The sequence below is a fragment of the Pseudomonas sp. TH43 genome, from assembly GCF_016650635.1.
GTDB lineage: Bacteria > Pseudomonadota > Gammaproteobacteria > Pseudomonadales > Pseudomonadaceae > Aquipseudomonas.
This window is the reverse complement of the sequence record NZ_JAEKFI010000004.1, coordinates 454739-681813: the sequence shown is the minus strand read 5'-3', so window position 1 is coordinate 681813 and position 227075 is coordinate 454739. Positions and strand designations below refer to the sequence as shown.

201 protein-coding genes, 8 tRNA genes, 3 rRNA genes, 1 other RNA gene, 2 pseudogenes and 1 riboswitch (2 of these 216 running past the window's edge) are annotated in these 227075 nt (G+C 59.0%); of the genes and pseudogenes, 116 read left to right on the top strand and 99 right to left on the bottom strand.

The features are described 5' to 3' along the window. Positions 1-115, top strand: partial view of a 4-hydroxy-3-methylbut-2-enyl diphosphate reductase gene (ispH, locus tag JFT81_RS19415; protein WP_096820867.1) — the end only. Its footprint begins 830 nt before the window's first position; only the last 115 of its 945 coding nucleotides appear in the window; the start codon falls outside the window, past its left edge; it ends in the stop codon at positions 113-115. On the opposite strand, the gene JFT81_RS19410 is transcribed toward ispH, so the two are convergent. After that, positions 72-641 carry a GspH/FimT family pseudopilin gene (locus JFT81_RS19410; RefSeq protein WP_201228553.1) on the bottom strand — a complete coding sequence of 190 codons (570 nt, stop codon included), beginning with the start codon at positions 639-641 and terminating at the stop codon, positions 72-74. The two genes, ispH and JFT81_RS19410, sit on opposite strands and share 44 nt — an antisense overlap. Positions 642-771: 130 nt before the next feature. Between JFT81_RS19410 and JFT81_RS19405 the strand changes: the two genes are divergently transcribed. From JFT81_RS19405 to thiO, 7 genes are read left to right on the top strand one after another with little or no spacing between them, the layout of a single operon-like run. Continuing rightward, positions 772-1245 (top strand): GspH/FimT family pseudopilin, encoded by a 474-nt coding sequence (locus tag JFT81_RS19405; RefSeq protein ID WP_201228552.1) that lies wholly within the window; start codon positions 772-774, stop codon positions 1243-1245. Continuing rightward, entirely contained in the window at positions 1242-1691 is a 450-nt protein-coding gene (pilV, locus tag JFT81_RS19400) for a type IV pilus modification protein PilV (RefSeq protein WP_201228551.1), read from the top strand. Before JFT81_RS19405 ends, pilV begins: the two co-directional genes overlap by 4 nt. Continuing rightward, entirely contained in the window at positions 1688-2401 is a 714-nt protein-coding gene (locus JFT81_RS19395) for a prepilin-type N-terminal cleavage/methylation domain-containing protein (protein ID WP_201228550.1), read from the top strand. The genes pilV and JFT81_RS19395 overlap by 4 nt, the downstream gene beginning before the upstream one ends. Before the next feature lie 10 nt (positions 2402-2411). Then, positions 2412-2891, top strand: coding sequence for a PilX N-terminal domain-containing pilus assembly protein (locus JFT81_RS19390; protein WP_201228549.1), 480 nt, complete (start codon positions 2412-2414; stop codon positions 2889-2891). Next, entirely contained in the window at positions 2878-5958 is a 3081-nt protein-coding gene (locus JFT81_RS19385; RefSeq protein ID WP_201228548.1) for a PilC/PilY family type IV pilus protein, read from the top strand. Before JFT81_RS19390 ends, JFT81_RS19385 begins: the two co-directional genes overlap by 14 nt. A 15-nt stretch (positions 5959-5973) precedes the next feature. Continuing rightward, the gene (locus JFT81_RS19380) at positions 5974-6375 is read left to right on the top strand and encodes a type IV pilin protein (protein WP_201228547.1); all 402 of its coding nucleotides are present in this window, start codon (positions 5974-5976) and stop codon (positions 6373-6375) included. 57 nt (positions 6376-6432) lie between these two features. Then, positions 6433-7533, top strand: a complete 1101-nt coding sequence (thiO, locus tag JFT81_RS19375; protein WP_201228546.1) for a glycine oxidase ThiO — start codon at positions 6433-6435, stop codon at positions 7531-7533. A gap of 90 nt (positions 7534-7623) precedes the next feature. Here thiO and JFT81_RS19370 read toward each other — a convergent pair whose 3' ends face one another. From JFT81_RS19370 to JFT81_RS19355, 4 genes are all read right to left on the bottom strand, one after another. Continuing rightward, entirely contained in the window at positions 7624-8970 is a 1347-nt protein-coding gene (locus JFT81_RS19370; protein WP_201228545.1) for a sigma-54 dependent transcriptional regulator, read from the bottom strand. Further along, on the bottom strand, positions 8967-10556 hold the full coding sequence (locus tag JFT81_RS19365) for an ATP-binding protein (protein WP_201230590.1): 1590 nt from the start codon (positions 10554-10556) through the stop codon (positions 8967-8969). The genes JFT81_RS19370 and JFT81_RS19365 overlap by 4 nt, the downstream gene beginning before the upstream one ends. Beyond that, complete coding sequence (locus JFT81_RS19360; protein WP_201228544.1) at positions 10546-10788, bottom strand: PP0621 family protein; 243 nt, start codon at positions 10786-10788, stop codon at positions 10546-10548. Before JFT81_RS19360 ends, JFT81_RS19365 begins: the two co-directional genes overlap by 11 nt. Before the next feature lie 126 nt (positions 10789-10914). After that, positions 10915-11928, bottom strand: coding sequence for an outer membrane protein assembly factor BamD (locus tag JFT81_RS19355; RefSeq protein WP_201228543.1), 1014 nt, complete (start codon positions 11926-11928; stop codon positions 10915-10917). 151 nt (positions 11929-12079) lie between these two features. Here JFT81_RS19355 and rluD point away from each other — a divergent pair, with 151 nt between their 5' ends. The 8 genes from rluD to JFT81_RS19315 all read left to right on the top strand — a co-directional run bounded on the left by rluD (position 12080) and on the right by JFT81_RS19315 (position 17948). Then, the gene (rluD, locus tag JFT81_RS19350; RefSeq protein WP_201148851.1) at positions 12080-13042 is read left to right on the top strand and encodes a 23S rRNA pseudouridine(1911/1915/1917) synthase RluD; all 963 of its coding nucleotides are present in this window, start codon (positions 12080-12082) and stop codon (positions 13040-13042) included. Then, entirely contained in the window at positions 13039-13788 is a 750-nt protein-coding gene (gene pgeF, locus JFT81_RS19345) for a peptidoglycan editing factor PgeF (RefSeq protein WP_201228542.1), read from the top strand. Before rluD ends, pgeF begins: the two co-directional genes overlap by 4 nt. A 263-nt stretch (positions 13789-14051) precedes the next feature. Then, complete coding sequence (clpB, locus tag JFT81_RS19340) at positions 14052-16616, top strand: ATP-dependent chaperone ClpB (protein ID WP_007909871.1); 2565 nt, start codon at positions 14052-14054, stop codon at positions 16614-16616. Between the two features lie 297 nt (positions 16617-16913). Beyond that, positions 16914-16989: transfer RNA gene (locus tag JFT81_RS19335), tRNA-Asn, on the top strand. 9 nt (positions 16990-16998) lie between these two features. Beyond that, positions 16999-17075: transfer RNA gene (locus JFT81_RS19330), tRNA-Pro, on the top strand. A gap of 5 nt (positions 17076-17080) precedes the next feature. Beyond that, positions 17081-17156: transfer RNA gene (locus JFT81_RS19325), tRNA-Lys, on the top strand. Between the two features lie 93 nt (positions 17157-17249). After that, positions 17250-17326, top strand: a tRNA-Pro gene (locus JFT81_RS19320). 286 nt (positions 17327-17612) lie between these two features. Further along, positions 17613-17948, top strand: coding sequence for a hypothetical protein (locus JFT81_RS19315; RefSeq protein WP_201228541.1), 336 nt, complete (start codon positions 17613-17615; stop codon positions 17946-17948). 100 nt (positions 17949-18048) lie between these two features. Here the strand turns inward: JFT81_RS19315 and JFT81_RS19310 are convergent. The 5 genes and pseudogenes from JFT81_RS19310 to JFT81_RS19290 form a co-directional block, all read right to left on the bottom strand. Continuing rightward, positions 18049-18315: pseudogene (locus tag JFT81_RS19310) on the bottom strand (EF-hand domain-containing protein); the annotation flags it as partial. A 299-nt stretch (positions 18316-18614) separates the two neighbouring features. Continuing rightward, positions 18615-19913 carry an NAD(P)/FAD-dependent oxidoreductase gene (locus tag JFT81_RS19305; protein ID WP_201228540.1) on the bottom strand — a complete coding sequence of 433 codons (1299 nt, stop codon included), beginning with the start codon at positions 19911-19913 and terminating at the stop codon, positions 18615-18617. A 63-nt stretch (positions 19914-19976) separates the two neighbouring features. After that, the gene (locus JFT81_RS19300; protein ID WP_201228539.1) at positions 19977-20150 is read right to left on the bottom strand and encodes a DUF3094 family protein; all 174 of its coding nucleotides are present in this window, start codon (positions 20148-20150) and stop codon (positions 19977-19979) included. 51 nt (positions 20151-20201) lie between these two features. Next, positions 20202-20729 carry an MOSC domain-containing protein gene (locus tag JFT81_RS19295; RefSeq protein WP_201228538.1) on the bottom strand — a complete coding sequence of 176 codons (528 nt, stop codon included), beginning with the start codon at positions 20727-20729 and terminating at the stop codon, positions 20202-20204. After that, a complete protein-coding gene (locus tag JFT81_RS19290) occupies positions 20726-21352 on the bottom strand; it encodes a DUF1780 domain-containing protein (RefSeq protein WP_201228537.1) in 627 nt (208 codons plus the stop codon). Before JFT81_RS19290 ends, JFT81_RS19295 begins: the two co-directional genes overlap by 4 nt. A gap of 128 nt (positions 21353-21480) precedes the next feature. On the opposite strand from JFT81_RS19290, the gene JFT81_RS19285 reads away from it, so the two are divergent. Both JFT81_RS19285 and JFT81_RS19280 read left to right on the top strand, forming a co-directional pair. Further along, positions 21481-22170, top strand: coding sequence for an energy-coupling factor ABC transporter permease (locus JFT81_RS19285; protein WP_201230589.1), 690 nt, complete (start codon positions 21481-21483; stop codon positions 22168-22170). 65 nt (positions 22171-22235) lie between these two features. Then, a complete protein-coding gene (locus JFT81_RS19280; RefSeq protein WP_007959584.1) occupies positions 22236-22451 on the top strand; it encodes a hypothetical protein in 216 nt (71 codons plus the stop codon). Positions 22452-22457: 6 nt separating this feature from the next. On the opposite strand, the gene yacG is transcribed toward JFT81_RS19280, so the two are convergent. The 5 genes from yacG to pilB are packed head-to-tail and all read right to left on the bottom strand — an operon-like array spanning position 22458 to position 27069. Beyond that, positions 22458-22658 carry a DNA gyrase inhibitor YacG gene (gene yacG, locus JFT81_RS19275; RefSeq protein WP_127651961.1) on the bottom strand — a complete coding sequence of 67 codons (201 nt, stop codon included), beginning with the start codon at positions 22656-22658 and terminating at the stop codon, positions 22458-22460. Beyond that, positions 22655-23278, bottom strand: a complete 624-nt coding sequence (gene coaE / locus JFT81_RS19270; protein WP_201228536.1) for a dephospho-CoA kinase — start codon at positions 23276-23278, stop codon at positions 22655-22657. Before coaE ends, yacG begins: the two co-directional genes overlap by 4 nt. Further along, entirely contained in the window at positions 23275-24147 is an 873-nt protein-coding gene (locus tag JFT81_RS19265; RefSeq protein ID WP_201228535.1) for an A24 family peptidase, read from the bottom strand. The genes coaE and JFT81_RS19265 overlap by 4 nt, the downstream gene beginning before the upstream one ends. Before the next feature lies 1 nt (position 24148). Beyond that, on the bottom strand, positions 24149-25366 hold the full coding sequence (locus JFT81_RS19260; RefSeq protein ID WP_201228534.1) for a type II secretion system F family protein: 1218 nt from the start codon (positions 25364-25366) through the stop codon (positions 24149-24151). 2 nt (positions 25367-25368) lie between these two features. After that, entirely contained in the window at positions 25369-27069 is a 1701-nt protein-coding gene (gene pilB / locus JFT81_RS19255) for a type IV-A pilus assembly ATPase PilB (protein WP_201228533.1), read from the bottom strand. 225 nt (positions 27070-27294) lie between these two features. Between pilB and JFT81_RS19250 the strand changes: the two genes are divergently transcribed. Continuing rightward, entirely contained in the window at positions 27295-27735 is a 441-nt protein-coding gene (locus tag JFT81_RS19250; protein ID WP_201228532.1) for a pilin, read from the top strand. 296 nt (positions 27736-28031) lie between these two features. Continuing rightward, a complete protein-coding gene (locus JFT81_RS19245) occupies positions 28032-28388 on the top strand; it encodes a BON domain-containing protein (protein WP_201147296.1) in 357 nt (118 codons plus the stop codon). A 265-nt stretch (positions 28389-28653) separates the two neighbouring features. Here the strand turns inward: JFT81_RS19245 and JFT81_RS19240 are convergent, their stop codons facing one another. The 16 genes from JFT81_RS19240 to dksA all read right to left on the bottom strand — a co-directional run bounded on the left by JFT81_RS19240 (position 28654) and on the right by dksA (position 50620). Then, entirely contained in the window at positions 28654-28950 is a 297-nt protein-coding gene (locus JFT81_RS19240) for a DUF2845 domain-containing protein (RefSeq protein WP_201228531.1), read from the bottom strand. Next, complete coding sequence (locus JFT81_RS19235) at positions 28950-31901, bottom strand: DUF748 domain-containing protein (RefSeq protein WP_201228530.1); 2952 nt, start codon at positions 31899-31901, stop codon at positions 28950-28952. Before JFT81_RS19235 ends, JFT81_RS19240 begins: the two co-directional genes overlap by 1 nt. A gap of 220 nt (positions 31902-32121) precedes the next feature. Beyond that, positions 32122-33138: a class I SAM-dependent methyltransferase gene (locus JFT81_RS19230; RefSeq protein WP_201228529.1), complete on the bottom strand. Its 1017-nt coding sequence runs from the start codon at positions 33136-33138 to the stop codon at positions 32122-32124. A 138-nt stretch (positions 33139-33276) separates the two neighbouring features. Next, on the bottom strand, positions 33277-34149 hold the full coding sequence (locus tag JFT81_RS19225; protein ID WP_201228528.1) for an oxygenase MpaB family protein: 873 nt from the start codon (positions 34147-34149) through the stop codon (positions 33277-33279). Between the two features lie 51 nt (positions 34150-34200). Continuing rightward, entirely contained in the window at positions 34201-36138 is a 1938-nt protein-coding gene (gene acs / locus JFT81_RS19220) for an acetate--CoA ligase (RefSeq protein WP_201228527.1), read from the bottom strand. A 256-nt stretch (positions 36139-36394) separates the two neighbouring features. Beyond that, a complete protein-coding gene (gene pgi / locus JFT81_RS19215) occupies positions 36395-38059 on the bottom strand; it encodes a glucose-6-phosphate isomerase (protein WP_201228526.1) in 1665 nt (554 codons plus the stop codon). 223 nt (positions 38060-38282) lie between these two features. Continuing rightward, entirely contained in the window at positions 38283-38663 is a 381-nt protein-coding gene (panD, locus tag JFT81_RS19210; protein WP_201147301.1) for an aspartate 1-decarboxylase, read from the bottom strand. Positions 38664-38872: 209 nt separating this feature from the next. Continuing rightward, a complete protein-coding gene (gene panC / locus JFT81_RS19205) occupies positions 38873-39733 on the bottom strand; it encodes a pantoate--beta-alanine ligase (RefSeq protein ID WP_201228525.1) in 861 nt (286 codons plus the stop codon). Further along, entirely contained in the window at positions 39730-40530 is an 801-nt protein-coding gene (panB, locus tag JFT81_RS19200) for a 3-methyl-2-oxobutanoate hydroxymethyltransferase (RefSeq protein WP_201228524.1), read from the bottom strand. Before panB ends, panC begins: the two co-directional genes overlap by 4 nt. Positions 40531-41801: 1271 nt before the next feature. After that, positions 41802-42287, bottom strand: coding sequence for a 2-amino-4-hydroxy-6-hydroxymethyldihydropteridine diphosphokinase (folK, locus tag JFT81_RS19195; protein ID WP_201228523.1), 486 nt, complete (start codon positions 42285-42287; stop codon positions 41802-41804). Positions 42288-42291: 4 nt separating this feature from the next. Then, positions 42292-43695, bottom strand: a complete 1404-nt coding sequence (locus JFT81_RS19190; RefSeq protein WP_201228522.1) for a polynucleotide adenylyltransferase PcnB — start codon at positions 43693-43695, stop codon at positions 42292-42294. 734 nt (positions 43696-44429) lie between these two features. Then, entirely contained in the window at positions 44430-45866 is a 1437-nt protein-coding gene (locus JFT81_RS19185) for a sigma-54 dependent transcriptional regulator (protein ID WP_201228521.1), read from the bottom strand. A gap of 22 nt (positions 45867-45888) precedes the next feature. After that, entirely contained in the window at positions 45889-48843 is a 2955-nt protein-coding gene (locus JFT81_RS19180) for a sensor histidine kinase (protein WP_201228520.1), read from the bottom strand. After that, entirely contained in the window at positions 48827-49003 is a 177-nt protein-coding gene (locus JFT81_RS19175; RefSeq protein ID WP_003176118.1) for a hypothetical protein, read from the bottom strand. Before JFT81_RS19175 ends, JFT81_RS19180 begins: the two co-directional genes overlap by 17 nt. A gap of 77 nt (positions 49004-49080) precedes the next feature. Continuing rightward, a complete protein-coding gene (gluQRS, locus tag JFT81_RS19170) occupies positions 49081-49977 on the bottom strand; it encodes a tRNA glutamyl-Q(34) synthetase GluQRS (RefSeq protein ID WP_201228519.1) in 897 nt (298 codons plus the stop codon). A 199-nt stretch (positions 49978-50176) separates the two neighbouring features. Next, positions 50177-50620 carry an RNA polymerase-binding protein DksA gene (dksA, locus tag JFT81_RS19165; RefSeq protein ID WP_141127898.1) on the bottom strand — a complete coding sequence of 148 codons (444 nt, stop codon included), beginning with the start codon at positions 50618-50620 and terminating at the stop codon, positions 50177-50179. 334 nt (positions 50621-50954) lie between these two features. Between dksA and JFT81_RS19160 the strand changes: the two genes are divergently transcribed. Further along, positions 50955-52127 carry a pyridoxal phosphate-dependent aminotransferase gene (locus tag JFT81_RS19160; RefSeq protein ID WP_201228518.1) on the top strand — a complete coding sequence of 391 codons (1173 nt, stop codon included), beginning with the start codon at positions 50955-50957 and terminating at the stop codon, positions 52125-52127. After that, the gene (sfsA, locus tag JFT81_RS19155; RefSeq protein WP_201228517.1) at positions 52127-52840 is read left to right on the top strand and encodes a DNA/RNA nuclease SfsA; all 714 of its coding nucleotides are present in this window, start codon (positions 52127-52129) and stop codon (positions 52838-52840) included. Before JFT81_RS19160 ends, sfsA begins: the two co-directional genes overlap by 1 nt. Here sfsA and JFT81_RS19150 read toward each other — a convergent pair. Continuing rightward, a complete protein-coding gene (locus tag JFT81_RS19150) occupies positions 52837-53154 on the bottom strand; it encodes a Rieske (2Fe-2S) protein (protein ID WP_201228516.1) in 318 nt (105 codons plus the stop codon). The genes sfsA and JFT81_RS19150 overlap by 4 nt on opposite strands. A 165-nt stretch (positions 53155-53319) precedes the next feature. Between JFT81_RS19150 and JFT81_RS19145 the strand changes: the two genes are divergently transcribed. The 4 genes from JFT81_RS19145 to JFT81_RS19130 are packed head-to-tail and all read left to right on the top strand — an operon-like array spanning position 53320 to position 56878. After that, positions 53320-54192 (top strand): ABC transporter substrate-binding protein, encoded by an 873-nt coding sequence (locus JFT81_RS19145; protein WP_201228515.1) that lies wholly within the window; start codon positions 53320-53322, stop codon positions 54190-54192. Between the two features lie 50 nt (positions 54193-54242). Next, positions 54243-55226, top strand: coding sequence for an iron ABC transporter permease (locus JFT81_RS19140; protein WP_201230586.1), 984 nt, complete (start codon positions 54243-54245; stop codon positions 55224-55226). Continuing rightward, entirely contained in the window at positions 55226-55993 is a 768-nt protein-coding gene (locus tag JFT81_RS19135) for a heme ABC transporter ATP-binding protein (RefSeq protein ID WP_201228514.1), read from the top strand. The genes JFT81_RS19140 and JFT81_RS19135 overlap by 1 nt, the downstream gene beginning before the upstream one ends. Positions 55994-56014: 21 nt before the next feature. Next, positions 56015-56878, top strand: a complete 864-nt coding sequence (locus JFT81_RS19130) for a ChaN family lipoprotein (RefSeq protein WP_201228513.1) — start codon at positions 56015-56017, stop codon at positions 56876-56878. A gap of 233 nt (positions 56879-57111) precedes the next feature. Here the strand turns inward: JFT81_RS19130 and JFT81_RS19125 are convergent, their stop codons facing one another. From JFT81_RS19125 to JFT81_RS19110, 4 genes are all read right to left on the bottom strand, one after another. Next, positions 57112-57906 (bottom strand): cyclic nucleotide-binding domain-containing protein, encoded by a 795-nt coding sequence (locus tag JFT81_RS19125; protein ID WP_201228512.1) that lies wholly within the window; start codon positions 57904-57906, stop codon positions 57112-57114. 16 nt (positions 57907-57922) lie between these two features. After that, on the bottom strand, positions 57923-58195 hold the full coding sequence (locus tag JFT81_RS19120) for a TfoX/Sxy family protein (RefSeq protein WP_003228231.1): 273 nt from the start codon (positions 58193-58195) through the stop codon (positions 57923-57925). A gap of 298 nt (positions 58196-58493) precedes the next feature. Continuing rightward, positions 58494-58838 (bottom strand): pentapeptide repeat-containing protein, encoded by a 345-nt coding sequence (locus JFT81_RS19115; RefSeq protein WP_201228511.1) that lies wholly within the window; start codon positions 58836-58838, stop codon positions 58494-58496. Positions 58839-58929: 91 nt separating this feature from the next. Further along, positions 58930-60486, bottom strand: a complete 1557-nt coding sequence (locus JFT81_RS19110) for a bifunctional aminoglycoside phosphotransferase/ATP-binding protein (protein ID WP_201228510.1) — start codon at positions 60484-60486, stop codon at positions 58930-58932. 118 nt (positions 60487-60604) lie between these two features. On the opposite strand from JFT81_RS19110, the gene mrcB reads away from it, so the two are divergent. From mrcB to JFT81_RS19095, 3 genes are read left to right on the top strand one after another with little or no spacing between them, the layout of a single operon-like run. Then, complete coding sequence (gene mrcB / locus JFT81_RS19105; RefSeq protein WP_201228509.1) at positions 60605-62929, top strand: penicillin-binding protein 1B; 2325 nt, start codon at positions 60605-60607, stop codon at positions 62927-62929. A 16-nt stretch (positions 62930-62945) separates the two neighbouring features. Continuing rightward, positions 62946-63695 (top strand): hypothetical protein, encoded by a 750-nt coding sequence (locus JFT81_RS19100; RefSeq protein ID WP_201228508.1) that lies wholly within the window; start codon positions 62946-62948, stop codon positions 63693-63695. Then, complete coding sequence (locus JFT81_RS19095) at positions 63695-64030, top strand: YqcC family protein (RefSeq protein ID WP_201228507.1); 336 nt, start codon at positions 63695-63697, stop codon at positions 64028-64030. The genes JFT81_RS19100 and JFT81_RS19095 overlap by 1 nt, the downstream gene beginning before the upstream one ends. Before the next feature lie 114 nt (positions 64031-64144). Here JFT81_RS19095 and JFT81_RS19090 read toward each other — a convergent pair whose 3' ends face one another. Continuing rightward, the gene (locus JFT81_RS19090; protein ID WP_201228506.1) at positions 64145-64561 is read right to left on the bottom strand and encodes a DUF4124 domain-containing protein; all 417 of its coding nucleotides are present in this window, start codon (positions 64559-64561) and stop codon (positions 64145-64147) included. A 399-nt stretch (positions 64562-64960) separates the two neighbouring features. Here JFT81_RS19090 and JFT81_RS19085 point away from each other — a divergent pair, with 399 nt between their 5' ends. From JFT81_RS19085 to JFT81_RS19020, 14 genes are all read left to right on the top strand, one after another. Further along, entirely contained in the window at positions 64961-66685 is a 1725-nt protein-coding gene (locus JFT81_RS19085; protein WP_201228505.1) for an acetolactate synthase 3 large subunit, read from the top strand. Between the two features lie 2 nt (positions 66686-66687). Then, a complete protein-coding gene (gene ilvN / locus JFT81_RS19080) occupies positions 66688-67179 on the top strand; it encodes an acetolactate synthase small subunit (protein WP_003176102.1) in 492 nt (163 codons plus the stop codon). Between the two features lie 48 nt (positions 67180-67227). After that, positions 67228-68244: a ketol-acid reductoisomerase gene (gene ilvC, locus JFT81_RS19075; protein WP_003228216.1), complete on the top strand. Its 1017-nt coding sequence runs from the start codon at positions 67228-67230 to the stop codon at positions 68242-68244. A 146-nt stretch (positions 68245-68390) separates the two neighbouring features. Then, on the top strand, positions 68391-69248 hold the full coding sequence (gene pssA / locus JFT81_RS19070; RefSeq protein ID WP_064118674.1) for a CDP-diacylglycerol--serine O-phosphatidyltransferase: 858 nt from the start codon (positions 68391-68393) through the stop codon (positions 69246-69248). A 63-nt stretch (positions 69249-69311) separates the two neighbouring features. Further along, entirely contained in the window at positions 69312-70325 is a 1014-nt protein-coding gene (msrP, locus tag JFT81_RS19065) for a protein-methionine-sulfoxide reductase catalytic subunit MsrP (protein WP_201228504.1), read from the top strand. Then, positions 70325-70948, top strand: a complete 624-nt coding sequence (gene msrQ, locus JFT81_RS19060; RefSeq protein WP_201228503.1) for a protein-methionine-sulfoxide reductase heme-binding subunit MsrQ — start codon at positions 70325-70327, stop codon at positions 70946-70948. The genes msrP and msrQ overlap by 1 nt, the downstream gene beginning before the upstream one ends. 484 nt (positions 70949-71432) lie before the next feature. Continuing rightward, a 16S ribosomal RNA gene (locus JFT81_RS19055) occupies positions 71433-72969 on the top strand. A 123-nt stretch (positions 72970-73092) separates the two neighbouring features. Beyond that, a tRNA-Ile gene (locus JFT81_RS19050) sits at positions 73093-73169 on the top strand. A 10-nt stretch (positions 73170-73179) separates the two neighbouring features. Further along, positions 73180-73255 (top strand) — tRNA-Ala (locus tag JFT81_RS19045). Positions 73256-73489: 234 nt separating this feature from the next. Continuing rightward, positions 73490-76383 (top strand): 23S ribosomal RNA (locus JFT81_RS19040). Between the two features lie 171 nt (positions 76384-76554). Further along, positions 76555-76670 (top strand): 5S ribosomal RNA (gene rrf / locus JFT81_RS19035). The 16S, 23S and 5S rRNA genes sit together here with 2 tRNA genes alongside, the layout of an rRNA operon. A 149-nt stretch (positions 76671-76819) precedes the next feature. Then, positions 76820-77479 (top strand): paraquat-inducible protein A, encoded by a 660-nt coding sequence (locus JFT81_RS19030; RefSeq protein ID WP_201228502.1) that lies wholly within the window; start codon positions 76820-76822, stop codon positions 77477-77479. Continuing rightward, positions 77466-78089 carry a paraquat-inducible protein A gene (locus JFT81_RS19025; RefSeq protein WP_201147713.1) on the top strand — a complete coding sequence of 208 codons (624 nt, stop codon included), beginning with the start codon at positions 77466-77468 and terminating at the stop codon, positions 78087-78089. The genes JFT81_RS19030 and JFT81_RS19025 overlap by 14 nt, the downstream gene beginning before the upstream one ends. Then, on the top strand, positions 78082-80385 hold the full coding sequence (locus tag JFT81_RS19020; RefSeq protein WP_201228501.1) for an MlaD family protein: 2304 nt from the start codon (positions 78082-78084) through the stop codon (positions 80383-80385). Before JFT81_RS19025 ends, JFT81_RS19020 begins: the two co-directional genes overlap by 8 nt. Positions 80386-80604: 219 nt before the next feature. Here JFT81_RS19020 and mksF read toward each other — a convergent pair whose 3' ends face one another. The 3 genes from mksF to mksB are packed head-to-tail and all read right to left on the bottom strand — an operon-like array spanning position 80605 to position 85425. Next, positions 80605-83445 (bottom strand): Mks condensin complex protein MksF, encoded by a 2841-nt coding sequence (gene mksF, locus JFT81_RS19015; protein WP_201228500.1) that lies wholly within the window; start codon positions 83443-83445, stop codon positions 80605-80607. Beyond that, positions 83442-84143 carry an Mks condensin complex protein MksE gene (gene mksE / locus JFT81_RS19010; protein WP_158836229.1) on the bottom strand — a complete coding sequence of 234 codons (702 nt, stop codon included), beginning with the start codon at positions 84141-84143 and terminating at the stop codon, positions 83442-83444. Before mksE ends, mksF begins: the two co-directional genes overlap by 4 nt. Further along, on the bottom strand, positions 84133-85425 hold the full coding sequence (mksB, locus tag JFT81_RS19005; protein ID WP_201228499.1) for an Mks condensin complex protein MksB: 1293 nt from the start codon (positions 85423-85425) through the stop codon (positions 84133-84135). The genes mksE and mksB overlap by 11 nt, the downstream gene beginning before the upstream one ends. Before the next feature lie 256 nt (positions 85426-85681). On the opposite strand from mksB, the gene JFT81_RS19000 reads away from it, so the two are divergent. After that, positions 85682-86431: an energy transducer TonB gene (locus tag JFT81_RS19000; RefSeq protein ID WP_201230584.1), complete on the top strand. Its 750-nt coding sequence runs from the start codon at positions 85682-85684 to the stop codon at positions 86429-86431. Then, entirely contained in the window at positions 86424-86876 is a 453-nt protein-coding gene (rimI, locus tag JFT81_RS18995; RefSeq protein ID WP_201147709.1) for a ribosomal protein S18-alanine N-acetyltransferase, read from the top strand. Before JFT81_RS19000 ends, rimI begins: the two co-directional genes overlap by 8 nt. Before the next feature lie 129 nt (positions 86877-87005). Here rimI and JFT81_RS18990 read toward each other — a convergent pair whose 3' ends face one another. Then, entirely contained in the window at positions 87006-87410 is a 405-nt protein-coding gene (locus tag JFT81_RS18990; RefSeq protein WP_201228498.1) for a serine kinase/phosphatase, read from the bottom strand. Positions 87411-87551: 141 nt separating this feature from the next. Between JFT81_RS18990 and can the strand changes: the two genes are divergently transcribed. Further along, positions 87552-88196, top strand: coding sequence for a carbonate dehydratase (gene can / locus JFT81_RS18985; protein ID WP_201228497.1), 645 nt, complete (start codon positions 87552-87554; stop codon positions 88194-88196). A gap of 7 nt (positions 88197-88203) precedes the next feature. On the opposite strand, the gene JFT81_RS18980 is transcribed toward can, so the two are convergent. From JFT81_RS18980 to JFT81_RS18965, 4 genes are all read right to left on the bottom strand, one after another. After that, a complete protein-coding gene (locus tag JFT81_RS18980) occupies positions 88204-88728 on the bottom strand; it encodes a lysine methyltransferase (RefSeq protein WP_201228496.1) in 525 nt (174 codons plus the stop codon). Between the two features lie 179 nt (positions 88729-88907). Beyond that, positions 88908-90095: a hypothetical protein gene (locus JFT81_RS18975; protein WP_201228495.1), complete on the bottom strand. Its 1188-nt coding sequence runs from the start codon at positions 90093-90095 to the stop codon at positions 88908-88910. Between the two features lie 119 nt (positions 90096-90214). After that, positions 90215-91912 (bottom strand): acid phosphatase, encoded by a 1698-nt coding sequence (locus JFT81_RS18970; RefSeq protein ID WP_201228494.1) that lies wholly within the window; start codon positions 91910-91912, stop codon positions 90215-90217. A 173-nt stretch (positions 91913-92085) separates the two neighbouring features. Then, entirely contained in the window at positions 92086-93504 is a 1419-nt protein-coding gene (locus JFT81_RS18965) for a TIGR00366 family protein (protein WP_201228493.1), read from the bottom strand. Between the two features lie 350 nt (positions 93505-93854). Between JFT81_RS18965 and JFT81_RS18960 the strand changes: the two genes are divergently transcribed. Next, positions 93855-95168: an MFS transporter gene (locus tag JFT81_RS18960; protein WP_201228492.1), complete on the top strand. Its 1314-nt coding sequence runs from the start codon at positions 93855-93857 to the stop codon at positions 95166-95168. A gap of 40 nt (positions 95169-95208) precedes the next feature. Here JFT81_RS18960 and JFT81_RS18955 read toward each other — a convergent pair whose 3' ends face one another. Further along, entirely contained in the window at positions 95209-96579 is a 1371-nt protein-coding gene (locus tag JFT81_RS18955; protein ID WP_201228491.1) for a gluconate:H+ symporter, read from the bottom strand. Positions 96580-96818: 239 nt separating this feature from the next. On the opposite strand from JFT81_RS18955, the gene JFT81_RS18950 reads away from it, so the two are divergent. The 3 genes from JFT81_RS18950 (at position 96819) to JFT81_RS18940 (ending at position 99629) form a co-directional block, all read left to right on the top strand. Continuing rightward, positions 96819-98135, top strand: a complete 1317-nt coding sequence (locus JFT81_RS18950) for a PAS domain-containing methyl-accepting chemotaxis protein (protein ID WP_201228490.1) — start codon at positions 96819-96821, stop codon at positions 98133-98135. A 187-nt stretch (positions 98136-98322) separates the two neighbouring features. After that, on the top strand, positions 98323-98922 hold the full coding sequence (locus JFT81_RS18945; protein ID WP_201228489.1) for a flavin reductase family protein: 600 nt from the start codon (positions 98323-98325) through the stop codon (positions 98920-98922). Between the two features lie 74 nt (positions 98923-98996). Continuing rightward, positions 98997-99629 carry a LysE family transporter gene (locus tag JFT81_RS18940; RefSeq protein ID WP_201228488.1) on the top strand — a complete coding sequence of 211 codons (633 nt, stop codon included), beginning with the start codon at positions 98997-98999 and terminating at the stop codon, positions 99627-99629. Between the two features lie 81 nt (positions 99630-99710). Here JFT81_RS18940 and ggt read toward each other — a convergent pair whose 3' ends face one another. Next, complete coding sequence (ggt, locus tag JFT81_RS18935; RefSeq protein WP_201228487.1) at positions 99711-101543, bottom strand: gamma-glutamyltransferase; 1833 nt, start codon at positions 101541-101543, stop codon at positions 99711-99713. A gap of 268 nt (positions 101544-101811) precedes the next feature. Between ggt and JFT81_RS18930 the strand changes: the two genes are divergently transcribed. Next, on the top strand, positions 101812-102921 hold the full coding sequence (locus tag JFT81_RS18930; protein WP_201228486.1) for a DUF2817 domain-containing protein: 1110 nt from the start codon (positions 101812-101814) through the stop codon (positions 102919-102921). A 460-nt stretch (positions 102922-103381) separates the two neighbouring features. Here JFT81_RS18930 and JFT81_RS18920 read toward each other — a convergent pair. Both JFT81_RS18920 and JFT81_RS18915 read right to left on the bottom strand, forming a co-directional pair. After that, a tRNA-Met gene (locus JFT81_RS18920) sits at positions 103382-103458 on the bottom strand. A 115-nt stretch (positions 103459-103573) separates the two neighbouring features. Next, positions 103574-105631: a methyl-accepting chemotaxis protein gene (locus JFT81_RS18915; RefSeq protein ID WP_201228484.1), complete on the bottom strand. Its 2058-nt coding sequence runs from the start codon at positions 105629-105631 to the stop codon at positions 103574-103576. Positions 105632-106104: 473 nt separating this feature from the next. Here JFT81_RS18915 and JFT81_RS18910 point away from each other — a divergent pair, with 473 nt between their 5' ends. Next, positions 106105-107322 (top strand): MFS transporter, encoded by a 1218-nt coding sequence (locus JFT81_RS18910; protein ID WP_201228483.1) that lies wholly within the window; start codon positions 106105-106107, stop codon positions 107320-107322. 187 nt (positions 107323-107509) lie between these two features. On the opposite strand, the gene ychF is transcribed toward JFT81_RS18910, so the two are convergent. The 8 genes from ychF to JFT81_RS18870 form a co-directional block, all read right to left on the bottom strand. After that, entirely contained in the window at positions 107510-108610 is a 1101-nt protein-coding gene (ychF, locus tag JFT81_RS18905) for a redox-regulated ATPase YchF (protein WP_007912904.1), read from the bottom strand. Positions 108611-108632: 22 nt separating this feature from the next. After that, positions 108633-109217, bottom strand: a complete 585-nt coding sequence (gene pth, locus JFT81_RS18900; RefSeq protein ID WP_008079560.1) for an aminoacyl-tRNA hydrolase — start codon at positions 109215-109217, stop codon at positions 108633-108635. A 171-nt stretch (positions 109218-109388) separates the two neighbouring features. Next, positions 109389-109988: a 50S ribosomal protein L25/general stress protein Ctc gene (locus JFT81_RS18895; RefSeq protein WP_064387646.1), complete on the bottom strand. Its 600-nt coding sequence runs from the start codon at positions 109986-109988 to the stop codon at positions 109389-109391. Positions 109989-110129: 141 nt separating this feature from the next. Beyond that, a complete protein-coding gene (locus JFT81_RS18890) occupies positions 110130-111071 on the bottom strand; it encodes a ribose-phosphate pyrophosphokinase (protein WP_003171603.1) in 942 nt (313 codons plus the stop codon). 45 nt (positions 111072-111116) lie between these two features. Beyond that, a tRNA-Gln gene (locus tag JFT81_RS18885) sits at positions 111117-111191 on the bottom strand. A 36-nt stretch (positions 111192-111227) separates the two neighbouring features. Next, positions 111228-112079 carry a 4-(cytidine 5'-diphospho)-2-C-methyl-D-erythritol kinase gene (gene ispE / locus JFT81_RS18880; RefSeq protein WP_201228482.1) on the bottom strand — a complete coding sequence of 284 codons (852 nt, stop codon included), beginning with the start codon at positions 112077-112079 and terminating at the stop codon, positions 111228-111230. A gap of 3 nt (positions 112080-112082) precedes the next feature. Beyond that, complete coding sequence (lolB, locus tag JFT81_RS18875; RefSeq protein WP_201228481.1) at positions 112083-112700, bottom strand: lipoprotein insertase outer membrane protein LolB; 618 nt, start codon at positions 112698-112700, stop codon at positions 112083-112085. A gap of 3 nt (positions 112701-112703) precedes the next feature. Then, entirely contained in the window at positions 112704-114428 is a 1725-nt protein-coding gene (locus JFT81_RS18870; protein ID WP_201228480.1) for a tetratricopeptide repeat protein, read from the bottom strand. Between the two features lie 313 nt (positions 114429-114741). Between JFT81_RS18870 and hemA the strand changes: the two genes are divergently transcribed. The 6 genes from hemA (at position 114742) to JFT81_RS18840 (ending at position 120103) form a co-directional block, all read left to right on the top strand. Beyond that, positions 114742-116028: a glutamyl-tRNA reductase gene (gene hemA, locus JFT81_RS18865; protein WP_201228479.1), complete on the top strand. Its 1287-nt coding sequence runs from the start codon at positions 114742-114744 to the stop codon at positions 116026-116028. After that, positions 116025-117107, top strand: a complete 1083-nt coding sequence (gene prfA / locus JFT81_RS18860; RefSeq protein WP_201228478.1) for a peptide chain release factor 1 — start codon at positions 116025-116027, stop codon at positions 117105-117107. The genes hemA and prfA overlap by 4 nt, the downstream gene beginning before the upstream one ends. After that, a complete protein-coding gene (gene prmC, locus JFT81_RS18855) occupies positions 117108-117938 on the top strand; it encodes a peptide chain release factor N(5)-glutamine methyltransferase (protein ID WP_201228477.1) in 831 nt (276 codons plus the stop codon). After that, positions 117932-118687: a molybdopterin-synthase adenylyltransferase MoeB gene (locus tag JFT81_RS18850; RefSeq protein WP_201228476.1), complete on the top strand. Its 756-nt coding sequence runs from the start codon at positions 117932-117934 to the stop codon at positions 118685-118687. Before prmC ends, JFT81_RS18850 begins: the two co-directional genes overlap by 7 nt. Further along, positions 118680-119471 (top strand): glutamate racemase, encoded by a 792-nt coding sequence (gene murI, locus JFT81_RS18845; protein WP_201228475.1) that lies wholly within the window; start codon positions 118680-118682, stop codon positions 119469-119471. Before JFT81_RS18850 ends, murI begins: the two co-directional genes overlap by 8 nt. A 113-nt stretch (positions 119472-119584) precedes the next feature. Next, positions 119585-120103 (top strand): acyloxyacyl hydrolase, encoded by a 519-nt coding sequence (locus tag JFT81_RS18840; RefSeq protein WP_201228474.1) that lies wholly within the window; start codon positions 119585-119587, stop codon positions 120101-120103. 457 nt (positions 120104-120560) lie between these two features. Here the strand turns inward: JFT81_RS18840 and JFT81_RS18835 are convergent, their stop codons facing one another. The 12 genes from JFT81_RS18835 to JFT81_RS18780 form a co-directional block, all read right to left on the bottom strand. Continuing rightward, on the bottom strand, positions 120561-120866 hold the full coding sequence (locus JFT81_RS18835) for a YkgJ family cysteine cluster protein (protein ID WP_187678048.1): 306 nt from the start codon (positions 120864-120866) through the stop codon (positions 120561-120563). Positions 120867-120918: 52 nt separating this feature from the next. After that, positions 120919-121410 carry a DUF2878 domain-containing protein gene (locus JFT81_RS18830; protein WP_201228473.1) on the bottom strand — a complete coding sequence of 164 codons (492 nt, stop codon included), beginning with the start codon at positions 121408-121410 and terminating at the stop codon, positions 120919-120921. Beyond that, on the bottom strand, positions 121403-122668 hold the full coding sequence (locus JFT81_RS18825) for a cyclopropane-fatty-acyl-phospholipid synthase family protein (protein WP_201228472.1): 1266 nt from the start codon (positions 122666-122668) through the stop codon (positions 121403-121405). The genes JFT81_RS18830 and JFT81_RS18825 overlap by 8 nt, the downstream gene beginning before the upstream one ends. After that, positions 122655-123470, bottom strand: a complete 816-nt coding sequence (locus JFT81_RS18820; RefSeq protein ID WP_201228471.1) for a DUF1365 domain-containing protein — start codon at positions 123468-123470, stop codon at positions 122655-122657. Before JFT81_RS18820 ends, JFT81_RS18825 begins: the two co-directional genes overlap by 14 nt. After that, positions 123467-124714 carry an FAD-dependent oxidoreductase gene (locus tag JFT81_RS18815; protein ID WP_201228470.1) on the bottom strand — a complete coding sequence of 416 codons (1248 nt, stop codon included), beginning with the start codon at positions 124712-124714 and terminating at the stop codon, positions 123467-123469. The genes JFT81_RS18820 and JFT81_RS18815 overlap by 4 nt, the downstream gene beginning before the upstream one ends. Beyond that, entirely contained in the window at positions 124711-125493 is a 783-nt protein-coding gene (locus tag JFT81_RS18810) for an SDR family NAD(P)-dependent oxidoreductase (RefSeq protein ID WP_201228469.1), read from the bottom strand. The genes JFT81_RS18815 and JFT81_RS18810 overlap by 4 nt, the downstream gene beginning before the upstream one ends. Continuing rightward, positions 125490-125912 carry a nuclear transport factor 2 family protein gene (locus tag JFT81_RS18805; RefSeq protein WP_201228468.1) on the bottom strand — a complete coding sequence of 141 codons (423 nt, stop codon included), beginning with the start codon at positions 125910-125912 and terminating at the stop codon, positions 125490-125492. Before JFT81_RS18805 ends, JFT81_RS18810 begins: the two co-directional genes overlap by 4 nt. Next, positions 125905-127350, bottom strand: coding sequence for a deoxyribodipyrimidine photo-lyase (gene phrB / locus JFT81_RS18800; protein WP_201228467.1), 1446 nt, complete (start codon positions 127348-127350; stop codon positions 125905-125907). Before phrB ends, JFT81_RS18805 begins: the two co-directional genes overlap by 8 nt. Before the next feature lie 16 nt (positions 127351-127366). Next, a complete protein-coding gene (locus JFT81_RS18795; protein ID WP_201228466.1) occupies positions 127367-128308 on the bottom strand; it encodes a MerR family transcriptional regulator in 942 nt (313 codons plus the stop codon). Next, complete coding sequence (locus JFT81_RS18790; RefSeq protein ID WP_201228465.1) at positions 128308-129270, bottom strand: DUF523 and DUF1722 domain-containing protein; 963 nt, start codon at positions 129268-129270, stop codon at positions 128308-128310. The genes JFT81_RS18795 and JFT81_RS18790 overlap by 1 nt, the downstream gene beginning before the upstream one ends. Before the next feature lie 218 nt (positions 129271-129488). Beyond that, positions 129489-129704: a TIGR02450 family Trp-rich protein gene (locus JFT81_RS18785; RefSeq protein ID WP_201228464.1), complete on the bottom strand. Its 216-nt coding sequence runs from the start codon at positions 129702-129704 to the stop codon at positions 129489-129491. Beyond that, complete coding sequence (locus JFT81_RS18780; RefSeq protein WP_201228463.1) at positions 129701-130687, bottom strand: NAD(P)/FAD-dependent oxidoreductase; 987 nt, start codon at positions 130685-130687, stop codon at positions 129701-129703. The genes JFT81_RS18785 and JFT81_RS18780 overlap by 4 nt, the downstream gene beginning before the upstream one ends. Positions 130688-130884: 197 nt before the next feature. On the opposite strand from JFT81_RS18780, the gene JFT81_RS18775 reads away from it, so the two are divergent. Both JFT81_RS18775 and hemH read left to right on the top strand, forming a co-directional pair. Then, positions 130885-131787 carry a TIGR01777 family oxidoreductase gene (locus JFT81_RS18775; protein ID WP_201228462.1) on the top strand — a complete coding sequence of 301 codons (903 nt, stop codon included), beginning with the start codon at positions 130885-130887 and terminating at the stop codon, positions 131785-131787. A 13-nt stretch (positions 131788-131800) separates the two neighbouring features. Further along, on the top strand, positions 131801-132826 hold the full coding sequence (gene hemH / locus JFT81_RS18770) for a ferrochelatase (protein ID WP_201228461.1): 1026 nt from the start codon (positions 131801-131803) through the stop codon (positions 132824-132826). 210 nt (positions 132827-133036) lie between these two features. Here hemH and JFT81_RS18765 read toward each other — a convergent pair whose 3' ends face one another. Both JFT81_RS18765 and upp read right to left on the bottom strand, forming a co-directional pair. Then, complete coding sequence (locus JFT81_RS18765) at positions 133037-134311, bottom strand: uracil-xanthine permease family protein (RefSeq protein ID WP_201228460.1); 1275 nt, start codon at positions 134309-134311, stop codon at positions 133037-133039. Between the two features lie 2 nt (positions 134312-134313). Then, a complete protein-coding gene (gene upp, locus JFT81_RS18760) occupies positions 134314-134952 on the bottom strand; it encodes a uracil phosphoribosyltransferase (RefSeq protein WP_007912842.1) in 639 nt (212 codons plus the stop codon). A gap of 175 nt (positions 134953-135127) precedes the next feature. On the opposite strand from upp, the gene JFT81_RS18755 reads away from it, so the two are divergent. The 3 genes from JFT81_RS18755 to JFT81_RS18745 all read left to right on the top strand — a co-directional run bounded on the left by JFT81_RS18755 (position 135128) and on the right by JFT81_RS18745 (position 136697). After that, positions 135128-135685, top strand: coding sequence for a hypoxanthine-guanine phosphoribosyltransferase (locus tag JFT81_RS18755; RefSeq protein ID WP_016987197.1), 558 nt, complete (start codon positions 135128-135130; stop codon positions 135683-135685). Between the two features lie 181 nt (positions 135686-135866). Continuing rightward, positions 135867-136346, top strand: coding sequence for a hypothetical protein (locus JFT81_RS18750; protein WP_201228459.1), 480 nt, complete (start codon positions 135867-135869; stop codon positions 136344-136346). A gap of 63 nt (positions 136347-136409) precedes the next feature. Then, positions 136410-136697: a PA4642 family protein gene (locus tag JFT81_RS18745; protein WP_201228458.1), complete on the top strand. Its 288-nt coding sequence runs from the start codon at positions 136410-136412 to the stop codon at positions 136695-136697. A 223-nt stretch (positions 136698-136920) separates the two neighbouring features. Here the strand turns inward: JFT81_RS18745 and mqo are convergent, their stop codons facing one another. Then, a complete protein-coding gene (mqo, locus tag JFT81_RS18740) occupies positions 136921-138429 on the bottom strand; it encodes a malate dehydrogenase (quinone) (protein WP_201228457.1) in 1509 nt (502 codons plus the stop codon). 706 nt (positions 138430-139135) lie between these two features. Then, on the bottom strand, positions 139136-139369 hold the full coding sequence (locus JFT81_RS18735) for a hypothetical protein (RefSeq protein ID WP_025109325.1): 234 nt from the start codon (positions 139367-139369) through the stop codon (positions 139136-139138). Positions 139370-139574: 205 nt separating this feature from the next. Between JFT81_RS18735 and JFT81_RS18730 the strand changes: the two genes are divergently transcribed. Next, positions 139575-140159 carry a YajG family lipoprotein gene (locus JFT81_RS18730; RefSeq protein WP_095190594.1) on the top strand — a complete coding sequence of 195 codons (585 nt, stop codon included), beginning with the start codon at positions 139575-139577 and terminating at the stop codon, positions 140157-140159. 692 nt (positions 140160-140851) lie between these two features. On the opposite strand, the gene JFT81_RS18725 is transcribed toward JFT81_RS18730, so the two are convergent. Then, positions 140852-141058: a hypothetical protein gene (locus tag JFT81_RS18725; protein WP_008083982.1), complete on the bottom strand. Its 207-nt coding sequence runs from the start codon at positions 141056-141058 to the stop codon at positions 140852-140854. Between the two features lie 193 nt (positions 141059-141251). Here JFT81_RS18725 and JFT81_RS18720 point away from each other — a divergent pair, with 193 nt between their 5' ends. Then, complete coding sequence (locus JFT81_RS18720) at positions 141252-141530, top strand: hypothetical protein (RefSeq protein WP_201228456.1); 279 nt, start codon at positions 141252-141254, stop codon at positions 141528-141530. 97 nt (positions 141531-141627) lie between these two features. Here JFT81_RS18720 and JFT81_RS18715 read toward each other — a convergent pair whose 3' ends face one another. Further along, the gene (locus JFT81_RS18715) at positions 141628-142791 is read right to left on the bottom strand and encodes a 1-acyl-sn-glycerol-3-phosphate acyltransferase (RefSeq protein ID WP_201147728.1); all 1164 of its coding nucleotides are present in this window, start codon (positions 142789-142791) and stop codon (positions 141628-141630) included. Positions 142792-142933: 142 nt separating this feature from the next. On the opposite strand from JFT81_RS18715, the gene JFT81_RS18710 reads away from it, so the two are divergent. From JFT81_RS18710 to JFT81_RS18700, 3 genes are read left to right on the top strand one after another with little or no spacing between them, the layout of a single operon-like run. Then, the gene (locus tag JFT81_RS18710) at positions 142934-143116 is read left to right on the top strand and encodes a CPXCG motif-containing cysteine-rich protein (RefSeq protein WP_201228455.1); all 183 of its coding nucleotides are present in this window, start codon (positions 142934-142936) and stop codon (positions 143114-143116) included. Between the two features lie 9 nt (positions 143117-143125). Then, on the top strand, positions 143126-143386 hold the full coding sequence (locus JFT81_RS18705) for a DUF2007 domain-containing protein (protein ID WP_025109321.1): 261 nt from the start codon (positions 143126-143128) through the stop codon (positions 143384-143386). 35 nt (positions 143387-143421) lie between these two features. Next, on the top strand, positions 143422-144045 hold the full coding sequence (locus tag JFT81_RS18700; RefSeq protein WP_201228454.1) for an SOS response-associated peptidase: 624 nt from the start codon (positions 143422-143424) through the stop codon (positions 144043-144045). 204 nt (positions 144046-144249) lie between these two features. Here the strand turns inward: JFT81_RS18700 and JFT81_RS18695 are convergent, their stop codons facing one another. Beyond that, positions 144250-146391: a methyl-accepting chemotaxis protein gene (locus JFT81_RS18695; protein WP_201228453.1), complete on the bottom strand. Its 2142-nt coding sequence runs from the start codon at positions 146389-146391 to the stop codon at positions 144250-144252. Between the two features lie 211 nt (positions 146392-146602). On the opposite strand from JFT81_RS18695, the gene JFT81_RS18690 reads away from it, so the two are divergent. Beyond that, positions 146603-147418 (top strand): M48 family metallopeptidase, encoded by an 816-nt coding sequence (locus tag JFT81_RS18690; protein ID WP_201228452.1) that lies wholly within the window; start codon positions 146603-146605, stop codon positions 147416-147418. Positions 147419-147540: 122 nt separating this feature from the next. Here the strand turns inward: JFT81_RS18690 and JFT81_RS18685 are convergent, their stop codons facing one another. The 3 genes from JFT81_RS18685 to JFT81_RS18675 all read right to left on the bottom strand — a co-directional run bounded on the left by JFT81_RS18685 (position 147541) and on the right by JFT81_RS18675 (position 150384). Beyond that, the gene (locus tag JFT81_RS18685) at positions 147541-148125 is read right to left on the bottom strand and encodes a TMEM165/GDT1 family protein (protein ID WP_129395459.1); all 585 of its coding nucleotides are present in this window, start codon (positions 148123-148125) and stop codon (positions 147541-147543) included. Between the two features lie 88 nt (positions 148126-148213). Continuing rightward, a riboswitch (yybP-ykoY riboswitch) is annotated at positions 148214-148336 on the bottom strand. 51 nt (positions 148337-148387) lie between these two features. Next, positions 148388-149386, bottom strand: coding sequence for a class I SAM-dependent methyltransferase (locus tag JFT81_RS18680; RefSeq protein WP_102901153.1), 999 nt, complete (start codon positions 149384-149386; stop codon positions 148388-148390). A 32-nt stretch (positions 149387-149418) separates the two neighbouring features. After that, positions 149419-150384, bottom strand: a complete 966-nt coding sequence (locus tag JFT81_RS18675; RefSeq protein WP_201228451.1) for a 2-hydroxyacid dehydrogenase — start codon at positions 150382-150384, stop codon at positions 149419-149421. Between the two features lie 393 nt (positions 150385-150777). On the opposite strand from JFT81_RS18675, the gene JFT81_RS18670 reads away from it, so the two are divergent. Beyond that, positions 150778-151407, top strand: coding sequence for a LysE family transporter (locus tag JFT81_RS18670; RefSeq protein WP_201228450.1), 630 nt, complete (start codon positions 150778-150780; stop codon positions 151405-151407). Between the two features lie 88 nt (positions 151408-151495). On the opposite strand, the gene JFT81_RS18665 is transcribed toward JFT81_RS18670, so the two are convergent. Beyond that, positions 151496-152260 (bottom strand): helix-turn-helix transcriptional regulator, encoded by a 765-nt coding sequence (locus JFT81_RS18665; RefSeq protein ID WP_201228449.1) that lies wholly within the window; start codon positions 152258-152260, stop codon positions 151496-151498. 85 nt (positions 152261-152345) lie between these two features. On the opposite strand from JFT81_RS18665, the pseudogene JFT81_RS18660 reads away from it, so the two are divergent. The 7 genes and pseudogenes from JFT81_RS18660 to JFT81_RS18630 all read left to right on the top strand — a co-directional run bounded on the left by JFT81_RS18660 (position 152346) and on the right by JFT81_RS18630 (position 163492). Beyond that, a pseudogene (locus JFT81_RS18660) lies at positions 152346-153529 on the top strand (MFS transporter). Between the two features lie 146 nt (positions 153530-153675). Next, positions 153676-155358: a fatty acid--CoA ligase gene (locus JFT81_RS18655; protein ID WP_201147723.1), complete on the top strand. Its 1683-nt coding sequence runs from the start codon at positions 153676-153678 to the stop codon at positions 155356-155358. Between the two features lie 337 nt (positions 155359-155695). Next, a complete protein-coding gene (locus JFT81_RS18650) occupies positions 155696-157585 on the top strand; it encodes a DUF1302 domain-containing protein (RefSeq protein ID WP_201228448.1) in 1890 nt (629 codons plus the stop codon). Positions 157586-157613: 28 nt separating this feature from the next. Beyond that, a complete protein-coding gene (locus JFT81_RS18645) occupies positions 157614-158978 on the top strand; it encodes a DUF1329 domain-containing protein (RefSeq protein ID WP_201228447.1) in 1365 nt (454 codons plus the stop codon). Between the two features lie 183 nt (positions 158979-159161). Beyond that, positions 159162-161894 (top strand): LuxR C-terminal-related transcriptional regulator, encoded by a 2733-nt coding sequence (locus tag JFT81_RS18640; RefSeq protein WP_201228446.1) that lies wholly within the window; start codon positions 159162-159164, stop codon positions 161892-161894. Positions 161895-162000: 106 nt separating this feature from the next. After that, entirely contained in the window at positions 162001-162645 is a 645-nt protein-coding gene (locus tag JFT81_RS18635) for an MBL fold metallo-hydrolase (RefSeq protein WP_201228445.1), read from the top strand. A 109-nt stretch (positions 162646-162754) separates the two neighbouring features. Beyond that, a complete protein-coding gene (locus tag JFT81_RS18630) occupies positions 162755-163492 on the top strand; it encodes an OmpA family protein (protein ID WP_201228444.1) in 738 nt (245 codons plus the stop codon). Between the two features lie 224 nt (positions 163493-163716). On the opposite strand, the gene JFT81_RS18625 is transcribed toward JFT81_RS18630, so the two are convergent. Then, positions 163717-164151, bottom strand: a complete 435-nt coding sequence (locus tag JFT81_RS18625) for a DUF1043 family protein (protein ID WP_008086953.1) — start codon at positions 164149-164151, stop codon at positions 163717-163719. Positions 164152-164295: 144 nt separating this feature from the next. Here JFT81_RS18625 and JFT81_RS18620 point away from each other — a divergent pair, with 144 nt between their 5' ends. From JFT81_RS18620 to zapE, 3 genes are all read left to right on the top strand, one after another. Beyond that, the gene (locus tag JFT81_RS18620; RefSeq protein WP_201230582.1) at positions 164296-164925 is read left to right on the top strand and encodes an alpha/beta fold hydrolase; all 630 of its coding nucleotides are present in this window, start codon (positions 164296-164298) and stop codon (positions 164923-164925) included. A 24-nt stretch (positions 164926-164949) separates the two neighbouring features. Then, positions 164950-166305, top strand: a complete 1356-nt coding sequence (locus tag JFT81_RS18615) for a tryptophan--tRNA ligase (RefSeq protein WP_201228443.1) — start codon at positions 164950-164952, stop codon at positions 166303-166305. Positions 166306-166395: 90 nt separating this feature from the next. Next, positions 166396-167490 (top strand): cell division protein ZapE, encoded by a 1095-nt coding sequence (gene zapE / locus JFT81_RS18610; RefSeq protein ID WP_034156483.1) that lies wholly within the window; start codon positions 166396-166398, stop codon positions 167488-167490. Positions 167491-167671: 181 nt separating this feature from the next. On the opposite strand, the gene JFT81_RS18605 is transcribed toward zapE, so the two are convergent. Then, positions 167672-168568 carry a GlxA family transcriptional regulator gene (locus tag JFT81_RS18605; RefSeq protein WP_177323306.1) on the bottom strand — a complete coding sequence of 299 codons (897 nt, stop codon included), beginning with the start codon at positions 168566-168568 and terminating at the stop codon, positions 167672-167674. A 250-nt stretch (positions 168569-168818) separates the two neighbouring features. Here JFT81_RS18605 and JFT81_RS18600 point away from each other — a divergent pair, with 250 nt between their 5' ends. Then, the gene (locus JFT81_RS18600) at positions 168819-169955 is read left to right on the top strand and encodes an acyl-CoA dehydrogenase family protein (RefSeq protein ID WP_201146582.1); all 1137 of its coding nucleotides are present in this window, start codon (positions 168819-168821) and stop codon (positions 169953-169955) included. A gap of 104 nt (positions 169956-170059) precedes the next feature. Here JFT81_RS18600 and JFT81_RS18595 read toward each other — a convergent pair whose 3' ends face one another. Continuing rightward, a complete protein-coding gene (locus JFT81_RS18595) occupies positions 170060-171100 on the bottom strand; it encodes an NADP(H)-dependent aldo-keto reductase (protein WP_008080271.1) in 1041 nt (346 codons plus the stop codon). Positions 171101-171345: 245 nt separating this feature from the next. Between JFT81_RS18595 and rplM the strand changes: the two genes are divergently transcribed. The 7 genes from rplM to JFT81_RS18560 all read left to right on the top strand — a co-directional run bounded on the left by rplM (position 171346) and on the right by JFT81_RS18560 (position 176228). Continuing rightward, a complete protein-coding gene (gene rplM / locus JFT81_RS18590) occupies positions 171346-171774 on the top strand; it encodes a 50S ribosomal protein L13 (RefSeq protein ID WP_007917032.1) in 429 nt (142 codons plus the stop codon). Positions 171775-171788: 14 nt separating this feature from the next. Next, complete coding sequence (rpsI, locus tag JFT81_RS18585; RefSeq protein ID WP_003205364.1) at positions 171789-172181, top strand: 30S ribosomal protein S9; 393 nt, start codon at positions 171789-171791, stop codon at positions 172179-172181. A gap of 269 nt (positions 172182-172450) precedes the next feature. Next, positions 172451-173044, top strand: coding sequence for a ubiquinol-cytochrome c reductase iron-sulfur subunit (gene petA / locus JFT81_RS18580; protein ID WP_003228055.1), 594 nt, complete (start codon positions 172451-172453; stop codon positions 173042-173044). Further along, complete coding sequence (locus JFT81_RS18575; RefSeq protein WP_201146584.1) at positions 173044-174255, top strand: cytochrome bc complex cytochrome b subunit; 1212 nt, start codon at positions 173044-173046, stop codon at positions 174253-174255. Before petA ends, JFT81_RS18575 begins: the two co-directional genes overlap by 1 nt. Further along, positions 174255-175034, top strand: a complete 780-nt coding sequence (locus JFT81_RS18570) for a cytochrome c1 (RefSeq protein WP_201146585.1) — start codon at positions 174255-174257, stop codon at positions 175032-175034. The genes JFT81_RS18575 and JFT81_RS18570 overlap by 1 nt, the downstream gene beginning before the upstream one ends. A 146-nt stretch (positions 175035-175180) precedes the next feature. After that, positions 175181-175798, top strand: coding sequence for a glutathione S-transferase N-terminal domain-containing protein (locus JFT81_RS18565; RefSeq protein WP_007961620.1), 618 nt, complete (start codon positions 175181-175183; stop codon positions 175796-175798). Positions 175799-175814: 16 nt separating this feature from the next. After that, positions 175815-176228, top strand: a complete 414-nt coding sequence (locus JFT81_RS18560) for a ClpXP protease specificity-enhancing factor (protein ID WP_201146586.1) — start codon at positions 175815-175817, stop codon at positions 176226-176228. 82 nt (positions 176229-176310) lie between these two features. Here the strand turns inward: JFT81_RS18560 and JFT81_RS18555 are convergent, their stop codons facing one another. The 4 genes from JFT81_RS18555 to JFT81_RS18540 form a co-directional block, all read right to left on the bottom strand. Then, positions 176311-176889 (bottom strand): BON domain-containing protein, encoded by a 579-nt coding sequence (locus tag JFT81_RS18555; RefSeq protein ID WP_201228442.1) that lies wholly within the window; start codon positions 176887-176889, stop codon positions 176311-176313. Further along, positions 176886-177479, bottom strand: a complete 594-nt coding sequence (locus tag JFT81_RS18550) for a phosphoheptose isomerase (RefSeq protein ID WP_008082788.1) — start codon at positions 177477-177479, stop codon at positions 176886-176888. The genes JFT81_RS18555 and JFT81_RS18550 overlap by 4 nt, the downstream gene beginning before the upstream one ends. 95 nt (positions 177480-177574) lie before the next feature. Next, entirely contained in the window at positions 177575-177937 is a 363-nt protein-coding gene (locus JFT81_RS18545) for a YraN family protein (protein WP_126366239.1), read from the bottom strand. After that, positions 177937-179748 (bottom strand): penicillin-binding protein activator, encoded by a 1812-nt coding sequence (locus JFT81_RS18540; RefSeq protein WP_201228441.1) that lies wholly within the window; start codon positions 179746-179748, stop codon positions 177937-177939. Before JFT81_RS18540 ends, JFT81_RS18545 begins: the two co-directional genes overlap by 1 nt. Positions 179749-179925: 177 nt before the next feature. On the opposite strand from JFT81_RS18540, the gene rsmI reads away from it, so the two are divergent. The 18 genes from rsmI to lpxC all read left to right on the top strand — a co-directional run bounded on the left by rsmI (position 179926) and on the right by lpxC (position 199515). After that, positions 179926-180831, top strand: coding sequence for a 16S rRNA (cytidine(1402)-2'-O)-methyltransferase (rsmI, locus tag JFT81_RS18535; RefSeq protein WP_201228440.1), 906 nt, complete (start codon positions 179926-179928; stop codon positions 180829-180831). A gap of 73 nt (positions 180832-180904) precedes the next feature. Then, positions 180905-181258, top strand: an RNA gene (rnpB, locus tag JFT81_RS18530) — RNase P RNA component class A. Between the two features lie 402 nt (positions 181259-181660). After that, the gene (gene mraZ, locus JFT81_RS18525; RefSeq protein WP_053154948.1) at positions 181661-182116 is read left to right on the top strand and encodes a division/cell wall cluster transcriptional repressor MraZ; all 456 of its coding nucleotides are present in this window, start codon (positions 181661-181663) and stop codon (positions 182114-182116) included. 2 nt (positions 182117-182118) lie between these two features. Continuing rightward, complete coding sequence (rsmH, locus tag JFT81_RS18520; RefSeq protein ID WP_201230580.1) at positions 182119-183060, top strand: 16S rRNA (cytosine(1402)-N(4))-methyltransferase RsmH; 942 nt, start codon at positions 182119-182121, stop codon at positions 183058-183060. Continuing rightward, positions 183057-183350, top strand: a complete 294-nt coding sequence (gene ftsL / locus JFT81_RS18515) for a cell division protein FtsL (RefSeq protein ID WP_007917008.1) — start codon at positions 183057-183059, stop codon at positions 183348-183350. Before rsmH ends, ftsL begins: the two co-directional genes overlap by 4 nt. Next, a complete protein-coding gene (locus JFT81_RS18510) occupies positions 183350-185089 on the top strand; it encodes a penicillin-binding protein 2 (protein ID WP_201230578.1) in 1740 nt (579 codons plus the stop codon). The genes ftsL and JFT81_RS18510 overlap by 1 nt, the downstream gene beginning before the upstream one ends. Continuing rightward, the gene (locus tag JFT81_RS18505) at positions 185089-186552 is read left to right on the top strand and encodes a UDP-N-acetylmuramoyl-L-alanyl-D-glutamate--2,6-diaminopimelate ligase (RefSeq protein WP_201228439.1); all 1464 of its coding nucleotides are present in this window, start codon (positions 185089-185091) and stop codon (positions 186550-186552) included. The genes JFT81_RS18510 and JFT81_RS18505 overlap by 1 nt, the downstream gene beginning before the upstream one ends. Continuing rightward, positions 186545-187912, top strand: coding sequence for a UDP-N-acetylmuramoyl-tripeptide--D-alanyl-D-alanine ligase (gene murF, locus JFT81_RS18500; RefSeq protein WP_201228438.1), 1368 nt, complete (start codon positions 186545-186547; stop codon positions 187910-187912). The genes JFT81_RS18505 and murF overlap by 8 nt, the downstream gene beginning before the upstream one ends. Beyond that, positions 187912-188994: a phospho-N-acetylmuramoyl-pentapeptide-transferase gene (gene mraY, locus JFT81_RS18495; protein WP_201146592.1), complete on the top strand. Its 1083-nt coding sequence runs from the start codon at positions 187912-187914 to the stop codon at positions 188992-188994. The genes murF and mraY overlap by 1 nt, the downstream gene beginning before the upstream one ends. Before the next feature lie 5 nt (positions 188995-188999). Then, entirely contained in the window at positions 189000-190346 is a 1347-nt protein-coding gene (gene murD, locus JFT81_RS18490; RefSeq protein WP_201228437.1) for a UDP-N-acetylmuramoyl-L-alanine--D-glutamate ligase, read from the top strand. A gap of 2 nt (positions 190347-190348) precedes the next feature. Next, entirely contained in the window at positions 190349-191560 is a 1212-nt protein-coding gene (ftsW, locus tag JFT81_RS18485) for a putative lipid II flippase FtsW (RefSeq protein ID WP_171057289.1), read from the top strand. Further along, complete coding sequence (gene murG, locus JFT81_RS18480; protein WP_064392864.1) at positions 191550-192620, top strand: undecaprenyldiphospho-muramoylpentapeptide beta-N-acetylglucosaminyltransferase; 1071 nt, start codon at positions 191550-191552, stop codon at positions 192618-192620. Before ftsW ends, murG begins: the two co-directional genes overlap by 11 nt. Beyond that, positions 192613-194073, top strand: a complete 1461-nt coding sequence (murC, locus tag JFT81_RS18475; RefSeq protein ID WP_201228436.1) for a UDP-N-acetylmuramate--L-alanine ligase — start codon at positions 192613-192615, stop codon at positions 194071-194073. Before murG ends, murC begins: the two co-directional genes overlap by 8 nt. Then, positions 194070-195044, top strand: coding sequence for a D-alanine--D-alanine ligase (locus tag JFT81_RS18470; RefSeq protein WP_201146596.1), 975 nt, complete (start codon positions 194070-194072; stop codon positions 195042-195044). Before murC ends, JFT81_RS18470 begins: the two co-directional genes overlap by 4 nt. Positions 195045-195048: 4 nt before the next feature. After that, positions 195049-195915, top strand: coding sequence for a cell division protein FtsQ/DivIB (locus JFT81_RS18465; RefSeq protein WP_201146597.1), 867 nt, complete (start codon positions 195049-195051; stop codon positions 195913-195915). Positions 195916-195930: 15 nt separating this feature from the next. Continuing rightward, positions 195931-197190: a cell division protein FtsA gene (gene ftsA / locus JFT81_RS18460; protein ID WP_008082764.1), complete on the top strand. Its 1260-nt coding sequence runs from the start codon at positions 195931-195933 to the stop codon at positions 197188-197190. A 104-nt stretch (positions 197191-197294) separates the two neighbouring features. Beyond that, entirely contained in the window at positions 197295-198491 is a 1197-nt protein-coding gene (ftsZ, locus tag JFT81_RS18455; RefSeq protein WP_095190806.1) for a cell division protein FtsZ, read from the top strand. Between the two features lie 112 nt (positions 198492-198603). Further along, positions 198604-199515, top strand: a complete 912-nt coding sequence (gene lpxC, locus JFT81_RS18450) for a UDP-3-O-acyl-N-acetylglucosamine deacetylase (RefSeq protein WP_007916984.1) — start codon at positions 198604-198606, stop codon at positions 199513-199515. A gap of 149 nt (positions 199516-199664) precedes the next feature. Here lpxC and JFT81_RS18445 read toward each other — a convergent pair whose 3' ends face one another. The 7 genes from JFT81_RS18445 to JFT81_RS18415 form a co-directional block, all read right to left on the bottom strand. Then, complete coding sequence (locus JFT81_RS18445; protein WP_201228435.1) at positions 199665-201170, bottom strand: sensor domain-containing diguanylate cyclase; 1506 nt, start codon at positions 201168-201170, stop codon at positions 199665-199667. A 222-nt stretch (positions 201171-201392) separates the two neighbouring features. Then, positions 201393-202709: an OprD family porin gene (locus tag JFT81_RS18440; RefSeq protein ID WP_201228434.1), complete on the bottom strand. Its 1317-nt coding sequence runs from the start codon at positions 202707-202709 to the stop codon at positions 201393-201395. Positions 202710-202903: 194 nt separating this feature from the next. Beyond that, positions 202904-203125 (bottom strand): hypothetical protein, encoded by a 222-nt coding sequence (locus JFT81_RS18435; RefSeq protein WP_201228433.1) that lies wholly within the window; start codon positions 203123-203125, stop codon positions 202904-202906. 870 nt (positions 203126-203995) lie between these two features. Further along, positions 203996-205360 carry a heavy metal sensor histidine kinase gene (locus tag JFT81_RS18430; RefSeq protein WP_201228432.1) on the bottom strand — a complete coding sequence of 455 codons (1365 nt, stop codon included), beginning with the start codon at positions 205358-205360 and terminating at the stop codon, positions 203996-203998. After that, positions 205350-206027: a heavy metal response regulator transcription factor gene (locus tag JFT81_RS18425; protein ID WP_007916978.1), complete on the bottom strand. Its 678-nt coding sequence runs from the start codon at positions 206025-206027 to the stop codon at positions 205350-205352. The genes JFT81_RS18430 and JFT81_RS18425 overlap by 11 nt, the downstream gene beginning before the upstream one ends. A 7-nt stretch (positions 206028-206034) precedes the next feature. After that, complete coding sequence (locus JFT81_RS18420; protein WP_201228431.1) at positions 206035-209148, bottom strand: multidrug efflux RND transporter permease subunit; 3114 nt, start codon at positions 209146-209148, stop codon at positions 206035-206037. Further along, entirely contained in the window at positions 209145-210305 is a 1161-nt protein-coding gene (locus tag JFT81_RS18415) for an efflux RND transporter periplasmic adaptor subunit (RefSeq protein WP_201228430.1), read from the bottom strand. The genes JFT81_RS18420 and JFT81_RS18415 overlap by 4 nt, the downstream gene beginning before the upstream one ends. A 201-nt stretch (positions 210306-210506) precedes the next feature. Between JFT81_RS18415 and JFT81_RS18410 the strand changes: the two genes are divergently transcribed. The 6 genes from JFT81_RS18410 (at position 210507) to JFT81_RS18385 (ending at position 217031) form a co-directional block, all read left to right on the top strand. Next, positions 210507-211766 carry an IS256 family transposase gene (locus tag JFT81_RS18410; protein ID WP_201225351.1) on the top strand — a complete coding sequence of 420 codons (1260 nt, stop codon included), beginning with the start codon at positions 210507-210509 and terminating at the stop codon, positions 211764-211766. Between the two features lie 173 nt (positions 211767-211939). Further along, positions 211940-213123, top strand: a protein-coding gene (locus JFT81_RS18405) for an IS3 family transposase (RefSeq protein ID WP_207199783.1) whose coding sequence is annotated in 2 segments (ribosomal slippage) — positions 211940-212204 and positions 212204-213123 — 1185 coding nt in all. Because the reading frame shifts where the segments join, the coding sequence is not laid out codon by codon here. Between the two features lie 896 nt (positions 213124-214019). After that, complete coding sequence (locus JFT81_RS18400) at positions 214020-214379, top strand: DUF6124 family protein (RefSeq protein ID WP_201228429.1); 360 nt, start codon at positions 214020-214022, stop codon at positions 214377-214379. Positions 214380-214618: 239 nt separating this feature from the next. Continuing rightward, positions 214619-214924 carry a type 1 fimbrial protein gene (locus tag JFT81_RS18395; RefSeq protein WP_201228428.1) on the top strand — a complete coding sequence of 102 codons (306 nt, stop codon included), beginning with the start codon at positions 214619-214621 and terminating at the stop codon, positions 214922-214924. A gap of 111 nt (positions 214925-215035) precedes the next feature. Next, positions 215036-215275: a hypothetical protein gene (locus JFT81_RS18390; protein ID WP_201206527.1), complete on the top strand. Its 240-nt coding sequence runs from the start codon at positions 215036-215038 to the stop codon at positions 215273-215275. 166 nt (positions 215276-215441) lie between these two features. Continuing rightward, positions 215442-217031 (top strand): PAS domain-containing methyl-accepting chemotaxis protein, encoded by a 1590-nt coding sequence (locus tag JFT81_RS18385; protein ID WP_201228427.1) that lies wholly within the window; start codon positions 215442-215444, stop codon positions 217029-217031. Between the two features lie 125 nt (positions 217032-217156). Here JFT81_RS18385 and JFT81_RS18380 read toward each other — a convergent pair whose 3' ends face one another. The 5 genes from JFT81_RS18380 to norR all read right to left on the bottom strand — a co-directional run bounded on the left by JFT81_RS18380 (position 217157) and on the right by norR (position 221722). Continuing rightward, positions 217157-217906, bottom strand: a complete 750-nt coding sequence (locus JFT81_RS18380) for a YkgJ family cysteine cluster protein (RefSeq protein ID WP_201228426.1) — start codon at positions 217904-217906, stop codon at positions 217157-217159. An 83-nt stretch (positions 217907-217989) separates the two neighbouring features. Beyond that, entirely contained in the window at positions 217990-218316 is a 327-nt protein-coding gene (locus JFT81_RS18375; protein WP_201228425.1) for a hypothetical protein, read from the bottom strand. A gap of 151 nt (positions 218317-218467) precedes the next feature. Then, positions 218468-218926 carry an N-acetyltransferase gene (locus JFT81_RS18370; protein ID WP_201228424.1) on the bottom strand — a complete coding sequence of 153 codons (459 nt, stop codon included), beginning with the start codon at positions 218924-218926 and terminating at the stop codon, positions 218468-218470. Between the two features lie 27 nt (positions 218927-218953). Continuing rightward, positions 218954-219856, bottom strand: a complete 903-nt coding sequence (locus tag JFT81_RS18365; protein ID WP_201228423.1) for a chemotaxis protein — start codon at positions 219854-219856, stop codon at positions 218954-218956. A gap of 306 nt (positions 219857-220162) precedes the next feature. Beyond that, positions 220163-221722, bottom strand: coding sequence for a nitric oxide reductase transcriptional regulator NorR (norR, locus tag JFT81_RS18360; RefSeq protein WP_201228422.1), 1560 nt, complete (start codon positions 221720-221722; stop codon positions 220163-220165). A 164-nt stretch (positions 221723-221886) separates the two neighbouring features. Here norR and hmpA point away from each other — a divergent pair, with 164 nt between their 5' ends. The 4 genes from hmpA to cyoB all read left to right on the top strand — a co-directional run. Continuing rightward, positions 221887-223068: an NO-inducible flavohemoprotein gene (gene hmpA, locus JFT81_RS18355; RefSeq protein WP_201228421.1), complete on the top strand. Its 1182-nt coding sequence runs from the start codon at positions 221887-221889 to the stop codon at positions 223066-223068. A 251-nt stretch (positions 223069-223319) separates the two neighbouring features. After that, positions 223320-223829 carry a disulfide bond formation protein B gene (locus tag JFT81_RS18350; RefSeq protein ID WP_201228420.1) on the top strand — a complete coding sequence of 170 codons (510 nt, stop codon included), beginning with the start codon at positions 223320-223322 and terminating at the stop codon, positions 223827-223829. Positions 223830-224669: 840 nt separating this feature from the next. Then, on the top strand, positions 224670-225611 hold the full coding sequence (cyoA, locus tag JFT81_RS18345) for a ubiquinol oxidase subunit II (RefSeq protein ID WP_008084799.1): 942 nt from the start codon (positions 224670-224672) through the stop codon (positions 225609-225611). A gap of 3 nt (positions 225612-225614) precedes the next feature. After that, positions 225615-227075, top strand: the 5' portion of a protein-coding gene (gene cyoB, locus JFT81_RS18340) for a cytochrome o ubiquinol oxidase subunit I (RefSeq protein ID WP_158958288.1). 570 nt of this gene lie beyond the right edge of the window; the window shows 1461 of its 2031 coding nt (coding positions 1-1461); it begins with the start codon at positions 225615-225617; the stop codon falls past the right edge of the window.

Below are 227075 nucleotides of genomic sequence, written 5' to 3'. Positions count from 1 at the left end.
GGGTGTTATCCAGCAATTGCAGGCCTGGGGCGCAACCGGTGCCGATGAGCTGGCCGGGCGTGAAGAGAACATCACGTTCTCGATGCCGAAGGAACTGCGCGTCCGCTCGATTTGATGTTCTGCGCTTTTTGACACAGCGCCTGCTCAGTTTTTGTACTGCTCAGGCGCACTCGACCGCTAGCCGCCAGCACGATCTGCTGCTGGCTGACCGGTTCGCGAGTCGAGCAGATATGTAATGTCCCAGCCTGAAATGCCCGCCCGGGCATCAGCGGTTGTCCCAGACTGCTGAAACGCACGTAACGACTCACCGACCAATTGCCGACAATCGGCACTCGCCCGTCACTGGCGCGTTCGACCAACAAAGGATTGTTGCTGTCCTTCGGACCTTCGCCGCTAAGATCAAGAATGATCCGCCAGCCCTGGCTCCAATCGCCGTTGATGCCGTGGATGACTACGCTCTGACTGTGCGTAATGGCCATGCTGCGAGCGGTGCGGATGCCATCAAGCAGCGATTGCGCCGCCAGATCACGATTATTCGATTCCTTGAGTGTGGCAAACGCCGGGCTGACCAGTAGCAGAACAATTGCGCCAATCGCCAGTCCCATAAGCAGTTCAATCAGGCTGAAGCCTTGTGACGGCATGAAATTTCCCTCCATGGCGGGTGATGAACGGCGCGATCCGTGCGCCGCGCAGGGCAAATCAACCGACACAGGTCGGTTGGATGTTCTAGCGTGTAGAAGCAGGTATAGCCGACGGCAACGGAGGGCATCGATGGGTTTTCGTACAAAAGGTTTCACGCTGATCGAAGTGTTGGCCGCGGTGGCGATCTTTGTGATCCTGATCACCCTGGCGGTACCGGCGTTTACCAAGTCGATACAAAGCAGCAAGGCCGATACCGAAATGGCCGATCTGCAACGGGCGATCAATTTTGTCAGGCTCGAAGCCATTGACCGCGGCACCACCCTTCGCCTGCGCCCAACGGCCGGCGGCAGCGTATGGACCGGCGAATTGTCGGTCTACGACAGTACTGGCACTCCGGCCAATGTATTGCGGGTTGTTCCAGCAATGAGCAGCGGCGCAACTCTGACGCTACCCTCAGGAGTGACCGCACTGGATTTCAATAATCTCGGCGGTCTGGCGGCACCGTCGACGGCGGTGGTCATCAGTTACACGCTGGGCACACAAAGCAGGACGCTGAACGTGTGTTTGAACGGACGAATTCAATTGAGTGGAAGTTGCGGATGAGGGCAGGGAGTAGAAGCGCACAGGAGGGCATGACGCTGATCGAGGTACTGGTCGCGTTGCTGATTCTGACGGTCGGGCTGCTCGGCGCGGCGGCGGTGCAACTGAATGCGCTGAAGTACACCGACAGCTCGCGGATGACCAGTCAGGCCAGTTTCATTGCGTACGACATGATGGACCGTATTCGCGCCAACTCAGGTGCCGACTACACCGTCACGCCACCGACCTCGGGCAATCTCAGCGTTGCCCGCGATCAGGACCTCTACGATTTCACCACCAATATTGTCAATTTCGGCGGCCCGACCGCCACCGGCAGCATCACGCTCAATCAACGGGTCTATACCATCACCATCAACTGGAGCGACGCACGCGCGGCCAACACCGCCAGCGCGCCGCGCAGTTTTGTCCTGAGCAGTCGCGCCGCGGTCGATCCGGTGACCACGCCATGAAGCGCCATAATCGGGGATTCGGCCTGATCGAGATGCTCATTGCCTTGGCTCTGGGGCTGATCGTGGTGCTGGGTGTGGTGCAGATTTTCATCGCGGCGAAAAACACATATGTCAGCCAGAACAGTGCCGCTGCCATGCAGGAAGATGCGCGTTTCGTGTTGAGCAAGATGATTCAGGAGCTGCGTATGGTCGGGATGTTCGGTTGCCTGGGCACCATCACCGATGCCAGTACGGCGGGGGATTTCAGTGCTGCACAAATCCTCCCGATCAGTTGGGATAACGCCAATCAGAAACTGACGCTGGTGACCGCCGACGTCGGGGGCAATGGTGGCACGCCTACCTGGACAGTGGTGTCCGATTGCCGCAACAGCGCGACGGCTTATACCGGATTGCGAGCGGCGGCGAGCGGGCAAATCGCTTTTCCGATTCGTCGTCTGGTCTACAGCTTCAGTAACAACCAGATTCTGATGGGCACTGGCAGCGGCACCCCGACCCAGCAGGTGCTGGTGAATAACGTCAATGCCTTCAACGTCACCTTCGGTCTGGCCGCCTCGGCGACGGATGTAGCGGCTTCGAGCTACAGCAGCAACCCCAGCGATCCGGCGCGCATCCGCAGCGTGCGTCTGAGTCTGACCCTCACCGACCCGAACAATCTGGTCAGTAATCAAACCTTCAACGTGGTTGCCGCTTTGCGCAACCGCTTGCAGTGAGGGCCGGCTGATGAGTCGTTCTCTCCAGCAGCCTCAGACCCAGCGCGGCATGGTGCTGCTGGTCACGCTGGTGTTTCTGTTGCTGCTGACCGTGATCGGTCTGTCTTCGATGCAGAGTGCCAATCTGCAGGAAAAAATGGCCGGCAGTGTGAGCCTGCGCAATCAGTCATTCCAGACGGCCGAGGCGACGTTACGTGTCGGTGAAAGTGCCGTGCAGCTTGCCAATTATTCATTGGCCGTGTGTGCCAGCACGACTCAATGTGCACCACCGGCGGAATCTTCGGTGGTCAGTTCTGCTGGACTCAATTCGACTTCGGGCGTGACCTGGATCGCCGCCGGCAATGGTTTTTATGGGGTGCAGAACATCGGCACCACGCTCACTGCGGTGAATGTGCCGAGCAATACTTCGGCGACGCTGTATCGAGTGACCGCTGTCGGCATCGCCGGCACTTCGCGTAGCGTAGTGGAGAGTGTCTATGCGAAGTATTGATCGGTGCCGGATGCTGCTGCTTGGCCTGTTGCTGAGTTTTTATCTGGCGGCGCCGGCCTGGGCGTTTACGCCTTCCGACTCACCGCTGCTGAGTGCTGCAGCGGTACCGCCCAATGTGATGCTGCTGATCGACGACTCCGGCAGCATGAACAGCATTATCTATGCGACAGGGTTTGATCCGACGGTTACCCGCACCCCCGCACGGCAATGCAACGCAGTGCTCGGGCTGTGCCTGACGTCATCAACGATCACCGGCGATCCGGTGTTTCTGTCGAGCCTGCCGACCTCCGGTTGCTCGGGCGGCGCCTATGCGTTTTACAACAACAGCCTGATTCCACAATGCCTGAAGCTGCCGGATCCGGTCGGTAGTGGCAACACGCGATACACCGGCGATTACATTGCCTATCTGGTAGGGCTGGCCAATGGTGCAAACCGTGACTTTACGACCGGCACGATCCCTACCGACTACCGGATCAACGTTGCGCGTAACGTGTCGACTGCGTTGGTGAGCAGTAACCGGAACTTGCGCATCGGCCTGTCGACCTTCAATCCGGTTACCAGCAGCAACTCCGGGAATGGTGGTTACATTGCCCGCGCGATCAGCGATCTGGCGCCGGTTTCCGGCAGCGTTACCCAAGCTCAAGCCGATACCAACTACAACGCGCTTATATCCTCGATCAATGCTCTGGCGGCGGTATCCAACACGCCATTGGCCGAAACCTATTACGAAATTACCCGCTACATGCGCGGCATGACGCCGTACTACAACACCACGCCAACCACCTACACCAGCCCGATCCAGTACCGTTGCCAGAAAAACTATGGCGTGGTGATCACCGACGGTTTGCCGACCTTCGACCGTACCTTTCCGACCAACGATCCATTGGGCGGCACTCGCTTACCGAACTGGGACGGCGTCAACAATGATGGCAACAACCTTAACGGTGATAACGAAGGCGACACGCTGTATCTGGATGACGTCGCCAAATTCGCCTTCGATATCGACATGCGTTCGACCGGTACTGATGCTGCGGGCAAAAGTTGGAATGCGGTGGATTTTCCCAAGCAGAACATGAACACCTACACCGTCGGCTTCACGGCGGCCAACACCATGCTGTCCGATGCTGCGAGTTACGGGCAGGGCAGGTATTACCAGGCAAACGACAGCACCGGGCTCAACACGGCTTTGTCATCGGCATTGAGCGATATCACCTCCAAGGCTGGCTCTGGCGGCAGTGGCGTCACCAGTGGCACCACGCTGAGCAGTAGCAGCAGTTTTTTTCAGACCAGCTACGACCCCAAGGACTGGCGCGGCACGATCAAGTCATTTGCCTTCAATTCCGCTGGCGCAGTGAATACCTCAGCGACACTCTGGACCACCGATACGACGATAGTGCCCGGCGTCACCGCGCCCACTTATCAATCGTGGAACACTTCGAGCAACGCGGCGGTCACCCTTGCCTACGGCAATTTCTCCGCCACGCAACAGACCACGCTGAGCCAGAGCCTGCCTACCGGCATCAGCGGTAGCGATCTGGTGGAATGGAGCAAAGGCACCAACAAAACCGGGCTCAAGGTACGCAGCGTTCTGCTGGGCGACATCATCAATTCGCCGCTGGTACTGGCCTCGCCCACGGACAAAACCGCGTCGGATCTGTCGGGCGACACCACTTACAGCACCTATCTCACCACCAAAGCCGCGAACATGAACACCAGCCTGGTGGTGAATGCCAACGACGGTTTCGTCAACGTCATCAACTCGGCCAACGGTACCCGGCGCTACGCCTATATGCCGTCCAGTGTGTTGCCGTCGCTACGGCTGATTGCCGACCCGGCCTACATCAATGGCGTCAGCCACAAGTTTCTGGTGGATGGGCAGGTCGGCGTGTATGACCTGCAATTCAACAGTGCCTGGAAAACCCTGGCCATCGGCGGTACAGGCGCCGGTGGCAAGACGTTCTATGCGCTGCAATTGTTCGACGCTTCGGCGGGCAATGCGCTCAATGCCTTGTGGGAAGTCAGCGCGCCAACCACCGCCAGCACAGCCAACGTTTTCAATGATCTGGGTTATGCCTACGCCCGCCCGGAAGTGGCACGCTTGGCCGATGGTCGCTGGGCGGCATTCATCGCCAATGGTTATGGCAGCAATTCGGGCGTGGCGGCGCTGTATGTATTGGATGTGCGCGACGGTTCGCTGATCAAGAAAATGGTCATCGACAGCACTGAAACCACCAACGGACTGTCGTCGGTAAAGCTCAAGGTCAATTCATCGAACGTGGTTCAAGCCGCTTATGGCGGTGACCTGAAGGGGCGGTTATGGAAGTTCGATCTGAGTGCGACGAGCACCGACAGCTGGGGCGTGGCATTTTCCGGCAAGCCGCTGTTCACCACCGCCGGCGGCACGACGCAGCCGATTACTGCCCAGCCGTTGCTGGCGGACAACTCGCTGGGTGGCAAACAGATTTTCTTCGGCACCGGCAAGTTCAACGAAACGGCCGACAAGACCAACAAGGATCTGCAGGCTTTCTACTCAGTGTGGGACGCCGATGGTGGTTCGGGGCAGTTGACGGTCAGCAGCCTGCAGGCGCAGGCGATTACTGGGGTGTTCTCCGGCAGTACCGGGCAGTTCGTGACGACGACCCAGAACGACACGACCTATCCGGCAGAGAAGGGCTGGTATTTGCCGCTGGTGTATAACAGCGCGTTGACCGGCGAGCGGGTGATCAATCAGGCCAGTCTGGTGCTTGGGCGGATTGTGTTTACCACTGCCAGTGTTGATACCACCGATCCCTGTTCGAGTTTCGGCACCGGCAAACTGGTCGAACTCGATGCGTTCAGCGGTAAGATGCTCAACTACGCCGTGCTCGACACCAATGCCGATGGCGTGGTTGACAGCAATGACACGATTTCCAGTGGTGTGGTGTTCAATGGCGGCATTCCGACCCTGAACTCCATCGTCAATGGCGGGACGGGCAAAGTCGTGACCGATACCAGTGGCACCATTAGCACCCTGGTGGAAAAGGGCGGCGGCGGCAGCCGTCGCATCATGTGGCGACAAATACAGTAAGTGAGAGTTTGAGGCATGCGCAGATCCAACCGCGGGTTTACCCTGATCGAAATCATGATCGTGATTGCGATCATCGGGATCGTCATCACCATCGGCTATCCAAGCCTCACCGAATACGTGAAGAAGGGCCGTCGCGCCGAGGTGGTGACGCTGCTGTCGGAACAATCGCAGATCCTCGAACGGTTCTATACCAAGAACAATGTTTACACCGGGATCACCGGGTTGAGCGCGGGTAATGATTTCTACACCATAACGCCGACGATCACTGACCAGACGTTCCTGCTGACGGCGACTCGCAAGACCGGCACGACCATGGCCACCGACAAGTGCGGGGATTTCACCCTGACCAATACCGGTGTCAGGAGCATGAACAACGCGACCACCGGGCTGACCACCAAGGATTGCTGGGGCCGCTGAGGCGCTTTCTTTCGGGCGCCTTTTGCGCCCACTGTCTTTTTTACGGTTGGATCAAACATGACCAGGCAACAGCAAGTGGTGATTGTCGGTGGCGGGGTGATTGGCCTGCTGACCGCTTACAACCTCGCCTCCGAAGTGCGCAGCGTGGTGCTGCTGGATCGTTCGAATGTCGGCCAGGAATCGTCCTGGGCGGGGGGCGGTATCGTTTCGCCGTTGTATCCGTGGCGTTATAGCCCGGCAGTGACTGCGCTGGCGCACTGGTCGCAGGATTTTTATCCACAGCTCGGTGAGCGCTTGTTTGCCGATACCGGCGTTGATCCTGAAGTACACACCACCGGCCTGTATTGGCTGGATCTGGAAGACGAAGCAGAAGCGCTGGCCTGGGCCGAACGGGAAAACCGCCCGTTGCGGGCTGTGGATATCTCGGCGGCGCATGACGCGGTGCCGGTGCTTGGCGGCGGTTTTTCGCGGGCGATCTACATGGCCGATGTCGCGAATGTACGTAATCCGCGTCTGGTGAAATCGTTGAAGGCAGCCCTGTTGGCACTGCCGAACGTGACGGTTCACGAACAATGTGAAGTCAGCGGTTTTGTTCGCGAGGGCGCGCGGGTTGTTGGCGTAAAGACTTCCACAGGTGTCATCGAGGGTGATCAGGTTGTGTTGACGGCAGGCGCCTGGAGCGGTGATCTACTGAAGACGCTGGACCTGTTGCTGCCGGTCGAACCTGTCAAAGGCCAGATGATCCTCTACAAGTGCGAGGCAGATTTTCTGCCGAGTATGGTGCTGGCCAAGGGGCGTTATGCAATCCCGCGTCGTGATGGACATATCCTGATCGGCAGCACGCTGGAGCATGAAGGCTACGACAAGACGCCGACCGAAGTGGCGCTGGAAAGCCTCAAGGCTTCGGCGATCGAGTTATTGCCGGCGTTGGCGGATGCCGAAGTGGTGGGGCATTGGGCAGGGTTGCGACCGGGCTCGCCTGAAGGCATTCCCTACATTGGTCGGGTGCCGGGGTTTGATGGCTTGTGGCTGAACTGCGGGCATTACCGCAATGGGCTGGTGCTGGCGCCGGCGTCGTGTCAGTTGTTTGCCGATGTGATGTTGGGTCGGGCGCCGATTATCGATCCGGCGCCGTATGCGCCTGCGGGGCGGATTTAAAGTCAGGATCAAAAGATCGCAGCCTTCGGCAGCTCCTACATTGAAATGCGTTCCCTTTAGGAACTGCCGAAGGCTGCGATCTTTTAGAGGCTAATCCAGACCGAGTTTTTTCAGCCGATAGCGCATCGATCTGAACGAAAGACTCAAGCGCTGCGCCGCCGCCGTGCGATTCCAGCGGGTTTCCTCCAGCGCCTGCAAAATCAGTTTGCGCTCGACGTTTTCCAGATAATCCTCGAGGTTATCGATCTGCGTCAGATCGGCAATCCCGCCATCCGCCGCGCAATTGCCTTCGCTCAGCCGCAAGTCCTCAGCCTCGATCATCTGGTTCTCGCACAAGGTGTGCGCGCGCTCGAGCACGTTCTCCAGTTCCCGCACATTCCCCGGAAAGCGGTAACGCTTCAGCGCTTCCAATGCCGCTGCATGTAGACGTGCCGCCGGTTGGCCGCTACCGCTGGCCAGTCGCTTGAGCATATGAGCCGCCAACACTTCAATGTCATCGCGGCGCTCACGCAGGGACGGCACGCGCAGTTCGATCACGTTCAACCGGTAATAAAGGTCCTGACGGAAACGCCCGGCAGCGACCTCGGCATCGAGATCCTTGTGCGTGGCGCAGAGAATCCGCACATCGACCACGCTTTCCTGCTGGCCGCCGACGCTGCGTACGGCTTTTTCCTGAATCGCCCGCAGCAACTTCACCTGCATCGAAAGCGGCAAGTCCGCCACTTCATCCAGAAACAATGTGCCGCCGTGAGCCGCCTGAAACAGCCCCGGTTTGTCCTCGACCGCGCCGGTGAAACTGCCTTTGCGATGACCAAAAAACTCGCTTTCCATCAGCTCCGAAGGAATCGCCCCGCAGTTCACCGGTACAAAGGGCTGGTGGGCGCGCGGCCCCTGTTCGTGAATCAGGCGTGCGACCAATTCCTTGCCGCTGCCGGATTCGCCGCTGATGTACACCGGCGCCTGGCTGCGGGCGAGTTTATCGATCTGTTTGCGCAGATTGCGCATCGGCAGCGAATCGCCGAGCAAGCGCCGATCAATCGAGGTACAGGCACTGCCAGCCGCAGGCATACGCAAGGCTGTAGCAACCAGTTCGCGCAGCCGCGTGAGGTCCACCGGTTTGGTGAGAAAGTCGAAGGCCCCGGCTTTCAGCGCGTTGATTGCTGTTTCCAGGCTGCCATAGGCGGTGATCATCGCCACCGGCAGTTGTGGATAACGTTGCTGGATATGCTGCACCAGCTCCAGCCCCGTCCCGTCAGGCAGGCGCATGTCGGTCAGGCACAGTGCGAAGGTTTCGCGCTGCAACAGTGCCTGGGCTTCACCCCGATTGCGTGCGCTGAAAGTATCGAGTTTCATCCGTCCCAGGGTAATTTCCAGGAGTTCGCGGATATCCGGCTCGTCGTCGACGATGAGGATTTTTTGCCGTGGGCTCGTGTTCAACTTTGTTTCCGTCCGTGAGCAAAGGTGATGCGAAAGCAGCCGCCGCCTTGGCGTGGTTTGAAGTCTAGGCGCGCCTGGTTGCTTTCGCACAGCTCACGGGACAGATAAAGCCCAAGGCCGGTGCCTTGGCTGCTGGTGGTGAAGAACGGTTCGAACAGGTGCGCCTGCTGATCGAGCGGTACACCAGGGCCGTTGTCCTGCACTTCGAGCACGGCCAACTGGCTTTCCGGGTCGACGAATAACGCCAGCCAGACCTGCGCCTGCTCATGCAGCAGGGCACTGTGGCGCCAGCCGTTGCGTAGCAGATTGTCGAGAATTTGCGTGAGCTGGTCGGGGTCCATCAGCGTGGCGAATTCACCCGAGTTGATCCGAAGGTGAACCTGCTGGCGCTCGCTGGCCTGCTCGCGGCTTTCAGCAACGAAGTTTTCCAGCCACGGCTTGAGATCCAGCCGTTGCGGCGCACTTTGCTGGCGACGGGACAGTTGCAGAACGTTTTCGATGACACGATTCATGCGCTGAGAGTGATCTTGAATAATCTGCGTCAGACGCCGATCCGCGCCATCGAGTTCCTCGGACTCGGCCAACAACTGCGCGGCATGACTGATGGCACCGAGCGGATTGCGAATCTCGTGCGAGATGCCGGCGGTCAAACGCCCGAGTGCGGCGAGTTTCAGTTGCTGGGCTTGTTGGGCGACCTGCGCGAGGTCTTCGAGGAAGACCAGGGTTTGCTGGTTCGGACTCTGTTCGAGGGCGATGAAGTTCGGCTGCAGTTCGAGGCCGTTGCCGGGGATCTTCAGGCTTTGCGGGCGCAAGGTCGGGTTATTCATCCACAGTTGCAGGCGATCAACCAGCGCTGGCGAATAGTCATCGATCAAGTGGCCCGGTAAATGCGCTTGCGCGAGCAAGGTCTGGGCGCTGTGATTGGCCAGTTGCACTCGGCGTTCTGCGTCGAGTACCAGGATGCCGGTGCGCATGCGTTGCAGGATCAATGCGTTGAGCGCTTCGAGGCCGACCACTTCGCTCGCGCGTTGCTCGGCGAGTGTTTCGCTGACTTCCAGGCGTCGAATCAGCCCCTGCACCAGCAGCGACGCGGCAAAGCACAGAGCGCCGAGGGTGCCGGCCTGTAAGTAATCATTGGCACTGAGCGGGTGGCTGAAGCCCAGTAGAAAGCTTGAGCCGACCATGCCGAGTGCGCCTATGGCGGCGATCAGCAGGCCGATGCGTCGGCGCAGGAGGGTATTGCTGATTGCTACTGAAACGATCAGCAGATTGCCTATGGCGCTGGCGACACCGCCGGCGGCGTAGAACAAGCCGCACAGCAGCAATACGTCGACCAGCGCCAGGCTGAACAGCTGCGCCGGGCGTCGGGTGTTCTCGAGGAACACCACCAGCAATATGTTCAACACCAGATACAGCCAACTGCCGCTGCGCAGCAAATCGTCGTCAATCGACGTCAGCAGGCGGTTGTCCATGTTGCTGGAGATCAACAGCACCAGGGTGATGCCGACACTTAAACGGTAGAGATGATAAAGGCGCAGCAGACGCTGAGCCTGTTTGCTGTCGGCGTTGGCGGCCTCAGCGATCACTGGCACCCGGGCCTTGCTCGAGGTGAGCCTGGCTGCAATACCACTGTTGTTGAACGCTCAGCGCGCGGTCGCGCGGCAGATGTACGCCGCAGTGGGCGCAACGCACCATCGGCGACGCGTCTTGCTCGCGCGGGGCACGGTTGGATTGATTTGAAGCGATGGGCGCCTTGAATTTACGCCAGAGCCACACCGCGGCGAAAATGACGGCGATCCAGAACAATAAACGAAGCATGATGAGCGGCTTTTCGACTGATGATCCGGCAGTTTAGCCAAGGACCCGACAAGCGCACAGCCTATTAAAGCGCGGACATGAAAAAGGGAGATCCGCAGATCTCCCTTTTTTGTCCATCCGGTGTGATCAGTCGAACACGCCGAAGGTCATGTAGCTGAACCACGAACGGTCGCTGGTGGACTCAGGCTCCGGTTCTTCGATCACGTCGCCGTTTTCGTCTTTAGGCTTGAGATCGTTCGGGATCGCGTCTTTCGCGTCCTGGAACTGCTTCTGTACGTCCTGGTTGGCGCGGGTTTCGCCCGGCGGCAGCGGTGGACGCGACTCGATCAGACCCAAAGTCGCCTTGCTCAGGAACGAACGGTTGTCGGCTTCGGCAACCCGTGGCACGAACTGACCGTCCTGCAGGCTCGGGTGATTCGGGTAGTTGAGCTTCAGGGTTTCCAGGCTGGTGGCCGCCAGTTCGTCCAGGTGCAGACGCTGATAGGCTTCAGTCATCACCGCCAGGCCGTCGCCGACCGATGGGGTTTCCTGGAAGTTTTCCACTACATAGCGACCACGGTTGGCGGCAGCAACGTAGGCCTGACGGGTCAGGTAGTAGTCGGCCACGTGGATTTCGTAGGCCGCCAGCAGGTTGCGCAGATAAATCATGCGCTGCTTGGCGTCCGGCGCGTAGCGGCTGTTCGGGTAGCGGCTGGTCAGCTGAGCGAACTCGTTGTACGAGTCGCGCGCGGCGCCCGGGTCACGCTTGGTCATGTCCAGCGGCAGGAAGCGCGCCAGCAGGCCGACGTCCTGGTCGAAAGAGGTCAGACCTTTAAGGTAGTACGCGTAATCCACGTTCGGGTGCTGCGGATGCAAACGAATGAAACGCTCGGCGGCGGACTTTGCAGCTTCCGGCTCGGCGTTTTTATAGTTGGCGTAGATCAGCTCCAGCTGTGCCTGATCGGCGTAGCGACCGAACGGATAACGCGACTCCAGAGCCTTCAGCTTCGCTGTGGCACTGGTGTAGCTGTTGTTGTCCAGGTCAGTCTGAGCCTGCTGATACAGCTCGGCTTCGCTGAGGTTTTCGTCTACGACTTCCTTCGATGAGCAAGCAGCGGTCAATGCGAGGATGGCGATCAGCAGCAGGTGTTTCACTTGCATGGCGGCTTGCGTCCCTATGACGGCCGCTGTCTTGGGCGGGGCCGTCCTGTTATGATGAGCGCCCCGTTGAAAAGCCTCGGGGCAAAAGACGCCGTATTTAACCACAAGCGCGCAGCCGAAACCAAAAGCTGTGCCGACGCACAGTCAGAGCATGTCCGATAAAATTGAACTTCGCGCAGAGGTGCCGTCCGAATTGGGCGGCCAACGCCTCGATCAAGTCGCTGCCCAACTCTTCGCTGAGCACTCACGCTCGCGCCTTTCCGCCTGGATCAAAGAAGGTCGCCTGACTGTGGACGGGGCGGTCATCCGCCCTCGCGACATCGTGCACGGCGGTGCCATCCTTGAGCTGACTGCCGAGCAGGAAGCCCAGGGCGAGTGGATCGCCCAGGACATCGAGCTCGACATCGTCTATGAAGACGACGACATTCTGGTGATCAACAAGCCTGCGGGCCTGGTGGTGCACCCGGCTGCCGGTCACGCTGATGGCACCTTGCTCAACGCCTTGCTGCACCACGTGCCGGACATCATCAATGTCCCGCGCGCCGGTATCGTGCATCGTCTGGACAAGGACACCACCGGTCTGATGGTGGTGGCCAAGACCATTCAGGCGCAGACAAAGCTTGTTACTCAATTGCAGAGTCGCAGCGTCAGCCGCATCTATGAGTGCATCGTGATTGGTGTGGTCACCGCCGGTGGCAAGATCAACGCGCCGATCGGTCGCCACGGCCAGCAGCGCCAGCGCATGGCGGTGATGGAAGGCGGCAAGCCTGCTGTCAGCCATTATCGCGTGCTGGAGCGCTTCCGTTCCCACACCCACGTTCGGGTGAAACTGGAAACCGGTCGTACTCACCAGATTCGCGTACACATGTCGCACATCAACTTCCCGTTGGTCGGCGACCCGGCGTACGGCGGTCGTTTCCGCATTCCGCCGGCAGCGAACCTGAACATGGTCGAAACCCTCAAGAACTTCCCGCGTCAGGCCCTGCACGCGCGTTTCCTTGAACTGGATCATCCGACGACCGGTGTGCGCATGAGCTGGGAATCGCCGCTGCCAGAAGATTTCGTCTGGCTGCTGACCCTGCTCAAACAGGATCGCGAGGCATTCATCGGATGAACTGGCTGACGCCGGACTGGCCTGCGCCGGCCAGCGTCAAAGCCTGCGTCACCACCCGCGAGGGCGGTGTCAGCGAGGCGCCGTTCGACAGCCTCAATCTGGGCGATCATGTTGATGATCGTCCTGAGGCTGTCGCCGAGAACCGTCGGCGTCTGACTGATCACTTCTCTATACAGCCTGCCTGGTTGCAGCAAGTGCACGGGATTGCCGTGGCGCATGCTGATCCGGGCATTGTTGCGACCGCTGACGCCAGTTGGACCGCTACGCCCGGCATTGCCTGTGCGGCAATGACGGCCGATTGCTTGCCAGCGTTGTTCTGCGACCGTGCGGGTACTCGCGTTGCCGCTGCGCACGCCGGTTGGCGTGGCTTGGCAGCCGGAGTGCTCGAAGCCACACTCGACACGCTCGATGTTCCAGCAGAAGACGTGCTGGTCTGGCTCGGCCCCGCCATTGGCCCGCAAGCCTTCGAAGTCGGCCCGGAAGTTCGGGAAGTCTTCATCAGTCAATTGCCGGAAGCAGTCGATGCCTTTGTACCGAGCAGCAATGCCAGCAAATTCATGGCTGACATCTATAGGCTGGCGCGCCTGCGTCTGGCAGCTCGCGGTGTTACAGCGGTTTACGGCGGCGGCTTCTGCACCGTGACCGATCCACGCTTCTTCTCTTATCGCCGTGCGTCGCGCACGGGTCGCTTTGCCTCCCTTATCTGGCTTGAGGCGCCCAGCCTCACAAATACGATTCCTTTTTGACGGCGTCTGTTTTTCGTCATGCTGCGTTGCCGCTTCTCGCCATAGCGGGCTATGACTCGTCGCGGCGCCTTGCCTGACGAAAACAGCCACTCGTCAAAAGAGGATCGTATTTGCGAAGCTGGGCACCCGCTAGACTTGCCTGACCTGAATCAACCCGCTGACGCTTGAATCTTCCAGAATCGACCGCATCTATAGCGGTATCTGGCAGGTTTCTTTATTCAGGATGGTTTTTAGGTCCGGCCTGCTCAAAAGGAAGGTGACTTATGCGAATAGACCGTTTAACCAGCAAATTACAGTTGGCCTTGTCCGACGCCCAGTCGTTGGCTGTCGGCCACGATCATCCGGCCATCGAGCCGGCGCACTTGATGCAAGCCATGCTTGAACAGCAGGGTGGTTCGATCAAACCTCTGCTGATGCAGGTGGGCTTCGACGTCAACAGCTTGCGTAAAGAGCTGACCAAAGAGCTCGACCAATTACCGAAAATCCAGAACCCGACCGGCGACGTGAATATGTCGCAGGATCTGGCGCGCCTGCTTAATCAGGCCGATCGTCTTGCCCAACAGAAGGGCGACCAGTTCATTTCCAGTGAGCTGGTGCTGCTCGCTGCAATGGACGAGAACAGCAAGCTTGGCAAGTTGCTGCTCGGCCAGGGCGTGAGCAAAAAAGCCCTGGAAAACGCGATCAACAACCTGCGTGGCGGCGAAGCAGTTAATGACGCCAACCACGAAGAGTCGCGTCAGGCTTTGGATAAATACACCGTCGACCTGACCAAGCGCGCCGAAGACGGCAAGCTCGACCCGGTGATCGGCCGTGACGACGAAATTCGTCGCACCATTCAGGTGTTGCAACGCCGCACCAAGAACAACCCGGTGCTGATCGGTGAGCCTGGCGTGGGTAAAACCGCGATTGCCGAAGGTCTGGCCCAGCGCATCATCAACGGCGAAGTGCCGGATGGCCTCAAGGGCAAGCGTTTGCTGTCGCTGGATATGGGCGCGCTGATTGCCGGTGCCAAGTATCGCGGTGAGTTCGAAGAACGCCTGAAATCGCTGCTCAATGAGCTGTCGAAGCAGGAAGGGCAGATCATTCTGTTCATCGACGAACTGCACACCATGGTTGGCGCCGGTAAAGGCGAAGGCTCGATGGACGCCGGCAATATGCTCAAGCCTGCTTTGGCGCGTGGTGAGTTGCACTGCGTCGGCGCGACCACGCTCAACGAATACCGCCAATATATAGAGAAGGACGCAGCGCTCGAACGACGCTTCCAGAAAGTCCTGGTGGATGAGCCGAGCGAAGAAGACACCATCGCCATCCTGCGCGGCCTCAAAGAGCGTTACGAGGTTCACCACAAGGTGGCGATTACCGACGGCGCAATCATTGCCGCGGCCAAGCTCAGCCATCGCTACATCACCGATCGGCAGCTGCCGGACAAGGCCATCGATCTGATCGACGAAGCCGCCAGCCGTATCCGCATGGAGATCGATTCCAAGCCGGAAGTGCTCGATCGTCTGGAGCGTCGCCTGATTCAGTTGAAGGTGGAATCGCAGGCGCTGAAGAAAGAAAGCGACGAAGCGGCGATGAAACGTCTGGAGAAACTCCAGGAGGAAATCGTCCGTCTTGAGCGTGAGTATTCGGATCTGGAAGAAATCTGGAACTCGGAAAAAGCCGAGGTGCAGGGTTCTGCACAGATTCAGCAGAAGATCGAACAGTCCCGTCAGGAGCTGGAAGCGGCTCGTCGTAAAGGCGATCTGAATCGCATGGCCGAGTTGCAGTACGGGGTGATCCCGGATCTGGAACGCAGCCTGCAAATGGTCGATCAGCACGGCAAGAGCGAAAACCAGTTGCTGCGCAGCAAGGTGACTGAAGAAGAGATCGCTGAAGTCGTGTCGAAATGGACCGGCATCCCTGTGTCGAAAATGCTCGAAGGCGAGCGCGACAAGCTGATGAAGATGGAAAGCCTGTTGCACAAACGGGTGATCGGCCAGGAAGAAGCCGTGGTCGCCGTGGCCAACGCCGTACGGCGTTCGCGTGCCGGGTTGTCCGATCCGAACCGTCCGAGCGGCTCGTTCATGTTCCTCGGCCCGACCGGTGTCGGTAAAACCGAGCTGTGCAAGGCGCTGGCCGAATTCCTCTTTGATACAGAAGAGGCGATGGTGCGGATCGACATGTCCGAGTTCATGGAAAAACATTCCGTGGCACGGCTGATCGGTGCGCCACCGGGATACGTCGGTTACGAAGAGGGCGGTTACCTGACCGAGGCTGTACGTCGCAAGCCTTATTCGGTGATCCTGCTGGACGAGGTCGAGAAGGCGCACCCGGATGTGTTCAACATCCTGCTGCAAGTGCTTGAGGATGGTCGCTTGACCGACAGCCATGGCCGCACGGTGGACTTCCGCAATACCGTGATCGTGATGACCTCGAACCTCGGTTCTGTGCAGATTCAGGAACTGGTCGGTGATCGTGAGGCGCAGCGTGCTGCGGTGATGGATGCGCTGACGTCGCACTTCCGTCCGGAGTTCATCAACCGGGTCGACGAAGTGGTGATCTTCGAGCCTCTGGCGCGTGATCAGATCGCGGGCATTACCGAGATCCAGTTGGGTCGTCTGCGTACTCGTCTGGCTGAGCGTGAACTGAAGCTGGAACTGAGTCCGGAAGCAATGGACAAGCTGATCGCGGTTGGTTACGACCCGGTGTATGGCGCACGTCCTCTGAAACGGGCGATCCAGCGCTGGATCGAAAACCCGTTGGCGCAATTGATTCTTTCGGGTCATTTCATGCCAGGCGACACGGCAACCGGCGTGGTCGAGAACGACGAAATCGTTTTCAACTAAGTCCAAACGCCAATGAAAATTGGCAGGCCCCACATTGTGGGGCCTTTTTTTTCGTTAGGCTGTTGAACTCAAAGGAAAAGGCTTGTAAAGTGCGCCCCGCAGTCAGTCGCCAAGACGGTCTCAGCTCACTGAGTTGAAATCTGAAATAAGTTGCAAATCATTAACTTGAAAGCAATTTAGGGGGTTGACAGAGGTGTTCTAGGTTGTAGAATAGCGCGCCTCAGACACACGAACGCAGCGATGCGAACGAGAGTCTAAGAGCTGTAAGTTTCACCGTTGTAAATTGAAATATGTAGTTCCGTGATAGCTCAGTCGGTAGAGCAAATGACTGTTAATCATTGGGTCCCAGGTTCGAGTCCTGGTCACGGAGCCAATTTCAAGCCGGGGTATAGCGCAGTCCGGTAGCGCGCCTGCTTTGGGAGCAGGATGTCAGGAGTTCGAATCCCCTTACCCCGACCATTTTTGGGTCGTTAGCTCAGTTGGTAGAGCAGTTGGCTTTTAACCAATTGGTCGTAGGTTCGAATCCCACACGACCCACCATTTTTGAAACCAGTTAACGCTGGAATCGAATCTTAAGATCAGAGGCCAAAAGCGCTGATCGAAGAAGGCGACTGAAAGGTCGCCTTTTTTTACCGGGGTATAGCGCAGTCCGGTAGCGCGCCTGCTTTGGGAGCAGGATGTCAGGAGTTCGAATCCCCTTACCCCGACCATATTAAAAATCCTCGTATCGAAAGATACGGGGATTTTTTTTGTCTGAAATTTTTGCGCTTGTGCAGCAGCGTGGAGCGCCACATTACATGCTTGCTCCGGTCGTGGCTGGTGAGGGTGGAGCTTTAAAGAAAAGGCGAGAAAATGGGCGCGTGTAAGGTATTTATTGGTGATTCTAAGTGCTACCGCCTGTCTGGACTGTCAGGAATGACAGGTGTAAAAAAATATTGATCGGACTAAAAAAAGCTGTAGTCAGCTTTTTTCTTACCTATTCAAAAGGAATGAATCATGTCCGACGAACAAGAAACCTCAAGCGCATATCCAGGCCGTCCTGACCCGCCCAAGCCCATATCGCCGCCTTACGTAGTTACTCCGGCTGAGAATGCTAAAGTAAGTCAAACAATCCGCGTAACAGGTGGTGGACATGCTCGTCATCGCGTAAGAGTCGTAACTCCTGGGAAAGAGGATGCCCTTAGCGATGAGTTTATGATGGGAGGGGATGGTCATTTTGATCTGACTATTAAAAAAAGCGTACCCAAAGGACGGTTCTGCTTTCAGATACTGTTGTGGGATAGGGGTAATGCGTTGGGACGTAGCGGTACTCGCTGTGTTGAGGTGATCTGATTAGTTACCTCCTCTGGCTGAAGCACCCGGTTTTGAAACCGGGCGCTTCTTTCCACTACAAAGGCCGCTAAATAAGCACCAACTGGGCCTTCCAAGCTGTTCAGGCGCCGTCTTGATCCTTCAGGTGTTCGAACAGGCCTTTAGGCATCCTCTTGCCATTGGCTTCGAAATTGGCCTTCACGTTGTTGGGCCTCTTGCTCGTCGATGAAGCCGTCATGGTTGGTGTCGATCTTGTCGAAGTCGGACTTTGGCGCGACCTTGAGGAACCCCCCCGGGAGACCTTGCCGTCGCCATCACTGTCGGTTTTGGCCATCGATGCATCGCCACATTTACCTTCACCGCATTTGCCTTCCGGCGCTTTTACCGAGAGTCGAAGTGCGGGACATTTACATTCTCCTGGGCTGCGCAACGCAACCACACGTGAGGACGAGAGCCTGAGCGGGTGTTGCTCGGGTGTGGCCATTAAGCAGTGGCGGTGTATCGCGACTGTGTCGCGGAGCGGGGGAGTTTGTAAGCGAAGGTGGGAAAGGTGTGGAGGGATACAGTCAGACACATATCTTCAAGACAAAACCCTGTAGGAGCTGCGGCACGCTGCGATCTTTTGATCTTGATTCAATAAACCAGATCAAAAGATCGCAGCGTGCCGCAGCTCCTACAGGTATTGCATCAGTGGAGTTTGAGGCGCGGCTCGGTCCCGCGACCAATCTTGCTGCCGAGCATCAGCATTGCTGTGCGGAATGGCCCATACAGTGCCATCTGGTGCATGCGGTACAACGACACGTAAAACATCCGCGCCAGCCAGCCTTCGAGCATCACACTGCCGGTCAGGTTGCCCATCAGATTACCCACGGCCGAGAAACGCGACAGCGAGATCAGCGAACCGTAGTCGGTGTATTTGTACTCCGGCAAAGTCTTGCCTTCGATGCGCAGTTTCAGCGATTTGGCCAGCAACGACGCCTGTTGGTGCGCGGCTTGGGCACGCGGCGGTACGTTGCGATCGGTGCCCGGCTGCGGGCAGGCGGCGCAGTCACCGAAAGCGAAGATGTTCTCATCGCGGGTGGTTTGCAACGTCGGCAACACTTGCAGTTGATTGATGCGGTTGGTTTCCAGGCCGTCGATGTCCTTGAGGAAACCCGGTGCCCGAATACCTGCGGCCCAGACTTTCAGACTGGCCTTGATTTCGTTACCGTCGGCGGTGATCAGGCTGTCGGCCGTCACTTCGCTGACCGAAGCGTTGGTCATCACGTTGACGCCGAGTTTCTCCAGGGTCTTGTGCACCGGGCCGCTGATGCGTTCCGGCAAGGCTGGCAACACCCGTGGCCCGGCTTCGATCAGGGTGATGTGCATGTTTTCCGGTTTGATCCGGTCGAGACCATAAGCTGCCAGTTCATGTGCCGCGTTGTGCAACTCTGCGGCCAGCTCAACGCCTGTGGCGCCGGCACCGACGATGGCTACGCTGATCTGCTCGACCACATCGGTTTGCCCCGCATGCGCGCGCAGATAGTGGTTGAGCAGTTGCTGGTGGAAGCGCTCGGCCTGTTTGCGGGTATCGAGGAACAGGCAGTGCTGCGCTGCGCCCTGAGTGCCGAAATCGTTGGTGGTGCTGCCGACGCTGATCACCAGCGAGTCGTACTGCACTTCACGCGCAGGCACCAGTTCTACGCCGCTTTCGTCATAGGTGGCGGCCAGCTGGATTTTCTTTTGGGCGCGATCGAGCCCGCTCATGCGCCCCAACTGGAACTCGAAGTGGTTCCATTTCGCTTGGGCAACATAGTTGAGTTCGTCTTCGGAAGAGTTCAGCGAGCCGGCGGCCACTTCGTGCAGCAGGGGCTTCCAGATGTGCGTCAGGTTGGCGTCGACCAGCATCACGCTGGCCGTGCCGCGCTTGCCCAGAGTCTTACCCAGACGGGTAGCCAACTCCAGACCGCCGGCGCCGCCGCCGACAATAACAATACGATGGGACATAGGGATAACTCGCAAGGTTTTTAAAGGAAATCGGTGCGGTTACCCAAGCGAGCGCCAAGCAGCTCATAGCGTCAGGTAACTGATAAATCGGCTCAACAGGCCCAGACCAATGGTCACTGCCAGTACCAGCGCCAGGAGCATCCACGGCCGGAATGGCCGGCGCTCGACACGGTGTTGGGACAGTTGCAGGTACTCTTCGACATGTTTCTGGTCTTCGGGGTTCAGGCGGCTGGTCATAATTGCCTCGTCAGGTAGACGTTGCTGAATGTGAACAAGCTACAGCGGTTTTTATCCGGGGTTGAACGCAGCATAGCCGCTGTCCGGAACCGGCTCGACAGACACGCCATCATCGAGGCGAATGATCCCGCTTTGTAACACCCGCGCGGTAATTCCGCCATGCCCGCGCACGGCTTGAAAGGTGCCGGGGCCGAGGTTGTTCTGCAGGCGTGCGCAAGGCTGACACCAGCCAGTCGTTTCGAATATGGCCTGACCGATACGAAAGCGCCGACCTTTAAGGCTAAACAAATTGATACCGCTGATAACGAGGTTGCGTCGCAGATCTTCAGGCCTGACCGGTTGATCGACGGAGCGACCCATCAACGCGCTGATCACTGGCAGATGTTCGAACTGAATCAGCGTCACCTGCCGTGCGTTACGTACACCGGGGCGAGCGTGATCGCCGGTCAGCCCGGCCTCCAGCCGTGCTTCCACGGCATCCAGCTCGATCATCGGCCCACGGGATTCGGGGCGCACGCCGATCCAGCGAACGCGGCCGGTTTGCGGTACATCGGCGATCAATTGTTGAAGTGGCGTCACAGGCTGATTCCGACATCGAAAACGATACTGCGGCCGAGATTGCTGCGCAGGAAATCCGGTGCATCCGGGTGAGCAAACAGTACCCGAGCGAACGTCGGACCGACCAGCGACAGTGAGCGCCAGCCTTGGCGCAAATACTCGGTCGGCGGCGGAAAGTGGCTGTTCAAATCCAGCACTTCGCGCTTGAGACTGGCGAAGGCGATGATGTCCAGTTCGCCCAGATCCATGCCGCGTTCTTTGTAGTTGTGTGTTTTTTTACGCAAGGTTGGCGCCAGTCGCAGAAGAAACTCATTGGCCGGGATACGTTTGGGTTTGGCTTCGCGGCGTACCAGTTGGCTGAGCGAAAAGGCGCTGCGTCGACGCTGCAACTCATCGCGCCATTCGTCGTTTAGCCGCCGGCCCTCATCGAGCACGAAGAACACTTCAAAGTTGGCGTCGCGAAACAGCACGTCCGGCGGCTCGCCGGCGGGCGCGAACTCGTCGGCGCGGTAGGGAATGTTCAAGCCTTGCAGCAGGCGCTGGCAGACCCAACGCTCACGCTCCCATTTGCGGGCATTGGACAGGAACGCGTTGGCTTGCTCGGCCGCGATGGTCAGCAGGCGTAAATAATCTGAGTCATCCATAGGCCCAAGCTTAGCGTTCAAATGCGACAAGCAGATAGCTTTGCATCGAGCGGTGTAGACTTTTCAACTTAAGGATCCCAGCCTTCGGCAGCGCCTGCGGGGTGGGAATGCTGAAACGTGAGGGAATCATGATCGGTGTTGAACTGTTGTCGTTCACAAGTCTGATGCTCGGCTGGCTGATTTATTTGCCAGTGCTGCTCTGGGCGATCATGCGCGCGCCTTGGGTCGAGCTGTTTAGCGACAGCCGTCGCCAGCACCTGCTGTTTGGCACAGTGTTCGCCCTGTTTCTGTTGTGGCTGGTGCGCAGGGATTTCGACACCGGCGTGTCTTATCACTTCATCGGCATGACAGCGGTAACGCTTCTGCTCGACTGGCCGCTGGCGATTGTCGGCGGGCTGATCGCACAAATCGGCCTGGTGCTACTCGGGCGTCAGGATCTCGCGGCGCTTGGGGTCAACGGTGCACTGTTTATCTTGTTGCCGGTGGCCGTCACCGAGTGCGTGGCGATTCTCGTCGAACGTGCTCAGCCGCGTAATCCGTTCGTGTACATCTTTTGTTCCGGGTTTCTGGCGGCTGCATTGTCGGCGTTACTGTGCCTGCTGCTGAGCCTGACCCTGCTCTGGTACGACGGCCTCTTCGCCATGCCGGAATGGCTGGAAGACTTCATTGGTTACCTGTGGCTGATCATATTCCCCGAGGCATTTATCAACGGCATGGTCATCAGTGCATTGGTGGTGTTCTGCCCTGAATGGCTGGAGACCTTCAACCGCACTCGCTACCTTTCAGCGCCGTGGAAGGACGACGATCCGAAGTCTTGATCCACATCAAGCCCGCCCCGCGCGGGAAATTTCATGCTCGGGCAAATCCCTTCAGGAGCAGCGGCATGAGTGTGTACGAATGGGCGAGGCAGGAAACCCGGCAGAGTCTGGAGATGGCGCAGGAGGTGGGTTTTGACCCGGGGTTGAGTTTGCGCGCCTTGCTCAGTGCAGTGGTGCAACAGAGCAAGGCGGTGCGCAACGCCGAAGACCTGGCTGACGAGTTGCGCTTTCTTGCGGAAAACCTCGACGACGATCAGGACTACGGCTTTATGCGACCCTGATCGGCCTCAGTGACGTGGATCGAAATCGCCGGAAAACATCTCGTCTTCTGCGTCCGGGGCCACCGGGATCTTGTGTTCTTCCGACGCCCAGGCGCCGAGATCGATCAGTTTGCAGCGATCGGAGCAGAACGGCCGAAACTTGTTTTCGGGGGTGAATTCGACGGGCGCGCCGCAGGTCGGGCATTCAACGGTGGGAATCTGGCTCATGCTTGGCCTCCGGATAAAGTCAGGTAAAAGTGATGCAGACGTTCGACTTCGCTGTGCAGCCAGGCGAGGTCGCGGTCGTTGACCACCACGTCATCGGCACGGCTCACACGGTCTTCGCGGCTCGATTGGGCCTTGAGGATTGCTTGAACCTGCTGTTCGCTGGTCTGGTCACGCTGCAAGGTGCGTTCGATCTGCAATTGTTGCGGGGCGTCGATCACCAGAATGCGCTGGGTCAGCGCGTATTGCCCGGACTCGATCAACAGCGGCGAAACCAGAATCGCGTAAGGCGATTTTGCCAGCGCCAGGTGATGAGCGATTTCCTCGGCGATCAACGGGTGTAGCAGTGCTTCGAGCCAGCGGCGCTCTTCTGGCACTTCGAAAATCAGTTTGCGCAGGGCGGCGCGATCGAGTGTGCCGTCGGCTTGTAGCACGTTGGCGCCGAAGTGTTCGGCAATTTTTGCCAGCGCCGGGCGCCCCGGTTCGACCACCCAGCGCGCCGCATGATCAGCGTCCACCACATGGATGCCAAGGTCGATGAAGTGCTGGGCTGCCGCGCTTTTGCCGCTGCCGATGCCGCCGGTCAGGCCGAGTATCCAGGGTTTTTTCACAGGGGTATTCATTGCAAACCGACAAACTGCCAATAGAAGTCGGTTATTTGACCACCCCAGAGCAAGGCAATCCAGCCGGCAATTGCCAGATAGGGGCCGAAGGGGATCGGCGTCGAGGTTTCCTGCTTGCGCAAACGCAGCAGAATCACCCCGATGATCGCGCCCACCAGCGACGACAGCAGGATCGTCAGTGGCAGAATCTGCCAGCCACCCCAAGCGCCACACAGTGCCAACAGCTTGAAATCACCGTGACCGATGCCGTCCTTGCCGGTCAGCAACTTGAACAGCCAGAACACCGACCACAGCGCCATGTAGCCCGCCACCGCGCCCCATAACGCATCGTGCAGCGGCACGAACAATCCGAAACTGTTGACGATCAGCCCAAGCCAAAGCAGCGGCAGCACCAACACATCCGGCAGCAACTGATGCTCGGTGTCGATCAGACTCATGGCCAGCAAGCCCCAGGTCAGGAAGATCAACAGGCAAGCCTGCCAGCCAAAACCGAAATGCCAGGCAATGAATGCCGAGAGCAGGCCGCAGGCCAGTTCGGTCAGCGGATAACGTTTGCTGATCGACGCAGCGCAGGCCGAGCAGCGCCCGCGCAACCACAGGTAACTGAGCAGCGGAATGTTTTCCCACGGGCGGATCTTGTGCGCGCAGTGCGGGCACTCGGAGTGGGGCAGCATCAGGTTGTAGGTCGGCTGCGGCGTTTCACCGGGCAAACCGAGCACATCCTGGGCCTGCTGGCGCCAATCGCGTTCGAGCATTTTCGGCAGGCGCCAGATCAGCACATTGAGGAAGCTGCCGACTACCAGCCCGAGGAGCAGCGCGGTACAGACAAAGGCCAGAGGATAGAGGGCAAACAGTTCTTCGATAGGCATGTCAGATCGCTGAGCCGAGTTGGAAGATCGGCAGGTACATGGCCACGACCAGCCCGCCGACGATCACCCCCAGCACGACCATGATGAACGGCTCCATGAGGCTGGTGAGGTTGTCGACCATGTTATCCACTTCTTCTTCGTAAAACCCTGCGACCTTGTCGAGCATTTCATCCAGCGCGCCGGACTCTTCGCCGATGGCGGTCATTTGTACCGCCATGTTCGGGAAGACCCCGGTGGTGCGCATCGAGAAGTTCAACTGCATGCCTGTGGCGACGTCCTGGCGAATCCGTAGCACCGCGCGCTTGAACACTACGTTGCCGGTCGCACCGGCCACCGAGTCGAGCGCCTCCACCAACGGCACCCCGGCGGCGAAGGTGGTCGACAAGGTTCGGGCAAATCGCGCCACGGCGGACTTGTACATCAGCGTGCCCACCAACGGCAGTTTCAGTAGCCAGGTGTCGCGCCGGTCGCGTAGCGCCTGGGATTTCTTCAGTGCATGGCGAGTACCGAACACGGCCGCGATCACCACACCGAGTACGGCCCACCACCATTGCTGCATGAACTCCGAGATCGAGATGACCATCAGCGTGAACGCCGGCAGTTCTGCGCCGAAGCCGGAGAACACCGATTGAAATTGCGGCACCACTTTCACCAGCAGAATCCCGGTGACCACCATGGCCACCAGTACCACGGCGGTGGGGTAGGTCATGGCTTTCTTGATCTTGGCTTTGAGTCGTTCGCTTTTTTCCTTATAGGTCGCGACACGCTCCAGCAAGGTATCGAGTGCACCGGACTGTTCGCCGGCATCGACCAGGTTGCAATACAACTCGTCGAAATACTGCGGCTTCTTGCGCAGCGCCGTGGCGAAGCTGTTACCGGCCGCGACTTCCTGTTTTACCTCATCGACCAGTTTGCGCATGGCCGGGTTGTCGAAGCCTTCGCCGATGATGTCGAACGACTGCAGCAGCGGCACACCGGCCTTCATCATGGTTGCCATTTGCCGGGTGAACAGGGCGATGTCCTGTGCCTTGATGCGCTTGCCGAAGCTCAATAACGAAGCCGACTTCTTGCGTACCTTGCCCGGATTGATGCCTTGTTTGCGCAGCTGCGCCTTGACCAGTGCAGGGTTATGTCCGCTGAGCTCACCGCTGAGTTTGCTGCCCTTCTTGTCGGTACCTTCCCAGGCGTAGATGCTGATTTTCGCTGCCTTGACCGCCATGTTCAGTCCTTGGTGACCCGGTTGATTTCTTCCAGGCTGGTGATGCCTTGCATGGCCTTGTGCAGCCCAGAGGTGCGCAAGTCGTCGAAGCCGTCGCGCCGCATCTGGCTGTCGATTTCCAGCGAGTTGCCTTCGGCCATGATCAGGCGTTGCAGTTCAGCTGTGTTCTTCACCACTTCATAAATCCCCACGCGCCCCTTATAGCCGCCGTTGCAGTGATCGCAACCGACCGGCTCGTAGATCGTGAAATGGCCGATGCGTTCCGCGGGGAAACCTTCCTTGATCAGTGCTTCACGGGGGATTTCGATGGGCTTCTTGCAATGGCTGCATAATTTGCGCGCCAGCCGCTGGGCGATGATCAGGCTGACCGAGGTGGCAATGTTGAAGCCGGGAATGCCCATGTTATGCAAACGTGTCAGGGTTTCTGCGGCGCTGTTGGTGTGCAGGGTCGAGAGCACGAGGTGACCGGTTTGCGCCGCTTTGATGGCGATCTCGGCGGTTTCCAGATCACGGATCTCACCGACCATGATCACGTCCGGATCCTGACGCAGGAACGAGCGCAGGGCCTGAGCAAAGTCGAGTCCTTGTTTGGGATTGACGTTGACCTGGTTGATACCTTCCATGTTGATCTCCACCGGGTCTTCGGCGGTGGAGATGTTGATGTCGACGGTATTGAGAATATTAAGCCCGGTGTACAGCGACACGGTTTTCCCTGACCCGGTGGGGCCGGTGACCAGAATCATGCCTTGCGGCTGCTTGAGCGCGGCCATGTACAAATCTTTTTGCGCCGGCTCGTAACCGAGCGCATCAATGCCGATTTGCGCGCTGGACGGGTCGAGAATCCGGATCACCACTTTTTCGCCCCACAGAGTGGGCAGGGTGTTGACCCGGAAGTCGATCGACTTGCTCTTTGACAGGCGCATCTTGATTCGCCCGTCCTGCGGTTTGCGTCGCTCGGAAATGTCGAGGCTGGCCATGACTTTCAGCCGCGCAGCAATGCGCCCGGCCAGTTGAATCGGTGGTTTGGCCACCTCGCGCAGAATGCCGTCGGTGCGTACCCGCACGCGGTAGTTTTTTTCGTAGGGTTCGAAGTGCAGGTCGGAGGAGCCGCTTTTGATCGCATCCAGCAGCATCTTGTGGACGAAGCGCACCACCGGCGCATCATCGGCGTCGATGACGCCGATGGCATCCTCTCTGCCGTCGTCGATGGACTGGACATCGACACCGTCGAGGTCAACGTCGGCCATCTCCTCGAGACCACTGGCATGGGTGTCGAAGAACTTTTCGATGGCATCGGTGAGTTTGTCGTCTTCGACCAGAATGGCTTCGGTGCTCAGCCCGGTGCTGAACTGGATGTCGTTGATCGCCTGGTGATTGCTCGGATCGGATATGCCCACGAACAGTTTGTTGCCACGCCGCCACAGGGGCAGGGCGTGGTGTTGGCGCACCAGTTTTTCGCTGACCAGGCCTTTGGGCTGGGTTTCCTTGTCCAGGCAGTTGAGGTCGAGAAACGCCATGCCGAAATGCTCTGACGCGATCTCGGCCACCTGCCAGCCTTTCACCAGTTTGTTCTGCACCAGATAACTGACCAGCGACAGGCGATTGCGCTGGGCCTGTTGCCAGGCTTGTTGTGCACTTTTTTCCGTCAGCAGTTCAGCCTGCACCAATTGTTTGGCCAGACCGCTCAGAGCGATGTCATTCATGGGGATTCCGCACGCTTGCAGTTCATGACTTATAGCCTAGTCAAGTGACAGCGCCAAACACGGCGGGTACAGGTGACAAAAAGTGTCAGATAGTGCGGTTACAGGTTGTAGGAAAGGGCGTAGCGCGGTATCGGCGCCCACTGCTCAGGGCCTGAAGGCGTTGGCATGGGCTATGCTGCGTCCTTTGCAGATCATGAGATTTCGACTCATGCATGGAGCGTGTCTATGAAAAAACAACAAGGTTTTACCCTGATCGAGCTGCTGATCGTCGTCGCGATCATCGGCATTCTGGCGACGATTGCGTTGCCGCAGTACACCAAATATCAGGCGCGCTCGAAAGTGACGGCCGGCCTGGCGGAAGTCAGCGCCCTGAAAGTGCCGTTCGAGGACACCATCAACCAAGGTACCGATCCAACGCTGACGCTGGTCGCGGGTAGCGCGACGTTTTCAACCACCAACTGCGGCACGGTGACCGCTTCGGGTACGGCGTCCACAGGGGCGGGAACCATCGTGTGTACGCTGGCCAACGCACCGGCTCCGGTGCTGGGCAAGACGATTACCCTGACGCGTTCTTCCGGCACCGGTTCGACAACCGGTACCTGGAGCTGCGCTTCGACGGTCAACGCCGACTACGCGCCTAAAGGCTGCCCAGGTAGCGGTACTTGATCAATTAGGTCGCGCCTGCAAATGCCCCGTTTTACGGGGCATTTTCTTTTCTCGGCGATAAATAAAAGCTTCAATAATTTCAGCGTCTTAGGAACTTTCCAAAAAACCGCAACTTGCATGCGATTTAATCGGTGGTCATGCAAATTGCATGATTCCGAAGATTTTCTTAATTTGTAAACTATTGATTTATAACGATTTATTGTGTTTTCAAAAGTTGGCACAGCGTTCGCAATATCTACCGTAACCCTGCTGACAAGACACGCAGCAGACTTTCCAGAAAAACAGGAGTTACTCGTATGAAGAAGTTCGCTATCACTGCCGCTGCTGCTACCGCGCTGACCCTGACCATGGCTTCGGGTGCATTCGCCCAGACCACTCAGACTTCCCAAGCGCCAATGACTCTGGCTGCTGGTGAAATGACCAAGGCTAAAGAAACAACTTCCGATACCTGGATCACTACCAAAGTCAAAAGCGACCTGGTTACCGAAAAAGGCATCCCAGGCACCGACATCAAAGTAGAAACCAACAAAGGCGTTGTATCGTTGTCGTCGACTGTAGCCATCACTGAGGCTCAGAAAACCACCGCCGTGAACATCACCAAGAAAATCAAAGGCGTTAAAGCGGTCTCCGCTGACGGCCTGAAAGCCGAGTAAGGCATGACTTCTCGCCTGGACCGGGAGAAGGCGCGACAGACGGGCCGAGCAATACGTCTGCCGCCACTTTAGAGTTCATGCGAACGGTCACACGGATGTGACCATTACAGGCCCCGCCATTCGTGTCGGGGCCTGTTTTATTTGGTACGCAAAAAACCATGTGGGAGCGAGCCTGCTCGCGAAAGCGCTCTGTCAGCCGACGAAGATGTCGACTGACGTAACGCTTTCGCGAGCAGGCTCGCTCCCACAAGGGTTTGGTATCGGATCAGTTTCCGCGTTTGCTGGTGATCTCGCGCAGGCGATTGCCTTCAAAGCGCAGGTATTGGTACATGCCGTTGCTCGGCCCGTACGTCCACTCCTCGACCTGAAACTCTTCCCGGCGATTGGCGCTGCGCTTGTAGCCCAGCACGTCGCGGCTGACTGGCTCACCGCATTTCTGCAGAACTTCGCTGGAACGATCGCCGAGGCTGATCAATTGGCTGCCACAGCGCAGCGTGTCGGACGCCACTGCATGGCTGGCAGCGAAGCTCAGTGTCAGCGCGGCCAGCCATTGGCGCTTCATCACTCGGCATCCAGGTGCATTTGTGTCACTACCCGACCATCGCTTTCAGCCTCGCCAAGGTTGGCGTCGATGAAATACACGCGGTCGTCCGCCAACTGGCCTTTGTCGACCAGATAGTCCTTGATGCTGCTGGCGCGATCCTGACCCAACTGACGCAGCAATACATCGCTGCCGCTCCAGAAGCTGATCACGCCTGCGCGCATTTTCGCCGTGCGTTCTTCCTTGCCCAGATCCTTCCATTCGGCCGGAGGCTGAGTTTTCAGGCGGGTGCGGTAGATGCCTTCAAGCAGCGGGCCTTTTTCGCCGTCCGGCACCTGCAGCAACGATGCCTGGGCCGGCACCTTGTCGCCGCGACGCTGGAGCATCTTGTAGTAGTTGTACTGGTATTCACGTTCCAGACGCTGTTCGGCGAGCAATGGGCCGTCGCTGCTTTTCGCGGCAGTGCCTTCGATTTCCAGGCGCAGGGCCGGACGTGCCTTGAGCGCCTGGGACAACTTGTCCAGCGCACCTTGGGCATCCTTGCTCAAGTCACTTGAGCCAGGCGCGAAGGACACCGTCCCGAGGTCTTCGGAACCGCCGCCGCTAATCAGTCCGCCAATCAGTTTGAATGGCGCGGCTGCAGCTTTGACGATGAGGTTGCGCAGGGTCTGCCAGACAATCGGCATCACGCTGAACTGCGGGTTGTTCAAGTCGCCGGTCACCGGCAGTTCGATGGAGATCTTGCCGTCGACGTCCTTGAGCAAGGCGATCGCCAGTTTCAGCGGCAAGCTGACGGCATCCGGGCTGTCGACTTTCTCGCCGAGTTGCAGTTGCTCGACCACCACTTTGTTCTCGGCTTTGAGCTGGCCCTTGGTGATCAGGTAATGCAGGTCGAGATTGAGCCGTCCCTTGCGGATGCGGTAACCGGCGAACTTGCCGGAATAGGGCGTCAGGGTCGTCAGTTCGACCCGTTTGAAACTGGTGGTGATATCGAGGCTGGCCATCGGGTCGAATGGATTGACCGCGCCCTTGATGGTCACTGGTGCATAGCGGTCGACCTTGCCATTGATGTCGACGCTGGCTGGTTTCGTCTGACGACTGTCGATGGTGCCGATCTGGCCGTTAAGTTGCTGGACGGCGGTGGCGAAGTTCGGCGTCAGGCTGAAGTCGGCGAAGTTGGCGGAACCGTCATTGATGGCGATGCCGCCGATGTGAATGCCCAACGGCTTGTCTTTGCTGGCCGGTTTGGCCGCGGCGGTTTTTGCCCCGCTGTCGGCAGGCTGTGGAATCAGCAGGTCATCGATGTTGGTGGTGCGGTCATCGTTGATCATGAAGCGCACATACGGCTGGAACAGGTTGACCTTGTCGATCGACAGGCTGTCGCCGTGCTGATAGTTCAGGCCTTCCACCACCACTTGCTGCCATTTGAGGAAGTCGCGGGTTTTCAGGGTGTCGAGGGTGTGCAGTTGATCGATCTGCGCACGTCCGGTCACGCTGAGGGCCAGCGGCGCGGTACTTTTCAGATTGACCTTGAGGTCACTGCCCAGCATGCCGCTGCGCAGTTCGAGGCGAATGAACGGATTGATGTACGACTGTGCGACACGCAGGTCGATGTCCTGGGTTTTGACGTTGAGCTGAGCGTTTACCGGGGCGAGGTTGACCGTGCCATCGGCGCTGATCTTGCCTTGCTTGCCCAGCCCGCTGTCGAGCTTGAGCTTGAAGGGCGAGCCGTTGAGGCTGTCGAAATCCTGCAGGTCGACGTTCAGCGGGGTGATGTCCAGCGCGACTGCAGGCGTTGCCGAACGGTCGGCGAGATGCACGGTGTAGTTGCGCAATTGCACGTCTTTGAGCAGCACTTGCCAGGGTTTGCTCGGCGCCGTCGGTTCAGCTTTCGGCGAGTCTGCGGCCGCTGGAGTACTGGCTGGTTCGGAGGCGGCTTTGGCTGCCGGTTTCGACGGTTGACTGGCGAACAGTTTTTGCCAGTCCAGTTGGCCGTCGGCTTCAAGCGCGGCCCAGGTTTCGAGCTTCTGGCTACGGATCTTGCCGACCACCACTTGTTGTTTGGCCAGATCAACGCTGGTTTCGCTGACATCGAGGCGTTCGAGTTTCGCCAGTGGGCGACCGTCCGGCGCCTTGATCGCGAAAGGCGCAATGCTCACCGCGACGTTATTGAGCAGCAGTTCGGTTTCTTTCGACAGATTGAGTTTGTATTCGGTGCTGAGGCTGATCACGCCGTCTTCGAGCACCAATGGCACAGAATCACGCACGTAAGGCCAGAAAGCTTTCATCCTGCCGTCGGTAACTTTCAGCGTGCCTTCGGAGGTGAACGGGATCAGGCTGAAGTTGCCTTTCCAGTCGATCTGCCCACCCGCCGGACCGGCGGCGACCAGCGTCATATCGGCGCTGTCTTCGGGCAGAGTGCTGAGGTTTTTCAACTCGAAATCGAGTTTGTCGTAAAGGAATTCGATCGGCTCGCTTGGCCGTGCATCCTGGAAGTGCAGCATGCCGCCGGCCAGTTTGATGCGATCAATGCGCAGCGGGAAAGGTTTGGCGTTCGGATCGGTCGGGGTCGGCTCGCTGGCTGGAAGCTTGAACAGGCTTAGCAGGTTGAGCTTGCCGTCTTTGCCAAAGACGATTTCGGTTTTGGATTTTTCCAGTTCGATATCGGACAGGTGCAGGGCTTTTGTCCACAGGCTGTCGAGTTGCAGGTTGGCGTACAGTCGCTCGAAACCGACCTGTTCCTTACCCGGCTCGCCAATGACCAGCCCCCACAGCGTGACTTCAAGGCTGAACGGGTTGAGCTCGATACGCTGCAGATGCGCGGGCACCGTCGCGTAATTGGCCAGTTGCTGGTTGGCTATGCGCAGGGCAATGCCCGGCAAAATCAGAAACCCCAGCAGGCTATAAAGGGCCAGAGCAGTCAACAAAGCGCCTATCGCGCGAATCAATCCTTTGGGCATGTGCGGCTTCATCTGTCTGAATCGGAGTGCCTTGGAGTATGGCACGCGATTCTGGTTCCGAAGTGCCTGGTGTGGGACAGGATTGTTCAGATTCTTCTGTAGGAATAAATAACATGTGGGAGCGAGCCTGCTCGCGAAGGCGTTGTATCAGTCGCTATATCTGCTGTTGATACACCGCTTTCGCGAGCAGGCTCGCTCCCACATTGGATGGTTGTCAGCCGCGCGGGAGGGCTCAGAGCTGCAGGATGAGGGTTTTCAGGGGCGGCTGCTGGTCCATCGACGGGAAGTCGGCGCCGGGCGTCATCACGCTCCACTCGCGCACCGGGCGGCCGGCCTTCTCGGCGCAGCGCAGCACTTGTTCGCGCCAGTCGTCCATGCTGACTTTCGCCAGGTTGTTGCAGCAGATCAGCACGCCGTTGTCGGCGGTGGTCAGCAGGGCGGGTTTGAGCAGGCTCTGATAGTCGCGCAGCAGGTCGACGGTGCCGAATGCACTTTTGGCCCAGGCCGGTGGATCGAGCAGCACCAGATCGTATTGACGCTGTTCGAGGCGCTGATAGCTTGGCAGTTTCTGCCCGCGCCGCTGGCTGATCGGCAGGCCGGCGAGTTGGCGGATGGCCGGAAAGTAGTCGGACTGGATGAACTCCATCGGCGGCAATGTCGGGTTGAGCAGGCCGTTTTCACGACCGACTGCCAGATTGCCTTCGGCGAAATCCAGGTTACACACCTCACGCGCACCCCCGGCCGCAGCACTGAGGCCGACGCCGCAGGTGTAGGCGAACAGGTTGAGCACGGATTTGCCCTTGGCGTGGTCCTTGACCCAGCCGCGGGTGTTGCGCAGGTCGAGGAACAGCAGTGGATCCTGCCCCGCATGACGCCCGCGTACGCGGTAGTTCAGACCCCATTCGTGACCGACCAGATCAGCCAGTGCAGCATCTTCGGCTTTATAGACGTTGTCTTCACGGTCGATGCGCGAGTTGCCACGAGAGCGATCGTTGTAGACCAGCAGCGTTTCGAGCCCCAGGGTCTGATTGACCATGGCGTGCAGTTGCAGCAGGTCGTCGCGCTCCAGCGTCTGGTGAAAGCTCTGTACCAGCAGTTGCGGGCCGTAGCGGTCGATGGTCAGGCCACCGGCGCCTTCCTGGCTGCCATGGAACAACCGATAGCAATCGGTGCCCTGGCTGTGCAACTCGGCAAGCAAGTCCTGGCGTTGATCGAGGGCGGCGCGCAGCGCCTGATTCAAGGAAGACATGCGGGCGCCTTGCTGGTGAGAATTGGGGCGCGGGAGTTTAGCAGCTTGGCGGGCAATCGAGTTGCGGCCATCGCGAGCAGGCTCGCTCCCACATGGGAATGCACTCCAAATGTGGGAGCGAGCCTGCTCGCGAAGCTTTTAGGTCAACAGGCCCATCCTGCGCTTCGCCCGTTGCACCGAGCCATTGCGCATTGCCCAGCGCAGCATCGGTGCGCTGCGTTTGACGCTGGCGCGAATCAACTGGCGTTGCAGCCAGCTCTGGCGGACGTCGAGCATGTCACTGGCCCAGTCCGGCAGCAGATCAATTCCTGCCTTCATCATCAGATCGCCAAACGGTCGCGCCAGAACGCTCGGCGCTGGCGCGGCCAGTAACAAGCGCAACACTTCACGACTGCGTTCATCACACAGCAACTGCGGGCGCATGCGTTGCAGGTAATCGGCCACAGCTTGTCGCGATTTCGGCACATCGCGTGCGCCCAGACGCTCAGCGACGATAGCGATTTCCGCGTAATAACGATCTTGATCCAGCAACGACAACTGCGGGTTGCGATAGCGCAAATGCGCCGCAAGGAAGTTGCTGACCTCCGCCACATGCACCCAGGTCAGCAAGTCGGGATCGCTGGCCGCATAGGGCCGACCATCGGGTGCGGTACCGACCACTTGCAGGTGAATAGTGCGGACTTTCTCGATCAGCCAATCAGCATCCCGGCGCGAGCCAAACGTGGTGCCGGAAATAAACTGACTGGTGCGGCGCAAACGCCCGAGCATATCCTGGCGAAAGTTCGAATGATCCCAAACCCCGGCCAGCGCCAGCGGATGCAGCGCTTGCAGCAACAGCGCGCTGATACCGCCAATCAACATGCTGCTGAAGTCACCGTGCACCTGCCAACTGACGGAGGCGGGGCCGAACAGGCCGGGATCACCCTTGGGGTTTTCCAGGTCGAGCTGACCGAGCGACAGCCCGGTCAGGCTCATGAGTTGGTTTTCGATACGGCTGCGGATGAATTCCATGACCACTCAGTGCTGAAGGGCGGGCGCGATCGGTTGAGCGCGCCCGCAATGTTACTGATTGAGGCGCTTGTCGATCAGGCCCTGTACCACGCTCGGATCGGCCAGGGTCGAAGTGTCGCCGAGGCTGTCGAGTTCGTTGCAGGCGATCTTGCGCAGAATGCGCCGCATGATCTTGCCTGAGCGGGTTTTCGGCAAGGCCGGCGCCCACTGGATCAGATCCGGTTTGGCGAAGCTGCCGATTTCCTTGCTGACGTGGGCCAGCAGTTCTTTCTTCAGGTCATCATTCGGTTCGGCGCCATTCATGGGCGTGACGAAGGCGTAGATGCCCTGGCCTTTGACGTCATGGGGATAACCGACCACTGCGGCCTCGGCGATGCTGTCGTGCAGCACCAGTGCGCTTTCCACTTCGGCGGTGCCAATGCGATGGCCGGAGACGTTGATCACGTCGTCGATGCGCCCGGTGATCCAGTAGTCACCGTCCTCGTCGCGGCGCGCGCCGTCGCCGGTGAAGTAATAGCCGGGGTAAGGTTTGAAATAAGTGTCGACCATCCGCTGCGGATCGCCGTACACACTGCGAATCTGCGCCGGCCAGCTGGATTTGATGGCGAGCACGCCGCTGCCGGCGCCTTTGATTTCCTTGCCTTGCTCGTCAAGTAGCACCGGTTGCACGCCGAACATTGGCTGGGTGGCGCAGCCCGGTTTGATCCGCTGCGCGCTGACCAGCGGGCTGAGCATAATGCCGCCGGTTTCGGTCTGCCACCAGGTGTCGACGATGGGGCAGCGCTGTTCGCCAACCACATTGAAATACCATTCCCACGCTTCCGGGTTGATTGGCTCACCGACGCTGCCGAGTAGTCTGAGGCTGGCGCGCGACGTTTCCTTCAACGGTTCGGCACCTTCGCGCATCAACGCGCGCAGGGCGGTCGGAGCGGTATAGAAAATGTTGACCTTGTGTTTATCGATCACCTGCCAGAATCGTGAGCTGCTCGGATAACTCGGCACGCCTTCGAACATCAACGTGGTCGCGCCGTTGGCCAGCGGGCCGTAGACGATGTAGCTGTGGCCGGTGACCCAACCGACGTCGGCGGTACACCAGAACACTTCGCCATCGCGGTAATCGAGCACGTACTTGAAGGTCATTGCCGCTTGCAGCAGGTAGCCGCCAGTGGTGTGCAAAACGCCTTTGGGTTTACCCGTGCTGCCGGAGGTGTAGAGGATGAACAGCGGGTCTTCGGCGTCCATCGGTTCTGGCGGACAATCGTCGCTGACGTCGCGCACGGCCTGGTGATACCAGAGGTCGCGGCCCTCGATCCAGTCGACGTTGCCTTGGCTGCGTTCGACCACCACCACGGTGCTGACGTCCGGGCAACTTTGCAGGGCTTTGTCGACATTCTGTTTCAACGGCACGAACTTGCCGCCGCGCACGCCTTCATCGGCAGTGATCACTGTGCGGCAATCGGCATCGAGAATGCGGTCACGCAGCGAGTCTGGGGAGAAGCCGCCAAACACCACCGAATGAATCGCGCCAATCCGCGCGCAGGCGAGCATGGCGTATGCGGCTTCGGGGATCATCGGCATGTAGATGCACACCCGGTCGCCTTTCTTCACGCCACGGCTTTTCAGCACATTGGCCAGACGGCAGACATGGTGGTGGAGTTTTTTATAAGTGATTTGCGCGGATTCGGCAGGGTCGTCCCCTTCCCAAAGAAGGGCAGTCTGATCGCCGCGTTGTTCGAGGTGGCGGTCGATGCAGTTGTAACTGACGTTCAGCTTGCCGCCGGCAAACCAGGCGGCCTCACCGGTTTTCAGGTCGTAGCGCTGAACGGTTTGCCACGGCGTGCTCCAGTCGAGGAAGCGGGTGGCTTGTTCGGCCCAGAAGGTGCCGGGGTGTTCAATGGATTCGCGGTACAGGCGCTGATAGTCGTCCTGACTCAACTGAGCAGCCCGGCGGACGGCATCGGCTTTGGGGAACGTGCTGATATCGAACATGACGGTTCCTTATTCTTGTTGTGCGACAGGAATAAAGATGCGCCGAGAGGGCAAAGGGTTCAAGCCGGATCAGCATTCCGATGGCTGAACCTGATGTTGAATGCCCCCCAAAACAACTGTAGGAGCCGAGCTTGCTCGCGAAAGCGGTGGTTCAGTCAACACAGATGTTGAATGACATACCGTCTTCGCGAGCAAGCTCGGCTCCTACAAGGGAGTTCTGTGCCCACAGGAAAAGTCTGTGGGCTGCGCGATCCAATCAACCGCGGTGACGACCGCGGAAGTAGTTGATCAGGCCCTGAGTGGACGCATCGTCAGCGTTGCTCTCATCGCTGCCGACCAGGCGGTTGTAAACGCCTTTGCCCAATTCCTTGCCCAGCTCCACGCCCCACTGGTCGAAGGCGTTGATACCCCAGACTACGCTTTGCACGAACACTTTGTGTTCATACATGGCAACCAACGCGCCGAGACGACGTGGGCTGATGCGTTCGACCACCAGGGTGTTGCTCGGACGGTTGCCCGGGATCACCTTGTGCGGTGCCAGTTTGTGCACTTGCTCTTCGCTCATGCCTTTGTCGCGCAGTTCGGCCTCGGCTTCCGGCAACGTCTTGCCGAGCATCAGTGCCTGGCTCTGCGACAGGCAGTTGGCGTACAGCCACTGATGGTGGTCGGATACCGGGTTGAAGCTGACGATCGGCACGATGAAGTCGGCCGGGATCAGTTGGGTGCCTTGGTGCAGCAACTGGTGGTAAGCGTGCTGACCGTTGCAGCCGACACCACCCCAGATCACCGGCCCGGTATCGGTCGACACCGGGGTGCCGTCCTGACGCACGCTCTTGCCGTTGGACTCCATGTCCAGCTGTTGCAAGTGCTTGGTGATGTTGCGCAGGTAGTGATCGTACGGCAGGATTGCGTGGCTTTGCGCGCCCCAGAAGTTGCCGTACCAGACGCCGAGCAGGGCCAGCAGCACCGGCATGTTCTGTTCGAATGGCGCGGTCTGGAAATGCTGGTCCATGGTGAAGGCACCGGACAGCAGTTCCTTGAAGTTGGACATGCCGATGGCCAGGGCGATCGGCAAACCGATGGCCGACCACAGCGAGTAACGACCGCCGACCCAGTCCCACATCGGGAAGATGTTTTCTTCGCGGATACCGAACGCCACGGCGGCCGCGTTGTTGCTCGATACGGCGATGAAGTGGCGATACAGCTCTGCCTCAGAACCGCCCTGAGCCAGGTACCAGGCGCGAGCGGCCTGAGCATTCTTCAGGGTTTCGAGGGTGTTGAACGATTTCGACGAAACGATGAACAGTGTGGTTTCGGCGCGCAGCTTTTGCGTCAGTTCGTGAAACTCACTGCCGTCGATGTTCGCCAGATAGTGGCAACGCACGCCTTTTTGCGCGTAGGACAGCAGCGCTTCGGAAACCAGCTCGGGGCCGAGGAACGAGCCACCGATACCGATGTTCACCACGTCGGTGATCGGCTTCTCGGTGTAACCACGCCACAGACCGTCGTGGATACGGCCAACCAGATCAGTGATCTGGTTGAGCACCTTGTGCACTTCCGGCATCACGTTGACGCCATTGACCAACAGTTTGTCGCCCACTGGACGGCGCAGGGCTGTGTGCAGCGCCGGGCGGCCTTCGGATGAGTTGACGATTTCGCCGTCGAACAGCGCTTTGATCGCGCCCTTCAAATCGACTTCATTGGCCAGACCCACCAGCAGGTTGCGGGTCTCGGCGTTGATCAAATTCTTCGAATAATCGAGAAACAGTCCGCAGCTGCTCAGGGTGAACTGATTGAAGCGTTGCGGATCGGCGTTGAAGGCTTCGCGCATGCTGAAATCCTGCATGGCTTGGCGGTGATCTTTCAACGCTTGCCAGGCGGGCAGAGCGGTAACGTCGTGAGGAGTGCGGTAGTACGCCATCGCTGCGGTTTTCCTTTTTACTTGAACGGCCTTTTGAACACTGAACAGACCGCCATGCCATGTTTGGGCATGGGGTCAAACTGCGTCGACACGATTTATTGGCGCAGGGCGAATACAGTAAACCTCGCGCTGCGATCTGTCTTGACTTTGTCTGACCTGTTTCCGGTACTTTTTTAACATCAAGGTTAGAAACAGTCCGACAAACGGACGAGGATGAGGAGGTTCAGGCGAGCTGAACAGGAATGGCGTTGCTGGTGTGGCTCAGCTCATTGCCCGCAGCCATGTAAAGCATGCGCGGTTTGAAGTTGAGCAACTCGGCTTCGCTGTAGTGCGCGTAGGCGCAGATGATCACCCGGTCGCCGACTTTGGCTTTGTGCGCCGCGGCGCCATTCACCGAAATCATTCGCGAACCTTCTTCGCCACGAATCGCGTAGGTGGTGAAACGCTCGCCGTTGTCGACGTTGTAAATCTGGATCTGCTCGTATTCACGGATGCCGGACAAGTCCAGCCACTCGCCATCGATGGCGCACGAACCTTCGTAATCGAGCACTGCGTGGGTGACTTCGGCGCGGTGCAGTTTGGCCTTGAGCATGATCGCGTGCATGAGGAGTTTCCCGGGTTGGAATCAAACGGCGGGCAGTGTGCCCGAAGGCTTTATGAGCAGCAATACAGCTGAAACTCAATCTTCCTAACACCGAAACCCCCTGTGGGAGCGCGCCTGCTCGCGAATGCGTCGGATCAGTCGACATCGTTGTCAGCTGACGGATCGCATTCGCGAGCAGGCTCGCTCCTACAGGGGGTTTCGCAGTGTTTTCAGCTCGGGGTGTCGAGGTTCAGGTGCAGGTTGTCGATCATCCGTGTGGTGCCGAGGAAGGCGGCCACCAGAATCACCAGATCACGGTCTTCAGCCGTTGCCGGACGCAAGGTCAGGGCGTGGCGGATTTCCAGGTAATCCGGGCGCAGGCCTGCGGCTTCCAGTTGTTGCGACTGTGCGCTGATCAGCGCCGGGAAGTCGCGTTCGCCTTGCTTGATCGACTCGGCAATGTTGCTCAGGGCGCGGTAGACCACTGGCGCTACGGCGCGTTGATCCTCGCTGAGGAAACCATTGCGCGATGACAGCGCCAAGCCGTCGGCAGCACGCACGGTCGGCTCGCCGATGATCTGGATCGGCATGTTCAGGTCATGCACCAGCGCGCGGATCACCGCCAGTTGCTGGTAATCCTTCTGGCCGAAAATCGCCAGATCCGGCTGGACCATGTTGAACAGCTTGCTGACCACCGTTGCCACACCTTCGAAATGCCCCGGACGGCTGGCGCCGCACAGGCCTTCGGACAGTTGCGGCACGCTGACCCGGGTCTGCCCGGTCATGCCGTCGGGGTACATCTCGTCGACGGTCGGCGCGAACAGCAAATGGCAACCCGCTTGCAGCAGTTTTTCCTGATCTGCTGCCAGCGTGCGTGGGTACTTGTCGAGGTCTTCGCCAGCACCGAATTGCAGCGGGTTGACGAAAATGCTCGCGACCACGAAGTCCACCCGCTGCGTGGCTTTGGTCACCAGTGCGACATGGCCGCTGTGCAGGTTGCCCATGGTCGGCACGAAGCCGATGCGCTTGCCTTCGCTACGGGCGCGGGCGACGGCAGCGCGCAGTTCGCGTACGGTTTTGACAGTATTCATGCAGAGAATCCGTGTTCGATGCCCGGGAACGTGGTGGCTTTGACTTCGCGCACATAAGCCTTCAGTGCGGACTGGAGGCTGTCCTGACCGTGCATGAAATTCTTGACGAATTTCGGCACGCGGCCAGTGATCGACAGGCCAAGCATGTCGTGCAGCACCAGCACCTGGCCGTCGGTGGCGTTACCGGCACCGATACCGATGACCGGAATTTTCACTGCCTGGCTGATTTCCGCGGCCAGTTCGCTCGGTACGCATTCCAGCAGCAGCATGGCCGCGCCGGCCTGTTCCAGCGAGATCGCGTCGGCACGCATCTGCCGCGCCTGATTCTCGTTGCGGCCCTGCACTTTATAACCACCGAGAATGTTCACCGCTTGCGGGGTCAGACCCATGTGCGCGCAGACCGGCACACCGCGCTCGGCGAGCAGGCGGATCGACTCGGCCAGCCACAGAGCCCCTTCAACCTTGATCATGTGCGCACCGGCCTGCATCAGCATGGCGCTGTTGGTCATGGTTTGTTCAAGGGTGGCGTTGGCCATGAACGGCAGGTCGGCCAGGATCAAGGCATCGGTGTTGCCGCGTTTGACGCAGGCAGTGTGGTAGGCCATTTCTGCGGTAGTCACCGGCAGCGTGCTGTCGTGACCTTGCAAGACCATGCCGAGGGAGTCGCCCACCAGCAGCACTTCGACACCCGCCTGATTACAGGCGTGGGCGAAGGTCGCGTCATAGCAGGTCAGCATGGTGATCTTTTCACCTTTCTGCTTGAGGCTCTGGAGCGTGGTCAGGGTGATGGCTGGCATGTAAAAAATCCTCGTTCAGGCGCTCTGGAAACTACTGCGAGTAACGCGCGTGATTCTTCATCTACTCAGGCGCACGCTCTTTTGTCGTGCTTATAAGGCCTGGCTTGCGCCCGTATGTGCCGGGTTGGCGGCAGCGGGACGCCTATAGTCGTGATGAGCCAACAGGAAGTCAATTACGTGTGTTACCGCAATGTTACGAGGGGTGTGTTACCGGCGTTACTGATGCGATTCAGCGGTGCGGCGGGGCTGATTCGACGAATTTTTGTCCGACAAAAACCTGGATATGGAGCACCGCTTTTGTGGCGAGGGGATTTATCCCCGTTGGGGTGCGCAGCGCCCCCCTATATCTGGCATCACGGTACATCAGGCTGACCGCATTCAGCCTTTTTGGGGCTGCTGCGCAACCCAACGGGGATAAATCCCCTCGCCACAAAGGCTCAGGAGATTGCAGTTAATCAGTCGGCAGGCGTTCGAGGCCGACGAACAGGTAGGCGGCGAGCAGGTCGGGGTGGGGACACACCACGAACGAATTTTTGCCCGACAAAAACCTTGTTGGAAAAGGGCTTTTGTGGCGAGGGGATTTATCCCCGTTGGGGTGCGCAGCGCCCCCCTATATCTGCCATCACGGTACATCAGGCTGATCGGATTCAGCCTTTTGGGGGCTGCTGCGCAACCTAACGGGGATAAATCCCCTCGCCACAAAGGCTCAGGAGATTGCAGTCAATCAGTCGGCAGGCGTTCTAGGCCGACGAACGGACAGGCGGCGAGCAGGTCGGGGGTGGGGACACACCACGAACGAATTTTTGTCCGACAAAAATCTTGTTGGAAAAGGGCTTTTGTGGCGAGGGGATTTATCCCCGTTGGGGTGCGCAGCGCCCCCTATATCTGCCACCACGGTACATCAGGCTGATCGGATTCAGCCTTTTGGGGGCTGCTGCGCGACCCAACGGGGATAAATCCCCTCGCCACAAAGGCTCATTCAGCAGGAGATTGCAGTCAATCAGTCGGGAGGCGTTCGAGGCTGACGAACAGGCAGGCGGCGAGCATGTCGGGGAGGGGATACAGCACGAACGAATTTTTGCCCGACAAAAACCTTGTTGGAAAAGGGCTTTTGTGGCGAGGGGATTTATCCCCGTTGGGGTGCGCAGCGCCCCCCTATATCTATATCTGCCATCACGGTACATCAGGCTGATCGGATTCAGCCTTTTTGGGGCTGCTGCGCAACCCGAAGGGGATAAATCCCCTCGCCACAAAGGCTCAGGAGATTTCAGTTAATCAGTCGGGAGGCGTTCTAGGCCGACGAACGGGCAGGCGGTGAGCAGGTCGGGGAGGGTACGACCGTCAGGCAAGCGCAGGTCTGGCGGCGTCAGTTCCGCGAGGGGGTACAGGACGAACGCGCGTTCCTGAATCTGATAATGCGGGACTTTCAGGCGTGGTTCGTCGATCAGTCGATCACCGAACAACAGAATGTCCAGATCCAGCGTGCGCGGGCCCCAACGCTCCAGGCGTTCGCGGCCCTGGTCATTCTCGATCGCCTGTAAGGCATCGAGCAATTGCAGTGGTGCGAGCGAGCTGTCGAGCGCCGCGACCGCGTTGGTGTAACGCGGTTGCCCAGGCAGCAGCGAGTCGCTTTGATAGAAGGCTGAAACACCGGCGAGGGTCGTTTGCGGCAATTGCCCCAGCGCCTCGACGGCGCTGCGCAATTGTTCGGCCGGGTCAGCAAGGTTGCTGCCCATGCCGATGTAGATGCGTTCCATGCCTTTACTCGCCTGTCGAAGCGCTCGGGGCACCGGCGCGTTTGCGCTTGGAGCCGCCACTGCGACGACGTTTGCGTGGCGCGCCACTGGCGTCATCACCCTTGCCGCTGAGGTCACGGATCATGTCGCGACGCTCGCTTTCGTTGGCATCCTGATAGTCAGTCCACCATTCGCCTAGGCCGTCAGTCTCCTCGCCAGCGCTTTCACGTAACAGCAGGAAGTCATAACCGGCGCGGAAACGCGGGTTGTCCAGCAACAGATCGGCACGTTTGCCGCTGCGGCGTGGCAGACGCTCCTGCATGTCCCAGATCTCGCGGATCGGCATGGTGAAGCGCTTCGGAATCGCGATGCGCTGGCACTGCTCGGCGATCAGTTCGTGGGCGCCTTCCTGCATTGCCGGAATCGGTGGCATGCCACGCTCTTGCAAGCGCAACACCCGGGCCGGCAGGGCAGGCCACAGCAGGGCGGCAAACAGGAACGCCGGGGTTACCGGTTTATTCTGCTTGATGCGCAGGTCGGTGTTGGTCAGCGCTTCGCTGATCAGCGTATGGGTGTATTCCGGGTTATGTTCCAGCGCATCGGCACTGGCCGGGAACAGCGGGGCGAACAGTTGCAGGTCGACGAGCATTTCGAAGGTGATTGCGGCGTGTCCCGAGAGGAACAGCTTGAGCACTTCTTCGAACAGGCGCGCCGAAGGGATCTCGCGCAGCATCGGTGCCAGTTCGCGAATGGGCTGCACGGTGTGCTTTTCGATGCCGAAGTTGAGCTTGGCGGCAAAACGCACGGCCCGCAGCATGCGCACCGGATCTTCCTGGTAACGCTGCTTCGGATCGCCGATCAGGCGGATCAGGTGATTGCGGATGTCGTGTACGCCGTTGGCGTAGTCGAGGATGCGCTCGCTGACCGGATCGTAATACAGCGCGTTGATGGTGAAATCGCGACGTTGCGCGTCTTCTTCCAGGGTGCCGTAAACGTTGTCGCGCAGAATGCGCCCGCTCTCGTTGCGCGAAGACTGGTTACTGTCTTCGTCGTCTTCGTTTTGTGGGTGATTGGCGCGGAAGGTCGCGACTTCGATGATTTCGCGACCGAAATGGATATGCACCAGTTTGAAGCGACGGCCGATAATCCGCGCATTGCGGAATTCGGCGCGGACTTGCTCGGGTGTGGCGCTGGTGGCGACGTCGAAGTCCTTGGGCGTAATGCCCAGTAGCATGTCACGCACGCAACCGCCGACCAGATAAGCCTGGTAACCGGCACCTTGCAGGCGTTCGACGATATTCACCGCGTAGCGGCTGAACTGCGTTTTCTGCAGCGAGTGTTGACCGCTGTTGAGCACTTCAGGGGTGCTGCGGATGTGTTGCGTACGACGCACGGGAGTTCGGAATGACTGGAACAACTTCTTCAGCATGGGATGCACTGTTTGAAGGAATGTTCGGCCATACCAAAGAATGACCGCATGATGGGCGCAGATTCTAGCATTTAGTCGGGGGATGGTGTAGGACACGGCAGATTTGAGCTGTAAGCCGCAAGCTGCAAGGGTCGAGCAAGGGAAATTCGAAGGATTTTGCCGGGAGGGAGAAACTACAAGGGGAGCCGAAGCTCCCCAAGAAGTAGTTGCGTGCTCTTTTTATTATTGATTCGGGCTTCTTGTTTTTGTTGAGTGCCCTCGCCACGAAGCGTTTCCTTCGCGGCCCTCCCAATCGGGAGCCAAGAGCAAACGGATTGCTTTGGTCGCTGAATTGCAGTGATCTCTCGATCCAACCAGTACAGGCTCTGTCTTAGGACAGTTTTTGTTGTTCTCGGCCTGGTCGTGGGGCAAGCCCCAAATACAACGCCTCTCCAAAAGAATCAGTTAGCTGCGCCTCTCGCCGTCTTGTTTTTATTGTGCGTGAGTCGATTCGTCTTATTTTTATTGTCTTGTGCATTGCTTGTTATTGTTCTTGTACCAAACATATAGCAGGTGCCGTGCCAACTTTTGCGAAACCCAATAAAACAAGGGGTTAGGTCGATATAACCGTTTTGTCGGGGCGAAAAAAAGCCGGGGTTTCGTTACCGATAACCCCGGCTTCTGTTACGTGAATCGACTGAGGTAACAGTTTTTTCACATCTTCAAGCGTTACCCACACACTCGACAGGTAACGTTCAGCTCTCGCTGGCGACCCCGGTCTTGCGCCGTGGAATGCCCAGACGCTGTCGGCGTTCCCACAGGCATTTACGGCTGACGCCCAGTTTGCGCGCCAGTTCGGTTTCGGTCATGTGGTCCTGATGCTCGAGGACGAAGTGCTGGAAATAGTCTTCCAGCGACAGGTCTTCGGTCGGTTCGTGGCTGCTGTTACTGGCGTTACCCGCCGTTTGTGGCGGCAGGCCGATGAACTCGTCGTCGTCCAGATCGCTCAACTCGATGTCGATGCCCAACAGATCCGCAGAGATTTCCGGGCTCTCGCTCAGAATCACCGCGCGTTCAACGGCGTTTTCCAGCTCGCGCACGTTACCCGGCCAGGAATAGTGACGGATGGCCTGTTCGGCATCCGCCGCAAACTTGAGGTCGGTACGGTTGATGCGCGCACTCTGGCGAGCGAGGAAAGCCGTGGCGATTTCGTTGACGTCGGCGCCGCGTTCACGCAGGGCCGGCAGTTTCAGCGCAATCACGTGCAGACGGTAATAAAGGTCTTCACGGAACTGGCCGATTTTCGCCAGGCTTTTGAGGTCCCGGTGAGTGGCCGCAATCAGGCGTACATCAACTTTCTGCGACTGCACCGAGCCGACTCGACGAATTTCGCCTTCCTGCAACACGCGCAACAAGCGCGCCTGGGCTTCCAGCGGCAGTTCGCCGATTTCGTCGAGGAACAGAGTACCGCCATCCGCCGCTTCGACCAGACCGGCGCGACCGGCGCTGGCACCGGTGAACGCACCTTTCTCGTGGCCGAACAGTTCGGATTCGATCAGGCTTTCCGGAATGGCTGCGCAGTTCACCGAGATCATCGGTGCCTTGGCGCGTTTCGACAGGTTGTGCAGGGCGCGGGCTACCAGTTCTTTACCTGTACCGGACTCACCCTGGATCAACACATTGGAGTCGGTCGGTGCGACTTTGCGGATCTTGCTGTAGAGATCCTGCATCGGCGGGCAGGAACCGATAATGCCGATTTCACCGTTACTGTTGTCGGTCGCGACTTTGCTGCTGCCACTGGACGATTTGCCTGCAACGACTTCGCTGACAGCCGGCGTCGATTGGCGATCACGCAGGATCCGCGCAACCGCCTGGAGCATTTCATCGTGGTCGAACGGCTTGGCGATGTAGTCGACCGCGCCCATTTTCATCGAGTCGACCGCCGAGCGCAGGCTGGCGTAACTGGTCATGATCAGCACCGGCGTGCCCTGACCGAGCTTGATCAGCTCGGTGCCCGGCGCGCCCGGCAGGCGCAGATCACTGACGATCAGATCGAACGTCGGAATGGTGAAGCGTTCTTGTGCTTCCTGCACTGAACCGGCTTCGCTGACCTGATACTGATTACGTTCCAGCAGGCGGCGCAAGGCGGAGCGGATAATGGTTTCGTCTTCGACGATCAAAATGTGCGGCATTGATTCGATACTCTCGACGGTCTCAGTTCACAGCGGACGTCGCTTCGACATGACGCGGTAAGGTCACCCGGATACGGGTGCCGCGTTGGCTTTGTACATCAGCCGGGCTGTCGATGGTGATTTGTCCATAATGCTCTTCAACGATGGAATAGACCAGTGCAAGGCCCAGACCGGTGCCTTCGCCAGGATCCTTGGTGGTGAAGAAGGGTTCGAACAATCTGTCCATGATGTTCTTCGGAATACCGCTGCCTTCGTCCTCGACGATCAGATCGACCGTGTGTTCGCCGGCTTCGCTTTTGACCCGTACCGCGCTGTGCGGCGGCGAGGCGTCGCGGGCGTTTGAAAGCAGATTGATCAAGACCTGGGCGAGCCGCTGCGGATCGCCTTCGACCCAGTGATCGGGATCACAAAGGTTGTAGAACTGCACTTCGAAATTGCGCCGGTTCAAGGCCAGCAGACCGATGGCATCCTGCGCCACTTCCGCCAGGCAAACCGGCTCGTCGCTGTGCTGATGGCTGCCGGCGTGGGCAAAGCTCATCAACGACTGCACGATGCGCGAGACGCGTTTGGTCTGTTCGAGGATCTGTCCGCTGATTTCCGTCAGCTCGCTGTCGTCTTCGCGTTCTTCGCGCAGGTTCTGCGCCAGGCAAGCAATGCCGGTGATCGGGTTACCGATTTCGTGGGCGACACCCGCCGCAAGACGACCAATGCTCGCCAGACGCTCGGAGTGCACCAGTTTGTCTTCGAGCATCTGCGTTTCAGTCAAATCCTCGACCAGTAACACCAGACCACTGTTACCCGGTGCCAACGGTTCATCAATCGCCGCTTTGTGCAGGTTCAGCCACCGGGTCTGGCCATCGAGGGCCAAATGCTGTTTGTGCAAATGTTCGTCGGGCAGATTGATGAAGCCCTGGAGCAATTCTTTCCACGGTTCACCAATGGTGCTCAAGCGCGAACCGACCACGCGCTGCGCAGCGATTCCGGTGAGTTCTTCCATGGCCTTGTTCCACATCAGGATCTCTTGATCCTTGGCCAGCGAGCAGACGCCCATCGGCAGTTCCTGCAAGGTCTGGCGATGGTAACGACGCAAGGCGTCGAGTTCGGCAGCCAGGCCCGTAAGGCGTGAGTGGTAATCCTCGAGGCGGCTTTCGATGAAGTGAATGTCTTCGGTCACATAGTTTTCACCGCCAGCCTTGTACGGCAGGAAGGTTTCGACCATGTCTTGCGCCACGCTCGGGCCCATCAGGCCGGAAAGGTTGGCTTCGATGCGGTCGCGCAAGCGGCGCAAGGCGTAGGGGCGACGCTCGTCGAACGGCAGATAAAGGTCGCGCAGCGCCTGCTCGACTTCTTTCTGCGCAGCCTTGGCGCCCAGCGGTTTGGCCAACTGCGTGGCAAATTCCTGCGGCGAGGCGGCGTGTAGCTCACGACGTTGTGGGCGACGGACGTTATCCACCGCGCAGGCTTCGGCGGCGGAAGCCTCTTCAGGGCTGGCGTTGGTGAACAGCGAGATCAGGGTGAACATCAAAACGTTGGCCGCCAGCGACGCGATGGCCGCCATGTGCCAACTGGTGTCATCCAGCACGTAAATCATGTTCAGCAGCGGTATGTAGAAGCCCTGCAGATTACCGACCAGTGGCAACAGCATGGTAACGACCCAGACCAGAATCCCCGCCAACAGACCGGCGATGAAACCGCGACGGTTGGCGGTCGGCCAGTACAGCACTGACAACACGCCCGGCAGGAATTGCAACGTGGCGACGAAGGCCACGATGCCGAGGTTGGCCAGATCCTGCCCGGCGCCGAGCATCAGGTAGAAGCCGAAGCCGGCCATGATGATCGCGACGATCAGCGCGCGGCGAGTCCACTTCAGCCAGCGGTAGATGTTGCCTTCGGCGGGTGGCTGATAAAGCGGTAGCACCAGATGGTTGAGCGCCATGCCCGACAGCGCCAGGGTGGTGACGATGATCAGTCCGCTGGCCGCTGACAGCCCACCGACGTAAGCCAGCAAGGCCAGCGGCTTGCTGTTGGCAGCAATGCCGATGCCGAGAGTGAAATATTCCGGGTCGGTGGTGGCGCCGAGCTTGAGTCCGGCCCACAGGATCAACGGCACCGCCAGGCTCATCAGCAGCAGGAACAACGGCAAGCCCCAACTCGCACTGACCAATGAGCGCGGGTTGAGGTTCTCGGTGAACGTCATGTGATACATGTGCGGCATCACGATCGCCGAGGCGAAGAACACCAGTAGCAGCGTGCGCCATGGGCCTTCCTGCAACGGCGTGTGCAGTGCAGCGAGAGCAGTCTGATTTTGTAACAGCCACAGCTCAAGCTGTTGCGGGCCGTCGAACACACCGTACAACGCATAGAGACCGACGCCGCCGAGGGCGATCAGTTTGATCACCGACTCGAAGGCAATCGCGAATACCAGACCTTCGTGTTTCTCGCGGGTAGCGATATGCCGGGAGCCGAAGAAAATCGTGAACAGAATGATCAGCGCACAAAACGCCAGTGCCACGCGGCTCTGAATCGGCTCGCCGGTGAGAATGCCGATGGAGTCGGCCACCGCCTGAATCTGCAACGCCAGTAACGGCAACACGCCGATCAGCATGAAGATCGTGGTCAGCGCGCCGGCCCAGGTGCTGCGAAAGCGGAACGCAAAAAGATCCGCCAGCGACGACAGCTGATACGTGCGGGTGATCTTCAGGATCGGATAGAGCAGCACCGGCGCCAGCAGAAACGCGCCGGACACGCCGAGATAACTGGACAGAAAGCCGTAGCCGTACTGATAAGCGAGGCCGACCGTGCCGTAGAACGCCCACGCACTGGCGTAAACCCCCAGCGACAAGGTGTAGGTCAGCGGGTGGCGAATGATTGCGCGCGGGATCATGCCCCGCTCACTGATCCAGGCTACGCCGAACAGCACCGCCAGGTAGGCGGCGCTGACCAGGATCATCTGGGTCAGGCTAAAGCTCATCGGCATCTTTTTGGCTCTGCAGGATGAAGGTCACGACAATCAGGATCAGCCAGAGCAGATAAGGGCGATACCAGGCGCCCGTAGCGTCGATCCACCAATCCATGATGGCGGGGGAAAACAGGTAGATCCCCACGACTAAAAGCAGGACCAAGCGATAGATGTACATCCCGGCCTCTCTTTTTTATGCGCGTGCCCGAAAACGTGCGGCGATGGTAACGGATGGCGGCGCGACTGCAAGTGTCGTCATAGCAGTTGCGCTTCGGGCAGGGTCAGTGTGCGCGGGATCTTGCTTGCATCCCAGTGCGCGCTACCCCAGATCAGCAGTTCCTGTGGCGTCGCGTGTTCGAGTTCGGCGCCGGGGTTTTGCCCCAGTGCGCGCAGAGCCCGCAGTAGCAAAGGCGTCGCTTGATCGGCTTCGAGCGGAGGCGAACGGTATGACTTGCCGAGCTTGTTGCCGTCCGGCTGAGTGATCAGCGGCAGGTGCAGATAGCGCGGCTGGCGCAGACCCAGTAGTTCTTGCAGATAGAGCTGGCGGGGTGTCGAGTCGAGCAGGTCGGCGCCGCGCACGATGTCGGTGATGCCTTGCCAGGCGTCGTCGAGCACCACGGCCAATTGATAGGCATACAACCCATCACGACGGCGAATGACGAAGTCGCCGACGTCACGACCCAGATGCTGGCGGTATTCGCCCTGCACACGGTCGATGAAGTGGTATTCCAGCTCTGGCACGCGCAGGCGGATCGCAGCGTCTTGCTGGTCGTGACCGGCGTTGCGGCACAGGCCCGGATAAATGCCGTGATACGGCTCCAGTTGTTTGCGCGAGCAGGTACAGGCGTAAGCCAGGCCGTGATTGAACAGGCTGTTGAGCACGTCAGCGTAAGCGTCGTGGCGATCACTCTGGCGCACCATCTCGCCATCCCATTCGAAGCCGTAGCTCTCCAGCGCCTGGAGGATGGCGGTCTGTGCGCCGGGTTCTTCACGAGGCGGGTCGAGGTCTTCCATGCGCACCAGCCAGCGGCCACCGACCGAACGGGCGTCGAGATAGGAGGCGAGGGCGGCAACCAGCGAACCGAAGTGCAAATGGCCACTGGGTGTCGGGGCAAAGCGGCCGATGTAGGCGGAGGATTTTTTGGCAGTCATGAGGGCGAAACTACTTTTGGGGCTATACGCAGGTCAACCTGTGGGAGCGAACCTGCTCGCGAAAGCGATGGGTCAGTCAATATCGATGTTGAATGTCATACCGCTTTCGCGAGCAGGCTCGCTCCCACAAAGGCTCAAAGGCAAAAGGCAGAAACAAAAACGGAGCGTTCGCACGCTCCGTTTTTCGTTCAGGTCGGGATTACTTGCCGACCTGCTTTTCCTTGATTTCAGCCAGGTTCTTGCAGTCTACGCACATGTCGGCGGTAGGACGGGCTTCGAGGCGCTTGACGCCGATCTCGATGCCGCAGGAATCACACCAACCGTATTCACCGTCTTCGATCAACTGCAGTGTCTTGTCGATCTTCTTGATCAGCTTGCGCTCGCGATCACGGGCGCGCAGTTCGAGGGCGAACTCTTCTTCCTGACTGGCACGGTCGGCCGGGTCGGGGAAGTTGGCTGCTTCGTCCTTCATGTGATCAACAGTGCGGTCGACTTCCTGCATCAAGTCCAGTTTCCACTTGGTCAGGATCTTGGTGAAGTGCGCGCGCATGGGTTTGCCCATGTACTCTTCGTCTTTGGCCTGAACATAGGGTTCGAAGCCAGTGATCGCCGTTTGCTGCTGTTGCTTTGCTTGGGTGGGCATGAAATGGACCGCCTCTACTCTTGTAATCCATTGCGCAGGATTGCTCCATCACCGACACCTGCCGGCCCTGCGGCTGCAAGCGGGCGAACTTACCAGATCAATTCGGCCTGCGCTACTCCCGGATGTCGAGGCCCCGGCGGGTGGCGCTTGCAAATGTTTGGCAAGCCGTGTCTGGCGGTGCGGGAGACCTGTTCAATCACTGATTTTAGTCAATCCTGGAGCGTACGCTCATATCGTTACAGTCCAGCGTTCTTGAGGCTGAGACCGCGGCGGGTTCTCGCTCGTTCCGGGAGATGAGTAGAATCGTCTCTTTTTCGCCGTCGAAGGAAATCCAATGGCTCAGCCCTACAGTGCGCGCAGTCGTGCGATCGAACCGTTTCATGTGATGGCGTTGCTGGCGCGGGCCAATGAATTGCAGGCCGAGGGGCGCGATGTCATCCATCTGGAGATCGGCGAGCCGGACTTCACCACGGCCGAGCCGATCATCCGTGCAGGGCAAGCGGCGCTGACGGCGGGTAAAACGCGTTACACGGCGGCGCGCGGGATTCCCGAGTTGCGCGAGGCAATCTCCGGTTTCTATCAGTCGCGCTACGGCTTGAGCATCGATCCTCGGCGAATTCTGATCACGCCGGGCGGTTCGGGTGCGTTGCTGCTGGCCAGTGCGCTGCTGGTCGATCCGGGCAAGCATTGGTTGCTGGCGGATCCCGGTTATCCGTGTAACCGCCACTTTCTGCGCTTGGTCGAGGGCGCGGCGCAGTTGGTGCCTGTCGGCCCGGAGGTGCGTTATCAACTGACCCCGGATCTGGTCGAACGGCATTGGGACCACGACAGCGTTGGCGCGTTGGTCGCGTCGCCGGCCAACCCGACCGGCACGATTCTGACCCGCGATCAGTTGGCCGGGTTATCCACAGCCATCAAGGCCCGGCACGGGCATCTGGTGGTGGACGAGATCTATCACGGCCTGACTTACGGCACCGATGCCGCCAGCGTGCTGGAAGTCGATGACAGCGCCTTTGTGTTGAACAGTTTCTCCAAGTATTTCGGCATGACCGGTTGGCGCCTCGGCTGGCTGGTGGCACCGGAGGCGGCGGTCGGCGAGCTGGAAAAACTTGCACAGAACCTCTACATCAGTGCGCCAAGCATGGCGCAATACGCGGCACTGGCTTGCTTTGAACCAGACACCATCGCGATTCTGGAAGAGCGTCGTGCCGAGTTCGGTCGTCGTCGGGATTTCCTTCTGCCAGCGTTGCGCGAGCTGGGTTTCAACATTGCCGTGGAACCCGAGGGCGCATTCTATCTCTATGCAGATATCAGCAAGTTCGGCGGCGATGCCTTCGCGTTCTGCCGACATTTCCTTGAAACCGAGCATGTTGCGTTTACCCCGGGGCTGGACTTCGGACGCCATCAGGCCAGCCATCATGTGCGTTTTGCTTACACGCAAAACCTCCTTCGCTTACAGGAAGCGGTGGAACGGATTGCGCGTGGCTTGAAGAGTTGGCAAGGCTGATGCGTTTTTATCCTCCTCTGGAAGAGGCGCGACTGATTCGTCGTTACAAGCGTTTTCTCACTGATATCGAGACCGTTGACGGCGAGTTGTTGACCATTCACTGCCCGAATACCGGTTCGATGCTCAATTGCCAGGTCGAAGGCGGGCAGGTCTGGTTCAGTCGCTCCAATGATCCGAAGCGCAAACTGCCCGGCACTTGGGAAATCGGCGAAACCCCGCAAGGTCGCTTGTTTTGCGTGAACACCGCGCGGGCTAACGGGTTGGTCGAAGAAGCTTTGTTGGCCGGGGTTATCACTGAGCTGAACGGGTTTACCGCGCTGAAGCGTGAGGTGGCTTACGGGCAAGAGAAGAGTCGCATCGATTTTCGCCTCGAATACCCGAGCGGCCCGGCCTATGTCGAGGTGAAAAGCGTCACCCTGGGTTTCGATGGTACTGATGTGGCGGCGTTCCCCGATGCCGTGACCCAGCGCGGCGCCAAGCATCTGCGTGAACTGGCGCACCTGGCGCGGGACGGCATTCGCGCGGTGCAGTTGTATTGCGTGAATCTCAGCGGGATCGAGGCCGTACGGCCCGCCGAGGAGATCGATTCGGCCTACGCCGATGCCTTGCGTGAAGCAGTCGCCTGTGGTGTTGAAGTGCTGGCTTACGGCGTACGGCTCAACCATGAAGAGATGGTGATCGACCGGCGCCTCGATGTGCTGCTCAACGGCTAAACATCGATCCACAAGCCCTGTGCATCTTCACGGCAGTCAATGGCCGTCAACGACTGCCCGGCGCAAGGCCCGGCGACGCATTCACCGTCCTCGATCAGAAACAGTGCGCCATGGGTGGCGCACTGAATCAAACTGTTGCTCGGGTCGAGAAACTGGTCGGGATGCCATTCCAGACCCACGCCCCGGTGCGGACAGCGATTCAGATAGACATACGCCTGACCGTTGCGGCGCACGGCAAACAGCTTTTTCCCGTCGATTTCAAAACCGCGGCTACCGGCCTCGGCCAGATCGGCACCCGCGCACAGAAACTTCATGGCTATCCTCTAATGTCTGCTCGTGTCCGGATATGTCCGAGCTTGACGTTTAAATGCAAACAATTATCAAATGGCGGCCTTCACCCGAAGGGTGGCTGACAGACGCCGAGGATACTTGGCCTGGCATCCGCGTGCGCGGGAAAACCTCATTCAAGGAAGCTGTGTATGCGCCTGAGTACCCACGTTGCTGTGCTGTGTGTCGGACTTTTAGTCAGCCACCAGGCTGCAGCGGCTGATTTGCCGCAACGTTGGGTCAGTGCTGGCGGCGCGTTGTCGGAGTGGGTCAGTGCGCTGGGCGGCGAATCGAAGCTGGTGGGCGTCGACACCACCAGCCAGCATCCGCAATCGTTGAAAGCGCTGCCAAGCATTGGTTATCAGCGCAGCCTTTCGGCTGAGGGCATCCTCAGTTTGCGTCCGGATATTCTTATTGGCACCGAAGAAATGGGGCCACCGCCGGTGCTGTCTCAGGTGAAAGCAGCCAAGGTGCAGGTGGAGTTGTTTTCGGCGCAGCCGGATCTGCCGACGCTGGAGAAAAACGTCACGCACTTGGGGCAGTTGCTCGGCGCTGAACAACAGGCCGCGCAATTGCTGCAACGTTATCAACAGCAACTCGACGCGCAGAAGACGCGAGTTGCTGACGCGCAGGCCAAACAGAAAGCGCCGGGGGTCCTGTTATTGCTGGGGCATGCGGGAGGGAAACCTTTGATCGCCGGCAAGGACACCGCCGCCGATTGGCTGCTGCAACAGGCCGGCGGGCACAATCTGGCGACGCATACCGGCTACAAGCCGTTTTCCGTGGAATCCCTCGCCAGTCTCGACCCAGAGGTTTTGGTCTTCGCTGACCGTGCGCTGACCGGTGACGCAGCGAAAGCGGCGCTGTTCAAGGAAAACCCGATTCTCAATGCCAGCCGTGCCGCCAAGGCCGGACGTGTGCTGGAGCTTGATCCGACCTTTTTGGTCGGTGGGCTTGGGCCACGCCTGCCAGCGGCGTTGCAGACCCTGTCTGACGGTTTCTACCCGGCCAAGAGCGGCCAATGACCACATTGGTCAAACCCCGTGGCCTGTTCATCGGCCTGACGCTCCTGTGTTTGCTGGCGATATGGCTGTCATTGGCCCTCGGCCCGGTCAGCTTGCCGCTGTTCGATACATTGCGCGCGGCGTTGCGCATGCTTGGTGTGCCGCTGGCGCCGGACGGGCTGGAGCAGGCTGAACTGATTCTCGGGCAGATTCGTCTGCCGCGGACTTTGCTCGGGCTGGCGGTGGGCGGTGTGCTGGCGCTGTCCGGCGTGGCGATGCAAGGACTGTTTCGTAACCCGTTGGCCGATCCGGGACTGGTCGGTGTTTCCAGTGGCGCGGCATTGGGCGCGGCAGTTGCGATTGTCGGCGGCTCGTTTTTTGGCGGTTTGCCGGAATGGTTCGGACCTTATCTGTTGTCGGTGTGTGCGTTTCTCGGCGGCCTCGGGGTGACTGCGCTGGTCTATCGACTCGGTCGGCGTAACGGCCAGACCAACGTCGCGACCATGTTGCTGGCCGGTATCGCGCTGACGGCGCTGGCCAGTTCGGCGGTCGGACTGTTCACCTATCTGGCGGATGACGCGACTTTGCGTACGCTGACTTTCTGGAACCTCGGCAGTCTCAATGGCGCCAGTTACGCGCGGTTGTGGCCGTTGTTGATCATCAGTGGCGGGGTCGCGTTGTGGCTGCCGCGTCGGGCGAAAGCATTGAATGCCTTGTTGCTCGGGGAATCCGAGGCCGGGCACCTGGGGATTGATGTCGAGCGGCTCAAGCGGGAATTGGTGTTTTGCACCGCGTTGGGTGTTGGCGCCGCAGTGGCAGCGGCGGGGATGATCGGTTTCGTCGGATTGGTGGTGCCGCACCTGGTGCGCTTGTTGGCCGGGCCGGATCATCGTGTGTTGCTGCCGGCCTCGGTGCTCGCCGGGGCGAGTCTGTTGCTGCTGGCGGATCTGGTCGCACGGCTGGCGCTGGCGCCGGCGGAGTTGCCAATCGGCATCGTCACGGCGTTTATCGGCGCGCCGTTCTTCCTTTATCTGCTGCTGCGAGGGCGTGCCTGATGCTGCGTGCGCACAATCTGCACATCCAGCGCGGGCGCAAGGCTGTGCTCAGCGAAGTCTCGCTGCAACTTCAACCGGGCGAAGTGCTGGGTGTGCTCGGGCCAAATGGCGCGGGCAAAAGTACCTTGTTGGGCGCCTTGTGCGGTGAGTTGACGGCCAGTGAAGGCGAGGTCTCGCTCGACGGCGAGGCCTTGAGTCGCTGGACGGGAGTGCAGCGCGCCCAGCGTCTGGCGGTACTGCCGCAGGTCTCGACCCTGGATTTTGCTTTCCGTGTCGAAGAAGTGGTGGGCATGGGGCGCCTGCCTTATCAAAGTGGCCGAGTGCGCGATGACGAAATCATCGTGGCGGCTTTGGCGGCGGCGGATGCCGGGCATCTGAGCGGACGCAGTTATCTGGCGTTGTCGGGGGGCGAGCGTCAGCGCGTGCATCTGGCGCGGGTGCTGGCGCAATTGTGGCCGGGTCAGACTGGGCAAACGTTGCTGCTTGATGAACCGACGTCGATGCTCGATCCATTGCATCAACACACAACCCTGCAGGCGGTGCGCGAGTTTGCCGATCGCGGCGCGGCGGTGCTGGTGATCCTGCATGATCTGAATCTGGCGGCGCGCTATTGTGATCGTATTCTGCTGCTTGCAGATGGCCGCCCCGTGGCGCTGGATACACCGGAGCAAGTACTGCGACCGGATTCGCTGAAAGCGGTGTTCGGTCTCGAAGTGTTGGTGCAACCGCACCCGGAGCGTGGGCATCCGCTGATCATCGCCCGCTGAATTCTTCATCGAGGTGATGACATGCGTGGGATCTGGGGGTTGGCGCTGCTGGTATTGGCGGGGTGTCTGGCGGGGTGTCAGCATGTTGCGTTGCCGCCTCCGGTCAGTGGCGACATTCGTGATCTGCACAACGGCCAACTGCTGACGGCGCAGCAATTGCTGGCGCGTCTTGCCAAGCCCACGCGGGTCATCATTGGCGAGCAGCATGACAATGCCGATCACCATGCCGCGCAGTTGTGGTTGTTGCAATCGCTGAGCGAGCAACGACCGCAGGGCAGCCTGCTGCTGGAAATGCTCACGCCGGATCAGCAGCCGAAAGTCGATGCGCTTCGCCAATCTGCGTCGCTGCCCAGCGACCTCCCTAATGCGCTGTCCTGGCAGGATGGCTGGGACTGGAATCTTTATGGGCCGATCGTTCGCTTCGCCCTCACACAACCGTATCCGCTGCTGGCGGCCAACCTTGAAAGCACTGAAATCCGCGCGTTCTATCAACAGCCGCCGCGCTTGAGCGGGGCACGCAGCAATGCGCAAACCGTGAAAGCGACTCTGCTGGAGCAAATCAGCGATTCTCACTGCGGTCTGCTGACCAAATCGCAGATGCCGGCGATGTTGGCGGTTCAGCAGCAACGGGACAGGCGTATGGCTGAGCGTCTGTTGGCTGCGCCGACGCCCTCATTGCTGTTGGCGGGGGCATGGCATGCGCGCAAGGATGTGGGAGTGCCGCTGCACCTGCTGGATTTAGTCGCAACGGAGGCGCCGACAGTTCTGATGCTGGCCGAGCAGGGGACTGAGGTCACCGCCGCCATGGCTGATTACGTCTGGTACACGCCCGCTACAGCCAAGCGCGATTACTGCGAAGAGATGCGTAAGCAGTTCGGCAAATGACTTTCTTGCAGGCAAAAAAAGACCCGGTAAAAAACCGGGTCAAATAACCGTGATTAGCCTGATGAGGAGATAATCTGAGAGTCCGAACCAAGGGCTTTTCAGAATATCGACTGATCTCGCGACCAGTTGTGATAATCATAGCGATTCTCATTACCAAGTCAACCACTGTTTCCGGATTTATTTTATTTAGTCTCGAAAATGGCGTGAATGCCCCGTAAACAGGGGGCTTGGTGTCAGTCTTTGCGCGCAGTGAATTGGCTGACCTGCCTGTTCAGTTGGCCGATCCGCCGCGCCATGCTCTCGATCAGGCTGTGGGCAATCTTCGGATTGGTGCGGGTCATGTTCAAAAATTGCTCACCGGGGATCAGCATCACGGTGCTCGCTTCACGGGCGATGACCGTGGCATTGCGCGGCTCGCCAGTGAACACTGCCATGGCGCCGAAAATCTCGTCTTTGGGCACATCGCCGACCTTGTGTCCGTCGACAAACGCCTCGGCGTGGCCGTCGATGATCACAAATACATGATCGGCAGCGTCACCCTGGTTGATCAGGATTTCCCCGGCCTCCACCCGTTTGAAACCATTGGTACTGCGAAACTCGCGCGGTTTCAGTTCGGCTACGGCGTGGGCGAGGATTGCCATTTGCCCCAACAGGTATTCGAGGAATTGATCCGCCCGGCCGGGCTCGGCATACACATGCTGGACAACTTCACTGCGCCGATAAGGTTGCAAGCGCAGTGGCCCATCACTGCACAAACGGCAATCGGCCCAGGCTTCGCCCTGTTGCAGACCGAACAAATCACCTTCCTGCCAGTAAAACAGCGCCCGTGCACCGATGCCGCCATGGATCACACCGTCAGTCAGCAGAAACAACTGATCGCCTGGCAACTGCGCCATCAGGTCATCCGTCGATTCCAGTTGCAGATCCGGCCCGCACGGTGCCAAGCCGTGCAGCCACTGCGCAGGCAAATTCTGCAAGCGATTGATCAGCGCATCGGCAAACGCCGATTGTTCCCCCAGCAAATACATGACGGTCAGGGCCCGTTCAATTCTTGTGACGCGAGGAAATGGCTTCGAGCTGCTTGTTCAGTGCGTCCTTGCGCTCGGCGGGGATATCGTTCCAGTGCACATCCATCAGCGCGCCCTCGATCGCATACAGCAACACCTTGGATGCGCGAAACCCGCGGGTACGCACGGCCCGGTAAGCGTCCACCGCGCCCAGGCGACGCAAGTCCGAGGCGCTGTGGATGCCCACGGCATGCAGCCATTGCGCCGACGTCTTGCCAAGATTCTTCAGGTGTTGCAGTTCATCATTCATCAAGCCTCCTTGCGACGGCCGAATGGTGCGTGGGCGAGCTTCTCAGGAGTGTAGCCATCAGTAGGAAAAGCGTGGTTGTTTGGTCGGATTCAACGCAAACGCTTCTAAGAAAGGAGGTGTTGAGGCGTACGAAAGGTCTGCGAACGCAGACAGAAGGGAGAAAACACACAACAAAATGTGGGAGTGAGCCTGCTCGTGAAAGCGCTCCGACTTTCACGATCAGGGTGACTGACACTACCTCTTCGCGAGCAGGCTCGCTCCCGCCGGGTGGGCGTCTTCTTAGCTAGGGATGCGTCGTTTAGCGGGTGCGATAACGCAGGCGCGTGCCGAAATTCATCGACATCAGAATTTCGTCGGCACTCAACTCCGGCGGGAAGTACGCCCCGGAAATCTGTGCGTGGGCCAGGCTTGCACCTTCAAGCGCCGCATTGCGGAAATCAATGCCGCGCAGATCGGCGGAGCGGAAGTACGCGTCCCGGAAATCCACGCCATCGGCATTCAGTTCGCGCAGGTCGAGCCCGCGAAAGTCGCCGCCGACCATATCGATCGGACCGTCTTGTGGGCGTTCCTTGTTGAAACCTGTGATGTCGTCTTTGTGCAGCAAGGCATACAGCGGGGAGTCGAGCAGTTTCGGCTGGCTCATGTCAGATCACCTGTTGGTTTTATGACGCCAGTATAGTGCCACTATTTGACGGCCGTGAAGCGAGCGAGGGCTCCACGGCCGAAATAGTTTCTTACAAGCCTGGCAGGCGCTGACGAATCTGCGCGACCACGGTGTCCAGCGTGCCGGATTCATTGGTCTGCACGCGTTTACTGCGCAGAATCTCTTCCGGCGTCAGTGCTTCGCGATTGGCCTGCTGCGCTTCGATCACAGCGAGCGTGGCGTCAGACGGATCCTGTTTGTCTGACTGACGAATCGCCAGCCAGCTCTCGATCACCGCTTGCGGCGCGTTGCAGTCGAGGATCAGGAATGGCGTGCCGGTGGCTTCGGCGATTTTTGCCGCGTTGTCACGTTGCTCACGCTTGAGGTAGGTCGCATCGATGACCACCGGGAAACCGGCGTGCAGGATGACTTCAGCGATCTCATGCAGGCGCGAGTAGGTTTTCGCGCTGGCGTCGGCGCTGTAAATGCCAGCCTGCACGTCGTTGGCGACGGTTTGTTCGCCGAACAGGCGCTTGCGCTCGACATCCGAACGCAGGCGAATCGCACCCAGTGCCTCGACCAGGCGCATGGCCACGTGGCTTTTGCCGACAGCGGAAACACCGTGGGTGATCGCCATGAAACGCGAAGGAATGGTGCTGTAGCTTTCCGCCAGGTTGGCGTAGTTGCGGTATTGGCGCAGGGTAGTAGCGCGCTGCACCGGAGTCGCGTCCGCCGGCATGCTGAACAGCGCAACCTTGGCGCGAACCAGCGCACGGTAGGCTTTATAGAAGTTCAGCACTTCCAGGCCTTGGTAGTCACCGGTCAACTCAAGGTATTGGCTGATGAAGCGACGGGCCAGGGATTTCAGGCCACGGTCTTCAAGGTCCATCGCCAGGAAACCGGTATCGGCCCAGACGTCAGTGAAGCGGAACGGCTCGTTGAATTCGATGCAGTCGAAAATCACCACTTTGCCGTCGATGACGGTGGCGTTGCCCAGGTGAATGTCACCGTGGCATTCGCGGGTGAAACCTTCGGTCTTGCGTTGGGCGAACAGCGGCTTGAGACGGTCGAAGCTGCTTTCGGCCCAGGCTTTCAGTGCCTCGAGTTGCAGCAGATCGTTTTTGTCGCTGAGGAATGGCAGGATCTGCTCGAAGTTTTGCGCGACCGGTGCCATCACGCTGTCCGGGGTGCCGGCGTCGTGTTCGGCAGGGACTTTTGGCGCGGTGAGGTGGAAGTGCGCGATCTGCTGCGCCATCTCATCGATGTGTTGGGTGGTCAGTTCGCCATTGGCTTGCAGGGTGCTGAGCAAACCGGTCTGTGGGAACTGGCGCATTTTCAGCAGGTATTCGATGGCCGGACCGTCGCCGCCCAGTTGCGGAGCCTCGATACTGCCGGTGACCGGCAACACTTCCAAATACAAATCGTCGGTCAGACGCTGGTTCAGACGCAGCTCTTCAGCGCAAAAGTGTTCGCGTTGTTCGAGGTTGGTGAAGTCGAGGAAGCCGAAATTCACTGGCTTCTTCACTTTATAAGCGAAGGGGCCGGTGAGGATCACCCACGAGATATGGGTTTCGATGACCTGGAACCCTTCGACGGGGTGCGGGTAGAGGGCCGGGTTTTGCAGGGCAGCGATCAGTGACTGGCTCACGGGCGATCCTTCAGAGACTGGGGGAAATTCAAGGTCGCCATTATGGCCGCTCGCCAGCCTGACGCAAACCTCGGAGCGCTCCTGTTGAGTATGAATAAAGTGCGTATAATCCGCCGCCATGACTCGAACTCGATCCCCCCGTACCAAGAAAAAACCACCATCCAAGGGCCTGCGCCCGTGGCTGAGCTGGGCCATTAAACTCAGTCTGGTCGGCCTTGTGGTGCTGGCCGGCTTCGCCGTTTACCTCGATGCCGTGGTGCAGGAGAAGTTCTCCGGCAAGCGCTGGACCATCCCGGCCAAGGTATACGCGCGCCCGCTCGAGCTGTTCGTCGGACAAAAGCTGAGCAAGGACGATTTCCTCACCGAACTCGATGCCCTCGGCTATCGTCGCGAAGCCGTGAGCAATGGCCCCGGTGCTGCGGCCGTCAATGGCAATACCGTCGACCTGAACACCCGTGGCTTCCAGTTCTATGAAGGTCTGGAAAAAGCGCAGCCAGTGCGCGTGCGCTTCTCCGGCGATTACGTCGCTGAGTTGTCGGCGACCAACGGTTCGAAATTGTCCGTGGTTCGCCTTGAGCCGTTGTTGATCGGCGGGATTTATCCGAAGAATCTTGAAGACCGCATCCTGATCAAGATCGATCAGGTGCCGCCGTACTTGCTCGATACGCTGATCGCCGTGGAAGACCGCGATTTCTACAACCACTGGGGCGTGTCGCCGAAGTCGATTGCCCGGGCTGTCTGGGTCAACACCTCTGGCGGCAAGATGACGCAGGGCGGCAGTACGCTGACCCAGCAGTTGGTGAAAAACTTCTACCTGACCAACGAACGCAGCCTGACTCGCAAGCTCACCGAAGCGATGATGGCGATGCTGCTGGAACTGCATTACGACAAGAAAGAAATCCTTGAGGCGTACCTCAACGAGGTCTTCGTCGGTCAGGACGGTCAGCGCGCGGTGCACGGTTTCGGTCTGGCCAGCCAGTTCTTCTTCGGCCAGCCATTGTCCGAGCTCAAACTGCATCAGGTCGCACTGCTGGTCGGCATGGTCAAGGGGCCTTCCTACTACAACCCGCGGCGTAATCCTGAACGCGCGCTTGAGCGGCGTAACCTGGTGCTCGACGTGCTCGAGCAGCAAGGCGTGGCAACGGCGGAGCAGGTCGACGCGGCGAAGAAAATGCCATTGGGCGTGACCACTCGCGGCAAACTGGCCGACAGTTCGTTCCCGGGCTTTATCGATCTGGTCAAACGCCAGTTGCGTGAAGACTACCGCGACGAAGACTTGACCGAAGAAGGTCTGCGCATCTTCACCAGTTTCGACCCGATTCTGCAGATGAAGGCTGAAGCGTCGGTCAACGACACCTTTAAACGTCTGGCCGGGCGCAAGGGCTCCGATGACGTTGAAGCGGCAATGGTCGTGACCAACCCGGAAACCGGCGAAGTGCAGGCAATGATCGGTAGCCGTCAGGCAAGTTTTGCCGGCTTCAACCGCGCGCTCGATGCTGTGCGCCCAGTGGGTTCGCTGATCAAGCCGGCGGTGTATCTGACTGCGCTGGAGAAACCGAGCAAGTACACGCTGACCAGTTGGCTGTCGGACGATCCGTTGTCGGTCAAAGGTGCTGACGGTCAGGTCTGGAAGCCGCAGAACTACGATCGCCGTTCCCACGGCACGGTGTTCCTCTATCAGGGCCTGGCGCATTCCTACAACCTGTCGACTTCGCGTCTGGGTCTGGAAGTGGGTGTGCCCAACGTACTCAAGACGCTTGGGCGTCTGGGCGTAACCCGTGAGTTCCCGGCGTTCCCGTCGATGCTGCTGGGTGCCGGCGCCATGACCCCGATCGAAGTCGCGACCATGTACCAGACGCTGGCCAACGGTGGTTTCAACACGCCGATGCGCGGCATCCGCAGTGTGCTGACGGCTGAAGGCGAGCCGCTCAAGCGGTATCCGTTCCAGATCGAACAGCGTTTCGATCCGGCGTCGATCTACCTGATTCAGAACGCCATGCAGCGCGTGATGCGTGAAGGTACCGGTAGTTCGGTTTATAACGTGCTGCCGAAAACCCTGACGCTGGCGGGCAAGACCGGCACCAGTAACGATTCCCGTGACAGCTGGTTCGCCGGTTTCAGTCAGGATCTGCTGGCGGTGGTCTGGCTGGGTCGCGACGATAACGGCAAGACGCCATTCACCGGTGCCACCGGTGCGTTGCAGGTCTGGACCAGTTTCATGCGCAAGGCCGATCCGCTGCCGCTGGACATGCCGCAGCCGGACAACATCGTCCAGGCGTGGGTTGATTCGCGTACCGGACAAGGCTCTGATGCCAACTGCCCAGGGGCGGTGCAGATGCCGTATATTCGCGGCAGCGAACCGCCACCCGGCGCTGCGTGTGCAAGCGAAACGCCTGCTTCGCCGGAGTCGGTGATGGATTGGGTCAAGGGCTGGATGAATTAAGCAAAGAGGGTTTCAAGTGAACAAGTGGTTGATTCCAGCGGTGACCGCCGTGGCTTTGCTCAGCGGCTGCTCTACCGTACAGCGTGGTTCGATCCCGGTGGTTGATTCCGGCACGGCCGTGTCCAACAGCGAACGTATTTCAGCCAATGGCGGCTTCCGTCAAACCACGGTGAAGCGTCCGGTGCAGGCTCAGACTCAAGCGATCCCGCAGGGTGATACCGGCGTGGTAGTGATGGTGCCGGGTGGTGGTGCGACAACATCGGCGCCGATCAGCACTTCGCCGATCGTGCCGGGTCCGGCGTCGGGCGGTATTACGGCCGGGCCGTATAACCCGTCGTCGGTTGAATCGGCGCCGATCAACTCCGGCACTTACAACATGCCGTCGACCCCGAGCGGCATTCCTTCGGCCAGCAGTGGCGGCGGTCTGTCGGCGGATGAGCAACTGGACGGCCCGGTGCTCGCCTTGCTGACCACGGCGCAACAGCAGCAGGCCGGTGGCGACCTCAACGGTGCGTCTTCCAGTCTGGAGCGTGCACAGCGCGTTGCCCCGCGTGAGCCGCAAGTGCTTTATCGTCTGGCGCAAGTGCGCATGGCGCAAGGCGATGCGCCGCAAGCCGAGCAGTTCGCCCGTCGTGCGCTGACCATGGCTAACGGTCGTCCTGACTTGCAAGCGAATCTGTGGGAAATCATCGCGCAGTCCCGTGAAAAACAAGGTGATTCCGCCGGTGCTGCTCAGGCCCGTCAGAAGGCCAAGGTTTCGCTGTGATGAACGCCCGTTTCCCGAAAATCGCCGATCAGTTGTTGCTGATCGAGCGTGAACTGCGCACGCAAGGCTGGTGGGATGAGGTGTCGCCGTCGGCCGAAGCGCTGAGCAGTGTCGAGCCGTTTTCGGTTGATACTCTGGACTTCGAGCAGTGGCTGCAATGGATCTTCCTGCCGCGGATGAAGATGATCCTTGAGCAGGATCTTCCACTGCCGAGCGCCTCGGGTATTCAGGAAATGGCCGAAATGGTCTTTGCCCAGCGCAATTTGCAGGGCAAGGATCGCCAGCTGCAGGTGCTGCTCAAAGAGTTCGACCTGCTGATCACCGCCTCGCGCTGATCCCCGATCTTTGTGGGAGCCGAGCTTGCTCGCGAAAGCGGTGTGTCATTCAACGAATAAGTCGACTGATACACCGCTTTCGCGAGCAAGCTCAGCTCCTACAAGGGCGCGACGTTACTGGCAGTTCTCGGCAATCTGCTTCTGCGCCTCAACAATGCGCTCCTGACGCTGCGCATCATCCAGCCGTCGCATCTGTCCCTCCACTTCCTCCCTCAAACGCGGATTGTTCTGCAACTGCGCAAGGTTCGTCCGCGCCTGTTCGCAAAAGGTCTTGAGCTGCGCCTGTTGGTCAGCGACTTGTTTCTTGACCTTGTCGTCGATCGCTTTCTGATCACCCAACACACCGCTACCCGGCATTGGCGCAGGTTTCTGCGCGGGCGAGGAGGGCGTCTGCATGCTGGTGGACGGCTGACCCGGTGGCGGCTGTGCGTCGAAGTGCGTGACACCTTGGGCATCGACCCATTTGTAGATTTGAGCGGCCGAACACCATGGGCTGAGGCCGATCAGCAGAGTGAGGAGGAGCGTTCGCATGCTGATTCCTTGGCAAAATTGCGCAATTGACACTAACAGAGTAGCGGTTTTCAGGTTTTTTCTTGCGTTCTCATGTGCTTACCCACAATTAACCACACAGACGACTTGACTTGGAGAGGGCGAAACAGAAGAATCCAAAGTCCGCTGTAGAGGGACTGCCAGAAGCAGACCCACTCGGTAGATCATGAGGCGCACACCCGCGCCGACCTGTTACACCCGCAACGCGTTACCTCGCGCTGGGTGGGAAAGGCCCGCAACACTTGGGACGATCCCAATACTTGCTCAGTCAGTGCTGACGTAGTCGGCGACCACCGTCGCTCATGCTCTGCCGAGAAGTAAACCTATTAAGACCCGCCCCTTTTTTGTGGACGGTATTCTGGCGTTTTAGAGGTGAACAACGTGGAGCTTTTATCTGGCGGTGAGATGCTCGTCCGCTTTTTGCGTGACGAAGGCGTCAAATATATCTACGGGTACCCGGGTGGTGCTCTCCTGCATGTTTACGATGCCTTGTTCAAAGAACCGGAAGTGACTCACATCCTGGTTCGTCACGAGCAAGCGGCAACCCATATGGCTGACGGTTATGCCCGTGCCACCGGTAAAGCCGGCGTGGTATTGGTGACGTCCGGTCCTGGCGCCACAAACGCCATTACCGGTATCGCGACCGCCTATATGGACTCGATTCCAATGGTGATCATTTCCGGTCAGGTGCCAAGCACCATGGTCGGTACCGACGCGTTCCAGGAAACCGACATGATCGGTATCTCCCGGCCGATCGTGAAGCACAGCTTCATGATCAAGCACGCTTCGGAAATCCCGGAAGTCATGAAGAAGGCGTTCTACCTGGCGCAATCCGGTCGTCCGGGCCCGGTCGTGGTCGATATCCCGAAAGACATGACCAACCCGGCCGAGAAGTTTGAATACATCTTCCCGAAGAAAGCCAAGCTGCGTTCCTACAGCCCGGCCGTTCGTGGCCACTCGGGGCAAATCCGCAAGGCAGCAGAAATGCTCCTGGCGGCCAAGCGTCCAGTGCTCTATTCGGGCGGCGGCGTGATCCTCGGCAACGGTTCCGCACCGCTGACCGAACTGGCGAAAATGCTCAACCTGCCAGTGACCAACACGCTGATGGGCCTGGGCGGTTTCCCGGGCACTGATCGTCAGTTCATCGGCATGCTCGGCATGCACGGCAGCTACACCGCCAACCTGGCGATGCACCATGCTGACGTGATCCTCGCGGTCGGCGCGCGTTTCGACGATCGCGTGATCAATGGCCCGGCGAAGTTCTGCCCGAATGCCAAGATCATTCACATCGACATCGACCCGGCTTCGATCTCCAAAACCATCAAGGCCGACGTACCTATCGTGGGTCCGGTGGAAAGTGTCCTGACCGAAATGGTCGCGATCCTCAAGGAAATCGGCGAGACCCCGAACAAGGAGTCCGTGGCCAGTTGGTGGAAACAGGTTGATGAATGGCGCGGTGATCGCGGCCTGTTCCCTTACGACAAGGGCGACGGCAGCAAGATCAAACCGCAGACTGTGATCGAAACCCTGTGCGAAGTGACCAAGGGCGACGCCTTTATCACTTCCGACGTGGGCCAGCACCAGATGTTCGCTGCGCAGTACTACACGTTCAACAAGCCGAATCGCTGGATCAACTCCGGTGGCCTGGGCACCATGGGCTTCGGTTTTCCGGCGGCCATGGGCATCAAGTTGAGCTTCCCGGATGACGATGTTGCCTGCGTCACCGGCGAAGGCAGTATCCAGATGAACATCCAGGAACTGTCGACCTGCCTGCAATATGGCTTGCCAGTAAAAATCGTCATCCTGAACAACGGTGTTCTGGGCATGGTTCGTCAGTGGCAGGACATGAGCTACGGCAGCCGTCACTCGCACTCGTACATGGAATCGTTGCCTGACTTCGTCAAACTGGCTGAAGCCTACGGTCACGTTGGCATGCGCATCACCGACTCGAAAGACTTGAAGTCGCAGATGGCGGAAGCGTTTGCCATGAAGGATCGCCTGGTCGTGCTGGATATTTCGGTCGACACCAGCGAGCACGTCTATCCGATGCAGATCAAAGACGGCTCGATGCGCGATATGTGGCTGAGCAAGACGGAGCGTACTTAATCATGCGGCACATTATTTCCTTGCTTCTGGAAAACGAACCCGGCGCTTTGTCTCGTGTAGTCGGCCTGTTCTCGCAGCGCAACTACAACATCGAAAGCCTGACCGTGGCCCCGACCGAAGACCCGACCCTGTCGCGTCTGACGCTGACCACCGTCGGGCACGATGAAGTCATCGAGCAGATCACCAAAAACCTGAACAAGCTGATCGAAGTGGTCAAGCTGGTGGACCTGTCGGAAAGTGCTCACATCGAGCGCGAACTGATGCTGGTCAAGGTCAAGGCCACTGGCGCCCAGCGCGCCGAGATCAAACGCACCACCGATATTTACCGTGGACAGATCGTCGACGTCAGTGCCAGCGTGTATACCGTTCAATTGACCGGTACCAGCGACAAGCTCGACAGCTTCATTCAGTCCATCGGCACCGCATCGATTCTGGAAACCGTCCGTAGCGGCGTGACCGGTATTGCCCGCGGCGACAAAGTACTCAGCATCTAAACCAAATTAGCGAATGGCCTGAACGGCCTGGATATAAAGGGGAAATTCATGAAAGTTTTCTACGATAAAGACTGCGACCTGTCGATCATCCAGGGCAAGAAAGTTGCCATCATCGGTTACGGTTCCCAGGGCCACGCCCAAGCGTGCAACCTGAAAGATTCCGGTGTCGACGTTACTGTTGGTCTGCGTAAAGGTTCGGCCACTGTTGCCAAAGCTGAAGCTCACGGCCTGAAAGTGACCGACGTTGCTTCCGCAGTTGCTGCTGCCGACCTGGTCATGATCCTGACCCCGGACGAGTTCCAGTCGTCGCTGTACAAGAACGAAATCGAGCCGAACATCAAGAAAGGCGCCACCCTGGCCTTCTCCCACGGCTTCGCGATCCACTACAACCAGGTTGTTCCGCGTGCTGACCTCGACGTGATCATGATCGCGCCGAAAGCACCGGGCCACACTGTACGTTCCGAGTTCGTGAAGGGCGGCGGTATCCCTGACCTGATCGCGATCTACCAGGACGCCTCGGGCAACGCCAAAAACGTTGCGCTGTCCTACGCTGCTGGCGTGGGTGGCGGTCGTACCGGCATCATCGAAACCACCTTCAAGGACGAGACTGAAACCGACCTGTTCGGCGAACAAGCCGTTCTGTGCGGCGGTACCGTTGAACTGGTAAAAGCCGGTTTCGAAACCCTGGTTGAAGCTGGCTACGCGCCAGAAATGGCCTACTTCGAGTGCCTGCACGAACTGAAGCTGATCGTTGACCTCATGTACGAAGGCGGTATCGCCAACATGAACTACTCGATCTCCAACAACGCTGAATACGGCGAGTACGTGACCGGCCCGGAAGTGATCAACGCCGAGTCCCGTCAGGCCATGCGCAACGCCCTGAAACGTATTCAGGACGGCGAATACGCCAAAATGTTCATCAGCGAAGGCGCAACCGGCTACCCTTCGATGACCGCCAAGCGTCGTAACAACGCCGCTCACGGTATCGAAATCATCGGCGAGCAACTGCGTTCCATGATGCCGTGGATCGGGGCCAACAAGATCGTCGACAAAGCCAAAAACTAAGTCGTCGTCCCTTGTACAAAAAACGCGGCCTCGGCCGCGTTTTTTCGTTTGCGCCGGTGGTTCTGGTATAAAGCTGCATCGTTTGTGGCCGAACCGTCGTCCCAGACACCTGTCGAATTTTTCCAAACCGTTGCAAGGTAATGTCCATGAGCGAACGTCCCGAAGAGCCGAACAAGGCTTCTGACGCCGAAAGCCTGCTGCCCATCGATGAACACATCGAAGAAGGGCATGACGCAGAAGGTCGTAAAGTCCGGCATCGTGGTATCTATCTGCTGCCGAATCTGTTCACCACTGCGAATCTGTTCGCAGGTTTCTATTCCATCATCAATTCGATGAGTGCGCAGGCTGCCTTGAGTGCTGGTGATGCAGCGAACGCGAGCAAGTATTTCGCGTTTGCGGCGATCGCGATTTTCGTCGCAATGGTGCTCGACGGCCTCGACGGTCGCGTTGCGCGCATGACCAATACGCAAAGCGCGTTTGGTGCCGAGTACGACTCGCTGTCGGACATGGTCGCATTCGGTGTTGCGCCGGCGTTGCTGGCCTTCGGCTGGGCACTGGGCGACATGGGCAAGGTCGGCTGGATGGTCGCCTTCATCTATGTAGCAGGTGCAGCCTTGCGTCTGGCCCGTTTCAACACCCAGGTCGGTACGGCGGACAAGCGCTACTTCATTGGCCTGGCCAGTCCGGCAGCTGCTGGCGTGGTGGCGGGGATTGTCTGGGCGTTCAGCGATTACGGGATTCAGGGTTCGAAGATGTCGTTCCTGGTCGCGCTGATGGTAGCGGCAGCCGGGATGCTGATGGTCAGCAACATCAAGTACAACAGCTTTAAAGAGCTGGACTTGAAGGGACGCGTACCGTTCGTTGCGATTCTCGCCGTGGTGTTGGTGTTTGCCGTCGTGTTCAGCGATCCACCGCGCATTCTGCTGCTGGTGTTCCTCGCCTACGCGGCTTCCGGCCCCGTGCAATACCTGTTGCATCTTCGTCGGCACAAAAAAGCCGAGTGATGTAATTTCCCGCATACTCCGCAGTCTATGGGTGCATCTGTCCTCCAAAGCTGCGGAGTTGTCATGTTGATCAAAATCCCCAAAGCGTCTGACTGCCACGAGTCGGATGTCACGCCTGAAGCCATTTATCTCTCTCGCCGCCAATTGCTCGGAGCTACCGCGGCCGGTATCGCTGTGAGCGGTCTGCCGCGTTGGGCCAGTGCTGACGATGCTGCTCGGTATGCCGATGTGGAGCCGGGCAAGGCGCCTGCATGGCTTGTCGATAAGCTTTCTTCTACTAAATGGGGCGCCGTCAACGTCAAGGATGAGGCGATCACGCCTTATAAGGACGCCACGCACTACAACAACTTCTATGAGTTCGGTACCGACAAGGGCGACCCGGCAGCCAATGCTGGTTCGTTGAAGACCGAACCTTGGAGTGTGGTGATCGACGGGGAGGTGAACAAGCCAGGGCGATATGCACTGGAAGACTTCATGAAGCCGTACCAGTTGGAGGAGCGAATCTATCGCCTGCGCTGTGTCGAAGCCTGGTCGATGGTGATTCCGTGGATCGGTTTTCCAATCTCTGCATTGCTCAAGCAGGTCGAGCCGACTGCCAATGCGAAGTACATTCGCTTCGAAACGTTGCAGGATCCCAAGAGCATGCCCGGACAGCGTTCTGGTTTTGCTTTGATCGACTGGCCTTATGTAGAGGGTTTGCGTCTGGATGAAGCGATGAATCCATTGGCGATTCTGGCCGTCGGCATGTATGGCCGCGAGTTGCCTAACCAGAATGGCGCGCCGCTGCGTTTGGTGGTGCCATGGAAGTACGGCTTTAAAAGCGTCAAATCCATCGTGCGTATCAGTCTGGTCAGCGAGCAGCCGAAGACCACCTGGCAGAGCATTGCTGCAGATGAGTACGGGTTTTATGCGAACGTGAACCCGACGGTTGATCACCCTCGCTGGACCCAGGCGCGGGAGCGGCGGTTGCCTAACAGTCTGTTCAAGCCAAACGTGCGTGATACGCAGATGTTCAATGGCTACTCGGATGAAGTCGCTTCTTTATATACAGCGCTCGATCTGCGGAAGAATTACTGATGCGATTCCCGTTCTGGCGTATAGGCGTTTTCATTGCGGCGGCGATCTGGCCGATGCTCTGGTTGTATCAGGCGCTTGAGGATTTGCTTGGACCGGATCCCGGAAAAGTGCTGGTGGATCGATTAGGGCTGGGGACGCTGGTGCTGTTGTTGATCACCCTGAGCATGACGCCTTTGCAGAAACTCACCGGGTGGGCGGGGTGGATTGCTGTTCGCCGGCAATTGGGACTTTGGTGTTTCGCCTATGTGGTGTTGCACCTGTGCAGCTATATGGCTTTTATCCTGGGTTTCGATTGGTCGCAACTGGCTGTCGAGTTGCGCAAGCGGCCCTACATAATAGTCGGTGCGTTGGGTTTCCTTGGTCTGTTGGCATTGGCGGTGACGTCCAATCGCTACAGTCAGCGTCGTTTGGGTTCGCGCTGGAAGAAGCTGCATCGCCTGGCGTACGTGATTCTGGGTTTGGGTTTGCTACATATGTTGTGGATCGTGCGCGCCGATCTTGAGGAGTGGGCGGTCTATGCCTCTATAGGTGCGGTGCTTCTGATGCTGCGTATTCCGCCGGTGACGCGTCGTATCCCGCGTTTGTTGGGCAAAAAGCCGGTTTTGCAAGAAAAGCGAAATTAACGGTTGACGGCAGATTCTGGACGTCTATAATTCGCCCCACTTCCGGCGCAGTCGAAACGGAAAACTCCTTGAGATTCAATGAGTTATGTAGGTTTCGGCGGTAGGTTGCTTCAGTTCATCGAAGCCAAAAGGAAGTTGAAAAAGAGGTGTTGACAGCAGCGTGTAACGCTGTAGAATTCGCCTCCCGCTGACGAGAGATCGGAAGCGCAAGTGGTTGAAGTTGTTGAAGAATTCTTCGAAAACTTCTGAAAATAATCACTTGACAGCAAATGAGGCTGCTGTAGAATGCGCGCCTCGGTTGAGACGAAAGATCTTAACCAACCGCTCTTTAACAACTGAATCAAGCAATTCGTGTGGGTGCTTGTGGAGTCAGACTGATAGTCAACAAGATTATCAGCATCACAAGTTACTCCGCGAGAAATCAAAGATGTAACCAACGATTGCTGAGCCAAGTTTAGGGTTTCTTAAAAACCCAAAGATGTTTGAACTGAAGAGTTTGATCATGGCTCAGATTGAACGCTGGCGGCAGGCCTAACACATGCAAGTCGAGCGGATGAGAGGAGCTTGCTCCTGGATTCAGCGGCGGACGGGTGAGTAATGCCTAGGAATCTGCCTGGTAGTGGGGGACAACGTTTCGAAAGGAACGCTAATACCGCATACGTCCTACGGGAGAAAGCAGGGGACCTTCGGGCCTTGCGCTATCAGATGAGCCTAGGTCGGATTAGCTAGTTGGTGAGGTAATGGCTCACCAAGGCGACGATCCGTAACTGGTCTGAGAGGATGATCAGTCACACTGGAACTGAGACACGGTCCAGACTCCTACGGGAGGCAGCAGTGGGGAATATTGGACAATGGGCGAAAGCCTGATCCAGCCATGCCGCGTGTGTGAAGAAGGTCTTCGGATTGTAAAGCACTTTAAGTTGGGAGGAAGGGCAGTAACTTAATACGTTGCTGTTTTGACGTTACCGACAGAATAAGCACCGGCTAACTCTGTGCCAGCAGCCGCGGTAATACAGAGGGTGCAAGCGTTAATCGGAATTACTGGGCGTAAAGCGCGCGTAGGTGGTTTGTTAAGTTGGATGTGAAATCCCCGGGCTCAACCTGGGAACTGCATTCAAAACTGACAAGCTAGAGTATGGTAGAGGGTGGTGGAATTTCCTGTGTAGCGGTGAAATGCGTAGATATAGGAAGGAACACCAGTGGCGAAGGCGACCACCTGGACTGATACTGACACTGAGGTGCGAAAGCGTGGGGAGCAAACAGGATTAGATACCCTGGTAGTCCACGCCGTAAACGATGTCAACTAGCCGTTGGGAGCCTTGAGCTCTTAGTGGCGCAGCTAACGCATTAAGTTGACCGCCTGGGGAGTACGGCCGCAAGGTTAAAACTCAAATGAATTGACGGGGGCCCGCACAAGCGGTGGAGCATGTGGTTTAATTCGAAGCAACGCGAAGAACCTTACCAGGCCTTGACATCCAATGAACTTTCCAGAGATGGATTGGTGCCTTCGGGAACATTGAGACAGGTGCTGCATGGCTGTCGTCAGCTCGTGTCGTGAGATGTTGGGTTAAGTCCCGTAACGAGCGCAACCCTTGTCCTTAGTTACCAGCACGTAATGGTGGGCACTCTAAGGAGACTGCCGGTGACAAACCGGAGGAAGGTGGGGATGACGTCAAGTCATCATGGCCCTTACGGCCTGGGCTACACACGTGCTACAATGGTCGGTACAAAGGGTTGCCAAGCCGCGAGGTGGAGCTAATCCCATAAAACCGATCGTAGTCCGGATCGCAGTCTGCAACTCGACTGCGTGAAGTCGGAATCGCTAGTAATCGTGAATCAGAATGTCACGGTGAATACGTTCCCGGGCCTTGTACACACCGCCCGTCACACCATGGGAGTGGGTTGCACCAGAAGTAGCTAGTCTAACCTTCGGGAGGACGGTTACCACGGTGTGATTCATGACTGGGGTGAAGTCGTAACAAGGTAGCCGTAGGGGAACCTGCGGCTGGATCACCTCCTTAATCGACGACATCAGCTGCTCCATAAGTTCCCACACGAATTGCTTGATTCATTGAAGAAGACGATAGAAGCAGCTTTAAGCTCCAAGCTGATAGCTCCAAGCTAACAGTTACGCGCTCGAAATTGGGTCTGTAGCTCAGTTGGTTAGAGCGCACCCCTGATAAGGGTGAGGTCGGCAGTTCGAATCTGCCCAGACCCACCAATTTTGTTATGGGGCCATAGCTCAGCTGGGAGAGCGCCTGCCTTGCACGCAGGAGGTCAACGGTTCGATCCCGTTTGGCTCCACCATATAACTGCTTCTGAAAGCTTAGAAATGAGTATTCCATTGAGAATATTGATTTCTAGTCTTTTGATTAGATCGTTCTTTAAAAATTTGGGTATGTGATAGAAAGATAGACTGAACGTTACTTTCACTGGTAACGGATCAGGCTAAGGTAAAATTTGTGAGTTCTCTTAATTGAGAAATTCGAATTTTCGGCGAATGTCGTCTTCACAGTATAACCAGATTGCTTGGGGTTATATGGTCAAGTGAAGAAGCGCATACGGTGGATGCCTTGGCAGTCAGAGGCGATGAAAGACGTGGTAGCCTGCGAAAAGCTTCGGGGAGTCGGCAAACAGACTTTGATCCGGAGATGTCTGAATGGGGGAACCCAGCCATCATAAGATGGTTATCTTGTACTGAATACATAGGTGCAAGAGGCGAACCAGGGGAACTGAAACATCTAAGTACCCTGAGGAAAAGAAATCAACCGAGATTCCCTTAGTAGTGGCGAGCGAACGGGGACTAGCCCTTAAGTGGCTTTGAGATTAGCGGAACGCTCTGGAAAGTGCGGCCATAGTGGGTGATAGCCCTGTACGCGAAAATCTCTTAGTCATGAAATCGAGTAGGACGGAGCACGAGAAACTTTGTCTGAATATGGGGGGACCATCCTCCAAGGCTAAATACTACTGACTGACCGATAGTGAACTAGTACCGTGAGGGAAAGGCGAAAAGAACCCCGGAGAGGGGAGTGAAATAGATCCTGAAACCGTATGCGTACAAGCAGTGGGAGCAGACTTTGTTCTGTGACTGCGTACCTTTTGTATAATGGGTCAGCGACTTATTTTCAGTGGCGAGCTTAACCGAATAGGGGAGGCGTAGCGAAAGCGAGTCTTAATAGGGCGTCTAGTCGCTGGGAATAGACCCGAAACCGGGCGATCTATCCATGGGCAGGTTGAAGGTTGGGTAACACTAACTGGAGGACCGAACCGACTACCGTTGAAAAGTTAGCGGATGACCTGTGGATCGGAGTGAAAGGCTAATCAAGCTCGGAGATAGCTGGTTCTCCTCGAAAGCTATTTAGGTAGCGCCTCATGTATCACTGTAGGGGGTAGAGCACTGTTTCGGCTAGGGGGTCATCCCGACTTACCAAACCGATGCAAACTCCGAATACCTACAAGTGCCGAGCATGGGAGACACACGGCGGGTGCTAACGTCCGTCGTGAAAAGGGAAACAACCCAGACCGTCAGCTAAGGTCCCAAAGTTATGGTTAAGTGGGAAACGATGTGGGAAGGCTTAGACAGCTAGGAGGTTGGCTTAGAAGCAGCCACCCTTTAAAGAAAGCGTAATAGCTCACTAGTCGAGTCGGCCTGCGCGGAAGATGTAACGGGGCTCAAACCATACACCGAAGCTACGGGTATCACCTTCGGGTGATGCGGTAGAGGAGCGTTCTGTAAGCCTGTGAAGGTGAGTTGAGAAGCTTGCTGGAGGTATCAGAAGTGCGAATGCTGACATGAGTAACGACAATGGGTGTGAAAAACACCCACGCCGAAAGACCAAGGTTTCCTGCGCAACGTTAATCGACGCAGGGTTAGTCGGTCCCTAAGGCGAGGCTGAAAAGCGTAGTCGATGGAAAACAGGTTAATATTCCTGTACTTCTGGTTATTGCGATGGAGGGACGGAGAAGGCTAGGCCAGCTTGGCGTTGGTTGTCCAAGTTTAAGGTGGTAGGCTGAGATCTTAGGTAAATCCGGGATCTTAAGGCCGAGAGCTGATGACGAGTTATCTTTTAGATGACGAAGTGGTTGATGCCATGCTTCCAAGAAAAGCTTCTAAGCTTCAGGTAACCAGGAACCGTACCCCAAACCGACACAGGTGGTTGGGTAGAGAATACCAAGGCGCTTGAGAGAACTCGGGTGAAGGAACTAGGCAAAATGGCACCGTAACTTCGGGAGAAGGTGCGCCGGTGAGGGTGAAGGACTTGCTCCGTAAGCTCATGCCGGTCGAAGATACCAGGCCGCTGCGACTGTTTATTAAAAACACAGCACTCTGCAAACACGAAAGTGGACGTATAGGGTGTGACGCCTGCCCGGTGCCGGAAGGTTAATTGATGGGGTTAGCTAACGCGAAGCTCTTGATCGAAGCCCCGGTAAACGGCGGCCGTAACTATAACGGTCCTAAGGTAGCGAAATTCCTTGTCGGGTAAGTTCCGACCTGCACGAATGGCGTAACGATGGCGGCGCTGTCTCCACCCGAGACTCAGTGAAATTGAAATCGCTGTGAAGATGCAGTGTATCCGCGGCTAGACGGAAAGACCCCGTGAACCTTTACTATAGCTTTGCACTGGACTTTGAATTTGCTTGTGTAGGATAGGTGGGAGGCTTTGAAGCGTGGACGCCAGTCTGCGTGGAGCCAACCTTGAAATACCACCCTGGCAACTTTGAGGTTCTAACTCAGGTCCGTTATCCGGATCGAGGACAGTGTATGGTGGGTAGTTTGACTGGGGCGGTCTCCTCCTAAAGAGTAACGGAGGAGTACGAAGGTGCGCTCAGACCGGTCGGAAATCGGTCGTAGAGTATAAAGGCAAAAGCGCGCTTGACTGCGAGACAGACACGTCGAGCAGGTACGAAAGTAGGTCTTAGTGATCCGGTGGTTCTGTATGGAAGGGCCATCGCTCAACGGATAAAAGGTACTCCGGGGATAACAGGCTGATACCGCCCAAGAGTTCATATCGACGGCGGTGTTTGGCACCTCGATGTCGGCTCATCACATCCTGGGGCTGAAGCCGGTCCCAAGGGTATGGCTGTTCGCCATTTAAAGTGGTACGCGAGCTGGGTTTAGAACGTCGTGAGACAGTTCGGTCCCTATCTGCCGTGGACGTTTGAGATTTGAGAGGGGCTGCTCCTAGTACGAGAGGACCGGAGTGGACGAACCTCTGGTGTTCCGGTTGTCACGCCAGTGGCATTGCCGGGTAGCTATGTTCGGAAAAGATAACCGCTGAAAGCATCTAAGCGGGAAACTTGCCTCAAGATGAGATCTCACTGGAACCTTGAGTTCCCTGAAGGGCCGTCGAAGACTACGACGTTGATAGGTTGGGTGTGTAAGCGCTGTGAGGCGTTGAGCTAACCAATACTAATTGCCCGTGAGGCTTGACCATATAACACCCAAGCAATTTGACTACTCGAAAGAGCATCAGATTGCGGTGTGTGAAGACGAAACGAACCGAAAGTTCGACCGCCCCTAAAAAGGCAGCACAAAACACCGAAAACTATCCCATACCCAATTTGCTGAAGCGAGGCCATCTGGCCACGGTTCGGTACCCGAATTTCTTGACGACCATAGAGCGTTGGAACCACCTGATCCCATCCCGAACTCAGCAGTGAAACGATGCATCGCCGATGGTAGTGTGGGGTTTCCCCATGTGAGAGTAGGTCATCGTCAAGATTAAATTCCGAAACCCCAATTGCGAAAGCAGTTGGGGTTTTGTTTTGCCCGCAGGAAAGTTTTTTGCTCGCGATAGCGAACAAATTTGCACAGTTATTTTCGAATCAGAACACTAGAATAGTCCCACCTTTTTCGGAGCCAGAGCCTTTATGTCAGAGTCGGTTGACGCTCCCGAGCTGTCAGATTTACCGCTGGAAGACTTGGTGGCCTGTCATGAGTGCGACCTGCTGATGCGCAAGCCAACGCTTGCCCACGGCGAGAAAGCCCTCTGCCCACGCTGCGGTTACGAGTTGTACGCTCACCGCCATAACGTGGTGCAGCGCAGCCTTGCCTTGGTCATCGCGGCATTGCTGTTGTACATACCGGCAAACTTTTTACCCATCATGCAACTCAATATCCTCGGACAGTCATCACAGGATACGGTCTGGAGCGGCGTGCTCGGCCTGTTCAACACTGACATGAAGGGTGTTTCGATCGTCGTATTCCTGTGCAGCATGGCAATTCCGCTGCTCAAGTTGCTGTGCCAATTGTTTGTGCTGTTGACGATCCGCTTCAACATCGGCCGCAGTTACGGCTTGCTGCTGTATCGCATTTACCACCACCTCAAAGACTGGGGCATGCTCGAGGTTTACCTGATGGGGGTGTTGGTAGCAATCGTCAAACTGGCGGACATGGCAGCCATCACCGTAGGCCTCGGCCTGGTGTGCTTCATCGGCTTGCTGTTGATACAGGTCTGGTTGGAGGTGGTGATGTCGCCGCATCAGATCTGGCAGTCGTTATCAGGAGAGGATGCTCATGCGGGCGATTGATGCGGGCATTCTGATTTGTACCGAATGCCATGAATTGAATAAACAGGAAGCGGATACCGACGAGCAGACCTGCACCCGCTGCGGTGCACTGGTTCACGCTCGCCGACCCAATAGTCTGGGCCGAACCTGGGCACTGCTGATCACCGCAGCGATTATTTATATCCCGGCCAACGTGTTGCCAATCATGACTGTCAGTTCTTTGGGGCAGGGTGATCCGAGTACCATCATGTCCGGCGTGATCCAGTTGGTACAGCACGGCATGATTCCGATTGCGGCCGTGGTGTTCATCGCCAGTATTCTGGTGCCGACTTTCAAACTGGTTGGCATCGCATTGCTGCTGTTTTCGGTGCAGCGGCGTCAGCCGTTGTCTGCACGCCAGCGTATCTGGATGTACCGCTTCATCGAGTTCATTGGCCGCTGGTCGATGCTCGATATATTTGTGATCGCCATTCTGGTGGCGGTGGTCAACTTCGGCCGGCTTGCCAGTGTCGAAGCCAATCTTGGCGCCATCGCCTTCGCCAGTGTGGTGATTCTGACGATGCTTGCTGCAGTAACTTTCGATCCCCGACTGATTTGGGATAACACGGAGTCGGACGACGACCATGACTGATTTGCCCGTAGCGAAAACCCGACCGGCCTCGAACTGGTCCGCCATTTGGGTCCTTCCCTTGATCGCGTTGATTATCGGCGGCTGGCTGGGCTGGCGTGCCTATTCCGAAACCGGTATCGAGATCCAGGTGCGCTTTGAAAGTGGTGAAGGCATCCAGGCCAACAAGACCGAGGTCATGTACAAAGGCATGTCGGTCGGTAAGGTCAAGGCGCTCAAGCTCGACGATGAAGGCAACTCCAAAGGGGTGATCGCCACCATCGAAATGAACAAGGACGTCGAGCAGTACCTCAAGACCAGCACACGCTTTTGGCTAGTCAAACCGAGTGTGACCCTGGCCGGTATCACCGGTCTGGAGACATTGGTTTCAGGTAACTATGTGGCCATCAGCCCAGGTGAAGGCGAGCCGGTACGCAAGTTCAAGGCACTTGCCGAAGAGCCGCCGCTGTCCGATGCCAAACCTGGCCTGCACCTGACCATCAAGGCTGATCGACTGGGTTCGTTGAACCGTGGCAGTCCGGTGTTCTACAAGCAGATCAAGGTCGGCCAGGTCAAAAGCTACCTGCTTTCCGAAGATCAAAGCACGGTTGAACTCAAAGTCTTCATTGAGCCGACCTACGCCAAACTCGTGCGCAAACATACACGCTTCTGGAACGCCAGCGGCATCAGCATCGACGCCAATCTCTCCGGGGTAAAAGTGCGCAGCGAGTCCCTGGCGAGCATCGTTGCTGGCGGTATCGCCTTCGCTACGCCGGAGAACCGCAAAGACAGTCCGCCGACTGATCCAAGCCTGCCGTTCCGTCTCTACGAGGACTTTGATGCCGCCGCTGCCGGCATTCGCGTGAAGGTCAAACTCAGCGACTTCGAAGGGCTCCAGGCTGGCCGCACGCCGGTGATGTACAAAGGCATTCAGGTCGGCAACATGAAAGCGCTGAAGATCGACCCTGATCTGTCCAGCGCTACCGCCGAGTTGACGCTCGATCCGCTGGCCGAAGACTATCTCGTGGATGGCACGCAGTTCTGGGTGGTCAAGCCATCGATCTCTCTGGCTGGCATCACCGGGCTGGAGGCATTGGTAAAAGGTAACTACATCGCCGTACGTCCGGGCGATAAGGGCGGTGCACCTAAACGCGAATTCGAGGCGCGGCCAAAAGCTCCGCCGTTGGATTTGCGCTCTCCGGGCCTGCATCTGGTGTTGTTCACCGACACGCTTGGCTCGATCGATGTCGGCAGCCCGATTCTGTACAAGCAGGTCAAGGTGGGTTCGGTACAGAGCTATCAGTTCTCCAAGACTCGCAAGCAGATCATCGTCGGTGTGCACATCGAGAAGGAATACGAAAACCTGGTCAACGCCTCGACGCGTTTCTGGAACGTCAGCGGTGTCACGCTGACCGGCGGTTTGACCGGCGGGATTCAGGTGAAGAGCGAGTCTTTGCAAACCCTGATGGCCGGTGGCATTGCTTTTGAAACGCCGCAAGCCAAGGCACCGCTGCAGAAACGCATTCCACGTTTCCGCTTGTTCGCCAACCATGACGACGCCGATAAAAAAGGCGCCGTAGTGACGATCAAAGTCGATCGCGCCGACGGCTTGCGCAGCGGCACGCCGGTTCGTTTCAAGGGCCTGGATGTCGGCAAGATTGAAAGCGTTGATTTGGCTGACGACCTGCAATCGGTCCTGCTCACCGCACGGATCACCGAAGTACCGGAGAAAATCGCCCGGGTCGGCAGTCAGTTCTGGGTGGTCAAACCTGAGTTGGGTCTGATGAAAACGTCGAACCTGGAAACCCTGGTGACCGGCCAATATCTTGAAGTGCAACCGGCTGCCAAGAACCTTGGCCCGCAGAAAAACTTCGTTGCCTTGGCCAATGCGCCAGAAGTGACCAAGCAAGAGGCGGGTTTGAGCCTGGTCCTGAGCGCCGCTCGCCGTGGTTCGTTGAAACCCGGCGTGCCAGTGACCTACCGTGAAATCACTGTGGGCAAGGTCACCGGTTATGAGCTGGGCCAGACCGCCGACCGAGTGTTGGTGCATATCCTGATCGAGCCGAAATATGCGCCGTTGGTGCGCAGTGGCAGCCGCTTCTGGAACACCAGTGGTGTGGGCTTCGACATTGGCCTGTTCAACGGTTTGACGGTACGCACGGAGTCGCTTGAGACGGCGATTCAGGGCGGCATTGCCTTCGCCACGCCAGACGGCGAGCGCATGGGCAACCCGGCGCGGGCTGAACAAACCTTCCCACTGTTCGACAAGTTCGAGGATGAGTGGCTGACGTGGGCGCCGAAGATTTCGCTCGGCAAGTAATCAGGGAGTTGATGTCGCGTCTCTCAGGACGCCTTCGCGAGCAGGCTCGCTCCCACAGGGATTAGCGTCGAGCAAAATTTTTGTGCACACCGCCCATCCACTGTGGGAGCGAGCCTGCTCGCGAAGAGGCCTCAAAGCCCAGCACAAATCCCAAGCCATAAAAAAGGGCCGCGATCCAAGCAGATCGCGGCCCTTTTTATTGCCTTCAGCTAAAGCCGATCAAACCGCGTCCAGCTCCGGCTCATCCGCTTCAACATTGACGGTCGCCTTCACCGCATCATGGCGACGGATGTACTTCCAGTCCGCCTCATCAATGTAGATCCCCGCCGGGCCGCTGCCGCCCTCAAGGTCGATGGCGACACTGGCGCAAACCTGCGGCTTCACACTCGCCAGAATCGGCACGAAGCCCAATTGCAGACTGGTTTCCAGCAATGCTGCCTGGTTCTTCTCATCGATGTCCGCCGCTTCGTCGAGGTAATACGGCAAACGCACGCGGCCGGCCAGGTCGCGATCCATCAAGTGCAGCAACAAGTACATGTTGGTCAGCGCCTTGATGGTCATGGTCGTACCGTTGGACGCCGCGCCATCGATGTCGGTGTGGATCACCGGCTGGCCATTGACCTTGGTGATCTCGAACGCCAGCTCGAACAAGTCCTTGAGGCCGAGCTGGTTGTGGTTCGCCGCCACCAACCGCGCCAGGTATTCCTTGGCCTCTTCGTTCTTGTTGTCCTGTTCGGCGCTCTGGCTGAGGTCGAACACCGACAGGGTTTCGCCTTCTTCGTATTGACCGGCGCTGTGGATGATCTGGTCGATGTGCTTGAGCGCTTCCTTGTTCGGCGCAAGGACGATACGGAAGCTCTGCAGGTTGGAGACCTGACGCTTGTTGATCTCGCGGTTGAACAGCGCCAGTTGATGCTCAAGGCTGTCGTAGTCGCTACGGATGTTACGCAACGTGCGGGCGATATCGGTGACCGCCGCGCGACGGGCCTTGCCCAGCGTCAGCGCTTCATCGGTGCGGTGCGCGTAAGCGTTGATCAGCAGTGACAGACGGCGCTCCATATCGTCTTCGCTGTCGAACTTGGCCACGCCTTTGAGGCGTACCTGCGCGTAGAGCGCTTCGATCTGACCATCGGCGCGGAGCAAGCCTTGCCAGCTGTCCTGATAGTCGTTGAGCAGCGGCAGCAGGTTGTCCATCGAATCGTCGACCGGATCCATGAACGGCGTACCGAACGGCAAATCTGCCGGCAACAGCTGACGGCGGCGCAGCGCATCGTCGAGGGTGCGTTGCTTGGCTTCCATATCGGCGATCTGCCGGCCGACCAGTTGCAGCTTGGCCGACAGTTGCTGGACGCGCTCGGTGAAGGCATCGCTGGAACGCTTGAGTTCATCCTGCGCGCCTTCCATCTGCGCCAGTTGCTCGAGCTTGTCGCCTTCTTCAGCGCTCAGGGTCTGCGTGCGACGGAAGTCTTCCAGGGCTTTCTGCGCATCCAGCACTTGTTGATACAGCGCTTCGGTCTGGGTTTTGCTCGCGGCGCGGTCGGCGGCTACAGCCTGCTGGGTTTTCAGCTGCTTGAGCTCTTTTTCCAGACGCTCTTTCTGATCACGCAGCGCGGCACGGTCGGCCAATGCTTGCAGGGCTGGAGGCTCGATATTGGAGATATCGATCGACAGGCCCGGCACTTCGAAACGTTCACCCTTGAAGCCATCAAGAATCAGCTCGACCGATTTCACCCACTCGCCATCGTCGTCGAGGGTGATGCCGTGTTCGCCCAGCGGCAGGCTGAACAATGCGCTGTTGAACAGGCGCATCAGGCGTTCGACGTCCTGTTGCGAGAACTCTTCGCGCAGGCGGGCGTAGCTATTGTTGTCAGCGTGATCGAGTTGCTGCTTCACCGACTTCAGGCGTTTTTCCAGATCGCGCAGGCGCTCTTCCAGATCCTCGGCGCTGAATTGACGCGATTGCGCCAATGCACCGGCCAGTTCGTCGTGGGCGTCTTTGGCCGCGAGCAATTGTTGCTCCAGCACTTTGACGTCGTCGACCAAAGCAAAGCGATTCTTCAGGACCGACAGTTCGCCGAGCCAGCGCTGGATGCCGGAAATTTCCCGCTCCAGTCGCATCAGTTCCTGAGTGCCGCCGCGCTGATCGTTTTGCAGACTGTCCTGCTCGCCACGGTAGTGATCGGCCTGAATCGTCAGTTCTTCCTTGCGCGCACTGGCGTAGTCCGACCAGGTGCCGAGCAACGAGTCGAGCAGCGGCGACAGGCGATGCAGTTTGCCGCGCAGCACGTCGCGCTGTTTCACGCCGTTGGCCAAGGCCTCAACCAACGGGCCGGCAGCGACCAGCGAGTTATAGTCCTGCTCCATACGGCGTACGTCGCGGAAGGCTTCTTCGCACGCGGCGATGTAATCGACGCTGCCGGAACGCAGGCTGTGTTCGAAGGCATCGAGGAACAACTGCTTGAGCTTGGCCGCAGTGATTTCGCGCATGTGCAGCAGGTTGATGAACAGTGCGCGGAAGGTCTTCAGGCTCTGCTCGCTGGTGGAGCGCAGAGGGATCAGCGTCAGGTCGAGCGGGATCGACGTGTGACCGCCAACCAGCAAACGACGCAGTTCATCAGGTTTGAGTTCGTAGGCTTTCAGGCCTTCTTTCTCAAGGTTGCTGAACAGCTCTTTCTGGCGCAGGCAGGTGTCGTTTTTCTGGTAATGCGCCAGATCGAGCTTGCCGGCGTAGGCGAAGAACTGGTGACCGAAACCGCCGCCCGGGCCGCGACCGACCACGCCGATCACGTGCGGGCCGTGGGGCAGGTTCACTTCGACGAGGATGTAACTGGTGTCGGAGGCAAAGTAGAAGCGCCGCGATTGTTCGAGGCTGTACTTGCCGAAACTCATGTCCGACATGCGCGCCAGAATCGGGAACTGCAACGCGTTGATCGACGCCGATTTACCGAGGTTGTTCGCGCCGTAAACCGACAACGGCTCTTCCAGCGGGAACAGGCCGAGGCTGTAACCGGCGGTGTTCAAAAGGGCAAAGCGGCGGATGCCGTAGCGTTCCTGGCTCATGCGTCGGACTCCTGTTCTTCGGCAATGGCGCGGGCCAGTGCGTCTTCTTCGCTTTCTTCATCGAATTCGGTGAGATCCAGCGGATCGTCGGTTTCGAGGAATTTGGCCTCGGCTGCTTCGTCGATCAGCACTGGCGCCGGAAGCGGCAGTACGCTGTGCACGCTGGCCGCCAGATCGCGGTCTTGCTGCACCGACAGGCAGACGTCGAGGAAACGGTGCATCGGCGGCAGGAAACGGTAGACGCCGTTTTCTTCGCCGGCGAAACCCAGTTGGGTCATGCGGCGCATGATCTTTTCTTCGAGTTCTTCAACCGTTTGTACTTCGGCCTGAATGAACAGATCGCGGTATTTTTCCAGCAGCGATGGCAACTCTTCGCGGCCGAGGCTACCGCCATCGAGCACGGCGATCGGATCGCGGCCCTGATCGGCCAGATGCTCGACAAGGATGAAGGTGAACAGCGCCAGACGCTGGGCAGTCTTGTTCACCGCTGCGGCAGCCATGTCCGGTACGAAGTAATAGAAGCCACGGGTGTCGCAGACCAGTTCAAAACCCAGCGCCTTGAACAGCGTGCGGTATTGATCCTGGAAATTCGACAGTTGCGCGTACAGCTCCGGGTCGCGGCGGCTGACGTGGTAGCCCTTGAACAGCTCGCGGAAGATCGGCGCGAGTTGCGACAGTTCGGAAAGATCAAGTTGCATTTGAAGTACCTGCAGAGAGGGCGCTCGCAGAATCCTCGGCGGCACTGGCGCTGGCCGAGAGCAGGGCGAAGGAGCGCAGGCTGACCTGGTGCTCGTGAGTGTGATATTCGCGGCGTTCCAGACGCTCGCGCTTGAAGCGTTTTTCCCGCGACAGGCGCGAGAACCAGTAAAGCAATTCGTCGGTGGCGCCGTCCGGCTCCTGTTCCAGCAGCCAGACCATCAGGTCCGGCATTGGCAGGGCGTCTTCGCAACGGTCGAGCATCTCGCGCACGGTGCGCGGCGCACGTGGCGCCTCGCCTTTCTGGGTTTTGTGCGCCTTGGGGAAGCGCGCCGGTTTCGGCTCGAAGCGCGCCAACGCGTAAACGTAGGCCTCGACCTGACTGGCGCTGCCGAGGAAGGTGCTTTGCGGTCGAGTGAACAGCGGCATCGCCGCTTGCGGCACGGCATCGATACCCTTACGGCGAATCGCCGCCAGCGCAAGCGCGGCGCCACGGGTCACGGCGTTGTGTCGGCGTGCTTCTTCACGCAGCGGCAGCAGCAGTTCGCGGGCATGACGCAAGGTCAGTTGCGCGCTGGTCTGCATTTCGAGGATGCGCGCGTGGGTGCGCAGGAGCATGTCGTCATCGACCAGATGGCCGAGGCGCTGCTGCTCGCTGAGCATCTTCAGCAATACGGTTTCGACCTTGCGCACGCCTTGTTCGAAAGCGCCGTCGGCGTTCACCAGATCGATCATCGGCTCGACGTATTCGTCCCACGTCGCCAGTACTTCAGCGTAACGCTGACGCAATGGAATCTGCCGGTCGCTGGTCTTCGCGCGTTCGGCGACGGCCACCAGCGCCTGTTCGTCGTTGTCGAGCTTCTTCAACACGTCACGCACGCGCATGTCGAGCAGGCGCAACTGGCGGGCGAGGTCGTGGCCGTCGCGGATGTCGAACGCGTCCTGGATGTAACCGGCCAGACGCTCGAGGTGGCGCAGATAGGCTTCGATTTCCAGGCACAGGCCCAGCCGGTGCTCCCTGCGCAGGTACGCGAGGAAGTCGTGGATCTGCGCGTTCAGCTCGAAACGGTTCGGGCTTTTCGCCACCGGAATCAGAATGTCGAGGCGAATCCACACGTCGAGCAGGCTGGTGATGTCCTGCGGCGTGCTGTCCAGTTGTTGGGCGGCCAGTTGCGTGCGCAGTTCGTTGAGGCTCAATGTGCCTTGGTCGAAGTGCTCGCACAAAGGCTCCAGAAGCGCCCAGTGTTCAGCGAGGGCGCGCAAGACGCGCTTGGGTTCGATCATCGGAATGCCCGGCTGGTTGGCAATGAAAAGCGGCGATTGTACTGCATCACGAAGGATGCGATTCAGTCTCGGGACGGGCTGTCGCTTTTCTTTGAGTAAAGCGCTTGGATAAAGCACCTGGGTAGAACATCGCTCAAGGCTATCGATCAACAGCAAGCGATCTTGAGCGAAGGGCGGTAGAATCAGCCCACTTCAGTTATCCACAAGTGGCCGACCCTTGCTTATCGAGTCCCGCCGCCGCGCCTATTTGAACGCCATGCAGGTGGTCAATTGGCTGCCGCGCACCGAATTACCCTTCGCCGCGCCGTCCCGGCCCGAGCTGCTGGACATGCCCGAGCCTGAGATTGAGGTTGCGGTGGTGCTGGCGCCGCAGGCCGCCGCACCGGTACAAGCGGCGGCTGAGCGTCCGGCTGAGCGGCCGAAAATCGAAGTGCCGCGCCCATCGCTGGCAAGCACTCGCACTAATGCCAAACCGGTGGAGGAAGTCGACGACACGCCAGTGGTCGCGAAACCCGCGCCCGTGCCGCCGCCACGGTTTGCCCTGCAGTTGCTGCGCGCCGGGCGATGCCTGCTGCTGGTCGAGTTACCCACAGGCGAACCGTTCCAGTCGCGCGACCCCGCTTATCTGCTGCTCAAGGATATGCTGCGCGCCGCCGGTTTGCCGGAGGCGCCGCAGATCGTCGGCGAGCCGGTACGCTGGCCCTGGCTTAATCGCGGCACCATGGATCAGGGCCCGGAAGCGGCGCGCGACTTCGTCCAGGGTTTCCTCTCGGTGCAAATGGAAGCGGCACCGTGCACCTGTCTCTGGTTGATTGGCTTGCCGGCAATACGTTTCGCCGGTGAAGCGGATGCTGAAGCGTTCAATCGTGAATTGCAGATCGAAGGTCTGGGCTCGGCCTGGGCCATTCCCGGTCTGGAATTGTTAATGGAAGAGCCGCAGCGCAAAGCCGCTGTGTGGCAAGCCATGCGTCGGCTGATGGCGCGCTGGAAAGATATCAATGAGTGACGCTGTAACGTTTCGCCCGATGATCGAGGCGGACCTCGACGCTGTGCTGAAGATTGAATTCGCCGCGTACAGTCATCCGTGGACGCGCGGAATTTTTCTCGATGGCCTGGGCAAATATCAGATCTGGTTGATGTTCGAAGGTCAGCAACAGGTGGGTCACGGCGTGGTGCAGATCATTCTTGATGAGGCGCACCTCCTCAACATCACCGTCAAACCGGAGAATCAGGGGCGTGGGCTGGGGCTGACATTGCTTGAGCATTTGATGTCGCGAGCGTATGCGGCAGAAGCTCGAGAGTGTTTCCTGGAAGTGCGCGACAGCAATCGCTCGGCGTTCCGCTTGTATGAGCGTTATGGCTTCAACGAGATTGGTCGACGTCGTGACTACTATCCGGCAGTCGGCGGGCGCGAAGACGCCGTGGTCATGGCCTGCACTCTGGTTGACTGATTGCCTTTAAAAGCATCGCGAGCAGGCTCGCTCCCACACTGGATTTGATTCGCATACAAATTTTGTGATCAATCCAAAAAACTGTGGGAGCGAGCCTGCTCGCGAAAGCATCCTGTCAGGCAACGCAGATCAGCGATTACCATCCAGCGGATCACGCCGCGCCAGCTCTGCCTCATCCAGCCCATTGCCGCCGCCGATGTCATCCTCATCGACAATGCTCAAATCCCAATCGGCCTGATTGCCTTCACCAGCCTCTTCGGCATCCCGTGCACCGTCCTCATGGATCAAGGTTTCCGGGCTCATATCATCGTCGGTCGGTTCGTGGTCAGCGGTCGATGCACCCGTGAAGCCCGCTTCACGCACGCGCTCGTCAGGCATTAGTTGTTCGCGCTCACGCTCGGGCAGTTCATCACCAATCTTCGCGCTGGGTTCGTCTTCATCGAAATCCAGCTCGTGCACCGAACCCATGCGGTCTTCGTTATCATCGATGGGCTCCGGTTGCACCGCATCGTAAGGGCGTCGTGAATCAGTCATGGCAAATCCTCATACTGTGGGCCTTACTAAGGTGGACTCACCGGGCACACGAGAATTCCAACGAAATCACTTGCGATTCTGGCGTGACCCCGACGGACGGCCGTCTGTCACAGTTGCGCATCTTTCTTGAGGCCTTACAGCATGCATGACTTACAAGACCTGATTGATAACAACGAGCGTTGGGCTGACGCGATCACCAAGGAAGACCCGGATTTCTTCGCCAAACTGGCGCGCCAGCAAACGCCTGAGTACCTGTGGATCGGCTGTTCCGATGCGCGTGTGCCGGCCAACGAGATCGTTGGCATGCTGCCGGGCGATCTGTTCGTGCACCGCAACGTCGCCAACGTGGTGTTGCACACCGATCTCAACTGCCTGTCGGTGATCCAGTACGCGGTGGACGTGCTCAAGGTCAAACACATCCTTGTCACCGGCCACTATGGCTGCGGCGGTGTGCGCGCCTCGATGCAGGACCGTCAGCTCGGCCTGATCGATGGCTGGCTGCGCTCGATCCGCGATCTGTACTACGACAAGCGCGATGAGCTGGCCAAGCTGCCGACCGAAGAAGAGCGCGTCGATCGTCTGTGCGAACTCAACGTGATTCAGCAAGTGGCCAACGTCGGCCATACCAGCATTGTGCAAAACGCCTGGCATCGCGGGCAGAGCCTGTCGATTCACGGTTGCATCTATGGCATCAAGGACGGTCGCTGGAAAAGCCTGAACGCCACCATCAGCGGTTTCGAACAGTTACCGCCGCAATACCGTTTGCGACCTGTCGGCGCGCCATAAAGGCGTTTCAGCGCCAGCTTGAGTGGCGCCAGCGCTGCAAAAACTGCTGGCCTTCGAGGTTGGGTGGATCGTCGTAGCCGGTGATCCACCCGCGACAAAGGGATGAGCCGCAATCACAGGCGAACTGGTGCAAGAGTTTGTCTTCGGTGGCGGCGTAGTCCATGGTCAACCGTTCGCTGCTGAGGATATCTATCAGCGACCAAAGCCATAGCTCGCTCAAGTCGAGAAACACGTTGGGATTGCAGGAGTGTTTCAGCAGGCCGCAGAAACGCGGGTCGTAGAGGTGGATGCCGGGTTGCAGTTGTCGGCTCTGGCGACATCGGTAAGGCAGCAATTGCCCCGACACTCGGCACATCCGGCTGATGCGCAGAAAATCCCGTCGCGCCACCACCCCTGTGGCGATGCCGGCGTCGTCATGCATGACTTCGAAATCGCGGCTGGACGGGAAGCCCAGGCGCACAGGCAATGCGGCGAACGGATATACCCCCTGTTCATCCCGTGACTGGCGGGCCTGAAGAGCGTGGCTGTTCATAACGTTCCTTGTCGAGCGGGTGCTGCGACTCCCGAAGGCTGACGTCCTGTCAGTCCTGCAACACGTGTGCGGAGCCAATCGTCGCGCATGTGTCACGACAGATCTACTGTCAGATCTGACAGGCGAGTTAGACGCATCCCCGCGTCAGACATGGCTGACACGGGAATGGCCAACGTCGCTTACAGGTACGGCGCCGGCACGGCACTTTCTGGCAATGGCGCCTGCAATTGCTTGAGTTGTGCCTTGATTGGCGTCGAAGCGCATTGGGTCACTGCCTGTTGCTCACTCAGGTTCCGGATCGAGGTGTAGAACAGCTCGCAGGTTTTAACCTTCTGCGTGACTTGCCAGGTTCGGGTGCAGTTATCGAGCGTGGTTTGCGCATTGCTCGTCAGTTTGCTGCCCATGTCGGCCTGCCAGCAGGCGGCGCTCAAATCCTGCCCCATCACTTTCAGGCCGGCAGCATCGGCTTTGGCCTGCGCATCGTCGCCGGTATAGCTTTTCGGATCGGCGGCGTACCAGATATAACTCGGGTGGTTCGAGCCGAGCACCGGTACGTTCACGCCTGCGCTGGGGCTGATGGTTGCCAGGCCCAAAACGTTCACGGTCGGCCCATATTGCTGCTTGATCCAGTTACGCACTGGCGCGCCGAAAGCGACCATCGGCAGCGTCGTGCCTTTGGCGGTCTGACTGAACTGTTTGACCAGCGTAGTCTGGTATTCCTTGAAGTAGTCGTAGACGCCTTCCAGGTCACTGCCGGCGTTGGCCGGCGCGGCAATCGGCGCGATGTCGATGATGGTCTGATAGGCCGGGGTCTGTTCGGCAGGGATGCCATTGACCGTCAGCAGCGTTGCCCAGCGATCGGTGGTGTTGGAACGCAGATAGTCCTGCGCCTGGGTCAACGAGTAATCCGGCGGGAAGTGCAGCAGCTCGATGCTCTTGCGATTTTCCAGTGCCATACCCAGCGGCAGGAACAGATACCAGCTGTAGGCCCATTTACCGTCGGCGTTGAGCTTGCTGGCGCCGGTGTACGCCAGGTCGCCGGCATCGAGCAGCGCCGCCAATGGCTTGTCGTAACCTTTCGGCACGCCGCTGATTTCGGCATAGAGCTGGCCGTTATCGTTTTTCACCAACACTTTCGCATGGGTATAGCCGTCGCGTTGCACGCTCTGGCTCAGGTAATGCGCGACGGTCTGCTCCAGCGACCAGTTGCGAAAGCAGATCACGCTGCAATTGTTGGGGTAAGCGAAGAGGCGGGTGACGCGTTCGGTACTGCCCAGTTTCAGGTCGACATCGGCGTGGGCGGCGGCGCTCAGGGTAAGCGCGGCGAGGGCCAGTGTGGCGGGGATAAGTCCTGTGAGTTTGAACATGCTCAGATCCTTTTCAGCGTGAGTCCCCCACGGTCGGGGGCGCCTCATAGTGGATCAGCCGTGCGGCACAGAGAAGTGGTCGGCCCGAGTTTTTTCGAGCCGACCCACAGGACTTTTCGTCAGACCGGAAAATGTAGCGCGTTGGTCAGATCGCCCATTGGTTTCTGGCCTCGGGCGGTCATCGCGTCATCGCGCATTTTCAGCCCGTCGAGGGTTTCCAGGGCAAACGTGCGCGTGATCAGGCGCAGGATCGAAGCGGTGTCATACACCGTGTGATCCACCGTGCCTTTGCGCGAGAACGGCGAAATCACCAGCGCCGGAATACGCGTCCCCGGGCCCCAGCGATCACCTTTCGGCGGAGCCACGTGGTCCCACCAGCCGCCGTTTTCATCGACGGTGATCACCACCACCATGTTTTTCCATTGCGGACTTTGCTGCAGCACTTTCAGCGCGCGGACGATATGCCGGTCGCCAGAAGCGATATCGGCGTATCCGGCGTGCATGTTCAGGTTGCCCTGAGGTTTGTAGAACGCGACTGCTGGCAGCTTGCCGGCCTCGGCATCGGCGAGGAACTTGTTGGTGCTCGACTCATCGCCCAGGCCACCGTCGCGCAGACGCTTGGCGCGCTCGGCCGGGTTTTCCGGGCCTTGGTTCTTGAAGTAGTTGAACGGCTGATGGTGGTACTGAAAATTGGGGATTTTCGGGATGTTGCCTGAATCCTTGTACTCGTCAATCGTGGCCTGCCATGCGCCGCCGTACCAGGCCCAGTCGACGTTCTTCTTCGACAGTTTGTCGCCGATATGCTCGTGCGTCTGTGGTACCAGCACGCTCGGCAATGGCTTGGCGTATTCCGGGCGCTCGGGGTCGCGAACCCAGGTCGGCCAGTACGGCGGGGCCATGGTGTTGACTGCGTAACCGTCAGGCGTCAGCAGGCTCGGACCGAATTGCGGCGGGCCGGTCATGGCGCTGGCTGGCGAGGTGTCGAGCGGCTTGAGACGATTGTCGGTCGGGTCGTCGCTTTGCAGGGTGGCGATTTGCGGTTTGGCAATCGAATTGGCGACATCCGGGTAGAACGGCACCTGCGCGCTTATCAGATATTGATGGTTCAGGTACGACCCACCGAAGGCGCCCTGGAAGAAGTTGTCGCAGAGCACAAACTCCCTGGCCACATCCCATAGACGCAGGGAATAACGCGTCTGGGCGTAATGGCCCATGGTCAGACCACCGGAGTCGGCCCAAGCGACAAAACGGTCATTCTTGCCGCCGTTGATCTGCATCTGATTCTGATAGAACACATGCCACAGATCGCGCGTCACCAGGCTTAAAGGCAAGTCTTCGCCCTGCGGGCCTTTGAGAGCGTAAGGCGCGTTGGGCAGGTGTTCCTGAAATTGCGTGCCGGCAGGGTAGATCACGCCATCGAGGGTTTGCGGGCCGACCTGATTCAGACCGCCCCAGACTGGCGGCAGGGTCGACAGCAGATTGCCGTCACGATCCCGTTGCGCGCCGTCTTCCGGCTTCAGCGCCGACAGCGGGTTTTCGACACCCGGGAAATCCGCAAACAGGTTATTGAAGCTGCGGTTTTCACCGTAGATGACCACGACGTTCTTCACGTTTTCGCGCAGGGCTTTATCCAGCTCGGCGGGCGTCAGCGGGCGCTCTACCGGTTTGCCGGAACTGTCGCCGGGATTACCGCAAGCGCTCAGTGTTGCGCCGACGCCGAGTACCGCAACACCGCCGAGGAAGCGGCGGCGGCTGGTGTCGGTGGGGTTATCGGATTCAGGTGCGGATGCGTCGATGCCGTCTGTTTCGTCTTTCATCTCGAAGTCCATTTTTTCGCTAAATTGTTTCAGCTTGTTTCGGGCGGACCCTAGCAAGGAAATATGACTGCTGGGTTACAAATCGTGCGGTGTCTAGTGTTCCTCTCCTGAACCTATTGCCCGTCGATCAAAACTGATTGCACCTGCATTGGAGCAGGTGCAATCCCATCAAGTCACGGCATTACCGGCGGCGTATACGCCAATGTCGTGCCCAACGCCCACAGCAGCAACAGCACCAGCGGCGTGTGCACCAGCAACTGCACGAACGAGAAACCGATCAAGTCCCGCGCTTTCAGCCCAAGCACACCGAGCAGCGGCAACATGTAGAACGGGTTGATCAGGTTCGGCAGCGCTTCGGCGGCGTTGTAGATCTGCACCGCCCAGCCGAGGTGATATTGCAGATCATTGGCCACCTGCATCACGTACGGCGCTTCGATGATCCACTTGCCGCCGCCGGACGGAATGAAGAAACCGAGAATCGCCGAGTACACGCCCATCAGCAGCGCATAAGTGTCGTGGGAAGCGATGCTGACGAAAAACGTCGAGATGTGGTGCGCGAGGGTTTGCGCATCGGCGCCTTTGACGGTGGTCATCAGCGCGGCAATCGAGCCGTACAACGGGAATTGAATCAGCACGCCGGTGGTGGTTGGCACTGCACGGGCCACCGCATCAAGAAAACTGCGCGGACGCCAGTGCAGCAGCGCGCCGAGCATGATGAACAGGAAGTTGTAGGTGTTGAGCCCGGAAATCGCGGTGATCGCCGGTTTGGTCGAAAACTCGTGGAACAGCCAACCCGCTGCCAGCAACACCAGCACGATGATCAGCAGCGGACTGTGTTCCAGCCATTCGCCCGGCCGGGTGCGCGGTTGCAGCGGCGGCAGGTTGAAGGCCGGGTCGATGCCGCAGGCCTTGGCGTCGCGCGCCGAGTTCGGGCCGGGCGCAGTGGCGTAGGCGATGATGATCGAAACCACGATCAGCGCCAGCAGCATGACGCCGGACTGCCAGAGGAAAATCGTTTCGGTGAACGGAATCACCCCGGTGATCGACAGAATCGATGGCGGCAGGCTGGCTGGGTTGGCCTGCAACTGCGCGGCCGACGACGACAGGCCCAGCGCCCAGACTGCGCCGAGGCCCAGATAAGCGGCGGCGCCAGCAGCGCGGTAATCCATTTTCAGATCGGTGCGGCGGGCGAGGGCGCGTACCAGCAAACCGCCGAAGACCAGCGAAAGTCCCCAGTTGAGCAACGAGGCGACCATCGAGATCAGCGCGACCCAGGCCACGGCGGAGCGGCCGTTTTTCGGGATGCGTGCCAGGCGATCAATCAGTTTGACGGCGGGTGGCGAGCTGGCGACCACGTAGCCGCCAATCACCACGAAGGCCATTTGCATGGTGAACGGGATCAGGCTCCAGAAGCCGTCACCGAAGGCCATCGCGGCGTCGGTGGGTTTGGCGCCCATGGCCAGCGTGGCCAGTGCCACGATGATGACGGCCAACGCGGCGAACACCCAGGAATCGGGAAACCAGCGTTCGGCAAAACTTGAACAGCGCAGGGCAAAGCGCGCAGAGCGGCTATCTTCGATATCAACGGCCACAGGAATACCTCGGATTTTTATGGTTATTGTGGGTCTACAGGAACAATCACTCCTCTGCGCAACACAGAGACTCCTTGTGGGAGCGAGCCTGCTCGCGTAGAGGTCGGCACATTCAACATCAAAGTTGCCTGAACTGACCCTTTCGCGAGCAGGCTCGCTCCCACAGGGGATTCCCATCGTTTGGCCGGCGCCGGCGTGGTCCCGCTGGACAGGCATTAACAGTAATTCAACTGCCGACGCTTTGTGAGCAGGTTTTGCAAAACCATGACTATGGTCTAACGGGTTGTCCACCAGCCCGTTTGCGTAGACCATGGGCGCCTTGGTTTTTGCCTGATCCAGAGTTCTTTGCCATGACTGCCCAACCCACGGCCAAACCTGCGCCGTTCAGCCGCTCCGACTACAAGACCCTCGGCCTTGCGGCCCTTGGCGGGGCGCTGGAGATTTACGATTTCATCATCTTCGTATTCTTCGCCCTGACCCTCAGCCAGCTGTTCTTCCCGCCAGAAATGCCCGAGTGGCTGCGCCTGCTGCAAAGCTTCGGCATCTTCGTCACCGGCTATCTGGCACGGCCACTGGGCGGAATCCTGATGGCGCATTTCGCCGACAAACTCGGGCGCAAGAAAGTCTTCAGCCTGAGCATCCTGATGATGGCGCTGCCGTGCCTGCTGATCGGGATCATGCCGACCTATGCACAGATCGGTTATTTCGCCCCCCTGTTGTTGCTGGCGCTGCGCATTCTGCAAGGGGCTGCCGTGGGCGGTGAAGTGCCGAGCGCGTGGGTGTTCGTCGCCGAACATGCGCCCACCGGGCATCGCGGTTATGCGCTGGGCTTTTTGCAGGCCGGCCTGACGTTTGGTTATCTGATCGGCGCGCTGACTGCGACTTTTCTGGCGCAAGTCTTCACCCCGACGGAAATCCTCGATTACGCCTGGCGCTACCCATTCCTGCTGGGCGGCGTGTTCGGCGTGATCGGTGTCTACCTGCGTCGCTGGTTGAGCGAAACCCCTGTGTTCATGGCCATGGAAGCGCAGCGCGAGGCGCGGGTCGAACTGCCGCTGCGCACGGTGCTGCGCGAGCATCGACTGGCGATGTGGCCGGCCATGCTGCTGACCTGCGTGCTGACCTCAGCAGTGGTGGTGTTCGTGGTGATCACCCCGACCATGATGCAGAAAACCTTCGGCATGACCGCCAGCCACACCTTCGCCCTGAGCGCATTGGGCATTGTCTTCCTCAATATCGGCTGCGTGCTCGCCGGGCTGCTGGTCGACCGCATCGGCGCGTGGCGCACGGTCATGCTCTATAGCCTGCTGCTGCCATTGGGCATCGCAGTGCTTTACGGCTGTCTGATCTCGGGCGGTCATTGGCTCGGTCTGGCCTACGCGGTGGCCGGTCTGGCGTGTGGTGTCGTAGGCGCGGTGCCGTCGGTGATGGTCGGGCTGTTCCCGGCACGCATTCGTGTGTCAGGCATCTCCTTTACCTACAACATTGCCTATGCGGCGTGGGCGAGCATCACCCCGTTGCTGCTGATCGGTCTGATGCCGTGGAGCCCCTGGATCTGCGTGATGTTCTGCGCGGTGATGGGCGCTGTGGGCATCATCAGCGCGGCATACTTCGGTTCGCGCATGAGCCGTGTCGGCAGCCAATCCGTGGCGCCCTGTTCATAACGACTGGCTGACAGCCTCAGCGTAAATAGCGCGGAGGCTGTCAGGTCAACCAATGCCACCACAGCAACGTCCCGACCAACCCCACCACCGACACAATGGTCTGCAGGATCGACCAGACCCAGATTGTCTGCTTGAGCTGCAAGCCAAAGTACTCGCGAACCATCCAGAAACCGGCGTCGTTCACGTGGCAGAAAAACACTGAACCGGCGCCAATCGCCAGCGCAACCAACGAGCTTTGTGTCGCTGCCAGCCCCGCCATCATCGGCGCCAGAATCCCCGCCGTCGTGGTGGTGGCGACCGTCGCCGAGCCTGTGGCCTGGCGCAATGCCACGGCGATCAACCAGGCCAGTAACAGATACGGCATGTGTGCGCCTTCGGCGACTTTGCTGATGGTCTGGCTGACGCCGGCATCCAGCAAGGTCTGCTTCAAGCCACCGCCGGCACCAATGGTCAGCAACAGCACGGCAATCGGCGCGAGGCTTTTGCGCAGAGTGCCGCCCACTTGATCGCGAGGCATGCCGTTGGCCCAGCCGAGGCAGATCACCGCCGCCATGACGGCAACGCCCAGCGCTACCAAAGGCTCACCGAAAAACTTCAGCGTCAGGGCGACGTTGCTTTCCGGGCTCATCGCGACTTTCGCCAGGGTGCTGCCAAGCATCAGCAACACCGGCAGCAGAATGATCATCATCGACATGCCGAAACCTGGCTGGCGCGGCGCTTTCGGCGGGGCGCTGAACAATGCGCCAAGCTCCGCCGGCTCATCGACGTGCATGCGTTTCGACAGCCAGTTGCCGTAGAGCGGTCCGGCCAGAATCACCGCCGGAATCGCGATGCTGAAACCCAACAACATGGTCAGCCCAAGGTCGGCATGCAAAGCGCTGACGGCGATCAGCGGCCCGGGATGCGGGGGCATCAAGGCATGTAGCGTGGTCATCCCGGCCAGCGCCGGAATCGCGATTTTCAACAGCGGCTGACCCGAACGCCGGGCCATGACGAAGATGATTGGCACCATCATCACCAGCCCCACTTCAAAGAACAGCGGCAAGCCAATCACCATCGCTACCAACGCCATGACCCACGGCAAGGACTTGCCTTTGCCCAGCCCGAGCAGGGTCGAAGCGATGCGATCGGCAGCACCGGACTCGGCCATCAGCGCACCGAGCATCGAGCCCAGTGCGATGATGATCCCGGCTTCACCGAGAATGGCCCCGGCGCCTTTGCTGAACGCCTTGGCAACGTCTTCTGGCGGTAAGCCTGCGCCAACGCCGGCAATAAAAGTGCCGATCAGGATCGATAGAAAGGGCGGAAGTTTAGTGGCGCTGATCAACACGATGATCGTCGCAATCGCGAGCAGGCAGCAGAGGATCAATCGGGTGTCATGAACCATCCAGGCAGCGGTCGATAAATCCAAGGCGGGACTCCTTATCGGGCAGATACCGGCAACATGTTGTTGCAATTTGCCTTGAGAATACCTGATCCGCCCGGGCCACAGCGCCGGGTTTTGTCATCGGTCTTTGGGGCAATGGATCAGGCCAGAGACCCGCCGAGATTATTTTTGACTGGCCAGTCTCAATCGCTCTTCAGAAAAGCATTCCAAGGCCGATGGTTAGCCTGCATCCCGCTTTCTACTCTGCCCATCGGTACCTTCCCATGTTCAACAAACGCTTGAAGCAAGAGCTGGCCGCTCTTCGTGAAGAACTCTCCAGCCTTGTGCAAGTGAAGGAAAGCCTGGAAAGCGAGATGCTGGTGCTGACCCTGGAGCCCGATGGACGGGTGCAGTCGGTCAACCAGAACTTCCTCAACGAGATGCTCTACAAGAACCACGACCTGATCGGTCGGGCTATTGAAGACATCGTGCCGGCCCATGTGAAGTCCGACGAATTCCACCACCGCTTCAAAAGCGCCATGACCCGCGGCGAGCATTTCGCCGGCGCCATACGCCTGCTTCGCGGCAATGGTGAAGAAGCGTGGCTGCGTTCGATCGTCCAACCGGTGCGTTCTTCGGACGGGCGGATCAAACACATTTCGATCTTCGCCAGCGACCTGACCCGCACCATCGAAGCCTCTCGCGAGCACGAAAACCTGATCGGCGCGCTGGTACGTTCCACCGCCGTCATCGAGTTCGACCTCAATGGCAACGTGCTCAACGCCAACGATCGCTTTCTCGGCGGCATGGGTTACAGCCTGGCGCAGATCAAGGGCAAACATCACCGACTGTTTTGCGAGGCGCAGGAATACAACAGCGCCGAGTATCAGAACTTCTGGCGTCGATTGAACAGCGGCGAGTTTGTCGCCGGCCGCTTCAAACGGGTCGACAGCCATGGTCGTACGGTGTGGCTGGAGGCGTCCTACAACCCGGTGGTCGACGCCAACAACAAACTGTACAAAGTGGTGAAGTTCGCCACGGTGATCACGGATCAGGTCAATCGCGAGCAAGCGGTTGCCGACGCCGCCAGCATTGCCTACAGCACGTCGCAGCAAACCGACAGCACTGCTCAGCGCGGCACCACCGTGGTAACCGAAGCGGTGAACGTGATGCGCGATCTTTCACGGCACATGCAGGCTGCCGGTGAAGGCATCGAAGCGCTGAACGAGCAGTCGCTGGTCATCGGTACCATCGTCAAAACCATCAGTGGGATTGCCGAGCAAACCAACCTGCTGGCGCTCAACGCGGCCATCGAAGCCGCCCGTGCCGGCGAACAGGGTCGCGGCTTTGCAGTGGTGGCTGATGAAGTGCGGCAACTGGCGTCGCGCACCAGCCAGGCGACCGAAGAAATCGTTGGCGTGGTCCGCCAGAACCAGGAAATGGCACGCAACGCCGTCGCGCTGATGGCCGATGGCAAGCTCCAGGCCGAACAAGGGCTGGCGCTGGCGGCGGAGGCGGGCACGGTGATCGTCGAGATTCAGGACGGCGCGCAGAAAGTCGTGGATGCGGTTGGCCAATTCGCCAACCAACTCTCCAACTGACCCGCACCGATCCCCTGTAGGAGCTGTCGAGTGAAACGAGGCTGCGATCCTTTGATCTCTTGATTTTAAGGATCAGAGCCCAGATCAAAAGATCGCAGCGTTCCGCAGCTCCTACAGGGTTTTTTCAGCAGCAGATCTTTCGGTGCTGGCGCTACAATCGGCTCCTTTGTCCCCGGAGCAGATCCCCATGAGCAACGCCCACCGCCGCCCGGTTCCTCTCAACAAAGCCTACCGCCTGCTCAATCACGGCCCAACCGTGCTGGTCAGCGCCGCCCATGATGGCCAGCGCAATATCATGGCGGCCGCCTGGGCTATGCCGCTGGATTTCGAACCGCCGAAAGTCGCCGTCGTGCTCGACAAATCCACCTGGACGCGACAACTGCTCGAAGCCTCCGGCACCTTCGTACTCAACGTGCCGTGCGTCAATCAGGCCGACATCGTGCAAACCGTCGGCAATACGTCGGGGCTGGAAATCACCCAAAGCCAGGGACAGGACAAGTTTCAGGCGTACGGCCTGCAAACCTTCAGCGGTGAGCAAGTCGAAGCGCCATTGCTCGACGGTTGCGTCGCCTGGCTCGAATGCCGTTTGCTGCCGGAGCCGCGCAACCACGAACAGTACGACCTGTTCCTCGCCGAAGTCATCGCCGCCCAAGCCGATGAACGCGTGTTCAGCGACGGGCGCTGGCATTTCGAAGGGCATGACGGTTTGCGCACCTTGCACCATGTGGCGGGTGGGCATTTCCTGAAGATTGGCGATGCGGTGGATGGCAAGACGCTAACGATTTGATGGTCGTTGATGGCAAAACGTTGCTGGATGTTGCAAGGTAGAGGGCATCGTCGAACCGATCAGGCGCGTGCCCCATGGATCTTTCCCTTTCGAGTTATCTGGCGCCGTTGCTGTCGCTGGCCCTGTTGTGGACGGTCGCCGTGGTCACGCCCGGGCCTAACTTCTTCAATATCGCCCAATTGGCGGTCAGCCGTTCGCGCCGCCATGGCGTCGTCGCGGCGCTCGGCGTCGCCAGCGGAACGGTGTTGTGGGGGCTGGCGGGTGGCCTGGGCATTCAGTCGCTGTTCAGTGCCGCGCCGACGCTGTACCTGAGCTTCAAGATTGCCGGCGGCTGTTACCTGATCTACCTCGGACTCAAGCAGTTCAAGCGCAAGACGCCGATCGTCCCTGGCACGCTCGATACCCCGGAGCAGACGTTGCTCGGCGCTTACGGGCGGGGCTTTCTGGGCAACATGACCAATCCCAAATCCGCACTGTTCGTCGCCACCATCTTCGCCACCGCCATGCCGGCTCACATCCCGCCACTGTTGCTGGCACTGGCGGTGATGACGATGGCGACGCTGTCGTTCAGCTGGTATTGCAGCGTGGCGCTGTTCTTCGCCAGTCGGCGGATCGCTGGTGTATACGAGCGGTCAAGGCAATGGCTGGATCGCTTCGCGGGCGGTTGCTATCTGTTGTTTGGTGCACATTTGGTGGCTAATCGCTGAGCCGAGCGATGTTCCAAGTTCAATCAGTTGCATGAAAAAAGGCCTACCTCGCGGTAAGCCTTTTTTGTTTGTGTCCTGGCTTCAATCCCCCAACGCTTCCCCTTCACGCCGTGGGTCCGCGCCACCTGCCAACGACGCTTTCCCCTGCGCATCCTTGACCCTCACGATGGCCTGGGTGCCGCTGGTCATATCGATTTCGTTCACCGCATGCCCCTTGTTTTTCAACGCCTGAATCAACGCCGGGCTGAACTGGCCTTGCTCCAGTTCAGTTGGGCCGTTGCGGCTGCCGAAGTTGGGCAGGCTGATGGCGCTTTGCGGGTCGAGGTTCCAGTCGAGCAGGCCGACGGTGGTTTTCGCCACGTATTCGATGATTTGCGAGCCGCCCGGTGAGCCGACGCTGGCGAGGAATTCGCCGCTGTTGCGATCGAAGATCAGCGTCGGCGCCATCGATGACCGTGGGCGTTTGCCGGGTTCGACGCGGTTGGCGACTTTCTGGCCGTTCTCTTCGGGGATGAACGAGAAGTCGGTCATCTGGTTGTTCAGTAGAAAACCCTGAACCATCAGGTGCGAGCCGAACGCGGCTTCGATGGTGGTGGTCATCGACACGGCGCCGCCGAGGTCATCCACCGCGACCACTTGCGAGGTCGAGATGCGCAGCGGCGAACGGTCAGGCGCGTAGGCTACCTGCACGCCCGGCGGTGTGCCCGGTTTGGCGCTGCCCATGCTGCGTTCGCCGATCAGGCTGGCGCGGCTGGCGAGATAACCCGGATCGACCAGACCTTTTACCGGCACCGGCACAAAGTCGGTATCGGCGACGTATTGCGCGCGGTCGGCGTAGGCCAGGCGTTCGGCTTCGGCAATCAGATGCACGGCTTGTGGATCGGGTTCTATGCCGGCCGGTTTGTCGGTTTTCACCGGTTTAAGTGGGGTGAGCGACAAGCGTGGATCGCGGGTTTCCAGCGCCTGCAAGGTGCCGAGAATCTGCGCCACAGCGATCCCCCCCGACGACGGCGGTGGCATGCCGCAGACCTGCCAGCGCTTGTAATCGGTACACAGCGGCGCGCGCTCCTTGGCCTGGTAGCGCTGTAGATCGTTCAGCGACAGGCTGCCGGGGTTGGCGTGGCCCTGAACCTTGGCGACGATCTCCTCAGCAATCGGGCCTTTGTACAAGGCATCTGCGCCTTCGTTGGCGATGCGCTTGAGCACCGCGGCCAATGCCGGGTTTTGCAGGCGCGTGCCGACGGCTTTGACGCTGCCATCGGCGTTAAGGAAGTACTTGGCCATGTCTGGCGATTTACTGATCACCGGATCAGAGGCGAGCAGCGAATGCAGGCGAGGGGAAATCGCGAAGCCTTGTTCGGCGAGCTTGATTGCCGGTTCGAACAGCTTGGCCCAAGGCAGGCGACCATGTTGCTGATGGGCCATCTCCAGCGCACGTAACACGCCCGGCGTGCCGACCGAGCGCCCTCCAATCTGCGCCTGCGGGAACGGCATCGGTTTACCGTCGGCCTGTAGAAACAGCTTTTCGGTAGCGCCCGCCGGTGCAGTTTCGCGACCGTCATAGGTGCGCACCTGTTTGCCGTCCCACAGCACGATCATCGCGCCGCCACCAATCCCGGAAGATTGCGGCTCGACCAGCGTCAGCACCGCTTGCATCGCAATCGCCGCATCAATCGCCGAACCGCCCTGACGCAGCATCTCCCGCCCCGCTTCGGCGGCCAGCGGGTTAGCGGCCGCTGCCATGTGTTGACTGGCGTGGCGGGTTTGCAGATCGGTGCGGTAACCGGAAGCGGCTTCCGGCGCCAGCGGCAGGGTCGAGGAGGGTGGGGCGTTGCACGCGGTGAGGGTCAGGGCGCTGATGATCAGCGTCAGGGCTGGCAGGCGAAAGCGGCTCAAGGGCAAGGCTGAAAACACGCGGGCTCTCCGTCCGTGGGATAAAAGTCTGAGGGACTTTATCGACCGCTCGGTCGCGACGCAAACCGATGGGCATTTTTGTCTTTCTTTTCGGGGCGGATGTTCGCTAGGGTCAACGTCAATCGACTGACCGCACACGTCCCCCTTTAGGAGTGAGCCTGCTCGCGATAGCGTCAGCACATTCAACATCATTGCTGACTGATTCACCGCTATCGCGAGCAGGCTCACTCCTACAGTTCAAAGGCATAAAAATCACAAGAGGCCAAGAATGCACAGCGAGTTCCCCACCGAATCCAGCTACCGCGATCAACGCGAACAGTTTCTGGCCGCCGCCAACGCCGCCGGCGCCACGCTCACCTCCTACGCACATCCACGCCGCGGGCCCTTCGGCGAACCCCTGAGCACTGATGTCGCCATACTTGGCGATCCGCAAGCCAAACGCCGACTGGTGGCGCTCAGCGGCACGCACGGGGTCGAGGGCTATTACGGCTCCGACTGTCAGATCGATTGGCTGAAAACCTTCGTAGCCGGCTCGCTGCCCAAGGATGTCGCGGTGGTGATGGTTCACCTGATCAACCCATGGGGCACGGCGTGGTTACGAAGGGTCAACGAAGACAACATCGACCTCAACCGCAATCACCAGGATTTCACCGGACCGCTGCCGGATAACCGTGCGTACGCCGCATTGCATGAAATCTACGCGTGCATTGATTTGAATGGCCCCGAGCGACAACGCGCCGATGCCTTGCTCGATGCCCAGATCAACCAACACGGCTGGCCGGCGGTGATGTCGATTGTCGAGGGCGGGCAGCACAGTCATCCCGATGGACTGTTTTATGGCGGCCAGGCGCCGAGCTGGTCGAATCGCACGTTGCATCAAATCATCGACGTGCATCTGGCTGGCGCTGAAACCGTGATGTGTTTTGATTTGCACACCGGCGCTGGCGAATACGGCCATCCGATGTTACTGACCATCACCGAGTCGCCTTACCCGGCACTTGCGCACGCTCAGGCGATCTACGGCCCATGGCTTTACACACTGCACACGGGCGCCGACACCTTTAGCGAAACCGGAGTGGCGGCGACGGCTACCGGATATACCTCGCAGGCGCTGCTCAATGCTTTACCGGACGTTCAGTTGATGCCGTTTGTAATCGAGTGCGGGACATATCCGGGGCCGGATGTGCATCGCTATTTGCGCGATGACCATTGGCTGCATCTGCATGGCGATCCGCTGGATGCGACGGGGAGGGGGATCAAAGTAAATTTGCTGGAGCAGTTTTATCCCGCCGATCCGGATTGGCGGGCGATGGTCGGTTTGCGCACTCGGCAAATCTGGGCGAAAGGGTTGTCGGCGATGGAAAACTGGTCGCAGTAAATCATCAGTGTCTTGGCTGCCGATACTTTCCTCTAGGCACAAAAAACGGCTCACTTTGCGGTAAGCCGTTTTTTTGTATTTGTGGTGCGCGATCTAATTCATACCTGAATCGAACCCGTTCCCTACAGCGTTTTTTCAACCTGATCTGTCGGTGCCGATTCAGTCGAATGAAAGGTTATTGCGCAGATGCTCGACGCCCTGATCGCACAGGCAGCGACCAAAGCGAGCGACGGAGAAAAAGAAGTTTGAAGTAACCCAAAGAACGCGGAACCAAGGTGCGACAACACCCTGGTGCCGCTAGCGGCCTGTGGTTACGGCAGGCAGGATTCGAGGTGAACGAGAACGTCAAAGTGCGTGTGATGAAAGGGTGTCTGGTGATTACCGCGGAATAACAGATCACCGAGACTTTTCTCGAGGCATAAAAAAACGGCCTACCTTTCGGTAAGCCGTTTTTAGTACTTGGTGGCTACACAGGGACTTGAACCCCGGACCCCAGCATTATGAATGCTATGCTCTAACCAACTGAGCTATGTAGCCAAGTGGCGCGCATTATTCCCCTGAAATGGAAAAGCGTCAAGCGTAAATTTAAAATATTTCTTCTTATTTTCAACCGCTTATCCTCCGACCCCGAAAATCAAGGCTGGGCCGGGTGTCAACGCAGCTGGAATCTTGCGGTATTGGCGCTCAGCGCATGGCTGCCCTGGCTCAGCGTGTCCGCCGCGAGATTCACTGCCCGCGCACCTTCGAGCAAACGCAACGCAGCCTGATCGACCTGCTGGATATTGCTACTGACCTCGTCGGCGGTACTCGCCTGTTCTTCAACCGCCGTAGCAATCTGCGCCAGGGTGTCAGTGACGCTCTGCACGGCGCTGGCGATTTCTCCCAAGCGTTCGCCCAGACCCGTGACCGCTTCGGCATCCGATTGCGCCTGGCCGCACGCGGCTTCCATCAGGCTCACAGCTTCATTGACCGTCGCGCGCAAGCTGTCGACCGTGCCGGCGATCTGCGCGGTGGACGACTGCGTGCGTTGCGACAGGCTGCGCACCTCATCGGCGACCACGGCAAAGCCGCGACCCTGTTCCCCGGCGCGCGCGGCTTCGATGGCGGCGTTCAGCGCCAGCAAGTTGGTCTGCTCGGCGACACCACGAATGGTGTCGACGACCAATTGAATCTGTTGCCCTTGCTCACTGACCCGGCCCAGCGCTGCCGCCGTTTCGTTGAGTCGTTGATTGAGCTGCTGAATGCTCGCGGTCGTGCGCTGGCTGTCGCGGCTACTGTCGGCGGCGATGCGTCGGGTGTGCTGCGCGCTGCCGGACGCCTGTTCACAACTCTGCGCCACGCCTTGCGACGTCGCGGCCAATTGCGTCGCGGCAGCGGCGATCTGGGATATCTGCAACTGCTGCGCCTCGACTTCACCGAGCGCGCCGCTGGAGTGATCGTTAAGGCTGCGCACCGCGTTGCTCAGTTGCGACGTCTCATGATCGACACCGAGCATGCTCGTACGCAATTGCACCACGGCGACGTTGAGTGCAGTGCTGATCGCCGCCAACTCATCGCGGCCCACCACCGGCACTTGCAGGCTCAGGTTGCCATCGCGCAGGGCTTCGGCCAGCACGGTGATGCCGCTGGCACTGCGACGGATCGAGGCTTGCAGGCAGATGAACAAATACAGCGCCGCGAGCAGCAGGCAGCCGAAGATTGTCGCGACGATGATGAACTGATGGATCGCCGAGCCGTGATAGGCGTCGAGCCGCTGATCCAGTGACACCAACGACTGCTGACGCAGTGAAGCGAGATCCGTCAGTAACGTGTCGAGGCTGCGTTCGAAGTCTTCCGGCTTGAGCGTAATGCTGCCGCCGAACACGCCGTCGTCGAGCACCTTCAGGCCGCTGTCGAGGCGTTTAAGGCTGTCATGGTATTGGTTGGCCCAGCTCTGCTGATCTGTCGGCAGGCGTGCTTCGAGCAGCGTGGCGGTTTTGACCAGTTGCTCGCGGGCGTCGCCGATGCGGCTGCGCAAGTCGCGCAACTGCAAACGGCTCTGCAGGGTGAATTGGCCGGAGACGACTGAGGCTTGGCCGACCGCAGCGAGGCGGCCGACGCGTTCGATCAGATCCGGCGCGTGCTGCGTGGAGATCTGTGTGAGCAAATAGGTTTCCAGCCACGGCGCGAGGGTCAGGCGATTGTCCATGACGATCTGCTCGCGCAACGCTTGCAGGGCGCTGAGGGCGTTGGTGAAACGGTCGTAGCCGTCCGGCCACCAACCGACGCCGCTGAGGCTTTTCGAATCTAATCCGTTCAGTGCAGTTTGCAGCGCCTGGTAACGACTGAGCGTTTCGCCTTCGGCACCTTCGTTTTTCAGGGTGTTACCCAAATCGGTGATGGCTTGCACAACCGCCGGTTGTACTGCGTCGAACGCGCCCATGGCGGCGAGGGTGGCCGGTGTCGGCTGGCGATTGGTTTCGGTAGCGCGCCAACGGGCAGCACGGTCGCGTTGGGCAGCGAGCAGGTTGTCCAGCGCATCGAGTGCGAGCAATTGACGTACGCCGGCACGTTCGCCGGAGATCAGGTTGAGCTTGTCGCGATAGTCCTGGCCAATCATCAACAGGCTGCCGGTCAACGGCAGAATGAACAGCAAAAACAACAACTGGAATTTACCTGCGAAGCCAAACCGCCCCAGCAATTTGATCCCCGGTGAAAGGAAAGCCTGCATGCCCCATGACTCCTCTGAACACCACGCACCATCGGCGTGCATCGCCGTCGTAAGACGTTGATGTTGTGCCCTGCTAAAAGGCCTCGAAAGTTCACTGTCGCCCGCTCTGTAGGCCGGCTCTGTAGCGAAACTTCCCATTGTCGGTGCCCTTTGTAAGGGCGCCGCGTTCAAGGGATGAAGCAAGGCAAGATTCAGACCATGGCGTTGCGCTATCACTTGTCCCCTGTAGGAGCTGCCGCAGGCTGCGATCTTTTGATCTGTTTTTCAGAGTCGAGATCAAAAGATCGCAGCCTTCGGCAGCTCCTACATGATTCGGTTAGTCAGTAATCCGGCCATTCAGCCATTCAGCGATTCGGTCAGATTGGTCAGATTGGTCAGTTAGTTAGCTGCCTAAGGGGATGGCGCTCGCGCACCTAAAAATGGCACATTGGCGCACCTGCCTGCGTGCACTCATCTGTTGTCCGGAAACTTCCATGGCTATCAGCAACGCTCAGACCGCCGCTGCCTCGGCGCCCGCTGCTCCGCAAAGCAGTCCATTGGTGATGCGCATCATTGGCGCGGTGGCGCTGGCGCATTTGATCAACGACTTGATTCAATCGGTGCTGCCGTCGATCTATCCCATGCTCAAGGCCAAATACGATCTGAGCTTTACTCAGGTCGGCCTGATCACCTTGACCTTTCAACTGACCGCGTCGCTGTTGCAACCGTGGGTTGGTTATCACACCGATCGGCATCCGAAACCGTGGCTGTTGCCGGCAGGCTCCATTTGCACGCTGATTGGCATCGTGATGATGTCGGTGGTCGGTAGCTTTCCAATGATTCTGTTGGCGGCGGCGCTGATCGGTATCGGTTCCTCGACCTTTCACCCCGAGGCATCACGCATCGCGCGACTGGCCTCGGGCGGACGTTTTGGTCTGGCGCAATCGACCTTTCAGGTCGGCGGTAACGCCGGTTCCGCATTCGGCCCGTTGCTCGCGGCAGCGATCATTATTCCGTTCGGCCAGGGCAACGTGGCGTGGTTCGGCTTGTTCGCGGTGTTTGCGCTGTTCGTGATGTACCGCATCAGTCGTTGGTACGCCCATCACTTGAACCTGTTCAAACTCAAGGCCGGCCAGGCGGCGACTCACGGTTTGTCGAAGGGCCGGGTGACGAGTGCGCTGGTGGTGCTTGGGCTGCTGGTGTTCTCCAAGTATTTCTACATGGCCAGCCTCACCAGTTATTTCACGTTCTACTTGATCGAGAAGTTCGACCTGTCGGTGGCCAGTTCGCAATTGCACCTGTTCCTGTTCCTTGGAGCGGTGGCGGCGGGGACCTTCTTTGGCGGGCCGATTGGCGACAAGATCGGGCGTAAGGCGGTGATCTGGTTCTCGATCCTCGGCGTGGCGCCGTTCACTTTGCTGATGCCCCACGTCGATCTGTTCTGGACCAGTGTCCTCAGCGTGGTGATCGGCTTCATCCTCGCTTCGGCGTTCTCGGCGATTGTGGTTTATGCGCAGGAACTGGTGCCGGGCAATGTCGGGATGATTGCCGGGGTGTTCTTCGGTTTGATGTTTGGTTTCGGCGGGATTGGTGCAGCGCTGCTGGGGCATCTGGCGGATGTACACGGGATTGAGTACGTGTATTTCCTGTGCTCGTTCTTGCCACTGTTTGGCGTACTGGCGATCTTCTTGCCACGCACCAAAAAGGCCTGACCCCACACCATTCCTCCCTGTGGGAGCGAGCCTGCTCGCGAAGAGGGTGTGTCAGTCAATGAATATTTAGCTGACACACCGCTTTCGCGAGCAGGCTCGCTCCCACAGGGGGAATGTGGTGGGGCGGGAAATGTTTCAGGCACAAAAAAGCCGCGTATCAAACGCGGCTTTTCCTTGGATGCTGCTTTTACACGTTGAAGCGGAAGTGCATCACGTCACCGTCTTTGACGATGTAGTCCTTGCCTTCCAGGCGCCATTTACCGGCTTCTTTGGTGCCGGCTTCGCCCTTGTACTGGATGAAGTCGTTGTAGGCGATCACTTCGGCGCGGATGAAGCCTTTCTCGAAGTCGGTGTGGATCACGCCAGCAGCTTGTGGTGCGGTCGCACCGACTTTGACGGTCCAGGCGCGGACTTCTTCGACACCGGCGGTGAAGTAGGTCTGCAGGTGCAGCATTTCGTAGCCAGCGCGGATTACGCGGTTCAGGCCAGGCTCTTCCAGGCCCAAGGCCTCGAGGAACATGTCTTTCTCTTCGCCGTCATCAAGCTCGGCGATTTCCGCTTCGATCTTGTTGCAGACTGGAACGACCATGGCGCCTTCTTCTTCGGCGATGGCGCGAACCACGTCCAGGTGCGGGTTGTTCTCGAAACCGTCTTCAGCGACGTTGGCAATGTACATGACCGGTTTGGTGGTCAGCAGGTGGAAGCCCTTGATCACTGCCTTTTCGTCAGCGCTCATGTTCTTCATCAGGCTGCGCGCCGGCTTGGCTTCGGTGAAGTGCGCGATCAGTTGCTCCAGCAGTGCTTTTTGAACGACTGCATCCTTGTCACCGCCCTTGGCGTTACGCGCAACTTTCTGCAGTTGCTTCTCGCAGCTGTCGAGGTCGGCGAAGATCAGTTCCAGGTCGATGATTTCGATGTCGCGCTTCGGGTCGACGCTGTTGGAAACGTGGATCACGTTTTCGTCTTCGAAGCAGCGCACGACGTGGGCGATCGCGTCGGTTTCGCGGATGTTGGCGAGGAACTTGTTGCCCAGGCCTTCACCTTTCGAGGCGCCGGCAACGAGGCCTGCGATGTCGACGAATTCCATGGTGGTCGGCAGGATGCGCTTCGGATTGACGATGGCCGCCAAGGCTTCCAGACGCGGATCCGGCATCGGCACGATACCGCTGTTCGGCTCGATCGTGCAGAAGGGGAAGTTCTCGGCCGCGATACCGGATTTGGTCAGGGCGTTGAACAGGGTGGACTTGCCGACGTTAGGCAGGCCGACGATGCCGCAATTGAATCCCATGGTGTTTCCCCTCGGATAAGAGTCAGGCCTTCTGGCTGTGCAGGTTTTTCATCGCGCGGTTCCATTCACCGGCGAGGATATCCGGCAGCACGCCGAGGGCAAAGTCGATGCTGGCATCGAGTTTTTCCTGTTCGGCGCGTGGCGCACGACCCAGGACGAAATTTGAAACCATACTGGCGACGCCCGGGTGGCCAATGCCAAGCCGCAGACGGTAGAACGTATTCTGATTACCCAGTTGCGCAATGATGTCGCGCAACCCGTTGTGACCGCCATGGCCGCCACCCTGCTTGAGCTTGGCGACGCCCGGAGGCAGATCGAGTTCGTCGTGTGCCACCAGAATTTCTTCAGGCTTGATGCGGAAGAAACCGGCGAGTGCCGCCACGGCCTGGCCGCTGCGGTTCATGTAGGTGGTGGGAATCAGCAGACGAACATCCTGACCCTGATGCGAATAGCGCCCGGTCAGGCCGAAATATTTGCGATCGGCCACAAGATTCACATTCTGTGCGTGGGCGATGCGCTCAACAAAAAGGGCCCCTGCGTTATGCCGGGTCTGGTCGTATTCGGCGCCTGGATTTCCCAGGCCAACGATCAGTTTGATGGCAGTCACGATAGGGGCCCTTCCTTGGAGTGGTGGATAACATCGCCGCAATCAGGAGAAGCGGCGAAAGTGGACGAAAAATGCTCATTTACCATGGATGTAAACTCCGCGTTCTCGCCCGCTTTCTCGCTACGTTCCAGTCCGCGATGTTACTTGCTCACTCCGGCTTGGCAGAGTGAATTACTCTGCTGCGCCTTCTTCAGCTTCTGGAGCTACGCGTGGAGCGTGTACGTTTGCAACAGCTTTGTCGTCACCGTGAGCCAGTGCAACGAACTCAACGCCTTTAGGGGCTTTGAGGTCGGACAGGTGGACGATTGCGCCGATTTCCAGAGCCGACAGGTCGACTTCGATGAACTCAGGCAGATCTTTCGGCAGGCAAGTTACTTCGATTTCGTTCAGGACGTGCGAGATCTCGCCGCCTTTCTTGATCGGAGCTTCTTCACCAACAAAGTGCACAGGCACGATAGCGGTCAGTTTCTGACCAGCTACAACGCGTACGAAGTCAGCGTGCAGAACGTGACCCTTGGACGGGTGACGTTGCAGAGCTTTGATGATGACGTTCTGCTTTTTGCCGCCAACGTTCAGTTCGATAACGTGGCTGTAGGCAGCATCGTTTTCGAGCAGTTTGGCAACTTCTTTGGCCAGCATGCTGATGGATTCAGGGGCTTTTTCGCCACCGTAAACAACAGCTGGAACCAGAGCGGCGAGACGACGCAGGCGGCGGCTCGCACCTTTCCCCAGGTCGGAACGCACTTCAGCATTCAGAGTAAAATCGTTCATTTTGTATCTCCAAAATAGCCATGACCGAGTGGCGTTTGCGACCAGCGCCGAACGCGGTATGGGCAAAAAAGCCCCGCCCCGACAGGAATGCCGGGGCGGGGCGCTTTTCGTCAACGAGACATTTCGAGAAGGGCAGGGCCCTTAACGGAACATCGCACTGATCGATTCTTCATTGCTGATGCGGCGAACCGCTTCGGCAACAACCGGTGCGATATCCAGTTGACGGATACGTGCACAGGCTTGTGCTGCAGCGGACAGCGGGATGGTGTTAGTCACCACCAGCTCGTCCAGCACGGAATTTTCGATATTCTCGATGGCCCGACCCGACAGCACAGGGTGTGTGCAGTAGGCAAAGACCTTGGCTGCGCCATGCTCTTTCAGGGCCTTTGCCGCGTGGCACAGAGTGCCGGCGGTATCGACCATGTCATCGACCAGAATGCAGGTACGCCCTTCGACATCACCGATGATATGCATCACTTCAGAGTGATTGGCTTTCTCACGGCGTTTGTCGATGATCCCGAGATCCACGCCCAGCGACTTGGCAACAGCACGTGCACGCACGACGCCACCAATGTCCGGGGACACAATCATCAGGTTTTCGAAGCGCTGATCTTCAATGTCATCCACCAATACCGGGGAGCCGTAGATGTTATCTACCGGAATATCGAAGAAACCCTGAATCTGGTCAGCATGCAGATCAACCGTGAGAACACGGTCGATGCCGACTACGGTAAGCATGTCAGCGACGACTTTCGCGCTGATAGCCACACGTGCGGAACGCGGACGGCGATCCTGACGGGCATAACCAAAATAAGGAATAACAGCAGTGATACGAGTAGCCGAGGAGCGGCGGAAGGCATCAGCCATCACTACCAGTTCCATCAGGTTATCGTTGGTCGGAGCGCAAGTCGGCTGAATAATGAAAACGTCTTTACCGCGAACGTTTTCATTGATCTCTGCAGTAATTTCGCCGTCGGAAAACTTGCCGACAGAGATGTCACCGAGAGGGATATGCAGCTGACGTACAACACGCCGAGCCAGATCGGGGTTAGCGTTCCCCGTAAAGACCATCATCTTGGACACGCGCAGTACCTAGAGGCTGAGGGTAACCTGGATGAGTATAGAAAATGGCAGGGGCGGCTGGATTCGAACCAACGCATGGCAGGATCAAAACCTGCTGCCTTACCGCTTGGCGACGCCCCTGTATCTGTTGCATCAAGTGCCGAGCACTTGGTTCCTTTAGAGCAGACTTTGCAGCTTGCGATGCAACATCGAAACGTTGCTTCCTTTCGCTACAAACCCTGTAAGGGTCTCTGTCAGAAGGGCCGAGACTTTATCAGCTTCAGCTTTGCTTGGGAAGCCCCCAAACACACAACTTCCAGTTCCGGTGAGCTTTGCTTCGGTAAATTTACCTAACAAATCCAACGCGTTACGTACTTCTGGATAACGCCTTGCAACCACCGGCAAGCAGTCATTTCGACTGTTTCCCTCGGGAACGGGGCGCACTTTAATGGGCGGCGTGTTACGTGTCAACAATGGATCTGAAAAAATTTCTGCCGTACTTACAGAGACTTGCGGTACGAGCACCAGATACCACGGTTCTTCGGGATCGACCGGGGTGAGTTTCTCGCCCACGCCTTCGGCAAAAGCCGCATGACCGCGGACGAAAACCGGAACGTCAGCACCCAGCGAAAGACCCAGCGCGGCCAGGCGATCTTCATCCCAGCCCAGTTGCCACAAATGATTCAGACCGAGCAAAGTAGTCGCCGCGTTCGAGCTGCCGCCACCAATGCCGCCACCCATGGGCAGCACTTTATCAATCCAGATGTCGATACCGAGTGCGCAGCCGGATTGTTCTTGCAGCATTTTCGCTGCACGCACGATCAGGTTGCTGTCATGCGGCACGCCTTCAAATTCGGTGTGCAGCTGAATCACGCCGTCATCACGCACGGCAAACGTGATTTCGTCGCCGTAATCGACAAACTGAAACAGCGTCTGCAACTCGTGATAACCGTCTTCACGGCGACCGAGAATGTGCAGCATCAGGTTGAGCTTTGCTGGCGATGGCAGGGTCAGGCGTGCAGCGGTCATGCGTTATTGCCCCAACTTGCGCGGTTGCCAGGTCTTAATCACCAGCGTCACGTCGAGGTCGGTGCCGTGCAGTTTGATGCGCTCGGGCAACCAGTAGCCGTTTTGTTCGGTGTAGGCGGTGTATTCGACTTTCCAGCCATCCTGTTCAAGGTCGGCCAGACGGCTGTCGGCGTCCAGATTCAGACGACTTTTGCTGCCCGGAGCTGGCAGACCACGTACCCACCAGGCCAGATTTGACACCGGCAGTTTCCAGCCAAGCTGCTCTTGCAGCAGGTCTTCTGGAGATTGCGATTCGTAGCGGCCCTGATTGGCGACTTCCAGCGATACTTTGCCCGGACGTCCGGTCAAGCGTGCAGCGCCACGACCCAATGGGCCGGACAGGCGGATGTCGTAATAGTCCTGGCGCTGCAGCCAGAACAACGTGCCGCTGCCGGAATCTTTCGGTGCGCGGATGCCGATCTTGCCGTCGATCTGCCAGCCGTCGAGGCCGGTCAGCTGTTGTTTGTTCGCGGCCCATTGAGCCGGACTGCCGTGGCCTTCGACCGATTCGCGAGCGCCGAAACCCGCGCAACCGGCGAGCAGGGCGATGAAGCTGAAAACAATAACGTGGCGCAAAAACATGAGTTAAAGAGTCTCGGATCCGGTCAGGCGCTTGATGGTGCTGCGCAGAATGGTGCTGTCGGGCTGATCCTTGAGGAATTTGCCCCAGATTTGTTTGGCTTCACGCTGGTTGCCCTTGGCCCACAACACTTCGCCGAGGTGCGCGGCGACTTCGTGATCCGGGAAACGCTCCAGCGCCTGGCGCAGGTATTTCTCGGCGTCATCCAGATTGCCCATGCGGTAATTCACCCAGCCAAGGCTGTCGAGGACCGCCGGGTCTTCCGGATTGATCTGGTGTGCCTGCTCGATCAGCGCTTTGGCCTCAGCGTAGCGTGTCGTCCGGTCAGACAGGGTGTAGCCCAAAGCGTTCAGCGCCATGGCGTTGTCCGGGTCGCGCTTGATGATCAGGCGCAGGTCTTTTTCCATCTGTGCCAGGTCATTGCGTTTTTCCGCGAGCATGGCCCGGGTGTACAGCAAGTTCAGGTCGTCCGGGTATTGCAGCAATGCCTGTTGCAAGACTTTCCAGGCTTTGTCGTCCTGTTTATTGGCCGACAGGGTTTCCGATTCGATCAGATACAACTGAATGGCGTAATCCGGTTCTTCGTCACGCTGGGCCGCCAGTTTGCTTTGCGCTTCAGCGGTCTTGCCGTTGTTCATCAGAATATCGGCCTGACGCAATTGTGCCGGCAGATAGTCGTTGCCCGGGCCAACCTGCGCATATTCGATGAGCGCGCCTTGCGGGTCGTTGCGCTCTTCGGCAATGCGACCCAGGTTCAAGTGCGCGGAGTCAACGTGGCTTTCGCGGGCGATCAAGTCTTCCAGATAGCCTTTGGCCTCGTCCCAGGCCTTGGCTTCCAGGCACACCAGCGCCAGCGAGTAACGCAGTTCGTCGTCTTCCGGGTATTGCTGAACGAGGCTGGAGAACTCGGCCTTGGCGTCGTCCATTCGGTCCTGTTCGACCAGCATGCGTGCGTAAGTCAGACGCAGGCGTTTGTCGTCCGGGTATTTCTTGATGCTTTTTTGCAGCAGCGGCAGCGCTTCGCCGCCGCGATTCATCAACTGAAGCAGGCGGGCGCGCAGCAGAATCGGCGCTATTTCGCCTTCTTCCGGTGGATGGTCTTCGAGCAGGGTCAGTGCCGCACGATTGTCGCCGTCCTGCTGCAACAGCAGGGCCTTGCCGAAAATCAGCTGGCTGTTGTTCGGATGACGCTGCAACAAACGGTCGAAGCTTTTCATCAGACCGTTACGGGTTTCCTGATCGGTGTCGGCCGCTGACAGCGCGAGGAAGTCGAAATGGGTGTCGCCCTTGCCTTGCAGGACTTTCTCCATATAGACCATCGAGTCGTCGTAACGCCCGGCGCGTGCCAGTTGCACGGCGGCGGCGCGTTGCGCTTCGAGATCGTCCGGGGCGTTTTTCGCCCAGATCAGCGCGGTATCGAGGGCCGGTTGATCGGCGCCCAGATATTCGGCAATACGGAACGCACGCTCGGAAACACCCGGATCCTGGGTGTTGATGGCCTGGGTCACGTAGTTATCCAAGGCAATGTCGAAGCGATTGCGCTGGCCGGCGAGTTCGGCGCTCAACAGACTGAAAACGGTTTCTTCGCTGAACGAGCTGTAAACCTTGGGTTTTTCAGGCGCGGGCGTGGTGTCTTCGACCGGCGGCGTACCGTCCGGCGACACGGGTGCCAAGGCCTGGCAGCCGCTGAGGAAGACAAAAGCGAGGAGCAACGCGGAGGATCTATTCATATAGGAAGAGGACGACTAACCTGCGGTCGGATCATCATGACACAAGCTTTGGGCCAAACATAACCGCTCAGGCAATTTACGCTGATCCCATGGAGGGGCTGCCGCAGGCTGCGATCTTTTGATTCTGGTTTTTTCAACAGCAAGATCAAAAGATCGCAGCCTGCGGCAGCTCCTGCATGGGTTGGTGTGTACATGAACGAGAATGGATCGCAGCATAAGATGGATACAATTGGTCCGATAGAGATCCAATAGTTGTTCTGAATCTGACGAAGTAGGACAATTGCCGGCTTCACGTCACCATCAGCGACCTTGAATGGCCTTCCTTGCACTCGGTATCAACCACAAGACTGCTTCAGTAGACGTCCGCGAGCGCGTGGCCTTTACCCCTGAGCAGCTGGTGGAGGCCTTGCAGCAGCTCTGCCGACTGACCGACAGCCGCGAAGCTGCGATCCTCTCCACCTGCAATCGCAGTGAGCTTTATATAGAGCAGGATCAGCTTTCTGCCGATATCGTGCTGCGCTGGCTGGCCGACTATCACCATTTAAGCCTCGATGAGCTGCGCGCGAGTGCTTATGTGCACGAAGATGATGCGGCAGTTCGTCACATGATGCGTGTCGCCTCCGGGCTCGACTCGCTGGTGCTGGGCGAACCGCAGATTCTCGGTCAGATGAAATCGGCCTACGCCGTGGCCCGCGAGGCCGGCACCATCGGGCCGTTGCTCGGGCGACTGTTTCAAGCGACGTTCAACGCCGCGAAGCAAGTGCGCACCGACACCGCCATCGGTGAAAACCCGGTGTCCGTGGCATTTGCGGCGGTCAGCCTGGCCAAGCAGATTTTCAGTGACCTGCAACGCAGCCAGGCGTTGCTGATCGGCGCCGGCGAGACCATCACCCTGGTCGCCCGCCATCTGCACGAACTGGGGGTCAAACGCATCGTCGTCGCCAACCGGACGCTGGAGCGCGCCAGCCTGTTGGCGGAGCAATTCGGTGCCCACGCGGTGTTGTTGTCGGACATCCCGGCAGAACTGGTGCGCAGCGATATCGTCATCAGCTCGACCGCCAGTCAGTTGCCGATCCTCGGTAAGGGCGCGGTGGAAAGCGCATTGAAGCTGCGCAAGCACAAGCCGATATTCATGGTCGACATCGCCGTGCCGCGGGATATCGAGCCGGAAGTCGGCGAACTGGACGACGTTTACCTCTATAGCGTCGACGATCTCCACGAAGTGGTCGCCGAAAACCTCAAGAGCCGTCAGGGCGCAGCGCAAGCGGCCGAAGAGATGGTCTCGATTGGCGCCGACGATTTTATGGTGCGTCTGCGCGAACTGGCGGCGGTCGATGTGCTCAAGGCCTATCGTCAACAGAGCGAACGCCTGCGCGACGAAGAGTTGCAAAAGGCCCTGCGCCTGCTGGCCAATGGCGGCAACGCCGAAGATGTGCTCGGGCAACTCGCTCGTGGCCTGACCAATAAACTGTTGCATGCGCCCAGCGTGCAATTGAAAAAGCTTTCTGCCGAAGGCCGCCTCGATGCGCTGGCCATGGCCCAGGAACTCTTTGCCCTCGAGGGCTCACCGGATAGCTTTTCGGATAAAAAACCGCAATGAAAGCGTCACTGCACAATAAGCTGGACACTCTCCAGGATCGTTTCGAGGAACTGACCGCGCTGCTCGGCGACGGCGAAATCATTGCCGATCAGACCAGGTTCCGCGCGTATTCCAAGGAATACGCCGAACTCGAGCCCGTCGTACACGCCTATCAAAAGCTGCTCAGCGTACAAAGCGATCTTGAAGGCGCGCAGGCGCTGCTCAAGGACAGCGACCCGGACATGCGTGAAATGGCCGTGGAAGAAGTCCGCGAAGCCAAAGAACTGCTGGTGACCCTGGAAGCCGATCTGCAACGCATGTTGCTGCCCAAGGATCCCAATGACGGCCGCAACGTCTTCCTCGAAATTCGCGCCGGCACCGGTGGCGACGAGGCGGCGATCTTCTCCGGCGACCTGTTCCGCATGTACTCGCGTTACGCCGAGCGGCGGGGCTGGCGTGTGGAAATTCTCTCGGAGAACGAGGGCGAACACGGTGGCTATAAAGAAGTCATCGCCCGCATTGAAGGCGACAACGTTTACGGCAAGCTGAAATTCGAATCCGGCGCGCACCGCGTACAGCGTGTACCCGCCACTGAATCCCAGGGCCGTATCCACACCTCGGCCTGCACTGTGGCCGTGTTGCCCGAGCCGGATGAGCGCGAAGCCATCGAGATCAACCCGGCGGACTTGCGCGTCGACACGTTCCGCTCCTCCGGGGCCGGTGGTCAGCACGTCAACACCACTGACTCGGCGATCCGCATCACGCACATACCGACCGGCACCGTCGTCGAGTGTCAGGAAGAACGTTCTCAGCACAAGAACCGTGCCCGCGCGATGGCTTGGCTGTCGGCCAAACTCAACGATCAGCAAACCGCTGCGGCAGCCAATGCGATTGCCAGCGAGCGTAAATTGCTGGTCGGTTCCGGCGACCGTTCCGAGCGCATTCGTACCTACAACTTTGCTCAGGGCCGGGTCACCGACCACCGCGTCAACCTGACCCTGTACTCCCTTGATGAAATTCTCGCCGGTGGCGTTGAAGCGGTGATCGAGCCTTTGCTGGCCGAGTACCAGGCCGACCAACTCGCTGCGATAGGTGAATAAATGACCATCATTGCCAGCCTGTTGCGTGCCGCCGAACTCCCGGATTCGCCCACTGCGCGTCTGGACGCCGAATTGCTCCTCGCCGCGGCGCTGGGCAAATCGCGCAGCTTTCTGCACACCTGGCCCGAGCGCATCGTGCCGAGTGAAGCAGCGTTGACCTTTGCCGAGTACCTGCAACGTCGTCGTGGCGGTGAGCCTGTGGCGTACATCCTCGGCCAGCAGGGTTTCTGGAAACTGGATCTGGAAGTGGCGCCGCATACGCTGATCCCGCGTCCCGATACCGAACTGCTGGTGGAAGCGGCGCTGGAATTGCTGCCCGCGACGCCGGCCACAGTCCTCGACCTCGGTACTGGCAGCGGCGCGATTGCCCTGGCCTTGGCCAGCGAGCGTCCGGCGTGGAATGTCACTGCCGTGGATCGCGTGCTGGAAGCTGTAGCACTCGCTGAACGTAACCGTCAGCGTCTGCATTTGAACAACGCCACGGTGCTGAGCAGCCATTGGTTCAGCTCGCTGGCGGGTCAGCGTTTTCAGTTGATCATCAGCAACCCGCCGTACATCGCCGCCGCAGATCCGCACCTGGTTGAAGGCGATGTGCGCTTCGAACCGGCCAGCGCATTGGTCGCCGGTGAAGACGGGCTCGACGATCTGCGCTTGATCGTCGCCCAAGCCCCGGATCATCTGGAGGCCGGTGGCTGGCTGATGCTCGAACATGGCTATGATCAAGCCGAAGCCGTACGCGATCTGCTACTGACTCGTGGCTTCGAAGAAGTCCACAGCCGCACCGATCTGGGCGGTCATCAACGCATCAGTCTGGGACGCCTGCCGTGCTGAATGATCAGGAATTGCTGCGCTACAGCCGGCAGATTCTCCTGCAACACATCGACATCGATGGCCAGTTGAAGCTCAAGGACAGTCGCGTCCTCATCGTCGGTCTCGGCGGTCTCGGCGCGCCAGTAGCTTTGTATCTGGCCGCCGCGGGTGTCGGCGAATTGCATCTGGCGGATTTCGACACGGTCGACCTGACCAACCTGCAACGTCAGATCATTCACGACACCGACAGCGTTGGCATGAGCAAGGTCGATTCGGCGCTCAAGCGCCTGGGCGCGATCAATCCCGAGATTCAACTGATTGCTCATCGTCAGGCGCTGGACGAGGACTCTCTCGCCGCTGCCGTGACCGCGGTGGATCTGGTGCTCGACTGTTCCGACAATTTTTCCACCCGCGAAGCGGTCAACGCGGCGTGTGTGGCCGCGCGCAAACCGCTGGTCAGCGGCGCGGCGATTCGCCTTGAAGGGCAACTGTCGGTGTTCGACCCGCGCCGCGACGAGAGCCCGTGCTACCACTGTTTGTACGGGCACGGCAGCGAAGCCGAGCTGACCTGCAGCGAGGCGGGCGTGGTCGGGCCTCTGGTCGGTCTGGTCGGCAGTCTGCAGGCGCTGGAGGCGTTGAAAGTGCTGGTCGGCTTCGGTGAGCCGCTGGTGGGGCGGCTGCTGTTGATCGATGCCCTTGGTTCGCGCTTCCGGGAGCTGCGCGTCAAGCGTGATCCGGGTTGCAGCGTCTGTGGCTCGCGCCATGCGTGAAGCGCCGATCGGCGTGTTCGATTCCGGTGTCGGCGGCTTGTCGGTACTGGCGGAAATCCAGCGACTGTTGCCCAACGAGTCGTTGTTGTACGTCGCCGATTGCGGGCATGTTCCCTACGGCGAAAAGACCCCGCAATTCATCCGCCAGCGCTGTAGCGTGATGGCCGGTTTTTTCCGCGAGCAGGGCGCCAAGGCGTTGGTGCTCGCCTGCAATACCGCCACCGTGGCCGGCGTTGCCGATCTGCGTTGCGACTTTCCCGATTGGCCGATTGTCGGTATGGAGCCAGCGGTTAAACCGGCGGCGGCAGCCACCCGCAGCGGTGTGGTGGGCGTGCTCGCCACCACCGGCACGTTGCAGAGTGCCAAGTTCGCCGCCTTGCTTGATCGCTTTGCCACCGATGTACGCGTGATCACTCAGCCGTGTCCAGGCCTGGTCGAGCTGATCGAGAGCGGCGATCTGCACAGCCCGCAATTGCGTGCGCTGTTGCAGAGCTACGTTGATCCGTTGCTGGCCAACGGCTGCGACACGATCATACTGGGCTGCACCCACTATCCCTTCCTCAAGCCGATGCTCAAGTCGATGATCCCCGAAGACATCAGCCTGATCGATACCGGCGCCGCCGTCGCGCGACAGCTTCAGCGCTTGTTGGCCGAGCGCAATCTGCTCGCCGAGGGGCCAAGTCAAGCGGCAAAGTTCTGGACCAGCGCCGATCCGGGTCATTTCAGAAATGTCCTTCCTGTTCTATGGCATTCGTCTGGCAGCGTAAAACCCTTCGATTTGTAAAAATAATGTGAAAGAAACATGGGAATCGGCTGAACTTCTGTTCGAGCGCAGATTTCTATAGCGTTGAATCACCTTAAAAACCAAACGATCGTTCCGGAAAAGGAAGTTTCAAAGTGAAGCGACTATTCTGCTTGGCCGCGATTGCGGCCGCACTAATGGGGCAAAGTATTACTGCACAAGCTGCCGGCGTTGAATTCGCCGTTGGCGCGACAAGCGATTCAACCATGACTTATCGTCTTGGGATGAATTTCGACTGGGACAAAAGCTGGCTGCAGAGTGACGTCGGTCGCCTGACCGGTTACTGGAGCGGTGCCTACACCTACTGGGAAGGTGACAAGACTTCCAGCAACAACAGCCTGTCGTTCTCGCCGGTATTCGTTTATGAATTTGCCGGCCAGTCGGTCAAGCCGTATGTGGAAGCGGGGATTGGCGTGGCGGCGTTCTCCAATACCAAGTACGAATCCAACAACATCGGCGGCTCTTTCCAGTTCGAAGATCGCCTCGGTTTTGGTCTGCGTTTCAACGGCGGGCATGAAGTCGGGATCCGTGCGACGCACTATTCCAACGCCGGCCTGGCCAGCAGTAACGACGGCGTAGAAAGTTACGCGCTGCACTACACCATGCCGCTGTAACCCGCCGTTGTAGGAGCCGAGCTTGCTCGCGAAAGCGGTGACTCAGTCAAAACATTCATCGACTGACACCACGCCTTCGCGAGCAAGCTCTGCTCCTACAAAACCGAGGGGATCAGCGGGCAGTAACGATGGCGTAGAACGTTACGCGCTGCACTACACCATGCCGCTGTAACCCCGGCCTTGTAGGAGCCAAGCTTGCTCGCGAAAGCGGTGACCCAGTCAAAACGTTCATCGACTGACACCACGCCTTCGCGAGCAAGCTCTGCTCCTACAAGCCCGAGGGGATCAGCGGGCAGTAACGACGGCGTAGAAAGTTACGCGCTGTACTACACCATGCCGCTGTAACCCGCCCTTGTAGGAGCCGAGCTTGCTCGCGAAAGCGGTGCCCCAGTCAAAACGTTCATCGACTGACACCACGCCTTCGCGAGCAAGCTCTGCTCCTACAAAACCGGGGGGATCAGCGGTAGGCGGTGGCGATGCCCTGGCGCTCTTCGATGCACTCCGGAGCGCCCATTTCGAATTCGCGGCAAATCAGCGGACGTTTCTCATAGATCGTGCACATCATCGTGTCGCGATCCAGCGCCGCGCACCAGCCGTCGTCCAGACGCAGCATCACTTCACCACCCCACTCATCGGTATCGATAAAACGATCAGGCACGCCGGTGTCGGTGATCAGCATCACTTCGAGCTGACAGCAGCAGGCTGCGCAGGTCGAGCAGGTGACAGCAGGCTCAGTGATTTGCTGGTGGGGAATGGTTTTCATGGCGGCAGTGTAAGGCAGCGACCGATGACTGTGTGAAAGGTCTGACGGACGCTCAGTTGGCCAGCCGCCGAGCCATCGCGTGCAATAACGGAAACAGTAGCGCCCAGAGCAAGCCGATGCCAATCAGCGTCGGTAACTCGCCGTAGGGAAACTGCACCCCGGCCAGTCGTCCACCGCCGTAATACGACATTGCTCCACCCACCGCGCCGAGTGCGCTTGCCAGCCACCACGGCCGGGCGCTCCATTGCAGGCAATGACGCAGCGTGGTCGCGAGCAACGCCCAGAGCAGCATCAGCCACAACGGGATCAGCGGCGACAGATCCTGAAACGCAAACACGCCTACAGCGCGCAGAACGCTGTCGACCGCCGTGCCGACGATCACCACGCTCAGAATCAGGCGCCCCTCGGCCGCCCAACTGCTGATCCAGCACAGATGAATCACCAACACCGCCAACGCCAGCAACAACCACAAACTGTTGCCGCCGAGCACGCAGGTCAGCCAGCCGATCTGGAACAACAGCGCGTTGGCCAGCCGCTCAAGCATCGAAACGGCCCAGCAGCGGTGCTGTCATCGCGTCGGGTTTGGCCAGTAACAGTTGCGCGGTGCCGATGGTGCGTTCGAGAAAACCGCCTTCGCAGTAGCACAGGTAAAACTCCCACAGCCTGAGGAAGTAATCGTCGTAACCCAACTCGCTCAGACGGCCATGGGCGCGGCGAAAATTCTCGTGCCACAGGCGCAGGGTCTTGGCGTAGTGCAGGCCGAAATCTTCCATGTGCAGCAGGTTCATGTCGGTTTCGCGGCTGACCACTTCGAGCATCTTCTGTACGCAGGGCAGGGCGCCGCCCGGGAAGATATAACGCTGAATGAAATCGACGCCACGCTTGGCCTGTTCATAGCGCTGCTCACGGATGGTGATGGCCTGGATCAGCATCAGGCCATTGCTTTTGAGCAGATGCGCGCACTGTTTGAAGTACGTCGGCAGAAAGCGATGGCCGACCGCTTCGATCATCTCGATCGACACCAGTTTGTCGTATTCGCCGGTGAGGTCGCGGTAGTCCTCAAGCAACAACGTCACTTGATTCTGCAAACCGAGTTGTTCGATACGTTGTGCGGTGAACGCGTACTGCTCTTTCGACAGCGTCGTTGTGGTGACGCGGCAACCGTAGTTCTGCGCGGCGTAGAGCGCCATGCTGCCCCAACCGGTGCCGATCTCCAGCAAATGATCGCTGGGCTTGAGCGCGAGCTTCTGGCAGATACGCTCGAGTTTGTTCAGTTGTGCTTGCTCCAGGCTGTCTTCGGGCGAAAGGAACTGCGCCGCCGAATACATCATGGTCGGGTCGAGAAACTGCTCGAACAGATCGTTGCCGAGGTCGTAATGCGCCGCGATGTTCTTCTGTGAACCCTTGCGGGTGTTGCGGTTGAGCCAGTGCAGGCCCTGCACCAACGGCCGGCTGAGGCGGGCCAGGCCGCCCTCCATCGCATCGAGCACGTCGAGGTTGCTGACGAACACGCGCACCACCGCGGTCAAGTCCGGTGAACTCCAGTAACCGTGGATAAATGCCTCGCCCGCGCCGATCGAACCATTGCTGGCAACCATGCCCCAGACTGCCGCATCGGTGACGTGGATTTCCCCCAGCAATGCACTGCCCGGCGTGCCGAACAACAGCTGTTCGCCATCCTCGACCACCAGCAATTGCCCGTGTTTAAGCTGACCCAATTGGCGCAATACGCCGCGGCGCAGCAGCGAACCGGTCAAACCGTTAGTGCTGAGCCGACTGACCGACAGGCTAGAGGATTTCATGGCGGTGCTCCTTGGGAGGCACAGTGGCGGTTTGAAAGCTGCCGTCGGCAGCCTGATGAGCAAAGATCGGTGCGCGTTTGAGCAGCAGTCGCAGCGCTTGCCAGTAGATGGCCAATGCGGTTTTTGCGGTCATCCACGGAAAACGTCGCAGGTAGCGATGCAGGCTGTCGCGGTCAAGCGCCTCGCGCTGCAGGTTGAGGGTCGCATCGAACAGTTTTTGTTCGCCCTGCCAGTCGGCCATGTGCACGCCGAGGGTTTGCGCGGCGGGGCTGAAACTCATGCGGTATTCAAGATCGCGCGGCAGGAAGGGCGAAACGTGGAAGGCCTTGGCCACCGCAAAGTGCTGATGAAAGTCCTGCAGGTTGGCGGGTGCGCGCGCCGGCAACACATAGTGATAGCGCTCGCGCCACGGCGTGTTGGTGACTTCGCAGACAATCGCCGCCAGTTGCCCGTCGGCTTCGTGGCAATAAAAGAAACTCACCGGGTTGAACGACAAGCCCCAACTGCGTGCCTGGGTCAGCAGGCAGACCGAGCCTTGTGGCTCATGACCGATGGCGGCGCCGACCTGCTGGCGCACGGCATCGATCAGGCGCACGCCGCGACCGGTGAAGGTTTTCAGGTAGTCGGTCTCGCGAAAGGAGAACGGCGCAAAGCGACTGCGCCCAGCCAGCGGCGACAACGCCAGCACTGCCTCCTGTTCGCTCAGATCGAGGTAGAGCAAGCCGATCTTGTAGCGGAACGCATGCTGGCGCGGCGAGAAACGCCGATGACCGATCCAGCCGCTGTAAAGGGCGCTGTTCATAACGTTTCCCCGAACGACGACGCTACCCGCAGTGCGCTGACTACGCCGTCTTCATGGAAGCCGTTGGCCCAATAGGCACCGCAATAATGGGTGTGCTGCTCGCCGTCCAGTTCCGCCCAGCGGTTTTGTGCCGCCACGGCCGCCAGGCTGTATTGCGGGTGCGCGTAGGTGTACTTGGCGAGCACTTTGAACGGGCTGATGCCGGCGCTCTGGTTGAGGCTGACGCAGAACGTGGTGTCGCTCTGGATGCCCTGCAGAATGTTCATGTCGTAGGTGACGGCGGCCAGGGTATGGCCAGACCCGCCGAGGCGATAATTCCAGCTCGCCCACGCCAGTTTGCGTGTTGGCAGCAAACGCGTATCGGTGTGCAGCACCACCTCGTTGTCGGCGTAGGGCAGGGCGCCGAGGATCGCGCGTTCGGCATCGCTCGGGGTGGCCAGCAGTTGCAGCGCCTGATCGCTGTGGCAGGCGAACACCACTTTGTCGAAGTGCTCGATGCCGGCGGGGCTGTGGATAACCACGCCGTGCTCATCGCGATCGACGCGGTGCACCGGGCAGTTCAGGCGGATCTTGTCTTTGAAGGGCGCGGTCAGCGGTGCGATGTAGGCGCTGGAACCGCCTTCGATGACTTGCCATTGCGGGCGATCACTGACTGACAGCAGTCCATGGTTTTTGAAAAAACGCACAAAGAACTGCAGCGGAAAATTGAGCATCTCGGCCATCGACATCGACCAGATCGCTGCGCCCATCGGCACGATGTAATGCAGGATGAAGCGCTCGCCGTATTGGCCTGCCTTGAGGTAGTCGTCGAGCGTCATGTCGCTGGCGATGCGCAGTTCGGCGAGGTCGCGCTGAGCCTCTTTGTTGAAGCGCAGAATATCGCGCAGCATGCCCCAGAACCCCGGCGAAAGCAGATTGCTGCGCTGGGCGAACAGGCTGTTGAGGTTGTTGCCGTTGTACTCCAGGCCGGTGTCTGGATCGGTCACCGAAAAACTCATCTCGGTCGCCTTGAAAGGCACCCCGAGCTGCCCGAGCAAGCGAATGAAATTCGGGTAGGTCCAGTCGTTGAACACGATGAAACCGGTGTCCACTGCGTATTCGCGACCGTCGACGGTGACGTTGACCGTGTGCGTGTGGCCGCCGACCCAGTCGCTGGCCTCGAACACGTGCACGTCATGGCGGCGATTGAGCAGGTGGGCGCAAGTAAGCCCGGCGATCCCGCTGCCGACGATGGCGATTTTCATGCTGGATCTCGCAGCGGCGGCGACTTGCGCACCATGCGCTTGCCAATCGCCAACTGGAGGCTTGCGGGGAGTTTCGACAGCGGCCACAGCGCCGCCATGAACAATGCCGGGAAAGCGATTTCCAGTGGCCGATCCTGAAGTTTGGCGAAGATGTGCCGCGCGGCTTTATCCACAGGCCAACTGAGCGGCATCGGGAAGTCGTTTTTCGCCGTCAGCGGCGTTTCGACGAAACCGGGGCTGACCACGGTGACTTCAATGCCTTCGTCCGCCAGATCGATGCGCAGCGATTCGAACAGGTAACGCAGCCCGGCTTTCGATGCGCCATAGGCTTCGGCACGCGGCAATGGCAGATAAGTCACCGAGCTGGCGACACCCACCAAATGTGGCGCGGTGCCTTTGCGCAACAGGGGCAGGGCGGCTTCGATGCAATAGCTGCTGGCGAGCAGATTGGTGCGCACCACGTGCTCGATGATCGAGGCGTCGAACTGTTTCGCATCGACGTACTCGCAGGTGCCGGCGTTGAGAATCACCGAGTCCAGCGAGCCCCAGTCTTCGGCGATCTGTTCGCCGATTTCACGGACGGTCTGGCTGTTGGTCAGGTCTCCCGGCACCACCAGCACTTGGCCCGGATAGCGTTGCGACAAGACTTTGAGCGGTGCGATCTGACGCGCGCTGACCGCCAGGTGCGCGCCGGTTTTGAGGATCTCTTCAGACAGCGCGGCGCCGATGCCACTGCTGGCCCCGGTCAACCAATAACGCCGTTGTGGTGTACGACTCATCCCATTCTCCTTTTTAGCCAGGCGATCACCCGGCCCAATACGGGTAAATGTTCATACAACAGTGCCCCGGCATCGAAGTAATCCCGGTGGCGATAGACCTTGTCGCGCCAGAGCAGATGCGAGCAGCCGCTGACGCGTATGACGCGACCACCCGCCAGACGCGGATGGCGATAACTCATGACCCAGCGCAAATAACCTTCGCAATCGCTGATCTGGTCGAAGCCATGAAAGTCGAAACGCAGTTCGCTGACGTTGGCGTACAACTCGCTAAAGTAGGTGCGCAACTGTGTCAGCCCCTGCACCTCGTGCAACGGGTCGGTGAAGTGAATGTCATCGCTGTACAGCTCGCCCAGCCGGTGCAGGTTGTCTTTGTTCAACTCGCAGAACTGGCGGGCGAAACGGCGCAGGAATTCACTCATCGCCATCTCCGGTAGGTGCACGTGACGGCAGGTTCTTGAACGCGGCCAAGGCACGCTCGCGTGAAGCGCTGAGGTTAACGATCGGCGCGGGATAATCGGCGACGCCGAACAGCCCGCCGAGATGGGCCGGGTTATGAATTTCCTTTTTGTTGAGCCCGGCCAGTTCAGGCAGCCAGTGCTTGATGAACAGGCCTTCGCTGTCGAATTTTTCCGACTGGCTCAACGGGTTGAAAATGCGGAAGTACGGAGCCGAATCAGTGCCCGTCGACGAGCTCCATTGCCAGCCGCCGTTGTTCGCGGCCAGGTCGCCGTCGATCAAGTGACGCATGAAAAAGCGTTCGCCTTCGCGCCAGTCGATCAGCAGGTTTTTGGTCAGGAACATCGCCACGACCATGCGCAGGCGATTGTGCATCCAGCCGGTGTCGAGCAATTGGCGCATCGCCGCGTCGATGATCGGCAGGCCGGTGCGCGCTTCCTGCCACGCGGCGAGGTCGTCGGGCGCATCGCGCCAGGCCAGCGCTTCGGTTTCCGGGCGGAAGGCGCGATGGCGCGAGACCCGTGGATAACCGACCAGAATGTGTTTGTAGAACTCGCGCCACAACAGCTCGTTGATCCAGGTGACGGCGCCGACCTTGCCGCTTTCGAATTCACCCTGATTGCTTTGCAGGGCGGCGTGCAAACATTGGCGCGGTGAGATGACGCCGGCGGCCAGATAAGCCGAGAGCTGGCTGGTGCCGGGCTTGGCCGGGAAGTCGCGTTCGCTTTGGTAGTAGTCGATTTGCGCGTCGGTGAACGTATCGAGGCGGCGTCGGGCTTCGTGTTCGCCCGCCGGCCAAAGGGCGCGCAGGGAGTCGCTCGGTGTGGCGAAGCCTTTGACAGAGGCTGGAACCGGGTCACTGTCGAGCGCAAGTTTTGCCTGCTTGCCGGGGGCTTTGACCAACGACGGCATTGAACGATGCAGGCGTTCGTAGCAGACCTTTCTGAACTGACTGAACACTTTGAAATAAGTGTCGGTCTTGGTCAGGACAGTGCCGGGCTTGAACAGCAACTGGTCGAGGTAGCTGCGAAATTCAATGCCCTCGGCCTGCAGGGTTTCGGCCACTGCTGCATCGCGACGGCTTTCGTGCACGCCGTATTCTTCGTTGGCGTGGACCGCTTCGATCTTCAATTGCCGGCAGAGCTTGAGCAGTTCCGCCGGGGCTTGATCCCAATGGGTTGCCGTGCGGATCAATAAGGGAATGTTCAGTTCGCCGAGGCTTTTGCTCAGCTCATCGAGATTGCGCAGCCAGAAATCGACTTTGCACGCAGCATCGTCGTGTTCCAGCCATTGCTGTGGGCTCAACAGGTACACGGCCACGGTCGGGCCACGGGCTGCGGCGGCCGCGAGGGCGGTGTTGTCGTGTTGGCGCAAGTCGCTGCGCAGCCAGATCAATTGCATGACATTAAACCCATGATTAAATCAGCCCACGCTGAACGAGTGCCTGGTGCGCTGAAAGCGCGTCTTCAGCCAGGTACAAATCAGCGATCTCGGAAGTTCTTACGGCCAACTCGGCGTGGTGGATGCATACCGTTGGTCCGACAATTATTTTTGGGCAACCGACTCCATTCAGTAACTTGGGTAACTGCGCAAGGTTCATGGCTTTGCTGGAATACAGCAGTACGCCACGGGCTTGCAGGTGTTCGACGGCCAGTGCCAGCTCTCCCGGCGGCAGCGGCCAGTCAAACACTTGCACCGGGCAATCGGCGCTGCTGATCAGCCACGCGCATAGCCACAGATGAGGTTCCAGTGACAGATCGGAATGATTGATCAACAACAAGGGCGCGGCGTGCAACTGACGGTTGTTATGGTAGATGCGTGCGCCGAATTTGCTGCGTAACCAGGAAAAAAAGAACACGCGCTCCATCTGCGCACCGAATTGACCCTGCCAGCGTTGTTCGAGATCGGCCAGCAGCGGCATCAGCAATTGTTCGCACAATGTGCGCGGCGGATAGAGCGCCATGGCCTGATTGACGCCGTCGTCGAGGTTGCGTTCATCGAGTTGGGTGACGGCGCTGAGCAACGTCTGGCGCAGCAGATGCCAATCGCTCTCCACGGTTTCTGTGAACGCTTGCGGGGTGTCGAGCAGCGGTTTGACCTGGCTGACGGCAACGCCGCGATTAAGCCAGGTGAGGATGGTCAGAATGCGTTGCACATGTTCGGCCGAATACAGGCGATGGCCCTTGGGCGTGCGCTGTGGGATGACCAACCCATATCGGCGCTCCCATGCACGCAAGGTGATCGCGTTGACGCCGGTCTGTCGCGCAACTTCGCGGATCGGCAGCCAGCCTTCGTCGAGGGCTTTCTTGAAGTCGGCGCCGAGGTCTTCCTGGGCGCTGGAATCGGGTTTGTCGTTCATCAGATGGCGTTTCGCAGGCTGAGGTTTTCCGGGTGCGGCTGCAGGTAAACCTGTTGCGCGATGTACGGATCGGGGTGTTGGCGAAAGTGATGCTTGAGCAGCGTCAGCGGCACCACCAGCGGCACGATGCCTTGGCGGTACTGGCCGATGACGTGAACCATTTCCTGTTTGTCTTCGGCGCTGATCGCTTGTTTCAGATAGCCGCTGATGTGCAGCAGCACGTTGCAGTGAGTGCCGCGTGTCGCGCATTTTTTCAGCGCCGCCATCAACTCGCTGAAGTAGCGTGGGCCGATTTCGCCGGGGTCGCTATGCGCCATGTTGCCCAGCAGCTTGCCGAGGGCCTTGTATTGCGGCGGGTTGTGGGCCATCAACAGGTATTTGTAGCGCGAGTGGAATTCGGTGAGGGCGCGACGGCTCAGGCCGTCGGCAAGTACTTGCTGCCAGGCGCTGTAGGCGAAGACGCGCGTGATGAAGTTCTCACGCAATACCGGATCGTTCAGGCGCCCGGCTTCTTCCACCGGCAAGTCCGGGTGGCGCGCGCAAAAGGCGTGAGCGTAGATGCCGCGTCCGCCGCCGTTCACCGGCGCGCCGTTGGCGTGGTAGACCTTGACTCGCTCCAGTCCACAGGATGGCGATTGCTGCATGAAGATGTAGCCGCAGATGCCTTCGAGTTCGCCGGCCATTTGCTCGCCGTACGCGGCCAGAGGCTTGGTGACGTTGATTGCCGGATTGACCGTGCCGATGGCTTGAGGACTTTCCGGGTCACCGACCAGGCGGATCGGTTCGCGCGGAATGCCGAGACCGATGGCGACTTCCGGGCAGACCGGGGTGAAATCGAAATACTCAGTGAGGGTGCGGCTGCACAGCCGCGATTCCTTGTGTCCGCCGTTATAGCGCACCTCGGCACCCATCAGGCAGGCGCTGATGGCGATTTTCGGTTTGGCGCAAGGAAGAGCGGACATAGTCACCTCGAATCTAAACCTGTACAGAGATCAATCTCTGTACAACATTGGCTTAGCATAGATCCAAAGGTGTACAAGTCAAATGGTTTGTATAGGTTTTTGCGCGACGACCTTGGTAGGAGCAAAGCTTGCTCGTGAAGGCGTCGGCTCATTCAATATCAATCTTGAATGTGAAATAGCGTTCGCGAGCAAGCTTTACTCCTGCCTAAGCAAAAGCGTTATTGCCAGCCGAGTAGCCAGTGCTCGTTGTTCTTGAGAATCTGCCAATCGAGGCGTTCGGCGCGTTTGGTCAGCACTGCCTGCAGTTCAACTTCCAGCACCGTGCCTTCCTCATCACGGAACAGCTCCGTCACCAGAAAGTGTCTTTCGCGATGCTGCGGGTGGGCTGCTGTCCATTTCGACAGCAGCAATTTGCGCGGATTGATACGGTTCATTGCAGGTGTTCGTGTAAGCGTCGTGCCGCTTCCTGGCCACTGAGCCATGCCCCTTCAACACGTCCTGAGAGGCACCAGTCGCCACAGGCGTACAAGCCCAGATCGGCATCGGCCAACGTGCCCCATTCATGGCCGATGGCAGGGCGGGCGTAGAGCCAGCGATGCGCAAGGCTGAAGGTCGGCGCAGGCATGGCACTGTGCAGCAATTCGGCAAACGCACCGTGCAGTTGTTCGATCACAGCCTCTTTGGACAGGTCGATATGTTGCCGGCTCCACGCGCTGGTGGCGTGCAGCACCCAGGTGTCGAGCGTGTTGTCGCGCCCCGGTTTGCTGCGATTGCGCGCCAGCCAGTCGAGCGGGCTGTCCTGCACGAAGCAACCCTCGATGGGCGTATCCAGTGGTGTATCGAAGGCGAGGGCGACGGCCCAGGTCGGGTCCATTTTCACCCCGGCGGCGGCACCGGCGAGTTTCGGCGCAGCGGCCAGCAACGCGGTGGCTTGCGGCGCGGGCGTGGCGATGACCACATGGCTGAAGGGGCCGTGAGTGAAACCTTCGGCGTCCTGCAAATGCCAGTGTTCTTCACCGCGAAAGACCTCGGTGATGCGGCAGGCGAAATGCACTTCCAGGCCATCGAGCAAGCCCCGGGTGATGGCGCTCATGCGCGGTGCGCCGACCCAACGGGTCTGCTCGTCTGGCGACAGGTTCAGCTGCCCGCCCTGATAGGTGTAGAGCTGCGGCGTCCACTCGGCGACCCAGCCCTGGCTTTGCCAACGCTGGACCTCGGTGACAAATCGCCGGTCACGAGCAGTGAAATATTGCGCGCCCATGTCCAGTGAGCCGGCGTCGCTGCGCTTGCTCGACATGCGCCCGCCGCTGCCGCGACTCTTGTCGAATAATTGGACGGTGTGCCCGCTCTCTGTCAGAGCCTGGGCGGCGGAGAGCCCGGCGATGCCGGTGCCGATGATTGCGATAGGTACAGTCATAGGGGCCTCGTTTACCTTTCTGTACAGACTACGCCGTGGATGAAACCTGTACAATTTTGTTTTTTGGTATAACTTCTAGCGTTCTCGTTCTGACAGCTTGGCCTATGGTTAAACAATAGAGCCTGCCCGATAGAAAAGATCCCTGCTTTTAAAAATAGACTAGTGATCCGGGTTAAACGCCACGCGAGGAAGATGTCATGCACATATTGCTGACCGGCGGTACTGGTTTGATAGGTCGTCAGCTCTGCAAGCACTGGTCGGGACAGGGACATCGCCTGACGGTGTGGAGTCGTCAACCGGACAAAGTCGCGAAAATCTGTGGTGCGCAGGTGCGCGCAATTGCACGGCTGGAAGACCTCGGCGATGAGCCGGTGGACGCGGTCGTCAATCTGGCCGGCGCGCCGATTGCCGATCGGCTGTGGACGCATCGGCGCAAAGCGTTGCTGTGGAGCAGCCGAATCACGCTCACCGAAACGTTGCTGGCGTGGCTCGACAGCCGCACGCGGAAACCGGCGCTGCTGATTTCGGGCTCGGCGATTGGCTGGTACGGCGATGGCGGCGAACGCGAGCTGAGCGAAGACTCGCCGCCAGTCATCGACGATTTCGCCAGCCAGTTGTGCATCGCCTGGGAGGAAACCGCATTGCGCGCCGAAGCGCAGGGCATTCGTGTGGTGCTGGTGCGCACCGGTCTGGTGTTGTCGGCCGAGGGCGGCTTTTTGTCACGGCTGTTGCTGCCGTTCAAGCTGGGGCTGGGCGGGCCATTGGGGAGCGGGCGGCAATGGATGCCGTGGATTCATATCGACGACCAAATCGCCCTGATTGATTTTCTTCTGCACCGCGATCAGGCCAGGGGTCCTTATAATGCGTGCGCGCCGAAACCTGTGCGCAATCGCGAATTTGCCAAAACGCTGGGCAGCGTGTTGCACCGCCCGGCGTTCATGCCGATGCCGAGCCTGGCACTGAAGGTTGGCCTCGGCGAGATGTCTTTGTTGTTGCTCGGTGGTCAAAAGGCCGTGCCGGCACGCTTGCTGGAAGCGGGTTTCACTTTCCAGTTCACCGATTTACGCGCGGCGTTGGACGATCTCTCCAGCCGCCTCTGAAATAGGACGTTGCATGACCGATCACGCCTTGCTTCTGGTTAACCTGGGCTCCCCGGCCTCAACCTCTGTGGCCGATGTGCGCAGCTACCTCAATCAATTCCTGATGGACCCGTACGTGATCGACCTGCCGTGGCCGGTGCGGCGTTTGCTGGTATCGCTGATCCTGATCAAACGCCCGGAGCAGTCGGCCCACGCTTATGCGTCGATCTGGTGGGAAGAAGGTTCGCCGCTGGTGGTGCTCAGCCAGCGCCTGCAACAGCAGATGAAAGCGCAGTGGACGCAGGGGCCGGTAGAACTGGCGATGCGTTATGGCGAGCCGTCGATTGAAACCTGCCTGCTGAAGCTGGTCGCGGCGGGGCACAAACGCATCACGCTGGCACCGCTGTATCCACAGTTCGCCGACAGCACCACGACCACGGTGATCGAAGAAGCGAAGCGGGTGATCCGCGAGAAGAAGCTCGATGTGAAATTATCGGTGCTGCAACCGTTCTACGATCAGCCGGAATATCTGGAAGCGCTGGTGGAAAGCGCCAAGCCGCACTTGCAGCAGGATTACGATCACTTGCTGTTGAGCTTCCACGGCTTGCCCGAGCGTCACCTGACCAAACTCGATCCGACCGGCAATCACTGCTTCAAGAATGACGATTGCTGCAAGAACGCCTCGCCGGCGGTGTTGGCCACCTGTTATCGCGCGCAATGCTTGCGCACGGCGGCGTTGTTCGCAGAGCGCATGGGCCTGCCGGATGGTAAATGGTCGGTGTCGTTTCAGTCGCGTCTGGGCCGCGCAAAGTGGATCGAACCGTACACCGAAGCGCGGCTGGATGAGCTGGGTAAAAGCGGCGTGAAGAAGTTGCTGGTGATGTGCCCGGCGTTTGTCGCCGACTGCATCGAGACGCTGGAAGAGATTGGTGATCGCGGCAAGGAACAGTTCCGCGAAGCGGGGGGCGAGGAGTTGATTCTTGTGCCGTGCCTGAATGACGATGTGCAATGGGCGAAGGCGTTGGCCACTCTATGCGAACGAGCGCCGCTGGCGCTTTAAAGCCAATCGCGAGCAGGCTCACTCCCACAAGTACAGCGTGAACCATGTGGGAGCGGGCTTTTGTGGCGAGGGGATTTATCCCCGTTGGGTTGCGAAGCAGCCCCAAACCCGGCCAATGCGGTGCAACTGGAAAACCGCATTGGCTGGATTTACGACTGCTGCGCAGCCGAGCGGGGATGAATCCCCTCGCCACAGGTATTGCGTCGACTGTTAGAGAAGCGGCTCATCCGCCTTCTTGTTCTTCCAGCCATCATTGCCCGGCAGCAGCAGGTTCAGCGCAATCGCCACCACCGCGCACAGCGCGATGCCTTTGAGGCCGAAGTCGTCCGGACCAGTGCCGGTGCCGACCAGCACACCGCCAATCCCGAACACCAGGGTCACCGACACAATCACCAGATTGCGCGCTTCGCCCAGATCGATCTTGTGACGGATCAGGGTGTTCATCCCCACCGCCGCAATCGAACCGAACAACAGGCACAGAATCCCGCCCATCACCGGCACCGGAATGCTTTGCAGCAGCGCGCCGAACTTGCCGATGAACGCCAGGCTGATGGCGAAGATCGCCGCCCAGGTCATGATTTTCGGGTTGTAGTTCTTGGTCAGCATCACGGCGCCAGTCACTTCGGCATACGTGGTATTCGGCGGACCACCGAACAGGCCTGCCGCGGTGGTGGCAATGCCGTCACCCAGCAGCGTGCGGTGCAGGCCCGGCTTCTTCAGGTAGTCGCGACCGGTCACGCTACCCACGGCAATCACGCCGCCGATGTGCTCGATGGCTGGAGCCAATGCCACGGGAACAATGAACAGAATTGCCTGCCAGTTGAATTCCGGCGCAGTGAAGTGCGGGATCGCGAACCACGGTGCAGCGGCAATCTTCGCGGTGTCGACCACGCCGAAATAGAACGCCATGCCGAAGCCGACCAGCACGCCCGAGATGATCGGCACCAGGCGGAAGATGCCTTTGCCGAACACCGCCACGATCAACGTGGTCAGCAGCGCCGGCATCGAGATCATCATTGCAGTCTGATAATGGATCAGTTCAGAACCGTCGCCAGCCTTGCCCATCGCCATGTTCGCGGCAATCGGCGCCATGGCCAGGCCGATGGAAATGATCACCGGACCAATCACCACCGGCGGCAGCAGACGGTCGATGAACCCGGTGCCTTTGATCTTCACGGCCAGGCCGAGGAAGGTGTAGACGAAACCGGCAGCCATTACGCCGCCCATGGTCGCGGCGAGGCCAAACTGGCCTTTGGCGAGAATGATCGGGGTAATGAAAGCGAAGCTTGACGCGAGGAACACCGGTACCTGACGGCCAGTGACGATCTGGAACAGAATCGTCCCCAGACCTGCGGTAAACAGTGCCACGTTCGGGTCAAGGCCCGTGATCAGCGGCATCAGCACCAAAGCGCCGAAAGCCACGAACAGCATCTGTGCGCCGGACAGCACCGTGCGCCAGAGCGGATCGTTGAACTCTTGCTGCATGGTTACGCGTCCTTCTGCTTGGTGCCGAAGATCTTGTCACCCGCATCGCCAAGCCCAGGAATGATGTAACCGTGCTCGTTCAAGCGCTCATCGATGGACGCGGTGTAGATGGTCACGTCCGGGTGAGCTTTTTCTACGGCAGCAATGCCTTCCGGCGCGGCAACCAGCACCATTGCGCGGATGTCTTTGCAGCCAGCCTTTTTCAGCAGGTCGATGGTCGCAACCATGGAGCTGCCGGTGGCGAGCATCGGGTCGATGATCATTGCCAAGCGTTCGTCGATTTCCGGAACCAGTTTTTCCAGATAGGTGTGCGCTTGCAGGGTTTCTTCGTTGCGGGCGACACCCACAGCGGAAACCTTGGCACCCGGGATCAGGCTCAGCACGCCTTCGAGCATGCCGATGCCGGCGCGCAGGATCGGCACGACGGTGATCTTCTTGCCGGCGATTTTCTCGACCGACACAGTGCCGCACCAACCTGCGATATCGTAGGATTCGAGCGGCAAATCTTTTGTAGCTTCATAGGTCAACAGGGCGCCGACTTCCTGAGCAAGCTCACGGAAATTCTTGGTGCTGATGTCAGCGCGGCGCATCAGGCCGAGTTTATGGCGGATCAGCGGATGGCGGATCTCGAGGATGGGCATGAAAAAACTCCGGCGGCGGGCAAAAAAACCGGCCTAGATTAATCTATCCGAGGGTGATGTCCTATAGGACATTCTGTACGTTAGTCCATAAAGGCTTGATTCGACCGCGCTAGATGCGTACCTTTGCCCGCTTTTCGCGGTTATACCCCCCGCCAACCACCCCCCGGAGAGCGCCATGTCCGCTGATCTCGAGCATATCCGTCAAATCATGCGAGAGGCTGACTGCCTGTACACCGAATCTGAAGTCGAGGCCGCCATCGCCCGCGTCGGTGCACAAATCAACGAACAACTGGCTGACAGCAACCCGGTGGTGTTCTGCGTGATGAACGGCGGCCTGATCTTCTCCGGCAAACTGCTGACTCATCTGCAATTCCCGCTGGAAGCGTCGTACCTGCACGCGACCCGTTATCGCAACGAAACCAGCGGCGGCGACCTGTTCTGGAAAGCCAAGCCGGAAGTGTCGTTCATCGACCGCGACGTGCTGATCATCGACGACATCCTCGACGAAGGTCACACCCTCGGCGCGATCATCGACTTCTGCAAACACGCCGGCGCGCGCAAAGTGCACACCGCCGTGCTGATCGACAAGGATCACGACCGCAAGGCGCGTCCTGACCTGAAAGCCGATTTCGTTGGCCTGCCGTGCATCGACCGTTACATCTTCGGTTATGGCATGGATTACAAAGGCTACTGGCGCAACGCCAACGGGATCTTTGCCGTCAAAGGCATGTAAGAACCCTGCATTACTCCCTGTGGGAGCGAGCCTGCTCGCGAAGACGTCGTGTCAGTCAGCATCATTGAAAGCTGACACACCGCTTTCGCGAGCAGGCTCGCTCCCACACTTGTTTTTGTGTGGGCTGATCCGTTTTGTACACCCATGCTAGAGTGCTCGGCCCCGCCCACCGGAGCCTGTCATGAGCCTCTTCATTCGCAGCTTTGCCGCCCTGTTACTGGCCCTCAGCCTGCCTCTGTCTGCCGCCCCGATGCACAGTCAATTCCTGCCGCCGGACGATCAGACCGTGCGCGATGCCGAGCCCGAGCAGCAGCAACTTTTGCAAGTCACCGACTATGCCGTGGTGGTCGGCGCACAACGCCAGTCCAATCAGCAACCGATCCCGGTCACCTCGCCATTGATGATCCGCCTGAAGGGCAAGTCCCTGAACAAAGGTGCGACGATCGCTCAGGTGCTGGTCAACTTCGACGGTGAAAGCAAAAGCCTGAAAAAACCAATCTACGACGACAAGAGCAAAACCCTGACGTTGTTTTATCCACAGGCTCAATACCGCGTGATCATCGATCTGCTGCGCAACGATACCGTCTATGTGCAGTTCCTCAGTTACGCCAACGGTCACATCTGGGCCGATTTGCACACCGGGGCGGTGCGATCGCGTTGAGCCGGGCGGCCGGGCAGGGGTAAACTGCCCGCCCCGTGTAATGTCTGCGAGCTGGAGTCGGCAATGCGTAAAGATAAGAAACAAGTGATTGGTGACGAGATCGGCGATGAGCAGATCAAGCTGTTCCTCGATTTTGAACCGGTCGACGCCACTTCGCCGTCGCTGCACAAATTGATCAAGGCCTATCGTGGTCTGCGCATCGATGATTTCGAGCGGTTTCTGGGCTTCTTCGTCGAGGCGGGTTACGACGTCGATGGCAAGGACGAGCAGGGCAAGACCTTCGTTGAGCTGATCGCCGATCAGCGCAACGCCCCGGAATACATCGAGCTGATCGAAAAGTCCCGCACCTGAGGTATCCCCAATACCTGTGGCGAGGAGATTTATCCCCGTTCGGCTGCGCAGCAGTCGCAAAATCAGTGAGTGCGGTTTGCCTGACACACCTTATCAGCAGGTTTTGGGGCCGCTCCGCAGCCCAGCGGGGATAAATCCCCTCGCCACAGAAGTCTTGCCAATGTTCAGGCGTAAAAAAACGCCCCGCACTCACTGAGTACGGGGCGTTTTTTATGCCGCAAGATCAAGCGTAGCTTGGGGTCTCGCTGCTTTCTTCAACCAGTTCCAGGGCGATGTTGTTCTGCGAGTTGATCTTGCGATACAGCGCAGCATCGGTTTCCAGGACCTTTTCACGGGCCGGGAAGATCTCGGCCAGTTTGCCAGCCCATTCACCTTTGGCCTTGGCCGGGAAGCACTTCTCGATCAGTTCCAGCATGATCGAAACGGTCACCGAGGCACCTGGCGAAGCGCCGAGCAGTGCGGCGAGGGAGCCATCCTTCGCAGCCACCAGTTCGGTACCGAACTGCAGGATGCCGCCCTTTTTCGGGTCTTTCTTGATGATCTGTACCCGTTGGCCGGCCACTTCCAGGCGCCAGTCTTCGGCTTTCGCCTCAGGGTAGAAGCGGCGCAGGGAGTCCAGACGCTGCTCCATCGATTGCATCACTTCGCTGACCAGGTATTTGGTCAGGTCCATGTTGTTTTTCGCCACCGCCAGCATCGGCCCGATGTTGCCGGCGCGAACCGACAGCGGCAGATCCATGAAGGAGCCGTGTTTGAGGAACTTGGTGGTGAAACCGGCGTATGGCCCGAACAGCAGGGATTTCTTGCCGTCGACTACGCGGGTGTCGAGGTGCGGCACCGACATCGGTGGCGAACCGACGGCAGCCTGGCTGTACACCTTGGCCTGGTGATGCTTGACCACTTCCGGGTTGTCGCAACGCAGCCATTGGCCGCTGATCGGGAAGCCGCCGAAGCCTTTGCTTTCTTCGATGCCCGATGCCTGCAACAGCGGCAATGCCGCGCCGCCCGCGCCGAGGAAGACGAATTTGGCGTCGACTTCACGGCTGCTGCCGCTGTTGACGTCCTTGATGCTCACGGTCCAGCCGTTGCCGTTACGCTTGAGGCCGGTCACGCGTTTGCAGTACTTGACCTGAGCATCCGGAGCGCTGGTCAGGTGCTTGAGCAACTGATTGGTCAGGGCGCCGAAGTTGACGTCGGTACCGTTCATCACGCGGGTGGCAGCGAGGACTTCGTCCGGCGAGCGGCCCGGCATCATCAACGGCATCCACTCGGCCATTTTGGCCTTGTCTTCGGTGTATTCCATGTCGGAGAAAGCGTGGTGCTTGCTCAGCACGTCGAAGCGTTCCTTGAGGAAGGACACGCCTTTGTCGCCCTGCACGAAACTCAGGTGCGGCACCGGGCTGATGAAGGATTTGCTCGAGCCGAACGTGCCTTTCCTGGTCAGGTACGACCAGAACTGCTTCGACACCTCGAACTGGGTGTTGATGTGCACGGCTTTCTTGATGTCGACGGTGCCGTCGGCGGCTTGCGGTGTGTAGTTCAGCTCGCACAGGCCAGCGTGGCCGGTACCGGCGTTGTTCCAGGGGTTGGAACTCTCGGCGGCACCGGAATCCATCAGCTCGACGACTTCCAGCTTGATCGCGGGGTCGAGCTCTTTGAGCAGCACTGCCAGGGTGGCACTCATGATGCCGGCCCCTACCAGAACTACGTCGACTGCTTCGTTATGCGCCATTTAACGCGTCTCCAAAATCTGCAGCACCAAATTGTCGGCATGGCTGCCAGGCGTTCCGGGACAGATCTGTTATGCCCCAGCTATCCATGGTCAGGTCGCCATGTCCGAATCTTCGCAATTTTTCGCAACTTCGACGGATGCGTGCGGCCTCGCTTCAAGAGCTCCATGAACTCATTTCAGCACGTGGCTGGCAATTCGACTTATGGTCGAGACATCCGTTTTTGTGCAACCAAATCCGTAGCGGACAGGCTTCAGGCTCCGATATTCGAGGTATACCCGGTCCTGTGTCGTTGGGCTGTTTCAGACGCTAATGGTGCATGTTCAGACGCAAAACTATTCATTTGCTCGCCACACTCTTGTGAAGTTGTGAAAACCCGTTTTTTTCACGCTCTTTTGAAGACGTGAACCTCAAAAAAGGGCTGTCCAAGCCTGGCACCCTGCCCCCAAGGGCAAAACAACGCGGTGGCCGAGCGTCATGACAGCTCTGCAGATTCGCGAAAAGCGGGTTTTTGCCGGAAGAACAGGCAAGCGCGCCAACTTCACTCGATCTGTGTGGGCGGCTCTCTGTGGGCGATTTTGATGTCGATGCATGCGCATTGACGCTGTTGCGGGGCCCGATCAGGAGACGTCCTTATAATCGGGGGGAGATTGTATCGAAGAAATGCGGGCAGTTGCTCGTGTTTAATGACTTTTATTAGGCATCCGGTCAGATGCTCAACATCGCCTGCACCCGTGCGCGGGGCTGCGACGCCATGACGCGGGCGCTGGCGGGCAGTGGCTGGTGCAACCAGTTGAGACGGATTTCTTCAATTTCCACCCAACCGTCGCCCATGGGTTGCAGGCTGCACTGCTTGAACGCCTGACAATGACCGTTGCGGTCGAGCAGGGCGAAGCTGCGATGCAGTGGGCGCGGGGCGAATAACGAGATCAGATAACGCATGGCTGAGTACCTTGTTGGAGGACTGCTTTGAAGGTTGGCGAAGGGGCGTGACGTCAACGTGTATGGCAGGTGAACAATCTGTGACAGGAACCGCTTTTGCCCGGGTTGGTCAGACATTGCAGTATTCGCTGCCGGGCGCTGGTTACCCGCAGTGGCCCACCGCTATACTGCCGGCCTGTTTGTGCCTGATTCTGGAGAGAAGAGCATGTTGCAACGCCTGTTGTTCGGTTTGATCACTGTGGCCGGTTTGACCCTGGCCGGCTGCGCCCACAGCCCGCAACAACTGAGCCCGGAGCCGAAGCTGACCACGCAACTGGCAGCGGTCGGCCGTGGCCAGCCAGTCGTCGTGCGTGTGGTTGACGGTCGTCCGTCGCCCACCCTGGGCACCCGTGGCGGTCTGTACCCGGAAACCAGCGCCATCACCGTGCAGCGCGAGCAGATCCTGCCGAAGTTGCAGGCTCAGGCGGAAGCCGCCGTGCGTCTGCTCGGCTTCACCCCGACCAACAACGCGCCAAACGCGCCGCAGTTGACCGTGACCCTGGCTGAGCTGAAATACCAGTCGCCGAAAGAAGGCATGTACGTGACCGAAGCGACCATCGGCGCAACCTTCCGCTCCGACGTGCAAAACGCCAACCGTCGCTACAGCGGCCGTTACGGCGCTTCGCTGGATCAGCGTTTCGGCATGGCGCCGAACCAGGAAACCAACACCAAACTGGTCAGCGATGTGTTGAGCGACGCGCTGACGCGTCTGTTCAAGGACCCGACCGTAGGTCAGGTGCTCGCCGAGTAAGCTTTTCGGCGGATGCAAAAAAGCCCGGTGCCAGTGATGGCCCCGGGCTTTTTTGAGCTTGAAATCGTCCCCCCCCTCACCCCAGCCCTCTCCCCCACAGGGGCGAGGGGGAAAGGGAGCCGATCGGGGGCTTTTCAGAATCTGAGTTCGGCTGGATATTTCAGGTCAATGTATCTCGACCAAACAACCCGGTCAGTCCCCTCTTCCCCGAGGAATAGAGGGGAAAGGGAGCCGATCTGTGTTGTTCTTAAGATCTATATTCACCTCGGACTTTCAGGTCGATGTATTTCGACCAAACAACCCGGTCAGTCCCCTCTCCCCGAGGAATAGAGGGGAAAGGGAGCCGATCTGTATTGTTCTTGAGATCTACATTCACCTCGGACTTTCAGGTCGATGTATTTCGACCAAACAACCCGGTCAGTCCCCTCTCCCCCGAGGAGTAGAGGGAAAAGGGAGCCGATCTGTGTTGTTCTTGAGATCTACATTCACCTCAAAGTTTCAGGTCTATGTATCTCGACCAAACAACCCGGTCAGTCCCCTCTCCCCGAGGAATAGAGGGGAAAGGGAGCCGATCTGTGTTGTTCTTGAGATCTACATTCACCTCGGACTTTCAGGGCGATGTATTTCGACCAAACAACCCGGTCAGTCCCCTCTCCCTCTGGGAGAGGGCTAGGGTGAGGGTGCTTTTGCTTTCAGGCGGCTTGGGAGTAGAAGTCGAGAACGCTGACGCCCGTCAGCAAATCGGTCTCGGGCAAATCCGCATGTTGATGCCCCCCGAGTGCGCAATACACCAGCCAGTGGCGATCCTGAACGTTGAAGGCGAGGCTGCCGACGAGGCTTTGCTGTTCGTCGTAAGGGGTGATGAGGTACAGGCGATCCTGGTTTTCAGCGTGAAGCATGTCGCGTTCCATGTGCGTTTCGAGGCGCGCAGGGTGGCGTATCCACATGACGATGCCGTGACACAGGGCAGCCATCGGTCGATTGTCAGGTTATTTATCGCAAAGGCTGGGGCAGGGGGGGAAGGTTTCGGTAGAATTCGCGCCGCGGTCGTCGGTCTGGCGTCTGCCACACCGGTTTAGATTGAGGTCTGTGATGTCGCTGCACTTGATGACGCTGTTTACTACTCATCCCGCCAAATTGATCAACCTGCTGGCGTTGCTGTTGGCCTTTCCGGGCAGTTGGCTGCTGCACGCGACCCGCCGCCGTGAACAGCGCGCCATGGCCAGTATTGCCGCCCAGCGTCAGGCGCAACCCAATGCCGAGCCGATGCTGGATTGGGCGACGTTGCGCATGAACCGGTTTTTCTATCGTTTTGGTTTTGCCTGCCTGGGCCTGGCCCTGATCGTCTCCTGGATCAGCACCCGCTACTAAAAGCAAAAGATCGCAGCCTGCGGCAGCTCTTACGGGGTGTACATCATTCCCCTGTAGGAGCTGCCGCAGGCTGCGATCTTTGATCTTGCTGTTGAATTTACAACGGCAACCCAGCCTTCACCCGGTACTGATTACGCACCGGCGTCGCATATTGCAGCACCAGATACGGACGATGCTCCACAGGGCACGCGTCCAGCCGGCTCTGCCACTCTTCCTGCGCCTTGGCCAGTTCGTCCGCCGGGAATACCTCGGCAGCCTTCGGCACATTCAGTTGCGGATCGGCATCGGCCCACTGCGCGTACGCCAGGTAATGCACCGGAAACAGGCGATAACCGCCAAGAATCTGCTTGTCCATCTCGACTGCCAATTGCTTGGTGTCTTCGAACAGCTCGCTGATCGGCGCGGCGAAGTTCACGTGCACGCGGCCCTTGTAGCCGGTGATGCCCTTGGCAATGCTGACGTCATCCTCGCCCGGCGCTTTCGCGTAAGTGCCGGTGGTGGCGCGGATGTACAGCTCGCGAGCCTTGGCCTGGTCGCACGGGTCGTATTCGTAGCTGATCGACACCGGGGTGACATTCAGTGAGCGAATGACTTCGCCGAACGGCTCGTCCTTGCGGCTCATGTGGAACATTTTGAGGATCGCCGACTCGGTGCGATCGTCGCCATCCTTCGCCCGGCCCTCGGCCTGAGCAATCCAGATCGAGGCGCAATCGTTGCGGATCGAGTGGTTGATGTACGCCGACAGCAGTTGATACGCGGCCATCTTCTCGCGACGGCCGGTGATCGAACGGTGGACGATGAAGCTCTTGTTCAAACGCATCAGGTCGCTGACAAACGGCTTTTGCAGCAGGTTGTCGCCGATCGCGATGCGTGGCGTCGGCAGGCCGGCGTGGTACACGGCGTAGTTGACGAAGGCCGGGTCCATCACGATATCGCGGTGGTTGGCGATGAACAGATAGGCGCTGCCGGACTTGAATTGCTCGACACCGGTGTAGGTCACGCCGTCAGTGGCGCGCTCGATGGTGTGGTCGACGTAGGACTCGACCTTGTCCTGCAAAGTCGCCACCGATGTCACGTCGGCGAACTCACGACGCAGCCGATGGGCTATAAGTGGTTTGAGCATCCAGCCAAAAGCACCGGCAAAACGCGGGAAGCGGAAGTGGGTGAGGATATCTAGAAACGCCTTGTCGCCGAGCAGTCTTGCCAGTACCACAGGTACTTCGCTGTCGTCGTAAGGTCGGATGGCATCGAATTCGCCCATCATGCTCTCTTGTTGGAAACGGCTAGGGTAAGTAAAGGTTTTGATCGAAAACCAACGGGGCACGGTCTGAAAAGGTAGCCAGACAAAAATAGCCCTGCAAATAGACCGGCGATTATACGCACAAGTCACTTGGGAGACCGCGATGCTGGAAAGCGCACTGTATGAATGTCCGTGTTGTGGTGAAGAAGTCGAAACGACCGTAGATCTGTCTGGCGGCGATCAGACCTACATTGAGGACTGCCAGGTGTGTTGCCGGCCAATCAAGTTTGTGTTGCAGGTTCACGAAGGTGAGTGGCATCTGGAAGTCTTCAGCGAAAACGAGTGAGGGGCGCCCATGCAGCGAATCTACGAGCCGGAAAACCTGATGGAAGGTGAAATGCTCAAAGGCATGCTCGCCAGCGAAGGCATCGAGGCGCATCTGGTCGGCCGCGATCTGCTCGGCGGTACCGGCGAATTGCCGATCTTCGGCCTGCTGGGGCTGTCCGTCGATAACGACCAGGCCGAGTACGCCCGTGAGTTGATCACCGCGTACAATGCCGCGCTGCCACTGCCCGGCGATGAACCGGAGAGTTTCCCCGGTACGCTGGTCTGTTAGGCTGACGTTCGTTTTATTCAGAGTCGTGTTGCCCCATGTGTGGACGTTATGCCCTGTTTCGCTGGAACCGCGACTTTGCGGCCCTGCCAGGTTTTCCTGCCGATCAACTGGCGCAGTGGAACATTTCTCCCAATGATTCGGTGTTGATGCTGCGTGCCGGTGAAGCCGGCGAGCGCACCCTGGCCCGCGCCCGTTGGGGGCTGACGCCGCCGTGGCTGACCGATTTGTCAAAAACACCCGCGCATGCCCGGGCGGAAACCGTGGCCGAACAGCCGATGTTCCGTGAGGCGCTGCGACTGCGTCGGTGTCTGCTGCCGGCCAACGGCTTTTACGAATGGCGCGGCACCCAGCGCAAACGCCCGTACTGGCTGACGCCGGGAGAGGGTTCTTCACTGTTTTTCGCGGCGATCTGGGAGGCGTATCCGGTGCAGGAGCAGGTCTGGTTGAGCACCGCCGTGATCACTCAGCCAGCGTCGAGTCAGCGCCGGCCGTTGATTCTCGACGAGGCGGGGCAGGCGGCATGGCTCGATCCTGCGACGCCGCTGCATACGCTACAAGCGCTGCTCGCCAGTGAACCCGGCGCGCTGCGCGAGCGGGTGCTGGCGAATCTGATCAATGATCCGAAGCTCAATGGCCCGGAGTGTCTGACCCCGGGTTAAAGCATTTAGATCAAAAGCCCCTCACCCTAGCCCTCTCCCGGAGGGAGAGGGGACCGACCGGGGGATATTGACGAAATACACCGACTTGAAAGCTTTTCACCGAATCCATAATCGCCACGATTGTTCAGGTCGATGGATGACGGGAGACAACTCGGTCGGCCCCCTCTCCTTCCGGGAGAGGGCTGGGGTGAGGGCGTCTTGCCCTTAAACCTTGAACTGATTGATCAACCGCCGCTGCTGCTCCGCCAGTTTGGTCAGATCGGCACTCGCCGAACTCGACTCATCCGCGCCACCCGCGACTTCATTGGCCACTTGCCCGATGTTGATCACGTTGCGATTGATGTCATCCGCTACCGCACTCTGCTCTTCTGCCGCACTGGCAATCTGCGTGTTCATGTCGTTGATCACCGACACTGCTTGCGTAATCGTCTCCAGCGCTTGCGCCGCTTTCGCCGCGTGCTGCACGCTTTCGTCGGTGCGGTTCTGGCTGTCCTCCATGACCCGCACCACGTCGCGCGTGCCCTGTTGCAGTTGCTGGATCATGCTCTGGATTTCTTCGGTGGCTTTTTGAGTTTTCTGCGCCAGATTGCGCACCTCGTCCGCCACCACCGCAAAGCCGCGACCCTGCTCACCCGCGCGAGCCGCTTCGATCGCTGCGTTCAACGCCAGCAGATTGGTCTGCTCGGCAATCCCGCGAATCGCCGTGAGAATCGCGTTGATGTTCTCGCTGTCCTTGGCCAGCGTTTGCACTACGTCCACGGCCTTGCCGATTTCCACCGCCAGCACGCCAATCGAATTCGACGTGTCACGGACGATCTGCATGCCCTGACTGGCCGCCTGATCCGCATGGCTGGCGGCTTGCGCAGCTTGCGTGGCATTACGCGCAACATCTTGTGCGGTGGCAGTCATCTCCTGCACGGCGGTGGCCACCTGATCGATCTCGGCCATTTGTTTCTGGATGCCGATGTTGGTGCGAATGGCGATGTCGGCGGTGTGCTCCGAGGAATCGCTGACGCTTTGCACCGACGTCACCACCTGAGTGATCATCGCCTGCAACTTGCTCAGAAAAGTGTTGAAGCCCTTGGCGATCAAACCCAATTCATCGCTGCGATCACTGCTCAAGCGTCGGGTCAGATCACCCTCACCCTGGGCGATGTCATTGAGCATGGCGACCATTTGCTTCAGCGGTCGGGCGATGCCGTGACCGACCAGCCAGATCACCAGCAGGCCGATGCCGGCGATGAGCAGGCCGACCATGGCCATGCCGAAGGTGTCGGATTTGCGCTGGGCATCGAGATCACCCTGAAGCTTTTGCAGGTCAGCCATCACCGCGTTGAGCGGCAGTTGCAGCATCAGCGTCCAACGCGCATCAGTCTGGCCGATGCCGAACGGCAGGTACAACTCGATGCGCCCCTTGTCCTTATTGACCGAATAGGTGACTTCGCCGCGCTGTAGATTGGCCATGTTGGCGGTCTGTTCGGCATCAAGGATGTCGCTGACTTTCTCGCCGAATTTGCTCGGGTCTTTGGTGTAGGCAACGATCCGGCCATTGCCGCCGATCAGGGCCATTTGCCCGGCGCCGCTGTAGAGTTTCTGGTTCGCACCCAGGAGCATTTCCTGAATGAAGTTCACCGACAGGTCGGCGCCGACGATGCCCTGGAACGTGCCATTGAGCATGATCGGTTCGATAAACGAGGCGAGCATGACGATCTTGTCGCCGACTTTGTACGGCGCCGGATCGATCACGCAGGCTTTCTTGCTCTCTTTTGAACACAAGTAGTACTCACTGGCGCGCACGCCCGTGGAAAGCACTTTCTGATCGTCGACATCCGCCAGTTTGTCCAGGCCCAAGGTGCCGTCGTCATTGCGGAACCACCACGGCAGAAAGCGCCCGTTGGCGGCATCGATGCCGACCACGCTGGTGCCGACGTAGGCGGCGTCATTGTGATCAAGTGCGTTTTTTTCCCAGCCGATGTAGGTGCCGAGAATCTTCGGATTCTTCTCGACGTTCTCTTTGATCAGGCTGATCAGTTGTTCGCGGCTGACATTGAGGCGCGGCTGGCCATCGGTGCCCGGCGTACCGAGCAGAGCGTTGACCCGCACCAGTCCGCCGGCAATCAGCAGCGGCGCTTCGAGTTCGCGCTGGATCTGGCTGACCTGGGTCTGTGCCAGCGAGGTCAGGCGTTGTTCGATGACTTGTTCGAACTGCGCCTGAGTGCGCTGCTGCACCATCTCCTGCGTGCGGGCGCCGGCAAACAGTGCGTAGAGCACCAGTGCGGCCACCACGCTAAGGACGATGGCGCCGGCGAGGGCGGCAACGGAAAACTGGATCGACTTGAACTTCATGGGAGCTCCGCACGCGAGAGGACGTCTGCGGTGATGTATCGGCAGGTGGGCCAATGGACATGAGCCCAAGGGGGCGAATTGACCCTTTTGGATGTGCCCGTGTCGCATTCAGGCAGGCGCAGAACCTTTGCGCAGCAGGGCAGTCAGTTCAGTATGAATTTTTTCCACTACAGTCTGCCTTTCGCAGAGTGCGGATATCGGGAGTTACGGGATGAACAAGTCACTGATGGCGGGTGTGCTGGGCTCGGTGCTGTTGCTCAATGGCTGCGAGACGGTGAACACGACAAGTGCCGGTGAGGTGGGTGTCGTTCGTCAGCAGCGGATGTTCAGCCTGGTGTCGAGCGAGCAGGTCAATCAAGCGTATGCCCAGGATTACCAGCAGACCCTGGGTGATGCGAGCAGCAAGAATGTGCTCGACAAAACCAGCGCCGATGCCAAACGTATTCAGGTGATCGCCGACCGGTTGATCGCCCAGGCGCCGACATTCCGGCCGGACTCCGCGCAATGGAAATGGGAAGTCAATCTGATCAAGAGCGATGAGCTCAATGCCAACTGTGGTCCTGGCGGCAAGATCATCGTTTACACCGGTCTGCTCGACAAACTGCAACTGACCGACGATGAAGCGGCCGCAGTGATGGGGCATGAAATTGCCCACGCTTTACGCGAACACGGTCGCGAGGCGTTGTCGAAGTCGTATGGCGTGCAAATGGCGCAACAGATGGCGATAGCGGCGGGTGCGCCGCCTGCATTGGTGGAGGTGGGAAACAACGGTGTAAACCTGTTGATGACCTTGCCCAACAGTCGTACCAATGAAAATGAAGCTGACCTGATCGGTCTCGAACTCGCCGCCCGCGCCGGCTACAACCCTAATGCGGCGATTACGCTGTGGGAAAAGATGAGCAAGGCCAGTGAAGGTGCTCCGCCGGAGTTCCTCAGTACGCACCCGTCTTCCAGTAGCCGCACTTCTGCGTTGCAGGCGGCGATTCCGAAGGTCATGCCGCTGTACGAAAAAGCCCCGAAGTCCTGATAGCTGTGCAGCAAAGTTGATGGCCCCTTCGCGAGCAGGCTCGCTCCCACTTTGAAATGCATTCCATTGTGGGAGCGAGCCTGCTCGCGAAGAACGATGACACGGACTATCGACTTGCGTCGTTAAACCCAGCCACTGCTCTGCATGGCCTTGTACACCGCGACAATTGCCAGAATCATGAACGCCGAAGCCGCGAGGCGACGGATCAAGGTCAGTGGCAATTTGTCTGCAGCAAAATTACCCGCCAATACCACCGGCACGTTGGCAATCAACATGCCCGCCGTGGTGCCGAGAATCACCAGCCACAGATCCGGGTATTGCGCCGCGAGCATCACTGTGGCGACCTGCGTTTTGTCACCCATTTCGGCGAGGAAGAACGCAATCAGCGTGGTCAGGAACGGCCCGAACTTGCGCGCAGTGCTGGTTTCATCGTCGTCCATTTTGTCCGGCACCAGCGTCCACAACGCGGTGGCGGTGAAGCTGGCGGCGAGGATCCAGTGCAGCGTCGCATTCGAGAAGAAGCTGCCGAACCAGGCGCCTACCGCACCGGCTGCTGCGTGGTTGGCCAGGGTCGCGGCGACAATACCGGCAATGATCGGCCAGGGTTTGCGGAAGCGAGCGGCGAGAATCAGCGCGAGCAGTTGCGTCTTGTCGCCGATTTCGGCCAAGGCAACGATTGCGGTGGGAACGAGTAACGAGTCCAGCATCAGGATTTCCTAAGGGGCGGGTCGACACGGCTATGACACGTACAGCCTTCCCGCCCCGGGTAAGGTGTGCGTGTCATAGGTCTTGTCAAACCCTGCGATCCGTCTGGTGCGGACGCTTGGGTCGCATACGCCATGATCTGAGGATCAAGTATGTTGACGTATGCCGGACGAGCTTGGCGCTCGTGGGAGACTACTCCCCTAGGACGGAGCGGATTCTGCCTTCGCAAAACCGATACGGCAAGCCTCTTTTTTAAAAGAGTTTTCAGCCGCGCTTGGCTCGGTAAATGCGGAAACCATTGCCCTCGGCCTTGATTGCACACACACCCAGATGCTCTTCGATCAGCGGTTGGTACTTGAGGAAACTGTTCGCGACCAAGCGCAGTTCGCCGCCGTTTTTCAGATGTTTGGCTGCTTTTCGCAGCAAGTTCTCTGTGGCGAAATAGTCGGTGTGTACCCCGACATGGAACGGCGGATTGCTCAGAATCGCGTTCAAACCCATCGGCGCAGCGTCGATGCCGTCACCGGTCAGCACTTCGGCCTCCAGGCCGTTGGCGGCCAATGTCAGACGGCTGCTGGCGGCAGCAAATGCATCGACGTCGAGCAAAGTCACCTGATTGTGCGGATAGCGACGTTTGACCGCTGCGCCCAACACACCTGCACCACAACCGAAGTCGAGCAGATGGCCACTCGGCAGTTTGTCCAGATGCTCCAGCAGCAGAGCGCTGCCGCGATCCAGGCGACCGTGGCTGAACACGCCCGGCAGGCTGATGACTTTCAACGGGCCTTCAGCCAGTGGCAGTTCATAGGTCTGCGCCAGGCTTTCCAGGGATTTCGCTTCAGGGGCGTTGGCCACGGTCACTTGCCAGAGTTGGCAGTGACGTGCGCTGTCGAGTTTGCGCGGTTTGCCGAACGGGTTGAGCTGTTTCGACGCACCTTCGATACCGCTGCGCTTCTCGCCGACCAGAAACACCTCGCGCCCGGCCAGACGCGAAGCCACGGCATTGAGGATGTAATCGGTCAGATCCTTGGACTTGGGCAGGAACACCACAGCGCTGTCGAACTCACGCTCCGGGACATTCACGCCGAAATGGCTGCGACCTTCGAAGCGGGCGTCCAGTGCGGCTTGGTCGCCGGCATGCCAGCACCAGCCGAACGCGTTGGGCAGGCGCCCGAGCAAATCGTCGGCGGGCAAACCGGCCAGCAACAACGAACCTTGAAACAACTCGGGCTGACGAAGCAGTACTTCACTGCGCGGATCCATAACTGCTCCTCAAAAAAAAGTGCCGCAGTTTATCAACTGACGACACGCAGCGCCTTACCGCTGAAGAACGCTTGAGCGTTTTCGGTCAATTGGCCAACGATGCGCTGGCGCGCCTCGCGGCTGCCCCAGGCGTTATGCGGAGTAACGATCAGGCGCGGGATGTCCGCCGCCAGCAATGGATTGCCCTGAGTCGGGGGCTCGACGCTGAGCACATCGGTCGCCGCGCCGCCGAGATGACCGGCGCGCAAGGCATCGGCCAGCGCCTGTTCATCGATCAGCCCGCCGCGGGCGGTGTTGACCACGAATGCGCCGGGCTTCATCGACGCCAACTCGCGGGCACCGATAAAGTGGCGAGTGTGTTCGTTGAGCGGGCAGTGCAGGGTGAGCGCGTCGATCTGCGGCAACAATGCATCCAGCGGCAGACGATCCGGGCGAGCAGGGCGCCCCGGAATTTGTCCGAGCAGTACGCGCATGCCGAACGCTTCGGCCAGCCGCGCCACGGCACCACCGAGTTCGCCGTGGCCGAGCAGACCGAGGGTTTTGCCTTCGAGTTCGACAATCGGGTAGTCGAGCAGACAGAACTGTTTGGCTTGCTGCCAGCGACCTTCACCGACGGCTTTCTGATAGTCGGCCAGTCGCGTGGCAAGGTTGAGCAGCAACATGATCGTGTGTTGGGCCACCGACGGCGTGCCATAACCCTGGCAGTTGCACACGGTAATGCCGTGAGCGCGGGCGGCTGCCAGATCAACGTTGTTGGTGCCGGTGGCGGTGATCAAGATCAGTTTCAGATCCGGGTTGGCGGCCATGGCGGCGGCGTCGATGTGGATCTTGTTGGTGATTGCCACGGTGGCGCCTTGCAGGCGTTCGCTGACTTGCTCGGGCAGGGTCTGGGCGAACAGTTGCAGGTCGCTGAAGCAGGCGCGCAACGGACTGAGGTCGAGGTCGCCGAGGTCCAGCGAAGGGTGATCAAGGAAAACGGCGCGGCGCGTGTTCGTCATCAACTGTACCTTTTAGGCTTTGAGCGTAGGGCGTAATCTGCCGAGCCTACCAGATGAAACAAAACGTTACGCAGCCCCCGCAGTACCCTGTGGCGAGGGGATTTATCCCCGTTGGGTTGCAAAGCAGCCCTAAAACACCACGTTGTAACAGTTGAACCGCATAGGCTGGACTTGCGACTGCTACATGTTACGCAGCCCCCGCAGTACCCTGTGGCGAGGGGATTTATCCCCGTTGGGTTGCGAAGCAGCCCTAAAACACCGCGTTGTAACAGTTGGACCGCATTGGCTGGACTTGCGACTGCTACGCAGCCGAACGGGGATAAATCCCCTCGCCACAAGGCACTGCGTTTCCTGCAGATTTTTTATTGACCAAGCTGCCCCAGAGGAGCCCCCATGTACTGGACCGAGTTCTTGACCGTTGCACTGATCCACTTACTGGCCGTTGCCAGCCCCGGCCCGGACTTTGCCGTGGTGGTGCGTGAAAGCGTGACCCACGGTCGTCGCGCCGGTACCTGGACGGCACTCGGTGTCGGCACGGCGATTTTCCTCCACGTCGGTTATTCGCTGCTCGGTATCGGCCTGATCGTGTCGCAATCGATTGTGCTGTTCAACGCCCTGAAATGGGCTGCGGCGGCTTACCTGCTGTACATCGGCTTCAAGGCCTTGCGTGCGCAACCGGCGAAAGCGGTCACCGATGATCTGCACAAAGAGGTCGGTGAGCGCACAGCGCGCGGCGCGTTCACGTCGGGTTTCGTGACCAATGGCTTGAACCCGAAAGCCACGCTGTTCTTCCTGTCACTGTTCACCGTGGTGATCAACCCGCACACGCCGCTGTCGGTGCAGGCCGGTTACGGGGTTTATCTGGCGGTCGCCACCGCGTTCTGGTTCTGCCTGGTGGCGATGCTGTTCAGCCAGCAACGTGTGCGTGCCGGTTTCGCCCGCATGGGCCACTGGTTCGACCGCACCATGGGCGCTGTGCTGATCGCCATCGGCGTGAAACTCGCCTTCACCGAGATGCACTGATCCTGCTATGTAGGAGCTGCCGAAGGCTGCGATCTTTTGATCTTGAAAGCAGATCAAAAGATCGCAGCCTCGTTGCACTCGTCAGCTCCTACAGGAGTTGGCTGAGCTTGCTCAGGGTATTGAGGTATTCGCGGGGATTCTCGCCAAGCAAACGGCGAAACATCGCGCTGAAGGCGCGGGCACTGCCGTAACCCAAATCCCGCGCCACGCTCTGCACGCTGTCACCGGCGAGCAGGCGCGGCAGGGCTTCCATCAGGCGCAACTGCTGGCGCCAGGCGTTGAAACTCATCTGCAATTGTTGCTGAAACAGCCGCGCCAATGTGCGTGAGCTGGCGCCGACTTGCTGCGCCCAGTCTTCCAGCGTGTTGGGATGATCCGGGGTGTGCAGCAGCGCCAGGCAGATGTTTTGCAGACGCCGGTCGCTGGGCAGCGGAATGTGCAGCGGCAGGTTTTCGAGACTGGCGAGTTCCTCCAGCATCAATTGCTGAATCAGCGGATTGTCGGCGTGAGGCGGGCCTTGCACCGCACGCAGAATCAGTTCGCGTAACAGCGGCGTCACCGCCAGCACACAACACTGTTGCAGGCTGGCCGGCGACAATTGCGGAGCGATGAACAGCGAGCGCATCTGCACATCGCCACTCATGAAGATCTCGTGCGCCACCTCGGGCGGAATCCACACCGCACGACTCGGCGGAATCACCCACGCGCCCGATGCAGTGACCACGCGCATGATTCCGCTGACCGCATACAACAGCTGCGCTTCGCGATGCAGGTGCAACGGCTGATGCGCGCCGTCCAGGTAATCCCGGGGATAGGCACTCACCGGGCCGTGTTCGAAGTGGCTGATCAACATGTCTGATTCGCTGACTTGCTTGGCAGGAATGCGCTTTCTCGCCAACTTAGCATAAGCCGCTCACAACAACGCAAAGCGTGCTGCCATGAATCAATCCAGAAACGTCATCCGCTACATCAACGCCGCCCATGTGATCGATCACATGTTCATGCTGATTTTTCCTGCCGCCATACTTGGCATGACGCAGGCCTTTGGCCTCGACTACGCCGCGCTGATCGCTCTGTCACTGGGGGGCTTCATTGCCTTTGGTGCGTGTTCGCTACCCGCCGGTTGGCTGGGCGATCACTGGAGTCGGCGGCAGATGATGCTGGTGTTTTTCTTCGGCATCGGCGCCTCGGCGATCTTCACCGGCCTGAGTAACAGTCCGACGATGTTGGTGGTGGGTCTGAGCCTGATCGGTATTTTTGCTGCGATCTATCACCCGGTGGGCACCGCGATGTTGGTCGCCTACGCGCAGAACCGTGGCCGCGAAATCGGCATCAACGGTATGTGGGGCAACCTCGGCGTGGCGTTTTCGGCATTGATCACCGGGTTGCTGGTGGCGCAGTTTGGCTGGCGTTCGGCATTTCTGATACCTGGGGCGGTGGCGATTGTTTTGGGGGGCGGCTTCGCCTTGCAGGTGCGTGAAGAACCGATTCCCAAGCGCCCGCACACACCGCTAAAAGGCGCCGCCGGCCAGCGTATTTCAATGGTCATGGTCTTCGGTGTGCTGGCGTTGGCCACGGCCACCGGCGGTGTAGTGTTCAACGCCACCACCATGACCTATCCGAAGCTGTTCCAAGAGCGTTTGCATGACGTGTTCGCCTCGCCGCAGACACTCGGTGTGGTGGTCAGCCTGGCGTATGCCTTCGGCGCTGTCGCACAGTTGAGCATCGGTCGAGTGCTGCACCGCGTCAGCCTGAAATGGCCGTTCATTGTGTTGACGTTGTGCCAGGCGCCGCTGTTGTTTGCGCTGGCGTATGCCGATGGTTGGGCCGTGATCGCTCTCGGTGCGGCGTTCATGTTCGTCGTGTTCGGTCAGGTAACAGTCAACGATGCGATGGTCGCCAACTTCGTCGCGCCACACTGGCAGTCTCGGGTGTTCGCCTGCGTTACTGTTTATCGTTCGGCGCCAGCGCGACAGCGATTCCGCTGATTTCCTATGTCGAACCTCGCCATGGTTTCGTAGGCCTTTACTTGATTCTTGCGGGTTTTGGCGCGCTTACCTTCCTTGCTGCGGCAGTTTTCCCACGGACGCCTTCTGAGGAGGCTGTAGGACAAACGATCTGATCGGTGACGAAAACCGGCAAATGCTGGCGCAAAGCTAGCATTTGTACGGCTCTGCAAATCATTCCTTTGGCTGATTTGGCTGGCGTATAAGGGTTCTAGAGTACAAATCTCTACGCCAACACCGTGCAGCCAGAAAAGGGATTCATATGTTGCAGACTCGCGTCATTCCCCCGGCCGATGGGGCCTACCAGTATCCATTGCTGATCAAACGGCTGCTGATGTCCGGCGCCCGTTACGAGAAAACCCGCGAGATCGTTTACCGTGACCAGTTGCGCTACAGCTATCCGACCCTGATCGAGCGGGTTGCGCGGCTGGCCAACGTATTGACGGCCGCCGGTGTAAAGGCCGGTGACACCGTGGCAGTGATGGACTGGGACAGCCATCGTTACCTGGAATGCATGTTCGCGATTCCGATGATTGGCGCGGTGATCCACACGATCAACGTGCGCCTGTCGCCAGAACAGATCCTCTACACCATGAACCACGCCGAGGACCGCTTCGTACTGGTCAACAGCGAGTTCGTCGGGCTGTATCAGGCCATCGCCCCGCACCTGACCACGGTAGAGAAAACCCTGCTGCTGACCGATCTGCCGGAGAAAACCGCCGAGCTGCCGAATCTGGTCGGCGAGTATGAGCAACTGCTGGCCGCTGCAAGCACGCAGTACGATTTTCAGGATTTCGACGAAAACTCGGTCGCCACCACGTTTTACACCACAGGTACCACCGGTAATCCGAAAGGCGTGTACTTCACCCATCGGCAACTGGTGCTGCACACCATGGGCGTGTCGACGATCATGGGTTCCATCGACAGCGTGCGCCTGCTCGGCACCAACGACGTGTACATGCCGATCACCCCGATGTTCCACGTTCACGCCTGGGGCCTGCCCTATGTGGCAACCATGCTCGGGCTCAAACAGGTCTACCCGGGGCGCTACGACCCGGAGTTTCTGGTGGAGTTGTGGCGCAAGGAGAACGTCACGTTCTCCCACTGCGTGCCCACCATCCTGCAAATGCTGCTCAACGCCAAAGGCGCGCAGGGCAACGACTTCGGCGGCTGGAAAATCGTCATCGGCGGCAGTGCGCTGAACCGCACACTCTATGAAACCGCCAAGGCTCGCGGCATTCAGCTCACCGCCGCCTATGGCATGTCGGAAACCGGGCCACTGGTTTCCTGCGCGCACCTCAACGACGAATTGATGGCCGGCAGCGAAGACGAGCGCACCACATACCGAATCAAGGCCGGTGTGCCGGGGCCGTTGGTGGAAGCCGCGATCGTCGATGCCGACGGTAATTTTCTGCCGGCCGATGGCGAAACCCAAGGCGAACTGGTGCTGCGCGCACCTTGGCTCACCGAGGGTTATTTCAACGAGCCGCAAAAGGGTGCCGAGCTCTGGGCCGGCGGCTGGCTGCACACCGGTGACGTCGCCACGCTCGACAGCATGGGCGTGATCGACATCCGCGACCGCATCAAGGACGTGATCAAGACCGGTGGCGAGTGGATTTCTTCGCTGGACCTCGAAGACCTGATCAGCCGTCACGCCGCGGTACGCGAAGTAGCAGTGGTGGGCATCGCCGATCCGCAGTGGGGCGAGCGCCCGTTTGCCCTGCTGGTGATCCGTGAAGGGCACGTGATCGGGGCGCGTGAACTCAAGGAGCACCTCAAGCCGTTCGTTGAATTGGGCCACCTGAGCAAGTGGGCGATTCCGAGTCAGATCGCCCTTGTTACCGAAATTCCCAAGACCAGTGTCGGCAAGCTCGACAAGAAGCGCATCCGCCTCGACATCACCGAATGGCAGGCCAACAACAGCACCTTCCTCTCGACACTTTGAGTGTCTGCTGGCGCGCCGAAAACGGCGCGCCAGACCCACCAAGCAAGCGCTTGGCTTGTGAAATCGAAAAATTCAGCCATCCTTGCCGTGCCGACATGTGTCGGACTGGCGAAAGGACTGTTCCAGAGTGGCCGGCAGCTGCAAATCACACTTTAGAGGGATCAAGCAGTACCACCTGCTGGCTATAGTCCGCTCAAGGATTTTTAAGAACGGAGCACACGCACTAAACGGGGCGAGCAACTTTGGAGTGAATTCGGGCAGCCCTGGCGCCCGGTCCCTCCACAGCGTTTTTAAAAGTACTCACTGCCATAACAATAATGCACATGGAGTAGCGTCGATGACCTCAGTAAACCAGTTCTGGCGCCGGGCGAAATTGCCTCTGGCAGTCAGTCTTGCCTCTACGCTCGCCGGGCCCGCATTCGGCGTCAGTTTCAACGTCGGTGAAATCGAAGGCCAGTTCGACTCTTCGCTCTCCCTGGGCATGAGTGTTTCGACCCAGCAGCCGAACAAGGACCTGATTGGTGTCAACAACGGCGGCAAGGGCCTGTCCCAGACCTCCGATGACGGCCACTTGAACTTCAAGAGCGGGCAAGCCTTCTCGAAGATCTTCAAAGGCATCCATGACCTGGAACTGAAGTACGGCGACACCGGTATCTTCGTACGGGGCAAATACTGGTACGACTTCGCGCTGCAGAACGCCGACCTGGAATACAAGGACGTCAGCAACGATCGCCGTGACATCGCGGCCCGGTCCTCGGGCGGACAGATCCTCGACGCCTTCGTGTACCACAACTATTCGATTGCCGATGAGCCGGGTTCGGTGCGTCTGGGCAAGCAAGTGGTGAACTGGGGTGAAAGCACCTTCATCGGTGGCGGCATCAACTCGATCAACCCGATCGATGTGTCCGCGTTCCGCCGTCCAGGCGCCGAGATCAAGGAAGGCCTGATCCCGGTCAACATGTTCTATGTATCCCAGAGCATTACCGAAAACCTCTCGGCTGAAGCGTTCTATCAGATCGACTGGCAGAAGACCGTTACCGATAACTGCGGCACCTTCTTCTCGCAACCCGACATCGTGACCACCGGTTGCGACGATAATCTCCGGGTGCTGAACAAGCGTTCGACCATTCCAGGCATCGCGCTCGGCCCATTGGCCAACGCGGGCGTGGACGTCAACGAAGAGGGCGTGCTGGTGCGCCGCTCGCCGAACCGCAACGCGCGTGACAGTGGTCAGTGGGGCGTGTCGACCAAATACATGTTCGATCCGCTGGCGACCGAGTTCGGTGCCTACTTCATGAATTATCACAGCCGCGCGCCGATCTTCAGCGCCACGGGTGCGCCGCAGTCGATCTACAACGGTGTTGCGGCGCTACCAGGGCCGTTCCAGGCGCTGGGGCCATTGGTGGTGGCGGGCAACTCGGAATACTTCATCGAATACCCTGAAGACATTCGCCTCTATGGCCTGAGCTTCTCGACCACCCTGCCTACCGGCACGGCGTGGAGCGGTGAGGTCAGCTACCGGCCGAACGCTCCGGTACAACTGAACTCCACCGACATCCTGTTCGCCGGTGTTCGCCCGTTGGGCGGTGCACTGACCAATGCCTCGATCCTCAACGGTGTTCCGGGGCAAGACCTGCACGGTTACAACCGCAAGGAAATCACCCAGTTCCAGACCACCCTGACGCACTTCTTCGATCAGGTCATGGGCGCCAATCGTCTGACCCTGGTGGGTGAAGTCGGCGTGACCCACGTGGGTGGGCTGGAAAGCAAATCCGATGCTCGTTATGGCCGCGATCCGGTTTTTGGCCCGGGTGAACTGCCGGCCACCGGTGGCCTCGACACCTGCTCGCAGATTCTCAACACCTCCACCATCAACGGTGCAGGGCCGGGTGCATCGACCAGCAACCGCAGCAGCAACTGCAACAATGACGGTTTCACCACGGCGACTTCGTGGGGTTATCGCGGTCGTGCGATCTGGGATTACAGCGACGTGTTCGCGGGGGTCAACCTCAAGCCGAACGTGGCTTGGTCGCATGACGTCAAGGGTTACTCGCCAGGCCCAGGCGGCAACTTCGAAGAAGGCCGCAAGGCAGTCAGCCTCGGGGTCGATGCCGAATACCAGAACACCTACACAGCGAGTCTGAACTACACCAACTTCTTTGGTGGCGACTTCAGCACGGTGGATGACCGCGATTTCGTGGCACTCAGCGTTGGCGTGAACTTCTAAGCAGAGTTTTTTCAGGACGAACACACATATGAAAATAACAAAGAGTCTGTTCCACGCCGGTGTTCTGGGGCTTTCGCTGCTGGCGACCAGTGTGATGGCGGCCGTTCCCGCCGCTGAAGCCGACAAGCTGGGCAAGAGCCTGACCCCGATGGGCGCCGAGATGGCAGGTAATGCCGACGGCTCGATCCCGGCCTGGAAGCCGCTGCCGAAAAATGCCGGCACCGTCGACAGCAAGGGCTTCCTGTCCAATCCTTACGGCAGTGAGCAACCGCTGTTCACCATCACTGCGCAAAACGTCGATAAATATAAGGACAAGCTTGCGCCGGGCCAGTACGCGATGTTCAAGCGCTACCCGGACACCTTCAAGATGCCGGTCTACGCGTCCCATCGCGGTGCCACCGTGCCGGATGACGTGTTTGCCGCGATCAAGAAGAACGCCACCACGACCAATCTGGTCGCCGGCGGCAACGGTTTGGAAAACTTCGACACGGCCGTGCCGTTCCCGATTCCCAAAACCGGTCTGGAAGTCATCTGGAACCACATCACCCGCTATCGCGGTGGCAGCGTGACGCGCCTGGTTACCCAGGCAACGCCGCAAACCAACGGCTCGTTCAGCCTGGTGTATTTCCAGGATCAGTTCGTGTTCCGCGACAAGATGAAAGACTACGACCCGAAAAATCCGGGCAACGTGCTGTTCTACTTCAAGCAGAAGGTGACCGCGCCGGCCCGTCTGGCCGGTACCGTGCTGCTGGTTCACGAGACGCTCGATCAGGTCAAGGAACCGCGCAAGGCCTGGGTCTATGCCACTGGCCAGCGCCGTGTCCGTCAGGCACCACAAGTGTCCTATGACGGTCCGGGTACTGCGGCGGATGGTCTGCGGACCTCCGACAACCTCGACATGTACAACGGCGCACCGGATCGCTACGACTGGGCACTGGAAGGCAAGAAAGAAATCTACATTGCTTCCAACAGTTACAAGATCGACTCACCGACGCTCAAGTACGCCGACATCATCAAGGCCGGCCACATCAATCAGGACCTGACGCGGTACGAGCTGCGTCGTGTCTGGCATGTGGTTGCAACCTTGAAGCCGGGCCAGCGCCATATCTACGCCAAACGTGACTTCTTCATCGACGAAGACACCTGGCAGGCAGCGGTCATCGACCATTACGACGGTCGCGGTCAACTGTGGCGCGTAGCCGAGGCGCATGCCGAGGATTACTACGACAAGCAAGTGCCTTGGTACGCCCTGGAAACCTTGTACGACCTGCAATCGGGTCGCTACCTGGCGCTGGGTATGAAGAACGAAGAGAAGCAGGCGTATGACTTCGGCTTCTCTGCCAGCAAAAGTGAATTCCAGCCGGGCAACCTGGGCCAGGACGGTATTCGCTAAGGTGTAACCCGAGGCCGCATCCTCGAAACAACGCCCCGACTGGTTCGGGGCGTTTTTTTTCCTGACGTTTTGCTGGAACCTTTTTGTAGCCATTTGTAGCAGCAACCTTCATAACCGGTTCGTTTAAGGCTAGTCTGCGGACATCTGCAACGCCGCCAACAGCAATTCGAACAAGAGCCGGCCATGACTGATCTGTCCCCACTTCCGGGTCCCGCAAGTGTTGCCGTCGCGGCATTGGACGGGCGATTTTTTCGCCCGCCATTGCCTGACGGATACGTATTGCGCCCACGCCTTTGCGAGCGCCTGCAAGCCGGGCTCGGTGGGCGGCTGTTGCTGATCAGCGCCCCCGCCGGGTTCGGCAAGAGTTCGCTGGCGGTGGAGTTCTGTCAGAGCCTGCCGGCGTATTGGCAGAGTCTCTGGTTGGGGCTGAGCCCGCGAGACAGCGACCCCGGGCGGTTTCTCGAACGCCTGCTCGAAGGGTTGCAGGATTATTTTCCGCAGTTGGGCAGTCGCGCGTTAGGGCTGCTGAAAATGCGTCAACGCCATCAGCCGTTTGCCTTCGAAGAATGGCTCGACGGCTTGCTTGACGAGCTGGCGCTGCACCTTGATCCAGCGGCGCCATTGCTGCTGGTACTCGACGATTACCATCTCGCCCAGGGCCCGGTGCTCGACCGTTGCCTGCAATTTTTCCTCAATCATTTGCCTGACGGTTTGCTGGTGATGGTCACCAGTCGGCAGCGCCCGGACTGGCACCTGGCGCGGTTGCGCCTGTCCCGCCAGTTGCTTGAATTGCACGAACAGGACTTGCGCCTGACCCACGACGAAGCCCTGACCTTGCTCGATCGCCACAGCAGTTCATTGCGTGGCGAAGCGCTGGAGAACCTGATCCAGCGCAGCGAAGGCTGGGTTGCCGGGCTGCGCTTCTGGTTACTGGCGGTGGCCGAAGCCGGCAGTGACGCGACGTTGCCGCAAGCGTTGAACGGCGGGGAAGGGCTGATTCGCGATTACTTGCTGGAAGAAGTCATCGATTGCCTGCCTACCGAAGTGCAGGCATTTCTTTACGACACCGCGCCGCAGGAACGCTTTTGCAGCGAATTGTGCGATGCGGTGCGTGAAGCCCATGACAGCGCCGAAATCCTGCGCTTTTTGCTGGCGCATCAGGTATTTCTGGTGCCGCTGGATGAGCACGGGCACTGGTATCGTTATCACCATCTGTTCTCCGATCTGCTGCGCAGCCGGCCGATTGCGCAAGCGTTGGTGCCGCCCGCGACCCTGCATCTGCGCGCCTGCCGCTGGTTCAACGCGCAGGGTTTGCTCGACGAAGCGGTGGAGCAGGCGTTACGTGCTGGGCACCTCGATGTGGCGGCGAACCTGGTGCAGAACCTGTCCGAGGAGCAACTGTTGGCCGAGCAGAACGTCGGCATGCTCCTGCGCTGGAAAATGGACTTGCCCGACAGTCTGCTGGTCAGCACACCACGGCTGATCGTCCTCTACAGTTGGGCGCTGGGGCTGGCCTGTCAGCTGGACGCTGCGGAAGAGTTGTCCAGCCATTTGAGCCGCTTCTTGCCAGCGCCGTCAGCCACGGCGCAAAAGTCGATGCTTGCGCAATGGCTGGCGCTGAGCGGGATCATCGCCCGCGGGCGCGGTCATCGCGAGTTGACCCTCAACTATTGCACCGAAGCCTTGGAGAGCCTGCCGGCGAAGCGGTACGGCCAGCGGCTGATGTGTTTATCGACGCTGTCCAATCTGGCCATTGCCGATGGCGATCTCTGGCGCGCGCGCGGCTTGAACCGCGAATCGCTTGAGTTGGCGCAGCGGGTCGGCAATCCACTGTTCGAAGCTTTGGCGCATTACGACCGCGCGCGGGTCTTGCAGGCGCGCGGCGAAATTCTGCGCGCACTCGATGAAGTCCATCAGGGCCTGGAGCGTCTGCGCGGTCTGTCGCCACAACGCTTGTACGCGGTGCGTGCTCGGCTGACGTTGTACGAAGGTTTTCTGTTGGCGATGCGCCTGCAGCCACAAGCCGCCCGCACGCGATTATTGGCCGGTATCGGTGAAGCACGCGCCTGTCGCGATATCAGCGTGCTGATCGGCCATTGCGTGATCGCGCGTCTGGACGGCGCCAGCGGCGAGTTCGCCAAGGCCTTCGCCGAACTGGCGGAAGCCGAACGGCTGATGCACATCTGGGACGTTCCGCCTATTTACTATCTGGCAATGATTACGCTGGTCAAATGTGAGCTGTGGCTGGCGCAGGGCCGCACCGATCTGGCCGAAGCCTGGCTGGCGCGACTGGGCCAGACCTACACCGGCGAGCGCGCTGCCGCGCCGCCGGAATTTCATCCACAGTTGCCCCTGCATGTAGAACTGCAACAGGCGCTGCTCGACCTGATTCAGGGTCAACCGATGCTCGCCGAAGGGCGGCTGAACGTGTTGCATGAGAACGGTCAGCAAACCGGGCGGCAGTTGCTGTGTGTGATGGCGTTGACGCAGAAAGTGGCGCTATTGCTGGCAGGTGGACGTGAGCCGGAGGCGCGCAGAGCGCTGAGTCAGGCGCTGGAGGCGGCGGCAGGGGGCGTGTTGCAGCCGTTTGATGCATTAGTGAAAGAGCAGGGAGATTGGCTGCGCGGACAATTGCTGGCTTCGCCAGCGTTGGCGGGTCAGCAATTGCTCCAGCACTTCCCTTCAGCGCCGTCCCGTCCGGTCATTGATTCGAGTGGCACCGAGCAACTCAGCAGTCGGGAATTGTCGGTACTGCGCCTGATCGCCCAAGGCTGTTCGAACCAGGAGATCAGCGATCAACTGTTCATCTCGTTGCACACGGTAAAAACCCACGCCAGCCATATCAACAGCAAGTTGGGGGTTGAGCGACGTACGCAAGCCGTCGCTCGGGCGAAAGAACTGGGGGTGCTGAGTTAACCGGCAAGCCACCAGCTGAATCTCAAAGCCCGCACCGGCGTTACCGCTGACGTTGCCCGAGGTAGAATCCTGAGCAAACGCCATTAGCCGTCTGTCGAGGATTTTCATGTCTGCTCCAACCCCGTCGCTGATCCGCGAAACCTTCCCCGTCGGTCCGCTTCAGTGCAACTGCACGATCATCGGCGACCCTGTTACGAAGAAAGCCATCGTCGTCGACCCGGGCGGCAACCCCGACCTGATCATGGCGCGCCTCGATGCTCATGGTCTGAAAGTCGTCAGCATCATCCATACCCACGCGCACCTCGATCACTTCCTGGCTTCCGGGCAGATGAAGGAGAAAACCGGCGCGACCCTGCATCTGCACAAGGAAGATCAGTTCCTGTGGGACAACCTGGAGATGCAGTGCCAGATGTTCGGCGTGCCCTACATTCCGGTGCCATCGCCGGATCGCTGGTTGAGCGATGATGAAGAACTGGCTTGCGGCTGCGGCGTGGCGCTGCATACGCCGGGGCATACGCCAGGTTCCATGAGCTTTTGGTTTTCCGAGGCTAAGCTGTTGATAGCCGGCGATACGTTGTTTCGTCGCGGCGTAGGGCGCACGGATTTGTGGGGCGGCGATCAGGCGACCATCGTGCGTTCGATCAAACAGCGGCTGTACACACTGGACGAAGACGCAACGGTCGTCACCGGGCACGGCCCGGATACGCGTCTGGGTGATGAAATGCGCGAAAACCCGTTTGTGCGGGCCTAAATATTTTGTCACGAGTCGTCGGCGGAATTTTTCTGCATTGTCATGATCCAACGCCCGCACAGGTCCATTGCCAAATGGCCACCATAGAATGCAAAAGTAGGAGCTTTCCATGTTCACCACGCGTCGTTTGATTATTGTCGCTACTGCCGTGGCCATGCTGTCCGGCTGCGCCTCGCCTAACCCGTATGACAATCAGGGTCAGGCCGACGGTGGCTCTCAAGGCATGAGCAAAACCGCCAAGTACGGTGGCCTTGGCGCTCTGGCCGGTGCTTTGGCCGGTGCTGCCATCGACCATAACAATCGCGGCAAGGGTGCCTTGATCGGCGCCGCTGTGGTGGGTGCTTCGGCGGCCGGTTACGGTTACTACGCTGACAAGCAGGAAGCCAAACTACGTGCCAGCATGGCCAACACTGGCGTGGAAGTTCAGCGTCAGGGCGATCAGATCAAGCTGATCATGCCGGGCAACATCACGTTTGCGACTGACTCGGCGAACATTGCATCGAGCTTCTATCAGCCGCTGAACAACCTGGCCAACTCGCTGAAAGAGTTCAACCAGAACCAGATCGAGATCGTCGGTTACACCGACAGCACCGGCAGCCGTCAGCACAACATGGACCTGTCGCAGCGTCGTGCGCAGAGTGTCGCGACCTACCTGACGTCGCAGGGTGTCAGTGGTGCCAACCTGACAGCCCGTGGCGCCGGCCCGGATAATCCGATTGCCAGCAACGGTGACGTCAATGGCCGGGCGCAGAACCGTCGGGTTGAGGTCAACCTGAAGGCGATCCCGGGTCAGCAATATGGTGGTCAGCAGCAACAGCAGCCGGGCACGGTTCAGCAATATCCGTAAGCGAATGCCCGCATGAGGAAATGCCCGGTCCTGTGACCGGGCATTTTTGTGTGTGGACTGTGCTGGCCCCTTCGCGAGCAGGCTCGCTCCCACCTTTGAAATGCAGTTCCCTGTGGGAGCGAGCCTGCTCGCGAAGGGCGCGCAACAGAAACCGAAGACAGCAGATACAAAAAGCCCCCGGACACATCACTGTCCGGGGGCTTTTTGTTTGGCGCTAAGGCTGGTTACTTCTTCAGACCATAATGCTCATCGAGCATGCCCGGCGCGTTCGGGGTTTTCGGTGCGTAGTCACGTGGCGGCTCCTGATCGCGCGGAGGCGTCAGGCGTTCGCGTGGGGTCTGTACGGCGTCAGCATGCAGGGCAGCGATCAGGCGTTGACGGGTCTGCTCGTCCAGGGCCAGACGGTTGGCACCCTCGGCGAGATGATCCTGCACTTCCTGGTAGCTCTGGGTCAGCTTCTTGACCAGCGTTGCGGTGCTGTTGAAGTGAGTGACCACTTCGTTCTGGTAGCTGTCGAAACGCTCCTGGATATCATCCAGTTGACGCTGCGTGCGGCTCGGTGCGGCGCTGGGCACAACGCGCGCGATCAGGAATCCAATGGCGACACCCACAACCAGGGCAAGAGTCGGTAACAACCAAACTAAGAGCGAGTGTTCCACGAGTCCTTCCTCTATAAACGGCTTTGCTTTACGTTAACGGCTCGAACCTGCGCTGTATACCGCGATTCACTCGCAATAGATTGGCACAGACAATTTGCTAGACGAGTCGACCCGATTCGAGGTCACGGAGTTCCTTCCTTGCTGATGCGTGAAACCCCAGTTGTTATTGACGGCCCGGTGGGTCAATTGGAAAGCTTGTACCTGGACAACGAGCAGCCACGCGGCATCGCGCTGATCTGCCATCCGAACCCGGTGCAGGGCGGCACCATGCTCAACAAGGTCGTCTCGACCCTGCAGCGCACCGCGCGCGATGCGGGGTTGATCACCTTGCGTTTCAACTATCGCGGCGTTGGCGCCAGCGAGGGTTCGCACGACATGGGCACCGGTGAAGTCGACGATGCCCAGGCTGCCGCCCAGTGGCTGCGGGAAAAACACCCGGAGCTGCCGCTGACGCTGTTCGGTTTCTCCTTCGGCGGATTTGTTGCGGCAAGTCTCGGCGGCCGTCTCGAAGCGCAGGGTGTGCAGCTCAAGCATCTGTTCATGGTCGCCCCGGCGGTGATGCGTCTTGGCGAGCAGGACCAACTGCCGCAACACGGTGAACTCACGGTGATCCAGCCGGAAACCGACGAAGTCATCGATCCGCAGCTGGTCTACGACTGGTCGGAAAAACTCCAGCGCCCCCATGAGCTGCTGAAAGTGGCAGAATGCGGACACTTTTTTCATGGCAAGCTGACCGATCTCAAGGATCTGATCCTGCCGCGTCTCTCGAATTGATTGCAGTCTGACAAGCGATTACCCATGACGAACCGTACCCGTATCCTCACCGGCATCACCACCACCGGCACCCCGCACTTGGGCAACTACGCCGGCGCCATCCGCCCGGCGATCCTCGCCAGTCGCGACAGCAATGCCGATTCGTTCTACTTCCTGGCCGACTACCACGCCCTGATCAAATGCGATGACCCGCTGCGCATTCAGCGCTCGCGTCTGGAAATCGCCGCGACCTGGCTGGCCGGTGGCCTCGATGTCGACCGCGTGACCTTTTACCGCCAGTCCGACATCCCGGAAATCCCTGAGCTGACCTGGCTGCTGACCTGCGTCGCCGCCAAGGGCCTGCTCAATCGTGCCCACGCCTATAAGGCCTCGGTAGACAAGAACGTTGAAACCGGTGAAGACCCGGATGCCGGCATCACCATGGGCTTGTACAGCTATCCGGTGCTGATGGCGGCGGACATTCTGATGTTCAACGCGCACAAGGTGCCGGTCGGTCGTGACCAGATCCAGCACGTGGAAATGGCCCGCGACATTGGCCAGCGCTTCAACCACCTGTTCGGTCAGGGCAAAGAATTCTTCACCATGCCCGAAGCGCTGATCGAAGAGAGCGTGGCGACGCTGCCAGGCCTCGACGGTCGCAAGATGTCGAAGAGCTACGACAACACCATTCCGTTGTTCTCCAGCGCCAAAGAGATGAAGGACGCGATCTCGCGGATCGTCACTGACTCCAAAGCGCCGGGCGAAGCCAAGGATCCGGATAACTCGCACCTGTTCACGCTGTTCCAGGCCTTCGCCACGCCGGCGCAGGCTGACGAGTTCCGCAGCGAATTGCTCAGCGGTCTGGGTTGGGGTGAGGCGAAGAACCGTCTCTTCCAATTGCTCGACAACGATCTCGGCGAAGCACGCGACAAGTATCACCAGTTGATCGAGCGCCCGGCGGATCTGGAAGACATCCTGCAGATCGGCGCGAAGAAGGCCCGTGCCGTGGCGACGCCGTTCCTCAACGAACTGCGCGAAGCCGTTGGCCTGCGCTCCTTCGTCAATCAGGTTCAGGTCGCTGCGACCACCAAGAAGAAAGCCGCGAAAGCCGCACGTTTCGTCAGCTTCCGTGAAGACGATGGCAGCTTCCGTTTCCGTCTGCTGGCGGCCGATGGCGAGCAACTGCTGCTGTCGCGCAACTTCGCCGACGGCAAAACCGCAGGCCAGGTGACCAAGCAACTGCAATCCGGCCAGCCGCTGGACGTGCGCAGCGCAGACCTGAGCTTCAACGTCTGGCTGGAAGGCGAGTGCGTTGGCGACAGCCCGGCGTTCGCCGACGCTGCTGCGCGGGACGCGGCCGTTGCGGCGCTGCGCGTTGCGCTGACCCCGGTTCAGGACTAATCGGCGGCACGGTCCGACCAAGGGCCGATTGCCATTCCCACGGGCCGTCGCTACAGTGACGGCCCGTTTTTGTTGCCTTGCTAACGAATTATGACGCCCCTAGAACGATACCAAGCTGATCTGAAACGCCCGGACTTCTTCCATGACGCCGCGCAGGAAACTGCTGTGCGTCATCTGCAGCGTCTGTACGAGGATCTGATCGCCGCCGATCAGAACAAACCGGGTCTGCTGAGCAAGCTGTTCGGCAAAAAAGATCAGACGCCGGTCAAGGGCCTGTATTTCTGGGGCGGCGTAGGTCGCGGCAAGACTTACCTGGTCGACACCTTCTTCGAAGCGCTGCCGTTCAAGGAAAAGACCCGCACCCACTTCCACCGCTTCATGAAGCGCGTGCACGAAGAGATGAAAACCCTCGGCGGCGAGAAAAATCCGCTGACCATCATCGCCAAGCGTTTTGCGACTGAATCGCGGGTGATCTGCTTCGATGAGTTCTTCGTTTCCGACATCACCGACGCGATGATTCTCGGCACCTTGATGGAAGAGCTGTTCAAGAACGGCGTGACTCTGGTCGCGACGTCGAACATCGTCCCGGACGGTCTGTACAAGGACGGCCTGCAACGCGCGCGCTTCCTGCCAGCCATCGCGCTGATCAAGCAGAACACCGAGATCGTCAACGTCGACAGCGGCGTCGACTACCGTCTGCGTCACCTCGAACAAGCGGAGCTGTTCCACTATCCGCTCGACGAAGCCGCTCACGAGAGCTTGCGCAAGAGCTTCAAGGCGTTGACGCCAGAATGCACAGCAGCCGTCGAGAACGACGTGTTGATGATCGAGAACCGCGAAATCCGTGCCCTGCGCACTTGCGATGACGTGGCCTGGTTCGACTTCCGCGAACTGTGCGATGGCCCACGCAGCCAGAACGACTACATCGAACTGGGCAAGATCTTCCACGCCGTGCTGCTAAGCGGTGTCGAGCAGATGAGCGTCACCACCGACGATATCGCCCGACGCTTCATCAATATGGTCGACGAATTCTACGACCGTAACGTCAAACTGATCATTTCTGCCGAAGTCGAGCTGAAAGATCTGTACACCGGCGGCCGCCTGAACTTCGAGTTCCAGCGCACGCTGAGCCGACTGCTGGAAATGCAATCGCACGAATTCCTGTCGCGGGCGCACAAGCCTTAAATAGCGTTCGGCAAATAAAAAGGGCCTGCAATTGCAGGCCCTTTTTTATGCGCTGAAGATCTTCCCTGTGGGAGCGAGCCTGCTCGCGAAAGCGGTGTGTCAGCCAACAATCTTAGTGAATGTAAAACCGAATTCGCGAGCAGGCTCGCTCCCACATTGGAATTTCGCTGTTGCGCCTAGGTTATGCTGCCTGCTGAAACTGCTGCCGATACTGGTTCGGCGACAGCTCCGTGTGCTGGCGAAATAGCCGCGCAAAGAAGCTCGCATCGTCGTAACCAACCTCATAACTGATGGTCTTGATGCTCTTGCGACTGCCCGAGAGCAAGCCCTTGGCGGTCTCGATACGCAGGCGTTGCAGGTAATGCAGCGGCTTGTCGCCGGTGGCGGTCTGGAAGCGGCGCATGAAGTTGCGGATGCTCATGCCGTGTTCGCGGGCGACGTCTTCGAAGCGGAACTTGTCGGCAAAATGCTCTTCGAGCCAATGCTGGATCTGCAGGATGATCACATCCTGATGCAGCTTCTGCCCGCCGAAACCGATACGCCCCGGCGAATAGTTGCGCTGTACTTCGTAAAGAATGTCGCGGGCCACTGCTTGCGCCACGTTCGCGCCGCAGAAGCGCTCGATCAGGTAGATGTAAAGATCGCAGGCCGACGTGGTGCCGCCGGCGCAATAAAGATTGTCAGCGTCGGTCAGGTGCTTGTCCTGATTGAGGTGCACCCTGGGGAAGCGTTCGGCAAAGGCGTTAAAGAAGCGCCAGTACGTGGTCGCTTCCTTGCCATTGAGCAGCCCGGCCTCGGCCAGCCAGAACACCCCGGTGGCTTCACCGCAGAGCACGGCGCCGCGAGCGTGCTGCTCGCGTAGCCAAGGAAGGATTTGCGGGTAACGGCTGCACAACGTATCGAAATCATCCCAGAACGCTGGAAGGATGATGATATCGGTGTTTTCCAGACCGCCGTCCACCGGGATGACCACGTCACTGAAGCTTTTCACCGGTTTACCGTCGGGGCTGACCAGGCGGGTTTCAAACGCCGGAGTCAGGCCGTGGCCCAGTTGCTTACCGTAACGCAGGCTCGCCACATGAAAAAAATCCTTGGCTTGCATGAGGGTGAAAGCGAAAACCTGGTCGATCGCCAGGATGCTGACGCGCCGCAAGGGCGTGGAGACTTGCTTGGACATAATTCAACTTTTGTTTTGTTTTTATAAGGGAAAGTGGTCACCAGACGGCTGGATCGTCTTATTTTTTGTCGGATGTGTCCAGTGTCCTGTGTCGGAGGGTAGGCATAGTCTCTGAAGGTCATCTCCCTCCAACAAGAAAGAAAGGTGCCGCATGATTCCCAGAACCCTGTTCAGCCCCGAGCACGAATTGTTCCGCGACAGCGTACGAACATTCCTTGAAAAGGAGGCCGTGCCGTTCCACGGGCAATGGGAGAAACAGGGCTACATCGACCGTAAACTGTGGAACAAGGCCGGGGAGGCGGGGATGCTCTGCTCGCATCTGCCAGAGGAATATGGCGGCCTGGGCGCAGATTTTCTTTACAGCGCGGTGGTGATCGAAGAGGTCGGTCGGCTGGGGCTGACCGGCATCGGTTTCTCGTTGCATTCAGACATCGTTGCGCCGTACATCCTGCATTACGGCAGTGAGGCGCTGAAGCACAAATACCTGCCGAAACTGGTCTCGGGGGAGATGGTCACGGCCATTGCGATGACCGAGCCGGGCGCGGGTTCTGACCTGCAAGGCGTGAAGACCACCGCCGTTCTGGACGGTGACGAGTATGTGATCAACGGTTCAAAAACCTTCATCACCAATGGCTTTCTGGCTGATCTGGTGATTGTCGTCGCCAAGACCGATCCGAAGGCGGGCGCCAAGGGCACCAGCCTGTTTCTGGTCGAGGCGAATACGCCGGGCTTCGACAAAGGCAAGCGTCTTGAGAAAGTCGGCATGAAGGCGCAGGACACCTCGGAATTGTTCTTCCAGGATGTTCGTGTGCCGAAGGAGAATCTGCTGGGGCAGGCCGGTGCCGGGTTTGCGTACCTGATGCAGGAGCTGCCGCAGGAGCGTCTGACCGTGGCGATTGGCGGCTTGGCCTCAGCCGAGGCGGCATTGCAATGGACGCTTGATTACACCCGTGACCGCAAGGCGTTCGGCAAGGCGATTGCCGACTTCCAGAACACCCGTTTCAAACTGGCGGAGATGGCCACCGAGATTCAGATTGGTCGCGTGTTCGTCGATAAGTGCCTGGAGTTGCACCTGCAAGGCAAGCTCGACGTGCCGACGGCGGCGATGGCGAAATACTGGGGCACCGACCTGCAATGCAAGGTACTCGACGAGTGTGTGCAGTTGCATGGCGGTTACGGCTTCATGTGGGAATACCCGGTGGCGCGGGCATGGGCGGATGCACGTGTGCAACGGATCTATGCCGGCACCAATGAAATCATGAAGGAGATCATCGCGCGCTCGCTCTGAGTTTTTCAGTGATTTGACTGCCCCTTTCGCGAGCAGGCTCGCTCCCACAAGGATCACGCTGTACCTGTGGGAGCGAGCCTGCTCGCGAAGCTTTCAGCGGTCAATCAAGGTGCCGGGTTAGGGTGATCCTTGTGAATCGCCTCAATCCCTTCGAGCACTTCATCGGAAAGCTTCAGATCAAAACTGGCAATGTTGCTATCCAGTTGCTCAAGCGTTGTCGCGCCAATGATGTTGCTGGTGACGAACGGTTGCTGGGTCACAAACGCCAACGCCATCTGCGCCGGATCCAGGCCGTGCTCACGGGCCAGCGCCACATAGCGACTGCACGCAGCTTCAGATTGCGCGTTGAAGTAGCGGCTGAAGCGGCTGTAGAGGCTCAGACGACCCTTTGGCGGACGCGCGCCACCTTCGTATTTGCCCGAGAGGAAACCGAACGCCAGCGGCGAATAGGCGAGCAGGCCGCACTGTTCGCGAATGGCGATTTCCGCCAGGCCCACTTCAAAGCTGCGGTTGAGCAGGTTGTACGGGTTCTGGATCGACACCGCGCGCGGCCAGCCACGGGCTTCGGCCAATGCCAGAAAGCGCATTGTGCCCCACGGCGTTTCGTTGGACAGGCCGATGTGACGGATCTTGCCGGCTTTCACCTGCTCATCGAGCGCTTCGAGGGTGTCTTCGAGCGGCGTCAGATTGGCTTCGATCTTGTGCTTATAGCCCAGTTGTCCGAAAAAATTGGTGCTGCGTTCCGGCCAGTGCAATTGATACAGGTCGATGTAGTCGGTCTGCAGTCGCTCGAGGCTGGCATCCACTGCAGCGGTGATGTGCTGGCGGTTGTGGCGCAGGTTTTTGTCGCGGATGTAGTCGATGGTGTTGCCCGGACCGGCGATTTTGCTGGCGAGGATCCAGTCGGCACGATCGCCGCGACTTTTGAAGTAATTGCCGATGTAGCGCTCGGTGGTGGCGTAGGTTTCGGCTTTCGGCGGCACCGGATACATTTCGGCGGTGTCGATGAAATTGATCCCGGCCTCTTTGGCCCTTTCGATCTGGGCGAAGGCTTCAGCTTCAGTGTTTTGCTCGCCCCAGGTCATGGTGCCGAGGCAGATTGCACTCACGTTCAGGTCGGTACGGCCTAGCTGGCGATAGTCCATCGGGTGCTCCTTGGGCAAAACAATCATAAAAGCAGGTTGAAATATTTTTCGCAATCTGCATAATTGCCGACCTCTTTCTGCAGTGGAAGTGATGCGCCGCCGCCGAAGAATCTTGCCGTTGAACGGACGCGCCGACCCGAGCCCCCGAAAGCGTCTGTATCCGGCTGCCTTTGACTTGTCAAAGTACGCACTATTCAGTAAGATCCGCCGTCTAATTTACAGGGCGGCCCCTGAGGCTATAAAGAATGAAAACTTTTACTGCTAAACCGGAAACAGTAAAGCGCGACTGGTTTGTCGTCGACGCTGCTGGTCAGACCCTGGGTCGTCTGGCCACCGAAATCGCGAGCCGTCTGCGTGGCAAGCACAAGCCTGAGTACACTCCTCACGTTGACACCGGCGACTACATCGTCGTAATCAACGCTGAGCAGATTCGTGTTACCGGTGCTAAAACCACTGACAAAATGTACTACTCCCACTCCGGTTTCCCGGGCGGCATCAAGTCGATCAACTTTGAAAAGCTGATCGCTAAAGCCCCTGAGCGCGTGATCGAGACCGCGGTTAAAGGCATGCTGCCTAAAAACCCACTGGGTCGCGACATGTACCGTAAGCTGAAAGTCTATGCGGGCGCTGCACACCCACATACTGCTCAGCAGCCCCAAGAACTGAAGTTTTAACGGAATAGTACATTATGTCGGCGACTCAAAATTACGGCACTGGCCGTCGCAAGACCGCAACCGCACGCGTTTTCCTGCGTCCGGGTACTGGTAACATCTCCATCAACAACCGTTCGCTGGATAACTTCTTCGGCCGCGAAACTGCCCGCATGGTAGTTCGTCAGCCGCTGGAGCTGACCGAGACTGTCGAGAAGTTCGATATCTACGTCACCGTGATCGGCGGTGGTGTAAGTGGTCAAGCTGGCGCAATCCGCCACGGCATCACTCGCGCTCTGATGGACTACGACGAAACCCTGCGTGGCGCTCTGCGCAAAGCTGGCTTCGTTACTCGCGACGCCCGTGAAGTTGAACGTAAGAAAGTTGGTCTGCGTAAAGCGCGTAAGCGTCCGCAGTACTCGAAGCGTTAATTCCGCTTCCACGTTCAAAAAGAACGCCCGATTCCTCACGGAAGCGGGCGTTTTTTTATGCCTGCGATTTATAAAAGAATTGCGCTGTGACAACTTGCCACATTCGTAGACCCCCTATACTGCAAGGCTTGAGGGTATGAGCTCCGGGTAATTCCCTTGTCAGAATTGGGGCTTTTCATTACCATCTCGGCAAAATTTTTATAAGTAACATTGATTTATTTAGTAGATGCCTGATTTAACAGGCCACAAAGCTGATGGGAGAGGACTGAATGAGCAATGACGGCGTGAATGCAGGCCGGCGTCGCTTCTTGGTAGCAGCCACATCCGTGGTGGGTGCTGCAGGAGCGGTGGGGGCTGCGGTCCCGTTCGTGGGGTCATGGTTTCCCAGTGCCAAGGCGAAAGCCGCTGGTGCACCGGTGAAAGTGAATGTCAGCAAGATCGAGCCAGGACAGCAGATGATTGCTGAGTGGCGCGGCCAGCCGGTGTTCATTGTCCGCCGTACTGCGGAAATCCTGGGGAATCTTAAGAAGATCGAGGGCCAGCTCTCCGATCCGACTTCCAAAAACTCCACGCAACCCACCTATGTCGACCCTGAAGTGCGATCGATCAAGCCGGAAATTCTGCTGCTGATCGGGATCTGCACACACTTGGGTTGCTCTCCGACCTTCCGTCCCGAAGTGGCACCTGCAGATCTTGGTAAAGACTGGGTAGGTGGCTATTTCTGCCCTTGCCACGGTTCCCACTACGATCTGGCTGGCCGCGTCTACAAGTCGCAACCCGCGCCTTTGAACCTGCCAGTTCCCCCGCATTCCTATGAGACCGATGACCTGATTGTCATTGGCGTCGATACGGAGAAAGCGTGATGAGCAAGTTCATGGATTGGGTTGATGCACGCTTCCCTGCGACCAAAATGTGGGAAGACCATCTCAGCAAGTATTACGCTCCAAAAAACTTCAACTTCTTCTACTTCTTCGGCTCGCTGGCGCTGCTGGTGCTGGTCAACCAGATCGTCACCGGTGTCTGGCTGACGATGAGCTATACGCCGTCGGCAGAAGAAGCGTTCGCTTCCGTCGAATACATCATGCGCGACGTCGAGTACGGCTCGATCCTGCGTCTGCTGCACTCGACCGGCGCCTCGGCATTCTTCATCGTGGTCTATCTGCACATGTTCCGTGGCTTGCTCTACGGTTCGTACCAGAAACCGCGTGAGCTGGTCTGGGTCTTCGGCATGCTGATTTACCTGGCGCTGATGGCTGAAGCCTTCATGGGTTACCTGCTGCCGTGGGGTCAGATGTCCTACTGGGGTGCCCAGGTGATCATCTCGCTGTTCGGTGCGATTCCGGTTATCGGTAACGACCTGACTCAGTGGATTCGTGGTGACTACCTGATCTCCGGGATCACCCTCAACCGCTTCTTCGCTCTGCACGTTGTCGCTCTGCCGATCGTCATTCTTGGTCTGGTGGTGCTGCACATTCTGGCGCTGCACGAAGTCGGTTCGAACAACCCTGACGGCGTCGACATCAAGAAGCACAAAGACGAAAACGGCATCCCGCTGGACGGCATCGCCTTCCACCCGTACTACACCGTGAAAGACATTGTCGGTGTTGTGGTGTTCCTGTTCATCTTCTGCTTTATCGTGTTCTTCTTCCCGGAAATGGGCGGCTACTTCCTCGAAAAGCCCAACTTCGAGCAAGCGAACCCATTCAAGACGCCAGAGCATATTGCGCCGGTTTGGTATTTCACGCCGTTCTACGCGATCTTGCGTGCGATCCCCGACAAACTCATGGGCGTGATCGCCATGGGCGCCTCGATTGCCTTGCTGTTTGTCCTGCCGTGGCTTGACCGCAGTCCGGTCAAATCGATGCGCTACAAAGGCTGGATGAGCAAAATCTGGCTGGTGGTGTTCTGCATTTCGTTCGTGATCCTCGGCATCCTGGGCGTTCTGGCGCCGACGCCGGAGCGCACGCTGGTCTCGCAGATCTGCACCTTCCTGTACTTCGCCTACTTCATTCTGATGCCGTTCTACACCAGGCTCGAGAAGACCAAAAAGGTTCCGGAAAGGGTGACTGGCTGATGAAAAAGTTATTTTTTGCTCTGATTTTTGCTGCTTTGCCTGTCCTGTCTTTCGCCGCCGAACACGGTCCGGAGCTGGAAAAAGTCGACATCGACCTCGCTGATAAAGCGGCCCTGCAGGATGGCGCGCGTACCTTTGCCAACTATTGCATGGGTTGCCACAGCGCCAAGTTCCAGCGTTACGAACGGGTTGCCGATGACTTGGGCATTCCTCACGAACTGATGCTGGATAAGCTGGTGTTCACCGGGGCCAAGATCGGCGATCACATGAACATCGGCATGCAGCCTGCCGACGCCAAGACCTGGTTCGGCGCGGCACCACCGGACCTGACCCTGGTGGCGCGTGTGCGTGGCACTGACTGGCTCTACGGTTACCTGCGCTCGTTCTACGAAGATCCGGCACGCCCTTGGGGTGTCAACAACAAGGTCTTCCCGAACGTCGGTATGCCTAACGTACTCGTCGGCCTGCAAGGTCGTCAGGTGGTGGGCTGCAAACAGGTACAGATCGTCGAAGACGGCAAAAAGCAATATGATCCGTTGACCGGTACGCCGCTGACTCATGAAGCGTGCGATCAACTGACCATCGTGCCGAAGTCCGGTGCTCTGAACGAAGAGCAGTTCGATGAGAAGGTCAAGAATCTGGTAACCTTCCTGGCTTACTCGGCTAACCCGGTTAAGCTGCAACATCAGCGCATCGGTACTTACGTTTTGCTGTACTTGGCGTTCTTCTTTGTGTTCGCCTACTTGCTCAAGCGTGAATACTGGAAAGACGTGCACTGATACGCTTCAAGCATTGCTGTTAATCGCGCGCGCCCAAGGGCGCCTCCGAAAACGCAAGGTCTGGCTAGCCAGGCATTGCGGGAGGCGTCCTCTGGGCGCGCGCGTTTTTCCGGTTCCGACAAATTCAACAAGCGAGGAGGATCGCCATGGGCGTGACCAATCGGTTGGCCTGTTACTCCGACCCCGCCGACCACTATTCCCACCGAGTGCGCATCGTACTTGCAGAGAAGGGTGTCAGCGCCGAGATCATTTATGTGGAAGCTGGTCGTCAGCCGCCTAAACTGATCGAGGTAAACCCTTACGGAAGTCTGCCTACGCTGGTCGATCGTGACCTGGCGCTGTGGGAGTCGACCGTGGTGATGGAATATCTGGATGAGCGTTACCCGCATCCGCCATTGATGCCGGTTTATCCGGTGGCGCGTGCCAACAGCCGTCTGCTGATTCACCGCATTCAGCGTGACTGGTGTGGTCTGGTGGATCTGATTCTGGATCCGAAAAGCAAAGAGGCCGCGCGTGTCGTGGCGCGCAAGGAATTGCGTGAAAGCCTGACGGGCGTGTCGCCGTTGTTCGCCGACAAGCCATTTTTCCTCAGTGAGGAACAAAGTCTGGTGGATTGCTGCCTATTGCCAATACTCTGGCGTTTGCCGATTCTGGGTATTGAACTGCCGCGGCCGGCCAAGCCGTTGCTTGATTATATGGAGCGCCAGTTTGCGCGTGAGGCTTTCCAGGCGAGTCTGTCTGGTGTCGAACGCGATATGCGCTAAGGCTTAAGGAGCCGCTATGAACTCCAGTCGACCTTATCTGGTCCGCGCGCTCTACGAGTGGATTGTCGATAACGATTGCACCCCGCACATGCTGGTCAATTCCGAGTACCCGGCGGTGCAAGTGCCGCAGGGTTTCGCCAGTGACGGGCAAATTGTCCTGAACGTCTCGCCAAGTGCTGTGCGTCATTTGCACATGGACAACGACGTGGTGACCTTCGAAGGTCGCTTCGGTGGCGTCCCGCACAGCCTCTACGTGCCAATTGGTGCGATTCTGGGGATCTATGCCCGGGAAAACGGTCAGGGCATGGTGTTTGATCTCGAGTCGCCGATGGATGACGAGGAAGAGATCGAGTCGGATGACGACTTGCCGCCACCGGACAGCGAGCCACCGCGCCCTAGCGGCCGGCCAAGCTTGAAAGTGGTGAAATAAAAAAAAGGCGATCCGGATGGATCGCCTTTTTCATGCGCGTCTCAAAACTGCATGCACATCTCAAAACTGTAGGAGCTGTGTATCAGTCGATGTATTCGAAGAGTTTGACGATTTTCTGCACGCCGGAAACGCCCTGCACCAGATTGGTCGCCTGAGTGGCTTCCTGTTTGGTCAGCAGGCCCAGCAGGTAGACGATGCCATTCTCCGTCACGACTTTGATGCGCGAGCCGGGGATGCTGGCGTCGGTGAGCATCTGAGTCTTGATTTTCGAGGTCAGCCAAGTGTCATTTTGGCGAGCCAGGAAGCCCGACGGCGGTATCACCTGCAGTTCGTTATGAACGGTTTTCACGCGTTGGACGGCGGCAGCGGCCTGTTCGGCCTTGGCTTTGAGGTCTGCGCGAGGAGTTTGACCGGCGAGCAGGACAACGCCGTTGAAGCTGGTGACGACGATGTGCGAATCGTTGTCCAGAGCCGGATCGGCCTTGGCCACGTTTACGCCCACTTTGGTTTCGATCAACGAGTCGTCGATCTTGCTGCCGAAGGTGCGGGTGCCGCGGTCATCATCGATCGGCGCTTCACGGCTGGCATTTACCACCGAGGTGCAGCCGCTGATGCCAAGGCACAGAGTCAAGGCCAGAAGGCTAAGGCGATTAGGGGTCATTCTTCACTCCCGAACAGTTGGCTGTCGATCAGATCGCAGAGGCAATGGATCGCCAGCAAGTGGACTTCTTGAATACGTGCAGTGACATTGGCCGGTACGCGAATCTCGACGTCCTCTGGCAATAGCAGCGACGCCATGCCACCGCCATCGCGACCGGTCAATGCTACGACAATCATTTCGCGATCATGTGCGGCCTGGATCGCTTGAATAATGTTCGCCGAGTTACCGCTAGTCGAAATCGCCAGCAAGACATCGCCCGGCTGGCCGAGTGCACGAATCTGTTTGGAGAACACTTCGTTGTAGCTGTAGTCGTTGGCGATCGAGGTGATCGTCGACGTATCGGTCGTCAGCGCAATGGCCGGCAGGCTCGGGCGCTCGCGCTCGAAGCGATTGAGCAGCTCCGAGGAGAAGTGCTGGGCATCGCCGGCCGAACCACCGTTGCCGCACGAAAGCATTTTGCCTTCGTTGAGCAGGGCGTTGACCATGATCTGGCTGGCTTGCTCGATGTGCGGTGCAAGTACGTCCATCGCCTGTTGCTTGGTGTCGATACTGGCCTGGAAAAGCTGGCGAATTCGGGATTGCATGTCCATCTGTGTGACCTTAAGTAGCGCGGCTGTTCGGCACATGAATGTGCAGCCCGCAAAGCAAAGAGCAAAATTTGTCGGTGGGATCGCAACGCAGACGATCAACTGTCGAAAGCATTCTGCAACCAGTTCAGCTGATCCGGGTGGCTGTCGATGGCCACCACGTCGAAGCGGCAGGGGGAATTGGCCCAACGCGACTCGCGCTGAAGAAAATACTGTGCGGCGAAAATCAGTTTCTGCTGCTTGCGCCCATCGATGCTAGCGAGCGCGCCACCCCATTGGGTGTTTTTTCTGTAACGAACTTCGACGAATACTACTGTATCGCCATCAAGCATGACCAGATCAAGCTCGCCACGTTTACACAGCCAGTTCTGCGCCAACAGGCGCAGCCCCTGATTCTGCAGATGCTCGAGCGCCTGGCGCTCGGCATCCTTGCCGCTTTGCGAGCGTGACCGGTCAGGCATTAGCGCGGGGTGTCCGGCAGGCGTTGAACCTGGCCGCTGACGAACTGCGCCCAAGGCAGTTGACGCACAACGCGCTGGGTCTGGGTCATGCCGAGGCTGCCCGATTGACCTTCGATGCGGCTGTCCGGCAGGGCCTTCAGTTGACCCAGGCGCGGTGCCAGGTGATAAGCGTCGACGCCCATGGCATACAGGCGGCCGAGGCTGCCGGCGGCTTGTGGCCACTGTGCAACAACTTGCTGGCGCAGTGGGTTGCTGGTTTCCAGCAGCCACGGGGTTTCGCAGAAGCGAATGCCGTTCATATCGTTGTACTGGTTCACATCGCCGCTGGCGCTGTACACGTGCGAAGTTGCGTAAACCGGAACGTCACCGGCGTACTGGAAGTTCAGGGTCGGCTTGATCTGCTGCGCCTGTTGCGGCGTCGCGGCGAGGAAGATGAACTCGATGTCCTGACGGCGCGAAGGCTGTGCCGCTACGTTGGCGCCCGCAGCATTCTGCAGGCTCTTGGCGCGGGCTTCGCTCTGACGCAGCTGGAACATGTCGGCAATCTGCTGAGCCAGTTGCACTGGCTGATCAACGCGTTCGATGGCAATGATGCTGCCGCCGTTAGCCTGCCAGTCCTGACTGAAAGCACGCAGCACGCGCTCGCCCCATTCGCCTTTCGGCACCATGATGGCGGCGCGGTGCAGGCCATCGGCACGGGCGCGGCGCGAGACTTCACGGGCTTCGTCTTCAGCGGCCAGACCAAACTGGAACAGCTGTGCCGGGCCTTGTTCGCCTTCGCTGTAGTTCAGTGCGAGGGTGGTGATCGGCAATTGCGGGCGAGTGCTCAGTTGTTTGACCAGTGGCTTTTCCAGCGGCCCGACGACCAGCTGCACGCCGTCAGCCTGAGCCTTGCGGTAAAACTCGTCCATCGAGGTCAGCTTCGAGCTGTCGTAGAAGACGATGGCTGGTGGCTTCTGCCCGGCTTGTTGAGCCTGGTAGTGCGCAGCCATGAAGCCTTCACGCAGTGCTTTACCGACCGCTGCCAGTTGGCCGTCCTGTGGCAGCAGCAGGGCGATTTTGCTCAATGGCTGGCTGGCCAGCTCTTTGAGCTTGGTCAGTGGCTGCGGCAGGTTGATGGCTGCCGGGTGCTTTGGATTCTGCGCGCGCCAGGCATCGATTGCGGCTTGCTGCTGTTCCAGGGTGCCAGCGGTTTTCACCGCCAGCGCCAGGCCCATCCAACCGCCGAGATCGTCGCTGGTGTTCGGTTGCAGTTGGTCAGTCGGCAGCGAGGCTATCAGCGTCCAGATCGCTTCGTGGTTCTTGCTCGCGGCTTCGCCTTGCAGCATCGGGGCGATGAAAATACGTTCGCGAGCGGCGGCCAGGGTCTGACCATCGGCTTCAAAGGCGCGGGCGTGAACGGTGCCGGTACGAACCTGCTGTTCTTGCGGCATTTCACCGAGGTGTTGCAGGCTCGGGTGGCTCAGAGCAGTCAGCGCGGCTTTCGGCTGATTGCGGGTCATGGCCAGTTCGGCATTCAAGGTGCTGGCGAAAATCTGCTGGCCCGGCTTCAGTTGCTCCATCGGCACTTGTTGCAGGATTTGCGCGGACTGCGCGGCATTCCCCTGACGATAAGCCAGGTCCGCTGCGCTCAAGCGCAACAGGGCAGATTTTTCCGGGGTTTTAGCCTGGGTAGCCTGTTCGAGCAGTTGCTCGATGCTGGCATCCGGAGTCCGTGGAAGTTCGCCAAGGCTGGAGGAAGGGGAGCTGGCGCAAGCCGCCAATAAGGCAGCGAGGCAGAGGGCAGTGAACAGCCGCAGGCAAGCGATCATGTAAGTGTTCCTGATACTCGATCAAATTAGCGTCGAATTGTACCCAAGCACTGGCCGGGGCGCGATGTTAGTGGCGTGAAACGGGCAATTTAGCTGGAGTAAATGTTGCGACAGCACACAACTGCGGGCAAAACCGGGTTTGGCTCAGGCGTATCGCCTGTCGCGTGACGCGCTACAATGCCCGCTTTTACCGAACACGAGGTGTGCGCTTTGACTGCTCCAGGTCCTTTGAATTCCGCTGCGGGCTCGCTTTATGTGGTGGCGACGCCCATCGGCAACCTGGACGACATCAGCGCCCGGGCCCTGAAAATCCTCCGCGAAGTGGCGTTGATTGCTGCCGAGGACACCCGTCACTCGGCGCGGCTGATGCAGCACTTCGGGATTGCCACGCCGCTTGCCGCGTGTCACGAACATAACGAACGAGATGAAGGTAGTCGTTTTATTACGCGCTTGCTGGCAGGTGACAACGTCGCCCTGATCTCCGATGCCGGCACGCCGTTGATTTCCGATCCGGGGTATCACCTGGTGCGTCAGGCTCGTGCTGCCGGGATCAATGTCGTGCCGGTGCCGGGTGCTTGTGCCTTGATCGCGGCGTTGTCGGCGGCAGGTCTGCCGTCTGACCGATTCATCTTTGAGGGTTTTTTGCCGGCCAAATCGGTCGGGCGCAAAGCGCGCCTTGAAGCCGTTAAAGAAGAACCACGCACGCTGATCTTTTACGAAGCGCCGCACCGCATTCTCGAATGTTTGCAGGATATGGAAACGGTGTTTGGTGGTGAGCGCCCGGCTTTGCTGGCGCGTGAGATTACCAAGACTTTCGAGACCCTCAAGGGTTTGCCGCTGTCTGAGCTGCGCGCGTTCGTCGAGTCCGACAGCAATCAGCAGCGTGGCGAATGCGTCGTGCTGGTGGCCGGCTGGACGGCGCCGGAGTCCGAAGACGCGGTCAGCAGCGAAGCCATGCGCGTCCTCAATCTGCTGCTCGAAGAAATGCCGCTAAAGCGTGCCGCCGCGTTGGCGGCGCAGATTACCGGTGAGCGAAAAAACGTCCTGTACCAGGTCGCGCTGGACCAGCAGAAGGGCGAGTAACCCGTCGCGCAGACAGGTTTTGCGGCTATTAGCGCTTGTTCTTCAGGCGCTCTGCCGTTAACCTGCGCGGCGGAGAGTCGATCGGACAGTCGCTGCCCTCTATGAAAATTAGGGGGGGGAGGAAAGTCCGGGCTCCATAGGGCGAAGTGCCAGGTAATGCCTGGGAGGCGTGAGCCTACGGAAAGTGCCACAGAAAATAACCGCCTAAGCGCTTCGGCGCCGGTAAGGGTGAAAAGGTGCGGTAAGAGCGCACCGCACGTCTGGCAACAGTTCGTGGCTAGGTAAACCCCACTTGGAGCAAGACCAAATAGGGTCCCAAGGCGTGGCCCGCGCTGGGACCGGGTAGGTTGCTAAAGATGTCCAGTGATGGCCATCGTAGACGAATGACTGTTCAAGACAGAACCCGGCTTACAGATCGACTCTCCACCTTTTTCTTTCCCTGCTTGAATCAAAGGCGACAGGGCTGTGTAATATCAGCAGGCCTGCTCTGAAAGTTCGGCAGCGGCAAATGCAGTAATAGCCATTTCCCACCCTGCTTCAATCAACAGCAGAAGCGCTTTTGTAATACCGAAAAAATCTTACTCTTAACAAATTACTTTAACTTTCGAGCGCAGCTTTCAGTGCTGCATCAAGTTATGGGTCGAAACTCCGCGCCAGATTCTCGTTGCTCCTCCTTTTATGCTCCTAAATCTCCGTTCTGTAAGGGTTTTCCTTTAATCCGCGCCTTGACGGTGTGGTGGGCGCATTCCTATAGTGTGCGCAAGTGGCGGAAAGTGGCATGAAGTGGGTTTTTTGAGCTCAAAACGATAAAAATTGGAGAAACGCAGACGTGTTTCGCGGAGCTAACGCTATCAGTCTCGATGCAAAGGGCCGTCTCGCCATGCCGAGCCGGTACCGTGACGAGCTCGATTCGCGCAGTTCCGGCCAATTGATCGTGACCATTGATGCCGTTGATCCATGTTTGTGCGTCTATCCGCTCGACGAGTGGGAAATTATTGAAACCAAGTTGCGTGCACTCCCTTCGCTTCGTGAAGAGAACCGTCGCTTGCAGCGTTTATTGATCGGCAACGCCGTCGACCTCGAGCTCGATGGCAGTGGCCGTTTTCTGGTTCCACCGCGTCTGCGCGAATACGCCAAGCTCGATAAGCGCGCGATGCTGGTGGGCCAGCTGAACAAGTTCCAATTGTGGGACGAGGATGCATGGGACGCGGTATCTGCCGCCGACCTTGCTGCTATTCAACAACCGGGCGCTATGCCTGATGAACTGCGTGATTTGATCCTGTGACTATTGATAGCGGCTTTAACCACATCACCGTACTGCTTGACGAAGCCGTCGAGGCTCTCGCCGTACGCCCTGATGGCTGCTATCTGGACGGTACGTTCGGACGCGGTGGCCACAGCCGGCTGATCCTCAGCCAGCTCGGGACGGACGGTCGGCTCATCGGGTTCGACAAAGATCCACAAGCGATTGCCACCGGGCAAACGCTAGCGGCCGAAGACGGCCGCTTTGTCGTTGTGCAGCGTAGCTTTGCCGAGCTGGGTTCGGTCGTCGCCGAACAAGGTCTGGCCGGCAAGGTCAGCGGCATTCTGCTCGACCTCGGCGTGTCTTCGCCGCAGCTCGACGATGCTGAGCGCGGCTTCAGTTTCCTCAACGACGGCCCGCTGGACATGCGCATGGATCCGTCCCGTGGCATCAGCGCTGCCGAATTCGTCAACACCGCGCCGGCTGAGGAAATCGCCCGGGTGTTCAAGGAATACGGTGAAGAGCGTTTCTCCGGGCGCATGGCCCGTGCCGTCGCCGAGCGTCGCGATATCACGCCTTTCGAGCGCACCGCCGATCTGGCTGAAGTGCTCAAGGTCGCCAACCCTGCATGGGAAAAGGGCAAGAACCCGGCCACCCGTGCATTCCAGGGTTTGCGCATTCACGTCAACAACGAACTGGGCGATCTGGAAGCCGGCCTCGAAGCCGCACTGGAAGCGCTGGAAGTTGGCGGTCGTCTGGTGGTGATCAGCTTCCACTCGCTGGAAGACCGCATCGTCAAACTGTTCATGCGCAAGCTGGTGAAAGGCGAAGCCGACAACCTGCCGCGCAACCTGCCGGTTCGCCACGTGGCGTTCGAACCGAAAATCAAAGTCCATGGCAAAGCGCAGACGGCCTCCGACGCCGAACTCAAAGCCAACCCACGTTCCCGTAGCGCCGTCATGCGCGTCGCGGAGAAGCTGCGGTGAGCAAGCTTTTCGCCAAGCCACTGCCTGGCGGCAGCTTTTTGATGCTGCTGCTGTTCATCGGCGTGCTCGTATCGGCCATCGCCGTGTCGTACAGCGCGCACTGGAACCGTCAGTTGCTCAACACCCTTTATAACGAACTCAGCGTGCGCGACAAGGCGCAGGCCGAGTGGGGTCGCTTGATTCTTGAGCAAAGCACCTGGACCGCGCACAGCCGGATCGAAGTGCTGGCCACCGAACAACTGAAAATGCACATTCCGGGCGCGGCTGACGTGAAGATGGTGGCGCCATGATGAAACTCGAAGGCGCATTGTTCCCGTGGCGCTTCCGCCTGATGGTGGCGCTGCTCGGCGTGATGGTCGCGGCGATCTGCTGGCGCATCATCGACCTGCAAGTGGTTGACCGTGACTTCCTCAAAGGTCAGGGCGATGCGCGCAGCCTGCGTCATATCCCGATTCCGGCTCACCGTGGTCTGATCACCGACCGTAACGGCGAGCCTTTGGCCGTCAGTACCCCGGTGACCACGCTGTGGGCCAACGCCAAGGAAATGCAGACCGCCAAGGAAAAGTGGCCCGCACTCGCCGCCGCCCTGGGGCAGGATCCGAAAGCCCTGACCGAGCGCCTTGAAGCGCAAGCCAACAAAGAATTCATTTACCTGGTGCGCGGGCTGACGCCTGAGCAGGGCCAGGCTGTACTCGACCTGAAAGTGCCGGGCGTTTACGGCATCGAAGAATTCCGCCGGTTCTATCCGGCCGGTGAAGTCACCGCGCACATGGTTGGTTTTACCGACATCGACGATCACGGTCGCGAAGGCGTCGAACTCGCCTACGACGAGTGGCTGGCCGGGGTGCCGGGCAAACGACAGGTCATCAAGGATCGGCGCGGACGGCTGATCAAGGATGTCCAGGTCACCAAAAACGCCAAGGCCGGCAAGCCCTTGGCGTTGTCGATTGACCTGCGTCTGCAATATCTGGCCAACCGCGAGCTGCGCAACGCAATCATCGAAAACGGTGCCAAGGCCGGCAGCCTGGTGATCATGGACGTGAAGACCGGCGAGATTCTCGCCATGGTCAACCAGCCGACCTACAACCCGAACAACCGTCGCAACCTGCAACCGGCGATGATGCGTAACCGCGCGATGATCGACGTGTTCGAACCGGGTTCGACCATGAAAGCCATCTCGATGAGCGCCGCGATCGAGTCCGGCCGCTGGAAACCGAGCGACACCGTCGAGGTGTATCCGGGCACGCTGCAGATCGGTAAATACACGATCAAGGACGTTTCCAAGAGCGAAGGTCCGGTGCTGGACATGACCGGCATTCTGATCAATTCCAGTAACGTCGGCATGAGTAAGGTTGCCTTCGATATTGGTGGCGAAACCATTTACCGTCTCGCGCAGAAAGTCGGCCTCGGCCAGGACACCGGCCTCGGCTTCCCGGGCGAGCGTGTCGGCAACCTGCCGAACTACCGCGAATGGCGCAAGGCTGAAACCGCAACACTGTCCTACGGCTACGGTATTTCCGTGACCGCGATTCAGCTTGTTCATGCCTTCTCGGCGCTGGCCAACAATGGTCGTCTCGCGCCGTTGACCCTGATCAAAACCGACAAGCCGCCGCAAACGACGCAAGTGCTGCCGGAAGCTGTCGCGAAAACCATGCAAGGCATGCTGACGCAAGTGATCGAAGCCCCGCGTGGCGTATTCCGTGCGCAGGTGCCGGCGTATCACGTGGCCGGCAAGTCGGGTACTGCACGTAAAACGTCGGTGGGCACCAAGGGCTACGCCGAAAACTCCTATCGCTCGCTGTTCGCCGGTTTCGGCCCGATGAGCGATCCGCGTTACGCCATTGTTGTGGTGATCGATGAACCGTCCAAGGCCGGTTATTTCGGTGGTCTGGTGTCCGCGCCGGTGTTCAGCCGTGTGATGTCCGGCACCCTGCGTCTGATGAACGTGACCCCGGACAACCTGCCGACCACTCAGCAGGCCAACGCCACCCCAGTCATTCCGCTGAAAGCCAATGGAGGGCGCGGCTGATGTCATTAAGTCTGAACAAGATATTCCCCCACGCCGGCCACGATCTGTTGATCCGTGAATTGGCGCTGGACAGCCGCAACGTGCGCGCAGGCGATTTGTTCCTCGCCGTGCCCGGTGGCAAATTTGATGGCCGCGCGCACATTGCCGATGCATTGCAACGCGGTGCTGCGGCTGTAGCGTATGAAGTGGAAGGCGCCACCGTGCTGCCGATCACCGACGTGCCGCTGATTCCGGTCAAAGGCCTGGCGGCGCAGCTGTCGGACATCGCTGGCCGCTTTTATGGCGAGCCAAGCCATCACCTGAATCTGGTCGGCGTAACCGGCACCAACGGCAAAACCAGCGTGACCCAATTGGTCGCACAGGCATTGGATCTGCTCGGCCAGCATTGCGGTATCGTCGGTACCCTCGGTTCCGGCTTCTATGGCGCACTGCAAAGTGGTCTGCACACCACGCCGAATCCGATTGCCGTACAGGCGACGCTGGGCGACCTGAAAAAGGCCGGCGCCAAAGCCGTGGCCATGGAAGTTTCGTCCCACGGTCTGGATCAGGGCCGCGTCACCGCGCTGGCATTCGACGTGGCGGTGATGACCAACCTGTCCCGCGATCATCTGGATTATCACGGCACCATGGAAGCGTACGCTGAGGCCAAGGCCAAGCTGTTCGCCTGGAATGACCTGAAGTGCCGCGTGGTCAACCTCGACGACGATTTCGGCCGGCAACTGGCCGCTGAAAAACGTGAATCGCGTTTGATCACCTACAGCCTGCTCGACAGCAGCGCGTACCTGTTCTGCCGCGAAGCGCAGTTCGACGACCACGGCGTGCGCGCCACGCTGGTGACGCCGCAGGGCGAACATCATCTGCGCAGCACCTTGCTCGGTCGCTTCAACCTGAGCAACGTCCTGGCGGCGGTCGGCGCCTTGCTCGGTCTGGATTATGCGCTCGACGAAATTCTCAAAGTACTGCCGAAACTCGAAGGCCCGGCCGGTCGCATGCAGCGTCTGGGCGGTGGCACGCAGCCGTTGGTGGTGGTCGATTACGCCCACACCCCGGACGCGCTGGAAAAAGTCCTGACCGCGTTGCGTCCTCATGTCAAAGGCCAACTGCTCTGCCTGTTCGGCTGCGGCGGTGACCGTGATCGCGGCAAGCGTCCGTTGATGGCTGAAGTGGTTGAGCGTCTGGCTGATCAAGTGCTGGTCACCGACGACAACCCGCGCACTGAAGACCCTGCGGTGATTTTCGATGACATCCGCGCCGGTTTCACGGCTGTGGATAAAGTCACCTTCGTCGCCGGCCGTGGTCAGGCGATCGCGCAACTGATTGCCGGTGCCTCGGCCAATGACGTAATCGTCCTGGCCGGTAAAGGTCACGAGGACTATCAAGAGATCAATGGCGAGCGCCACGCTTTCTCCGATCTGGTCGAGGCTGATCACGCGCTGACCGCGTGGGAGGTGGCCCATGCTTAAGGCCCTCAAACTCAGCGAACTGACCAATGCGCTCGATGCACGCTTGATCACTGCGGATGCCAGCTTCGACGGCGTCAGCATCGACAGCCGTGCGATCCAGCCTGGCCAACTGTTTATTGCCCTGACCGGTCCGCGCTTTGACGGTCACGATTATCTGAACGACGTCGCCGCCAAAGGCGCCGTTGCCGCACTGGTCGAGCGTGAAGTCGCCGACAGTACGTTGCCGCAATTGCTGGTCAAAGACACCCGTCAGGCTCTCGGCCAGTTGGGGGCGCTGAACCGTGCTGCATTCACTCAGCCAGTCGCCGCGATCACCGGCTCCAGCGGCAAGACCACCGTCAAGGAAATGCTCGCGAGCATCTTGCGCACGCGCGGTCCGGTGCTGGCGACTCGCGGCAATTTGAACAACGACCTCGGCGCGCCACTGACTCTGCTCGAACTGGCCCCGGAACACACGGCGGCCGTCATCGAACTGGGTGCCTCGCGCCTCGGTGAAATCGCCTACACGGTCGGGCTGACCAAGCCGCATGTGGCGATCTTGAACAATGCCGGCACCGCTCACGTCGGTGAGTTCGGCGGCCCGGAAAAAATCGTTGAAGCCAAGGGTGAAATCATCGACGGGCTGGCGGCTGATGGCGTCGCCGTGCTCAATCTCGATGACAAGGCCTTCGGCATCTGGAAGACCCGCGCGGGCGCTCGCCAGGTGCTGACTTTCGCCCTGAGCAACACTCAGGCGAATTTCCATGCCAGCGATCTGACCACCGACGCCCGTGGCTGCCCGGCCTTCAATCTGCATACACCTGAAGGTGTCGAGCGCGTTCAACTGAACCTGCTCGGCACCCACAACGTCGCTAACGCCTTGGCCGCCGCCGCTGCTGCGCACGCTTTGGGCGTGTCGCTGTTCGGCATCGCCACCGGGCTTGGCGCCGTGCAACCGGTCAAGGGTCGCACCGTCGCGCAACTGGCGAAAAACGGTATGCGCGTGATCGATGACACTTACAACGCAAACCCCACCTCGATGTGCGCGGCCGTTGATATACTCGCCGGCTTTTCCGGCCGCACCGTCCTGGTGCTCGGAGATATCGGCGAGTTGGGCGATTGGGCGGAGCAGGGGCACCGCGACGTGGGCGAATACGCCCGGGGCAAGGTTTCCGCGCTTTATGCCGTTGGGCCAAACATGGTTCACGCCGTAAACGCTTTCGGTGAACAGGCGCATCACTTCGGCACGCAAGCCGAACTGATTCAGGCCCTCGACGCCGAGCAGGACACAAACACCACCATTTTGATCAAGGGTTCGCGCAGTGCAGCGATGGAAAACATCGTTGCGGCTCTGTGCGGGTCCAGTCTGGAGAAACATTAATGCTGCTGCTGCTAGCGGAGTATCTGCAACAGTTCTACAAAGGCTTCGCGGTCTTCCAGTACCTGACCCTGCGCGGGATTCTCGGTGTGCTGACTGCGCTGGTTTTGTCGCTGTGCTATGGCCCGTGGATGATCCGCACTTTGCAGAACCGTCAGATCGGTCAATCCGTTCGTAACGATGGTCCGCAATCGCACTTGTCGAAATCCGGTACGCCGACCATGGGTGGCGCGCTGATTCTGTCTTCGATCGGCGTCAGCACTCTGCTCTGGGCTGACCTGAGCAACCGTTATGTCTGGACTGTGCTGCTGGTGACCCTGCTTTTCGGGGCCATTGGCTGGGTCGACGATTACCGCAAAGTCATCGAGAAAAACTCGCGTGGTCTGCCGAGTCGCTGGAAGTATTTCTGGCAGTCGGTGTTCGGCCTCGGCGCAGCGATCTTCCTTTATATGACCGCCACTACCCCGGTGGAAACCACGCTGATTCTGCCGATGCTCAAGGACTACAGCATTCCGCTGGGCCTGGGCTTTATCGTGCTGACCTACTTTGTGATCGTCGGTTCGAGCAACGCGGTCAACCTGACTGACGGCCTCGACGGTCTGGCGATCATGCCGACGGTGATGGTTGGCGGCGGTCTGGGGATTTTCTGCTACCTGTCGGGTAACGTGAAATTCGCCGAATACCTGCTGATTCCCTACGTGCCGGGCGCGGGCGAGCTGATCGTGTTCTGCGGTGCGCTGATCGGTGCCGGTCTGGGCTTCCTCTGGTTCAACACCTATCCGGCGCAAGTGTTCATGGGTGACGTCGGTGCCCTGGCACTCGGCGCGGCACTGGGCACCATCGCGGTGATCGTCCGTCAGGAAATCGTCCTGTTCATCATGGGCGGCGTGTTCGTGATGGAAACCCTGTCAGTCGTCATTCAGGTTGCGTCCTTTAAGCTGACCGGTCGCCGTGTGTTCCGCATGGCACCGATACACCACCACTTTGAACTCAAGGGCTGGCCCGAGCCGCGCGTGATCGTCCGTTTCTGGATCATCACCGTGATTCTCGTGCTGATCGGCCTTGCCACCCTGAAGCTGAGGTAGAACGAGTGTCTCTGATCGCTTCTGACCACTTCCGCATCGTTGTCGGCCTCGGCAAGAGCGGCATGTCCCTGGTTCGCTTCCTGGCGAACCGGGGCACGTCGTTTGCTGTGGCTGATACGCGGGAAAATCCACCGGAACTGGCCACGCTCAAGCGTGACTATCCGCACGTGGAAGTGCGTTGTGGCGAGCTGGACGTCGAATTCCTGTGCCGTGCCGACGAGCTCTACGTGAGCCCCGGTCTGGCGCTGGCGACCCCGGCCCTGCAAGCCGCTGCGGCCCGTGGCGTGAAACTGTCCGGCGACATCGAGCTGTTCGCGCGTAACGCGCAGGCGCCGATCGTGGCTATCAGCGGCTCCAACGCGAAAAGCACCGTCACCACTTTGGTCGGCGAGATGGCGGCTGCGGCCGGCAAACGTGTCGCCGTCGGTGGCAACCTCGGCACTCCGGCGCTCGACCTGCTCAGCGATGACGTCGAGCTGTACGTGATGGAGCTGTCGAGTTTCCAACTGGAAACCACCGACCAGCTCAACGCCGAAGTGGCCACCGTGTTGAACATCAGCGAAGACCACATGGATCGCTACAGCGGCCTGCCGGCGTACCATTTGGCCAAGCACCGGATCTTCCGTGGTGCCAGGCAGTTCGTGGTCAACCGCCAGGATGCGCTGAGCCGTCCGTTGATGGGCGAGGGCCAGCCGTGCTGGACCTTCGGCCTGACCAAACCGGATTTCAAGGCATTCGGTATCCGTGAAGAGGACGGCGAGAAATATCTCGCGTTCGAATTCCAGAACCTGATGCCGGTGCGTGAGCTGAAGATTCGCGGCGCGCATAACCAGTCCAACGCCCTCGCGGCGCTGGCGCTCGGTCACGCGGTTGGCCTGCCGTTCGACGCCATGCTCGCGGCGCTGCGCACCTTTGCCGGTCTCGAGCATCGCTGCCAGTGGGTGCGTGATCTCGACGGCGTTGCGTATTACAACGATTCGAAAGCCACCAACGTCGGCGCTGCACTGGCCGCCATCGAAGGCCTCGGTGCGGACATCGACGGCAAGGTCATCCTGATCGCCGGTGGCGATGGCAAGGGTGCCGAGTTCAACGATCTGCGTGATCCGGTGGCGGCCAACTGCCGCGCCGTGATCCTGATGGGCCGCGACTCCGACAAGATCGGCGAAGCCATCGGTGATGCCGTGCCGCTGATTCGCGCGACCTCGCTGGTTGACGCCGTTGCGCAATGCCGCGCCGCTGCTCAACCGGGTGATGTGGTGTTGTTGTCGCCGGCCTGCGCCAGTTTCGACATGTTCAAGAATTACGAAGACCGTGGTCACCAGTTCGTCCGCGCCGTGGAGGAACTGGCATGAGCCTGCGCAATATCATCAAACCGTATCCGTCGCCGATCATCACCGGGCGCGGCATCGACCTCGATTTCCCGATGCTCGCCGGTTGCCTGGCGCTGCTCGGTCTCGGTCTGATCATGATCGCCTCGGCTTCCACCGAAGTGGCGGCTGCGCAGTCGGGCAGTCCGCTGTATTACATGATTCGCCACCTTATTTATGTGGTGCTGGGATTGGGCGCCTGCATCGTCACCATGATGATTCCGATCGCCACCTGGCAGCGCCTCGGCTGGCTGATGCTGATTGGTGCGTTCGGCTTGCTGGTGATGGTGATAATCCCCGGCATCGGCCGCGAAGTGAACGGTTCGATGCGCTGGATCGGGTTCAGCTTCTTCAACGTGCAGCCGTCCGAAATCGCCAAAGTATTCGTGGTGATCTACCTCGCCGGTTATCTGGTGCGTCGCCAGAAGGAAGTGCGCGAGAGCTGGATGGGCTTCTTCAAACCGTTCATCGTGCTGCTGCCGATGGCCGGCCTGTTGCTGATGGAGCCGGACTTCGGTGCCACCGTGGTCATGATGGGCGCTGCTGCCGCGATGCTGTTCCTTGGCGGGGTCGGGTTGTTCCGTTTCTCGCTGATGGTGGTGTTGGCGGTCGGGGCGGTGGTCTTGCTGATTCAGATGCAGCCGTACCGGATGGCGCGTCTGACCAACTTTGCCGACCCGTGGGCCGACCAGTTCGGCGCCGGTTATCAGCTGTCGCAAGCGCTGATCGCATTCGGTCGCGGCGAGTGGCTGGGCGTAGGCCTGGGCAACAGCGTGCAGAAGCAGTTCTACCTGCCGGAAGCGCACACCGACTTCGTGTTCTCGGTTCTGGCTGAGGAACTCGGCGCGGTCGGTTCGTTGTGCACCGTGGCGCTGTTCGTGTTCGTGTGTATTCGCGGCATGTACATCGGCTTGTGGGCCGAGAAAGCCAAACAGTTCTTCGCCGCTTATGTGGCCTACGGTCTGTCGTTCCTGTGGATTGGTCAGTTCCTGATCAACATCGGTGTGAACGTCGGCCTCTTGCCAACCAAGGGTCTGACCTTGCCGTTCCTCAGTTATGGCGGCAGTTCGTTGGTGATTTGCTGTGCCTGTCTCGGCTTGCTACTGAGGATCGAGTGGGAGAGTCGAACCCACCTGGGCAGTGAAGAGATGGAATTCCATGAGAGCGACTTCGCCGAGGAGCCGAATCATGGGCGCTAACGTATTGATCATGGCCGGCGGCACCGGCGGCCACGTATTCCCGGCGCTGGCCTGTGCCCGCGAGTTTCAGGCGCGCGGTTACACCGTGCACTGGCTCGGCACGCCACGTGGGATCGAAAACGAACTGGTGCCGGCCGCAGGGCTGGAACTGCACCGGATCAATGCCACCGGCCTGCGCGGCAAGGGCAAGCTGTCGCTGCTCAAGGCACCGTTCATGCTGCTGAAATCGGTATGGCAGGCGCGGGCGATCATTCGCCGTCTGAAGCCGGTGTGTGTGGTCGGCTTCGGTGGTTATGTGACTGGCCCCGGTGGTCTCGCCGCGAAACTGGCCGGCGTACCGGTGATCGTTCACGAGCAGAACGCCGTCGCTGGCACCGCCAATCGGTTGCTGGTGCCGTTCGCCGCCCGGGTGTGTGAAGCGTTCCCCGACACCTTTACTCTGTCGGACACCCGCCGTACCACCGGAAATCCGGTGCGCAGCGAGCTGTTCCTCGACACATCGCGACCTGCTCTGGCCGGTCGCAAAGCGCGTTTGCTGATCCTCGGCGGAAGCCTGGGCGCAGAACCGTTGAACAAATTGCTGCCTGAAGCCCTGGCCCAAGTCGCTGCCGATTTGCGCCCGGAAGTGTTTCATCAGGCCGGCAAAAACCACGATGAAGTGACTGCAGAGCGCTACCGCGCCGCCGGCGTCGATGCGCAGGTGCAGCCGTTCATCAAAGACATGGCCCAGGCCTATGGCTGGGCTGACCTGGTGGTGTGCCGCGCAGGCGCGTTGACCATCAGTGAGCTGGCTGCCGCCGGTCTGCCCTCGATGCTGGTGCCTTTGCCCCATGCGATCGACGATCACCAGACCCGCAACGCCGATTATTTGGCCCGTGAAGGCGCTGCCTTCCTGATGCCGCAAAGAACGACTGGTGCCGCGGACCTTGCCGCGCGCCTGACAGAGGTCTTGATGCAACCGCAACGACTCGAAGATATGGCCCAAGCGGCCCGCCGTCTGGCGAAACCCGATGCCACCCGTAGCGTGGTCGATACCTGTCTGGAGGTGGCCCATGGTTGAGAATCAGAAAGCCATGCCGCAACCGGAAATGCGCCGCATCCGTCGCATCCACTTCGTCGGCATCGGCGGCGTGGGCATGTGCGGCATCGCCGAAGTGTTGTTGAACCTGGGCTATGAAGTCTCCGGTTCCGACCTGAAAGCTTCGCCGGTCACCGAGCGTCTGGAATCGTTCGGCGCGCACATCTTCATCGGCCACCGTGCCGAGAATGCCGCGACCGCCGACGTACTGGTGGTGTCGAGCGCTGTGAACACCTCCAACCCGGAAGTCGCGACCGCCCTTGAGCGCCGCATTCCTGTGGTGCCGCGTGCGGAAATGCTCGCCGAGTTGATGCGCTATCGCCACGGCATCGCCGTTGCCGGCACCCACGGCAAAACCACTACTACCAGCCTGATCGCTTCAGTATTTGCCGCCGGTGGTCTCGATCCGACGTTCGTCATCGGTGGTCGACTGAATGCTGCGGGTACCAATGCACAACTGGGTACCAGCCGTTACCTGATCGCCGAAGCCGATGAAAGCGATGCGAGCTTCCTGCACCTGCAACCGCTGGTGGCTGTGGTCACCAACATCGATGCCGACCACATGGCGACCTACGACGGTGACTTCAACAAACTGAAGAAAACCTTCGTCGAGTTCCTGCACAACCTGCCGTTCTACGGTTTGGCCGTGATGTGCCTGGATGACCCGGTCGTGCGCGAAATCCTGCCGCTGGTGAAACGTCCGACCGTGACCTACGGCTTCAGCGAAGATGCCGACGTGCGTGCAATCAATGTGCGTCAGCAAGGCATGCAGACCTTCTTCACCGTGCTGCGTCCTGACCGCGAGCCGCTGGATGTTTCCGTGAACATGCCGGGCAACCACAACGTGCTCAACTCGCTGGCGACCATCTGCATTGCGTCCGACGAGGGCGTCAGCGATGAAGCCATCGTTCAGGGCCTGTCGGGTTTCCAGGGCGTCGGTCGACGCTTTCAGGTCTACGGCGAACTGCCCGTGGACGGCGGCAACGTGATGCTGGTCGACGATTACGGTCACCACCCGACCGAAGTCGCGGCCGTAATCAAAGCCGTGCGTGGTGGCTGGCCGGAGCGCCGTCTGGTGATGGTCTACCAGCCGCACCGTTACAGCCGCACCCGCGACCTGTACGACGATTTCGTCAATGTACTGGCCGATGCCAACGTGCTGCTGCTGATGGAAGTCTATCCGGCCGGCGAAGAGCCGATCCCGGGCGCTGACAGTCGCAAGCTGTGCAACAGCATCCGCCAGCGCGGTCAGCTCGACCCGATCTACATCGAGCGTGGCGTTGATCTGGCGCCGCTGGTCAAGCCGCTGCTGCGTGCTGGCGACATTCTGTTGTGCCAAGGCGCCGGTGATATCGGCGGTCTCGCGCCGAAGCTGTTGAAAAGTGAATTGTTCGCTGGCGCCGTGGCGGCGTCGGTCGAGGGGAAGTTGAAATGACTGCTGCCTACGCCAAGCTGTTTTCCACTATCGCGCCGAAAGACTTCGGCCGCGTCGCCGTGCTCTTTGGCGGTCTGAGTGCCGAGCGTGAGGTTTCGCTGAAATCCGGTAATGCTGTGCTCGACGCGCTGCAAAGCGCTGGCGTGGACGCGTTCGGCATCGACGTTGGCGCCGATATTCTGCAGCGTCTGCTGAGTGAAAAAATCGACCGCGCGTTCATCATTCTTCACGGCCGTGGTGGTGAAGACGGCAGCATGCAGGGCCTGCTCGAAGTCGCCGGGATTCCCTACACCGGCAGCGGCATCCTCGCGTCCGCACTGGCGATGGACAAATTGCGCACCAAGCAGGTCTGGCACAGCCTCGGGATTCCGACGCCGCGTCACGCCGTGCTGTGCAGCGAAGCCGATTGTATTTCCGCGGCGACGGAACTGGGCTTCCCTTTGATCGTCAAACCGGCGCATGAAGGTTCAAGTATCGGGATGGCCAAAGTGAGTTCTGCGTCCGAGTTGATCGACGCATGGAAAGCGGCCAGTACCTACGATTCGCAAGTCTTGGTTGAGCAATGGATCCAAGGTCCGGAGTTCACCATCGCCACCCTGCGTGACCAGGTGTTGCCTCCTATCGCCCTGGGTACACCGCACACGTTCTACGACTACGACGCCAAGTACATCGCCAACGATACCCAGTACCGCATTCCGTGCGGGCTGGATGCCGCCAAGGAACAGGAACTCATGGATCTCACGGCCAAGGCCAGTGAGGCGCTGGGGATTGCCGGTTGGGGCAGGGCGGACGTGATGCAGGACGCCGACGGGCAGTTCTGGTTCCTGGAAGTGAACACCGCACCGGGCATGACCGATCACAGTCTGGTGCCGATGGCGGCACGTGCTGCCGGTCTGGATTTCCAGCAGTTGGTGCTGGCCATTCTGGCCGCCAGTGTTGAAGGCGCAGTAACCCAAGAGGCGCGAGGTTAAGACCATGCAAGGCGCTCAGCTCAGACATCAGCCACCCGCACCCGGCCGCAAGCCGGTGCCGCGGGGTGCCAGCCGAATGGTGGCCAAAGAGCCGATGTCCGCGCGCCTGCCGAAAGCCAATTTCAGCTTTCTGAAAAGCCTGTTCTGGCCGGTGCTGTTGGTGGTACTGGGCTTTGGTACGTACGAAGGCGCAACGCGTTTGCTGCCGTACGCCGACCGACCGATCACCAAGATCGCCGTGCAGGGCGACCTGAGCTACATCAGCCAGCAAGCGGTGCAGCAGCGGATCGCCCCGTACGTGGCGTCGAGCTTCTTCACCATCGATCTGGCTGGCATGCGTACCGAGCTTGAGCAGATGCCCTGGATCGCCCACGCCGAAGTACGGCGTGTGTGGCCGGATCAAGTGGTGATCCGCCTCGAAGAGCAACTGCCGGTGGCCCGTTGGGGCGACGAGTCGTTGCTGAACAACCAGGGCCAGGCGTTCACTCCCAAGGAGCTGGCGAACTACGAACACCTGCCACAGCTGTTCGGCCCACAACGGGCCCAGCAGCAAGTGATGCAGCAGTATCAGGTGCTGAGCCAGATGTTGCGGCCGCTGGGCTTCTCGATTGCGCGCCTGGAATTGCGTGAACGCGGTAGCTGGTTCCTGACCACCGGTGCCGGCAGTTCCGGCCCCGGCATCGAATTGCTGCTGGGACGCGGCAACCTGGTGGAAAAGATGCGCCGCTTCATCGCCATCTATGACAAGACGCTTAAAGACCAGATTACGAACATTGCGCGCATCGATCTGCGCTACGCCAACGGCCTCGCTGTTGGCTGGCGGGAACCTGTAGCGCCGACGACAGACAAACCCGCTGTCGCAAAGAATTAAGAAGAGGCAGGACCCATGGCAAACGTGCAAAGCGGCAAAATGATCGTCGGTCTCGATATCGGCACCTCCAAGGTGGTGGCGCTGGTCGGCGAGGTCTCCGACGACGGCTCGCTGGAAATCGTCGGGATCGGTACGCATCCGTCCCGTGGCCTGAAGAAGGGCGTGGTGGTCAATATCGAATCCACCGTGCAATCGATCCAGCGCGCGATCGAAGAAGCCCAACTGATGGCGGGCTGCCGCATTCACTCGGCGTTCGTCGGCGTGGCGGGCAATCACATCCGCAGCCTGAACTCCCACGGCATCGTCGCGATCCGTGATCGCGAAGTCAGCTCGGCTGACCTTGAGCGCGTTCTTGACGCCGCCCAGGCTGTGGCGATCCCGGCTGACCAGCGCGTGCTGCACACCCTGCCGCAGGATTACGTGATCGACAACCAGGAAGGTGTGCGCGAGCCTCTTGGCATGTCCGGCGTCCGCCTGGAAGCCAAGGTTCACGTGGTCACCTGCGCCGTCAACGCCGCACAGAACATTGAAAAATGCGTGCGTCGCTGCGGTCTGGAAATCGACGACATCATTCTTGAGCAACTGGCGTCTGCGTACTCGGTACTGACCGACGACGAGAAAGAGCTGGGCGTGTGCCTGGTCGACATCGGCGGTGGCACCACCGACATCGCGATCTTCACCGAAGGTGCGATTCGTCACACCGCCGTGATCCCGATTGCCGGTGATCAAGTGACCAACGACATCGCGATGGCGTTGCGCACTCCGACCCAGTACGCCGAAGAAATCAAGATCCGTTACGCCTGCGCCCTGGCCAAACTGGCCGGTGCCGGTGAAACCATCAAGGTGCCAAGCGTTGGCGACCGTCCACCGCGCGAACTGTCGCGTCAGGCCCTGGCCGAAGTGGTCGAGCCGCGTTACGACGAACTGTTCACGCTGATTCAGGCCGAGCTGCGTCGCAGCGGCTACGAAGACCTGATCCCGGCCGGCATCGTCCTCACCGGCGGTACGTCGAAGATGGAAGGCGCCACTGAACTGGCCGAAGAAATCTTCCACATGCCGGTTCGTCTGGGCGTGCCGCACGGCGTCAAAGGTCTGGATGACGTGGTGCGTAACCCGATTTATTCCACTGGCGTTGGCTTGTTGATGTACGGCCTGCAAAAGCAGTCCGACGGGATCTCGTTCTCGGGCATCGGCAGCCGCGACAGCTACAGCAACGAAGAGCCGCAGGCGCCGTTGCTGGACCGATTGAAGAAGTGGGTTCAAGGCAACTTTTAAAAGCAGCTGGAAGCGTCAAGCTTCGAGCGGCAAGCAGTAGCAGTAGATGCACCGCGACAAAAATGCAGTAGGCGAAAAAACTAGAGAATGTAAGGAGAGGGAAAATGTTCGAACTCGTAGACAACATCCCCGCAAGCCCGGTAATCAAAGTTATCGGTGTCGGCGGTGGCGGCGGCAACGCTGTCAACCACATGGTCAAAAGCAACATTGAAGGCGTTGAATTCATCTGCGCCAACACTGATGCTCAAGCGCTGAAAAACATCGGCGCGCGAACCATTCTGCAACTGGGTACCGGTGTGACCAAAGGTCTGGGTGCCGGCGCCAACCCTGAAGTAGGTCGTCAGGCCGCTCTCGAAGACCGTGAGCGCATTGCCGAAGTCCTGCAGGGCACCAACATGGTGTTCATCACCACTGGCATGGGCGGCGGTACCGGTACCGGTGCTGCACCGATCATTGCCGAAGTGGCCAAGGAAATGGGCATTCTGACCGTTGCGGTCGTGACTCGTCCGTTCCCGTTCGAAGGCCGCAAGCGTATGCAGATCGCCGACGAAGGCATCCGCATGCTGTCCGAAAGCGTCGACTCGTTGATCACCATTCCTAACGAGAAGCTGCTGACCATCCTCGGTAAAGACGCCAGCCTGCTGTCGGCTTTCGCCAAGGCTGACGATGTATTGGCCGGTGCCGTTCGCGGTATCTCCGACATCATCAAGCGTCCGGGCATGATCAACGTCGACTTCGCCGACGTACGTACCGTGATGAGCGAAATGGGCATGGCGATGATGGGCACTGGCTGCGCCAGCGGTCCGAACCGTGCACGTGAAGCCACCGAAGCGGCGATCCGTAACCCGCTGCTGGAAGACGTGAACCTGCAAGGCGCACGCGGCATCCTGGTGAACATCACCGCCGGTCCTGACCTGTCTCTGGGTGAGTACTCCGACGTGGGTAGCATCATCGAAGCCTTCGCTTCCGAGCACGCGATGGTCAAGGTCGGTACTGTTATCGATCCGGACATGCGCGACGAGCTGCACGTAACCGTAGTAGCCACCGGTCTGGGCGCGAAAATCGAGAAGCCTGTGAAGGTCATCGACAACACCGTTCACACTTCCATGGCTGCCTCCCAGGTACAACAACCGGCTGCGGCTCGTCAGGAAGCGCCAGCGGTCAACTACCGTGATCTGGACCGTCCGACCGTCATGCGCAACCAGGCTCAGGCCGGTGCTGCGGCTGCCGCGAAGATGAATCCGCAAGATGATCTGGACTACCTGGACATCCCGGCCTTCCTGCGTCGTCAGGCCGATTGATGGAATGTATCAGGGCTATGAAGGTGATTGGTGTTCAGCAAAGGCTCGGTCTGCTATTATCGCCAGCCTTTGTTGATACCAGTTCGCAATTTGCGCTGAAGCGGCCCAAGCCATGATTAAACAACGCACACTGAAAAATATTATCCGTGCCACAGGTGTAGGCCTGCACTCCGGTGAGAAGGTCTATCTGACCCTCAAGCCTGCGCCTGTCGACACTGGCATTGTGTTTTGTCGCGCTGACCTCGACCCTGTGGTGCAGATCCCTGCCCGCGCGGAAAACGTCGGTGAAACCACTATGTCGACGACGCTGATTAACGGCGACGTCAAAGTGGACACGGTAGAGCACTTGCTCTCGGCCATGGCTGGCCTGGGCATCGATAACGCCTACGTCGAGCTCTCCGCGTCCGAAGTCCCGATCATGGATGGCAGCGCTGGACCCTTCGTATTCCTGATTCAATCGGCTGGCCTGGAAGAACAGGACGCCGCCAAGAAATTCATCCGCATCCTGCGTGAAGTGACAGTGGAAGACGGCGACAAGCGCGCCACTTTCGTCCCTTTCGAAGGGTTCAAGGTGAGCTTCGAGATCGATTTCGATCACCCGGTATTCCGGGACCGCACCCAAAGTGCAAGCGTGGATTTTTCCAGCACTTCGTTCGTAAAAGAAGTCAGCCGCGCCCGTACCTTTGGTTTCATGAGTGATATCGAGTACCTGCGCAAGCACAACCTCGCACTCGGCGGCAGCGTTGAAAACGCAATCGTGGTCGATGCCGATGGCGTACTGAACGAAGACGGCCTTCGCTATGAAGACGAATTCGTGAAGCACAAGATCCTCGATGCCATTGGCGATCTGTACCTGCTGGGTAACAGCCTGATTGGTGAGTTCAAAGGCTTCAAGTCCGGTCATGCACTGAACAACCAGCTGCTGCGCAAATTGATTGAGCAGACAGATGCCTGGGAAGTGGTGACGTTCGAAGACGCCAGTACCGCACCGATCTCTTACATGCGCCCTGTTGCGGCGGTGTAAGTAAAAAACCTCTCTAGTTTTTTGAAGGCCATCCTCGGATGGCCTTTTTTTATGCTTTTTAAAAGATCAAAAGATCGCAGCCTTCGGCAGCTCCTACATTTGGAGCGCGATCACCTGTAGGAGCTGCCGAAGGCTGCGATCTTTTGAACCTAAGAAACAACCACCCGATTGCGCCCACCTTCCTTGGCCTGATACAACGCTTTGTCCGCCGCAAACAACAGCTGCTCCAGCGTCATCTCACTCGCCGCCGTCCAGGTCGCGATGCCAATACTCACCGTCATCGGCCTCTCGGCACCGTCGACCGGCGGTAACTGCTCAACCGCCTGACGAATATGCTCGGCAATCTGCTGCGCCCCATGACTGTCGGTCTCGGCCAGAATCACCGAAAACTCCTCACCACCGTAACGTGCAACCAGATCCGCCGGTCGTCGTACGTTTTCAATGATCACTCGGGCCAGTGTTTTCAAAGCCTGATCCCCGGCCGGATGGCCATGGCGGTCATTGAACGCCTTGAAATGGTCGGCATCGATCATCATCACCGATATCGGCTGGCCCGAACGCTGTGCGCGGAACCATTCGTGGCGCAACGACTGATCAAGCATCCGCCGGTTGGCGACACCGGTCAGCGCATCCGTGGCCGCCAGTTGCGCCAGTTCACGCTCGGCCCGCTGGCGCAAACGCAGTTCGCGGGCGAGCAGCCAGGTCAGCCACAGCAAACCCGCGCACAGCACGCCAGTCGCGCCGCTGATCAATATCGCGGTGCGGCGCCAAGTGGCAAATACCTCATCGCTGGAGAGCGCGACCATCACCGTCAGCGGCAGATTGCCAACCCGCGAATAGGTGTAGAGGCGCCGTTGATGGTCGATACTCGAAATGCTGGTGAAACTGCCATTACCATCCTTGTCGCGCAGAATCCGCACCACGTTGGGCCGATTGCCGAAGCTCTTGCCGATCGAGTCGCTTTGCAGATAGGGCTTCTGCGCGAGCAGCACGCCGTCGTTGTCGATGATGTTCAGTGTGCTGTTTTTGCCGATGTCGAGGCTGTTGAACAACTGATCGAAGTAGTCGAGTTTCATCGACGCCACGGCCACGCCGATGAACTCCCCGGTGTCCGAGGAAATGCGCCGGCTGAAGCTGATGCGCCATTGATTGGCCTCATCGCAGTCGCAGCGGGTTTTGAACGGGCGGCTGATGAACATGCCGACATCACGGTTGAAAGCGTGCGCGAGGAAGTAGTCGCGGTCGGCGAAATTACCCGGTTTGGGGTCGACCCGCGAGGAGTCGGCAATCACCTCGCCATGCTTGTCGAGCAGCAGGATGTCGCCTTTGAAGCGCGCGGTGGTGGAGCGGTCGAACAGCGCCAGATGGCGAATCTCCGGGGTGACGTCGCGCAAGTCATCACGCTGGGCGGCGGCGATCAGGCCTTGCAGGGTCAGGTCGTACAGTTCGACCGTGCGCAGGACGTCGGCGTCGATCAGCTGCGCGATGGTGGTGGCGCTGCGGGTGGCCGAGTCCTGAGCGTTGGCGTGCTCACGAATCAGCAGAAAGGTGACGATGCAGATAATCGCGATCACGGTCAGTGAACTGCCGCAGATCAGCAGTAACTCGGGGCGTCCGGTCTTGCCCGCAACGGGTGGGGTACGGCTCGCGATCATGATGGGGTTATCGGTTGGGGGATCTTATAAGCGTAGTTGCACAAACACTGCGGGGGATAACACTGAAACAGATCTACTGTGGCGAGGGGATTTATCCCCGATGGGCTGCGAAGCGGCCCCAAAAAAGGGTCTGCTGCGCAGCCCATCGGGGATAAATCCCCTCGCCACAAAAACCATTCCAATCAAAATTTGTATCAGATCGCAGCTGATTTGATGCTGATCTTAGAAGACGTTGATCGGGTAGTCGACGATCACGCGGTATTCATCTGTATCCGAATCAATCGCGCCGTAGCCATTGCCGCCACGGTTGGTCGCCCACTGCAGGCGCACTGCCAAATCTTTGGCCTGGCCGCTTTGCACCAAGTACTTGAGGTCGATGTCGCGCTCCCAATGCTTGGCATTGCGACCTTCAGCGCTGTACCAGTTGGAATAGCCCTTGCTGTCCGGGTCGACTTTGGTCAGATCCACGGTGCCGCGCGAGTAGGACAGCGCCGAGGTCAGCCCTGGCAGGCCGAGGCCGGCAAAGTCGTAGGCGTATTTGAGTTTCCACGAGCGCTCGTTCGGGCCGTTGAAGTCCGAGTATTGCTGCGAGTTGTCGAGGTAAACGCTGTCGCCCTGGCTGATGTAATCGAACGGCGTATTGCCATTGACCCGTTGATACGCGGCAGTAACGCTGTGGCTGCCCACGCCGACAGTGAAATGCAGGCTGTAGGTGTTGTTGTCGATGTTGCCGAGCAGCGCATCACCGGTGTCCTGCGTGTGATAGAAATGCAGGCCAGGGTTGAGGCTGACCAGATCGTTCAACTGCCAGGTGTAATCCAGGTCGTAGTAGTACTGGTTCCAGATGTCCTTCAACTCGGACGCATACAGGCTACTGGTCAGGCCTTCAACGCCGCTCCAGGCCACGCCGGCCCAGTTCAGGTGCTGGCTGTCGTCGCCATCGGCCAGGCTGCCGTAGGAGGTGCCGATGCGTTTGTGGCCACTCTGGTTGTACGGTTTGGTGAAACTCGCCTGGCCGCCCTCGATCAACCAACCGTCGAAGCTGTGGTTGGTCAGGCTCACGCCACGAAATGTTTGCGGGAGCATGCGCGATTCACCGCCGGCAATCACCGGGTTGGTGAGGAACAAGTCGCCGGCCTTGAGTTCAGTGTCGAACGCACGCATCTTCAGCGTCCCGCCCGCCGTGGAAAATGAGCCCGGCGCTTTGCCGCCATTCTCTCGAACCGGCAGGATGCTCGAACCGTCCGTGCCGCCACCGCCGTCGAGTTTCAGCCCGAGCATGGCGTGGGCATCGATGCCGAAACCGACCGTGCCTTCGGTGTAACCCGACTGGAAGATGCCGAGAAAGCCTTGACCCCACTCGATGTTGTCGTCCGCCTGCTGCAAGCGGTTGCGATTCATGTAGTAGTTGCGGGCGTTGAGGTTGAGGCTCGAGCCTTCGACGAAACCTTCTTTGGCAGGTTCATCGGCGTGAGCGGAAGATGCCATCGTTGCGGCAATTGCAATGAACAACGGAGTAAAGCGGACTGGGTAACGCACGTGCAATGGAGCTCCTTGGGTCAACTGGCACCTCTATATTTTGAGGCGCTTGATGTTTCTTGTTGTTACAGACGAACCAAACGGCTTTCAGACCACAACGAAAAAAGGCCGCTGAATGGCAGCGGCCTGGAGTGACGACGGTTGAACGGGAAGAGCCAAACAACCGCGTCGAGGGAAACGGAGCGGTGCGCGACTCAGCTGTCTTTCTCGGACGCTTGAGCCTGGGTTGCGGCAGCCTGAGGTGCCTGCGTCGCGTCTTTGGCCTTGGCCATCATTTCAGCCTGGTGCTGGTCGAACGCCTGGGCGCGTGCGCTGTTCTGCGCAACGAACGCGTGGGATTCTTCAGCCATCGCCATCGGCGACAGGATCAATGAGGACAAAACGAAAGCGCTGGCAATACCCATACTGTTGGACATTCTGAAAACCTTCTCGCTTGGCGAGTGCTGTTTGGTGCGGGCAAAGATAAGGTTGCCGGGCGTTGGGAAACAGCGTGATTTTCATAAATGACTGTTGCGCAGGAGGTAAAAGTCGAATAGTGCGGTGCGGCTAAGAGCTACCCCCTCACCCCAGCACTCTCCCCCAAGGGGGCGAGGGGAAAGGGAGCAGATCTCTTTGCTTTTCAAAACTTGAGTTCGACTGGATATTTCAGGTCGGTGTACTTCGACAGGACAACTCGGTCAGTCCCCTCTCGCCCAAGGGGGCGAGGGGAAAGGGAGCAGATCTCTTTGCTTTTCAAAACTTGAGTTCGACTGGATATTTCAGGTCGGTGTACTTCGACAGGACAACTCGGTCAGTCCCCTCTCCCCCAAGGGGGCGAGGGGAAAGAGAGCAGATATCTTTGCTTTTCAAAACTTGAGTTCGACTGGATATTTCCAGGTCGGTGTACTTCGACAGGACAACTCGGTCAGTCCCCTCTCGCCCAAGGGGGCGAGGGGAAAGGGAGCAGATATCTTTGCTTTTCAAAACTTGAGTTCGACTGGATATTTCAGGTCGGTGTATGTCGACAGGACAACTCGGTCAGTCCCCTCTCCCCCAAGAGGGCGAGGGGAAAGGGAGCAGATCTCTTTGCTTTTTAAAACTTGAGTTCGACTGGATATTTCAGGTCGGTGTACTTCGACAGGACAACTCGGTCAGTCCCCTCTCCCCCAAGGGGGCGAGGGGAAAGGGAGCAGATCTCTTTGCTTTTTAAAACTTGAGTTCGACTGGATATTTCAGGTCGGTGTATGTCGAGAGGACAACTCGGTCAGTCCCCTCTCCCTCTGGGAGAGGGTTAGGGTGAGGGGCTTTTAAACAGGCAAATAAATCCCGAACGTATTCATCCCGCGATCACTCCTCACAAACACATCGCCACCATGCATCAGCGCAATCGCCTTAACGATCGCCAGCCCCAAGCCATGGTTGTTGCCACTGTTACTGCGTGACGCATCCACCCGGTAAAAGCGCTCGAACAATCGCGGCAAATGCTCGCCGGCAATCGGTGAACCGGGGTTGGCTACACCAATACTCACTTGATGTTCTTCGACCTCAATTCGTACTTCGATCACTTGCCCCGGCGCGGTGTGCTGCACTGCGTTGCTGAGCAAATTGATCAGCGCCCGGCGCAAATGCGCGACCTCGATCTGCACCTGCGCATCGCCGCTGACCCGCACTTGAACCTGCGCGTCTTCGAGTATGAAATCCAGATACTCCAACGTCGTTGCCACCTCAGCGGCCATCGACGTCGCGGTGAGCTTGGTCGCCTTGTTGCCCTGATCGGCACTGGCCAGAAACAGCATGTCGTTGATGATTGAGCGCAACCGTTCCAGTTCTTCAAGATTGGATTGCAGCACTTCAAAGTAGTGTTCGGCCGAGCGTCCGCGCGTCAGTGCCACTTGGGTCTGGCCAATCAGATTGGTCAGCGGCGAGCGCAGCTCATGAGCGACGTCGGCGTTGAACGATTCCAGTCGCGAGTAGGCCTGTTCGACCCGCTCCAGCGTCGAGTTGAATGAGTCGACAAACTGCTCAAGCTCCGGTGGCAGCGGCGACAGACGCAAGCGTCCAGCTCTTAGCGGAGGTGCGAGTCTTTGAGCTTCATGGGACAGTTTGATCAGCGGCTTGAGGCCGATCCGAGCGACCCAATACCCCAGCGCCGAAGCCATCAGCACACCGACAATCGCCAGCCCGATCAGCGCGATCAACAGGTTGTGCTGGGTCTCGTGAAACGTCTCGGTATCAATGCCAATCATGAAGCGCAGCGGCGGACGCTGATCTTTTGCCGGCAGTTCAGTCAGCAGCACTTTCAGCGGATAGGGATGTTCGGCCAACTGCATGTCGCGCATGCCCAGCGGGCCTTGGGCAAAAGCGCGAATTGCCGCATCCGGCTGACCGTATTCGTAACCTGGATCGCCGCTGACTACCCAGAAACGAATGCGCTTGTCCTCTTCGCCGAGCAGCTTCAACTTGGCGTTGATCTTCACCCAATGCTCCGGCGTACCGAAGCGATTAAGGGCGGATTCGAGCACGCTGTAACGCGCATCTAGCTCGGCTTCCGGGAGTAACCCCAAGCCTTTATCCACCTGCTGATACAGCGCGCCACCGATCAACAGAAACACCAGCAGTGCCACAAGCGTAAACATCCCGCTCAGGCGCAAGGCAATTGAATTACTGGACACCACGGCTCTCCAGCACATAGCCCATGCCGCGGATGGTGTGCAGCAGTTTCTCGTCGAACGGCCCGTCAAGCTTCGCGCGCAGGCGTTTGATCGCGACTTCGACGACGTTGGCGTCGCTGTCGAAATTGATGTCCCAGACCATTTCGGCAATGGCAGTTTTCGACAGAATTTCACCCTGACGCCGCGCCAATACACTGAGCAGCGAGAACTCTTTGGCGGTCAGGTCCAGCCGTGTCCCGGCGCGGGTCGCCTTGCGGCTGATCAAATCTATCCACAGGTCGGCGATGCTCACCTGCACCGGTTCATGGCCGCCGCTGCGCCGGGTCAGCGCTTGCAGGCGCGCGACCAGTTCGAGGAAAGAAAACGGCTTGCCGAGGTAATCATCGGCACCGTCGCGCAGGCCTTTGATGCGATCTTCGACGCGCTCGCGGGCGGTGAGCATGATCACCGGGGTCTGCTTGCGCGCACGCAGCGCGCGCAGCACGCCGAAGCCATCGAGGCCCGGCAACATGACGTCAAGGACGATCACCGCGTAGTCGCTTTCCAGCGCCAGATGCAGACCCTCGACGCCGTCGCGGGCCAGATCCACGGTGTAACCCTGTTCCGTCAGACCGCGGTGCAGATAATCCGCGGTTTTTTCCTCGTCTTCGATAATCAGAACGCGCATGACCGCCTCAGTCTGTAGTCGCCAGTGCCGGTGCGGGCGATGGGGCTGGTGGGTGTGAGTGCCGGTGAAACAGCCGCTCAAGCCACAAGTATATGACCGGCGTGGTAAACAGCGTCAGCATCTGGCTGACCAGCAAGCCGCCGACCACCGCGATCCCCAGCGGTTGGCGCAGTTCGGCGCCAGTGCCGTAACCGAGCATCAGCGGCAACGCGCCGAGCAGGGCGGCGAGGGTGGTCATGATGATCGGCCGGAACCGCGTGATACACGCCTCGAAAATCGCATCCTGCGGTGACATCCCACGGTGGCGCTGAGCCTCCAATGCGAAGTCGATCATCAGAATGCCGTTTTTCTTGACGATGCCGATCAGCAACACCAGCCCGATCAACGCCATGATCGAAAAGTCCTGGCCGCAGATCCACAGCATGATCACCGCGCCCAGCCCCGCCGCCGGCAGCGTCGAAATGATCGTCAGCGGGTGCACGAAGCTTTCATAAAGCACGCCGAGAATGATGTACACCGCCACCAGCGCCGCGAGAATCAGCCATGGTTGACTGGCCAGCGAACTCTGAAACGCCTGCGCCGCGCCCTGGAAATTGCCGCTGATCGCGGTCGGCATGCCGATCTCGGCCTTGGCCTGATTGAGCAGAATCACCGCATCACCCAATGCCACGCCGGGCGCGAGGTTGAACGACAGGTTGGCGGCCGGGAACATGCCGTCGTGGGCGATGGACAGTGGGCCGATGGTCGGTGCATCAAATTTGGCCAGTGCCGACAGCGGCACCATCTCGCCACTCAGCGGCGAACGCAGGTAGAAATAGTTGAGGCTTTCGGCCTTGCCGCGCTGTTTGGTGTCCAGCTCCAGAATGACGTTGTACTGGTTGACCTGCGTCTGGAACTCGTTGATCTGCCGTTGGCCGAACGCGTCGTACAACGCCTCGTCGACATCGCTCGCGGTCAGGCCGAAACGCGCCGCCGCGCTGCGGTCGATGCTGATGTGGGTGATGCTGCCGCCCAACTGCAAGTCGTTGGAAATGTCGCGGAACGCCGGGTTGCTGCGCAGTTTTTCCGTGAGGCGCTGCGTCCACGTCGCGAGGGTTGCACCGTCGTTGCTCTTGAGTACGTATTGGTACTGCGCACGGCTTGGGCCGGAGCTGAGGTTGATGTCCTGGCCGGCGCGCAGGTAGAGGACGATGCCGGGGACTTTCATCAGTTGCGGACGAATGCGGTCGATGAACTGGCTGGCGCTGACATCACGGTCGCCGCGTTTTTTCAGGGCAATCCAGAAGCGGCCGTTGGCGATGGTCTGGTTGCTGCCGGAGACGCCCACCGAGTGGGAAAACGCCTGCACGGCCGGATCGGCCGCGACGATTTCGGCCATGGCCAGGTGTTTTTTCACCATGTCGCCGTAGGAAATATCCGCAGCAGCTTCGGTGGTGCCGAGGACGAAACCGGTGTCCTGCACCGGGAAGAAGCCCTTGGGGATAAAGATGTAACCCGCGATGGCCAAACCAAGCGACAGGCCGAATACCCCGAGCATCAATTTTTGATGGGCGAGGGCGCGGCGCAGGCCTTTTTCGTACCAGCCGAGCAGGCGTTCGCTGAACCCTGGTTTGTCGTGGGCGTGATGCACCGGTTTGCGCATGAACAACGCGGCGAGTGTCGGCGCCAGCGTCAGCGAAACCACCACGGAAATCAGAATGGTCGAGGTCGCGGTCAGAGCAAATTCCTTGAACAAGCGCCCGACCACACCGCCCATGAACAGCAGCGGAATAAACGCGGCCACCAGCGAGAAACTGATCGAGACCACGGTAAAACCGATCTCGCCCGCGCCTTTGATCGCAGCTTCGCGCATATCGTCGCCGGCTTCCAGATGCCGGTGGATGTTCTCCACCACCACAATCGCATCGTCGACCACGAAGCCCACCGCGACGACGATCGCCACCAATGTCAGGTTGTTCAGGCTGAATCCGAGGATGTACATCAAAGCGAAACTGGCGATCAACGACACGCCGAGTACCGCCGAAACAATCAGCGTCGCCGACAACTGGCGCAGGAACAGCGCCATCACCGCGACCACCAGCATGATCGCGATCAGCAGCGTGATTTCCACTTCATGCAGCGAGGCGCGGATGGTCTGGGTGCGGTCGATCAGGGTTTTTACCTGCACCGAGGCCGGCAACATGGCTTCGAGGCCGGGCAGGGCGGCCTGAATGCGGTCAACGGTTTCGACAATGTTGGCGCCGGGCTGGCGCGAGATCACCAGGTTCACCCCGGGTTGATCGCCGGCCCAGGCTTGTACGTAGGCATCTTCCGAACCGTTGACGACTTTGGCGACGTCGCGCAGGTGAACCGGGGCGCCGTCCTTGTAGGAAACGATGAGTTGGCTGTAGTCCTCGGGGTGGAACAACTGGTCGTTGGTCGACAGCGTGGAAATGCTCGACTCGCCGTACAGCGCACCCTTGGCCAGGTTGAGGCTGGTCTGCTGGATCGCCAGACGAATGTCGGCCAAGGTCAGGCCAATGGCGGCCAATTTGTCCGCCGAGGCTTGCACGCGAATCGCCGGACGTTGCTGACCGGTGATGTTGATTTGGCCTACACCGTCGATCTGACTGATCTGACGTGAGAGCAGGGTTTCCACCAGATCGCTGAGTTCAGTGCCGGGCATTTGCGTCGAGCTGACGCTGAGGATCAGCACCGGGCTATCGGCCGGGTTGACCTTCTTCCAGGTCGGCAGCGTCGGCATGTCCTTGGGCAGTTTGCCGGCAGCGGTGTTGATCGCTGCCTGTACTTCCTGGGCGGCGGTGTCGATGCTTTTATCGAGGGTGAATTGCAGGGTCAGCAGGCTTGAGCCCAAAGCACTGCTCGAGGTCATCTGGGTCATGCCGGGGATGGCGCTGAATTGCACCTCCAACGGTGTGGCCACCGACGACGCCATGGTGTCGGGGCTGGCACCGGGCAACTGCGCGGAGACTTGAATCGTAGGAAATTCCGCTTCAGGCAGTGGGGCAATCGGCAAGCGTGGGAAGGCAATCACGCCGACCAGTACGAGCGCGATGGTCAGCAGAATCGTCGCCACCGGGTGATCGATACACCACGTCGAAACGCCTTTGTGTTCCTTCATGGTTTCGGCTCCGCTTGCACCACTTGCGGCGGCTCCGTCATGACTTGCACGGTCGAACCCGGTTTGAGCCGCGACTGGCCATCGGTCACCAGCACGTCGCCAGCCTTCACGCCTTTGATGATGTCCTGACCGCTGCCCTGATAAACCATCTGCACCTGTACGGCTTCGACTTTGTCGCCATTCACTCGGTAGACGAAGTGTTGGTCGAGGCCGCGTTGTACGACGGTGGGCGGTACCACCAGCGCATCTTTATCGAGGGCTGTCTGAATTTTTACCGTGACCAACAGACCGGGCCAGAGCTTCTGGCTGGCGTTGTCGAATTCGGCCTTGGCGCGGATGGTGCCGGTGTTGGCGTTGATCTGGTTGTCGATCAGGGTCAGGTGACCTTCGCCGAGCAGGTTGCCGGTTTCGCCATCGGTGTCGGCGCCGATGTAGGCCTTGACCTGGGCGTGCTCAGGGTCGTTGATCAGGCCTTGCAGGGTTGGCAGCATTTGCTGGGGAAGGGAAAACTCCACCGCGATCGGGTTGATCTGGGTGACGGTGAACAGGCCAGCGGTGTCGGTCATGCGCAGGAAGTTGCCTTCGTCGACGGTACGAATACCGACGCGGCCGGTGACCGGGGAGCGGATCTGCGTGTAGGAAAGTTGTACCTGCGCCGCATCGATTGAAGCCTGGTTGCCTTGGGCGGTGGCTTTCAGTTGGTTGACCAGGGCTTGTTGCTGGTCGTAGGTCTGTTTCGAGATGCCGTCGTCGACGGTGAGCAGTTTGTAGCGTTTGAGGTTGACCAGGGCGACTTGCAGTTGGGCCTGGCTTTCGCCGAGTTGGGCGCGGGTCTGGTCGAGGCTGGCGCGGATCGAGCGGTCGTCGATGGTGGCCAGCAGGTCGCCTGCTTTGACGAGTTGGCCTTCTTTGACGAGGATTTTGGTGAGGATGCCGTCTATTTGTGGGCGCACTACCACGCTGTGCAGGGAGAGTACGGAGCCGATGCCGCTGGTGTAGCGGGGGACGTCTTTTTCGCTGACCGCTATGACTCGCACGGGAATGGCGGTGGGGGTGGCGAGTTTGGTGGGGGCGGGTTTTAGTGCAAACCATAGGCCGGTGGCTGCCAGCAGGATCAGGAGGGTGGCTAGCAGGGCTTTGTGCTTTTGGATTCGCATGCTTTTGAGGCGCCGAGGGTTTGGAGTTTGGGCAGGTTGGGTAGTTATAAACTTGTTTGGGGGTCAGGAGGGTGACGGCTGGCTGTCAGCGCTGTCAGTTTTGTGTGTACATATCCGTGGCTGCGGTAATGGCGGCTTAGGGTTTCGCCGGGAGTGTCATAAATTTTGTGTTCGGGCATAACATGCTGCAGAGGTGCATGTATGCCAACCAAAAAGAAACCGGCCCGTGAGGCCAAGCGTGACCTTCCGTCCATTCCAAAAGAGCTGATCGACCAGTTCCTCAGCGAGACGATGAGTGCCGAAGCGATTCAGGATGCCGCGATGGCGTTCAAAAAGGCGCTTATCGAAAGAGCCCTTGGTGCCGAGTTGGGGCTTCACCTTGGCTATCCTCAGGGCGCGGAGCGCCCTGAGGATTCGAGTAACCAGCGTAACGGCAAGAGCGGCAAAACCGTGCTGACCGATGACGGCCCGTTGCGTCTGGATATTCCCAGAGACCGTGACGGCAGCTTTTCTCCGATTTTGATCCCCAAACACGAGCGGCGTTTTACAGGCTTTGATGACAAGATCATTGCCATGTATGCCCGCGGCATGAGCGTTCGTGAGATTCGTGCATTTCTCTCGGAACAGTACGCAACAGATGTCTCCCATGACTTCATCAGCACCGTTACCGACGCTGTTCTGGAGGAAGTCAGTACGTGGCAACAACGGCCCCTCGAGCCCATGTACCCGGTCATTTTCTTTGATGCGCTGCGGGTTAAAATCCGTGATGAAGGCGTGGTTCGCAACAAAGCGATTTACCTGGCTCTGGGCGTACTTCCGGACGGCACCCGCGACATTCTGGGCATCTGGATTGAGAACACAGAGGGCGCCAAGTTCTGGATGAAAGTCTTCAACGACCTTAAAACCCGAGGTGTCGAAGATGTCCTGATTGCGGTAACGGATGGTCTCAAAGGCATGCCTGAAGCCTTGAGTGCAGTGTTTCCTCAGACAGCGTTGCAGACATGCATCGTTCACCTGATCCGCAACAGCCTTGATTACGCGGCATGGGACAAGCGTCGCGAACTGGCCAAGGCCCTGAAACCGATTTATCAAGCACTCAACGCCGAAGTCGCCGAGCAAGCTCTGGATGCCTTCGAATCGGGGCCTTGGGGCAAGCAATATCCAACGGTGGTTGCAGCCTGGCGACGCGCTTGGGATCGAGTTATCCCGTTCTTTGTGTTCCCGCCAGCCATACGAAAGGTGATCTACACCACCAATGCCATCGAGAGTATCAACTCGCAGCTGCGCAAGATCATCAAGACAAGAGGTCACTTTCCAACCGACGAAGCCGCGACGAAACTGATCTGGCTGGCACTGCAAAACATCACCGCCAACTGGGGAAGCGCCGCCCATGACTGGAAAAACGCTATGAATCAATTTGCGGTTTTGTACGGGGACCGATTCATCAGGTCTAACTGGTGAAATGAAGGCCTGCCTGACGGCAGGCCATTAACGGCCCGCACACAAAAAATCTGACACTCTCGTTTCGCCCTTACGGCGACTCACTTTTTTACAAGCGCCTAAAAAAGTATGCAGTGGTCTAATTTCCCCGGACACCCCGATAGGTGGAAAATACATCTATCGAGGAGTTATTCATGACCAAAAAACGCAGGGCATTCGACGACAGCTTCAAGCTGCAAGTCGTGAAGATGATCAAGGATCAGGGGCTAACCGTTACGCAGGTTTGCCAAGATCTGAACATTGGTGAGACAGCCGTTCGACGCTGGGTTCAACAGTACGAGGCAGAGCAATTGGGGCAGGCCGGAATCGGCAAGCCATTGACGGCAGAGCAACAGCGCATCCGGCAATTGGAACAGGAAAATCGCCAGCTCAAGATGGATAACGACATCTTAAAAAAGGCTACGGCCTTCTTTGCCCGCGAGCTGAAGTAAGGTATCGACTGGTTCGTCAGCTGCAACAGAAGGCCTACTCAGTGACACATGTCTGTCGGTTACTGAGCATCAGTCGCTCGGGCTTCTATGAGTCGCAAAAGCGTGCTGATGCGCCCGTCCGGCAGAGTTGTCCTGTCGTTTTGCAACTCAAGGCGTCTTTTGCCGAGAGTGGTGGCTGCTACGGCAGCCGGCCCTTGCGCGACGCTTTGCGCGGCAAAGGCCTGTCTGTTGGGCTGTATAAAATCCGCCGTTTAATGCGTACCAATGGGCTACGTTCGGCTTGGAAGCGCAAGTTTGTGCACACGACCGATAGCAATCATGATCTGCCGATTGCCGAAAATGTACTGAGCCGAAAATTTGATCCGGCAGCGCCAAACAAGGCTTGGGTGGCAGACATCACCTACATCCGCACCCGCAGTGGCTGGCTGTATCTGGCCGTGGTGTTGGACTTGTTTTCACGCAAGATCGTGGGCTGGTCGATGGCTCCGAACATGCCGGCAGAGCTGGTGTGCACTGCGATGCAACTGGCCATCGCACAGCGCCAACCGCCGCCAGGCCTGATTGCCCACTCGGATCGTGGCAGCCAATACGCGAGTGCAACTTACAGAGAGTTACTGGCAAGAAACGACATGCAGCAGAGCATGAGCCGTAAAGGTAATTGCTGGGACAATGCGGTGATGGAACGCTTCTTCCTGAGCTTGAAAATGGAGCGGGTATGGCGACGTGACTACGCCAATCATACCGAAGCGATCCGCGACATCACCGAGTACATCGTTGGGTATTACAACAACGAACGGCTTCACTCAAAACTGGGATATCTGCCACCTACCGTCTATGAGCGGGCGATGGCGTCAAAACCACCTATCGAGGTGTCCGGAATTAGTTGACCACTGCAGTAAGCAAAAAACGCTTGCTCCTACGTGCGGCCCGCTCGCTGGGGCTCGGGGTGCCTTCGCTGCGGGATCGATCCGGGGGCATCGCCTACGGTTTGCTGCGCTGCACCTCCTCTCGATGTGTTTGGCTGCGCCAAACGGTCGCTGCGCTCCCACCCCCGGATCAATCCCTCCACTCAGCCTTCCGACGTCGCCCGTGGATCAGGATCAAGAGCTGCAGCCGAGCTAACGCTCATCCTGTTGAGTGGTGAGAAGCAAAAGCGGTGCGCGTTCTGCTTTTGCTCTTCGTAGGAGCAGAGCTTGCTCGCGATGGCGCCCCGCCAGCCGACCATTTTTTTTAGTTGGCGGCAATCTTATGTAGGAGCTGCCGCAGGCTGCGATCTTTTGATCTGGCTTTTGTTTTTGTAGGAGCAGAGCTTGCTCGCGATGGCGGCCTGCCAGCCGACCATTTTCTCCAGTTGGCGGCAATCTCATGTAGGAGCTGCCGCAGGCTGCGATCTTTTGATCTTGCCTCTGACGTTGAACATCAAAAGATCGCAGCCTGCGGCAGCTCCTACATCGGCAGTGGGTGTTTAAAAGCGTTTCGAAATCGGTGAACCTTCCCACAAGGTTTTCAGGTTGTCCGTCGGACGTGCGCTCTCTAGGCTTGGGTTGTTGCCGAAAACTCGGCGATCGGGTGTGAGAGCCTGTAGGAACTGTTAATCCAACACCAGTACCACCATAATTGCGGCCAGCTATTTTGCTGCCCTGCAATTTTTTATGGCGGCTGTGTGCGGGCGAACTTCGGTTCGGCCGGGCTTGTTCCTACCGGTTTCTCACTCCGCACATAGCTGCCACCACTCCGCCGCGTGAGAAACGGCACGTGTTGGCTTTTGACTAGGAACATTTCCATGACTAAGCCCGTACCCGATCCCCCCCTCGAAACAACCCCCCTCGAAGACGCTCTCCGCGCCGACGACCAGTTAAAAAACCGCGAAGCCATAAAACGCGCCCTCGATTTCTACCTCAGCCCCGATCCCATAAAACCGCGCCTACCCAGCACGATGTTCCTCGTCCACCCGAACATCGACACAGAAAGCCTCCTCGCTCACGCCTGCGAGTCCCTGGCCTCGGCCCACGTGATGGCTGGCGATTTCGCCGATCAGCTCAGTCGTCCGCAACGCAGTACGGCATTGGCCATCCAGCAGATCGTGATGCTCGCCGAACTGGCGGTAAACCGTGTTTTGGATCGGGTTGATCCTCAGTCCTGATCAGGCAGAAGCGCCGCGTCATCGTTCATCGCGAGCAGGCTCGCTCCTACAGTGGGAATGCATTTCAAATGTAGGAGTGAGCCTGCTCGCGATGGCGGTATAACGGTCCCAAAAAGGGACCGATCGTTCCCAATTCGGGACTTATTTGCCAGCTATGCTGTTCAAAATTCGTCCCTGCTCGCGGATAAATTTCGTGCAGTCCGGGTTTTCTGGGCTGCTCACCCTGGGAGTGTATTGAAATGAGGCTGAAAACCGCTCTGCCGTACGTGCTTCTCTTGCTTCCACTCACAGCCGTCGCCGCACCTAGCAGTCAATCTGGCGAGATCCGCTTTACCGGGCAAATCGTCGATTCGGGCTGTGTGGTCGGACGTGTCGGGACGTTGTCCGCCACGGAGTCCCGTCAGGTCGAAATCAAGCCTGGTCTGAAAGTCGATGTCGACACTTATCGCAATGCTTGCAGTCATCAATCGCTGCCGCTGTCCATGACCTATGAAGCACTCAAGACTTCGACCGACAAAGGTATTGTCACCATCACGTACTTGTAAGCCGTTCGGCGTGCGGTGCAAATCTTCAGGTGCCGAGCCAAGGCGTGCAGGTATACTGCGCGCCTTCGCGGCTCACTGTTCGGGCCCGACTTTTTGCTTTCCGGAGCTTTTATGACTTCCCCGACCCTGCCGCCGGTTGACGACGCTGTAAGCGCTGTCCCGGCAGAATTGGCCGATGCCAGCGACACCCACAGCGAAATCCCGGCCTTCAAATTCCCGTTCAAACCGGGCGAGTTGGCGTCTGCCAAAGGCTCTAACCAGCCGTGGTACAAGAACGGCGCCAAGAATGGCCACACCAAGACCCCGGGCATGGCCCCGCCGGGCACTCGTCGTTCGATGGGCAAGCGCTGAGTTTTATTCCCGCCTGCGGCCATCGCTGTGATTTTCGGATCTCTATGATTTTCGAACACAGTGATGGCTAAGTGCTCAGTTCCTGAGCCAGATCAATATTTGACCAATTGGTGCGCTTAGAGTCAGCAGCCCTGCCGACTCTTCCAATAAAACGAGCGCGCTATCCATGAAGATCAATCTCCCGGTGACCGGTCGCAACGTCGAAGTAGCGCTGGATGCGAACATTCTTTCGACCACCGATCTGACCAGCGCAATCACCTACGCCAACGATGATTTCATCAGGATCAGCGGTTATACCCGCGACGAACTGCTTGGTGTGCCGCACAACTTGCTGCGTCATCCGGACATGCCGGCGCAGGCGTTTGCGCACCTGTGGCAGACGCTCAAACGTGGGCGTTCGTGGATGGGGCTGGTGAAGAATCGTTGCAAGAACGGTGATCATTACTGGGTCAGCGCGTTCGTCACGCCGGTCACTCAGAACGGTGCGGCGGTCGAGTATCAGTCGGTGCGCACGCGGCCGGATGAGCGCCAGGTGAGGGCAGCGGAGCGTGCCTATGCGCAGTTGCGCGGGACGCAGGTGAAACGCTGGCAACTCCCTGCGATCAGCTTGCGCGCGAAACTCACGGCGTTGACCAGCACGTTGCTCGGTGCTGTGTTGAGTGTCGAAGCGTGGTTGCGACCCGAGTCGATGTGGATCGACGCGGCGGCGTTTGTGATTGGCAGCGGTACTTGTGCAGGGGTTGTGCACTGGATGCTGCGGCCGCTGGAGCGGTTGACCGAGCGTGCCCTGCACATTGCCGATAACCCGTTGAGCCAGGGCATCTATACCGGTCGACGGGATGAATTCGGGCAGATCGAGTTCGCTTTGCAGATGCTCGAGGCGCAGGTTGGCGCGGTGGTCGGGCGCATTGGCGATGCTTCGCAACAGTTGGCCGGGCATGCGGCGCAACTGGTCGATCATTTGCAAAGCAGCCATAGCAGTTCATTGGCGCAGCAGGCGGAAACCGATCTGGTCGCGGCGGCGATTCATGAAATGGCTGCCAGTGTCGCGCAAGTGGCCAGCCATGCGCAGCAAGCCTCGGTGGCGGCGGACATGGCCGGGACGGAAACCCGTGAAGGGCATTTGCTGGTCGGCGAAAGTCGCAGCGCGGTGTTGCGCCTGGCGGAGGAGCTGGGGCGCGCCACCGAGGTGATCCATCAACTCGAAGGCCACAGCAGCGAGATTTCCGGAGTGCTCGAGGTGATTCGCAGCATTGCCGAGCAGACCAATCTGCTGGCGCTCAACGCGGCCATCGAAGCCGCGCGGGCGGGTGACGCCGGGCGCGGCTTTGCGGTGGTGGCCGATGAAGTGCGCGGGCTGGCGCAACGCACGCAGCAATCGACCAACGAGATTCAGCGGATGATCAGCACCCTGCAAAATGGCGCGCGTGATGCGGTGCAGGTGATGCAGCAGAGCAGCGAGCATGTCGATGACAGCGTCGAACAGGCGCAACGGGCGGCGCGGGCGCTGGACGGGATCAGTGCGCGGGTCGAGCAGATCACCGAGATGAGTCTGCAGATCGCGGCGGCGGTGGAGCAGCAAAGCGCGGTGAGCGAGGACATCAATCGCAATATCGTCAGCATCCGCACGGCGTGCGAGGTGACGGTGGATGAGGGACGGCAGAGTCAGCGCAACTCCGAGGATGTGGCGGGACTGGCGGGGGATTTGCGTATGTTGGCGCGGGAGTTTTGGCGGCGGCGGCAGGTTCGCGATTGAGGTTGAGCGGGCTGGCGCTTCGCGAGCAAGCTCAGCTCCTATAGGGATTGATGGGCAACAAAAAACCTTGTAGGAGCAAAGCTTGCTCGCGAAGAGGCCAGCAGCCACAGCACCAGATTTCTGGATCAGGCCGCGCGCAGCGAGATAAACGCATACGTCTGCGCCGGCTCCGTCACCACCTGCGCCCCCGCGGCCAGCACTTGCCCGGCAATGTCATCGCCGGACACATGAAACAGCCATTCACTGTGCGCCTCGCCCAGCGGCTGCGCGGTGACCTGATCGATGACCGTGGCGAACGCCGCCATGTTCGGCAGATACGCAGTAAACCCGTCGCCCTTGAGCGCGGTGGTGCGAATCCCGAGCATCGCGCAAATGACGTCCTTGACCTGAATGTCATCACGATCCGCCTGCCGCGAACGCTGAATCAATTGCAGCAGTTCCTGATCAACCAACTCGCCGCCCACGATCAACTGCGGCCCCTGTTCCCAGGACTCCGGCGGGCAATCCTTGGCGAGGGGGTTGAGCGGGATGTGCGGGTTGATTTCCGCCGGGTAAATGCGACAAACCAGCGGCCGGCGTTCGTAGATGCGGCACAGTTTGTCTTCGTCAAGATTCCGGCAGGGGCCGACGTTGTACGCTGCGAAAGTGATGGCCACATGGGCATCGGTCATGCCGCTGCGCACCACCACCGAACGCCGTTCGGCGTGTTCACGTTGCTGCTCAGGCAAACCCAGGCCATTGCCGAGAAAGGCCTCGACCAAGACGATCACCTGGCCGCCATCCGCCGCCCACATACGGGCCTCGGCCAAGGTCAGGGGCACATGGTGATCGGTGCAGCATTTGCCGCAGCCTACGCAGGAAAACGTCGTATTCATTGAGCGATCTGTCTTCAATCAGGGTGTGAAACGGTGGCAAAAAACCACCGCACAGGCCGGGGTCGAAGCAAGTTATGCGCCATTCACTGGGCTTTGGCGGTCGGGCGGATCGAGTCCCACTCGGTGACGAACGCGGTTTTCGACTGTTTGTTAAACAGGCACAGCTCGGTGCCTTGCTGGCCTTTCATGTGTTTTTGCGGATATTGACCCTGCAGCAACACAGCGGTGTAACCAACGCGGTCATCGAATTGAGCGGGAGTGCCGACGGGTTTGGCATTTTTCAAACCGCTGGCCTTGGTGCAACTGGCGAGGACTGTTTTGTCGTAGGCCGCCCAGGCGTCGGGGCTGGAAGCATGGGCTTGAGAAGCGAGGGCGGTGAGGTAGAGCAAACTAAGGATGTTAGTTTTCATGGTGGGCGTCCTTGGGTAGTAGCCAAGGTTGGAGTATGCCTGAGGGTGAAAAGTTGTCTGTGAGGTCGCCATCGCTGGCAAGTCAGCTCCCACAGGTTTTGTGACCGACGCCAATCTCTGTGGGAGCTGGCTTGCCAGCGATGACTGACTATCAGTCCGGCACAAGTTCACGGCGGACGACATACATCCCGGCACTTTCATACAATCGCTGCGCTCGCAGGTTGTCCTCCAGCACTTTCAAATCTACAAAGCCTTCGCGCCGCTGTTTGAATGCCTCGAAGGCATGCAACAGCAACGCACGGCCGAGTCCGCGGCCCTGAACCCGAGGATGCACCACCAGATTCTTGATATATGAACTGGTCCAGCATTGCGCCACACCGACGACACCTTCGGCATCGTGGGCGATAAAGCACAGTGTCGGATCATATTCAGGATCGGTCTCGAATTGCTTCTGCCAAGTGTCCAGCGCCGGCACTCGGCCGCCACCTTCGCGGTGGCCGAGCTGCATCAAGTCATGCACCGGCGGCGCCCATTCGACGGAGTACGTGCGCAGTTCAATGCCTTCAGGCAAAAGCACATCCGGCGCGTCCTTACCCAGATCACGCCGCATCAAAAAACAATACGTTTCGGCCAAGACTCAGTGCCCGTGCGCCGCGACGTGCTTGGCCGCTTCGATCAGACAGTGGGTCAACTCAGGTGAAGAAAACTTGGTCAGCACGCCGTTCGCTCCGGCCAATCGGGCTTTTTCGCTGTTCATCGCGCTGTCGAGCGAGGTGTGCAGCAGCACGTAGAGATGGGCGAAGTCCGGCGTCTCGCGCAGGGTGCGGGTGAAGGCGTAGCCGTCCATCTCGGACATTTCAATGTCGGAGACGATCAGGTTGATTTGCTGCGCAGTGCCTTGCAGGTCGAGCAGGCAGTCGATGGCTTCCTTGGCGCTGCGTGCGGTGTGGCATTGCAGACCGAGGTTGCGCAGGGTGTGCACCGATTGCTGCAATGCCACCTGACTGTCGTCGACCACCAGAATACGCGCGTTGCCGAGGACGTCGGCGTCTTCCATGGACAGGTCGGTCGGGGCCATTTCGATCTGCGCCGGGGCGATGCTGTGGATGACTTTTTCGATGTCCAGCACTTGCACCAGTACGCCGTCGACCGAGGTCACGCCGGTGATGTAGGCACGCGGGCCGCCAGAGCCGAACGGCGGCGGTTTGATGTCGGTGGTCAGGCAGTGGACGATTTTGCTTACCGCTTGCACGTGCAGACCCTGTTTCGAACGGCTGACATCGGTGACGATCAGGCAGCCGCCGTTCGGGTCTTCCAGCGGACGCTCGCCGATGGCACGGCTCAGGTCGATCACCGACAACGACGCGCCGCGCAAGGTGGCGATGCCTTTGACGTGCGGGTGCGACTCCGGCAGTTTGGTCAGCGGCGGGCAGGGGATGATTTCACTGACTTTCAGCAGGTTGATCGCCATCAGCTTGCCGCTGCGCAAGGTAAACAGCAGAAGCGAAAGTGAATCTGCGCGGGCTTTGGTGGAAGACATATAAACCTTCTGTGGAAAGGTGGTGGGCGAGGGTGCCAATCGCCAGAAACTTTTGATGCCGGGTTATCGGCGTCAAAAGGTTGGGCTTTAGGTCAGTTGTCGGCTGGTCTTCAGATCCAAAGCCCCTCACCCCAGCCCTCTCCCCGAGGGAGAGGGAGCTGACCGAGGTGTCTTGCGTCTTACATCGACCTGAGCGACCAAGTCGATTGTGGATTCGGCGAAGCAGATTCAGGTCGGCGTAATTCTGCAGCATCCCCCAATCAGTTCCCTCTCCCTCCGGGGAGAGGGCTAGGGTGAGGGTTTGCTTTAGCTTTTCATGCCCAACCGCTTGGCCATGCGCCCAAGGTTTGCTCGATCCAGCCCCAACTCACGCGCCGCGCTCGCCCAATTGTCCTGATTGCGCTCCAGCGCCGCACTGATCAAGCGCCGCTGATATTCCTCGGTGGCGCTGCGCAAAGCGCCGTTGATCAGCGGCGCCGCCGCTACAACATCGGCAGCAGGTTCGGCGGAGTTATCCACAACCTCGCGCGGCAAATCCAGATCCGCCGCACTCAAACTGAGAATCTTCGGCCGTACCTTGCAATTGCCCAAAGCCTTCAACGCACTGCGCCCGATCAAGTGTTCCAGCTCGCGCACATTGCCCGGCCAAGTGTAGGCGAGCAGTGCCTCCTGGGCATCGCTGTTCAGGCGCAGGCTGTTGAGGCCCATGCGCGAACGGTTCTGTTCCAGAAAGAAACCGCTAAGCAGCAACACATCGCGACCGCGATCACGCAACGCTGGCACCTTTAAAGGGTAAACACTCAAGCGATGATAGAAGTCGGCACGGTAACGCCCGCTGCGGACTTCTTCCGCCAGGTCACGGTTGGTCGCGGCGATCAGGCGCACATCGACCTGATGTTCCTTGTCCGAGCCCAATCGCTGCAACTGCCCGCTTTGCAGTACGCGTAACAGTTTGGCCTGCACCGTCAGTGACAACTCACCGACTTCGTCGAGAAACAACGTGCCGCCATTGGCCAGTTCGAACTTGCCACGACGGTCGCTGGTGGCGCCGGTGAAGGCGCCGCGCACGTGCCCGAACAGTTCACTTTCGACCAGCGTGTCGGGGAGGGCGGCGCAGTTGAGGCTGATGATCGGTTTGTCGGCACGCGGCGAGGCGGCATGGATCGCCTGCGCCACCAGTTCTTTGCCGACGCCGGTTTCACCGGTGATCAACACAGTCAGATCACTGCCGCCGACCAGGTTTATTTCTTCCACCAAGCGTTTAAGCGCTTTGCTCTGGCCGATCATTTCGCGGTTTTGCTGACCGCTGGCCTGACGATAAACCTCGGCGCGCTGGTGCTCGTCTTCGGCGCGAGTCGCCAGGCGCTCGATGCGTTCGGCAGCGTTGACCGTCGCCGCTGCAAGGCTGGCGAAGGCTTGCAAGGCGTCGAGTTCGATCGGTTCGAAACGCTCGGGATCGAGGGCGTCGAGGGTGATCAGACCCCAGAGCTGTTCATCGACGAACAGCGGGCAGCCAAGGCAATCGTGGACTTCGAGATGCTCGTCGAGGCCATCGACCAGACCGTCATAAGGGTCGGGCAAGTCGCTGTCTGCAGCAAAACGCGTCGGCCCGGCACCGGCCAGCAGAATCTCGAAACGCGGATGCTCGCTGACTTTGAAGCGCCGGCCGAGGGTGTCGGTGCTCAAACCATCGACTGCCAGTGGCACCAGCGATTCACCGTCGAGACGCAACAACGCGGCGGCATCGCACGGCAGCAGCGCGCGCATGGCTTCGAGCAGGCGTCTGTAGCGCTCGCCCTCCGGCAGTTCGCGAGAAAGATCGGAGACCAGGGGCAGCAGAGCAGTCAGTAGAGATTTGGCAGTCATGGTTTGTAGTCAAAGAGACAATATGTAGTCGGGATGACTATAAGTCCCTTTGAGTCGTTATGACTACGTAAATTTCAAACTGTTGATTTATAAGGATAAATAAGTTGGCACGGAAACTGATAAGCCTAAGGTAACTTTTCAAAGAAAGCTCAGGAGTCAACCTTATGCTTAGCGTCCAGGATCGTGCCATCGTCAAGTCCACCGTGCCTCTGCTGGAAAGCGGCGGAGAGGCGCTGATCACCCACTTCTATCGCATGATGCTCTCTGAATACCCAGAGGTGCGCCCATTGTTCAATCAGGCGCACCAGTCCAGCGGCGACCAGCCGCGTGCTTTGGCCAACGGTGTGTTGATGTACGCCCGCCACATTGATCAGCTTGATCAGTTGGGCGATCTGGTGGCGAAGATCATCAACAAGCATGTGGCCCTGCAAATCCTTCCCGAGCATTACCCGATTGTGGGTGCGTGCCTGCTGCGTGCGATCTCTGAAGTGCTCGGTGAAGAGATCGCCACGCCCGAAGTGATGAGCGCCTGGGGCGCGGCTTACGGGCAACTGGCTGACATTCTGATCGGCGCCGAAACCGCCATCTATGACCAGAAAGAACAAGCCGTCGGCGGCTGGCGCGGGGCGCGTGAGTTCATCGTTGCGGCCAAGGTCGAGGAAAGCGCGGAAATCATCTCGTTCTACTTCGAACCTGCGGACAAAGGCCCGATACTGGCGGCCGAACCGGGTCAGTACATCGGCATGAAGTTGATCCTTGATGGCGAAGAAATCCGCCGCAACTATTCGCTGTCGGCGCTGGCCAACAAAGGTCAGTACCGCATCAGCGTCAAGCGCGAGCCGGGTGGTCGCGCGTCCAATCACTTGCACGATCAGTTACATGTTGGCGCGAGCATTCAGTTGTTCCCGCCGTCGGGTGAGTTCACCTTGACCGCGAGCGACAAGCCGTTGGTGCTGATCAGCGGCGGCGTTGGCATTACCCCGACACTGGCGATGCTCGAAGCCGCGCTGGAGACCGAGCGTCCGGTGCACTTTATCCACTGCGCGCGCAACGGTAGCGTCCACGCCTTCCGAGACTGGATTGATGGGCTGGCGGCGCGTCACCCGCAACTTAAACGTTTCTACTGCTATGCCGAAGATGACGGCGTGAGCCCGGCGGCGGACAAGGTTGGGATGCTGAGCCAGGAGTTGCTCGGTGAGTGGTTGCCTGAGCAGCGTGACGTGGATGCGTACTTCCTTGGGCCGAAAGGCTTCATGGGCGCAATCAAGCGGCATCTGAAGGCGCTGGGTGTGCCGGAGAAGCAAAGCCGTTACGAGTTCTTCGGGCCGGCTGCTGCTTTGGAATGATCTGATACCGAGTCGCTTTCATCGCGGGCAAGCCCGCTCCCACAGGTCAGGCGTCGCCCACAGATTTTTTGTGCGCCGCCAATCCTGTGGGAGCGGGCTTGCCCGCGATGGCCGTTACACCATTCTGATTTGGCAAACCTCACTACAAGTTAATGGTTCCTTAACCGCTTTATCGTTTATTGCCCCGGTGTAGACTTGCGACAACTTTCAGCCGCTGGCCGGCTGAACCATGGACATACAAGGGAAAGGCAATGAGCGAGGAAACGATTCGGTTGGGCCGTGAACGGCGCTTTCTGGTGCTGCTGGGGATCATCTGCCTGGCGCTGATCGGTGGCGCGCTGTACATGCAGATCGTGCTCGGCGAAGCGCCGTGCCCACTGTGTATTTTGCAGCGTTATGCGTTGCTGCTGATCGCGCTGTTCGCGTTCATCGGCGCGGCCATGCGCACGCGGCGCAGCATCACCGTGTTCGAGGTGCTGGTGGTGATTTGTGCGATTGCCGGGGCCGGCGTTGCCGGGCACCACGTGTATACCCAGTTCTATCCGGCAGTCAGCTGTGGCATCGATGTGTTGCAGCCGATTGTCGATGATCTGCCATTGGCGAAGATCTTCCCGCTGGGATTCCAGGTTGACGGTTTCTGCTCGACGCCGTATCCGCCGATCCTCGGCCTGTCGCTGGCGCAATGGGCGCTGGTGGCGTTTGTGCTGGTGGTGATCCTGGTGCCACTGCTGACCTCGCGTAACCGAAAAGAACTGCGCTGAATCAACTTTTCGGCAGTTGCGCCGATACAGCTAACGCCTCGATTTGCGGATCAGCAAGTCGGGGCGTTTTGCCGTTCAGAGACTTTGTGAAATCGCCGTGACGAACGGCAAGGGAGGGTGCGGCAGGTGTGCGACATGTTGTCACACGCGGTGTGCCGCAGGGGTTCGTGAAGTGGCCGATTGGCCTCTTGTTACATAAAAACATTGGTCTGTTTCAGGGTTTTTCTGGTTTTGAACGTGAGTGCCAGATCAGGCAGTTTTAACACGCTCTGGCAAATGGCCAGAGCCCTTGGAATATCGGGCTTTGCGCCGATCAGACGTTCAGAAAAAGCCTTCGGAGCTGTCTGAACTGAGGCGGATACACCTACATTTTTTGGTGTTTTTGTTGAGAATCGATTTCGATAACATGCGGAACTTTTGCAAAAATGGTGATGGATTGTTGCTCGAATGGATAAAAATTATTTCGGGATAAGACATGGTGTATAGGGCGCTACCTATCTACAATCGCCCGCACTGAATTCCCGGCACTGTTCAGCCTTTATTAAGGAGCACTTTATTAAAGGGCTGCGCAGGAAGTCGGGTGTCGAGCAAGTCGAGAGGCTTTCAAGACACCCAGGTGTCGGTGCCTTCCAACTTTCCGCACCAAATGGAATTGGTCTGTAACAAGGCCTTTGACCACGAATTCGAATAAGAACTTAACGCTGTCCCGGGATTTGTCGAGCGTCTGACGCGCGACGGGCGGCCCTTATTCAATCCAAAGAAAATGCCAACCCTTGGCAGGGTGAAGTGTTGGCGATCAAAACCCAACTGCATTGCGCAAGCTGCTTTAGAGGTCGTGAGATGAGTAAAAACAGGTACCCCAGATTACTAGGCCTAGTGCCGCTGCTCGGCACGTTGTTGCTGGGAGGCTGCAACATGACCTTGCTCAATCCAACGGGCCAGGTCGGCCTGGAACAGCGCAACCTGATCATCACCGCGACCCTGCTGATGCTGTTGGTCGTTGTGCCGGTTATCGTCATGACCTTCCTGTTCGCCTGGAAATACCGCGCGTCGAACAAGAACGCCGTCTACACCCCGAAATGGTCGCACTCGACCAAAATCGAAGTGGCTGTGTGGACCATCCCGGTCCTGATCATCATTGCCCTGGGTTACATCACTTACATCTCGACTCACGAACTGGACCCGTATCGTCCGATTGAGTCTGACGTCAAGCCAGTGACCATCGAAGTGGTCGCGCTGGACTGGAAGTGGCTGTTCATCTACCCGGAACAAGGCATTGCCACGGTCAACAAGATCGTGTTCCCGGCGCACACGCCAATCAACTTCAAGATCACCTCTGACGCTGTGATGAACTCGTTCTTCATCCCGGGTCTGGGCGGCCAGATCTACGCGATGGCGGGCATGCAGACCAAACTGCACCTGATCGCTGACCGCAACGCTGAAATGGACGGTATCTCCGCCAACTACAGCGGCGCGGGTTTCACCGGCATGAAGTTCAAAGCCATCTCAACGACTCAGGAAGATTTCGACGCCTGGGTAAGTGAAGTCAAGAAGTCACCTAAACAGCTTGATCAAGCTGAATACGCAGCCCTTGCCAAGCCAAGCCAGAACAACCCAGTCGAGCTCTACTCCTCGGTCACGCCGAACCAGTTCCAGATCATCGTCGACAAGTACGAAGGTATGAAGCCGGGCAAGCCACTGAAGCACGAGAAGAAAGAGAAAGAAGTGGCGGCCACGGAAATTGACTCGAGTTCGCATTCAGCTGCCGGGGCAGAGGAGTAAACGATGTTTGGTAAATTAAGTTGGGAAGCCGTCCCATTCCACGAACCGATCGTGATGATTACCATCGCCATGATCGCGCTCGGTGGTCTGGCGCTGTTCGCTGCAATCACCTACTTCAAGAAGTGGACCTACTTGTGGACCGAGTGGTTGACCTCGGTTGACCACAAGAAAATCGGCGTGATGTACATCATCGTCGCCATGGTCATGCTGCTGCGCGGCTTTGCCGACGCCATCATGATGCGTACCCAGTTGGCCATGGCCACCGAGGGTTCGCCTGGCTACCTGCCGCCTGAACACTATGACCAGATCTTCACCGCTCACGGTGTGATCATGATCATCTTCATGGCGATGCCATTCTTCACCGGCCTGATGAACCTTGCAGTGCCGCTGCAGATCGGCGCACGTGACGTTGCCTTCCCGTTCCTGAACTCCCTGAGCTTCTGGCTGCTGGTGTCCGGCGTTGTGCTGATCAACCTGTCCCTGGGCGTTGGCGAATTCGCCAAGACCGGTTGGGTTGCTTATCCACCGCTGTCGGGTCTGCAATACAGCCCTGGCGTGGGCATGGACTACTACATCTGGGCGCTACAGCTGTCCGGGTTAGGTACGACGCTAACGGGGGTTAACTTCCTCGCGACCGTGCTGAAAATGCGTACCCCTGGCATGAAACTGATGGACATGCCGATCTTCACCTGGACCTGCACCTGGGCTAACGTTCTGATCGTGGCTTCGTTCCCGATCCTGACCGCTACCCTGGCACTGCTGACCCTTGACCGTTACATGGATTTCCACATTTTCACCAATGAACTTGGTGGCAATCCAATGATGTACGTCAACCTGTTCTGGGCGTGGGGCCACCCTGAGGTATACATCCTGATCCTGCCGGCATTCGGCATTTTCTCGGAAGTCATCTCGGCCTTCACCGGCAAGAAACTGTTCGGCCACCACTCGATGATCTACGCCTCGGGCGCGATCTCGGTACTGGGCTTCATGGTTTGGCTGCACCACTTCTTCACCATGGGTTCGGGTGCAAGCGTCAACGCCTTCTTCGGTCTGGCGACGATGCTGATTTCCATCCCGACGGGTGTGAAGCTATTCAACTGGCTGTTCACCATCTACCAGGGCCGCCTGCGCTTCACCAGCCAGGTGCTGTGGACTCTGGGCTTCATGGTGACCTTCGCCATCGGCGGCATGACCGGCGTACTGCTGGCCATCCCGGGTGCTGACTTCGTTCTGCACAACAGCCTGTTCGTGATCGCGCACTTCCACAACGTGATCATCGGCGGTGCGGTATTCGGTTACATCGCCGGTTTCGCCTTCTACTTCCCGAAAGCGTTCGGCTTCAAGCTGCACGAAGGCTGGGGTAAAGCAGCGTTCTGGTTCTGGATCTCGGGCTTCTTCGTCGCGTTCATGCCGCTCTATGCACTGGGCTTCATGGGCATGACCCGTCGTCTGAACGCCACCACC

What these genes read in the sequence shown, in the direction of transcription:
- panB (WP_201228524.1), bottom strand. Translation starts at nt 40,530, where the DNA reads ATGCCAGCCATCACCCTGACCACGCTCCAGAGCCTCAAGCAGAAAGGT.
- rluD (WP_201148851.1), top strand. Translation starts at nt 12,080, where the DNA reads ATGTCCGATAAAATTGAACTTCGCGCAGAGGTGCCGTCCGAATTGGGC.
- petA (WP_003228055.1), top strand. Translation starts at nt 172,451, where the DNA reads ATGAGCAATGACGGCGTGAATGCAGGCCGGCGTCGCTTCTTGGTAGCA.
- lpxC (WP_007916984.1), top strand. Translation starts at nt 198,604, where the DNA reads ATGATTAAACAACGCACACTGAAAAATATTATCCGTGCCACAGGTGTA.
- JFT81_RS18970 (WP_201228494.1), bottom strand. Translation starts at nt 91,912, where the DNA reads ATGAAAGACGAAACAGACGGCATCGACGCATCCGCACCTGAATCCGAT.
- JFT81_RS19180 (WP_201228520.1), bottom strand. Translation starts at nt 48,843, where the DNA reads ATGCCGATGAGCTTTAGCCTGACCCAGATGATCCTGGTCAGCGCCGCC.
- ftsZ (WP_095190806.1), top strand. Translation starts at nt 197,295, where the DNA reads ATGTTCGAACTCGTAGACAACATCCCCGCAAGCCCGGTAATCAAAGTT.
- JFT81_RS19240 (WP_201228531.1), bottom strand. Translation starts at nt 28,950, where the DNA reads ATGAAGCGCCAATGGCTGGCCGCGCTGACACTGAGCTTCGCTGCCAGC.
- JFT81_RS18415 (WP_201228430.1), bottom strand. Translation starts at nt 210,305, where the DNA reads ATGCGAATCCAAAAGCACAAAGCCCTGCTAGCCACCCTCCTGATCCTG.
- JFT81_RS18790 (WP_201228465.1), bottom strand. Translation starts at nt 129,270, where the DNA reads ATGTCCGCTCTTCCTTGCGCCAAACCGAAAATCGCCATCAGCGCCTGC.
- yacG (WP_127651961.1), bottom strand. Translation starts at nt 22,658, where the DNA reads ATGAGCCAGATTCCCACCGTTGAATGCCCGACCTGCGGCGCGCCCGTC.
- JFT81_RS18715 (WP_201147728.1), bottom strand. Translation starts at nt 142,791, where the DNA reads ATGGGCGAATTCGATGCCATCCGACCTTACGACGACAGCGAAGTACCT.
- JFT81_RS18675 (WP_201228451.1), bottom strand. Translation starts at nt 150,384, where the DNA reads ATGACGAACACGCGCCGCGCCGTTTTCCTTGATCACCCTTCGCTGGAC.
- JFT81_RS19300 (WP_201228539.1), bottom strand. Translation starts at nt 20,150, where the DNA reads ATGACCAGCCGCCTGAACCCCGAAGACCAGAAACATGTCGAAGAGTAC.
- JFT81_RS18805 (WP_201228468.1), bottom strand. Translation starts at nt 125,912, where the DNA reads ATGAGTGAATTCCTGCGCCGTTTCGCCCGCCAGTTCTGCGAGTTGAAC.
- JFT81_RS18570 (WP_201146585.1), top strand. Translation starts at nt 174,255, where the DNA reads ATGAAAAAGTTATTTTTTGCTCTGATTTTTGCTGCTTTGCCTGTCCTG.
- JFT81_RS18795 (WP_201228466.1), bottom strand. Translation starts at nt 128,308, where the DNA reads ATGAACGACAAACCCGATTCCAGCGCCCAGGAAGACCTCGGCGCCGAC.
- mrcB (WP_201228509.1), top strand. Translation starts at nt 60,605, where the DNA reads ATGACTCGAACTCGATCCCCCCGTACCAAGAAAAAACCACCATCCAAG.
- rpsI (WP_003205364.1), top strand. Translation starts at nt 171,789, where the DNA reads ATGTCGGCGACTCAAAATTACGGCACTGGCCGTCGCAAGACCGCAACC.
- JFT81_RS18630 (WP_201228444.1), top strand. Translation starts at nt 162,755, where the DNA reads ATGTTCACCACGCGTCGTTTGATTATTGTCGCTACTGCCGTGGCCATG.
- JFT81_RS19265 (WP_201228535.1), bottom strand. Translation starts at nt 24,147, where the DNA reads ATGCCTATCGAAGAACTGTTTGCCCTCTATCCTCTGGCCTTTGTCTGT.
- JFT81_RS19355 (WP_201228543.1), bottom strand. Translation starts at nt 11,928, where the DNA reads ATGCAAGTGAAACACCTGCTGCTGATCGCCATCCTCGCATTGACCGCT.
- JFT81_RS18565 (WP_007961620.1), top strand. Translation starts at nt 175,181, where the DNA reads ATGGGCGTGACCAATCGGTTGGCCTGTTACTCCGACCCCGCCGACCAC.
- JFT81_RS18410 (WP_201225351.1), top strand. Translation starts at nt 210,507, where the DNA reads ATGCCAACCAAAAAGAAACCGGCCCGTGAGGCCAAGCGTGACCTTCCG.
- JFT81_RS18615 (WP_201228443.1), top strand. Translation starts at nt 164,950, where the DNA reads ATGACGAACCGTACCCGTATCCTCACCGGCATCACCACCACCGGCACC.
- JFT81_RS19000 (WP_201230584.1), top strand. Translation starts at nt 85,682, where the DNA reads ATGCAGGTGGTCAATTGGCTGCCGCGCACCGAATTACCCTTCGCCGCG.
- panD (WP_201147301.1), bottom strand. Translation starts at nt 38,663, where the DNA reads ATGCACGCGATCATGCTCAAGGCCAAACTGCACCGCGCCGAAGTCACC.
- JFT81_RS18390 (WP_201206527.1), top strand. Translation starts at nt 215,036, where the DNA reads ATGACTTCCCCGACCCTGCCGCCGGTTGACGACGCTGTAAGCGCTGTC.
- JFT81_RS18420 (WP_201228431.1), bottom strand. Translation starts at nt 209,148, where the DNA reads ATGAAGGAACACAAAGGCGTTTCGACGTGGTGTATCGATCACCCGGTG.
- pgi (WP_201228526.1), bottom strand. Translation starts at nt 38,059, where the DNA reads ATGGCGTACTACCGCACTCCTCACGACGTTACCGCTCTGCCCGCCTGG.
- JFT81_RS18815 (WP_201228470.1), bottom strand. Translation starts at nt 124,714, where the DNA reads ATGAAAATCGCCATCGTCGGCAGCGGGATCGCCGGGCTTACTTGCGCC.
- mraY (WP_201146592.1), top strand. Translation starts at nt 187,912, where the DNA reads ATGCTGCTGCTGCTAGCGGAGTATCTGCAACAGTTCTACAAAGGCTTC.
- gluQRS (WP_201228519.1), bottom strand. Translation starts at nt 49,977, where the DNA reads ATGACTGCCAAAAAATCCTCCGCCTACATCGGCCGCTTTGCCCCGACA.
- JFT81_RS19250 (WP_201228532.1), top strand. Translation starts at nt 27,295, where the DNA reads ATGAAAAAACAACAAGGTTTTACCCTGATCGAGCTGCTGATCGTCGTC.
- JFT81_RS18575 (WP_201146584.1), top strand. Translation starts at nt 173,044, where the DNA reads ATGAGCAAGTTCATGGATTGGGTTGATGCACGCTTCCCTGCGACCAAA.
- JFT81_RS19190 (WP_201228522.1), bottom strand. Translation starts at nt 43,695, where the DNA reads ATGCTGAAGAAGTTGTTCCAGTCATTCCGAACTCCCGTGCGTCGTACG.
- JFT81_RS19315 (WP_201228541.1), top strand. Translation starts at nt 17,613, where the DNA reads ATGTCCGACGAACAAGAAACCTCAAGCGCATATCCAGGCCGTCCTGAC.
- pgeF (WP_201228542.1), top strand. Translation starts at nt 13,039, where the DNA reads ATGAACTGGCTGACGCCGGACTGGCCTGCGCCGGCCAGCGTCAAAGCC.
- ilvN (WP_003176102.1), top strand. Translation starts at nt 66,688, where the DNA reads ATGCGGCACATTATTTCCTTGCTTCTGGAAAACGAACCCGGCGCTTTG.
- murC (WP_201228436.1), top strand. Translation starts at nt 192,613, where the DNA reads ATGGTTGAGAATCAGAAAGCCATGCCGCAACCGGAAATGCGCCGCATC.
- JFT81_RS19145 (WP_201228515.1), top strand. Translation starts at nt 53,320, where the DNA reads ATGCGCCTGAGTACCCACGTTGCTGTGCTGTGTGTCGGACTTTTAGTC.
- JFT81_RS18725 (WP_008083982.1), bottom strand. Translation starts at nt 141,058, where the DNA reads ATGCTTCACGCTGAAAACCAGGATCGCCTGTACCTCATCACCCCTTAC.
- prmC (WP_201228477.1), top strand. Translation starts at nt 117,108, where the DNA reads ATGACCATCATTGCCAGCCTGTTGCGTGCCGCCGAACTCCCGGATTCG.
- JFT81_RS19260 (WP_201228534.1), bottom strand. Translation starts at nt 25,366, where the DNA reads ATGGCGGTCAAGGCAGCGAAAATCAGCATCTACGCCTGGGAAGGTACC.
- JFT81_RS19090 (WP_201228506.1), bottom strand. Translation starts at nt 64,561, where the DNA reads ATGCGAACGCTCCTCCTCACTCTGCTGATCGGCCTCAGCCCATGGTGT.
- upp (WP_007912842.1), bottom strand. Translation starts at nt 134,952, where the DNA reads ATGCCCATCCTCGAGATCCGCCATCCGCTGATCCGCCATAAACTCGGC.
- JFT81_RS19390 (WP_201228549.1), top strand. Translation starts at nt 2,412, where the DNA reads ATGAGTCGTTCTCTCCAGCAGCCTCAGACCCAGCGCGGCATGGTGCTG.
- JFT81_RS19175 (WP_003176118.1), bottom strand. Translation starts at nt 49,003, where the DNA reads ATGTACATCTATCGCTTGGTCCTGCTTTTAGTCGTGGGGATCTACCTG.
- JFT81_RS18550 (WP_008082788.1), bottom strand. Translation starts at nt 177,479, where the DNA reads ATGGACATGCAATCCCGAATTCGCCAGCTTTTCCAGGCCAGTATCGAC.
- JFT81_RS19025 (WP_201147713.1), top strand. Translation starts at nt 77,466, where the DNA reads ATGCGGGCGATTGATGCGGGCATTCTGATTTGTACCGAATGCCATGAA.
- pilV (WP_201228551.1), top strand. Translation starts at nt 1,242, where the DNA reads ATGAGGGCAGGGAGTAGAAGCGCACAGGAGGGCATGACGCTGATCGAG.
- JFT81_RS18465 (WP_201146597.1), top strand. Translation starts at nt 195,049, where the DNA reads ATGCAAGGCGCTCAGCTCAGACATCAGCCACCCGCACCCGGCCGCAAG.
- zapE (WP_034156483.1), top strand. Translation starts at nt 166,396, where the DNA reads ATGACGCCCCTAGAACGATACCAAGCTGATCTGAAACGCCCGGACTTC.
- mqo (WP_201228457.1), bottom strand. Translation starts at nt 138,429, where the DNA reads ATGGCGCATAACGAAGCAGTCGACGTAGTTCTGGTAGGGGCCGGCATC.
- murG (WP_064392864.1), top strand. Translation starts at nt 191,550, where the DNA reads ATGGGCGCTAACGTATTGATCATGGCCGGCGGCACCGGCGGCCACGTA.
- JFT81_RS18560 (WP_201146586.1), top strand. Translation starts at nt 175,815, where the DNA reads ATGAACTCCAGTCGACCTTATCTGGTCCGCGCGCTCTACGAGTGGATT.
- JFT81_RS18680 (WP_102901153.1), bottom strand. Translation starts at nt 149,386, where the DNA reads ATGGATCCGCGCAGTGAAGTACTGCTTCGTCAGCCCGAGTTGTTTCAA.
- JFT81_RS18670 (WP_201228450.1), top strand. Translation starts at nt 150,778, where the DNA reads ATGTACTGGACCGAGTTCTTGACCGTTGCACTGATCCACTTACTGGCC.
- JFT81_RS18945 (WP_201228489.1), top strand. Translation starts at nt 98,323, where the DNA reads ATGAGCAACGCCCACCGCCGCCCGGTTCCTCTCAACAAAGCCTACCGC.
- JFT81_RS18810 (WP_201228469.1), bottom strand. Translation starts at nt 125,493, where the DNA reads ATGAGTCGTACACCACAACGGCGTTATTGGTTGACCGGGGCCAGCAGT.
- JFT81_RS18375 (WP_201228425.1), bottom strand. Translation starts at nt 218,316, where the DNA reads ATGAAAACTAACATCCTTAGTTTGCTCTACCTCACCGCCCTCGCTTCT.
- JFT81_RS19245 (WP_201147296.1), top strand. Translation starts at nt 28,032, where the DNA reads ATGAAGAAGTTCGCTATCACTGCCGCTGCTGCTACCGCGCTGACCCTG.
- JFT81_RS19280 (WP_007959584.1), top strand. Translation starts at nt 22,236, where the DNA reads ATGAGTGTGTACGAATGGGCGAGGCAGGAAACCCGGCAGAGTCTGGAG.
- JFT81_RS19285 (WP_201230589.1), top strand. Translation starts at nt 21,481, where the DNA reads ATGATCGGTGTTGAACTGTTGTCGTTCACAAGTCTGATGCTCGGCTGG.
- JFT81_RS18545 (WP_126366239.1), bottom strand. Translation starts at nt 177,937, where the DNA reads ATGCCTGACCGGTCACGCTCGCAAAGCGGCAAGGATGCCGAGCGCCAG.
- JFT81_RS18600 (WP_201146582.1), top strand. Translation starts at nt 168,819, where the DNA reads ATGATTCCCAGAACCCTGTTCAGCCCCGAGCACGAATTGTTCCGCGAC.
- JFT81_RS19405 (WP_201228552.1), top strand. Translation starts at nt 772, where the DNA reads ATGGGTTTTCGTACAAAAGGTTTCACGCTGATCGAAGTGTTGGCCGCG.
- cyoA (WP_008084799.1), top strand. Translation starts at nt 224,670, where the DNA reads ATGAGTAAAAACAGGTACCCCAGATTACTAGGCCTAGTGCCGCTGCTC.
- JFT81_RS19135 (WP_201228514.1), top strand. Translation starts at nt 55,226, where the DNA reads ATGCTGCGTGCGCACAATCTGCACATCCAGCGCGGGCGCAAGGCTGTG.
- JFT81_RS18510 (WP_201230578.1), top strand. Translation starts at nt 183,350, where the DNA reads ATGAAACTCGAAGGCGCATTGTTCCCGTGGCGCTTCCGCCTGATGGTG.
- acs (WP_201228527.1), bottom strand. Translation starts at nt 36,138, where the DNA reads ATGTTCGATATCAGCACGTTCCCCAAAGCCGATGCCGTCCGCCGGGCT.
- JFT81_RS19020 (WP_201228501.1), top strand. Translation starts at nt 78,082, where the DNA reads ATGACTGATTTGCCCGTAGCGAAAACCCGACCGGCCTCGAACTGGTCC.
- rplM (WP_007917032.1), top strand. Translation starts at nt 171,346, where the DNA reads ATGAAAACTTTTACTGCTAAACCGGAAACAGTAAAGCGCGACTGGTTT.
- JFT81_RS19290 (WP_201228537.1), bottom strand. Translation starts at nt 21,352, where the DNA reads ATGGATGACTCAGATTATTTACGCCTGCTGACCATCGCGGCCGAGCAA.
- JFT81_RS18350 (WP_201228420.1), top strand. Translation starts at nt 223,320, where the DNA reads ATGAGCGAGGAAACGATTCGGTTGGGCCGTGAACGGCGCTTTCTGGTG.
- JFT81_RS18645 (WP_201228447.1), top strand. Translation starts at nt 157,614, where the DNA reads ATGAAAATAACAAAGAGTCTGTTCCACGCCGGTGTTCTGGGGCTTTCG.
- JFT81_RS18685 (WP_129395459.1), bottom strand. Translation starts at nt 148,125, where the DNA reads ATGCTGGACTCGTTACTCGTTCCCACCGCAATCGTTGCCTTGGCCGAA.
- msrQ (WP_201228503.1), top strand. Translation starts at nt 70,325, where the DNA reads ATGCGATTCCCGTTCTGGCGTATAGGCGTTTTCATTGCGGCGGCGATC.
- norR (WP_201228422.1), bottom strand. Translation starts at nt 221,722, where the DNA reads ATGACTGCCAAATCTCTACTGACTGCTCTGCTGCCCCTGGTCTCCGAT.
- hmpA (WP_201228421.1), top strand. Translation starts at nt 221,887, where the DNA reads ATGCTTAGCGTCCAGGATCGTGCCATCGTCAAGTCCACCGTGCCTCTG.
- JFT81_RS19185 (WP_201228521.1), bottom strand. Translation starts at nt 45,866, where the DNA reads ATGCCGCACATTTTGATCGTCGAAGACGAAACCATTATCCGCTCCGCC.
- JFT81_RS18755 (WP_016987197.1), top strand. Translation starts at nt 135,128, where the DNA reads ATGTCCGCTGATCTCGAGCATATCCGTCAAATCATGCGAGAGGCTGAC.
- JFT81_RS19380 (WP_201228547.1), top strand. Translation starts at nt 5,974, where the DNA reads ATGCGCAGATCCAACCGCGGGTTTACCCTGATCGAAATCATGATCGTG.
- JFT81_RS18595 (WP_008080271.1), bottom strand. Translation starts at nt 171,100, where the DNA reads ATGGACTATCGCCAGCTAGGCCGTACCGACCTGAACGTGAGTGCAATC.
- JFT81_RS18385 (WP_201228427.1), top strand. Translation starts at nt 215,442, where the DNA reads ATGAAGATCAATCTCCCGGTGACCGGTCGCAACGTCGAAGTAGCGCTG.
- JFT81_RS18690 (WP_201228452.1), top strand. Translation starts at nt 146,603, where the DNA reads ATGAACAAGTCACTGATGGCGGGTGTGCTGGGCTCGGTGCTGTTGCTC.
- JFT81_RS18555 (WP_201228442.1), bottom strand. Translation starts at nt 176,889, where the DNA reads ATGACCCCTAATCGCCTTAGCCTTCTGGCCTTGACTCTGTGCCTTGGC.
- ilvC (WP_003228216.1), top strand. Translation starts at nt 67,228, where the DNA reads ATGAAAGTTTTCTACGATAAAGACTGCGACCTGTCGATCATCCAGGGC.
- JFT81_RS18895 (WP_064387646.1), bottom strand. Translation starts at nt 109,988, where the DNA reads ATGAACGATTTTACTCTGAATGCTGAAGTGCGTTCCGACCTGGGGAAA.
- JFT81_RS18775 (WP_201228462.1), top strand. Translation starts at nt 130,885, where the DNA reads ATGCACATATTGCTGACCGGCGGTACTGGTTTGATAGGTCGTCAGCTC.
- rimI (WP_201147709.1), top strand. Translation starts at nt 86,424, where the DNA reads ATGAGTGACGCTGTAACGTTTCGCCCGATGATCGAGGCGGACCTCGAC.
- JFT81_RS18745 (WP_201228458.1), top strand. Translation starts at nt 136,410, where the DNA reads ATGCGTAAAGATAAGAAACAAGTGATTGGTGACGAGATCGGCGATGAG.
- murI (WP_201228475.1), top strand. Translation starts at nt 118,680, where the DNA reads ATGCGTGAAGCGCCGATCGGCGTGTTCGATTCCGGTGTCGGCGGCTTG.
- lolB (WP_201228481.1), bottom strand. Translation starts at nt 112,700, where the DNA reads ATGTTTTTGCGCCACGTTATTGTTTTCAGCTTCATCGCCCTGCTCGCC.
- JFT81_RS19150 (WP_201228516.1), bottom strand. Translation starts at nt 53,154, where the DNA reads ATGAAGTTTCTGTGCGCGGGTGCCGATCTGGCCGAGGCCGGTAGCCGC.
- mksB (WP_201228499.1), bottom strand. Translation starts at nt 85,425, where the DNA reads ATGATCGAACCCAAGCGCGTCTTGCGCGCCCTCGCTGAACACTGGGCG.
- ftsA (WP_008082764.1), top strand. Translation starts at nt 195,931, where the DNA reads ATGGCAAACGTGCAAAGCGGCAAAATGATCGTCGGTCTCGATATCGGC.
- JFT81_RS18695 (WP_201228453.1), bottom strand. Translation starts at nt 146,391, where the DNA reads ATGAAGTTCAAGTCGATCCAGTTTTCCGTTGCCGCCCTCGCCGGCGCC.
- coaE (WP_201228536.1), bottom strand. Translation starts at nt 23,278, where the DNA reads ATGAATACCCCTGTGAAAAAACCCTGGATACTCGGCCTGACCGGCGGC.
- sfsA (WP_201228517.1), top strand. Translation starts at nt 52,127, where the DNA reads ATGCGTTTTTATCCTCCTCTGGAAGAGGCGCGACTGATTCGTCGTTAC.
- JFT81_RS18870 (WP_201228480.1), bottom strand. Translation starts at nt 114,428, where the DNA reads ATGAATAGATCCTCCGCGTTGCTCCTCGCTTTTGTCTTCCTCAGCGGC.
- JFT81_RS18540 (WP_201228441.1), bottom strand. Translation starts at nt 179,748, where the DNA reads ATGATCGCTTGCCTGCGGCTGTTCACTGCCCTCTGCCTCGCTGCCTTA.
- JFT81_RS18735 (WP_025109325.1), bottom strand. Translation starts at nt 139,369, where the DNA reads ATGCGTTATCTGATCTCGTTATTCGCCCCGCGCCCACTGCATCGCAGC.
- JFT81_RS19410 (WP_201228553.1), bottom strand. Translation starts at nt 641, where the DNA reads ATGCCGTCACAAGGCTTCAGCCTGATTGAACTGCTTATGGGACTGGCG.
- murF (WP_201228438.1), top strand. Translation starts at nt 186,545, where the DNA reads ATGCTTAAGGCCCTCAAACTCAGCGAACTGACCAATGCGCTCGATGCA.
- ychF (WP_007912904.1), bottom strand. Translation starts at nt 108,610, where the DNA reads ATGGGATTCAATTGCGGCATCGTCGGCCTGCCTAACGTCGGCAAGTCC.
- JFT81_RS18930 (WP_201228486.1), top strand. Translation starts at nt 101,812, where the DNA reads ATGCACAGCGAGTTCCCCACCGAATCCAGCTACCGCGATCAACGCGAA.
- rsmI (WP_201228440.1), top strand. Translation starts at nt 179,926, where the DNA reads ATGCCCGCTTTTACCGAACACGAGGTGTGCGCTTTGACTGCTCCAGGT.
- prfA (WP_201228478.1), top strand. Translation starts at nt 116,025, where the DNA reads ATGAAAGCGTCACTGCACAATAAGCTGGACACTCTCCAGGATCGTTTC.
- JFT81_RS18710 (WP_201228455.1), top strand. Translation starts at nt 142,934, where the DNA reads ATGCTGGAAAGCGCACTGTATGAATGTCCGTGTTGTGGTGAAGAAGTC.
- pssA (WP_064118674.1), top strand. Translation starts at nt 68,391, where the DNA reads ATGAGCGAACGTCCCGAAGAGCCGAACAAGGCTTCTGACGCCGAAAGC.
- JFT81_RS19125 (WP_201228512.1), bottom strand. Translation starts at nt 57,906, where the DNA reads ATGTATTTGCTGGGGGAACAATCGGCGTTTGCCGATGCGCTGATCAAT.
- JFT81_RS19235 (WP_201228530.1), bottom strand. Translation starts at nt 31,901, where the DNA reads ATGAAGCCGCACATGCCCAAAGGATTGATTCGCGCGATAGGCGCTTTG.
- JFT81_RS19095 (WP_201228507.1), top strand. Translation starts at nt 63,695, where the DNA reads ATGAACGCCCGTTTCCCGAAAATCGCCGATCAGTTGTTGCTGATCGAG.
- dksA (WP_141127898.1), bottom strand. Translation starts at nt 50,620, where the DNA reads ATGCCCACCCAAGCAAAGCAACAGCAGCAAACGGCGATCACTGGCTTC.
- JFT81_RS18975 (WP_201228495.1), bottom strand. Translation starts at nt 90,095, where the DNA reads ATGTTCAAACTCACAGGACTTATCCCCGCCACACTGGCCCTCGCCGCG.
- JFT81_RS18820 (WP_201228471.1), bottom strand. Translation starts at nt 123,470, where the DNA reads ATGAACAGCGCCCTTTACAGCGGCTGGATCGGTCATCGGCGTTTCTCG.
- JFT81_RS19395 (WP_201228550.1), top strand. Translation starts at nt 1,688, where the DNA reads ATGAAGCGCCATAATCGGGGATTCGGCCTGATCGAGATGCTCATTGCC.
- panC (WP_201228525.1), bottom strand. Translation starts at nt 39,733, where the DNA reads ATGAATACTGTCAAAACCGTACGCGAACTGCGCGCTGCCGTCGCCCGC.
- mksF (WP_201228500.1), bottom strand. Translation starts at nt 83,445, where the DNA reads ATGAGCCAGGAACGCTACGGCATCCGCCGCTTTGCCCTTTTGAACACC.
- JFT81_RS19130 (WP_201228513.1), top strand. Translation starts at nt 56,015, where the DNA reads ATGCGTGGGATCTGGGGGTTGGCGCTGCTGGTATTGGCGGGGTGTCTG.
- JFT81_RS18445 (WP_201228435.1), bottom strand. Translation starts at nt 201,170, where the DNA reads ATGATCGCGAGCCGTACCCCACCCGTTGCGGGCAAGACCGGACGCCCC.
- JFT81_RS18365 (WP_201228423.1), bottom strand. Translation starts at nt 219,856, where the DNA reads ATGTCTTCCACCAAAGCCCGCGCAGATTCACTTTCGCTTCTGCTGTTT.
- JFT81_RS18730 (WP_095190594.1), top strand. Translation starts at nt 139,575, where the DNA reads ATGTTGCAACGCCTGTTGTTCGGTTTGATCACTGTGGCCGGTTTGACC.
- JFT81_RS19360 (WP_201228544.1), bottom strand. Translation starts at nt 10,788, where the DNA reads ATGCTTCGTTTATTGTTCTGGATCGCCGTCATTTTCGCCGCGGTGTGG.
- JFT81_RS18980 (WP_201228496.1), bottom strand. Translation starts at nt 88,728, where the DNA reads ATGAACAGCCACGCTCTTCAGGCCCGCCAGTCACGGGATGAACAGGGG.
- JFT81_RS18990 (WP_201228498.1), bottom strand. Translation starts at nt 87,410, where the DNA reads ATGACTGATTCACGACGCCCTTACGATGCGGTGCAACCGGAGCCCATC.
- JFT81_RS18915 (WP_201228484.1), bottom strand. Translation starts at nt 105,631, where the DNA reads ATGCAGGCTTTCCTTTCACCGGGGATCAAATTGCTGGGGCGGTTTGGC.
- mksE (WP_158836229.1), bottom strand. Translation starts at nt 84,143, where the DNA reads ATGCAACTTGATCTTTCCGAACTGTCGCAACTCGCGCCGATCTTCCGC.
- ispE (WP_201228482.1), bottom strand. Translation starts at nt 112,079, where the DNA reads ATGACCGCTGCACGCCTGACCCTGCCATCGCCAGCAAAGCTCAACCTG.
- JFT81_RS18635 (WP_201228445.1), top strand. Translation starts at nt 162,001, where the DNA reads ATGTCTGCTCCAACCCCGTCGCTGATCCGCGAAACCTTCCCCGTCGGT.
- phrB (WP_201228467.1), bottom strand. Translation starts at nt 127,350, where the DNA reads ATGCAATTGATCTGGCTGCGCAGCGACTTGCGCCAACACGACAACACC.
- JFT81_RS18825 (WP_201228472.1), bottom strand. Translation starts at nt 122,668, where the DNA reads ATGAAATCCTCTAGCCTGTCGGTCAGTCGGCTCAGCACTAACGGTTTG.
- clpB (WP_007909871.1), top strand. Translation starts at nt 14,052, where the DNA reads ATGCGAATAGACCGTTTAACCAGCAAATTACAGTTGGCCTTGTCCGAC.
- JFT81_RS18705 (WP_025109321.1), top strand. Translation starts at nt 143,126, where the DNA reads ATGCAGCGAATCTACGAGCCGGAAAACCTGATGGAAGGTGAAATGCTC.
- folK (WP_201228523.1), bottom strand. Translation starts at nt 42,287, where the DNA reads ATGGAACGCATCTACATCGGCATGGGCAGCAACCTTGCTGACCCGGCC.
- JFT81_RS18665 (WP_201228449.1), bottom strand. Translation starts at nt 152,260, where the DNA reads ATGTTGATCAGCCACTTCGAACACGGCCCGGTGAGTGCCTATCCCCGG.
- msrP (WP_201228504.1), top strand. Translation starts at nt 69,312, where the DNA reads ATGTTGATCAAAATCCCCAAAGCGTCTGACTGCCACGAGTCGGATGTC.
- JFT81_RS18750 (WP_201228459.1), top strand. Translation starts at nt 135,867, where the DNA reads ATGAGCCTCTTCATTCGCAGCTTTGCCGCCCTGTTACTGGCCCTCAGC.
- JFT81_RS18620 (WP_201230582.1), top strand. Translation starts at nt 164,296, where the DNA reads ATGCGTGAAACCCCAGTTGTTATTGACGGCCCGGTGGGTCAATTGGAA.
- JFT81_RS19225 (WP_201228528.1), bottom strand. Translation starts at nt 34,149, where the DNA reads ATGGAATTCATCCGCAGCCGTATCGAAAACCAACTCATGAGCCTGACC.
- JFT81_RS19030 (WP_201228502.1), top strand. Translation starts at nt 76,820, where the DNA reads ATGTCAGAGTCGGTTGACGCTCCCGAGCTGTCAGATTTACCGCTGGAA.
- JFT81_RS18400 (WP_201228429.1), top strand. Translation starts at nt 214,020, where the DNA reads ATGACTAAGCCCGTACCCGATCCCCCCCTCGAAACAACCCCCCTCGAA.
- JFT81_RS18435 (WP_201228433.1), bottom strand. Translation starts at nt 203,125, where the DNA reads ATGTCCAACAGTATGGGTATTGCCAGCGCTTTCGTTTTGTCCTCATTG.
- JFT81_RS18940 (WP_201228488.1), top strand. Translation starts at nt 98,997, where the DNA reads ATGGATCTTTCCCTTTCGAGTTATCTGGCGCCGTTGCTGTCGCTGGCC.
- JFT81_RS18835 (WP_187678048.1), bottom strand. Translation starts at nt 120,866, where the DNA reads ATGAAAACCATTCCCCACCAGCAAATCACTGAGCCTGCTGTCACCTGC.
- can (WP_201228497.1), top strand. Translation starts at nt 87,552, where the DNA reads ATGCATGACTTACAAGACCTGATTGATAACAACGAGCGTTGGGCTGAC.
- hemH (WP_201228461.1), top strand. Translation starts at nt 131,801, where the DNA reads ATGACCGATCACGCCTTGCTTCTGGTTAACCTGGGCTCCCCGGCCTCA.
- JFT81_RS18395 (WP_201228428.1), top strand. Translation starts at nt 214,619, where the DNA reads ATGAGGCTGAAAACCGCTCTGCCGTACGTGCTTCTCTTGCTTCCACTC.
- JFT81_RS18505 (WP_201228439.1), top strand. Translation starts at nt 185,089, where the DNA reads ATGTCATTAAGTCTGAACAAGATATTCCCCCACGCCGGCCACGATCTG.
- JFT81_RS19120 (WP_003228231.1), bottom strand. Translation starts at nt 58,195, where the DNA reads ATGAATGATGAACTGCAACACCTGAAGAATCTTGGCAAGACGTCGGCG.
- JFT81_RS18640 (WP_201228446.1), top strand. Translation starts at nt 159,162, where the DNA reads ATGACTGATCTGTCCCCACTTCCGGGTCCCGCAAGTGTTGCCGTCGCG.
- JFT81_RS19305 (WP_201228540.1), bottom strand. Translation starts at nt 19,913, where the DNA reads ATGTCCCATCGTATTGTTATTGTCGGCGGCGGCGCCGGCGGTCTGGAG.
- JFT81_RS18950 (WP_201228490.1), top strand. Translation starts at nt 96,819, where the DNA reads ATGTTCAACAAACGCTTGAAGCAAGAGCTGGCCGCTCTTCGTGAAGAA.
- JFT81_RS18650 (WP_201228448.1), top strand. Translation starts at nt 155,696, where the DNA reads ATGACCTCAGTAAACCAGTTCTGGCGCCGGGCGAAATTGCCTCTGGCA.
- JFT81_RS18380 (WP_201228426.1), bottom strand. Translation starts at nt 217,906, where the DNA reads ATGAATACGACGTTTTCCTGCGTAGGCTGCGGCAAATGCTGCACCGAT.
- JFT81_RS18720 (WP_201228456.1), top strand. Translation starts at nt 141,252, where the DNA reads ATGTCGCTGCACTTGATGACGCTGTTTACTACTCATCCCGCCAAATTG.
- JFT81_RS18370 (WP_201228424.1), bottom strand. Translation starts at nt 218,926, where the DNA reads ATGCGGCGTGATCTGGGTAAGGACGCGCCGGATGTGCTTTTGCCTGAA.
- JFT81_RS18780 (WP_201228463.1), bottom strand. Translation starts at nt 130,687, where the DNA reads ATGACTGTACCTATCGCAATCATCGGCACCGGCATCGCCGGGCTCTCC.
- JFT81_RS19385 (WP_201228548.1), top strand. Translation starts at nt 2,878, where the DNA reads ATGCGAAGTATTGATCGGTGCCGGATGCTGCTGCTTGGCCTGTTGCTG.
- JFT81_RS19230 (WP_201228529.1), bottom strand. Translation starts at nt 33,138, where the DNA reads ATGTCTTCCTTGAATCAGGCGCTGCGCGCCGCCCTCGATCAACGCCAG.
- hemA (WP_201228479.1), top strand. Translation starts at nt 114,742, where the DNA reads ATGGCCTTCCTTGCACTCGGTATCAACCACAAGACTGCTTCAGTAGAC.
- thiO (WP_201228546.1), top strand. Translation starts at nt 6,433, where the DNA reads ATGACCAGGCAACAGCAAGTGGTGATTGTCGGTGGCGGGGTGATTGGC.
- JFT81_RS18470 (WP_201146596.1), top strand. Translation starts at nt 194,070, where the DNA reads ATGACTGCTGCCTACGCCAAGCTGTTTTCCACTATCGCGCCGAAAGAC.
- JFT81_RS18765 (WP_201228460.1), bottom strand. Translation starts at nt 134,311, where the DNA reads ATGCAGCAAGAGTTCAACGATCCGCTCTGGCGCACGGTGCTGTCCGGC.
- pilB (WP_201228533.1), bottom strand. Translation starts at nt 27,069, where the DNA reads ATGAATGACATCGCTCTGAGCGGTCTGGCCAAACAATTGGTGCAGGCT.
- JFT81_RS19115 (WP_201228511.1), bottom strand. Translation starts at nt 58,838, where the DNA reads ATGAGCCAGCCGAAACTGCTCGACTCCCCGCTGTATGCCTTGCTGCAC.
- JFT81_RS18960 (WP_201228492.1), top strand. Translation starts at nt 93,855, where the DNA reads ATGACTGCCCAACCCACGGCCAAACCTGCGCCGTTCAGCCGCTCCGAC.
- JFT81_RS18655 (WP_201147723.1), top strand. Translation starts at nt 153,676, where the DNA reads ATGTTGCAGACTCGCGTCATTCCCCCGGCCGATGGGGCCTACCAGTAT.
- JFT81_RS18700 (WP_201228454.1), top strand. Translation starts at nt 143,422, where the DNA reads ATGTGTGGACGTTATGCCCTGTTTCGCTGGAACCGCGACTTTGCGGCC.
- JFT81_RS18830 (WP_201228473.1), bottom strand. Translation starts at nt 121,410, where the DNA reads ATGCTTGAGCGGCTGGCCAACGCGCTGTTGTTCCAGATCGGCTGGCTG.
- JFT81_RS18785 (WP_201228464.1), bottom strand. Translation starts at nt 129,704, where the DNA reads ATGAACCGTATCAATCCGCGCAAATTGCTGCTGTCGAAATGGACAGCA.
- JFT81_RS18910 (WP_201228483.1), top strand. Translation starts at nt 106,105, where the DNA reads ATGGCTATCAGCAACGCTCAGACCGCCGCTGCCTCGGCGCCCGCTGCT.
- JFT81_RS18425 (WP_007916978.1), bottom strand. Translation starts at nt 206,027, where the DNA reads ATGCGCGTTCTGATTATCGAAGACGAGGAAAAAACCGCGGATTATCTG.
- JFT81_RS19160 (WP_201228518.1), top strand. Translation starts at nt 50,955, where the DNA reads ATGGCTCAGCCCTACAGTGCGCGCAGTCGTGCGATCGAACCGTTTCAT.